Origin of the sequence: Desertibacillus haloalkaliphilus (genome assembly GCF_019039105.1) — a bacterium.
Lineage (GTDB): Bacteria > Bacillota > Bacilli > Bacillales > KJ1-10-99 > Desertibacillus > Desertibacillus haloalkaliphilus.
Window position 1 is genome coordinate 1 of record NZ_JAHPIV010000013.1, and the last position, 167,192, is coordinate 167,192.

At 39.2% G+C, this 167,192-nt stretch carries 165 protein-coding genes, 1 tRNA gene and 2 pseudogenes; 34 read left to right on the top strand and 134 right to left on the bottom strand.

All coding sequences use genetic code 11. The features are described from left to right. Positions 1 to 146 precede the first annotated feature (146 nt). The 9 genes from KH400_RS14830 to KH400_RS14870 form a co-directional block, all read right to left on the bottom strand. Positions 147 to 1,052, bottom strand: coding sequence for an MBL fold metallo-hydrolase (locus KH400_RS14830; protein WP_217225873.1), 906 nt, complete (start codon positions 1,050 to 1,052; stop codon positions 147 to 149). Positions 1,053 to 1,172: 120 nt separating this feature from the next. After that, complete coding sequence (locus KH400_RS14835; protein WP_217225875.1) at positions 1,173 to 1,733, bottom strand: class I SAM-dependent methyltransferase; 561 nt, start codon at positions 1,731 to 1,733, stop codon at positions 1,173 to 1,175. A 118-nt stretch (positions 1,734 to 1,851) separates the two neighbouring features. Further along, the gene (locus tag KH400_RS14840; protein WP_217225877.1) at positions 1,852 to 3,837 is read right to left on the bottom strand and encodes a YjhG/YagF family D-xylonate dehydratase; all 1,986 of its coding nucleotides are present in this window, start codon (positions 3,835 to 3,837) and stop codon (positions 1,852 to 1,854) included. Between the two features lie 328 nt (positions 3,838 to 4,165). Then, complete coding sequence (locus KH400_RS14845; RefSeq protein ID WP_217225879.1) at positions 4,166 to 4,456, bottom strand: spore coat protein; 291 nt, start codon at positions 4,454 to 4,456, stop codon at positions 4,166 to 4,168. A 16-nt stretch (positions 4,457 to 4,472) separates the two neighbouring features. Continuing rightward, entirely contained in the window at positions 4,473 to 4,661 is a 189-nt protein-coding gene (locus KH400_RS14850) for a hypothetical protein (protein ID WP_217226172.1), read from the bottom strand. A 40-nt stretch (positions 4,662 to 4,701) separates the two neighbouring features. Further along, entirely contained in the window at positions 4,702 to 4,974 is a 273-nt protein-coding gene (locus tag KH400_RS14855) for a spore coat protein (protein ID WP_217225881.1), read from the bottom strand. Positions 4,975 to 4,993: 19 nt separating this feature from the next. Beyond that, positions 4,994 to 5,209: a hypothetical protein gene (locus KH400_RS14860; RefSeq protein WP_217225883.1), complete on the bottom strand. Its 216-nt coding sequence runs from the start codon at positions 5,207 to 5,209 to the stop codon at positions 4,994 to 4,996. Between the two features lie 116 nt (positions 5,210 to 5,325). After that, on the bottom strand, positions 5,326 to 5,478 hold the full coding sequence (locus KH400_RS14865; protein ID WP_217225885.1) for a hypothetical protein: 153 nt from the start codon (positions 5,476 to 5,478) through the stop codon (positions 5,326 to 5,328). Positions 5,479 to 5,567: 89 nt separating this feature from the next. Continuing rightward, entirely contained in the window at positions 5,568 to 6,398 is an 831-nt protein-coding gene (locus KH400_RS14870; protein WP_217225887.1) for an alpha/beta hydrolase, read from the bottom strand. Between the two features lie 197 nt (positions 6,399 to 6,595). Here KH400_RS14870 and KH400_RS14875 point away from each other — a divergent pair, with 197 nt between their 5' ends. After that, positions 6,596 to 7,981 (top strand): class II fumarate hydratase, encoded by a 1,386-nt coding sequence (locus tag KH400_RS14875; protein ID WP_217225889.1) that lies wholly within the window; start codon positions 6,596 to 6,598, stop codon positions 7,979 to 7,981. Between the two features lie 246 nt (positions 7,982 to 8,227). Here KH400_RS14875 and KH400_RS14880 read toward each other — a convergent pair whose 3' ends face one another. From KH400_RS14880 to KH400_RS14965, 19 genes are all read right to left on the bottom strand, one after another. Further along, positions 8,228 to 8,701 (bottom strand): DUF421 domain-containing protein, encoded by a 474-nt coding sequence (locus KH400_RS14880; protein WP_217225891.1) that lies wholly within the window; start codon positions 8,699 to 8,701, stop codon positions 8,228 to 8,230. 157 nt (positions 8,702 to 8,858) lie between these two features. Beyond that, complete coding sequence (gene cydS, locus KH400_RS28485; RefSeq protein WP_438821120.1) at positions 8,859 to 8,942, bottom strand: cytochrome bd oxidase small subunit CydS family protein; 84 nt, start codon at positions 8,940 to 8,942, stop codon at positions 8,859 to 8,861. An 18-nt stretch (positions 8,943 to 8,960) separates the two neighbouring features. Beyond that, positions 8,961 to 9,977 carry a cytochrome d ubiquinol oxidase subunit II gene (locus KH400_RS14885; RefSeq protein WP_217225893.1) on the bottom strand — a complete coding sequence of 339 codons (1,017 nt, stop codon included), beginning with the start codon at positions 9,975 to 9,977 and terminating at the stop codon, positions 8,961 to 8,963. A 12-nt stretch (positions 9,978 to 9,989) separates the two neighbouring features. Further along, a complete protein-coding gene (locus KH400_RS14890) occupies positions 9,990 to 11,321 on the bottom strand; it encodes a cytochrome ubiquinol oxidase subunit I (RefSeq protein ID WP_217226174.1) in 1,332 nt (443 codons plus the stop codon). Between the two features lie 674 nt (positions 11,322 to 11,995). Then, complete coding sequence (locus KH400_RS14895; RefSeq protein WP_217225894.1) at positions 11,996 to 13,867, bottom strand: PTS fructose transporter subunit IIABC; 1,872 nt, start codon at positions 13,865 to 13,867, stop codon at positions 11,996 to 11,998. Between the two features lie 20 nt (positions 13,868 to 13,887). Beyond that, positions 13,888 to 14,808 (bottom strand): 1-phosphofructokinase, encoded by a 921-nt coding sequence (pfkB, locus tag KH400_RS14900; protein WP_217225897.1) that lies wholly within the window; start codon positions 14,806 to 14,808, stop codon positions 13,888 to 13,890. After that, positions 14,805 to 15,554, bottom strand: coding sequence for a DeoR/GlpR family DNA-binding transcription regulator (locus KH400_RS14905; RefSeq protein WP_217225899.1), 750 nt, complete (start codon positions 15,552 to 15,554; stop codon positions 14,805 to 14,807). Before KH400_RS14905 ends, pfkB begins: the two co-directional genes overlap by 4 nt. 188 nt (positions 15,555 to 15,742) lie before the next feature. Next, complete coding sequence (locus KH400_RS14910; RefSeq protein ID WP_217226176.1) at positions 15,743 to 16,294, bottom strand: glutathione peroxidase; 552 nt, start codon at positions 16,292 to 16,294, stop codon at positions 15,743 to 15,745. Between the two features lie 213 nt (positions 16,295 to 16,507). After that, positions 16,508 to 17,593, bottom strand: coding sequence for a phosphodiester glycosidase family protein (locus tag KH400_RS14915; RefSeq protein WP_217225901.1), 1,086 nt, complete (start codon positions 17,591 to 17,593; stop codon positions 16,508 to 16,510). Then, positions 17,583 to 18,050 (bottom strand): hypothetical protein, encoded by a 468-nt coding sequence (locus KH400_RS14920; protein ID WP_217225902.1) that lies wholly within the window; start codon positions 18,048 to 18,050, stop codon positions 17,583 to 17,585. The genes KH400_RS14915 and KH400_RS14920 overlap by 11 nt, the downstream gene beginning before the upstream one ends. Positions 18,051 to 18,222: 172 nt before the next feature. After that, on the bottom strand, positions 18,223 to 18,546 hold the full coding sequence (locus tag KH400_RS14925) for a CHY zinc finger protein (RefSeq protein ID WP_312889207.1): 324 nt from the start codon (positions 18,544 to 18,546) through the stop codon (positions 18,223 to 18,225). A 201-nt stretch (positions 18,547 to 18,747) separates the two neighbouring features. After that, positions 18,748 to 19,869, bottom strand: a complete 1,122-nt coding sequence (locus KH400_RS14930) for an NAD(P)/FAD-dependent oxidoreductase (RefSeq protein ID WP_217225906.1) — start codon at positions 19,867 to 19,869, stop codon at positions 18,748 to 18,750. Between the two features lie 153 nt (positions 19,870 to 20,022). Continuing rightward, complete coding sequence (locus KH400_RS14935) at positions 20,023 to 20,241, bottom strand: spore germination protein (protein WP_217225908.1); 219 nt, start codon at positions 20,239 to 20,241, stop codon at positions 20,023 to 20,025. 77 nt (positions 20,242 to 20,318) lie between these two features. Next, on the bottom strand, positions 20,319 to 20,702 hold the full coding sequence (locus tag KH400_RS14940; RefSeq protein WP_217225910.1) for a spore germination protein GerPE: 384 nt from the start codon (positions 20,700 to 20,702) through the stop codon (positions 20,319 to 20,321). A gap of 12 nt (positions 20,703 to 20,714) precedes the next feature. Continuing rightward, a complete protein-coding gene (locus tag KH400_RS14945; RefSeq protein WP_217225912.1) occupies positions 20,715 to 20,894 on the bottom strand; it encodes a spore germination protein GerPD in 180 nt (59 codons plus the stop codon). After that, a complete protein-coding gene (gene gerPC / locus KH400_RS14950; RefSeq protein WP_217225914.1) occupies positions 20,891 to 21,508 on the bottom strand; it encodes a spore germination protein GerPC in 618 nt (205 codons plus the stop codon). The genes KH400_RS14945 and gerPC overlap by 4 nt, the downstream gene beginning before the upstream one ends. A 44-nt stretch (positions 21,509 to 21,552) precedes the next feature. Beyond that, positions 21,553 to 21,747 carry a spore germination protein GerPB gene (locus KH400_RS14955; RefSeq protein ID WP_217225916.1) on the bottom strand — a complete coding sequence of 65 codons (195 nt, stop codon included), beginning with the start codon at positions 21,745 to 21,747 and terminating at the stop codon, positions 21,553 to 21,555. Between the two features lie 19 nt (positions 21,748 to 21,766). Next, positions 21,767 to 21,988, bottom strand: coding sequence for a spore germination protein (locus KH400_RS14960; RefSeq protein WP_217225918.1), 222 nt, complete (start codon positions 21,986 to 21,988; stop codon positions 21,767 to 21,769). A 231-nt stretch (positions 21,989 to 22,219) separates the two neighbouring features. Beyond that, positions 22,220 to 23,728 (bottom strand): class I adenylate-forming enzyme family protein, encoded by a 1,509-nt coding sequence (locus KH400_RS14965; protein ID WP_217225920.1) that lies wholly within the window; start codon positions 23,726 to 23,728, stop codon positions 22,220 to 22,222. A gap of 282 nt (positions 23,729 to 24,010) precedes the next feature. On the opposite strand from KH400_RS14965, the gene KH400_RS14970 reads away from it, so the two are divergent. Together KH400_RS14970 and KH400_RS14975 are read left to right on the top strand one after the other, a co-directional pair. Beyond that, entirely contained in the window at positions 24,011 to 24,283 is a 273-nt protein-coding gene (locus KH400_RS14970; RefSeq protein ID WP_246589681.1) for a PGDYG domain-containing protein, read from the top strand. 124 nt (positions 24,284 to 24,407) lie between these two features. Then, positions 24,408 to 24,749, top strand: coding sequence for a hypothetical protein (locus KH400_RS14975; protein ID WP_217225922.1), 342 nt, complete (start codon positions 24,408 to 24,410; stop codon positions 24,747 to 24,749). 88 nt (positions 24,750 to 24,837) lie between these two features. On the opposite strand, the gene KH400_RS14980 is transcribed toward KH400_RS14975, so the two are convergent. From KH400_RS14980 to KH400_RS15100, 24 genes and pseudogenes are all read right to left on the bottom strand, one after another. Continuing rightward, on the bottom strand, positions 24,838 to 25,827 hold the full coding sequence (locus KH400_RS14980) for an NADPH:quinone oxidoreductase family protein (protein ID WP_217225924.1): 990 nt from the start codon (positions 25,825 to 25,827) through the stop codon (positions 24,838 to 24,840). A 65-nt stretch (positions 25,828 to 25,892) separates the two neighbouring features. Beyond that, positions 25,893 to 26,543: pseudogene (locus KH400_RS24150) on the bottom strand (2-phosphosulfolactate phosphatase). A gap of 12 nt (positions 26,544 to 26,555) precedes the next feature. Further along, positions 26,556 to 27,701 carry an acyl-CoA dehydrogenase family protein gene (locus tag KH400_RS14995; protein ID WP_217225928.1) on the bottom strand — a complete coding sequence of 382 codons (1,146 nt, stop codon included), beginning with the start codon at positions 27,699 to 27,701 and terminating at the stop codon, positions 26,556 to 26,558. A 324-nt stretch (positions 27,702 to 28,025) separates the two neighbouring features. Then, positions 28,026 to 28,553: a TRAP transporter small permease gene (locus KH400_RS15000; protein WP_217225929.1), complete on the bottom strand. Its 528-nt coding sequence runs from the start codon at positions 28,551 to 28,553 to the stop codon at positions 28,026 to 28,028. Between the two features lie 15 nt (positions 28,554 to 28,568). Then, on the bottom strand, positions 28,569 to 29,882 hold the full coding sequence (locus KH400_RS15005) for a TRAP transporter large permease (RefSeq protein ID WP_217225931.1): 1,314 nt from the start codon (positions 29,880 to 29,882) through the stop codon (positions 28,569 to 28,571). A gap of 66 nt (positions 29,883 to 29,948) precedes the next feature. Next, positions 29,949 to 31,079 carry a type 2 periplasmic-binding domain-containing protein gene (locus tag KH400_RS15010; protein WP_217225933.1) on the bottom strand — a complete coding sequence of 377 codons (1,131 nt, stop codon included), beginning with the start codon at positions 31,077 to 31,079 and terminating at the stop codon, positions 29,949 to 29,951. Positions 31,080 to 31,469: 390 nt separating this feature from the next. Further along, the gene (locus tag KH400_RS15015; RefSeq protein ID WP_246589683.1) at positions 31,470 to 32,318 is read right to left on the bottom strand and encodes a 3-hydroxyacyl-CoA dehydrogenase family protein; all 849 of its coding nucleotides are present in this window, start codon (positions 32,316 to 32,318) and stop codon (positions 31,470 to 31,472) included. Positions 32,319 to 32,323: 5 nt separating this feature from the next. Further along, positions 32,324 to 33,457, bottom strand: coding sequence for an acyl-CoA dehydrogenase family protein (locus KH400_RS15020; protein WP_217225935.1), 1,134 nt, complete (start codon positions 33,455 to 33,457; stop codon positions 32,324 to 32,326). Between the two features lie 147 nt (positions 33,458 to 33,604). After that, positions 33,605 to 35,248, bottom strand: coding sequence for a sigma-54 interaction domain-containing protein (locus KH400_RS15025; RefSeq protein ID WP_246589685.1), 1,644 nt, complete (start codon positions 35,246 to 35,248; stop codon positions 33,605 to 33,607). 536 nt (positions 35,249 to 35,784) lie between these two features. After that, the gene (locus KH400_RS15030) at positions 35,785 to 36,804 is read right to left on the bottom strand and encodes a C40 family peptidase (protein ID WP_217225936.1); all 1,020 of its coding nucleotides are present in this window, start codon (positions 36,802 to 36,804) and stop codon (positions 35,785 to 35,787) included. Between the two features lie 269 nt (positions 36,805 to 37,073). Further along, positions 37,074 to 37,334, bottom strand: coding sequence for a sporulation-specific transcription regulator SpoVIF (gene spoVIF / locus KH400_RS15035; protein ID WP_217225938.1), 261 nt, complete (start codon positions 37,332 to 37,334; stop codon positions 37,074 to 37,076). A gap of 95 nt (positions 37,335 to 37,429) precedes the next feature. Then, positions 37,430 to 38,614: a CPBP family glutamic-type intramembrane protease gene (locus tag KH400_RS15040; RefSeq protein WP_217225940.1), complete on the bottom strand. Its 1,185-nt coding sequence runs from the start codon at positions 38,612 to 38,614 to the stop codon at positions 37,430 to 37,432. Positions 38,615 to 38,981: 367 nt separating this feature from the next. Further along, positions 38,982 to 39,809: a 1,4-dihydroxy-6-naphtoate synthase gene (locus tag KH400_RS15045; RefSeq protein ID WP_217225942.1), complete on the bottom strand. Its 828-nt coding sequence runs from the start codon at positions 39,807 to 39,809 to the stop codon at positions 38,982 to 38,984. Next, positions 39,806 to 40,489: a futalosine hydrolase gene (locus KH400_RS15050; protein WP_217225944.1), complete on the bottom strand. Its 684-nt coding sequence runs from the start codon at positions 40,487 to 40,489 to the stop codon at positions 39,806 to 39,808. Before KH400_RS15050 ends, KH400_RS15045 begins: the two co-directional genes overlap by 4 nt. 67 nt (positions 40,490 to 40,556) lie before the next feature. Further along, positions 40,557 to 41,273, bottom strand: a pseudogene (locus KH400_RS15055) (DsbA family oxidoreductase). Between the two features lie 61 nt (positions 41,274 to 41,334). Beyond that, positions 41,335 to 42,753 (bottom strand): D-alanyl-D-alanine carboxypeptidase/D-alanyl-D-alanine endopeptidase, encoded by a 1,419-nt coding sequence (gene dacB, locus KH400_RS15060; protein WP_246589697.1) that lies wholly within the window; start codon positions 42,751 to 42,753, stop codon positions 41,335 to 41,337. Positions 42,754 to 42,841: 88 nt separating this feature from the next. Then, on the bottom strand, positions 42,842 to 43,426 hold the full coding sequence (locus KH400_RS15065) for a DNA-3-methyladenine glycosylase (protein WP_217225948.1): 585 nt from the start codon (positions 43,424 to 43,426) through the stop codon (positions 42,842 to 42,844). A 161-nt stretch (positions 43,427 to 43,587) separates the two neighbouring features. Continuing rightward, the gene (locus tag KH400_RS15070) at positions 43,588 to 44,928 is read right to left on the bottom strand and encodes a polysaccharide biosynthesis protein (RefSeq protein WP_217225950.1); all 1,341 of its coding nucleotides are present in this window, start codon (positions 44,926 to 44,928) and stop codon (positions 43,588 to 43,590) included. Between the two features lie 181 nt (positions 44,929 to 45,109). After that, positions 45,110 to 45,676: an NAD(P)/FAD-dependent oxidoreductase gene (locus tag KH400_RS15075; RefSeq protein WP_217225952.1), complete on the bottom strand. Its 567-nt coding sequence runs from the start codon at positions 45,674 to 45,676 to the stop codon at positions 45,110 to 45,112. 113 nt (positions 45,677 to 45,789) lie between these two features. Next, positions 45,790 to 46,059: a hypothetical protein gene (locus KH400_RS15080; protein WP_246589687.1), complete on the bottom strand. Its 270-nt coding sequence runs from the start codon at positions 46,057 to 46,059 to the stop codon at positions 45,790 to 45,792. Between the two features lie 385 nt (positions 46,060 to 46,444). After that, positions 46,445 to 48,235 carry a sensor histidine kinase gene (locus tag KH400_RS15085; RefSeq protein WP_217225955.1) on the bottom strand — a complete coding sequence of 597 codons (1,791 nt, stop codon included), beginning with the start codon at positions 48,233 to 48,235 and terminating at the stop codon, positions 46,445 to 46,447. A 32-nt stretch (positions 48,236 to 48,267) separates the two neighbouring features. Next, the gene (locus KH400_RS15090) at positions 48,268 to 49,287 is read right to left on the bottom strand and encodes a BMP family ABC transporter substrate-binding protein (RefSeq protein ID WP_217225957.1); all 1,020 of its coding nucleotides are present in this window, start codon (positions 49,285 to 49,287) and stop codon (positions 48,268 to 48,270) included. A gap of 73 nt (positions 49,288 to 49,360) precedes the next feature. After that, positions 49,361 to 50,719 (bottom strand): MATE family efflux transporter, encoded by a 1,359-nt coding sequence (locus KH400_RS15095; RefSeq protein WP_217225959.1) that lies wholly within the window; start codon positions 50,717 to 50,719, stop codon positions 49,361 to 49,363. A 103-nt stretch (positions 50,720 to 50,822) separates the two neighbouring features. Beyond that, positions 50,823 to 51,728, bottom strand: a complete 906-nt coding sequence (locus KH400_RS15100) for a CAP domain-containing protein (protein ID WP_217225961.1) — start codon at positions 51,726 to 51,728, stop codon at positions 50,823 to 50,825. 233 nt (positions 51,729 to 51,961) lie between these two features. On the opposite strand from KH400_RS15100, the gene KH400_RS15105 reads away from it, so the two are divergent. Further along, positions 51,962 to 52,156 (top strand): DUF2187 family protein, encoded by a 195-nt coding sequence (locus tag KH400_RS15105; protein WP_217225963.1) that lies wholly within the window; start codon positions 51,962 to 51,964, stop codon positions 52,154 to 52,156. 167 nt (positions 52,157 to 52,323) lie between these two features. Here the strand turns inward: KH400_RS15105 and KH400_RS15110 are convergent, their stop codons facing one another. Further along, a complete protein-coding gene (locus KH400_RS15110; RefSeq protein ID WP_217225965.1) occupies positions 52,324 to 53,616 on the bottom strand; it encodes a glycosyl hydrolase family 18 protein in 1,293 nt (430 codons plus the stop codon). A 284-nt stretch (positions 53,617 to 53,900) separates the two neighbouring features. On the opposite strand from KH400_RS15110, the gene KH400_RS15115 reads away from it, so the two are divergent. Further along, a complete protein-coding gene (locus tag KH400_RS15115) occupies positions 53,901 to 55,187 on the top strand; it encodes an MFS transporter (protein WP_217225967.1) in 1,287 nt (428 codons plus the stop codon). 80 nt (positions 55,188 to 55,267) lie between these two features. Here KH400_RS15115 and KH400_RS15120 read toward each other — a convergent pair whose 3' ends face one another. From KH400_RS15120 to pepF, 8 genes are all read right to left on the bottom strand, one after another. Then, positions 55,268 to 56,338, bottom strand: coding sequence for a branched-chain amino acid aminotransferase (locus tag KH400_RS15120; protein ID WP_217225969.1), 1,071 nt, complete (start codon positions 56,336 to 56,338; stop codon positions 55,268 to 55,270). Between the two features lie 195 nt (positions 56,339 to 56,533). After that, a complete protein-coding gene (locus KH400_RS15125) occupies positions 56,534 to 59,023 on the bottom strand; it encodes a helicase-related protein (protein WP_217225971.1) in 2,490 nt (829 codons plus the stop codon). A 407-nt stretch (positions 59,024 to 59,430) separates the two neighbouring features. Next, the gene (locus KH400_RS15130) at positions 59,431 to 60,126 is read right to left on the bottom strand and encodes a DUF421 domain-containing protein (protein ID WP_217225973.1); all 696 of its coding nucleotides are present in this window, start codon (positions 60,124 to 60,126) and stop codon (positions 59,431 to 59,433) included. A 49-nt stretch (positions 60,127 to 60,175) separates the two neighbouring features. Continuing rightward, positions 60,176 to 61,135, bottom strand: a complete 960-nt coding sequence (gene pfkA / locus KH400_RS15135) for a 6-phosphofructokinase (RefSeq protein WP_217225975.1) — start codon at positions 61,133 to 61,135, stop codon at positions 60,176 to 60,178. A gap of 324 nt (positions 61,136 to 61,459) precedes the next feature. Next, positions 61,460 to 62,032: a cell wall hydrolase gene (locus KH400_RS15140; protein ID WP_217225977.1), complete on the bottom strand. Its 573-nt coding sequence runs from the start codon at positions 62,030 to 62,032 to the stop codon at positions 61,460 to 61,462. A gap of 235 nt (positions 62,033 to 62,267) precedes the next feature. Then, positions 62,268 to 62,777, bottom strand: a complete 510-nt coding sequence (locus tag KH400_RS15145; RefSeq protein WP_217225979.1) for a ferritin — start codon at positions 62,775 to 62,777, stop codon at positions 62,268 to 62,270. A gap of 204 nt (positions 62,778 to 62,981) precedes the next feature. Then, on the bottom strand, positions 62,982 to 63,557 hold the full coding sequence (locus tag KH400_RS15150) for a DUF2179 domain-containing protein (protein ID WP_217225981.1): 576 nt from the start codon (positions 63,555 to 63,557) through the stop codon (positions 62,982 to 62,984). A 170-nt stretch (positions 63,558 to 63,727) separates the two neighbouring features. Then, positions 63,728 to 65,515, bottom strand: coding sequence for an oligoendopeptidase F (gene pepF / locus KH400_RS15155; RefSeq protein WP_217225983.1), 1,788 nt, complete (start codon positions 65,513 to 65,515; stop codon positions 63,728 to 63,730). 218 nt (positions 65,516 to 65,733) lie between these two features. Between pepF and KH400_RS15160 the strand changes: the two genes are divergently transcribed. Continuing rightward, the gene (locus tag KH400_RS15160) at positions 65,734 to 66,093 is read left to right on the top strand and encodes a Lin0512 family protein (RefSeq protein ID WP_217225985.1); all 360 of its coding nucleotides are present in this window, start codon (positions 65,734 to 65,736) and stop codon (positions 66,091 to 66,093) included. A 59-nt stretch (positions 66,094 to 66,152) separates the two neighbouring features. Here KH400_RS15160 and gltC read toward each other — a convergent pair whose 3' ends face one another. Beyond that, a complete protein-coding gene (gltC, locus tag KH400_RS15165; protein ID WP_217225987.1) occupies positions 66,153 to 67,058 on the bottom strand; it encodes a glutamate biosynthesis transcriptional regulator GltC in 906 nt (301 codons plus the stop codon). A 225-nt stretch (positions 67,059 to 67,283) separates the two neighbouring features. On the opposite strand from gltC, the gene gdhA reads away from it, so the two are divergent. After that, a complete protein-coding gene (gdhA, locus tag KH400_RS15170) occupies positions 67,284 to 68,669 on the top strand; it encodes an NADP-specific glutamate dehydrogenase (RefSeq protein ID WP_246589690.1) in 1,386 nt (461 codons plus the stop codon). Positions 68,670 to 68,731: 62 nt separating this feature from the next. Here the strand turns inward: gdhA and KH400_RS15175 are convergent, their stop codons facing one another. Beyond that, complete coding sequence (locus KH400_RS15175; RefSeq protein WP_217225989.1) at positions 68,732 to 69,364, bottom strand: CAP domain-containing protein; 633 nt, start codon at positions 69,362 to 69,364, stop codon at positions 68,732 to 68,734. Between the two features lie 378 nt (positions 69,365 to 69,742). Here KH400_RS15175 and KH400_RS15180 point away from each other — a divergent pair, with 378 nt between their 5' ends. Both KH400_RS15180 and yppF read left to right on the top strand, forming a co-directional pair. Further along, positions 69,743 to 70,243, top strand: a complete 501-nt coding sequence (locus KH400_RS15180) for a GNAT family protein (protein WP_217226186.1) — start codon at positions 69,743 to 69,745, stop codon at positions 70,241 to 70,243. Positions 70,244 to 70,705: 462 nt separating this feature from the next. Then, entirely contained in the window at positions 70,706 to 70,924 is a 219-nt protein-coding gene (gene yppF / locus KH400_RS15185) for a YppF family protein (RefSeq protein WP_217225991.1), read from the top strand. Between the two features lie 246 nt (positions 70,925 to 71,170). On the opposite strand, the gene KH400_RS15190 is transcribed toward yppF, so the two are convergent. After that, positions 71,171 to 71,872: a hypothetical protein gene (locus KH400_RS15190; RefSeq protein ID WP_217225994.1), complete on the bottom strand. Its 702-nt coding sequence runs from the start codon at positions 71,870 to 71,872 to the stop codon at positions 71,171 to 71,173. Positions 71,873 to 72,132: 260 nt separating this feature from the next. On the opposite strand from KH400_RS15190, the gene KH400_RS15195 reads away from it, so the two are divergent. Further along, a complete protein-coding gene (locus tag KH400_RS15195; protein ID WP_217225996.1) occupies positions 72,133 to 73,113 on the top strand; it encodes a 2-hydroxyacid dehydrogenase in 981 nt (326 codons plus the stop codon). A gap of 168 nt (positions 73,114 to 73,281) precedes the next feature. Here KH400_RS15195 and KH400_RS15200 read toward each other — a convergent pair whose 3' ends face one another. The 7 genes from KH400_RS15200 to KH400_RS15225 form a co-directional block, all read right to left on the bottom strand. Then, positions 73,282 to 73,521, bottom strand: a complete 240-nt coding sequence (locus KH400_RS15200) for a hypothetical protein (RefSeq protein WP_217225998.1) — start codon at positions 73,519 to 73,521, stop codon at positions 73,282 to 73,284. 107 nt (positions 73,522 to 73,628) lie between these two features. Further along, on the bottom strand, positions 73,629 to 73,946 hold the full coding sequence (locus tag KH400_RS15205; RefSeq protein WP_217226000.1) for a YbjQ family protein: 318 nt from the start codon (positions 73,944 to 73,946) through the stop codon (positions 73,629 to 73,631). A 34-nt stretch (positions 73,947 to 73,980) separates the two neighbouring features. After that, positions 73,981 to 74,562: a TVP38/TMEM64 family protein gene (locus KH400_RS15210; RefSeq protein ID WP_217226002.1), complete on the bottom strand. Its 582-nt coding sequence runs from the start codon at positions 74,560 to 74,562 to the stop codon at positions 73,981 to 73,983. A 143-nt stretch (positions 74,563 to 74,705) separates the two neighbouring features. Continuing rightward, positions 74,706 to 76,154, bottom strand: a complete 1,449-nt coding sequence (gene cls / locus KH400_RS15215; RefSeq protein WP_217226004.1) for a cardiolipin synthase — start codon at positions 76,152 to 76,154, stop codon at positions 74,706 to 74,708. Positions 76,155 to 76,477: 323 nt separating this feature from the next. After that, a complete protein-coding gene (locus tag KH400_RS15220) occupies positions 76,478 to 77,674 on the bottom strand; it encodes a DHH family phosphoesterase (protein WP_217226006.1) in 1,197 nt (398 codons plus the stop codon). Between the two features lie 136 nt (positions 77,675 to 77,810). Further along, positions 77,811 to 77,939 carry a hypothetical protein gene (locus tag KH400_RS25330; protein ID WP_281418722.1) on the bottom strand — a complete coding sequence of 43 codons (129 nt, stop codon included), beginning with the start codon at positions 77,937 to 77,939 and terminating at the stop codon, positions 77,811 to 77,813. A gap of 148 nt (positions 77,940 to 78,087) precedes the next feature. Continuing rightward, on the bottom strand, positions 78,088 to 78,858 hold the full coding sequence (locus KH400_RS15225) for a hypothetical protein (protein WP_217226008.1): 771 nt from the start codon (positions 78,856 to 78,858) through the stop codon (positions 78,088 to 78,090). Between the two features lie 240 nt (positions 78,859 to 79,098). Here KH400_RS15225 and KH400_RS15230 point away from each other — a divergent pair, with 240 nt between their 5' ends. Further along, complete coding sequence (locus KH400_RS15230; RefSeq protein ID WP_217226010.1) at positions 79,099 to 80,655, top strand: ABC-F family ATP-binding cassette domain-containing protein; 1,557 nt, start codon at positions 79,099 to 79,101, stop codon at positions 80,653 to 80,655. A gap of 64 nt (positions 80,656 to 80,719) precedes the next feature. Here the strand turns inward: KH400_RS15230 and KH400_RS15235 are convergent, their stop codons facing one another. From KH400_RS15235 to KH400_RS15250, 4 genes are all read right to left on the bottom strand, one after another. Next, on the bottom strand, positions 80,720 to 82,921 hold the full coding sequence (locus KH400_RS15235; protein ID WP_217226012.1) for a DNA topoisomerase III: 2,202 nt from the start codon (positions 82,919 to 82,921) through the stop codon (positions 80,720 to 80,722). A gap of 206 nt (positions 82,922 to 83,127) precedes the next feature. Further along, complete coding sequence (locus tag KH400_RS15240) at positions 83,128 to 83,550, bottom strand: MaoC/PaaZ C-terminal domain-containing protein (protein ID WP_217226014.1); 423 nt, start codon at positions 83,548 to 83,550, stop codon at positions 83,128 to 83,130. Positions 83,551 to 83,567: 17 nt separating this feature from the next. Continuing rightward, entirely contained in the window at positions 83,568 to 84,017 is a 450-nt protein-coding gene (locus KH400_RS15245) for an FAS1-like dehydratase domain-containing protein (RefSeq protein WP_217226016.1), read from the bottom strand. A gap of 22 nt (positions 84,018 to 84,039) precedes the next feature. Then, positions 84,040 to 84,789: an SDR family NAD(P)-dependent oxidoreductase gene (locus tag KH400_RS15250; protein ID WP_217226019.1), complete on the bottom strand. Its 750-nt coding sequence runs from the start codon at positions 84,787 to 84,789 to the stop codon at positions 84,040 to 84,042. Positions 84,790 to 85,002: 213 nt separating this feature from the next. Here KH400_RS15250 and KH400_RS15255 point away from each other — a divergent pair, with 213 nt between their 5' ends. Next, positions 85,003 to 85,476 (top strand): hypothetical protein, encoded by a 474-nt coding sequence (locus tag KH400_RS15255; RefSeq protein WP_217226021.1) that lies wholly within the window; start codon positions 85,003 to 85,005, stop codon positions 85,474 to 85,476. Positions 85,477 to 85,700: 224 nt separating this feature from the next. On the opposite strand, the gene KH400_RS15260 is transcribed toward KH400_RS15255, so the two are convergent. Next, complete coding sequence (locus KH400_RS15260) at positions 85,701 to 86,489, bottom strand: S1C family serine protease (RefSeq protein WP_217226023.1); 789 nt, start codon at positions 86,487 to 86,489, stop codon at positions 85,701 to 85,703. Between the two features lie 164 nt (positions 86,490 to 86,653). Here KH400_RS15260 and KH400_RS15265 point away from each other — a divergent pair, with 164 nt between their 5' ends. Further along, entirely contained in the window at positions 86,654 to 87,214 is a 561-nt protein-coding gene (locus KH400_RS15265; protein WP_217226025.1) for a YpiB family protein, read from the top strand. 134 nt (positions 87,215 to 87,348) lie between these two features. Here KH400_RS15265 and KH400_RS15270 read toward each other — a convergent pair whose 3' ends face one another. The 10 genes from KH400_RS15270 to KH400_RS15315 all read right to left on the bottom strand — a co-directional run bounded on the left by KH400_RS15270 (position 87,349) and on the right by KH400_RS15315 (position 97,693). Further along, positions 87,349 to 87,609 carry a hypothetical protein gene (locus tag KH400_RS15270; protein WP_217226027.1) on the bottom strand — a complete coding sequence of 87 codons (261 nt, stop codon included), beginning with the start codon at positions 87,607 to 87,609 and terminating at the stop codon, positions 87,349 to 87,351. Between the two features lie 343 nt (positions 87,610 to 87,952). After that, positions 87,953 to 88,927 carry a bile acid:sodium symporter family protein gene (locus tag KH400_RS15275; RefSeq protein ID WP_312889215.1) on the bottom strand — a complete coding sequence of 325 codons (975 nt, stop codon included), beginning with the start codon at positions 88,925 to 88,927 and terminating at the stop codon, positions 87,953 to 87,955. 94 nt (positions 88,928 to 89,021) lie between these two features. Then, positions 89,022 to 90,350 (bottom strand): TRAP transporter large permease, encoded by a 1,329-nt coding sequence (locus tag KH400_RS15280; RefSeq protein WP_217226029.1) that lies wholly within the window; start codon positions 90,348 to 90,350, stop codon positions 89,022 to 89,024. A gap of 2 nt (positions 90,351 to 90,352) precedes the next feature. Continuing rightward, entirely contained in the window at positions 90,353 to 90,832 is a 480-nt protein-coding gene (locus KH400_RS15285) for a TRAP transporter small permease (protein ID WP_217226031.1), read from the bottom strand. A gap of 172 nt (positions 90,833 to 91,004) precedes the next feature. Then, complete coding sequence (locus KH400_RS15290; protein WP_217226033.1) at positions 91,005 to 92,057, bottom strand: DctP family TRAP transporter solute-binding subunit; 1,053 nt, start codon at positions 92,055 to 92,057, stop codon at positions 91,005 to 91,007. Positions 92,058 to 92,221: 164 nt separating this feature from the next. After that, positions 92,222 to 92,935, bottom strand: coding sequence for a trehalose operon repressor (gene treR, locus KH400_RS15295; RefSeq protein WP_217226035.1), 714 nt, complete (start codon positions 92,933 to 92,935; stop codon positions 92,222 to 92,224). A gap of 26 nt (positions 92,936 to 92,961) precedes the next feature. Beyond that, on the bottom strand, positions 92,962 to 94,644 hold the full coding sequence (gene treC, locus KH400_RS15300; RefSeq protein WP_217226037.1) for an alpha,alpha-phosphotrehalase: 1,683 nt from the start codon (positions 94,642 to 94,644) through the stop codon (positions 92,962 to 92,964). 111 nt (positions 94,645 to 94,755) lie between these two features. Beyond that, positions 94,756 to 96,171 carry a PTS system trehalose-specific EIIBC component gene (treP, locus tag KH400_RS15305; RefSeq protein ID WP_217226039.1) on the bottom strand — a complete coding sequence of 472 codons (1,416 nt, stop codon included), beginning with the start codon at positions 96,169 to 96,171 and terminating at the stop codon, positions 94,756 to 94,758. A 28-nt stretch (positions 96,172 to 96,199) separates the two neighbouring features. Continuing rightward, the gene (locus KH400_RS15310; RefSeq protein WP_217226042.1) at positions 96,200 to 96,700 is read right to left on the bottom strand and encodes a PTS sugar transporter subunit IIA; all 501 of its coding nucleotides are present in this window, start codon (positions 96,698 to 96,700) and stop codon (positions 96,200 to 96,202) included. Positions 96,701 to 97,297: 597 nt separating this feature from the next. Next, the gene (locus KH400_RS15315) at positions 97,298 to 97,693 is read right to left on the bottom strand and encodes a thiol-disulfide oxidoreductase DCC family protein (RefSeq protein WP_217226044.1); all 396 of its coding nucleotides are present in this window, start codon (positions 97,691 to 97,693) and stop codon (positions 97,298 to 97,300) included. Between the two features lie 230 nt (positions 97,694 to 97,923). On the opposite strand from KH400_RS15315, the gene KH400_RS15320 reads away from it, so the two are divergent. Further along, on the top strand, positions 97,924 to 99,447 hold the full coding sequence (locus tag KH400_RS15320) for an S-layer homology domain-containing protein (protein WP_217226046.1): 1,524 nt from the start codon (positions 97,924 to 97,926) through the stop codon (positions 99,445 to 99,447). Between the two features lie 107 nt (positions 99,448 to 99,554). Here the strand turns inward: KH400_RS15320 and KH400_RS15325 are convergent, their stop codons facing one another. Beyond that, positions 99,555 to 100,511, bottom strand: a complete 957-nt coding sequence (locus KH400_RS15325; protein WP_217226048.1) for an FRG domain-containing protein — start codon at positions 100,509 to 100,511, stop codon at positions 99,555 to 99,557. 142 nt (positions 100,512 to 100,653) lie between these two features. Between KH400_RS15325 and KH400_RS15330 the strand changes: the two genes are divergently transcribed. Next, complete coding sequence (locus tag KH400_RS15330; protein ID WP_217226051.1) at positions 100,654 to 101,439, top strand: HAD family hydrolase; 786 nt, start codon at positions 100,654 to 100,656, stop codon at positions 101,437 to 101,439. 68 nt (positions 101,440 to 101,507) lie between these two features. Here the strand turns inward: KH400_RS15330 and KH400_RS15335 are convergent, their stop codons facing one another. Beyond that, positions 101,508 to 102,089, bottom strand: a complete 582-nt coding sequence (locus tag KH400_RS15335; RefSeq protein ID WP_217226053.1) for a hypothetical protein — start codon at positions 102,087 to 102,089, stop codon at positions 101,508 to 101,510. Between the two features lie 187 nt (positions 102,090 to 102,276). On the opposite strand from KH400_RS15335, the gene KH400_RS15340 reads away from it, so the two are divergent. Continuing rightward, on the top strand, positions 102,277 to 103,182 hold the full coding sequence (locus KH400_RS15340) for a glycoside hydrolase domain-containing protein (RefSeq protein WP_312889216.1): 906 nt from the start codon (positions 102,277 to 102,279) through the stop codon (positions 103,180 to 103,182). Between the two features lie 45 nt (positions 103,183 to 103,227). On the opposite strand, the gene KH400_RS15345 is transcribed toward KH400_RS15340, so the two are convergent. The 4 genes from KH400_RS15345 to KH400_RS15360 all read right to left on the bottom strand — a co-directional run bounded on the left by KH400_RS15345 (position 103,228) and on the right by KH400_RS15360 (position 105,640). Continuing rightward, a complete protein-coding gene (locus KH400_RS15345) occupies positions 103,228 to 103,377 on the bottom strand; it encodes a YflJ family protein (RefSeq protein WP_217226057.1) in 150 nt (49 codons plus the stop codon). A gap of 106 nt (positions 103,378 to 103,483) precedes the next feature. Next, the gene (locus tag KH400_RS15350; RefSeq protein WP_217226059.1) at positions 103,484 to 104,425 is read right to left on the bottom strand and encodes a DMT family transporter; all 942 of its coding nucleotides are present in this window, start codon (positions 104,423 to 104,425) and stop codon (positions 103,484 to 103,486) included. A gap of 389 nt (positions 104,426 to 104,814) precedes the next feature. Beyond that, a complete protein-coding gene (locus KH400_RS15355) occupies positions 104,815 to 105,141 on the bottom strand; it encodes a YtxH domain-containing protein (protein WP_217226061.1) in 327 nt (108 codons plus the stop codon). Positions 105,142 to 105,298: 157 nt separating this feature from the next. Next, positions 105,299 to 105,640: a PilZ domain-containing protein gene (locus tag KH400_RS15360; RefSeq protein WP_217226063.1), complete on the bottom strand. Its 342-nt coding sequence runs from the start codon at positions 105,638 to 105,640 to the stop codon at positions 105,299 to 105,301. Positions 105,641 to 105,820: 180 nt separating this feature from the next. Here KH400_RS15360 and KH400_RS15365 point away from each other — a divergent pair, with 180 nt between their 5' ends. Then, on the top strand, positions 105,821 to 107,053 hold the full coding sequence (locus tag KH400_RS15365) for an aminopeptidase (RefSeq protein WP_217226065.1): 1,233 nt from the start codon (positions 105,821 to 105,823) through the stop codon (positions 107,051 to 107,053). A gap of 106 nt (positions 107,054 to 107,159) precedes the next feature. Here the strand turns inward: KH400_RS15365 and KH400_RS15370 are convergent, their stop codons facing one another. Continuing rightward, on the bottom strand, positions 107,160 to 108,020 hold the full coding sequence (locus KH400_RS15370; RefSeq protein WP_217226067.1) for a Cof-type HAD-IIB family hydrolase: 861 nt from the start codon (positions 108,018 to 108,020) through the stop codon (positions 107,160 to 107,162). Positions 108,021 to 108,501: 481 nt separating this feature from the next. Here KH400_RS15370 and KH400_RS15375 point away from each other — a divergent pair, with 481 nt between their 5' ends. Together KH400_RS15375 and KH400_RS15380 are read left to right on the top strand one after the other, a co-directional pair. Beyond that, on the top strand, positions 108,502 to 109,209 hold the full coding sequence (locus KH400_RS15375) for a PIG-L deacetylase family protein (protein WP_217226069.1): 708 nt from the start codon (positions 108,502 to 108,504) through the stop codon (positions 109,207 to 109,209). Positions 109,210 to 109,342: 133 nt separating this feature from the next. Continuing rightward, positions 109,343 to 109,417: transfer RNA gene (locus KH400_RS15380), tRNA-Asn, on the top strand. Positions 109,418 to 109,475: 58 nt separating this feature from the next. Here the strand turns inward: KH400_RS15380 and KH400_RS15385 are convergent. The 9 genes from KH400_RS15385 to KH400_RS15425 form a co-directional block, all read right to left on the bottom strand. Continuing rightward, positions 109,476 to 109,619: a hypothetical protein gene (locus KH400_RS15385; RefSeq protein ID WP_217226071.1), complete on the bottom strand. Its 144-nt coding sequence runs from the start codon at positions 109,617 to 109,619 to the stop codon at positions 109,476 to 109,478. Between the two features lie 103 nt (positions 109,620 to 109,722). Further along, positions 109,723 to 110,229, bottom strand: coding sequence for a GNAT family N-acetyltransferase (locus KH400_RS15390; RefSeq protein WP_217226073.1), 507 nt, complete (start codon positions 110,227 to 110,229; stop codon positions 109,723 to 109,725). A gap of 25 nt (positions 110,230 to 110,254) precedes the next feature. Then, complete coding sequence (locus KH400_RS15395) at positions 110,255 to 111,172, bottom strand: aldo/keto reductase (protein ID WP_217226075.1); 918 nt, start codon at positions 111,170 to 111,172, stop codon at positions 110,255 to 110,257. 178 nt (positions 111,173 to 111,350) lie between these two features. After that, the gene (locus KH400_RS15400; RefSeq protein ID WP_217226077.1) at positions 111,351 to 113,342 is read right to left on the bottom strand and encodes a PAS domain S-box protein; all 1,992 of its coding nucleotides are present in this window, start codon (positions 113,340 to 113,342) and stop codon (positions 111,351 to 111,353) included. Between the two features lie 17 nt (positions 113,343 to 113,359). Next, a complete protein-coding gene (locus tag KH400_RS15405) occupies positions 113,360 to 114,199 on the bottom strand; it encodes a CheR family methyltransferase (protein ID WP_217226079.1) in 840 nt (279 codons plus the stop codon). Positions 114,200 to 114,239: 40 nt separating this feature from the next. Beyond that, entirely contained in the window at positions 114,240 to 117,005 is a 2,766-nt protein-coding gene (locus tag KH400_RS15410) for a response regulator (RefSeq protein WP_217226081.1), read from the bottom strand. A gap of 214 nt (positions 117,006 to 117,219) precedes the next feature. Beyond that, positions 117,220 to 117,768, bottom strand: a complete 549-nt coding sequence (gene msrA, locus KH400_RS15415; RefSeq protein WP_217226190.1) for a peptide-methionine (S)-S-oxide reductase MsrA — start codon at positions 117,766 to 117,768, stop codon at positions 117,220 to 117,222. A 460-nt stretch (positions 117,769 to 118,228) separates the two neighbouring features. Then, positions 118,229 to 119,416, bottom strand: a complete 1,188-nt coding sequence (locus tag KH400_RS15420; RefSeq protein WP_312889217.1) for an alpha/beta hydrolase — start codon at positions 119,414 to 119,416, stop codon at positions 118,229 to 118,231. Positions 119,417 to 119,722: 306 nt separating this feature from the next. After that, the gene (locus KH400_RS15425; RefSeq protein WP_217226083.1) at positions 119,723 to 120,055 is read right to left on the bottom strand and encodes a hypothetical protein; all 333 of its coding nucleotides are present in this window, start codon (positions 120,053 to 120,055) and stop codon (positions 119,723 to 119,725) included. A 311-nt stretch (positions 120,056 to 120,366) separates the two neighbouring features. Here KH400_RS15425 and KH400_RS15430 point away from each other — a divergent pair, with 311 nt between their 5' ends. Beyond that, the gene (locus KH400_RS15430; protein ID WP_217226084.1) at positions 120,367 to 120,993 is read left to right on the top strand and encodes a DUF6574 domain-containing protein; all 627 of its coding nucleotides are present in this window, start codon (positions 120,367 to 120,369) and stop codon (positions 120,991 to 120,993) included. A 79-nt stretch (positions 120,994 to 121,072) separates the two neighbouring features. On the opposite strand, the gene KH400_RS15435 is transcribed toward KH400_RS15430, so the two are convergent. The 3 genes from KH400_RS15435 to KH400_RS15445 form a co-directional block, all read right to left on the bottom strand. Beyond that, positions 121,073 to 122,692, bottom strand: a complete 1,620-nt coding sequence (locus KH400_RS15435; protein WP_217226086.1) for an ABC-F family ATP-binding cassette domain-containing protein — start codon at positions 122,690 to 122,692, stop codon at positions 121,073 to 121,075. Between the two features lie 86 nt (positions 122,693 to 122,778). Next, positions 122,779 to 123,708, bottom strand: coding sequence for a 2-dehydropantoate 2-reductase (gene panE / locus KH400_RS15440; RefSeq protein WP_217226088.1), 930 nt, complete (start codon positions 123,706 to 123,708; stop codon positions 122,779 to 122,781). Between the two features lie 40 nt (positions 123,709 to 123,748). Then, a complete protein-coding gene (locus KH400_RS15445) occupies positions 123,749 to 124,240 on the bottom strand; it encodes a GNAT family N-acetyltransferase (RefSeq protein ID WP_217226090.1) in 492 nt (163 codons plus the stop codon). A 173-nt stretch (positions 124,241 to 124,413) separates the two neighbouring features. Here KH400_RS15445 and KH400_RS15450 point away from each other — a divergent pair, with 173 nt between their 5' ends. Next, the gene (locus KH400_RS15450) at positions 124,414 to 124,563 is read left to right on the top strand and encodes a hypothetical protein (protein ID WP_217226092.1); all 150 of its coding nucleotides are present in this window, start codon (positions 124,414 to 124,416) and stop codon (positions 124,561 to 124,563) included. A gap of 30 nt (positions 124,564 to 124,593) precedes the next feature. Here the strand turns inward: KH400_RS15450 and KH400_RS15455 are convergent, their stop codons facing one another. Continuing rightward, the gene (locus tag KH400_RS15455) at positions 124,594 to 125,391 is read right to left on the bottom strand and encodes an alpha/beta hydrolase family protein (RefSeq protein WP_217226094.1); all 798 of its coding nucleotides are present in this window, start codon (positions 125,389 to 125,391) and stop codon (positions 124,594 to 124,596) included. A 144-nt stretch (positions 125,392 to 125,535) separates the two neighbouring features. Between KH400_RS15455 and KH400_RS15460 the strand changes: the two genes are divergently transcribed. Then, entirely contained in the window at positions 125,536 to 125,733 is a 198-nt protein-coding gene (locus KH400_RS15460; protein ID WP_217226096.1) for a hypothetical protein, read from the top strand. A 332-nt stretch (positions 125,734 to 126,065) separates the two neighbouring features. Here KH400_RS15460 and KH400_RS15465 read toward each other — a convergent pair whose 3' ends face one another. After that, on the bottom strand, positions 126,066 to 127,424 hold the full coding sequence (locus KH400_RS15465) for a solute carrier family 23 protein (protein ID WP_217226098.1): 1,359 nt from the start codon (positions 127,422 to 127,424) through the stop codon (positions 126,066 to 126,068). Between the two features lie 349 nt (positions 127,425 to 127,773). Beyond that, positions 127,774 to 128,181: an RrF2 family transcriptional regulator gene (locus KH400_RS15470; protein ID WP_217226100.1), complete on the bottom strand. Its 408-nt coding sequence runs from the start codon at positions 128,179 to 128,181 to the stop codon at positions 127,774 to 127,776. A gap of 436 nt (positions 128,182 to 128,617) precedes the next feature. Between KH400_RS15470 and ric the strand changes: the two genes are divergently transcribed. Next, positions 128,618 to 129,331: an iron-sulfur cluster repair di-iron protein gene (gene ric, locus KH400_RS15475; protein WP_217226103.1), complete on the top strand. Its 714-nt coding sequence runs from the start codon at positions 128,618 to 128,620 to the stop codon at positions 129,329 to 129,331. 289 nt (positions 129,332 to 129,620) lie between these two features. Here ric and KH400_RS15480 read toward each other — a convergent pair whose 3' ends face one another. From KH400_RS15480 to KH400_RS15490, 3 genes are all read right to left on the bottom strand, one after another. Then, positions 129,621 to 130,526: a proline dehydrogenase family protein gene (locus tag KH400_RS15480; RefSeq protein ID WP_217226105.1), complete on the bottom strand. Its 906-nt coding sequence runs from the start codon at positions 130,524 to 130,526 to the stop codon at positions 129,621 to 129,623. A 244-nt stretch (positions 130,527 to 130,770) separates the two neighbouring features. Further along, positions 130,771 to 131,799: an NADPH-dependent curcumin/dihydrocurcumin reductase gene (curA, locus tag KH400_RS15485; RefSeq protein WP_217226107.1), complete on the bottom strand. Its 1,029-nt coding sequence runs from the start codon at positions 131,797 to 131,799 to the stop codon at positions 130,771 to 130,773. A 106-nt stretch (positions 131,800 to 131,905) separates the two neighbouring features. Next, entirely contained in the window at positions 131,906 to 132,757 is an 852-nt protein-coding gene (locus KH400_RS15490) for a DUF3993 domain-containing protein (RefSeq protein WP_217226109.1), read from the bottom strand. A gap of 218 nt (positions 132,758 to 132,975) precedes the next feature. Between KH400_RS15490 and KH400_RS15495 the strand changes: the two genes are divergently transcribed. From KH400_RS15495 to KH400_RS15505, 3 genes are all read left to right on the top strand, one after another. Further along, positions 132,976 to 134,382: a sigma-54 interaction domain-containing protein gene (locus KH400_RS15495; protein WP_217226111.1), complete on the top strand. Its 1,407-nt coding sequence runs from the start codon at positions 132,976 to 132,978 to the stop codon at positions 134,380 to 134,382. 161 nt (positions 134,383 to 134,543) lie between these two features. Then, on the top strand, positions 134,544 to 135,935 hold the full coding sequence (kamA, locus tag KH400_RS15500; protein WP_217226113.1) for a lysine 2,3-aminomutase: 1,392 nt from the start codon (positions 134,544 to 134,546) through the stop codon (positions 135,933 to 135,935). Between the two features lie 101 nt (positions 135,936 to 136,036). Beyond that, positions 136,037 to 136,312 (top strand): YokU family protein, encoded by a 276-nt coding sequence (locus KH400_RS15505; protein ID WP_217226114.1) that lies wholly within the window; start codon positions 136,037 to 136,039, stop codon positions 136,310 to 136,312. Positions 136,313 to 136,445: 133 nt separating this feature from the next. Here the strand turns inward: KH400_RS15505 and KH400_RS15510 are convergent, their stop codons facing one another. From KH400_RS15510 to KH400_RS15535, 6 genes are all read right to left on the bottom strand, one after another. Continuing rightward, complete coding sequence (locus tag KH400_RS15510; protein ID WP_217226116.1) at positions 136,446 to 138,047, bottom strand: multicopper oxidase family protein; 1,602 nt, start codon at positions 138,045 to 138,047, stop codon at positions 136,446 to 136,448. 359 nt (positions 138,048 to 138,406) lie between these two features. Next, positions 138,407 to 140,875, bottom strand: a complete 2,469-nt coding sequence (locus KH400_RS15515) for a heavy metal translocating P-type ATPase (RefSeq protein WP_217226118.1) — start codon at positions 140,873 to 140,875, stop codon at positions 138,407 to 138,409. 83 nt (positions 140,876 to 140,958) lie between these two features. Continuing rightward, a complete protein-coding gene (locus KH400_RS15520) occupies positions 140,959 to 141,363 on the bottom strand; it encodes a MerR family DNA-binding protein (protein ID WP_217226120.1) in 405 nt (134 codons plus the stop codon). Between the two features lie 223 nt (positions 141,364 to 141,586). Then, positions 141,587 to 141,841, bottom strand: a complete 255-nt coding sequence (locus KH400_RS15525; protein WP_369009382.1) for an SHOCT domain-containing protein — start codon at positions 141,839 to 141,841, stop codon at positions 141,587 to 141,589. A 293-nt stretch (positions 141,842 to 142,134) separates the two neighbouring features. After that, the gene (locus tag KH400_RS15530; RefSeq protein ID WP_217226124.1) at positions 142,135 to 143,532 is read right to left on the bottom strand and encodes a sensor histidine kinase; all 1,398 of its coding nucleotides are present in this window, start codon (positions 143,530 to 143,532) and stop codon (positions 142,135 to 142,137) included. A 91-nt stretch (positions 143,533 to 143,623) separates the two neighbouring features. Next, positions 143,624 to 144,325 (bottom strand): response regulator transcription factor, encoded by a 702-nt coding sequence (locus KH400_RS15535; RefSeq protein ID WP_217226126.1) that lies wholly within the window; start codon positions 144,323 to 144,325, stop codon positions 143,624 to 143,626. Positions 144,326 to 145,010: 685 nt separating this feature from the next. Here KH400_RS15535 and KH400_RS15540 point away from each other — a divergent pair. Next, positions 145,011 to 146,252: a benzoate/H(+) symporter BenE family transporter gene (locus KH400_RS15540; protein WP_217226128.1), complete on the top strand. Its 1,242-nt coding sequence runs from the start codon at positions 145,011 to 145,013 to the stop codon at positions 146,250 to 146,252. Between the two features lie 135 nt (positions 146,253 to 146,387). Here the strand turns inward: KH400_RS15540 and ablB are convergent, their stop codons facing one another. After that, the gene (ablB, locus tag KH400_RS15545; RefSeq protein WP_217226130.1) at positions 146,388 to 147,191 is read right to left on the bottom strand and encodes a putative beta-lysine N-acetyltransferase; all 804 of its coding nucleotides are present in this window, start codon (positions 147,189 to 147,191) and stop codon (positions 146,388 to 146,390) included. A 257-nt stretch (positions 147,192 to 147,448) separates the two neighbouring features. Between ablB and KH400_RS15550 the strand changes: the two genes are divergently transcribed. Then, positions 147,449 to 148,294 (top strand): manganese catalase, encoded by an 846-nt coding sequence (locus KH400_RS15550; protein WP_217226132.1) that lies wholly within the window; start codon positions 147,449 to 147,451, stop codon positions 148,292 to 148,294. Positions 148,295 to 148,371: 77 nt separating this feature from the next. Here KH400_RS15550 and KH400_RS15555 read toward each other — a convergent pair whose 3' ends face one another. From KH400_RS15555 to KH400_RS15570, 4 genes are read right to left on the bottom strand one after another with little or no spacing between them, the layout of a single operon-like run. Then, positions 148,372 to 149,937, bottom strand: a complete 1,566-nt coding sequence (locus KH400_RS15555; RefSeq protein ID WP_217226134.1) for a long-chain-fatty-acid--CoA ligase — start codon at positions 149,935 to 149,937, stop codon at positions 148,372 to 148,374. Between the two features lie 58 nt (positions 149,938 to 149,995). Next, complete coding sequence (locus KH400_RS15560) at positions 149,996 to 151,162, bottom strand: M24 family metallopeptidase (RefSeq protein ID WP_217226136.1); 1,167 nt, start codon at positions 151,160 to 151,162, stop codon at positions 149,996 to 149,998. A 50-nt stretch (positions 151,163 to 151,212) separates the two neighbouring features. Beyond that, the gene (locus tag KH400_RS15565; protein ID WP_217226138.1) at positions 151,213 to 152,193 is read right to left on the bottom strand and encodes a cyclodeaminase; all 981 of its coding nucleotides are present in this window, start codon (positions 152,191 to 152,193) and stop codon (positions 151,213 to 151,215) included. A gap of 45 nt (positions 152,194 to 152,238) precedes the next feature. Then, entirely contained in the window at positions 152,239 to 153,219 is a 981-nt protein-coding gene (locus KH400_RS15570) for a pyridoxal-phosphate dependent enzyme (RefSeq protein ID WP_217226140.1), read from the bottom strand. Positions 153,220 to 153,408: 189 nt separating this feature from the next. Here KH400_RS15570 and KH400_RS15575 point away from each other — a divergent pair, with 189 nt between their 5' ends. Together KH400_RS15575 and KH400_RS15580 are read left to right on the top strand one after the other, a co-directional pair. Then, on the top strand, positions 153,409 to 153,612 hold the full coding sequence (locus KH400_RS15575; protein ID WP_217226142.1) for a hypothetical protein: 204 nt from the start codon (positions 153,409 to 153,411) through the stop codon (positions 153,610 to 153,612). A gap of 14 nt (positions 153,613 to 153,626) precedes the next feature. After that, positions 153,627 to 153,929 carry a spore coat protein gene (locus KH400_RS15580; RefSeq protein WP_217226144.1) on the top strand — a complete coding sequence of 101 codons (303 nt, stop codon included), beginning with the start codon at positions 153,627 to 153,629 and terminating at the stop codon, positions 153,927 to 153,929. Between the two features lie 111 nt (positions 153,930 to 154,040). On the opposite strand, the gene KH400_RS15585 is transcribed toward KH400_RS15580, so the two are convergent. The 9 genes from KH400_RS15585 to KH400_RS24155 all read right to left on the bottom strand — a co-directional run bounded on the left by KH400_RS15585 (position 154,041) and on the right by KH400_RS24155 (position 161,153). Further along, positions 154,041 to 154,952, bottom strand: a complete 912-nt coding sequence (locus KH400_RS15585) for a type II secretion system F family protein (RefSeq protein ID WP_217226146.1) — start codon at positions 154,950 to 154,952, stop codon at positions 154,041 to 154,043. Positions 154,953 to 154,956: 4 nt separating this feature from the next. Beyond that, on the bottom strand, positions 154,957 to 155,907 hold the full coding sequence (locus KH400_RS15590; RefSeq protein WP_217226148.1) for a type II secretion system F family protein: 951 nt from the start codon (positions 155,905 to 155,907) through the stop codon (positions 154,957 to 154,959). Positions 155,908 to 155,912: 5 nt separating this feature from the next. Further along, positions 155,913 to 157,253 carry a TadA family conjugal transfer-associated ATPase gene (locus KH400_RS15595; RefSeq protein ID WP_312889218.1) on the bottom strand — a complete coding sequence of 447 codons (1,341 nt, stop codon included), beginning with the start codon at positions 157,251 to 157,253 and terminating at the stop codon, positions 155,913 to 155,915. Positions 157,254 to 157,271: 18 nt separating this feature from the next. Beyond that, positions 157,272 to 158,450, bottom strand: a complete 1,179-nt coding sequence (locus KH400_RS15600) for a CpaE/TadZ family protein (protein ID WP_217226152.1) — start codon at positions 158,448 to 158,450, stop codon at positions 157,272 to 157,274. Continuing rightward, the gene (cpaB, locus tag KH400_RS15605; RefSeq protein ID WP_217226154.1) at positions 158,422 to 159,003 is read right to left on the bottom strand and encodes a Flp pilus assembly protein CpaB; all 582 of its coding nucleotides are present in this window, start codon (positions 159,001 to 159,003) and stop codon (positions 158,422 to 158,424) included. The genes KH400_RS15600 and cpaB overlap by 29 nt, the downstream gene beginning before the upstream one ends. Before the next feature lie 28 nt (positions 159,004 to 159,031). Beyond that, positions 159,032 to 159,946, bottom strand: a complete 915-nt coding sequence (locus KH400_RS15610; protein WP_217226155.1) for a TadE/TadG family type IV pilus assembly protein — start codon at positions 159,944 to 159,946, stop codon at positions 159,032 to 159,034. A 2-nt stretch (positions 159,947 to 159,948) separates the two neighbouring features. Further along, positions 159,949 to 160,329: a TadE family protein gene (locus tag KH400_RS15615; RefSeq protein ID WP_217226157.1), complete on the bottom strand. Its 381-nt coding sequence runs from the start codon at positions 160,327 to 160,329 to the stop codon at positions 159,949 to 159,951. After that, positions 160,330 to 160,821, bottom strand: coding sequence for an A24 family peptidase (locus KH400_RS15620; RefSeq protein ID WP_217226159.1), 492 nt, complete (start codon positions 160,819 to 160,821; stop codon positions 160,330 to 160,332). Between the two features lie 146 nt (positions 160,822 to 160,967). Then, a complete protein-coding gene (locus KH400_RS24155; protein ID WP_246589692.1) occupies positions 160,968 to 161,153 on the bottom strand; it encodes a Flp family type IVb pilin in 186 nt (61 codons plus the stop codon). 206 nt (positions 161,154 to 161,359) lie between these two features. Here KH400_RS24155 and KH400_RS15630 point away from each other — a divergent pair, with 206 nt between their 5' ends. The 3 genes from KH400_RS15630 (at position 161,360) to srtD (ending at position 163,303) form a co-directional block, all read left to right on the top strand. Further along, positions 161,360 to 161,701 (top strand): DUF192 domain-containing protein, encoded by a 342-nt coding sequence (locus KH400_RS15630; RefSeq protein WP_217226160.1) that lies wholly within the window; start codon positions 161,360 to 161,362, stop codon positions 161,699 to 161,701. Positions 161,702 to 161,783: 82 nt separating this feature from the next. After that, complete coding sequence (locus tag KH400_RS15635) at positions 161,784 to 162,734, top strand: processed acidic surface protein (RefSeq protein ID WP_217226162.1); 951 nt, start codon at positions 161,784 to 161,786, stop codon at positions 162,732 to 162,734. Continuing rightward, positions 162,722 to 163,303 carry a class D sortase, LPxTATN-specific gene (gene srtD, locus KH400_RS15640; protein WP_217226164.1) on the top strand — a complete coding sequence of 194 codons (582 nt, stop codon included), beginning with the start codon at positions 162,722 to 162,724 and terminating at the stop codon, positions 163,301 to 163,303. The genes KH400_RS15635 and srtD overlap by 13 nt, the downstream gene beginning before the upstream one ends. Before the next feature lie 21 nt (positions 163,304 to 163,324). On the opposite strand, the gene KH400_RS15645 is transcribed toward srtD, so the two are convergent. From KH400_RS15645 to KH400_RS15655, 3 genes are all read right to left on the bottom strand, one after another. Further along, positions 163,325 to 164,299 (bottom strand): phosphotriesterase family protein, encoded by a 975-nt coding sequence (locus tag KH400_RS15645; RefSeq protein ID WP_217226166.1) that lies wholly within the window; start codon positions 164,297 to 164,299, stop codon positions 163,325 to 163,327. 1 nt (position 164,300) lies between these two features. Then, positions 164,301 to 165,977: a long-chain fatty acid--CoA ligase gene (locus tag KH400_RS15650; protein ID WP_217226196.1), complete on the bottom strand. Its 1,677-nt coding sequence runs from the start codon at positions 165,975 to 165,977 to the stop codon at positions 164,301 to 164,303. A gap of 145 nt (positions 165,978 to 166,122) precedes the next feature. Continuing rightward, complete coding sequence (locus KH400_RS15655) at positions 166,123 to 166,290, bottom strand: hypothetical protein (RefSeq protein WP_217226168.1); 168 nt, start codon at positions 166,288 to 166,290, stop codon at positions 166,123 to 166,125. Between the two features lie 224 nt (positions 166,291 to 166,514). On the opposite strand from KH400_RS15655, the gene KH400_RS15660 reads away from it, so the two are divergent. Beyond that, positions 166,515 to 167,096 (top strand): hypothetical protein, encoded by a 582-nt coding sequence (locus KH400_RS15660; RefSeq protein ID WP_217226170.1) that lies wholly within the window; start codon positions 166,515 to 166,517, stop codon positions 167,094 to 167,096. Positions 167,097 to 167,192 lie beyond the last annotated feature (96 nt).

Here is a 167,192-nt window from a genome sequence, read left to right on the forward strand (position 1 = left end):
AACAATCCTTAACTTAAATTCATCATCATATTTAGCCATAAAAAACACCCCCAAAAGTTTGGTCTAACTTTTGGGGGGCGGCTCACAATACTAATTCGACTAAGGTTCTTCACCTTCCTATTCTGAATGTATATCAATGAATTGAGTCAACTTAAGCTTGATGATTTAGTAACAATTTGAGAGTTATCATTCTCTAATTGGTTTAGGCCAAGACGATGCAAATGCTTACGAATCCCGCTTCGTTCCCATGTTTTAAAGATTGGAACATCAAGTGTGTGCTCGGGATAGAATATACCAATGGATGTAAGCTCTTCAAACGTTAGTCCTCGCTGTACATACTTAGATATTCCTTCATCACGCTGATCAATAATCCCCAGAAATCGCTCCATTTCTTCCTGAAATTCTTGCTTTGTAAAAATCCCTTTTTGATGACCTGTAATATACGTATTTGCATCAAGATCTAACAGACGTTTACCTGAACGAATAAAATCATCAATACTACCATCAGTACCGTTATACCATGGTCCAAATGACGACATATCGTAATCACTAACATAAACAACTCCTAGTTCGGGAAAATAGGGGGAAGCGAGTCCACTCGTATGACCCGGCGTATGAAGCATCAAAACCTTAACACCATCAAACTCATACTCAACCTCATACTCATACGTCTGTGAAAGACCTCGTAGGCTATTTACCCACTGTTGCGGGATCGCTTCTTTCCATTTTTCTACACCAGATTCCCCAGCTTCTTGGTAAATACCATTGGCTCTTGCAATCGCATCAACCGATTGCGACATATGATACTCAAGTGGATTGATCCACTTTTGTGCATTAGGGAACAAATAATTATATTGCGTATGATCAGGATGGTAATGAGTATTAATAATGAACTCAATCCCTAATTCCTGATTAAGTTTCGTTAGAGATTTTTCGTCAGCTCCACAATCAATTAACACTTTCTCCGAGCCATTAATATACACGTTCCTTGAATAAGGAACTTTACTATTATTTCGACCTTCGATAATTATCAGAGGACCGATACGATTCATTATTTATCACCTCAAGCCATGGATTAAACCCCTCAACAGAGTGAACGCTCATTCATTATACCATACCGATCTGAACTTTTGTATTTTTCCGACCATTTTTGAACCTCTTATATTTTCCCGCTAGGCTTTCTGGCAAAAGATCGTTTGTCGCCCTTCATGTTCACTCTCTTCGTAATAGAGAATTTTCCAATTGTTGAATACTTGAAGTAATTCATTTGAACCGAGCTTGTATTGAGCAGGAATATGTCTAGGATGTTGCTCTAGGGTAGAATAAAACGTCTCCATAAAGAAATAACCATTATCTTTTATGATCGACTTAACAATTGGAAATAAGCTCCGATCTAGATAATAACTAATAACGACTAGGTCACATGAGGCTGACTTTAGCTTCATGTTTCTCACATCAGTTAGATCACAAACGATAGGTTCAATGTGAAAATCACCTTCGTTTATCTGCTGTTTTAGGTAGTTAATCGCTACTTCAGAAATATCATACGCCTTAACATGATACTTTCGTTCAGCAAGCAATAAACTATTTGCTCCAAGTCCACAGGCTAGGTCAATGGCTTGACCTCCAGTTAGATAATTAGACAACTGTTCTAACCGGGGGTTCGGTTTTTGATCTTTTCCACTTGTCAAATGTTGTTTATATTTTTGATTCCATTTGCTTTTTGAATCCATTTCATTGCCCTCCTTTATTCACAACCCCATCATACATCATACCAAACTTTTATATTATTTAAAGAAAAGAGCCACTCCCTTGCTTAATAACTAGGAGTGGCTATCATATATATAAACTTTAGTTTTTATATTTTTCGTTCAATGCTTTTTGACCAGCTTCTAACGTTTCAATAATACGATCGACATCATAGACACTACCTCTCCATGTCCCGCCACTAACGGCTTGCAACGCAGCCCAAAGTCTTGTATCGTCTGGTAAATCTGGGTCTGGCTTTAAATCCGGATGACGAGGCCTGTTGGCTAATATTTTTTCTCCGTCCTCAGGGCTAAGCCTTTCATCCCCCACACCAACAAAGTTAATACTTCCTTTTAACTGGTTGCGGTCGACGTTAATTTCAACAATATCCCCATCGCGAAGTTTGCCTATCGGCCCATCAGCAAGAGCTTCAGGTCCAATATGTCCAATACATGCCCCTGTTGAAACACCAGAAAATCTTGCATCCGTAATTAACGATACATATTTCCCATAAGACAGGTGCTTCAGTGCTGACGTTAACTGATAAGTTTCTTCCATTCCTGTGCCTGATGGCCCACGACCGATGACAGCCATGATATCGCCTTTTTCAATCCCTCCTGTTTTAATCGCTTGTATTGCAGCTTTTTCAGCTGTAAAGACTTTGACCTTGCCGGTATGACGATAGACGCCATCCTCATCGACAACCGAAGGATCAATTGCTGTCGATTTAATCACTGAACCTTCAGGTGCGATATTTCCTGTTGGAAATGTAACCGTTGATGTCAAACCACGACGTTTGGCTGTCTCTGGACTCATGATCACATCTTCTGGGTCGACACCATCAGCTTCTTGTAAGCGCTGTTTAATTTTCTTGCGGCGTTCAGATGTTTCCCACCAATCTAACACCGTTCCTAACGTTTCTCCTGTCACTGTCAATGCGTTCTCTTTTAACACACCTAATTCACGCAGATGAAGCATAACTTCTGGTACACCACCGGCTAAAAACGCGCGTACGGTAGGATGATACGTCGGCCCATTTGGTAACACACTAACAATTCTAGGAATGTCACGATTGATACGGCTCCAATCTTCCACAGTTGGTATCCTTCGCCCTGCTGCATGAGCAATGGCCGGAATATGCAATAGTAGATTTGTTGAACCACCAAATGCAGCATGGAGAACCATGGCATTATGAATGGCATCATCTGTAACGATGTCTTTTGTCGTAATTCCGAGTTTTTCCATCTTAATCGCAGCTCGAGCAGATTGGCGGGCCATCTCTTCCCAAATATCTGACCCAGATGGTGCAAGAGCAGCATGTGGTACCGTTAACCCTAATGCTTCAGCAATGACTTGAGACGTAGCCGCAGTACCTAGGAATTGACACCCTCCACCAGGTGTCCCACAGGCACGACAACCGAGGTCAGAGGCTTCTTGAAGGGTTAGTTCGTTATTGGCATATCTAGCCCCTATCGTTTGAACGGCACCTGCATCTTCCCCTTCCGTTGGCGGTAGGGTCACGCCTCCTGGGACGATAATTGTCGGTAAATCATGCATTGCAGTGAGCGCAAGCATCGTCGCAGGTAACCCTTTATCACAAGTGGCCACACCGATAACAGCTTTTCTTGTCGGTAGTGAACGAATTAAGCGACGGTAAACGATCGCTGCATCGTTACGATAAGGAAAAGAATCAAACATTCCTGTAGTACCTTGGGATCTACCATCACATGGATCACTGACAAAGCCTGCAAACGGCACACCGCCCTTGTCTTTTATTTCTTCTGCAGCCGCTTTCATAAGTAACCCGACTTCCCAATGGCCAGTATGGTATCCTAATGCAATTGGCTTGCCATCCTCACCGCGTATCCCCCCTTGGGTACTAAGAATTAAAAATTGTTTCCCATTTAATTCAGACGGGTTCCAGCCCATCCCAACATTTTGAGTCATTCCGAATAGTTCCCCACTCGGGGCATGTAGCAACATATCTTCCGTTAGTGGAAGTGATCCCTCGGGTCCTGAAGCATGCGTTTGGATGTTATAAAAATCTTTTTGTTGATGGCCCATAATTGTATCTAAATGTTTATTCATATCGAAAGCTCCTTTTCTATCTATATCCTATTTTCAAAAGAGTTTATTAGATTAAAATAATATCTCCTTTAAGTTTACCATATCTATCTGAGAAAGAAAGCGATAACAATTGTGAACTTAGAGATCACCATCCATTTTATTGATTGCATGCCTATTTAGCCTTTCGTTCTTAAACCTATCAGCACTTTTATCGGTACCAAATTGCATACATTTCTTTTAATGTTTACTTGATAAAATAGTACGCTATGTCCGCTATCACTTTAGAGGAAAAATGATAAAAGTCTGTCCAAATCGCTTCGGACAGACTATCGAGCTATCACCCATGTTGTTAGTGTTGCAATGCAGCATTTGCAGTGCTTAGGTCGACTTGTAGTTGCTTGGCGGTATCATGGGGGTTGTAATATCCTTGTTCAATCATATAATTTGAAATTTTTCTATGGAAATCAATTTCATCTTCTAAATGTTTAATGAGAGTTTGCCGTACTTCTGGTGTTGCAGCTTCTGTTATCGCAAGGGCGTAGTTTTTTATAGCAGACTTAGCGGCCATCAACATGTCAGTAGCAATAACTTGATCGGTTAATGGGGCCATCCCCGTTACTTTTTCAATTAGTTGGTTCATGGTTTCGGTTCCTCCTCTAGTTTAAATGCTTTTTCAGCTCCTCAACTTGTTGAGTTGCCATCGTGACATCTTGTTGCATCAGTTCTTTTAGATTTTCATCCGAAACAAGCCCTTGCATCACTGATGCTTTCGTTAGGCATAAACTTTTAAAAGTTAGTAACTCATGTAACTCTAACGTTTCATGAACACCTAATTTTTCTCGCATCATTTTCATTCACCCCATTCATTTAGATTCCATCCCTTTTCTATTCATTTAATGCTACAGCTGCGTACCCAATATCTTTATTAATTTGTTCTAATACATTATAGGCATCATAAATGCCTTGTTCTTGTAAAAAACCATAGATTTGCTCGTGCTGATAAATGGCCGTTCGTAATTCTTTCGCTAAAAAAGAATGTACTTCAGATGATGTTGATTCGGTAATCGCTGTAGCGATGTCTTTAATCGCTGCTTTTGCTTCGAATAACATATCTGTTGCGATAACATGATCTGTTGCATTTAAATGGTTTATCGTCATTCTATAGGGTCCTCCTCGGTTATTGATCCATCTTAGTAACAGTGCTTTTTAATATGGATTGCATTTCGGTTACGGTAGCTGTGCCTTGTTTGACACTTTGTTCAACTAATGATTTTAATTGCTGATTCTCCACTTGATTCAGCCGCGATTTTGCTTCTGATAAACAAGCGGCTTTAAAATTAATTAACTCACGCAAATCTGTGATTTCATGTATACCAAATTGGTTTGCTTCCATCACTTAAACCTCCTTTTTTCATCGAAAGTTAGTTTTTGTCTGTGGAAAGTAACCTATACAGCACTTAAAATGGAAAACAGGTGTGTTCATGTTAGAACACACCTGTTTGTGAACATTTATTTTCTTTTTTGATTATTCTTTTGTTGCTTCTTAATCAGTACGTCACGCTCACCGCCGTCTGCTAACTCTTCAGCAAACTCCTGGCTAACTTCGTTTTCACTAACGGCAAGGTCAACTGTTTTCGCTCTATTTTTTCGATGTGGCATCATTATCCCTCCTTACTCGTTATTATTTGACGTTAAGGTACCAATTATCAAATTTTAGTTAAAGTTACGGATTATTAATGTACACGGATCCTTCAGTTCACCCTAGAAAACCACTCTTTCAGCAACGAATACGTTTCTTGATTACTTAGAATGCCATCATGAGTAGCAGATGCTACAATCTTTGTGTCCGCTCTCGTCTGCCTAAATAAAGGCTCAAATTCCTGTCCATTAAATTCTTCATCGTCCTCACCAACAATCACAAGTGTAGGATCTTTAATTGCCCGTAGTGCTTTTTTATAATTGTTTGGATACCTAGATATAAACAATCGGAAGCTTATTTCTGGTGTCTCTGTTCCATGTCGATCCTCTTCAGGTTTATGACTTGTATAGACAATCCAATGATTAAAAGTACGAATCCGAATACTATTTAATAAAAATAAGGTCACAAGCCTAGAAATATAGGCCTCCCCGTTACTATTTTCATTCGATTTACGAATCGTCGGTGCACTGGGGTGAATAAATGGTGCTAGAAGTAACAGTGCATCAAAAGCGCGTTTATACTTACTGGATGCAAACCGTAAAGCTGTACCTCCTCCTGCTGAATGGCCGGCAATTATGATTGCAGCATTATAATGTTTTTCCCTAATAACTGTAATTAAGTCAAATAAATCATCCTCATGCTGACCGATGTAATTAATATCCCCACGTATGCGTGGTTGCTCGCCATGACCACGTAAATCCGGTGTATATACATGTGCGAGGTTTTCTTTTGAAACAAACGTTGCTAAAGGCAGTAAATATTTGCTATCCTCTGAAATACCGTGGAGTAGTATCATTACTTTATTCGATTGTGCTGGGTAATACCGAAAGAAAAGCTCCTCTCCATCTCTCGCTTGGTAAGATTCAGTTGGTAAATACTTCACACTCAGTCTCCCCTCTTATCTGTAAATGATCTATCTTATATTTTGATCTAATTTGTCAGAAAAATCAAAATAACTATCATCTCCTTGCTACTTTAGCCTTATTCGGTTTCACTGTTTATTCCACTTAGTGTTGGAAACAATAGGTTGAAAGGGGCAATAACCCTAGTATAGATTACGCTTTAAGGAGAGATCGCTCTATGTGTTCTGACCATTATCGAAAAGAAAAGGATACGCTCGGTGAAGTATTGGTACCGTCAGAAGCTTATTATGGATCACAAACTCAACGAGCTGTCTTAAATTTTCAAATCAGTGGAAAGCACTTGCCACGATCATTTATCCGCGCTCAAGGACTGATTAAAGCAGCGGCCGCCATAACGAACATGGAAGTTGGAAAGCTCCCGCCTGACGTAGGTCAAGCGATTGTCGATGCCTCTAATGAAGTTACAGAAGGCAAATGGGACCAACATTTTGTGATAGATGTCTATCAAGCCGGTGCTGGCACCTCACAGAATATGAACGCAAACGAGGTTATTGCTAATCGTGCAACGGAATTGTTGGCTGGTTCATTAGGTTCATCTTTTCGTGTTCATCCAAATGACCACGTCAATATGGCACAGTCAACAAATGATACGTTTCCTTCCGCATTACACATTGCAGCTGCTGAACAAATAGTTCATCAACTTCTACCAGCCATCCAAACCTTAGAGCAAGCGCTCGAAACGAAGGCAACTGAATTTATGTCGATTCTTAAATCAGGACGAACGCACCTACACGATGCTGTTCCGATGAGATTGGGTCAAGAGTTTTCTGGGTATGCAGGGACGATTCAATCTATGTACAGAGCACTTGAGAAATCTCTTGATTCCTTATATGAACTTGGTTTAGGTGGCAATGCGATCGGTACACCGATTAACACCCACCCAGACTATCCACAAAAAGTTATTACCGAAATTTGTAGACGTACGAACATGCCTTTTCGCGCCCCAACAAACATTTTTAGTTTTATGCAAAACCGAAACGCCGCTTTTCGGACAATGAGTATACTCAAAGAGCTGGCCGTTCATTTAATTAAAATGACAAGTGACCTTCGCTTACTAAGCTCAGGACCAAGAACAGGACTTTCAGAAATCACGCTCCCGCCTGTACAACCTGGTTCAACAATTATGCCTGGGAAAGTCAATCCAGCAATCCTTGAAATGATCCATATGGTAAGTTGTCAAGTCATTGGCTATGAGACGGCAATTGCAACAGCAGGTATGGCAGGTCAATTGGAAATAAATGTGATGATGCCTGTGATTGCGCATACCTTGCTTGAATCGATTGAATTATTGACAAATGCGCTTCCTGTCCTTGTCAGTAAATGTATCAACGGCATCCAAGCAAATGAAGAAGTATGTAAAACATGGATGGAATCAAGCTTATCGTTAGTGACCGGGTTAAGCCCTTCAATGGGATATGATCTTGCCGCACAAATTGGGATGCAAGCCGATTTAGAAAATAAAACATTAACACAAGTGTTAGAGGAATTAGGATTAATGAATGAAAACGTAAAAAAGGAGATCGACCCAAATCGTATGCTTTAAATCAGGGATGTGGCGATTCAAGAGGCAAGAAGTATGGGATATATACTTGATCAGCGTTGTTTGTATAAGGGTTTAAGGATAAAAACAGAAGGGGCTGTTTTATGCCTCCTTCATGCTTTTTATCGTTTTACGTTCAAATGCATACACGAGCTGTTAAATTTGAATGGCCTAACTTCCTCATCATAGCTTTTACTTCTCATATAAAAAAGCCGAATAAGTGAGCGCCTACCCCTCATTCGACCAGTACTAGGTGATATCTAAATCATTCGTTTTTTGTTTCTCAATCACACTAAACTTTCCACTCGGTTCAAGAAAGGCCTTGTCAACTTCTGAAGCGGATTGAAAGCCTTTTGCACGCAGTTCTTCATTTAACTCACTCTTTGTCATTCTCGCTCGACGTAATCCGCTCATAATAATTGATCCGTTCTCAATTACCTTCGTCGTTCTTCCCATAATGATACGCTCAAGAAGCGTACTTTTCAGTGTGATCCAGCTAATGATAAATTGAAGAAGCACCAATGCAAAAATCGCTATAACAGATATCCATGGATCTAACGCAGGGTCTGACAATGGTTTGGCAATCAACGCACCAATTGCAATCGCGATAACTAGATCATAATCAGTTAAACGACCAACAGCTTGGCTTCCCATAAACCGAAATGCTGTGAGTCCGACAAAAAACATTCCAATGGCTTTAGCAAAAGCGAGCAAATATTCCACTCAAACGCCCTCCTCCGCATCATTTATATATATGCTCATATAAGTAATGATGTTTTAAGTATAACCATTTCGAGCGTAAACTATTGATTGACGATTTATCGTCGCCTTTTTGTTCACACTTATATGGAGGCGGAGGTGAACAGGCCCCTTCAGTTGGCTATTTTGCTGCCCAAATAAATAACACTGTTAATGCCAGCACGACAACAAGCAAGGGTGCAATCATCAGTAGAAAAAAACTCACCGCATCTCAATCCTTTCATTATTTAATGTCTCCCTTTACATAAGAAGCAGTAAATAAAAATAATCGCATTAAGAGGTATAAAGAAGGTAGCAACAATAAAAGTCCAGCCACAAAGGCAAGAAGCAATGCTCTGGCCATCGCATCATTTGTAAATCCATCATAAATAGATACGTGTGGGTATAATAAAAATGGTAAATGTGATATCCCGTAGCCAAAAAAGGCAAAGGCATATTGGATCATCACACATATAAATGCTAGTCCCAGCTTTTTTCCTTTTTCTAAAAGATAAACTGCGATCAAAAAGAACCCAAGTGATGCTCCGAACACCCAGCCGATATCCATCATTTTCTGAAAGTGGCTCGGATTATGATCTCTTAGGAAGACAAGAACCATTACACTCGCAGCAATCGTCGGTGCTGCCCATGTGAGAGCATAATTACGTAACAAGTGCAAAGCTTGAAGATCACGTGCTTTGGAGGCATAATTACTTAAAAAAGTAGCTGAAATAAATAACACACTTACAATCGCAAGAATAATCACACTCCATGAGTATGGGCTTGTAAGCAATTTGGTTGTTAATAGGCTCACCTCTCCGTGTTCAACAACAATATAGCCTCCTCCAGCGACCGTTAATACAACCGATAAAGAAGCCGGAATGAGTAATCCAGTACTCCCATAGAGAAATGAATAAAACAATCGCTCGTTTGCTCCGTACGTGCCAAACGCGTAATACGAGCCCCGGAAGATTAACAATAAAAGTGTGACGCTCATTGGAACTAATAGAGCTGTTCCAAAATAGAAAGCTGTCTCAGGGAAAAAGGCAACAATTCCGACAAAGAAAAAAACTAAGAAAACATTTGTCACTTCCCAAACCGGTGAGAGATAACGTTGAATTAAATGATCTGCCCGGTGGTTTCGGTTTGTAAGTTTACTAAAAAAGTGAAAAAATCCGGCACCAAAATCAATCGAAGCAACGATGACATAACCGTATAAAAAGATCCAAAGAATTGTTATTCCAATCAATTCATAGCCCACCAATGATCACCTCTACTTAATACCACGGTCTTGTAATTCTTTTTCTACCGGATATTCCTTAAACAATTTACGTAGGACCGCGATACACGAAACTGCTAAAATGATATAAACAGTAGCAAATACCACTAATAACAAATCCACATGAGCAGCGGTTGTCGCACCTGCGGACGTCTTCATCACCCCTACTAAAATCCAAGGCTGTCTCCCAACTTCCGAAAAAATCCAACCGAATTCAATCGCAAGCAGTGACAATGGCCCTCCGATAACAATAGCACGCAGCAAAAGTTGACTGTACACGAGAGCGGGTGCCATTTTTGAAGAAACAATATAAATAAAAGAAACTAAAAGTAAGTAGATACCGATTAGAACCATTAGATCAAATAAATAATGAATCCATAATGGTGGACGTTCGTCTATAGGAAATTCTTCTAAACCAACGACCTCGCCACCAGGATAGCCGTGAGCTAGAATGCTTAACGCATATGGGATTTCTAACCCATAGGCAGCATCATTGTCCTCTGTTAACACACCTCCAAAAATGAGCGGTGCTTCATTTGTCGTTTCAAAGTGCCATTCGGCTGCGGCTAACTTTTGCGGTTGATATTCAGCTAGAAATTTACCAGATAAATCACCAATGATCACCGTTGCAATCGAAAAGATAAATGCAGAAACCATACTGAGATGAAGAGCTTTTTTGTGATAGATATGATGTTTTCCTTTTAAAATCTGAAAAGCAGAAATCATCGCTAACAAAAACGCACCAGTCAAATAACAAGTGATTAACACATGTGCGACTTTTGTTGGCATTGCCGGGGTAAACATCGCTAATATTGGATCAATGTTTGTAATCACACCACCCTCAAGTGAGAACCCTTGTGGTGTATTCATAAAGGCGTTCACTGTTGTAATGAAAAACGCTGAAGCCGTTGAGCCAATAACGATTGGAATAACTAGTAACAAATGACGGATTTTTCGTTTCACTCTATCCCATGTATACAAGTAGATTCCTAGAAAGATTGCCTCTAAGAAAAAGGCAAACGTCTCCATAAATAACGGTAAACCAATGGTATGTCCGGCTATTCTCATAAAGTTCGGCCATAATAAGCTAAGTTGCAAGCCTATAGCTGTTCCTGTTACAACCCCAACAGCCACTGTAATAACAAACCCACGAGCCCACCTTCTTGCTAACAGCAAATAATGAGGGTCCTTTTGCTTGATACCTGTCCATTCTGCTAAGGCAATCATCACTGGCACACCTACACCGATCGTCGCAAAAATAATATGAAAACCTAGTGTAAACGACGTTAACAACCGACTATATATCACAGGATCATAATCTACCATCCCCACCAATCACTCCTCAAGTACTAAGCTAACAAAAAAGTAATAACGAAGCGCACACTCCTCTACTTCATTATTTATATGCTCGTATTTCACTCTCATTAAAGATATTTATACAAGTGCCTATACCAAATACGGTACGTGAAATTTATTATATCTTGTAACGAAGTAAACCTACCGTATAAAATAGGATCTAATGGTACAGTTCATATCTAGCAATGAAGTCAAAAGTAGAGGGGGGACGAAAATGGATATAACAGTTGATGCCAGTGAGTTCTTGAAGCACTTGATCGAAAAACGAGGCAAGCAAGGCATTCGAATCGGTTACAATGAAAAAAGCAAATGAGGACTCTCAAAGTTTAAATTAACTCTGGATGGGTTAAAAGCTGAAGATGAACAATTACAAATAAAAGGGCTACCTATTTTTTATCAAGGGGATGTAGCTCCGCATATTCACCGATTGCAAATTACTTATAAAAATGGAAGATTAGCTATGCACGATCGTAATAACGCTAATTAACAATTAAAATCAAGGTTATGTTCATACATCCGTTAATGACATCCCTATTCTCAGCTAACGTACCTCAAAATAATAACGAGCGGCTATCAATTGATTAGCCACTCGTTATATTCATCTTATTTATCTGTTGTTAACTACAATGAAACAACTTCCACCTTTATTCTTTTGCATCCTTTTTCCAAAAACCTAACATTAATGCAGTAACAACTGCACCAATGATAACTGCTAGCCCATAAAGTAACGGACTTCCATTAACGAACGGGAATACAAATACACCACCATGAGGCGCTGGTAAACCAATTCCAAAGAGCATGGTCAGTGCTCCTGCAACAGCTGATCCGACAATAACAGACGGAATCACTCGGCCTGGATCTGCCGCAGCGAACGGAATTGCACCTTCAGTAATAAATGATGCACCCATAATATAATTCGTTTTCCCTGCATCTTTTTCGGCTTTCGTAAATTTCTTCTTAAAGAATGTTGTCGCAAGGGCAATACCTATCGGTGGTACCATTCCACCTGCCATAACTGCTGCATGTGGCGCATAGTTTCCGGCATCGATCATCGCAATTCCAAATGTAAATGCCGCCTTATTAATGGGACCACCCATATCAACGGCCATCATTCCACCTAAAATTAAACCCAGTAAGAGTAAATTCCCAGTTCCCATTCCACCTAACCATGATTCCATTACGTTATTGATGGCAACGACTGGATCGATGACAATAAATAACATAACGAATCCAGTAATTAATATTCCAAAGAATGGATATAAAAGAACAGGTTTGATCCCTTCAAGTGACTGTGGTAAACGACTAAATAATTTTTTCAATCCAACAACGACATAACCAGCTAAGAAACCAGCTATTAATCCACCTAAAAATCCAGCTTCTCCGGTTGAGGCTAGGAAACCACCAACCATACCAGGCGCTAAACCAGGGCGACTAGCAATACTCATAGCAATGAATCCTGCAAGTACCGGAATCATTAAACCAAAGGCACTTCCACCACCTATCGTACTTAATGCCTCAGCAATTGGATGATAACTTGGATGATCTGGGTCTGCGGCTTCAATTCCGAAGAAAAATGAAAGAGCGATTAAAATACCGCCACCAACTACGAACGGAAGCATGTTTGATACACCGCTCATAATATGTTTATAAAAACCAGATTTTTCTTTCCCTTGACCTTCTTCTTCATTTTTTTGCGTAGACTCAGTTGCTTGATAGACTGGCGCATCTTGACGGCTTGCTTTTTCTAACAATTCTTGTGGTTTATGAATGCCTTGTGCAACTGGTACTTGAATGACATGCTTACCATTAAAGCGGTCCATTTCGACATTTGTGTCCGCAGCTACAATAATCGCTGTCGCATCTTTGATATCATCTGTGGTCAGCGCATTTCCAACCCCACTAGATCCGTTTGTTTCAACCTTCAGGTCAATACCAAGCTCCTTTGCTTTCGCCTTTAGGGAATCTGCCGCCATAAATGTATGGGCAATTCCGGTTGGACATGCCGTAACAGCTAAGATTCTTCCTTTGCTAGATGAAGTTTCCTCTTCTTCTCCGTTCTCTTCGTCTTCTTTTTCATTAATAGCCTCTATCACCTCATCTACTGATGATGCTGTTTCTAACTTTTTACGAAAATCCGTATCCATTAGAAACGATGAAAGTCGTGAGAGTGTTTCAAGGTGAGCATTATTGGCCCCTTCACTTGCAGCAATCATGAAAAAGAGGTGACTCGGTTGTCCATCAAGTGCTTCATAATCAATCCCCTCATTTGAACGACCAAAGACAATTGCAGGTGTTTTAACAGCTACTGTTTTCGCATGTGGAATCGCAATTCCTTCACCAATGCCTGTTGTACTTTGTTCTTCACGTGCTAATATTGCCTCTTTAAATTGCGTTTGATCGGCAAGTTTACCTGCATCCGCTAGTTTTTGAACGAGCTCATCAATGGCTTCTGATTTCGTTGATGCTTGCAAGTGTAGTTCAATCGTCTCTGTTGTAAGTAAATCAGTAATTCTCATCAATCTCTTCCCCCTTTTTTCTAAGATGTCTCTAGTATGTCTACATGTACCTGTGGCAGGAGCTTGTCTACATCGTCCTTCTGACATAAATCAATTAAAAATGCTGTTGCACTCCCAGCAGCAATCCCATACGAAAATGCTTGCAAAACGTCATTAGTTTGCTGATATGATGCTAGAAAACCAGCAACCATTGAATCACCAGCACCAACTGAGTTTTTCAGTACACCTTTCGGAACATTAGCATAAGCTACAACCTCATGATTGAGAAACAGTGCCCCTTCTCCTCCGAGTGATACGATCACATTTTCCGGACCTTGGGCAAGCAATCGCTTCCCATACGTAACGGCTTCATCAACCGTTTTTATTTCTGTTTGAAATAGTTCACCTAGCTCATGCTGATTAGGTTTGACTAAGAATGGCTGATAGGTAATCATTTCTTTTAAGGCGGAACCAGACGTATCAACGACTACTGGCACCCCTTTTTCTCGACAAATCTCAACCAACGATTGATAGTACTCTACGGAAAGTGAAGGAGGTAAACTGCCCGCTAAGACGATAAAATCATCTTTTGTTAACAGCGAGATTTTATCGAGTAATTGATCCTGCTGCTGTTTTGAGACCATGCTCCCCCTACCGTTGATCTCCATTTCTTCTGTGGACTTTACTTTCACATTGACTCTTGTTGGTTGATCAACTTCAATAAAATCCTCGTTGATCTGCTCAGCAGCTAAAAAATCACGGATAAACTGGCCCGTAAATCCACCGACAAAACCGAGAGCTGTACTTTTTTTACCCACATTTTTTAATACGCGAGAAACGTTAATTCCTTTTCCTACAGGGTAAAATGAAGTATGATCCGCACGGTTTAGCGAGCCTTGCTTTAATTCGTCAACCTCAACAAAATAATCAATCGAAGGGTTTAATGTGCAAGTATAAATCATGGTGTCACAACCTTTACTGTCGTTTCTTCTTTAAATTCTGCAATTAATTCTTCATCAGCATCAGTAACAATCACCGCGTCCTTTAGGTCAGCAATTTTTGAAAATGTTACTTCATGAAATTTCGAATGGTCACATAGCATATAACCCACTTGTGATAAATAAAGCGCATTCTTTTTTATCATTGCTTCTTCTGGGTCAGGTGTTGAATATCCGTAATCGAGATGAACCCCATTGACACCGATAAAACATTTATCAAAACGGTATTGATTTAAACCAGCAATTGCACCTTGTCCAATGAGTGCTCTCGTCTTTGGTTTAATCGCTCCACCTAGTAAATAAGTGTCTATGTTTTGTTCCAATAAGGCTTCGATATGTGTTAAACCATTAGTAACAACCTTTACTTCTTTTGCCTCTATAAATGGAATCATTTGAAATGTAGTTGTACCAGCATCTAAAAAGATACAATCTCCATCCCGAATCAATGATGCAGTGTAACGGGCAACCTTTTCTTTTTCTTTTAAATTCTTAGTTGACTTTTCGGAGATACTGAGCTCTACACCTTTTTGTTCTAACAAAGAAGCACCACCGTGAACACGCTTAAGTTTCTTCTCTTTCTCAAGTTGACTTAAATCTCTACGTATCGTCGATTCTGATGATGCGGTTGCTTCTACAAGCTCGTGAATCTTTACGATTTCACTTTCTTGTAAACGTTCTAGAATCTTTCGGTGCCTTTCAGGAGTCAGCATGCTTTCACCTCCTCATTTGTTCTCGTTCTGATGAATCAATCATAACGTAAGCCTTTGCACATTTGTTAGCTGTCTCCTTTAACTATTTATTCCTGCTAACCACTCCCAGAACTCCCAAGGAGGGGCCCATCCTTTTCTACCAAAAAAAAACAGCCCAACACATATGTCAGGCTGTCATTTCCTATCACTTACGATCTTAGTAACTGTTCAATATCCGTCGCGAAATCAATTGGCTCCTCATATGGTTCATAGCGCTTAATCACTTGTCCATGTTCATTAACCAAAAACTTTGTGAAATTCCATTTAATTGCATCGCCAGTGAGCCATTCAGGATTTCTTTCGGAAATCATCATTCTCATAAGCTTCGCACTACTATTTGAATCATCGAACCCTTCGAAACCAGCTTCTCTTTTTAAATATTGAAACAGTGGTGCTTGTTCTTCACCATTGACTGCAATTTTTCCGAAAACCGGAAACTTTACACCGTAGTTCAACTGACAAAAAGCTTGGGCTTCTTGATTTGTCCCCGGTTCTTGCTCACCAAACTGATTGCATGGAAAGCCAAGAATCTCAAAATTGTTGTTGTTAAATTTATCATAAAGCTTTTGTAAATCGTCAAACTGGGGAGTAAATGTACATTTACTTGCTGTATTCACAATTAATAATACTTTACCCTTATATGTAGATAGTGGCATTTTCTCACCTGTCGCCTTTTCAACTTCAATGTCATAAATCGTCATCATTAATCCCTCGCTATTTATAATAATTATTATTTTACATTTCTTATCATATAACAAAAGAATTGTTTTGTAAAAAAGTTTGCTCATCGATTTCAGTTACATTCGCTTCAACTGGAATTAATGATGATCCCTGAGCCAACTCTCTTCACTTTTATTGCCTCAATCAAAAAAAGTTGGAGAATCATTATGATTCTCCAACTTTGGTTACTCGTATTATGGCATGACAACGATATTCGTCGTTACTCTTCTTTCCCGACCATCTGAAGGTCGATTTAACACTTGACCATCATAGTAAAATGCACTCGACCCACCACCGTCAAGGTTATAGGCATCGCGAATATTAAACTCAATTAACTTCTCTTGTGCATCTTCTAACGTAACACCATGACTCCAACCTTCTCTACGTCCGTCTATAACCATAAAGAATAAATCACCATTTTCAAAGTGACCAATCAAGGTTCGTGGCTGCCTTGTATTTGCCCACGAAGCTGGGATCGGTTGTTTCTTACCATCTTTTAACAGCGTTGGGACAAAACTTGCACCATGCTGCACACCCATAGCTTGTATTTCTTCTCTTGATGATACTTGGCCACCGACAAGGTTCCCGTTTTCGTTAAAGCCTATTAAACTATAACTCGTATCATAGAAGGTAACGACCTCACCATCAATGACTGTAATTCCAATTGGGTAAAGTGAGCCATCTTGCGATGTAAAGCCACCAGCATTAATTGCCAAAACGGCCCCTGTTCGCCTTCCTGCTTGACTAGTCGTTTCCCCCTGACTGGCAACTTTATCTTCAGCTAATACCATGCGAATCGCATTCGGGTTGTGCAAACGAACTTTTGCCATAAAACCTCGGTAACCAGCTTCCTGAAGCGAATAGACTTTAACAATTGAATTTTCACCATAGGTTTGATCAATCGGATCACCTAACATCGTCGCTAAGAGCCGTTCAATTAAATCTGCTGAATTTTGCTGATAAGTCACACTAGCTTCTACCAAGGAATCTAATTTTTCTCGCTGAGCGATATACTCTTGTAATTCCTCATGAGCATTCGTTTGAATATACTCTAGTAGTTGGTTGGCTGCAAGACTTGCATGATGAGTTTCACTCAAGAGCTCTCGCTGGTTAAACAAGCCTTGTTTTACATCTTGATTATATTCAATCATTCGTTCTTGTTCTTGATTGACAGCAGCGATATCTACACTTGCAAATGGATACCCGAGTGTGACAGCTAGAACGAGACCGATAAACGGAGCGATTAGAAAAACAAAGAAAAGCTGTAATTTAATGAGCACGGGTCGCTTCCTCCAATTTTACTAATTGGCTTTGTAAATCGTTTAAGCGATCATCTAACTCTACGATTCTCTCTTGTAAAGCAAGTCTTGTTTCGTCACTTCCTGTAATCGTCTCTCCGGTTAACTCTAGGCCTTCGTGAATATAACTTAACTCATCCTTAATGATAGCTAATTCATCTGTTGTTGCTTCTATCTCGAGGGTAAATTGCTCTAACTCTGTAACAATTTCCTCATTTTGATCTAGGACATTGTCAATTTTATCATCAAACTCTGCTCTAACCTCTTCAAGATAAGAATGGATAAAGTAATAACCACCGTAAACAAGCCCTCCCCAAAGGATGACTGATCCCAATCCATAAATGAGCTTTCGTTTTAAGCGTTGTCTTCCATCTAGTTCTCGACTTGTATCAGCCTTCGATCGTTCAGTCTCTGTTGCCTGTTCGTTTTCTCTGTTCATTTTGCATTTCCTTCCCTATCATAGATATTGTCTACACCCATCATAAGTGATGCGACAAAATTCAACAAGAGGTTGACACAAGTTCGTGAACTTGCGTCAACCTCATTCATCTATTTCCAGGTTTATAAATACTTTACCATTTATCGATCAATATTCACTATTTCGGACGCCTCTACATCTCGAAATAAAGGTGATAATGAAATTTACACCCTTCATTAAAAGTCGCCTGACAATACGGACATACCGATTCAAAATTCAAATAGTCAGCAATTGTTAACTCTTGTTGGCAATTACCACAAAGAATTGCTTTCTGCTGATGCTCATGCTTTCCCCATAGAATTGGAGTGTGATCCGTTAACTCTTGATGGCATCGATGACAAGAGTAATAGGTTTGACAGCATCTGACCTTAATCGCAATGATATCTCGTTTACTCGAATAGTGCTTACAGCGTGTCTTTGCATCAACACCGACACCTTGGACATGTTTATTACACATGTTCATCCCCCTTTTACAACTTGCCATACACCTTTTAAGGTAATCAAACTTGTTCTGATAATAAGTCGATGCCTTCGTTGAAGTCCACATTTACGACCGTCTTTTGATGATCTTTCAACCTTTCTTTTAACACATTTAATTATTTAATTAGATGTCCATATGTTACTTGATTTTTTTCATTACCTGGGCTGTCCTGAAAAATCACATGTCCACGAGTGCATGTCTAACATCATAATCTTCTAAGGGAAGCCCGGTACCTTGACCAAGCGCTAGCTTAGCAAGCTCAGCACCTAAGAACGGTCCAGATGTTAGTCCTGATGCCCCTAAGCCATTGGCTGTTAATAGACCATCCATTTGTGGTATTCGACCAATGATCGGTAGAAATCCTGGGGTAAACGGACGAAAACCAACTCTTACTTCAAGTACTGTACTTGTTTCTAATTGCGGGGCAACCATAAGGGCTTTATGAAAAATCTCATGGACTCCCCCCATCGTCACACGGCAATCGAATCCGGCCTCATCTTCATGTGTTGCACCTACGACGATACGTCCATCATCATATGTAAGTAAGTACTGATTGTTTGGTGGCATAACAACGGGCCACTGACTTGTATCTATGTCTGGAAGTCGCAGGTGAACAATTTGCGCCTTTTGCGGTGATACATCAAAACCGATGCCTAACGGTTTGAAAAGCTCACTCGCCCAAGCGCCTGCTGTTACGATGACCTCACTTGCTGTCAAATGCTTGCCATCGACTTCAATACCAGTCACTTTTGATTGTGTAGACGTTAGACGAGCCTCTCCCTGCAAGAATGTCGCGCCATGTTTTTTCGCAGCGCTCACTAATGCATTTCGTAATGCTCTGCCATTGACACGAGCTCCGCCACTAATATGAATCGACTGATACTCTTCTGCTAATGCAGGAACTAATGCCCTCGTTTCGGCTGCAGACAACCGAGTAATCTCACCAATTTCAGGAGCATCCTCTCGGCGCTGATACGCTCGTTTCTCCATCTGGTCTAACTTTTTTTCATCCGTATGTAAGCTAATGGCTCCGACACGCTCATATCCCGTTTCTGTTTGGCCATCAGCATGTAATTGTTCATGTAGTGATGTATAATAACGAGCACCAGCCTTTACTAATCGGTACCACGCTTTGTTGCGCCGCTGCGAAAGCCACGGACAAACAATCCCGGCCGCTGCATCAGTCGCTTGTCCTAGGTCATTACGATCAACGACAACCACACTTGCCCCTGCTTTTGCAAGATGATAAGCAGTAGAGGCCCCAAGGATCCCTGCGCCAATAACAATATACTCTTTCATCCTAACACCTTTTTCCTATTCTGTTTATGATTACTATTTTACAAGACATTCAATGTAGAATGCAATCTCTATATGGGAAACAAGTAAGTCAATTACTAGTGACTTACTCGTTTACCTATAGAGTTTACGTATATTTTCGCTTAACGGCTAAAGCTATACATTTGCGGATGCGTTTTGATCACTTAAGTCAGGATCAACATTTGTATTCGCATTCACGCCATTATTGGTCATAATAAAGTCCCCAGTATTTCCAGCACCAGAACCACTAAAAGATTTTGTAGCTGCTTTTGGTGATATATTTAATGAGTCACCAAAATTCACGACACCGCTGTTGCTATTTATTTTAAACGGTCCACCTACAATTGAAGGCATAGTAACACCCTTTATCGGTAAATTTTATCTACGTTTTAGGTTATGCGAAAAAGAAAATAGTGTTCATATACTTAACCTTACACGTCCTGTCTCTGCCCATCGAGAAGCTGACGAATATGTTTAACTCTTACATCTGCGTCAATCCCCCGATTTGAACCAATTTGTGTAATTCCAGATGCGGCTACACTTGTAATCTTTATTGAGTTGACTTTTATAAAGGCTGATTCATTTCTTCTCTGGACATTTACTGGCTCACTAACTGGTAAATGCGGCAATTCCATTGTGAAAATTGGAAAAAGGTCAAAGTTTCCCTCATCACCATAAAAGTATTCAAATTCACGTTGGACAGCTAGAGCTCGAGACCGTGGAACCAAATGATCCGCATCACCGACTTGAAAAACCGAACTAATCGAAACATCTGTAATTTTTATATCATTCACTTTCGAGATTCGCTTTAGCATTATCATTCACCCTTACCGTTGTGGAGCTAGTGGAACAAATGGACCAATAAACAAAGACTCTGGTGGTGTATCAAACGCCGAAGACAACGATACATAGTCCGTATCCCCAACTAAAAAAACCGCCGAACTCGACACCCCGATAATGTTGATATTGTCAACCGAAATGTCACGATTTACGACTGTAAAATTCATAGATGATTGCTCTCCCTTCGTGGTAAATGTGTAATAAATGATTCAAACGTTCGTTGGATATCCTCTTTAACTTTTGATTTCGTCATGTGCTCAATATCTTTTAGCTGTGCGTCTGATTGCTGATTAGGAGGAACTTGATTTAAGTAATATTGGATACGATGATCAATTTGTTTTTTAACGTCATCAATGATAAATTGACGATAGGACGGCTCAAGTGGATAGTTGTACTGAGCCTCTAACGTTTCTAATATGGGATAACAGTCATGATCTAAATAGTGATAGATATCCTTTCGAACATTCTCAAATAAATCAGAGTTTCCGCGAGCGAAAGGGGTCTGCAATTGATGTTGATTTACAGAAAAATCATCAATTGCCTCTTCACCCTGGTTTGGGTTCAAACCGATGTTTAACGTCCCATCCAACCGCTCCACTTTGAGTTGATCAAATTTATACTCAACATTTGTCGGTTGTTGATTCTGCCTTAAGTGATGAATTTCACTTTGCAGTTGTTGTACCGTCCGTTCTAAATCAGCAATTCTCTGTTCATACCTTCTCATATCGTTCTCATAATGTTGCCCATACGTATGAGGGGCCCCATAGCAATATTGATACATTCGTTTCTCCCACCTTCCTCTTATCATCGTCATTTTGCCAATTACTAAGTAGGAGGAGCAAGCGGGACGACAGTGACAGGTTCAGCTTCGGGGGCAGGTTCAACGAACCCACCCGTATTATAGAGATTGGAAAGTGCATTGATCCTACCCGCACTTCCTATTTGTAGCACCGATGAGTTGTTGACACTATTAACACGCAAATGATGAATCACAATATTTTGATTAACAAAAAAATTCATTAAGCATCCCTCATCCACCTTAGAGCGTAGCAGTCATATTTTGATCAAATACATCGGAATCGTTCACATTTGTTGCACTACGGTCGCTCCGAACGTTTAAATAGTCCCCAGTATTAAATGATCCTGCCCCAGCAAATGTTTTCGCATCGCTAAAAGGTGCTACACGAAACGCATCACCGACCAAAAAGACGCCACTACTTGAAACATTATTCACTTTTATCGCTCCAACGATTGCTGGCATAGATCAAACACCCTTTTATTTCAAAGTTGTTAGTACAGTATATGAACTTTTTTTCTAGGTGTTCATCATGTATCCGTTATCATAAAAATTTACACTTATCTAATTACTCTTGTTCCCTACATGAAACGTACCCAAAAAAAATAGCTTAAAGAACGCTGAGTTCCTCAGTGTCCTTTAAGCTATCACCATTCGCTCCTCATCCTTCAATATAATGTATTGACCTCATTTTGTTTATTTGTCTCCTCGTAATTGTCTTTTTAAGACTTTACCACTTGCATTTCTAGGTAGGGATGACACAAATTCAACCTCATTAGGCACTTTATATTTGGCTAATCGTTCTAAACAATAGTCTATGATCTGCTCTTCACTTACTGCTTTTCCTTCTTTCATGGCAACTACTGCTTTTGGAACTTCTCCAAGGACTTCATCAGGGACGCCAATAATCGCTGCTTCTAGAATTTCTGGGATCTGATAAAGAACCTCTTCAATTTCCACAGGGTAAATATTTTCTCCTCCTCGAATGATCATATCTTTCTTGCGATCAACAATATAAAGCAAGCCTTCCTCATCAAGGCGGCCTAAATCACCACTGTAGAGCCAACCATCTTTTAATGTTTCCCTTGTAGCTTCCTCGTTTTTTAAATACCCTTTCATCACATGCGGTCCTTTTACAATGATTTCACCGACTTCACCAACTGCTACATCTTTTCCACATTCATCAACGACACGGACTTCGCTCTGTGGTAATGGTTCACCGACAGAACCGACTTTCTCTAAAGCGTGATGGTCTTTTAATGTCGTTGCACCAGGTGAATTTTCCGTTTGTCCATAGAGGTTTTGAACCTTAACATCGGAAAAAACCTCCTTCACACGCTTCACTAACTCAAATGGCATTGGTGCAGCGCCATACGTAAGCAAACGTAAATGAGGTACTGAAACTTGTTGTAAGCGAGGTGAGGTAAGCAGGATGCTATACATCGCAGGCACACCGAAGAAAATCGTTACGTTTTCGCTTTCCATCGTCTTGATCGCGCGCTCTGGTGAGAAGCCTTCTTCAATGACGAGCATGCCACCTGAATAGATAATAGGTACCATAAATACATGACTGGCGGCACAATGAAAAAGAGGAGCAACAATTTGCATCCGATCCTCATTTGTTAATTCCATCGATTCACTCCAGATTTGTGCAATCGAAAGAATATTTTTATTCGTTAACATGACCCCTTTTGGCCTTCCTGTCGTTCCAGACGTATAAAAAATAACAGCCGTGTCATCGTCTTCGGTTTGGTTTTGTCGTACTTTACGATCGGGGCCTGCAACGATATCCTCTAAACGATTAGGTGTATGTGTATCCCCTACTGTCACCGTATCTTGTAGAGATGATATATTGGGTACGAGCTTGTTCACCGTATCTTCAAATTGCTTATCATAAATAAGTGCCTTTGCTTCTGAATGATCAAGAATATAGCTTATTTCTGAACTTGCTAATTTTGTATTTATTGGTAATACTGGAAATCCGCCTATTTGACAAGCATAATAACAAACTAGAAAATAATCTGTATTCGGTAGCAATAGCGCAACAACATCGTCTTTCCCATACCCTCGTTCTTGAAAATATCCAGCGAGTTTCTCTGCTCGTTTATAAAACTCACGATAGGTCGTTTTACGATCATTAAAGACAGAAATCAATTTGTTCGGTTGCTGTTCAACCCTTTTTTTTAATTCATTAGCAATTAACATAGATGAAATACCCCTTTCTATTCACAATATGGTTGTTGGCGCACTCTATGTAAGCGCTTTACATAAACTCCTTAATACATTTGAAACAATTACTACCTCTTATGTTTTAAAACAAATGTATTATTATCATTTGGGTGATTTCTCCGGAGACAAACAAAACGAAGCTTGTAACCGTCAACGTGTACAATGTTCACATTTTGTACCACTTATGAATAAAATAATTGAAAACAATAAGTGTAGGACATAACGATTTCAAAAATATCAACTGAAAGGACGAAACCAATGGCTAAATATAGAACGAAACCTGTTGTAATCGAGGCTGTTAAGCTCACGCGATCGATTACAATTGAGACGGGAGATGGTGTTATAGAAGGTCAACCAGGCGACTATTTGATTACTGATGCCAATGGTGAACAATATCCATGCAAGCCGGATTTATTTAAAAAGACTTATGAGCCAATCAAAGACAGTACACACGTGAAAGCCTTTTTTAAGTCAACATTTAGCAAGTTAAAGAGAAAATCGAAACAATTATTTCAATCAAAAAATGTTTAGCTCTTTCTTAGAATAGGAAAATAAACGATGCAACCTATTTTGTTTTACTAAGAAATCTAGTAAAATATCACTGATTCACGAATAAATCATAACAATAAATGCGAGCTGAAAAGGTGAAGAAGAAATGATGATAAAAGCCGACACAATTGCCAAAATCATTGTTAAAGTTGTTGATGAAACTCAACCTCAAAAAGAAGTTAAAAAATTGTTTGCAAGTAATCGAAACGTGATTTTAAATGAGATAAATGAGGTCTCCCCCCCATTTATATATAACGGTCAGACATGCATAGAAGTAAGGTGTCTACTTACTATTTATCTCAACCATCATTATGAGTGTCATCATATTAATGATTATACGGGAAAGGTATTCCCCGCACTCAAATCCTATTCCCCACATATTGCACGAGTGATCAGTACCCAAGTCCTCGGGTTAGCTGAAGTTTCTAGCCGAAGGGCACGTTATTGAGGCATTGCAGAATTTCTCATATCATCCGTACAAATATGGGAGAAATTCTGCCCTCTTTACTGAATCTATTATTGATATTCCTCAATTTCTAATTAGTCTTTACATTCACGACTAATTTCCCCCACGTTTTTCGCTGGGCTAATAGGTCTAATGCGCTCGGAACCTGATCAAATGCAAACTCGCGGTAAATCAATGGCTTTATCTTTCTATCCTCATATAAATCTAACAACCTATCGTGCTCTTTTCTGACTTCCTCTGGTTTTAGCTTTGCAAAAAGCCCCCAATGTACACCTACAACGGAGTAATTTTTCACTAGCATGTGGTTAGCTGGAGCACTAGGAATGTCTCCACCCGCAAATCCGATCACAAGAATTCTGCCATCAAAGCCAATACATTTACGAGAACGATCAAACACATGGCCTCCCACAGGATCAAAAATCACATCTGCACCTTTACCACCTGTGTGTTCTTTTACAACTTGAACAAAATCTTCTGACGTATAATCAACGACAACATCTGCACCAAGTTCCTTACATATGTTTGTTTTTTCTTGACCTCCAGCTGTTGCAATTACGTATGCACCTGTAGCTTTTCCTAATTGAATCGCTGCTGATCCAACACCTCCGGCACCCGCATGCACTAGTAACACATCCCCATCTTTCAAGTTACCACGTTCATGAAGCGCATAAAAAGAAGTATGATAGGTCATAAAAAAGGAAGCAGCCTCATTCCAAGACATCGATTCTGGTATCGGATAAATCAAACCTTCATTTACAGCAACAAATTCAGCTAATCCTCCTGAAGGAAGTTTCGGCAATGCTAATACTCGCTGTCCTTCTTTTAATGAGCTGCCTTCTGGTATTTGAACAACCCTTCCTGAGACTTCAGCGCCAATCGTAAAGGGAAAAGGTGGCTTCTCTTGATACTTACCTTGGCATAATAATATATCAAAAAAGTTTAACGCAGCTGATTCCACTTCAATGAGCGCTTCCCCAACCTTAACTTTTGGTTGAGACTGTTCCACTACCTTTAAAACATCACTTGGTTCACCATATTCATTAACTGTCCATCCATTCATTCTTAAATGTCACTCCTTATGATTTTTTTTAGAAAAGGCTATAAAACTATGAGAATTGCCTTTTTTCAATTTAAGGTTGCTTTCTCCTTTGCTTCACAAACAATCATTCGCTTTCCATGTAAATATGGAAGATTCGAGATCACTCCATGTTGTAACACATAGCTCATATCTGTTTTATATATACTAGTTAGAAGTTTTCTTCCTACCTCAGATTCTTCTATTATTTTCTTTCCTCGGTGCACATTCCCCTGATAAAAGCCAAGAGCTGCTTGTGCGGCATCCGTCAGTGAATATTCAGCTACTGCTCCTTCTAACAGATGATGAATAAAGTAACCAGCCCCATAAAAATCTTCAACATTAAACCGGCCCGACGAACCTGAACAGACAACTAGGATCGATTTCTCGATATTCACCTTCCCTAACTATTTTGCAGCATAAACTCCATTTAGCAAAGATGCTGTATATACTTGTCATGTATGCCTAGATTTAAAAATCGCTACTATACCATAGGTAGTCGACATGATCACTGCTTTATTTCGAACCTTTTCTTTTAGCTGGATCGGACTTGGCGTTAAGTAACCAGCAATTGTTCTCCCAACATCTTCCCCAATGAGAACGACATCTTCTCTATGATAGTTTTTAGATTCCTTTAACTTCTCATTCGCCCGTTGTACATTGCTTATTTTACAACTGTCTAGTCTTCCTTCCCCCGTGATTCATTGAGTTGACTATAATTCCATCCTTTTAGCAATAATCGTTTTCATAATTTCATTTGACCCAGCATATATCGATGTCACCGCAACATCTCTAAACCGTCGAGCGATCTCGTACTCTTCCATATAGCCATATCCGCCGTGTAATTGCATACATTCGGTTGCTACTTTTTTTGCCAAATCAGTCAGCCACCACTTTGCCATCGACACTTCAGTGATGATCTCCACTCCATCCATATGCTTGGCAATTAACGAATCTACGTACGTTCGTCCAATATTAATTTCCGTTGCCATCTCAGCTAGCTTAAATTGTGTATTCTGAAACGCACTGATTGGTTGCCCAAAGGCACGCCTCTGCTTCGTATAATCCACAGTAATGTCTACCATCTGTTCTGCCGCAACAATTGCACCAATTGCTACCACTAACCGCTCTTGCTGCAATTTATCCATTAAATAATAAAACCCTTTGCCTTCTTCACCAAGTAAATGACTTGCAGGAACACGGACATCTTCAAAAATAAGCTCACACGTATCATTGGCGTGCTGTCCAACCTTTTTAATTTTTTTCCCTTTTGTGAAACCAGGAGTGCCATTTTCTATGACAAATAAACTAATCCCTTTATGAGCTGGATTTGCCTCCAGATTTGTTTTACATACGACTACAACGAGATCGGCGCTATGCCCATTTGTAATAAACGTTTTTTCACCATTGATTATATATTCGTCACCATCTTTGCGAGCGGTAGTTCGAATATTCGCTAGGTCTGACCCTGCACCTGGTTCCGTCATCGCAATCGCAGAAATAGCTTCACCTGATATACAGCTTGGCAACCATCTTTTCTTTTGTTCTTCACTGCCAAATGAATCAAGGTAAGGGGTAACAATGTCATTATGAAGTCCAACTCCAATTAAACCTGTCCCTACTTTTTCCATCTCTTCATTGACGATCACCGAATAAAGAAAATCAGCATTGAATCCACCATACTGCTCATCTACCCATGGACATAAATAACCTTGTTCACCTAATTTCCTCCAAAAGTTTCTCGGTATATAGTTCTGCTGCTCCCACTCATCATAGAAAGGTAAGGCTTCTTTTTCTAAAAAACGTCGTAATGATTGACGAAATATATCATGTTCTTTCTTGTACGGAAGGTTCTTCACCGATGTCTCTACCTCCTAATGTTTTAAAATACAGCCATGATCAGTTCCCTATTATACTTATTCAAGTTATTCGTCATTCATGTAAAGATTCTTTGTTAATAAGGCTTTAAATTAGCAAAAAAACTCTTAAATTACCTTCTCTTTTTGCATCAGACGTGGAAAACGCTGGTTTAAAAGAAGCCTGATTTTAGTCGTAATCATACTCGATTGAAGCCCTCATTAATCTACTCAGGGATTGTTTGCTCATCAACAATCCCTGAATCTGTTATTTCACTGCTTTTTTTCGCTCGATTACAAAATACAACCCTGTACTGATAAACATCCTCAGTTCTCCTTCATAACATAAGAAGGTTTCTTTGAATACAAATTTTTAATTAATAAAAAAAATACTTCAATGGATAACATAAAAAAACCTAGGGGGACAAAATACAGAACTGGATAAATCGGTAAAATCTCACCACCTGAACTAAAACCTAAAGTTTCAGATGTTCCAATTAATGCATACTGCCACCCATAATAGGTGAGCAATAGAAATAAAACTAATTCAAACCCTAACAACAAAACAGTAATCCACTTCTGATACGTTTGTTTTAATTTTGAAACTAGGATCCCTATACGAGGCATAATTCCAGTTCCATAAGCATAAGCAAGAGCTGGGAAAACAGCTAAAGGCATCAAATAATACTGCGTGATCTCATAGGCCCCTAGTAAACTAGATTTAAATAGATTTCTGCTTAGAATATCTGTTACAATAAACAGCATCATAAAAAAAATGGTCCCCCCACTTACGTATAAACCGACTATTTTTACCTTTTCAAAAATAGCATAAGCCCTTTTAATTGAAATGACCATATCTCTCCCCTCCTTCTACATTAAATTTGGTAAGAATGTCACTAACTCAGGGAATAAAATTAACAGGCCACAAACAACAACTACCAAAGCAATAGCAAACACGATGGTATACCTGAAAAGCCTTTCAACTGAGACCCCTGTTACGCCGGCTACAGCATAGACACTTAACCCAACTGGCGGTGTAATTAATCCAATTGTACAAATCACTGAAACCAATATGCCAAACCAGATTAAATCTACATTCATTTGCTGAACGATAGGCAAAAGGATTGGTGTTGTCATCACAATGACGGCTGCACCTTCAATAAACATAAATAAAACAAAATACACTAGCACAAAGAGAACGAGTACAAGCATAGGGTAGTCAATTAATGGTCCGATAAACTCTATCAGCTTTCTGGGCAACATAGAGACAGAAATAAAGCGACCAAAAATTTGCGCTGTAATCATGATCATTAAAACCATTGATGTTATTTTAATAGTTTCACTAAACGACTTTACAAAAAATTCTTTATTTACTTTCCGTAATAATATAGCAGCAATAAAGCTAACAAATGCCCCCACTGCACCTGCTTCTGTAGGCGTGAAAACCCCTGTATAAATCCCACCAAAAATAATAGCCATGATCGATGCTGCAATGGTAAAAACAAGAACAATTCGAGGGATAGAGATTGATATTTTACCTACTCCACTATCTCCATTATCAATGGTTTGATGTTGATTCGTCTTATAATGAAGAAATAACATACATACGATAATCACTAGGATCATTAGTAGACCTGGGATAATCGCCCCGATAAACAAAGTTCCAATAGGTGTTTCTGTTATCACTCCATATAGAATTAATATAATACTTGGAGGAATAATTCCTGATAAGGAACCTGCCGCAGCTATGGTTGCACCGGAGATGTCTTCACGAAACCCATGCTTTTTTAATTCTGGTACTGCAACTTGACCTAAGGCTGCTGATGAGGCTGTTGTCGAACCTGAGACAGCTCCTAACAAACCACCGACAATAACGGTTAAAACACCTAATAATCCAGATTTCCCTTTCGATAATTGAAAAATGACCGCATACATATCACGAACGATTCCTGATTGTAAAACAAATTGGGCCATTAAAATAAATAATGGAATGGTCGTAAGTGTGTAACTTGCTGTCCTTGTATAAGGGTCACTTTGCAAAAAAGAAGTGATATAGCTGGGGCCTTCTAGAATAATTATCCCGATCACGCCAACACCTAAAAGAACCGAATGGATATGCAATCCAGCAAACATAAGTACGATAAATAAAGCAATCATAAGCAAAAAAAACATTTCTAAGGTCATTTATAAGCCCCCCTTCTATAGGTTTTCGAAAGCAAAGGCGACAAAACGCCTTTGCTTTCGAACAAATTATTCAAGATTCATAATCGATTCAGGTACAGTTCCACCTTGTTCTACAATTAAATCTCTCCATAGTTTCGCTATCTGCGTTCCTGGATGCCCATTACTCTCAGTCATTTCAATCCATTCATACCACGTATTTTCCATACCTTGTAGAACCATTTCTTCAGCTTCAGGTTCTAGGTCAGCTGTCGTAGCAAACACACCACCATCTTCTATTGAATTTTCTTTATTTTCTATTGAACGATCCATCCATAACTGTGCCCCGCCTGGAATTTGCTCAATTGCCGCCTCAATCATAATATCTTGAATCTCCTTTGGTAGACTGTTCCATTTATCCTCACTCATCGCCCAAACACCACTATAATGACCAAGGTTAATACCTTCTAGCGTATAATTAAAAACATCCTGCATACCATATCCAGTCCAGTCTGAGATACTAAAGAAACTTCCTTCCATAGCCCCTCTATTTACAGAATCAAATAATTCTGTTGAAGGGAGTGTGACTGTATTTATCCCCACTTCATTTGCAAAAACCTCATGTACTCGAGAAGGTGATCGAAGTGACACTTTTTCAAAATCTTCAATTGTATTAAACTCATAATCTTTTGTTGAAATCACATATTGTTCGGTCGTTGGGATAGGGAGAGCTTTAATCCCTTTTTCAACAAATTCATAGTCCGCATAAGTTTTTCCATCGACCAACTCTAGTTCACTCTGAACAAGTTCACTATAAGCTAAGGATGCCATCATTGGATCGGAATCTGTTAATGGTAACATCGTTACTTCACTGAGCGGAAAACGTTGAGGGTCATAAACTGTCCATAAAGGTGCCGCGATGTCAATCGTTCCTTCACGCATTCCTTGTAGTTCTTCTCCAACTGACAGGAGTTCTTCAGCAGTGAAATAATCAAATTGAACTTTCCCTTCTGATTTTTCTTCAACACTCTCCATCCAAGGAATAAAGAAGCCAGCCCACCATCCGTTTTGCGGACTTAATGACGAGGATACACGGAGTGTAATTGTGTCTTCGCTATTTTCACTTGATTGTGATCCGTTATTGTTACTACCATCTTGTACACAGGCTGTAGTAACAATAGAAATTATAAATAAACAGAATATTACAAAAAAACTTTTCATATTTCTCCTCCTTCTTTTTTTAAGCTGAACACAGTAACCGTTATTTTCGACTTCATTTATAATAAACTTTTTGACATAATATCTTTTTGCATTTACACACCTTTCACTGGCAACCCTATACTTCCTAATTTCTTTTACCGATTTGGCGGATTATACATTACCAATTGTGAACTTATTAAAATCATACCTTCCAATAAACTAAACAAATCAACCTCAACGACACTCAGAAAGCGTTTTCATTTATTGTCAAAACAGATATCTCCCCCTATATGCATCCTTAATAGTTTTTGCGCTGGACAATTTCAGTACATTATCACCATTGTTTCACCCTATTGAATCCCATAATAATACATTGATTGGTGAGGATGAACCTATAAAAAAATATCACTTTCACTTTCCATCGTTATACGTATAGAACCCTTTTCCAGTCTTTCTCCCTAAATCACCAGCTTCAACCATTTTTTTAAGTAATGGGCAAGGCCGATATTTTGGGTCATTAAAACCAACATACAAGGCATCCAACGCAGCTAGTGTTATATCTAGGCCAGCCATGTCGATTGTTTTTAACGGTCCCATAGTATGACCATAGCCATCAATAAACCCTTGATCAATCTCTTCAGGACTACCGACCCCTTCCATCACTGCAAAACATGCTTCATTTACCATCGGTAACCAGATACGGTTCATTAGGAATCCAGGGTAATCTTTTTCTGCAACAATTATCCGTTTGCCTAACTTTTCACCAATTTCTTTTGCATAATAAAATGTTTTATCGGATGTTTTATAACCCTTTACAATTTCTAATAGTGGCATCATAGGAACAGGACTAAAAAAGTGCATTCCAATGACTTGGTCAGGGCGCTTAGTAACACTAGCAATATCAGTAATTGATAAGCTAGAAGTATTCGTGGCGATTAAACTATCAACTTTAGACATTTCATCAATTTTTTTAAAAGTTTCTTTCTTTAATTTTAAATTTTCTGGTACGGCCTCTATAATGACATCAGCATATTTAAGACTATTAAATTCTGATGTAAAGGATAACTTTGATTGTATGTTCTCTCTATTTTTTATAATATTTTTACTTTCTAATCGCTGAAGCGAATCATGAATACGTTTTTGGGATTTTTCTAACGCTCGTTCATTAACATCAATAATAGTCACCTTCATACCGGCTTGGGCGCTAATTTGTCCGATACCTGACCCCATTAATCCGCCACCAATCACACAAAAGTTCATCACTTTCATCTCCTTAATAGTTGTTTAGCAATGATCAATTTTTGTATTTGATTTGTGCCCTCGTAAATTTGAGTTATTTTTGCATCTCTCATCATTCTTTCAACAGGAAAATCCTTCATGTATCCGTTTCCCCCAAAGATTTGTACAGCATCCGTTGTAACTTTCATAGCCACATCTGAAGCAAATAGCTTTGCCATTGAAGCAACTTTAATTACATCAGTTGACTCTTGGTCAAGCAACTCCCCTGCATAATAAACAAGCCTTCGAGCTGCCTCAACTTGGGTTGCCATCTCAGCGAGCATAAATTGCACACCTTGAAAGTGAATGATTTCTTGATTGAACTGTTTTCTTTCATTCGCGTAATTTACTGCTTCATCCAATGCTCCTTGGGCGATACCTAAAGCTTGAGCTGCAACTCCTGGCCGTGTATGGTTTAGTGAATGCATTAATACACGGAATCCACTCCCTTCTTCTCCAATCATTTGCGATCTGTGAACACGTACATTTTCAAGTATTACTTCTCTAGTTGTTGAACCTTTTATCCCCATTTTATTTTCTTTTCTCCCAAAGGTCAGACCAGGGGTACCATCTTCTACAATAAAAAGGGTTATTCCACCATTTCCCATAGATTTATCTACAGTCGTTACAAAAACATAGATTCCGGCTTCACCACCATTAGTAATAAATACTTTCCTCCCATTTAACACATAATAATCACCGTCCTTCTCTGCTCTCGTACGAATCCGTGCCGTATCAGAACCAGCTTGAGGCTCCGTAATTCCAAAAGCGCCTATTCGTGCTCCTGTTGCCAGTGGCGTAATATACTTTTCTTTTTGTTTTTCAGAGCCACCTATTAAAATTGGAGCAATTGCGAGTGCTTGTGTCGTTAACAAAACAGATGTCGAAGCACAACACCTAGCTACCTCTTCAATCGCTAATAAATGACTGCACGCCGATATGTTCGTGCCCCCAAACTTTTCAGGAACATTCATTCCATAAAGCCGATGTTCAGACAACAGTTGGTAGTGCATTCTAGGAATCTCCTCTTTCTCATCAACTTCTTGAGCTAATGGACGTAAATGGTCCTCAGCTATTGACCTTATGAAACTCCTAATCATCTGCATTTCTTCTGTTAACATAGATTCCCTCCTTTTCACTCACCTTTTTATTAAGCAATTTTCATGCCAATCTACATAAACTGAATTTTCAGTATTTTATAAAGTTAGATTGTGATAATGCAATGATATTTGTTGCAAAAATACATTAGTGTTGCAATTATGCAATACTTAAACTTTTAATTTGTACCTTCGTATTTTTCTAGATAACGTAGATGGGTCTATTCTCAATGCTTTTGCTGTTTTTCGCACACTAGAATACTTTTTTAACAGCTCATTTATTATCATTTTTTCATAATTCTCAATACGATCTTTCAAAGATAACTGTTGCTCTTGTATGAACATTTCCTTAGTAACTGTCTCTTTTTTTTCTAGTGGCTCTAATCTCATTTCTTTTCTTACTTCCTCGCGTTCAATAATTGGCTGGGCTGACATTAAACTTACTCTCTCGATAACATTTTGTAATTCTCTAACATTCCCAGGCCAGTGATATTCTTCAAACGCTAATAATGCTTCTTTAGTGAACATCCGATTTACACCGTATTTATTTTTTATAAGATTTAAAAAATGGTAGACTAGTGGAATAATATCATTTTTTCTTTCACGTAACGAGGGAACATAAATGGGGATAATATTTAAGCGATAGTATAGATCCTCACGAAATTTCCCTTGGTCAATTAACTTTAATAAATCTTTATTTGTCGCTGCAATTACTCGTATATCTACTTTGGTTGCCTTCGTACCACCTACTCTTGTGATTTCATTCTCTTGCAATACACGAAGTAACTTTACCTGTAAAGACATCGGCATTTCACCAATCTCATCTAAAAAAATCGTCCCACCACAGGAAGCTTCAAATAACCCTTTCTTACCATTAGTACTTGCTCCGGTAAACGAACCAGCTTCATAACCAAATAATTCAGATTCTAATAGTTGTTCAGGGATTGCCCCACAGTTAACTTTTACTAAATTAGCTTCTCGTCGATTGCTATGTTCATGTATAAAATTCACAATTCCTTCCTTACCGACTCCGGATTCACCTAAAATTAATACACTAGAGTTCACAGGCGCGACTTTAGTAGCCCTTTCTAATACTATTTTCATGGATTGATCATACGCAACAATTCCATTACGGGATTGCTGTTTCGCTTTTAACTTTTCTAATTCTTGAGTGACTAATTCATTTTTATTCTCAAGATCTATCCTTTCCTGCTCTAATTGCTTTATTTTCGTTAAATCGCGTATACTACACACAACTTTCTTGACTGCTCCAGCTTTATCAAATACAGGGACACCTGAAACCAACACGTTCTTTCCAGTTAAGATATTTTGAATCATCGTAACAGGTTTCTTCTGCTCCAAAACTTTGAATGTCACGGCATTGTCTATAGTCCCTTCATTAATAAGTGTACGAATATTATTTCCAACCACTTTCGTCGCAGGTAATCTAGTTAACTTTTCTGCAGCCGGATTTTGAAAAAGCACAGTACCATCAATATCGCAAATCACAAACCCATCAAATGAAGATTGAATGAATTGATTATATTCGTTATGAGACATCAACTCTTTAAAACTCATAGGCGATTTATAATGAATCATTAGTAAATAACAACCTGTTAAATATAAAATTTCAACTTCAGATCGGTCCTTACAGAAACAAAAGTGGGTTACTTCCATATCAATCAATTGCCTCAAATACTCTATTCCTACATCACATAAGAACGACTCTGCAACTTCATTTGATGATAAAACCTCTTTACCACAATTTAAATGAATAATACCAACTGACTGAACATCCGAAAGATTGAATTCCATCTCTAACCTCACCTTTAAAAATTAGACTTAACAGCTAGGTTCACTTATCTTTATAAAACAAGATAAGTCAACCTATGCGAAACTATGCATCATCGCTTAGTTTTATAACAAAAATGCCCTTTAACCAATTGTATTACTAGATACAATTACAGAAGTTACCCATTGGTTACAAAAGGGATGTAATAGTTCTATTCATTTGTTAATGCGTCGATATATTACTTTCAACTGGGGAGTTTCGTTGCTCTAATTCCTCAGCCTCTCTTTCATTGTTAGAACCGTTTCCGATCAAGAGATTAGCACTAATAAATGCTATAATTAGAACCCAAAACCACCATCGTTTATAAAAAGACTTTTGTTTTTTCACCATATCAAACTCCTATCTTTTTAAACCTTTTGACTTGTACTCATTCTTTACATTAAAACATAACTTATTACTACAACCTAATAACGCGACTCCATGTGATCGAGGCAGTTAATGATAGTCAAGATATTAAAAAGAAGCGAACCCATAGCGGCATCGCTTCTTTTCTGGCAACCTAATGTTGCATCGCTCTATGTACAAACACGACAAATTCCGCTCGCGTAACCGTTTGTTTTGGTCGGAATGTATGGTCTTCGTAACCTCCTGCTATTCCACTAGCTGTTAAACGTACAATCGCATCATAAGACCAGTTCGTTTGACTGACATCGATAAAGGATACATCTGTAGCCCCTTTTTGCACATTAAATGCCCTTGTTAAAAGTGCTGCTGTCTGTTCACGCGTCAATGGCTCACTTGGTCGGAACGATCCATCCTCATATCCATTAAACAGACCAGCATTAGCAACAGCTGCTATTTCTCCTGCCGCCCAATAGTCACTTGATATATCCGTAAAAGATACTTCTAATTGATGACTTTGCAGCTCAAATATACGGGTGAAAATAATTGCAGCTTGTGCGCGTGTTAATTGATGTTCAGGGTAAAACAAGCTCTGTTGCATCCCTGTAACAATTCCTCTTTTCCCTAAATCAGTGATTTCGCTATAAGCCCAATGAGAACTGTTAACATCATGGTAGCTTCCAGGTGATAATTCGGACAGCACTTGCTGATCAGGCATTTGTTGTTCCTCTAAAACACGTCTTGCCCCTAAATACCGCGGCCCCCAATAATGAGGATCGTCAACATCTCTAATCGCGATTCCACTTGATGTTGTTGCACTGATGAACTCACCCTCACCAAGGTAAATTCCCGAATGGGATGGTCCTGGTTGATACGTTTCAAAAAAGACAAGATCTCCCTTTTTTAAATCTTCACGAGCAACACTTTTCCCTGCTTGAAACTGCTCATTAGCTGTACGCGGTAATTCAATTCCGTTTTCACGGTATACATACCCAATGAATCCAGAACAATCAAATCCTGACGGCGTCGTTCCTCCAAATTGGTAAGGGACACCAAGCTGTTCTTTTGCTGTTTCTATAATTGACTCATAAGCAAATACACGACTTTCTTCAAGTGCGAACAGAACGATAAAAAACAACGTAAAGGTGACTGATGATTTTGTAAATCTTCTAAACACGGACACTTCCTCCTAATGAAACAGACTTAAACGATACATCATTCGCTGTCCCTGTCATCCTTATGTCCGTCTTTTTCAAAAAATGAATTTCAATATATTGCACATCCGCAAGACGCGGTAAAAATGAAAGTGAACACACCACCCTTGGCGCATTCACTTTAACAATATCCTTTCCCTAATCAACTTCTCTTGCTCAGTGAACCTGTAAGCGGACTTCCCTGTTCGCGCACTTCGCACAAAAAAGTACAGGGGATATAACCCCCTGCACATTACTTTTTATTATCAAGCATTTTTGCAAGTGTATCAAAGTTCATTTGCTGAGAACCATTAACAATGGCATCAACAATTTGATCTTCTTTCTCTTTACTGACAGGTTTATTTGCTAGGTCCGCCACTTGCTTAATCAATCCTCGAACGGTCGCTTCATCTTTAAGGTTCGCATTTTGTACAGAGTTTGCTAACTTCATCACATCTTCCATTTTGACGCCTGTTTTCTTTTCAATGTTTTGAAAAAATGGGTTTTGACTCATACCATTTCACCTCTCCCTCAAATATTGCAAAGTACACTAATACTATATGAAGAAGAAGGTAAAATGGTTAGTTTAATGTACAAGAAAGTTCCACTTTACTGCAAAAATTCAGGATAGCCTAATAAAAAGAGTACCCAAATGCCGATTAACATATGTGAGATAGACACACCAACTAGTGAGCGTTGTCTCGCAAACAACCAACCCCAATAGAGTCCGGGAATAAAAGCAGCCAAAGCAAACACAAGCCCAATGTGCGAATGTGCGACTGCAAATAAAAGGTTAGATAATAGAATCGCTTTTAACATTTTTGCTTTGGTATGAGGGAGAAACTTTTCAAAGGCGGATTGAAGTCCAACTCTTGCAACAAACTCTTGTACAACGGAAAAGACGATGTAGATGAATATTGTCATGATAAATAGAGACACTGTAAATCCAGTGTCAGCAAAAGCTGCCTCTACGTTAAATAGTGACATATGCGAAAAAGACGGGACAAATGTTATTAGTACCCATTTTAACACCATGAAGAAACCTAGTACGGGTAGGGTTAACTTCACTGCTTCGGTAGCTTCTTGTTTCCAGTTATCGATACGTAATCCAAATGACCGTAATGGAAAACCACTTGATTTGATAATGAAGTAGATCATTAACGCAAATCCAATTAATAACGTTACATCAACAATAGTTGAAGCTCCTAATGTAGCAACAAGATCTGTTAATGAAACTAATAATAACGTATAGATCGATAGGGCAATCAATAAACGACTTGCTAGCTTTCCCAATGCTTGATACCGTTTACGCTCCTCACTTGTATGAACAACCATCATTCTATCGTTTTCTAATAGAGTTTCAGGGATTTTTCTTTCCGAATGATCACTGATCCGCTTATGCAACAAGTGAATATATAGTTCTTGGTGCTCTCGGTCGTTCATAATTGCATGTATATTCACTTTGATAAGCATCGTCGGCTTATGTGTTTGATTAGTGAAAGGCTCAAGTTGTTCCTCTGACAAGGCGGCTTCACCAAAATAATCATTATCTGTTAATCTATGAACGAGTTCTTCATGATCATGACTGTTATTACTATGATAAACACCGATCTCTCCAAAGCTGACTAAGAATATCGATTGATTCAACTCTCCAGCTTTTAAAATGGTTTGACCTTTATCAACCATATAAACATCGCAAAACTTAGATAAGACGTGAAGTTCTTGCTCAGAAAAGTCAGCTGTATATCGGTTCGTTCTCAGTTCAGCCAGTAAATCTTTTGTTGTATGAACCATAAGCCCCTCCTAATGGATCTATGATACTAAAAACGACTTTGGTCAATTTAAAAACCGTAGTAGTTGTCTTTTTTGGTCAAATCTCCTTTCATTATACGTGATCTACCCCCCTTTTACCGAAAGTAAATTTTAGTAAGTAGGGGGAATTTATCTACTCCTTGAACCGGCTCATCCTCATCAGTGATTTCTCCCTCATACTCCAATCAAAGGCGGTGCGAGTAGGCCCGCTTCACTGGCTATTCAACATTACTGGCCCAGTCCGTACCCATTACAACCATGAAAAAAAGCCCCCTTCCAAGCGTCATACTTGAAAAAGAACTTCTTTCAAATTTCCTTATCGTTTCTGCGTCTTGCCTTCATTCCACATTCATAAATCAATATCAATGTTGGGAACTAACCCTTCCTTAGCTGCACGACTAAGAAGCGAGCGAACAGCTTGATACCCTTCATCACCTAAATCAGCGGTAAACTCATTCACATACAAATCGATATGTGAGTTGGCTACCTCACTAGACATCTCCTGGGCATGATCAAGGACATAGGATTGTGAGGCATTAGGATTGTCCCATGCATAGCGAACCGACTCACGAATCCAACCTGCAATCGCTTCTAAATCTAAAGAACGGTGGGCGATAATCGCTCCGAGAGGGATTGGTAAATGGGTATCTTCTTCCCACCAATTTCCTAAATCAACAAGACTTTCAAGTTGAAAAGAAGGGTATGTAAAACGCGCTTCATGGATAACAAGTCCAGCGTCAATCTCTCCATCACGTACAGCTGGCATGATTTTATCAAATGGCATGACGACGATTTCACCGACACCTCCTGGCACATGATCAGCTGCCCATAAGCGAAAGAGCAGGTAAGCCGTTGACCGTTCACTCGGTACAGCTACACGTCGACCAGATAAAGATGAAGGATCCTGTTTCGTTCCCTCTTTTGTTAAAATCAATGGTCCACAACCTCTACCTAATGCACCTCCACACGGAAGTAACGCATAATCTTTTAGTACCCACGGCAGGGCTCCGTATGAGATCTTTAAAATATCAGGACCATTTTCACTTACTGCTAAACTGTTTGTAATATCAATATCAGCATATGTAACATCAAGCTTTGGCGCATTCGGTATCAGACCATGCACCCAAGCATGAAAAACAAATGTATCATTTGGACATGGCGAAAATGCAATTTTCATCGTAGGCCCTCCTCTAAAATTGAACTAACTTCTGTAAGTTGATCTAATGCTTCTTTGATTTTCCAAGATTCGCGATCACGTGGACCGACAAGGTTTGATACCGCACGGATTTCAAGAAACTTCACCCCTTGTTGGCTAGCAGCTGTTGCTACACCAAATCCTTCCATCGCCTCGATCATAGCTCCAGGAATACGCCCGGATAGGTCAAGCGCTGATTGCTTTGTCCCCGTTACCGTTGATAATGTTAAAATAGGACCAGCCTTTACTTGTTTGCCAGCACTGCGTAATAATGTCGTAACCTTTTTCACCAATTCAGATTCAACTGTGAGACGATTCGATCCAAAGCCTAATTGATCAATGCTAGTAAAGCCCTCAGTCGTTTCGGCACCAAGATCAGCAGCAACTATTTCAGTTGCAACAACCACATCTTCAAGATCTGCTTGTCCCTTAAAACCACCACCGATTCCAGTATTAATCACTAAATCATATTGACCACGAACAAGTGCCGCCGCAGTAGAAGCAGCAGCTGATGCAATCCCTACACCAGAAACAATAACATCGACGCGGTTTGTATTCGAAAGTCCACGCAAGACTGCTTCTTGTTCTGCAGGTACGGACGTCACCACAAGAACTCTTCCCATCGGCGAGGGTTGTTCTGCTTTTGTTTTATCTACATCCATTGTACAATCCCCTTTAATAAATACTTGATAAGTCGTGTTCGAAACCCTTCCGTTGTGCTCTTACCTATTATTCCTCTTTAACTTCACATCCATCATCTGTACATGAAGCTCCTTCATTATTTGAAAGCGGTTGTAACGGATTCACTGATTGCTCTTCATCATATACTTTTTCAATCGCTTCAGCAAACACATGTGTCGGTTGTGCACCTGAGATTGCATATTTACGGTTAATCACAAAAAATGGAACACCTTGAACGCCAATTTCTTTTGCTTCTCTCTCATCATGACGAACATCGTCTTCAAAATCGTTCCCTTTTAATACCAACTCTACTTCCTTTTTATCCAACCCTTGTCCCGTCGCTATTTGTATTAATGTTTGATGATCACCAAGGTGTTTTGATTCAGTAAAATATGCTTATAATAAACGCTCAGTAAGAGAATGTCCTTTTCCCTTTGTCTCAGCATACTTGGCTAGACGATGGGCATCAAAAGTATTTGTAGGGATCATCGTATCAAACCTAAAGTCTAAACCAACAGAAGCTGCTTGGTTAGCCATACCTTCACTCGTCTTCTTTGCCTCTTCTATCGACATCCCATACTTCTTCTCAATTAGTTCATAAAAACTTCCCTCAGCTTCACGGTTTGCATAAGGATCTAATTCGAAGCTTTTAAACTCTACTTCAACATTGTCCCGGTGCGGGGAATGATTAAGTGCTTCCTCTAAATGACGTTTGCCAATATAACAAAATGGACAAACAAAATCAGACCAAACTTCTATTTTCATATAGACACCTCAATTCATTTTTTACTATACCTAAGGGCTGTCTCGCTGTCATCCGATTTGCTCAAGCGTTCGCTAAAATGGTTGCTATTTTGTCTTCGATCGCTTTTGCTTTTGAACCATTCGTTAAGTTATTAAGAATAATGGAAAAGATTAATTCGTCTCCACTTTTCGTTGTTACATAACCGGATAAAGAGCTTACCGTAGAAATTGTCCCAGTTTTTGCTCTTACATTTCCTTGTGATGCTAAGTCGTTCATTCGCTTTGAAAGTGTTCCACCGATCTCTTTATCACTTGCTCCAGCAACTGGTAAAGCATTCAAAAAAGTAGGGTACCATGATTGATCTTGGATGGCATATAATAAATTCGTGAGCTCATTGGCGGGGATTAAATTGACATGAGAAATCCCGGAACCGTCTCTGATGACAACTGTCTTTGGATCGACACCAAAGCGTATCAACACCTCTTCTACAACATCAATTCCAGCGTCCCAACTCCCTTCCCCTTTGCTAATTCTGCCAATCTCCTTGATGAACATTTCACCATACCCGTTAAAACTATGTTTTAAAAATGGTACAAGTTGTTCTGCTAGTGGCTTCGACACATGAGAATAAAGCACGTCTGTCCCATCAGGCGTTTCGCCAAACCTTAGATCCCCCCTCCATCTAATCCCTTGTTCTTGCAACGCATGTTTGAATAAATCAAGCGCAAATCCTGTTGGTTCCCAAATTGCAATCGTCGCAGTATCCCCGTCACTAGTGATCGCAACCTCTCCTGATATAACTACCGTATTTGTACCATGAATTCGTTCAACCGTAAGTGGCTCCGCATGACCACTGTCGACCGTATTGGTTTGATTTTTGATCGAAACATAGTTATTCTTTGGGCATAGCGTAACTGTTGCTTTTTCCCCCAATTCCTTTCCTGGTCTCACCTCGACGGTCACTGTACCAACATCTTCTTCATTACTCGCTGATGCCGTTAAAGCTGAAACTTGTCCTCCATATGGAGCTGTTTCATCACTCCACGGTAAATCAATCGAATAACGAACGTCATCATACCACGTATCGTCTGCAACGAGATCACCGTGAATATAGCTTACCCCACGCTCACGTAACTGAGCGGCTAATTCATTAAAATCGTCGTTAACAAGGCTTGGATCTCCTTTTCCTTTTATGTAAACATTCCCTATTATCAGTTTCCAAAATCGCTCGCCATCTTTGAATAGTTCTGTTGAAAAGACATAATCCTCCCCTAACACCTCTAATGCAGCGGCTGCTGTTACAAGTTTCAAGTTAGACGCTGGTCTCAAACGAAGGTCACCAAGGTGATCATAGAGAAGTTTTCCGGTAGTTGCATCACGGACACTGATACTCGCAATCGCTCCATCTAAGTCGTCATTTTCTTGCAGAAGCTGCTCAATTTTTCCACCAAATGTTACATCGGTTATCTGGGCCTGTACAGGTAACGCAACAGCGAACATAAACAATAACAAGAGTAATGCTCGTCTTGTTCCTCTCACTTGTTTCCCTCCAACTAACAAACTTAATTCATGGCAAGCCTGGTCCCGATTACCTTGAAACGAAACGATTATTAGGAATCCAGAAGCGCCAAGGATATGTTTTAGCTTCACCACTATTATCGATGCCGATTCGTGGACCACAGGAAATCGTATCAGTCCGCTTTCCTTCTGCAACAAATAAAGGTTTTTCGTACAACGGGCGCCCATAATCTTCTTTTACAATCCCAAGTGCTTTAGTTAGCTTTCCAGGGCCATTCGTTAGCTCTCGCTCCTTTTTATTACCACGACGCTGATACATTAATTCAATACCTATGATGGGTTCAACCGCGCGAATGAGAACCGCTTCGGGCTGTTCAACATCTCCACTGACAACATTCACCAAACAATGAGTATGCATTACATACGTATAAACAAACCCTGCTGGGCCAAACATCACCTCCGTTCGACGTGTTCGTCGATTTCCAAAGCTGTGTGCGGCCCTATCTGACGGTCCTATATATGCTTCTGTTTCAACAATCATTCCTGCTGTCAGCCCTTCCTCTGTTTCTTTAACAAGGAACATCCCAAGTAGCGATTGTGCAAGTTCAAGTGTCGGCATTAAAAAAAAGTCACGATTTACAGGAAGAAAAGACATCTTATCCACCTCTTTCACAATATCTCCATTTATTATTATTATGTCGGTTACGCTTCTTAAAGAAAAGCCCCCACTCACTGCTCTAGCAATGATGGAGGCAACAAAAAGAGATGTTACTATTCATTTTATAGTAATTGAACCTTAACGCTAGCGACGTTTGTCTACTTATTGAAAAATGTCGGTCGATTCGATGAGAATTTCCAACTTAACGGTTGTTGCATTTTATCGCGAATGGTCACATAGTGCATTAACGTTAATAAAACAACTCCTGTATTCATCCCAATAATGATTCCATCCATTTGCAATTGAGGCATTGAACCGAGAACGATCATTAAAAGAAACGAAAGGCTCGTTGACCAAACCGAATGAAGAAAAGCATCTTTAACAAGTCCTAGTCCAATTAAAAAAGCTTGCATCGGAATAACAAAAAAATGAAAAAAGAAATAAGGAACGAGCAATTGTAAGTACACAGCTGCTGGAGAATCCTCAAAGAATAGACTAGTTAAATCATCAGAAAAGAAGTAAAACACGGTCGCAGCTGGGACAGCATAAACCAACGTAAATACCATCACTTTTTGCATTAACCGTTTTAATTTTGTTAAATCTTTATTTGCGTACGCTTCCGATACTGTAGGAATAAGAATAATGAGTAAAGAATGGGCGATAAAGGCGGGAAAAAAACCAATCGTAAAGGCAACCCCTGCTAACTTACCATATTGTATCACAGCTAATTCCTCTCCCATTCCCGCACGCATAAGTGCAAATTTGATTAGGAATGGCTTCACAGCAAATGAAGCTGCATGGAAAATTCTGAGCCCCGTTGTCGGAAGCGAAACTGACAATAGCGCATGCAATGCCGATGTTTGCTTGACTTGTTTTGACGTTTGACGACGTAATCCCTTCATCACAGCAATAAATTGAATAAACAGGTATAAAAAAACAACCAATTCAGTTGCAATTAACGTACAAATCGAGATTAAAATCGCCACTTCCGAATCAAAATGAAACAACTGAAAAACAGCGATTAACAATACTAATTGCACAGCTCGTCGTAAAAAATTGGCTATTGCAATTTTCCCCATATGTTGAGAGCCCATAAAATAACCTCTAGCTACAGATGAAAACGATATAATCGGTACGAGCAATAATAACAGCCATTTTAATAACGGATGATATTTATCAAATACAGGGAGAAGTGGAAAGACGATAACTGCGATAAGAAAAAAAGCAACTGTAAAAGCTCCTGTAAATCGAACCGTATGCTGCAAAAAACTACGATGATAAACCCTGTCTTTTTCGGCAATCGCCTTTGAAATTGAAATCGGCAGCTCCATACTTGCGATCACAACGAGAAAAACGATCGTTGGTAAGATCGCCATATAAAGACCTAATCCTTCTTCTCCTAATTCACGAGCAAGGACCATGTTAATTAGAAATTCTAAACACTCACTGATAAACGCTGCTACGATCAGTAGTAATGAACCTTTTAGAAATGTATTCATATCGTCTCTCCTTATCTCATCTCTATTCCATACCTATGAGACAAGGATCAGAATTATATTGAAAACATTTCAAAGAAGGTCAAAAATCCTTTCTTGATTTTAGTTCAAGAAAGGATTTTTGCAGACCTTACTTCATTTAACCTGCTTTTCTACAAGTCTTAGTTGATCAGATAAAACCCGTCTACCCTTTAAGGATATCATGGTCAACGTAACGTTCACCATTGATTTCACTAATGATATTAATCGCTACTTTTGCACCGTCACCAGCTGTTATAATTGTATGCATCGATACACCTGCAATTGTTCCAGCAGCCCAGATCCCTTTCTTATTTGTTTGACCTTCCGCATTAACGTCTATAATTGTTTTAATACGAGGTTCAGTCCCTGGAATCGTACGAACACCAATTTTTTCAGCAAGCGCTGCGACCATTCCAGTAGCAAGGATCACATGTGTTGCTTCATATGTGTTTCCATCTTCTGTATAAACAGTTTGTTTATCACCATCGGTTTGAATATCTGAAACTTCACCTTCAACCCATTCTGTTCCAAATTTAACCGCTTGTTTTTTCCCGACCTCTAATAAATCTGGTCCAGAGATACCATCTACACCATAATGATTATCCATCCATGCTTTTTTTGTTACACTTTTTTGATTATCAATAACTAGCGTTTTTTTACCTGCTTTACTTGCAAATAACGCTGCACTTCCACCTGTTGGTCCCCCGCCAACGATTACGATATCATACATCTTCCCATCTCCTTCTTCATTTAACTTCATTTTTCATCTTAGGAAAAAAAGGTGATGAAGTAAAGCAAGATGCTCTAACATTCGACATTATGTTCGTAAATCCTTAGCTACTCTCATGACTGGTATAATTGTTGAACTCGTCCCAAATCACTTACAAGCAGTTGAATCTCATTTTCTTTAAGAGGTATTAACAATTGATCGTATAGAGAGACCACTTGACCTCCTTCTTCCTTCTCGTGTTTTTTTAAATAGTCATACAGTTGTTCACACTGAGATTTAGTGAGTACCGTTTCAGTTGTTAGATGTTTGACTTGTTGCACTGTAAATTCATCATCTGCTTCATCATATGTACCTACAATTAAGCTTCCATCAACCTGTATCATGCTCCACCTCCTAAAGAATTCATTGCGACGCTAAGCCACTATAGCCATCACATAGTCAATCAGTCCTTACACCATATAAAAAAGAAGAAAGGATAACGTAAATCCAATATAGAAACCCTCTCCAGCCTGTCGAGGAGAATAGAATTGCGTCGTGTAGAGACCGACAAGAACTGCCGCCACACAAAGTAGCAACGGAATAATGATCGTCCTTTTTTCTTCATAATTGGTATTATTCTTTACTTCTCACCTCAATTTGTCATGGGTCACCTACAATTTATAGGTATTATTTTCAAATCAGCCCTTGACTATTCGAAAACAAGGGATGCCCAAAAGGTCATGTTCACCTTTTACTACATCCCTGAAGAAGAATGTGGTAGAAACGCAACTATTGAGCTTGATCGACTAACGGGAGCATCAGTTCAAATACAGTCCCTTTTCTTCCTGAATAGACTAAATGGATGCTCCCTTCATGACTTTCAAGCACCCTTCGAATAATCGTTAAACCCAAACCAGTTCCATCGTCTTTATTCGTAATAAACGGTTCAAAAATTTGTGCTTTCATCTCTTCTGGAATCCCTGGTCCATCATCTGCAATGTAAATCAATGCTTGTCCATTTTCTTGTTTTGATGTAATTGAAATCGTCCCTTCTTCACCTAAAGCCTGTATGCTATTTCTAAGCAAATTATGAAACACTTGTTTCATTTGGTTAAAATCGATATGAACTAGGAGCCGCTCTAAACTAACATCAATCGAAATATCAACAGGACAACTTGAATGGATAATTGGTAAAATTTCGTCTAAAACAGTGTGAATATAATAGTCGTTTTTCTTTGGGGTTCCTGGCTTAGCTAGCATTAACATATCCTCAATAATATAATTAATGCGGTCGATCTCCTTTAAAATTAACGGCAATTGGTATTGATCACGTTCATGCTCGTCGACTGTTTGATTCATAATCGTTAAAAATCCATGAATAACCGCTAACGGATTTCTAATTTCATGAGCAGAGCTTGCCGCCACTTCGCCCGCGAGCGCTAATTTTTCCGATCGATGAATTCTTTTTTCAAGTGCATCCGCCGATGATACATCTAAAAAGTAAAAAATCCGTCCGACGATCTCAGCCTTTTCATTGAAAAGTGGTGACTGTGAAACTAACACTTTTGATTCCTTTCCTGAAGAATCGATTTGAATTTTTTTCGTATCAAAAAACTCACCAGATCGAAACAGCTCCCACAACTCTTTATTTTTATCTAATCGAATAGAACCCTTAACCAAGTGCTCAAGTTCCTTACTTGTCACACCGGTAAGCTTGCGTGCTTGGCTATTAATCTCGATTTGATGACCTTGATTATATAAAGTAATAATCCCTATTGGAATTGAAGCCAAAATTTGTTCACGAAGTAATTTTTCTTTATATAATGTGTCAAATGACTCACGTAACCGTATTGACATTTGATTGATAGCTACAGTTAATTTTTTAAACTCATACTGAGGATGCTTATCTATTGTTAATCCATAGTCACCTTCTGAAATAGCACTAACTTTGTCTACTAACTTTTCAGTTGGTTTGGAGATTCCTAGGCTAATTTTGTACGATAAATAGATTGATAAAAACGTTGCAAAACTCGTAATCATTAATAATATCCATAGCGTGGTGACAATGATTTCACGTATCTCACTCGACTGCTCAGTTAATGATGTATAAGCCTCACCCTGAAGTTGATCTAGTTGTGCTTTTGCAGATGTAATCATTGGTAGCAACTCTTCTTCGATCACTTGTTTTGCTGCATCGTTACTTGAATATATGAGTAACCCTTTTACTTTATTTTCATAGACAAAGTTGATCATATCAAGATCTTTATTTACCTCGACAAGAGCAGCTGGAACCTCATCTGCGATGTCACTAATTACCCGATAATCAAAATCATCAATTACTGACTCTGAATCGGTTTCTAAAAAGCGTTCTAATTGATAGCGTTTCAACGCTAATTCTTTTTGCCATTCATTGAGCCATAATAACTCTTGAACTTTTTCCTTATTAAACTGATTCACATCATTCACCTGACTGAATGAATGGACAAACAATAATGAACCACCACTTAAGAGTGAAACAACAAGGAGCATAGCGATTAGAATTTTATTTCGAAAAGACATACGCTTCAATATGTTTTCCATCACCAATAAGCCCCTTCCCACTGTTTAAACAATCAACTATCTATATCAATGATATATGAACCATTATTATAGCTTTCGATTGTATCCTTCAATTTGTTTTCAATTTCATCTGATACCATCGGTCCAAGAGGGGCAAATTTGTATACCCCGTCTTTAAAATCAAGTACAGTTTCACCAGCACGTAATCCATCTGGACGTAAAAATCGACGTAAAATACTAATATATGTTTCTGGAATATCAACCATTACACTCGTAATGACATGGTCACGGGCCATATACGCTTGGTCATCTAAATAACCAATCGCATAGACATCTGCACCCTCGGCTTCATGAATAACAGCTCGATTATACGCATTTCCTTTTGTAAAAATCACATCTGCTCCATCCTCAATTGCTTCCCTAGCTAAAAGCGCTGCTTCATGTTCATCATCACGACTATTAACCACTTTGTGTATCAGCGTAATTGATGAATCTTCACTTTTCACTCCATATTTAAATCCTACTGTGCCCTCGTCTGTATTTTTAAATGGGTCAATGATTGCAATCTTATTTGTTTCAGTCATAAGTGCCGCAACTAAACCCGTAAAATATCCATGAGAAATATTATGAAATGTGAAGACCGATTGATTGTCATGTTGTGATGTTCCATTTATAGTGACAAAATGAATATGTTCATAGTCAGGTGCCACTTTTGTAAACACGTCTGAAAACTCTCTCCCATGACCAATGATGATGTCATGGCCATGATCAATAAACATTCTCACCGTCTGTGCAATCTTCTCATCGGTATCCCTTTCACTCACTAATTCAACTTGGACCTGGAATTCTTCTCTGATCCTTTGCTTTCCCTCATAAGCAAGGCTCCCCCAGCTTTGATCATAAATCCTATCGGAAGTAATAATACCGACAGAAAAATCTTCAACATCAATCGCTGTACCTTCGTTGTCATTCATTGTTATTGTATATACTCTAAATGCAACGCTTATAATTAAAGCACTCGCGAGGATAATACTCGTTATAATGATTCGTGATAGTATTTTTTTTTGTGACATATTTCCCCTCTTTTTTTCTCTTTTTTACTTCTATTATAGCATCAAACGTTCATTCAAAACTGACAAAAAACGATCAAATCTCCCTAACATCCAAACGGCTTTGAATTAAGCGTAACCTTAAATAAAACCCAACTGCAGCACAGGTTAAACCAATCGTGATCCCTATCCAGTATCCATACGGACCTAATTGCGTATAGACAGCAAGAATAAACCCAGATGGTATCCCTACACCCCAATAAGATAAAAGAGCAATAAAAAACGGAATGGTAACATCTTTGTATCCTCTTAAAACACCAATAAGTGAACTTTGAACGGCATCGGATAATTGATAAAAGATCGCAAAAATCAAAAATTGCTTGACCATAATCACAACTCCTCTATGATCGCTATAAAGCATCGCAACCTGTTCACGGAACAGGTATAGAAAAATTGAACTAATGCTCAAGATTCCGATTGATGCTATGACTCCGAGACGCGTGTATTGCCTAGCATCGTGGATTCGTTTAGCTCCTACTTCATAGCCAACCATAATGGTCAATGCCATCGATATACTTAAAGGAACCATAAAAATCAATGTGGTAAAATTTATAGCCGCTTGATGGGCAGCAATCGTTACGGTATCAAACATAGCCCCAACCATTAATGTTACCGCTGCAAAGATACTTGCTTCAAAGAAGATTGAAAGACCGATTGGTATTCCAATTTTTAAAATCTCCTTCCATGTCACGGGTGACGGGATGTACCAATTCACAAATAAACGAAATGGCCTAACCTCCTCAACCTTAACGGTCATCCAAATGCTAAAACCAACAATTATCCAATAGGTGATCGCTGTTGCGTAACCTGCACCAACCCCTCCTAGCTCAGGCAAACCGAACGCGCCAAAAATTAAACCGTAATTTAATAAAATGTTAAAAGGGATGGCCATTAATGTGATGATCATCGTAATTTTTGTATGTCCTTGTGCGTCAAAAAAGTTCCGAATCACATTCGAAACAAATAATGGGACAATCCCTATGGCTAATCCAATGAGATAATGCTTCGCAATCTGATGGACTGCCGGTTCTAAATTCATAAACAGTAATATCGGCTCCAACAGGAAGCCACCTACCAAAATCACTGCTAGACCGATTAGAACTGCCACATATAGAGCTTGAGTAACTGTATGACCAATCTTGTTACGCTCGCCGCTTCCGATAAACTGTGAAACAATCGGTGTAACCGCTAATAATACGCCGTTAAGTCCAGTAAATAACGGAAGCCACAAGCTTGAACCGATTGCAACACCAGCTAAATCATCCGTGCCTGCTCTACCAGACATGAGCGTATCAAAAAAGTTCATAGCAAATAAGCCGATTTGAGTCACTAAAATCGGCCATAAAATCACTATAAATAATTTTATTTTTTCACGTATCGTTTGCGCATAATGCATGTACTTTCCTCCAAAAACGCTATTCAAAAATAAATATAATACCAGAAATACACGAACAAGTCAATCAAAAAGAGAATCGACAAAAGCCGATCCTCACATTTTGCTACTCTTTTATAAACATTTGTGTCCAATGGTGACCTGTTTCATCATAGCCTACACCAATATGCGTGAACTCTCCATTTAAAATATTTTTCCGGTGACCTTCACTATTCATCCATGATTGCACCACTTGTTCAGCTGATGGTTGGCCTTGAGCAATATTTTCAGCCGCAGATTGATAAGATACTCCACCATCTCTAATCATATCGAATGGCGAGCCGTACGTTGGACTAGTATGTGAAAAATAATCATTTTGTTGCATATCTTGTGACTTTTTTCGAGCAATTGAGCTTAGTGACTGGTGTGCTTGTAATTCCGACAATCCATTATTACGTCTTTCAGCATTTGTTAACTCAATCACTTGTTGTTCCATTTCATTAATTCCTTCTGTTTGATCAGCTTCAGGGGCCTGATCTTCTTGCTGTTCATCCGCTTGTGGTTGCTGTTGCTCTTGTGCCTGTTCTTCAGGCGCCGTTTCTTGATGTTGCTCAGGATCTGCTATCGGTTGCTCTGGTTGCTGCTCTTGTTGCTGACGTGCTTGTCGTTCTTGTTGTTCTTGCCGTTGTTGTTGCTGTTGTTGTTGCTGTTGACCTGCTTGTTGTTGCCTGATTTCGATTTGTTGCTGCTCTTGTTGTTGCTGTTGAGGTACAACCTCAAAACGATATTTAGCTTCTTGAACTTTAACTGACCTTGTATGCGGGAATTCATTACTTGACTTTGTTGTACTTTCACTAGAAATATTGTCATCATCGTTTTCCATGATCGTATGATCTGTACGTTGTTGATGACCTTTTTGCAGACTACCATTGTGCTGGGCTTCAAATGCTACATCATCCCCATTCGCACACCCTCCAAGACATAAAAGTAAAAAAATCATTAACACCATTGTTGTCATTAATTTTTTCATCATTTGTAACTCCTTTTTAAATTTGATTTGTACTTTTATGATGGATTTTCAAGTCATAAAGTATAGATGGTAAATGTAGTTATAAAAACCGCAATGTGATAAAATGTTGTTGCAAATTTGCTGAACAATATTTTCATCTTCAATAAATTCATCTATAATAATCCATACAAACAAATTTGCCCCTATTCATGTCATACATGAAGTAGGTTATGCTAAACAAAAAGGAGGAATTAAACATGTCAGATGAACAATTAATGGGTGTCGAAGTTGGAGACATTATTCAAATAAATAAAGGTTCTGAAAAAGGTCAGACTGCTAAAGTGATTGCCGTTTATACAAACTCAGTCGCCATTGAATTAAATCGAAAAGAAGATAACGGAAAACCCGCACGTACGGTGATCAATAAAAGTAAATTTACCGTGAAATCGTAATTAAGTGTATACATTTGAAATCGACGCGAGTCATCGTGTCGGCATGCTCGTCCACGTGATCCGCTAACACGTTAAATAGAGCTATTTCTGATTAAGAAATACTCACCTCAGGTACAATTTGATCTATACACTGTACCTGAGGTGAGCAACTACTAAACGGATAGCTCCTATACACGTTTATTTATTGTGAAATTATCTTCCAACAGCAACCAATTTTGTGGAAATTCCCAACCTAAAACCCAGTAATACAAACCCCGCAGTCCCATTTCTTTCACTAAGTCAAACTTTGCTTGAATGCTTCGTGCATCCTCAAACCAGACTTCATGCTCAAGTCCCTCCTCATCAACATAAGTAAAGAATGGAGATTGGGCTTCCCAATCGTACTCAATCGCAGCATTGTATCGTGCAGCTAATTCTATGGCTTCTTGATGATCGATCGCTCTTGCCCTTGTTTCTCCTTCTACAAAAGGTAAGGTCCAGTCATAACCGTAGAGCGGAACCCCCATCATGATCTTGTCATTAGGTACAACGCTCGCCGCATACTCGATGACACGTCGAACTTGGCTTATCGGAGCAACAGCCATCGGTGGTCCACCTGTCCATCCCCATTCATAAGTCATCAAGAATACAAAATCTGCAATTTCACCATGTGCTGCATAATCATGTCCTTCGTATAATACCCCTGGCATCCCAGGCTCTACTTGAGGTGCAAGTGCACTTGATAGGTAAAATCCTCGTTGCTCGAGCCTTGATTTTGCTTTTCTCATTAACTCATTGTACGGCTCACGGTTTTCAGCACCGAGGTATTCTAAGTCAAAATCTAAACCTAAATACCCTCTTTGCTCCATAATTGCGATCGCTTCATCTAGCAACTTGTTTTGTAATTCTTCACTTTGTAGTACTGCGGTTGCAACCTCGGTACTAAATTGTCCGTCTTCAATATTTGTGATCACCATTAACGGTACAACCCGATCCTCATAAGCCGTATTAATGATCACTTGATCATTAATCGGGGTTAATGAACCATCTCGATTTAATTCGTAACTAAAAATTTGTAAGAATGTTAGATGTTCAGCAACCTCAGCGACAACCTCAGGTGATTCCTCCCCCGTAATCCCGAGATCCACATATGCACCTACATCGATGGCTGGCTGTTGCCGATGATAACTTTCTGGTACATACAACCGGTAACCTTCTGGAATGTGTTGTGGGAATTGTATATGGTTCATCGCTAAAATATGTTCAACCGGAACTTGATAACGCTGACTTAACTGCCAAACGGTTTCTCCTTGCTGTACCCAATGAAAACGCCCCGCAACTGGAATAACAATCGCTTGACCAACAACGAGTTGTTCTGGATTAGGTAATTGATTGGCTTCTATAATTTGTTGATACGGGATTTGATAGGCTTGCGAAATGCCCCACAATGATTCTCCCGGAGAGACAACATGAATTTGCACGATCTAGCCCTCCTGACCTTTGCATTTCTTTTCCTTACATCCGTATTCAAACCATACGAATCAGATGCCTGACCTTAATCAAATGATTGTTAAATCATATAAAAAAGTACTTTACCCTTTAAATCATTACTTCTCTCACTATTTTTTGTCGATTTTTCAAACATTGTTGAATTCCACGGCTATATGTGAGGTAAATCACACTCTTTTTCTTTCATAACTACTATGATTTGAATATAAAGAGACAGGCGAAAGAGTCTAAACAAAAACTATTGGGGGAAAAAGATATGGCAAGAATTACTGAATGGAATCCCGAAAATGAAGAATTTTGGGAAAAAGAAGGAAGAAAACACGCGAAAAGAAACTTATGGATATCAGTTCCTACATTAATGATGGCTTTTATCGTTTGGCAAATTTGGTCAGTCGTAGCGATTCGCCTAAACGATGTTGGCTTCCAGTTTACGGATGAGCAATTATTTACGTTAGCAGCCATTCCAGGGTTAGTTGGGGCGACTTTACGTTTTGTTTATACATTTGCAGTCGGAAAATTTGGTGGCCGTAACTGGACTGTTTTCTCAACAGGTATCTTATTATTACCAACTGTTGGTATCGGTTTTGCTGTTCAAAATCCAGACACGCCGTACTGGGTGATGCTTGTACTTGCTGCCCTTTGTGGACTTGGTGGCGGAAACTTTTCATCTTCATCTTCAAACATGAGTTTCTTTTTCCCAAAAAAGGAAAAAGGAACAGCACTTGGAATTAATGGTGGCTTAGGAAATATGGGGGTGTCCGTCGTACAATTTATGACACCACTAGCTATTGCCGTTGGGACATTTTCATTTATTGGCGGCGAAGGTCAAGTTTTACCTAATGGTTCAGAAATTTGGTTACAAAACGCAGCATTTATTTGGGTCGTGCCGATTATTGCTTTAACAATCATTGCTTATTTTGGGATGGATAATTTACCAAATACACAGCAATCTGCGAAAGACCAGTTCGTCGTTGTCAAACGCAAACATACATGGATTATGACTTGGTTATATGTTGCAACATTCGGGTCATTTATCGGCTATGGGGCTGCATTTCCATTATTATTAAATTCATCATTTCCCGAATATGCTGGTTTAGCCTTCATAGGAGCCTTTCTTGCCGCTGCATTCCGTCCGGTTGGTGGTTGGCTTTCAGATAAGTTCGGGGGGGCAAGAGTTACAGCTTATACGCTTATTCTTATGACTCTTGGGGCGTTATCTGTGATCTTCTTTCTTGGACAACAAAGCTTCTTCGGGTTCTTAGTTGCCTTTCTAATCTTATTTATGGCATCAGGTGCTGGGTCAGGATCAACATTCCAGATGATTCCAATCATCTTCCCACCGAAAGAAGCTGCACCAGTACTTGGATTTACAGCAGCTTTTGCGGCTTATGGATCATTCTTAATTCCGCAATTATTTGGTTGGTCTTTAGCATCAACTGGTGCATACGTGACAGCATTATATATCTTTGTTGCATTTTATGTCATTTCAATTTTACTCAACTGGTTCTACTACCAAAGAAAAAATGCAGAAGTTAAATGCTAAAAAAAACAGAGAGGACACGTGGTGTCTTCTCTGTTTTCTTAATGATTAGTTTATCGTTTATGTAACGCTCCTCATTACATTTATACTTCTATCGTCCAACCGTACTCATCTGCTTCAACACCGGTTTGAATCCCGGTTAACTTATCATATAACTGCTTTGCCAATTCACCTGTTTGACGGTGATTAATGACCACCTGGTGTTCTCCCCAGCTAAGTTCACCAATTGGAGATATCACAGCAGCTGTTCCCGTTCCAAACGCCTCTTCTAGCGCTCCTTCTTTATGATATTGAAACAACTCTTCGATCGTGATTTGCCGCTCAATAACAGGGATTCCCCAGCTTCTTAACAATTCAATTGTGGATAAACGCGTAATTCCTTCTAATATACTTCCATTTAATTGTGGCGTAACGACCTCTCCATTGATTTTAAAGAAGACGTTCATACTGCCAACTTCTTCAATATACTTCTTTTCCACCCCGTCTAACCACAATACTTGAGAAAAACCTTCTTTCGTTGCTACTTCTTGTGCCTTATATGCGGATGAGTAGTTCCCTGCTGTTTTCGCTGCACCTGTTCCACCACGTACCGCTCTTGTGTATTTCTCTTCTACCTTGATCGTTACCGGATTGATTCCTTCTGCATAGTAAGACCCTACAGGTGATAATATGATCATAAATTTATATGTTTTTGAAGGGGCTAACGAAAGGTTAGGTTCAGTAGCAATCACAAACGGACGAATATAGAGTGATGTTCCTGGAGTTGATGGAACCCAGTCCTGGTCAATCTCAATTAATTGTTTTAGATATTCCAATACTTGTTCTTCATCAATTCTTGGAATACTCAGCCGTTCACTTGACGTATTTATACGCTGTAAATTTTTCTCAGGTCTAAATAATAAAATTCGGTTCTCTTTCGAACGATAGGCTTTTAACCCTTCAAACACCGTTTGTCCATAATGAAAAATCATGGCTGCAGGGTCTAATGTCACCGGCTCGTAAGGTACAATCCTAGGATCATACCAGCCCTTCCCTTCTTCATAATCCATGATAAACATATGATCTGTATAATGCTTTCCAAACACAAGTTGGTCTGAAGCCGGTTTCTCTTTTTTAGATGAACGTTTAACAACAGTAAGTGTATGATCACTCATTTATATTCCCCTCCAAATAATTATTGTAATGTAATGAAAAGAATAGTGTTTCATTTATTTTAAGTATTTCGTCAACACTTTACAAGTAGAAATGTTCAATCTGTTCTAATAATACTGTAAAATGATCATGATAAAATAGAAGAAGGGAGCACTAGATCTCACTTCTTCTATTCATGAGATATTATTCGTAAGCCCTCACACCATCAAATATCGTTTAGCATGGCAATCATCACACATTGAAAATGGATATTCCCATGAAAGTTCACGACGACAATACTTACAGCGTTTCGTAAAATTTTTAACATCGGTATTTATAGAATCATGAACTTCGTTGCTAATTTGTTCGCGAATTCGCTCCCAATAGATGGCTTCGGTTCCTCGATTAAGACGGTACAAAAACAAGAGATGTAGGCCAACGGCTTGATAAGATAGCTCAAGCTCTTCAAGGCTATCATGCCGAATATTTGGTTCAGGAAGTTCACGGCCGCCAACGATGGCAAACATCATCTGACGCCATTGTTTTGTAAGCTCAGGAATTTTTTTCGAAAACGGCATATGCAAGAATCCATAAAGGTCCATTAAAGACAATCGACCTTCGATTTCAGAACCTCGAATGGTCGCATAAAGCGCACGCTCCTCTTGGAGTGAAGCTTTCTTCGTGCCAGGTGGACTCTCAAATTTCTTCCATAATTCAAAAAAAGTTCCTAGATCACGATAATGCTTTTGAAAACGCTCAAACACGCTAGGGGTTGGTGCAATCGCAAACGTATGGACTGGTTTATCCTCTTGCATGAGTAATCGTCTCATCTTCTTAATCTCCTGGGTAAAAGCAACTTTCCCCACATCATAAATTCCTTTTCGCCCAGCTCTACCGGCAATTTGCTTAATTTCTTGTGAGGTTAGTCGGCGTCTTCGAATACCATCAAACTTTTCATTCTCAAGAAATACAATTCTACGAATCGGCAAATTAAGCCCCATACCAATCGCATCCGTTGAGACAATAACCGTCGTCTCACCTGCAATAAACTGTTGCATTTGCTTCTTTCTCGTTTCTGGAGGCATGCTTCCGTAAATTAAACTTACAGAGTGACCATTTTTTTGAAGTTTAGCTGCTGTTTCTAGTACACGTTTCCTAGAAAAACAAACAAGAGCGTCACCAGTGCTCGTCTGTTTGATTTTAAAAGGCTTCTTTTCAACTTGTAATGGGATGTCCCTGCTGTACTCATGTACTTCGATCGCCGAATCTCCTAACAGTTGGAACATCATCTCTTTTGCATTACGACTTCCGATGATATGGACTTCCTTTGCATTCGCTTTTGTAATTGCTTTATACCACGAAAAGCCGCGGTCTTTATCAGCAATCATTTGTGCTTCATCAATAACAATGACATCATAGGAATCATTCTCACGAAACATTTCAACTGTACAGGCAATATGGGTTGAACCATGAACAATTTTCTCTTCTTCTCCCGTCTTCAACGAGCAAGGAACCCCTTCATAATTTAATTTATCGTACACTTCAAGTGCAAGTAATCGTAACGGTGCTAAATACAAACCGCTCTCTGCTTCTTTCATCCGTTGTAAGGCATGATACGTTTTACCAGTGTTTGTTTCACCAATATGTAAAACATAACGAATGTTTCGTCCTAAAGGTGGGTTGTACTCCCTCCCAAAAATATCCTCAAGAATCCGTGCCTCTTCTTCCTCTTTACGCGCTAGCGCAACCGCTCGTTCTTGTTTGCGTTGATCACGTTTATAGAAATCTTGTTCATAAATCAAACGATGCTCCTCTATATCAAAGCTAGTCTTTGCTAGAGCCAGGAGGTCTGAGAGGTACTCCTCTTCAATCATACCAAAAAAGTCGTTTTGCAACGTTTGTAGAAAGTTACCAATCAATCGTTCAATAACCTCGCCAGTTAAGCGATGGTTATACGCCTCTTCATACTGATGAATGTACCGTTGTGGCATTTGATTGAAGACCTTCTCAACCACTAGCGAAGCAAGATACGAATCAATCAATGGCTCGTATAAGGCGCCGTAATAAATATAGTCTTCATTACTACCGTCTGGATATTTTGTGAACAATTCAAAAAAGTCGGACATTAGTTCATATCTCGATGTTTCATCAACCATTCGGGTACTACCTGATCTGTTTTCGAGATCCTTACCTACTTGCAAGGCAACAACATAACGAAGCTGTAAAAAAAGCTCTAGCCGCTGGCTTTTCATAAGCTGTATAGCGAATTTTTTTATCGTTTCTTCTGTTTCCATTCGCTTTTGTTCTTGTTCTCGTTCATAGGCCTTTACCTTCGCTTGCTCATACCGTCTCCTCCATTCCTTTTCTTGACCGATAAACACCTCATCAAGCCATCCCCTCACATAAAAGGGCTCCTCTGTCTTTATTTCATTGCGAAAGAGCTTATTGACATGCTTTCGGTTAACACCATCAATGTCGTAGCCTCGTTCTTGTAAATAACTGTTTTTGATTTTTTTTGGCACCTTATTTGTCGCTTTATTTAACCAGACATTAAACCAAATCTGCTCAATGTATTCACTGCGATCTTCTAAAAACTGCTGATACGATGGCAAGTCTTCTTGAACACCTAGGTATTGGTCAAGATCTTCAAGGACCTTCTTTTTTGTATGAGCCACGGCATCATGGTACACTGCTGTTAACTTTTCCAAGACACGACTCCTTTCGTTACATCCAATTGATTTATCTCTTACTGTAGCAAAAGGTGTGAATCGTTGACAACCATTTCCAACAGATATAACAGAGCTACGAAATGTTCATAGATGAAATCATCTGTGTATTCTACACTATTATTATATGATTGATGAGGAGGATAAAACATTGAACGAAAAGTTAGTTCGATCATTAACTTTTTTTCGCTTGACAGTGTGGAGTTCACTTCTGTTTTCCATTTGGTACTTTTTCATGAAAGGGGTAGAAACCATCGATGCCCTGACTGGTCGTATATTTTTTATTTATACAAGTGCCGCAATCTTGGTGATTATTTTACTTGTCGACCTTTTATTTTTGCTCGCTCTCTATACCTATCTAAAAAAATAGACGATCGTCGCTGCCTTTACTAAGGTCTTGCTGCGTTGTATGTTTGAATGAAGAGAGGCTGTCCCTCCATCCATTCAGCATAAAACACATGCTCAGGCTTAACAACTCCACTAAGATTAAGCTGACCATAGAGCCATTCCTCCGTAAATCCGGCTTCTTCAATGTTATCCCATAATACTTCACCATCAAGGATCATCGTCACTGGTAAATACACAGGTTCCACCTGCACATTCATATCTTTTCGAGTTAGGTTTTGATTTTCTGTTTTTTTAAGTACATTTATCGTTCCATTTGCCTCTAGAATCGCATATTCAACTTCACGGACCGAGAAGACATCTTTATCACGCAACAAATGCTGCAACTGATTTAAATCTAATTTATTTTTCTTTAACTGCTGACGGTCAATCCGTCCATTACGAATAACGATCGCTGGTGAACCCTCGAGGATCGACCTTGTCCCCTTATACCGTTGCGTTAAAAATTCAACAAAAGAAATTAACGTTCCCCAAATAGCTACCGCATAAAGAACATAATGGATGCCTATTTCTTTATCATAAATGGCATTCCCAACCAATTCACCTAAAACGAGCGCAGAAATAAAATCAAATGGTGTAATTTGAGTAATTTGCGTCTTTCCTAATAACTTGGTGATCAACAGTAGTGCCAAGAATCCGGCTAAAAGTTCGAGAGTTAAATGAAAAAAGTTTGTATTCACGCCTACCCCTCTCTTTTACTATCCTCATAAGAGTGAACAAGCATTTTATTTAAATCGAAAGTTCTATTGCAAGTTCAATCATTGTTTTATTCAAGTGATGTGGTGCGTTAAAAACCTCATCATAATCAAGCTCAACCAACTCGTTCTTTTGAATCCCAACAGCTCGGCCTTGTTTACCTGCAATCAACAACTCGATTGCAAATGCCCCTAACCGACTCGCTAGCACACGATCAAATCCTGTTGGTGAGCCTCCGCGCTGCAGGTGACCTAATACGGTTACTCGATTTTGAGTATGGGTCTCTTTTTTCAGCTCATCAGCAAATGCCATCACATCACCGACACCTTCAGCAAAAACGATAATGCTATGTTTCTTCCCTCGTTCGGCCCCGTGCTGAAGGCGTTTCACAATCTCATCCATTTGATAGTTACTTTCCGGTACAATAATCGTTTCTGCACCAACGCCAAGACCAGACCATAAGGCAAGGTCACCAGCATCCCGTCCCATCACTTCCACGATAAACGTTCGTTCATGAGAACTAGCCGTATCGCGGATCTTATCAACTGCATCAATAATTGTGTTTAAAGCGGTATCAAAGCCAATCGTGAAATCGGTACCAGCGATATCATTATCAATGGTACCCGGCACACCAATCGTCGCTATTCCATGTTCATTTAATTTTTGTGCCCCACGGTAAGATCCATCTCCACCAATGACAACAACGCCATCAATCCCTTTTTCACGGAGCTGGGCCACTGCCTTTTTTTGTCCTTCTACTGTTTTAAACTCTTCACTCCTTGAACTATGTAATATCGTACCGCCACGATGAATAATATCGGCCACAGAACCTAATTGAAAGCGCTCAAACTCACCATTAAGTAAACCAGCATAGCCACGAAAAATGCCGTACACTTCAACATTATGATACAAAGCTTTACGAACAACCGCGCGCACAGCTGCATTCATACCTGGAGAATCGCCGCCACTCGTTAACACACCAATACGTTTCATTTGTTCCCACTCCTTTTTTCGATTGCTACTATAATTTTGATCCATTTTTATCGTTTCTAACCATTATTCATTCAGACAAGCAAAAGAAGGAGCAGTCCCACGTATAAGTGAGGGCACACCAATGATCACATTAGGTAGTTGCACCTTCTCTCCTTGAACCAACCTCTTTTACTCTAGTGAAAAAATTCATCCATTAACATCGCTATTTTCCCTTACTGGCGTACTCCGCTCCTATCAAATGAAAAAAAGAGCTAACCCATTAGGGTCAGCTCATTGTTCCATTAGAAGATATTCGTTTTTACGTCAACACTCAGACACCATTTCTTATTTTGCGAAAACGTGATTTCCAATACGGATGGTCTCTTGACGTTGAGCATTCCAGTGGTTTGTTGCCGTTTCTGGATTATAGAAGAACAATGAACCATTACCAAGCCCTTGAAAAGCTAAAGCTTCATTAACCGCTCGTTTCGCCGACTCAGTTGCTGGTTGATTAATGGTCCCGTTAGACACAGGGGTAAACTGTCGGTCTTCATAAATAACCCCACGGATTGAATTTGGAAATTCATCACTTTTTACTCGATTCAATACAACAGTCGCAACAGCTACTTGCCCCGCGTAAGGTTCTCCCTTCGCTTCAGCAGTAACGAGTTGTGCTAATAATTGTTTTTCATCATCTGTAATCGTAACAGGGATAACCAAGCTCTCACCAATATCTAAATGATCTTCAATTTTATTATTTAATTCTTTTAATTCATTCATCGAAACCCCGTATTGATTTGCCACAATCCATAACGATTCACCTGCTTGTGTATCGTGTACAGTTGATGCTTCTGCACCCTCATGTCCAATAAAAATTACTGACAGAGCCAATGTCATTGTCATCATTAATTTACGCATTCTATTACCTCCTATGAATCAACCATTTGCTATATATCGATAGCATGTGTACAAGACTAACAGGTTCATAGAATTGATTCATTAGGCGGTCGTTGGTTTAGCCTCCAGTATTTAGGGAACAAACAAAGAACAAGCTCTCTTCATATGAATGTTCATATACAAAAAAACGAGCAAGAGTTGCTACTGAAAGCATCTCTTACCCGTTTTTACTAGCTTATCATTCACTAGTTACTTCCTATTCATTTCCACCTGGTGTGAATGTACGTTTTGAGAATTCATCATCAAGCATAAACAACGCATGTTTATCATTTTCAACCAACTTCAATTTGTCGATAATCGTATCGAACATGGCCTCTTCCTCGACCTGCTCATCTAAGAAAAACTTCAAAAATTGAATCGTTGCATGCTCGCGTTCGTCCATTGCAATATCGGATAGCTTATAAATCCTTTCCGTTACCATTCGTTCATGCTCATAGCCATGCTTATACACATCAAGAATGGAATCGAACTCATTTTTTGGCGTGTCATAACCTGTAATCGTCGCTCTCTTGCCACGATCATTAATATAGTTATAAAATTTCATTGCATGAAAGCGTTCTTCCTCTGCTTGAACTAAGAAGAAGTTAGCAAAGCCATCAAGACTTTGGTCCGAACACCAGGCTGCCATTGCCATATATGTATGAGCTGACTCAAACTCAAAGTTCATTTGTTCATTTAATGCCTCTAATAATTTATCACTTAACATATAGTAACCTCCATTTATTTAATACAAACTCATTACCTATTATAACAGTAAATATTCCCAATGATAAAATGAAATGTAAACAATGATAACTTTTCTAAACTCTTTTTAATGAAAGGATCGCATATCATTATACTACCACTGTCTTTGACTAGTTATTCCAACAAGATACCTATTACAATTTTTTAACAAACAAACACGAGGCCGCTATACGGCCTCGTGTTTGTTTGCTTCTTCTTTCCTTCTTTTCTTCTTTAAGAAAAGTTCTCTTCGTTTTTTCATCGCTTTGGTAATGTATCCACCTTTAAAACTCCGTGGTTCATACGAAGCGACAAAAGCAGATGGCTCATAATCACTAATAATACGGTAAAATTCCTTTTCACGATCACGCCTTGCCGTACAATCTAAGCGGTATCGCATCGAATTCATACCCTCAACTTCACTCGTTGAAACACTGAATCCTACTTCTCGAAGACGATTAATCAACTCAACATTTTTATGTGGAATGTTAGCTTCAATGGTTACATAGCCAATCGCTAATTTCTCCTCTAACATCCCCCCTAGGTAAACCCCAAGTCCGAAGCCTAACGCATAAGCAACCATATTCATATAATTCGATAAATCACTAAAGACAAGCCCTAAGGCACCTACATATATAATACCTTCCAACATTCCCATCGCAGAAGCTTGGGTTTTCATACCTTTTACGACAAGGATTGTTCGAAGAGTCAAGACAGGGACTAACGCTAACTGAGCAACAAAGATAATGAACGCCTGTAACATCACTCATCCTCCTTTACATCAAATAAACCTAGATAAGTGTAACAGAAATTCATCAGGAACATAACTATATTAAAAAAATTTTCCCTATTGACATTCTAGTTACTCTTCTTATGATACCCTGTCTCTCACTCAAGCAAACATGTTACTGGATGATTTCTGATTATGATTGTCTACAACGCCGAAAACTCATCAACTAATCCTCCAAACGTTGAAAGCGCCTGCTCAATCGGTTCTGGTTTGGTCAGATCAACACCTGTTGCACGTAATAAATTTAATGGGGTATCTGCGCTTCCACTTTTCAAAAATGTGAGATAAGCATTTAACGTTTGCTGATCCCCTGTTAATAATTGGTCAGCTAAATGAATCGCCGCTGCATAACCAGTCGCATACTTGTACACATAGAATGGGCGATAGAAATGTGGGATCCGTGACCAGCCAAATTTCACTTCATCATCAATCACTAGCTCTTCGCCATGATACTCCCTGAATAAACGTTCATAAATGGAATGGAAAACATCAGCGTTTAATGGTTCTTTAGCCTCTGCTTTTTCATGCGTAATCTTTTCAAACTCAGCAAACATGACTTGTGTAAACATCGTCCCTTTGAAACTGTCGATAAAATGATTTAATAAGTACTTTTTCATTTGCTTATCGTTCGTACGCTCGAGCAAATGACGAATGAGCAGCACTTCATTAACCGTTGACGCAACCTCAGCAACAAAGATCGAATAACCAGCGCGATTAGGCGGTTGATGTGTTGAGCTGTAATAAGAGTGCATCCCATGCCCACATTCATGGGTTAATGTAAATAAACTATCAAGGTCGTCTCGGTGATTGAGCAAAATAAATGGATGGACACCATATACACCGATGTTGTAGGCACCTGATCGTTTCCCTGGTGTTTCCCGAACATCAATATATCGCTTTTCCTTAAAGCCGCGTAACGTCGATACATATTCGTTTCCGAGGGGCTCTAAACTTTCTAACATCGTCTCATACGCCTCATCAAATGAAATGTCTTTTTTCACGCCATCCACAAGTGGAACGCTCAAGTCATATGCTCGTAATTCATCAACGCCTAACATTTCTTTTCGCACACGAACATATCGTTTCATCGGTTCGAGGTTCTGTTTTGTCACCTTTATTAAGTTTTCGTAGACTTGTTTTGGGACTTCGTCAGCAAAAAGCGACTTTTCCAACGCTGATGGATAACGGCGAAGGTTTGCCATCAATACATTATTTTTTACCGCCGTTGCTAACGTAGATGCTGTTGTATTCTGCAATTGGACATATGGTTTATAATAAGCTTTATAGGCTTCTTTTCGTTTTTGACGATCCTTATCTTCAATTAACTTTGCATACATCCCCCTCGTTAGAGAGACTTTTTCTCCATCATCATTGGTGACTTCTCCAAAAGCAATATCGGCATTGTTGATCATCCCAAATGTTTTCCCAGGTGAGGAGAGCGCATCCCCCATTTGCGAAAGCACTTCTTCCTTCTCTTTCGATAATACATGATCTTTATAACGGTACAATTCATATAAATCATCTTCAAAATAGGTCAACTCTTTTACTTCTTCTAAATATTGTTTTAAAGTGGATTCATCAAGACTTAATAAAAATGGCTTAAAAAACGAGGTGGCAGCACTGATTTGTTGGCCGACCTGACTGATGCGCTCAAGTAATGCTTGAGATTCATTCACCCTCGTATCGGTATCTACTTTTAGCATCGCGTACACATACAGGCATTTATAGACTAAACCAAGCTCTTCCGAAAGCTTGAGATACTCAAGCAAATCTTGCGCTTGATGGATCTCACCGTCAAATGAGCTTAGCTTCTTTACCATCTCTAGAACATTCGCAAAGTCTTGCTCCCATCGATCAAGGTTTGAATATAAATCCTCTAACCTCCATTTTTCATGGACTGGTACGTCATCCCGCGATTGAAATGTTTTCATCAACAAAACTCCCTTCATGATTACTTATGTAACGATTTACACTTGTTTCCACCCTCACTATACACATATGTATTCGATCTGTCTTATATTTTAGATTATCATTATTACCAGCTTGAGTACGAATTAAAAGTTGGCAACCTCCGATGGTTGAAAGATCTATTTAAAAACAAGTGAGTGTACGATAAAATATTTACAGAATCTTTGAAAGGAGAAAAGCGATGGAGAAAATCTTTTTCATTGAAACAGGCATGGGCACTGATGTCCATGGTCAGGATGTGACAAAAGCCTCGGTTCGCGCGGTCGAAAACGCCATTCACTCAAATTCCATGCCAGGCTTACGATCTGTATTGCCTGAAAATAAAATTGAGAACATGCGCGTCAATGTCAAACTTGCCGTCCCTTGCGACCTCGATCAGGTAGATAAGGAAGCTATAAAAGAAGTGTTGCCATATGGGGATATCACGGTTGAGGTCACCCATGGAGGGATGTCTACAACAAGTGGCGTCGTCTTAAAAGACAAGGCTGATAAAAACGATCAAATGTATATTGTTATCGCAGCAATTGAAGTCGGGTATTAATATAAAAAGGGGACCGAAAAAAATTGCACCTCACTTTAGGTCCCCTCCCCGACTGTACATTATTTGTTGAAATCCCCTAAACGTGCAAAGAATTGTTTCAAAAATTCATAAAATAACTTCTCGGTTGGTAACAGTTCACGTTCACTAGGGGTGACGACCCCCACCGTACGAGTCACTTCCGGCTCACTAATTGGAAGCTTCACAGTTGAGCGTGGCATACTGTCAATTAATGTTATTTCTGGAATCAGTGTCACACCTAAACCTGCAGACACTAGACCTTTAATCGCATCAATATCCTCCCCCTCAAATGAGACATTCGGTTGAAAACCTAACTGTTGACAAGCATGAACGACTATTTCCCTTAAAACAAAGCCTTCAGGATATAAGACAAACGAATCATTCCGTAATTGATCAAGCTTAATGGAGGATTGATCTGAAAATGGATGATTGATCGGTAAAAGGGCAACAATATTCTCAAGAAACAAGATTTCTGCCTGCACTTTTTTTTCATGCTTAGGGATCGGACCAAGTAACGCCATATCAAAATCACCTTTGACAACCGAATCTATCAACGATCGATACGAACCTTGAGTAAATTGAAAGGTTATTTCGGGATATTGCTCTCGAAAAGCAGATATAGCTGTCGGTAGGGTGTATGTCGCCATACTACTCGGGAAGCCAATTCGAACGGTACCACGTTCTGGCTGTAAATATTCAGCTACTTCCCGTTTTGCATTATCAATCACCTGCATCGCTTCTTTCATATGAGCTAAGAACATGTTACCGATCGGTGTGAGCTTCACATTTCTTCCATCACGAATAAACAGCTTGACACCCAATTCTGATTCTAAATTGAAAATCTGGCGACTAACAGCTGACTGTGCAACATGCATCGCATTCGCAGCCTCCGTCACGTGCTCTCGCTTCGCTACTTCAATAAAATAGTGAATCTGTCTTAATTCCATGTATTCCTCCCTATTTTGTAACTAATCTCATTTCAGCATTGTTTATATCTAAATTATATATTGTTTTAGATCGATTTAAAATTATAAAATACATGTATGCAAACGCGTTATATAATCTTACAAAATCGTTGAAATCTTACAAGCGATCATGGAACATCAATCCAAGTGAAGGTAGATGTATCAACTAACACTTAATTATAAACAAAAAGGGGAGATTTTAGAAAGATGACAACATTACAAGAAACAAAACCAACAAAGGAAATGCTAAATGCTAAAGAGTATGTAAATAATGTTTTTGAATTAGTTAAGCAGCGAAATAGCAATGAAAATGAATTTCACCAAGCAGTTAAAGAAATTTTTGATTCACTTGTACCAGTGTTTGCTAAAAAACCGATCTACATGGAACATGGTATTCTCGAGCGTATGGTTGAGCCTGAGCGAATGATCACTTTTCGCGTTCCGTGGGTAGATGACAACGGAAAAGTCCATGTCAATCGTGGCTTCCGTGTACAGTTCAATAGTGCAATTGGCCCTTATAAAGGTGGCTTACGTTTCCACCCTTCTGTTAATGCTAGTATCATTAAGTTCTTGGGATTTGAGCAAATTTTCAAGAATTCATTAACAGGCCAGCCTATCGGTGGAGGAAAAGGTGGATCAGACTTTGATCCAAAAGGAAAATCAGATAATGAAATTATGCGGTTTACTCAAAGTTTTATGACTGAACTGAGCAAACATATCGGCCCTGATACAGACGTTCCAGCAGGTGATATTGGTGTTGGCGCACGCGAGATTGGCTATATGTTCGGTCAATATAAACGACTTCGCGGTGCGTATGAAGCAGGCGTCCTTACAGGAAAAGGTGTCGGCTACGGTGGAAGCTTAGGTCGTACAGAAGCAACAGGCTACGGTACCGTTTACTTCGTTCAAGAAATGCTCAAAGACAAAGGTGACAGCTTTGAAGGTAAAACTGTTGTTATCTCAGGATCTGGTAATGTATCTACCTATGCAATTGAAAAAGCTACTGAACTAGGAGCAAAAGTCGTTGCATGTAGTGATTCAAGTGGGTACATCTACGATAAAAACGGAATTAACCTTGATACTGTCAAACGATTAAAAGAAGTTGAACGTAAACGAATTAGCGAATATGTCAATGAACATACTGAAGCTGAGTTTGTCGAAGGCTGTGGAGGTATTTGGTCTATCCCTTGCGATATCGCTCTCCCTTGCGCAACTCAAAATGAAATCGAGATAGCTGATGCTAAGTTATTAGTAGCGAATGGGGTTAAAGCGATCGGAGAAGGTGCGAATATGCCATCTACACTAGAAGCCATCGACCTATTCCTAGAAAACAATGTCTTATTCGGTCCTGCCAAGGCAGCTAATGCAGGTGGCGTTGCTGTTTCAGCCTTAGAAATGGCACAAAACAGCGCGAGATTAAACTGGACATTTGCTGAAGTCGATGAGAAGCTTCAAGAAATTATGAAAGATATTTATCGTAACTCTGTAAATGCAGCTGAGGAATATGGTCATCCAGGTAATTTAGTCATTGGTGCTAACATTGCTGGCTTTGTTAAAGTAGCCGATGCCATGATCACTCAAGGTGTCATTTAAGGAAGTCATAAAAAGGTAAGCAAGATAGGAGTATTCCTTCTATCTTGCTTACCTTCTTTTAGTTATCTTGCTTTTATAAACATTTGCACCCATGCTCCTTGATAAAAGCCAACTCCAATGGAATCAAATTGACCATTTAGGATATTTTGACGATGACCTGGAGAGTTCATCCAAGAATTCATAACCTCTTGAGGCGTTTTTTGACCTTTTGCAATGTTTTCTGCTGCCGTTGTGTAACTTATCCCAAATGTTCGCATCATATCAAACGGAGATCCATAGTTCGGGCTCGTATGTGAAAAGTAATTTGAATTAATCATATCCTCTGCTTTTTTATGAGCGACATTCTTCAAATCTGCTCGATGAGTTAATGAACCTAACCCCTGCTTTGCTCTTTCTTGATTGACTAACTGTACGACTTGGCCCTCAAAGCCACTGTGATGCTGAGCATCTGGCTTTAAGCGAATCACTTCACCAACTTGCATATTTCTAGGTTCCACATCTGGGTTTAACCGCATTAGCTCACGGTAATCCAGCCCATAGCGCTGGGCAATAAACCAAAACGAATCACCTGGAGAAACTTTATAATGAGAAAATGGTGGTTCTTCGAAATGTTGGATTTGAGCATGTGACTCAATCGCAGGAAAAACAAACATTAGAGCTAGTACGAATAAAAAAGTTTTCTTAATCACAAACATTACCTCCACTAAAATTATTATTTTCCGGTTGACTCTCACCTAGTTTGTAATTCTCTACGCTGCACTATGTATGTAAATTTGATTTTCTCCCATGATTTCTAAAAATACTTAGCCATTGACCGTGCGAGATATAAGCAGATCACAGTTGAAAAGGGAGCAAATCGCAAAATAACTCTCATTCCCCTTTCTAAATGCCAGTCACCTTCACACACAACCAATAATCGAAATTAAATGTCATTGCTAAATAACCAAATTCCTACTAAAATACGAAAATTGTAAACAGATTCAGAGAATAAGGTAGTCTACCTAAAAACGTTCTCTGTGTGACATACTAGCTTTTACTGAAAGGGGATCATCGTGTTAACGGATAAATTACTAATGAAAACGGACGAAACTCCTGACCCCGTTACCCTTCAAAGGGACTTTGAAGAACTAGAATTCCAAGTTTTTCGTATGCAGCAAAACTTAAAAGAAATCGCAAAAAAATGGCAAGTCATCGGAATTGATCAACCGAGAGAAAATCGTTGGGTTATTATCTATGCTCTTGATGACGGACATTCGTGTCGGGTCATGCTGAATGATTGTGAGGCCCCCTACCGTGGACAATGGGATTTCTGTATTCAAGCACAATATATAGATGAACACACTATTCACATCGGAGACATTAAAGGCGAAGAAAACCGTGGATATGGATCGGTCTGTATGTACTATTTAAAAGAAATTGCTAGAAAGCATAATATCCAGTTCATTCAAGGAGACATCGCCGAAAGAGATTGGGGGCATTTAGACCGACTCATTCACTTTTATAAAAAGCATAACTTTCAAGTCCAACTAACAACTGAACAAAAGACCGGTAAAATTATTTGCAACACTAATTAGGTTGTTAAAAGACCAATCTGGGTCACATGTATTTAAGCCCTATCAAAATCCGAACGATGATTCTAAATTTCCCCAATTGAATTAGAATACGTTCGGATTTTTCTGTTACGATGCTTTTGTCAATGTTATTGCTGTGTACAAGATCTACTGTGACAGTTAATTCCCGCCTCGGATAGTCGTCGCTTACCGGACCAAGTAAATCACCATTCAACATTTCAATTTATTCAGCAGTTAATATTGCCTACGTTAAAACTGAGAGTTAACATTCTAATCACTCTCCTTTTTAGATTGGAAGGTTTTAGTTATGTCCCAGCGCCGTTTTTACTTCTCCACCTAACCTAACGTCAGAACACTGGAAATCATGTAAGATCTTGTCGCAAGTTTTAATTTTCAAAAAATATAAAATCTAACAATTTTATGTTAAAATCAATTGTAAGCGTATACACACTAAGGAGGTCTTTTATGAAGTTAGAAGAGTTAATTCAACAGTTTCGTCAGTTCAAACAAACCAAGCCACAAGATGTAAATGAATTGTTAGACTTTATCCAACGTAGTTATATTTATGGGGAGCTTACGATTTCACAATATCGACAGCTGTTTAAGGAATTAAGTGAGCGTGGTGCTGAAAAGCCTATTTATTTCTCTGAAATTGGTATGTTCAACTCAAAGTTATTCTCATAACTGTTTCTCGTAGCTCTTTTCAACTTCAAACCTTTAATTTAAAACCTTTGATGCCACTTCGATGCTCTACATGGCTTTGAAGAACCATCGACATTTCTTATAGCAATACTTGTGCTATTTAATCGTCAAATAATGAGTTACTCATTATTTGACGATTAACAAATCCCCTTTTGTAGCTACATACGATAAGCACTGTATCTAAGGGACTAGCACTACCGCTAAATTGCCATTAGCGCCCCTTCTTTGTTATGGTAATTCAAATCCTTCCATGTTCTCCATATTATTTTCAATTAACTCAATAATTGTTGCTGCTTCTTCTTTACTAAATATAAAATTCGTCTCATCTTCAATTAAATCGTCATCATCTGTTTTGATCCGATTCACTCTGCGAAGTACGCCATCGCCTGTATCTTCTACGACTCCAAACTGGTAAGCAACTTCAACTTCGTCCACATACGCGTACGCCAATACTTCTGGGCTTGTCCACTCCACTTCTACAACCTCTTCATCAGCGTATTCTTGTTCATCATAATATTCGTCTTCACCGACGGCGTAATCATCTTCGTGAACAACAGAATATCCTTCGTCATCATGGATTACAACATACTCACCTTCATCATCTTCAACGGCTTCAAGCTCCATATAATCATGAAACGATTCATGAACAGCATCAACAATATCTTCAATATCAGGGAGTATTGTTCGTGAGGTCTGGTCTAAATTCATATCAAATTCTTCAATATAAAACTCTTCATTATGTGGGTCAAAAAACAACGTGCAGAAAAAGTCACGTTCCCCCTCATCATCAAGTTCAACATAAAATTCAATTTTTGGGTGTTTTGCAGCACGATCAATGGTCATCTGTCCTGTTTCATCGTATTTTTCACAAATCGATTCCATATAATCTTGCATTTCACTACAAACACGGTCAAACCACTCTAAAGACATTAAACATCCCATCCTTTATAAAATGATCAGTTATAGTATCTGTCCATCCTATCATAATTGCTCATTCCTTTTTCAACCAATTCATTTTTGGAAAAATCCGGAAGTTCCAAACAGTAAGCATACAATACTTTTCCTAATGTTTTTTCTATAATACAATAATAAAAGGTGGATATTTATCCGTAACGAGAGCCCGTAATTACGAGGGGGGGAACGAAAAAACGTGAACATGATGGTGGAAAACATCTGGAAAGGAGCTTACTATGAAGCCAAAAGTTCTAGCTTATATGCGCGTGGATGACCGCGTCATTGAAGATTTAAAAGAGGATTTCGATGTCACAACCTTTAGCAACGAAGAATACTTAGATGATCCGACATTTACTAAAGCCTTACAAGAAACAGAGGGGATCATTGGATTAGCTTTGCAGGTGACAAAGCAATTATTAGACAAAGCTCCAAAACTTAAAATTGTATCGAACGTTTCTGTTGGTCATGACAACCTCGATCTTGAAGAACTAACAAAACGAAATATTATGGCAACCAATACGCCAGGGGTGTTAGATGACACGACAGCGGATGCCGTTTTTGGACTTATGCTTTCTTCCGCCCGCAGGATTTCAGAGCTTGATCACCACGTAAAATCAGGAAAATGGAATATCTCCCTACAACCTGATCAATATGGGATTGATGTTCATCATAAAACTTTAGGCATCATCGGTATGGGAAGCATCGGTCAAGCGATTGCAAAGCGTGCCAACCTCGGCTTTGATATGAACATTCTTTACCATAACCGCACGAGAAACAAACAAGCAGAAGAAATGTATGATGCAACGTATTGCGAAAAAGATGACCTGTTACAGCAATCCGATTTCGTTTGCTTAATGGTTCCAGCTACACCTGAAACCCACCATATGATTAGTGAACGAGAATTCAAGTTAATGAAGCCTTCTGCCATTTTTATAAATGGTTCTAGGGGAAGTAATGTCGATGAGATGGCCTTGTATCACGCCCTAAAAAATAAAGAAATCCGTGCTGCCGGAATTGATGTGTTTCAGCAGGAGCCAACCGACCCAAGCAATCCATTGTTATCATTGGAGAACATCGTTACAACGCCACATATTGGTTCCTCCACAACTGAATGTGAATATAACATGTCAAAATTAGCAGCCGAAAACATCAAAAAAGGCTTACGTAACGAAAAACCACCAACCTTACTAAACGAGAGCGTTTTGAAAAATGGGTAGAAAGAGGCTTGGACAAAAGGTTTGTTTTTCACCTTTTTTCCGAGCCTCGAAGCCATGAGCGTTTCCACCACCATCTTTTAAAAGCCCGTTGTGAGTGGGTTTCTCACAACGGGCTTGTGGTGAGTGAAGCCATTGCCAATATTTTAACTAGTTTTGTCCCGACCCCTTTTATGATAATGTTTTTATCTCTTCTTGCAATTGACGAGAACGTTTGGCATTGCCTTCTGCAAAATTCATCAAGCGTAACTTTAATTCTCCATCTGTATGAATTCGTTCAGCTGAAATTAAATACGATCTCATCAGTTCTTCTTCTTGTTTGAGTGAATCTTGTAGCAGTTGCTTAATATCGTCAATCGATAATTGGTCTTCTCGATCGTTGTCTCGGTCATAATCATATTCATGGTTCATGTTATATCACCTCTTATCATTAATCATTACGACAAACATTGCGCAACTGTCGTGATTAATATGAGCCATAATATTACGATTTAACCTAACAAATTTGACCACTCCATTCAATCACTTAGACGAACGGCAGTACCATAAACTAATACTTCTGAAGAACCCTCCATAATCGATGACGACGTGTATCTTACACAAACAACAGCATCTGCTCCGAGTTTCTTCGCTTCCTCTATCATCTGTTTTTCCGCATACTCACGTGACTCCAAGAACATTTCTTCATATTCTCGCATTCTGCCCCCAACTAAATTGCGAAGTCCTCCGATGATATCTTTGCCTAGGTGCTTGGCTTGCACTGTGTTACCCTTTACCACTCCTAATGGTTCGATTGTTTTTCGACCTGGGACGTTTTCTGTTGTCACAAGCAACATTTACATCATCTCCTATCACCATTATCGTTACACGTTAACGTCTAACGCGCGCTGTTTGCTGCTTTCCCCTCTTTTTTCCTCTCCAATAAAATATTGGAACAAGTACTAGCACGACTAATAAAAAACCATACACGACAGTTTGAATTTCTAGGTTCATTAACCCTAGTGGTATAAATGACAATACTAATAAATACAATGAATTCCCTAAAAGTGTTCCGTAAAAATACGAATGGAATTTGATGGAACTGACACCTGCCGCGATATTGATGACACTTGTCGGAACAAACAATACATTTCTCGAAATAAATATATAAAGAAAAGCATTCCCTTCCATTTTGTCTAGTATTTGTTGATTAACCTTTTGCAAAAACCATTCTTGAAACAAGTAGCGTGCTAACCAAAAACAAAGACATGCACCGATCACACTCGTAAAAACACTCCAAAGATAACCGAACACAAAACCAAAAAACGTGATGTTTATAGTAACAACAATCAAAAGTGGAACAAACGTCGCGAGGTTTTGAACGATCATTACTAGAAATGTGACCACTAACAATAGATAGGAATGATCGGATAAAAGATTTTGTAGTGAAGTTAGATCTTCTTGACGTAACATTGAAATAAGCTCCGATTGAGAAAACACGAACAAAATGACAATAATTGCAAAAAAAGAAATAAATTTCATCCAGCTTTTGATCTGTCTTCACCTACTTACTTATTGACAATCCACTTACAACCATAACACCACCGCTTGAGTTCTTAAAGAATCGGTGACAATAACCTTGAGATCGATTCTTTAAAGCGAATGCGACGCGGTCGATGTTGGTATGAACGAAGCGTGACTTCTGTTGATCGCTCCATATCATTTTGAAATATTTGCTTCAATCGTCTAGATGTCGGTTTGTGATAAATAAATGCATTGACTTCAAAATTTAACTTAAAACTACGCATATCAATGTTTGCTGTTCCGACTGAACTGATTTTGCCATCGACGACAATGGTTTTCGCATGAATGAACCCATTGTCATAAATGTAGACTTTCGCGCCTGTTTTGAGGAGCTCACCAATGTACGAAAAGGTTGCCCAATACACAAACATATGATCGGGCTTATTAGGAATCATAATTCGCACATCTTTTCCAGAAAGAGCAGCTACACGCAACGTATCAAGAATACTAGCATCAGGAATAAAATATGGGGTTTGAATGTATATGGATTCTTTCGCAGAAGCAATCATTTTTAAGTACCCATTTTTCACTTGCTCCCACTCTGAATCTGGACCACTCGATACAACCTGTACAGCTGCATCTCCACGTATTTTTTTCGTTGGAAAATAACGACGTTCATACTTAATATAATTGCTCTTTGACGCTTGATTCCAATCCAGAATAAAACGCGTTTGCATCGTATCGATCGCAGGCCCTTTTATGCGCAAATGAGTATCACGCCAGTAGCCGAACTTCTCGTTCAGTCCAAGGTATTCATCACCAATATTGAAGCCACCGATATATCCCATATGGCCATCAATAATGATCAACTTTCTGTGGTTTCTAAAATTTAATCTTAAGTTAATATATGGAATCGCAGATGGAAAAAAGACACCGACTTCACCACCTGCATCCATTAACTGGCGAAAGTCCTTTCGAGATAATTTACGTGAACCCATATCATCATACAGCACCCGAACTTTTACTCCTTCTTTAGCCTTTTTAACCAAGGCTGAGATGATCTTTTGACCTAAATTATCGTTACGCATGATGTACGATTGGAGGTGAATATGATCCTCTGCATTTTCAATATCCTCTAAAAGAGTATCGAACTTTTCATTACCATCAATGAAGATGTCGATATCATTTTCCTTTGACAGTACAGCACCATTGTTTGTTAATTGCATAAATATTAAATCACGATACTCATCAACATTCGGATCTTTGAACGTAAAGTTCGGATCACGAATACTGTTCATCTGTTCAGAAATCTGGCTTTCGATCCCGATTTTTTGAATATCATCCCAATCAAATAGGCGTTTACGGCTGTAATTTTGACCAAAAATGAGATAAAAGATAAAACCAGCAAGCGGTATAAAGTATAAGACCATTAACCATGCCCACGTTGATGTAGCATCCTTCCGCTCTATAAAAATAATGATACTAGCAAACACAAAATTTAATAGAAATAATATAGCTAAAAAAATCGTTAAAATATCCATTGATTTCCTACCTTTAAACTAGAGACTTACTTGCTCTCAATTCTACCATTTATAGATAAGAATTGTAATACCTGGCATACGTGGCGAAGGAAAAGCGAAACGACTGATGGTTTTGCAGCTACCTTTAATTATTGCTCTCTTATACAACTATGCTCTCTTCATTCCCTTTATCCTTAAAATCCAAACTTGCTGGTAAAAGTAATCTTTATTCAAGAAAATGTTAGACCTATTCGTTTTTGCTCGACCGATCCCTTTAACGTTCTAAAATTATGCCTGAGGCGAATGTTACACTTGGGGCCCGTGGGGACCCCTGATCGATGAATTTATTGGTGAGCTAACACTTTCTGTCTCATCACATGATCCTTTAAAAATTGAATAAAAATCTCATCTCGAACTAAAGAGGCTGCATAATTTCTTTTAATATATCGCTCTGCTTCTGCAAACGAAGAAAATGACTTCTCAATTTGATCATCATTATAATCAATGGTCCACTCATCTTCAGCCATGGGATAAATAAAAAACTCATCTTCTTGCTGATTGTCGTATAAACAACCTTGTTTCGCCTCCTTCAAGTTATACCGGTTTCTAAATGCATCAATACGAAGTGGTTCAATCGCAAATGGTTCAGCAACATAGCATTTATAAGCTTCTTCTGTCAAAGAGCAACCAGACGCTTTAGCATGGCCACCGCCACCAAACTGACCGGCAATTTGTGATACATCAACCTCGTCATGCACGGTACGAAGGCTCATCCGTTTCCCACCAACACTAACGATTGCAATGTAATCGAGATGATCATTGGCTTTACCTAATTCATTCCCTAATTCTGAGTGATATGATTCTGCATGAACAATCCCAACACAATAATCGCCGATAAATGTTTGAACCAACTCTCTTCTCTTTTTGCGGACATATCGCTCGATTTTACCTTCTTCTAAATCTAATAACTTTGTTTCAAACTCATCAAACGAAAATTCTTGAGTGTTTTTTATTCGATCAATCATACGTTCCTCGAATTCATCTATGGAAAGCAAGAAAAAAAGGTCATTCAATCGTTTTGCTTTTATGTTTTCATTCTTGTCCCATTCCCACGTATCATATTGACGAACAAGTTCTACAAATTGGTCGAGAGTAGGAGTTGGTTCAAGCTGATTCGTCTCAATTAAATGGTCGTAAAAAAGAGACGTAGCTGAGGCTAATCGTCCGTCTTCATACTCAACTTGAACCGAACCCCAATCATATTCGTTAAAGTGCAGAGCTGTTTTGTGGTGATCGATTAACTGGATGTTCCCTCCATCCTGTACATAGGTGTCAATCCGTCGTTCATTGTCCTCATTAACCGATAAGTCAGTGATAAATACAACATCATCCTTTCGACCTTTGTCCAAAAAACGGCCAACTTGAACATCTAATCCTGAGACAGAGTTATACCGGACATCCACCTGCTCAGAAAATGCTATTTTGGCAACAACCCCACAGCCAACGCCATCTAAATCATTATGCGAATATAAACGATACATTGTTTCCCTCCTCTTTTTTTGATTTATTATGCTTCAAACGAAAAGAAAATATCGTTAACGAAAACAAATCATAAAGAAGATATGAAAAAAGACCAACGATCCCCTTTTTTCATATCTTCTTTGACGGCAATACTGCTTATGCTGCTTTATTAGAACCCGACATGCTCCAGTAATAGATTTTTGGAAGTGGATTGAATGCAACATACTCACGAACCAATGATCCTGCCACAAATGCTACCATTTGCCAATCAATCGCTTTGATCATCGTCCATCACTCCCCTCACGTTATCGTATTCCAATTATGAATTGTCCTATGACACATCATTGGATACTACCAGTCTATGTAGAAGCATTCCTATTGTTGTAATCTTAAAAACCAGGAGGAGTCGCTTCCCCCTGGTCAGTCCAACATACTATCTGTGTTGATCAAAATGCTGAATCACCTGTTTTGTCAGGTCGATTTCATTCTTGTATTTAAGCTCTTCATCGGTAATTTCAAGATAACCATGACAGCTGTGGACAAAAAGGTGTATTTTCTCGTCATTTACTGTATATGTTACTGGTCTATGAATCCGGGACTCAACTTCCCTCATCACTCGCTTTAGCTTTACATGATTAAAATCTAACGAATAAGTGGCCGTTCCATAGGCACTCGAAAGCATCGCAACTACTTTTGAACTTGCTCTCGTGTGTAGTTGCTCAATGACTTCAAAAATAAACGACGTTAAATGCGAAACATCGGAATAGGCTGAACGGTAAAGATCAAAAGCATAATTAATGAGAAATGTATCTTTACTCTCATCAAAATAATTAAGATAAAGAGCATCCTGCTTCTCAATCGTGTCCTTCTTTGCTGCCATTAAATCATAGATCCCTAGCGGTTCGTCCCAAAATTTTTTATAAGCAACTTCATCGACTTCTATGGTGATCGTTTCCTCACTGAACAACACATAGATCGGAGGATATTGTTGAAATTCAACAACTTCATCATTTGCTGAATGACATAAACACAAATGTGTACCTGGGGGAATATCATCAATTTCGATCGCTTTCCGGAAGTGCTTTCTCGGAAAATAAAAGACATAGCCATACTCGCCTTCATCTTTCATTAAATATTTTCGGTCAATCTTGATATCTTCTATCATATCCTCGCCACTTTTTGAAAATAAGAATTTAATAGCCACTTGAATCCCTCCCAACATGCGCAAGCCAATTGATAGGTTTTACTATATGGTTATGCACATGAGTTTGAAAATATATGTACAGACGGTTCTCCATGTTTAAAAATTCCTTACTTATTTTTCTCTCCGAGTCTTTGAAACTTTGTATAACTGCTTTATAATCGATGAAGTATGTTAGTGATCAAGCTTCTGATTTAACTATTTACCTTCTAGTTTACTTAAGACAAGAGAAAGGTGTTTTACATGAGTATATTAACCGTCAAAAATTTAAGCCATGGGTTTGGAGATCGAGCCATATTTAATGATGTCTCTTTCCGACTTTTACAAGGCGAACACATTGGATTGATCGGAGCAAACGGGGAAGGAAAATCAACGTTTATGAATATAATCACCGGGCAACTCCAACCGGATGAAGGAACTGTCGAATGGGCTAAAAAAGTGCGTGTCGGCTACCTTGATCAACACACAATACTCGAGAAAGGACAATCCATTCGTGATGTTTTAAAAGCAGCATTTCAATACCTTTTCGACCTTGAAGCGGAAATGAATGACATATGCGACCAAATGGCTGATGCAGACCCTGACACATTAGAGGCAATGCTTGAGGAAATGGGAACTATTCAAGACTTATTAACGAATAATGACTTTTATGTCATTGATTCAAAAGTGGAAGAAATGGCACGTGGTCTAGGGTTAGCAGACCTTGGTCTTGATAAGGATGTCAATGACCTAAGTGGTGGTCAACGCACCAAAGTGCTTCTTGCTAAATTATTACTTGAAAAACCAGATATCCTCTTATTAGATGAACCAACAAACTATCTTGATGAGCAACATATCGAATGGTTAAAGCGTTATTTGCAAGATTATGATAATGCCTTTATTCTTATTTCTCATGATATTCCATTCCTTAACAGCGTCATTAACTTAATTTATCATATGGAAGATCAAGAATTAAATCGCTATGTTGGTGATTATGATCACTTTTTACACGTATATGAAACAAAGAGACAACAGCTCGAAGCCGCTTATAAAAAGCAGCAACAAGAAGTTGCTGAATTAAAAGATTTTGTTGCCCGAAATAAAGCACGCGTATCAACACGAAACATGGCGATGTCTCGGCAAAAAAAGCTCGATAAAATGGATATGATTGAACTAAAGAAAGAAAAACCAAAGCCAGAATTTAATTTCAAAGCAGCTCGAACGCCTAGTAAACTGATCTTCGAAACGAATGACCTCGTGATCGGTTATGATGAGCCCTTATCAAAGCCATTAAATTTACGGATGGAACGTGGCCAAAAAATCGCTTTAGTTGGCGCGAACGGAATCGGAAAAACAACGCTGTTACGAAGTATCCTCGGTGAAATTAATCCATTATCTGGATCTGTTGAATTAGGCGACAACCAGTATACAGGCTATTTCGAACAAGAGGTAAAAGATTCCAACAATCAGACATGTATCGATGAAATATGGAGTGAATTCCCTTCTTTCAGTCAATATGAAGTTCGCACCGCACTAGCGAAATGTGGGTTAACGACAAAGCATATTGAAAGTAAAGTTGTTGTCTTAAGTGGTGGAGAAAAAGCAAAAGTACGTCTTTGTAAGTTGATCAACAAAGAAACGAATATTCTCATCCTAGATGAACCTACCAATCACCTCGATGTTGATGCAAAAGAAGAATTAAAACGTGCGCTCCAAGCATACAAGGGCAGTGTTCTACTTATCTGTCACGAACCAGAGTTTTATCAGGACGTCGTTACAGATACATGGAACTGTGAAACATGGACAACAAAATTGGTATAATGAATAAGCCCTTCGCTATAATATAGGCGAAGGGCTACAATCGTATGAGCTTGTCACTAGCTAGCTACTCATCAAGCTTTAGTTTGGCTAACGCATCGGCTAGAGCAGGATTAAATGGCTCTTCATTTTCCTTCTTTTGTTTTGACAAATATTTATTGACATCCTTTTTGGAAACCTTTTTGTTCTTTTCTTGTTTTCTTCGTTCATTAAAGGTTTTTAACTTTTCGCGATGACCGCATGGGCAAACGAACGTTTGACCTTCCCCTTCACCAACAAGCTTCAACTTCTTGCGACAGTTAGGACATCTTGCATTGGTGATCTTTGAAACATTTTTACGATGACCACACTCGCGATCTTGACAAACGAGCATTTTACCTTTTTTCCCTTTGACTTCGAGCATCAACTTGCCACATTCAGGGCATTTACTCCCTGTTAAATTATCGTGTTTAAACGCACGATCACTTTGCTTAATCTCGGTAACGATCGCTTTGGCATAGCCTTTCATATCATTAATAAATTGATATTTCTGAAGCTTTCCTTTTGAGATTAATTCAAGCTTTTGCTCCCATTCTGCGGTTAACGCTGGTGATTTCAACTCCTCTGGTGCTAACTCAAGCAGTTGCTTTCCTTTTGATGTTGGATAGATCCCTTTGCCTCTCTTTTCGATCAAAAAGCTATTAAATAACTTTTCAATAATGTCTGCCCTTGTTGCTACGGTTCCGAGACCACCAGTTTTCCCAAGTGTTTTTCTTAAGTCTTTATCATCCTTGTTCATGTACTTGACTGGGTTCTCCATCGCTGCAAGCAAAGTTCCCTCGTTAAAAGGAGCAGGTGGTTGAGTCTCCCCACTAGTCAACGTATATTCACTTATATTTAAACAGTCACCTTTATATACATCTGGTAACTGCTGATCCGTCCACTCTCCTGTCGTTTGCTCATCATCAACCTCTGTTCCATAAACCTCTTTCCACCCTTCTGAACGGACAACTTTCCCTTTGGCAAGGAGCTGTTCCTGTCCAATTTTCGCTCGAAGTGTTGTTTGTTCATACAAAAATGGCGGATAGAATACCGCTAAAAATCGCCTCACGACTAAGTCGTAAATTTTTCTTTCCTTATCGTTTAACGCATGAAGGTTTACCCGTTCTTCGGTAGGAATTATCGCATGGTGATCCGTTACTTTGCTATTATCTACGAAAGATTTATGAGGTTTTATCTGTTTCGTCGTTAATTTCGACGTAAGCTTTGCATATGGGCCAACAGAGCAAGCCTTAATTCGATCGTTTAAGGTCTCGACCATATCGGTTGTCAAATGACGAGAGTCCGTTCGCGGATACGTAACAACCTTATGTTGTTCATACAATCTTTGCATCACCGCCAACGTTTCCTTTGCCGAAAAACCAAATCGTTTATTCGCATCACGTTGTAATTCTGTAAGGTCATACAACTGCGGTGCAAAGCTTTTTTTATCACTTTTCTGGACTTCAACGACTTCAGCTTGTTTATACACCTTGACTTTCTCATAAATTTGATCTCTCTTTTCTTTAGAAAACGTCTTCGTATCATTCGATTGTTGATCTTGCCAAACAAGCGTCAACTGTCTGTCTGTACGTGCGGTTATACCATAGAATGGTTTTGGTTGGAATAACCGAATTTCTTCTTCGCGTTTAGCAATGATCGCAAGTGTTGGTGTTTGGACGCGTCCACAAGAAAGCTGTGCATTATACTTTGTCGTTAACGCACGTGTCGCATTCAAACCAACATACCAGTCCGCTTCTGAGCGAGCAACAGCCGCTCCATATAAATTATCGTATTCCTTGCCATTCTTTAAATGAGCAAACCCATCTTTGATCGCTTTATCTGTTACTGATGAAATCCACAACCGCTTAATCGGTTTATTCACCCGTGCCTTTTCAATGATCCACCGCGCCACTAGTTCTCCTTCTCGCCCAGCATCGGTTGCAATTACCACCTCTGACACATCACTTCGGTGCAGTTGTGATTTAACTGTGTTAAACTGTTTCCCTGTTTTTTTTATCACTACAAGTTTTAATCGATTCGGAAGCATTGGTAAATCTTCCAGCTTCCAAGATTTATAGGCATGATCATAGCTTTCAGGATCGGCTAGCGTAACCAAATGCCCTAATGCCCAAGTGACAATGTAACGATCACCTTCAAAAAAGCCATTTCCTTTTTTATGACATTGTAGAACTCTTGCAATATCCCTTCCAACAGAAGGTTTCTCAGCTAATACAACCTTTTTCTTCATCAAAACATCCTCTCAAAAAAACATCAATACATGTCCATTAACTATACCATAAAGCAAGATTACTTTTTAAACGAATCGTCAGAATGATTTTGAAGCGTAAGATATCAGTGGGTCTTTTTAAGTCATAGAAAAAAGCATTCTAAATGGCTATCTGCCCTTTTAGAATGCCTCGCTTTAACGTCACTGACCATTGATTCTACTATATTTCAGAAAAACAACACAGTACTTGTTCCTGCTGTAACTGTTTTCCCTTCCTGGTTCACCGCACGGATCTCCATCTGGACTGATTTATGTTGCCCCCTCTCTTCAACCTTTATCACTTCACCTTGACAAGTAAGAGTATCTCCAGGCTTCGCCATATGGCTAAACCGTACCTTCAAACGTTCAATCGACGCATTTTCTTTGACTAACGTACGTACATACTTCCCTAGAAACCCCATGCTCAACATCCCGTGAGCAATAACTCCATCTAACCCGGCTTTCTGAGCAAATTCATCCACGGTATGCAACGGATTAAAATCTCCAGAAGCCCCAGCATATTTAACAAGTTGGACGCGAGTAATCGGTGGGAGTTCTAGTTCTGGAAGCTGAAAACCAACTTCTACGATATCTGATTGAAGCGTTTTCATAATTTCAACCCCTTTTTTTAGAGACTTTGACGGTAAACAACCGTTGATTGAGCGGTTACAACCGGATTTTCCTGTAGGTCACTAGCAACCGTTTCAATGATAATTAGCGACATCCTTCCTGAACTCCCATGACGATCATATACATCTTTAATTTCGCTTTGTACCCGATATTTATCGCCCGGACGCATGTCTTGATGAAATTGATAATCCTGTTCACCATGGAGGACACGACGCAACTCAAACCCTGGCACATCATCTAACGGGCTCGGTTGTCCCATCGTCAGAATCGTGGCAAATGTAGGCGGGGTAATCAATCCCTGAAATGGCGTTTGTTTTGCATAATCCTCGTCTGTATACAAAGGCGATTCATCACCAACAGCATCGGCAAACCTCCGAATGTGACCTTTTTCTATTTCAATCCAATACGCAGGCCCTTTTTTCCCAATTAACGTTTTATCAACTGCCAAGTCACTCGCTCCCTTCCTTTACTTATACCGTCGGTTTACCAGCAACATAAATCACTTGACCTGTCACATACGAAGCTTCATCAGAACAGAGAAATCCAGCAACATTCGCAATATCTTCTGGTTTACCAGCACGTTGAATCGCCAATTGTGAAGACACGTTCTCAACCATTTGCTCAAGTGTAATCCCAATTCGTTCTGCCGTTTTTTTTGTCATTTCAGTTTCGATAAATCCTGGTGCTATGCAATTGACATTTACACCAAATGGGCCTAACTCAATCGCGAGCGTACGGGTCATGCCTTGTAAGCCAGCTTTTGCGGACGAGTAGTTGACTTGCCCACGATTACCTAACGCTGATGTCGAAGAAACATTAACGATTTTCCCATACTTCTGTTCAACCATATATTTTTGCGCCTCTTTTACACAAAGAAAAGCACCTTTGAGATGAATATCAACGACTGTATCCCAATCACTTTCTGACATTTTGAATAATAGATTGTCACGAATAACACCTGCATTGTTGATCAGAATATCGACACGTCCAAACTGTCTATGTACCGCCTCAAACGCCTTTTTTACTTCTTGTTCGTTTGAAACATCACACCCAACAGCGATGGCCTCCCCACCTAATGATTGTGCAAATTGTTCCGCTGCCTCGATATTAATATCAAATATCGCAACGTTCGCTCCTTCACTGGCAAACTTCTTGGCTACAGCAGCTCCAATACCTCTCGCAGCCCCGGTAACAACAGCAACCTTTTTTGTAAATTTCATCACAACCATCCTCCTCACAGATTCAAACACCCCACTAATAATACTAACCGGTTAGTATTATTAGTTTTCTGAATTTTAACATAACTCAGCGGTGGTGTAAATGTTAAAATCGAAACGAAAAATTCATCAACCTTCCAAACTTTTCATCTAACCAGGGGAACGGTCTGTAGTACACTGTAACCAACGATGGTCGAAAACATGGGGTACGCGAATATGGAAACATTATCTAGCACTCTTAGCCAAATAAAAGAATTATTACATACGTATGATCTTGATCCTACGATTTATACCGGAAAAGAGGAAGGTCGGTATTGTATTAGAGTGAACCAGCATATGAAAGACCCTGGTTTTGCTTATGATAATGTTATTCTTCATTTGTTTATAGATGAAAAGGAGCGTGTCATGTTTATCGGATTGTTACGGATTCCGAGAGGATTACGAAAAGAAGGGCTCGGTAGGCAAATTATGAATAGAATTATGGCGTTTGTTGATCGTCACCACTATTTTATGTACTTAGATGCGTGTAATGATCGCAACCATTCTGGCGTAAATATGGATTTCAGCACATGTTTTATGATCCAAACATGTTTGGTATCATGGGTTATTCTGCTGATCAGTGGGATATTTTTTGGGAATGGGAAGATTTCAAAAAACAAAGGTCTTTCGAACGTTTTTAGCAGATCATGACTTCCAACTCTAGGCCTAAGCTTAAGTCAGACACCTACTAAGAAACCGGCACCGAAGAGATCGACATCACAGCATGGGTTGTTAATAATCTGTAATCAGTATCCTTAGCCTCTGAACCTAGAACAGCCTTATAGGAGCTACCTAATAGCAACGGTTCCCTCACAGTAGTGGTTTTTGTTCATTTTTTACGATTGATAGACTTTACCTCACGAATAAGAGATTATTCACGGTTCAATTCCTTCCGGCAAATAGTCGATAACCGTATCAACCGGCACTGCTAGACCTACAGGACGTTCTCGTGACCAAAGGCTAGGCGCAGTTTTCGCATAGACGACACCAACGACATGTCCGCCTTTTGCAATCACAGGACTACCACTGTTTCCTCGATAAATCGGTGCTGAAATTTGGAGCGGGCTTTGTTGAGATGCTATAATTGTTCCTTCATTTGCAATTTGCGTAAACGACAAAGGATTACCAATCACGTAAATGTCTTCTCCCGCTTCACTAGATTGATCCCTCAACGGTAAAAAAGTCAAATCTTCTCCATCAATTTTCAAAAAAGCAATATCGATCTCAGGATAGGTCTCTACGACTTCGCCTTCATATAATTCACCATCACGAAATGCAACTGTTATGTTTCGTTCGCCTTCAATGACATGATCATTTGTAACAATAAATCCATCTTCAGAGATCGTAAAGCCCGTTCCACGTGAAGTTTCTCCTTGGACAGTTACGACAGACTGTCGATACTCTTGAATATCCTCTTGTTGAGACAGGCGATACGATGTTTGTAAAAATTGGATCGCATCAATGGAAAACATGTTAAACAATGCTCCAACTGCACTAAATAATAATCCGATCGCTACCGTGGTCGCAATCGCTTTTTTCCATTTCGTTCGGCGTTTCTTTCTTCTTCGTGTGTCCTCATCATCCTCTTCATCAATTAAAAAGTCTTCTAGCGAAGGTTCTTCAAACTCTTCGACCTCTTCTCCGTCCTCACGTTTTTTTGACATGTCATACCACCACCATTATCTTAGTCAAGTTTTCACGACAACCGCTACACCCATTTTACGCTCTCAACCTTATTAGGGCAATGAGGATCAAAGTCGATGTATTTTACTGAATTTTATTGAAATATATGGTAGAATTTTAGAAAACAGAAAAAGGGGATTAAAAAATGGGCAGATGGGTCTCCACAAATGAAAAGCGTTTTTTCTTAAAGTGGTTTATAAAGACACACCGATTAAAACGGGTCGACAGTAGGTATTTACTCGACTATCTGATTAAAAATAGTCATATTCTAGACCATGTTCAATTTACTGAAAAAAACATGAAAAGCGAAAAAATGATTGTTATTTCTAGTACACAATCAGATGAACCTGGATTTGAGTATTACAACAACCACCGAAAAACAACCGATGTTTCGAGAGCTGTAAGTGATCTGATGGAACATCCAACTGACAAGGTATATCTATTGGTTCATTTTTATGGAAAAATGCTCAACCACCGTTATTTAAATCTCATTGAAAACCCGGCCCTAGAAAACACTAGACGTTATAAAAAATATGAAGAGTACGCAAAAGATGCAACAAAAATACTTTCACACTCTCTTGACGAAAACAAGCTTCAACGCCTAAGAAAACAAATTGATCAAGCATTAGATCGTAAAGATAAGAAGTTATTTAATAAGCTAGTTGAAGAATTAAAGCAATATGAACAAACAGAACAAAATGCTTAAGCAAAGTGAATAGGGCTGTCCCAAGATTAGGTGTCTCTTTAAGTGGGCTTCTTTTAAAAGGAGTACTGGAGGTAGTAAATGAGATAAACACTTGTAAGGTGACAGCCCTACCCTGCCTCCACTGACCTCCCTTTCTAAATGCCACGTACCAGTGTTTCACGCACTTGATTCACACGCTCATGTGCTTCTATGAGAGCATCACGTACCTCCCCTGGCTTTGCTGTTTCTAACAGCATATCCAATTCTGCATCCAACTGTTGCAATTTGTGTTGATACATCGAAAACTCAGTTGGATCATTTTCACGAATCATCTTCACTTCCATGAGCTCATTTAATGCTCCTGAGACAATTTCTTCAATTTTCTGTTGTAACTGTTGCATCTCATTTTCAGTCATCGTGTCCCTCCGCATTAATGATATATTATCATTCATTTTCCCTTTTTTGTTCAAAGCTTATGCGAAAAATCAATAATCATTTTAACACCTTACATGATTTCGACATTATTATGATAAAATCTCCTAAAACTGTTGCATCTAGCAAGCGACGGTTGTACAATGATTATCGGTGCGGCAATACCAAAACAAATACATAAGCTAATGTACCAAATGTTTAGAATCATCTGCTGTTGCCGTTGATCCTCTAAACATTGGTGTATCCATTAGCTGTCTAACTTCTTAACTAAAAGCCATTGGATGTCCAATGGCTTTTTTAGTAACCTTATACTTTCCTTTAGGTTATCTATGTTGTCGCTTCTGATTGTTCGATTGTTTTTTTTGATTGACGACTGAACCAATTAGCCATAAATGCACCAAGCGATAGATTTACTACCATATTAACAACGGAAGGCACGGCAGCTAATGCATCGATATGATTCATCGCCAAGGTCGCCGATAATGCCGTATTACAAATACCAGTATGAAACAAAATGGCTCGGCAGTTCGGTTCAGAAATGCCAAAGAAACGAGCAATAACATAACATAAAAACATCGGAATGGCAACTTGAATTGCGACAATGAAAAATAATAAAGGTAACATCGACGAGTATGCATCAAGCGACGTATACGCACTTGATATTACTGCTAAGACGATTACGAGCAATGAAACTATCGACAGAGTAGGAAATACCTTTCTCACTCGATCCAATGTCTTCTCCCATTTCCATTGTAAAAACAGCCCCGCTAAAATCGGGATAAAGACGATATAAACAATACTTAAAAATAGTTCCCAAAACGAAACCGGAATAAACTTTCCAGCAAAAACATCCATTAATAGTGGAGTCATAAACGGTGCAATGAATGTGTCAATGGCAGCCAACGTAATGCTTAATGCCACCGTTCCTTCAGCGATCAACGTATATAAATTAGCTGAAGTACCACTCGGGACAGTTCCTGCAAGAATAACACCTGCAGCTAAGCTCGGGTGCTCTTGAAAAAATAGATAAGCTAATCCTACCGAGATCATAACTGTCACGGACCACTTCATGGCCATCCCTACCAGTAATGCTTTTGGTTTTTTCACTATGTCTATAAAACTTTGAAAGGAGATTGACATTCCCATCAAAAGAAAGATAAAGGCTAATGCAAAAGGTGTCACACCTGAAAGCGATGTAAACAGCCCTGGAAACAGGAAGGCGATAACCGCGAAAACTAAAATCCATATCGGTAAAAACCGTTGCAATACATGGGTGATTTGCATTAAAACATTAATGGCCACGGGTGACCCCACCCATTCTTACGTACCGATACAAATGTGACGTAGAGTGCACATGAACCTCTCTCATAACTATGACAACTCCAATCTCTTATATCTAATCAACATTTAATAAATCAGGTAAAAATGTTGAGATCTCTGGGATAAACGTAACTAGTAGCAACACTACAAGTGCTGCCAACATAAATGGAAAGACAGCTTTCGTTATTTCTTTCAAACTAATTTTTGCGATGCCGCAGGCGACATATAAGTTGACACCAACTGGTGGTGTGAATAAACCAATGGCTAAATTAATTGTCATAAATACTCCAAAGGCTGTTGGATCCACTTGCAAATGCATCATAATCGGAATTAAGATCGGCACAAACAGATAAAACGCAGAAATTGCATCGATAAAGGCACCAGCAATAATTAGGATGATATTAATTAATAATAAAATTATAATCTGGTTTTCAGTAATATTTAATAGTGCTGCGGCAACATCTCTAGCTATATTTTCTTTCGTAATAATATAGGCAAATAATGACGCAGAAGCAACAATAAACATGACAACAGCTGTTTGGATAGAAGCATCAACAAAGACCGTTTTTAATTTACGTATCGTGAGCTCTCTATAGATAAAAAATCCAACAAATAATCCATAAAAGACGGCGACGACAGCTGCTTCAGTCGCTGTAAAAATGCCTCCATAGATGCCACCTAAAATGATAAACGGCATAAGCAGACCCCAAAAGGCACTTAAAAATGACTTAAGGATCGTTTGCACATCTGTTTTTTGTCGAGGCTGATACGCGTTCTGATGAGCTTGTGTATCGAATCGACTTCTTCGGCTTAAAAGTACATAAGCCGTAACTAAAAACGCTACACCGAGAAGAATACCCGGGATAATCCCCGCAATAAATAGTCGACCTATCGATACAGGTAGCTGATCACCTGCCACAACCGCAAAAACAATAAATGCAATACTCGGAGGGATGATGATCCCAATCGACCCAGAACTCGCTAATAAACCAGAGGCTTCCGATTTAGAAAAACCATTTTTCACAAGCGCAGGAATTAATATAGTCCCAAGTGCTGCAACCGTTGCAGGACCTGATCCAGAAATAGCGGCAAAGAAAAAGGCAACTAAAACCGTGACAAGCGCCATTCCACCTTTTCGATGGCCAAGTAGTGAGTCAGCAAAACCGATAAGGCGCTTAGAAATCCCCGCATGTTCCATAATGACTCCTGCCAAAATAAAAAAAGGAATAGCAAGTAACGTAAACTGTGCAGAGGACGCATACATAATATCTGTTAAAGAAGATAGGGCTCGAACCCCATCAAAAATGAGCAATGTCGAAACGGACGCTGTAGCTAACGAAATCGCGATTGGAACATTGATTAATAGGAGTAAGAAAAAGATCCCAAATAAAGTTAATGCAACCATGCTTATGCCCCCCCTTCTTTAGCCAACTTGGACACTTGATTGATTGTAGCTTGTACGGAACGAATCAAACAAAGCATTCCACCGATGAAAAGGCCTGTCGAAAAAATCCATAATGGCCAACCGAGCGCTGGTGACTTTTGTCCCACCATCATTTGAAATTGAATCGTATCGAAACTATAGTAGACAATCAAAGAAAAAATGATAATTGTAATCATTCCAATAAGTACAGTTAGGATCATCTTTATTTTCTTATGAGCGAGGTCATATAATAGACTAAAACCTAAGTGCGAACCACGATGTATACCGATCGCTGCACCTGTAAAAATAAGTAATACGAAAAGATTTACCGTAACCTCTTCTGTAAAAGATAGCGAATAATTCATTATGTACCTTGAAACAACATTAGCAAATGTAAGGATAGACATCAGCGACAAACTAATAATAACGATTGAATATTCTATGATTGTTAACACCTTACTCATGTATGATCACCTATCTCCATTGGTAATAAGTGGGGCTGCCCCAATAGCCAAGTAATCCCCCCACCACAGGTACAATACATTGACCTCCCTACTAAAGGGTAGTCATATACGATGAACCGAATCAAGGTGGGCAGTCACTTGTGGGACAGCCACATTTATGATTGTAATGATATTAATTTCTAAATGTTTCTAATAATTCTGAACCCCAAACAGATTCATACTCTTCATAAATGACTTCAACAGCTTCTCTAAACTCTGCTACGCTCTCATCATCTAGTTCAACAATCTCCATCCCTAGTGATTCTAACTCTTCTTGTAGTTCAGCCTCACGCTCACGAGTAATTTCAATTTGATAAGCATTCGCCACTTCAGCAGCTTCTCGCATCGCTTCTTGGTCTGCTGGGTGCAATGAATCAAATAATTCCTTATTGACACCAAGCACTAGTGGGTCATAGGAATAATTCCATAACGTTAAATAATCCTGCACTTCATTTAATCGTGTAGAATGGATAACATCGACTGGGTTTTCTTGTCCATCAATCGTCCCTTGTTGCAACGAAGTAAAAACTTCAGCAAAGGCCATTGATGTAGGATCTGCTCCGAGAGCTCTGTATAGGTCTATATACATGCTAATACCAGGAACTCTAATTTTTAGGTCCTTCATATCTTCAACTGATTCAATTGGGCGTTCGGAATTGGTAATTTGACGGAAACCATTTTCACCAAAGCCAAGTGGTTCAACACCTACATCTCTTAGAATCTCATTTAACGCTTCACCCGCTTCACCTGATAACGATGCATCAACTTCCTCTAAATCGTTATACAAAAACGGAGCACTAGGAATACCAAAACGCTCATCAATGATTGAATAAATGATGGTTGAATGATATGAAATATCTGTATTACCTCGTAATAACATTTCAACTCCTGTTTGTTGGTTCCCTCCTGATAGCTGCTCATCAGCAACAACATTGACCTCAAAACGGCCATCTGTCCGATCACTTAGTTCTTCAGCAAACTTTTGTCCGCCTAAAAACCACGTCGACGATTCCCCAGTCGTTACTGACATATCTAAACTATATGTATCAGTTGGTTCCCCCGCATTTGCAGCATCTTCATTTGTCGCATCTTCTGACCCCGTACCTGCTTCTTCTCCACCACATGCGGCAAGCAACAGCATCAAGAGCCCCAAGACAAGCATCGACATTAATTTTGATTGTTTCATCAATCTTCCCCCTTTTTCTATTCATTTGAAAATTCAAAACCATTTTAACACCATTTTGTCGAAATAGCTATAATTTTCTAATCCCTTTATCCCGCTACATCACAAAAGAAGTATTATATACAAAAAAAGAGCAACAATAGCCCTTGGCTATTATTGCTCAATGTTTACTTTCTTCGTGCAAAATCGACAAATCGAAATTTATCTAAGCGGTGCCTTGATTCTGTATACTGAATCAGCGTTGTATCATCTAAATAAACGTAATTTTTTACGATAACAATATGATCATATCCTCTTAAATCAAGATACTTTCGATCTTCATCCGTACATTCTTCGACAACAATTTCCTTTTTGGCAAAACTAATCGTAAGCCCTAACTCTTTTTCTAAATATTCATAGATTGAGTGCTCACATATCGCCTTTGTTAACGTTGGGACAACTTTTCTACAAAAGTAATCCTTATCTAGAATAATGGTTTCACCATCAATTGACCGTGACCTGACAACTTTCCATACCTCGTCTTTAGATGATACGTTTAACTGCTGACTTACATAACAGTCAGGTGAGATTAGTTGTAATTCATGAACTATTGTTTTTGATTCATTCCCTAATTGATCAGCAATCTCCTTGAAACTTACAAGGCCAGAGATCGGAAAATTAAATTTCGATCGATCCAAAACAATCGATCCTTTCCCCCTAACTTTTTGAATATATCCATTTTGGGACAATAAAGTTAAAGCTTTCCTTATCGTCTCTCTAGACGTCGAATATTGTTCAGATAAGTCATGCTCGGAAGGAAGCATCGTACGTGGGGGAAACTCCCCTTTATCAATTTCAGTTGCAATTTCTTCAAAAATTTTATAATATTTATTTTTTTTCATTCACAACCACCAAACTTATTTTACCATTACTTTGTTAGGTGATAAACGATCGATTCATACGGTCTTAGTCGCAATTCCTCAAATTGTTCCGTTGAATCACTATAATTGGAGAGAACAATACGTCGGTTATAACCTTCAACATCTACATCAGTTGGTAACGTAAACATGGCTTCTTTACCATAGAAATTGTTGACAACCAAAAGCTTCTCATGTTCACCGTTACGGACATACGCAAAAATATCTTTATCATCTTTTAAAATCAATTGATAGTCCCCATACGTAATGATATCTAGTTGCTTTCTTAATTTGATGAGTGCCTGGTAATGATAAAAAATCGAATTTTTATCATGAATAGCCTTCTCTGCATTTATTTCTTTATAATTCGCAGCTGTATGAATCCAAGGGGTGCCCGCTGTAAATCCAGCATGTTTACTATCGTTCCATTGCACAGGAGTACGCGAATTATCTCTCGATTTACTCTTCAAGATCTCAATAATTTCCTCTTTTGACATTCCTTCTCGTTGTTTAATGTCATAAATATTTAATGATTCTACATCTCGATATTCAGAAATATCATCGAATTTTGGATCTGTCATCCCGAACTCTTCGCCTTGATAAATATAAGGGGTTCCTTGCATCATGTGAATTGTAGTTGCTAACATCTTTGCAGATTCTGTGTGATACGTTGTGTCGTTTCCATAGCGTGATACAACTCGCGGTTGATCATGGTTACACCAAAATAGTGCGTTCCATCCGCCCCCTTTATGCATTTCTACCTGCCATTTCGTTAAAATATCCTTTAATGCAAGAAAATCAAAGTCAGCAACCGTCCACTTATCACCATTTGGGTAGTCCACTTTTAGATGGTGGAAATTGAATGTCATGCTCAACTCATTACGTTCTGGGTTTGTATATTTAATACAATGGTCTGTTGTCGTCGAAGACATTTCACCAACGGTCATACTGTCATACTTAGAAAAGACCTCTCGGTTCATCTCATTCATAAATTCATGAACACGGGGTCCATCGGTATAAAACTTTCTGCCATCTCCAGGCGCCACCGATCCATCATCATTTGGAAAACGTTGATCTTTAGAAATTAAATTAATAACATCAAGACGGAAACCATCAACACCTTTTTCAAACCAAAACGTCATCATCTCATAAACTTTTTTACGGACGTCTTCATTTTCCCAATTTAAGTCAGCCTGCGTAACATCAAATAAGTGAAGGTAATATTGACCTGTCGCTTCATCATATTGCCAAGCGGAGCCCCCAAATTTTGATTCCCAATTCGTTGGTTCTCCTCCATCAACTGGGTTCTTCCAAATATAAAAATCACGATACGGATTATCCTTTGATTGAATCGATTTTTGAAACCATTCATGCTCGGTTGACGTATGATTCACTACAATATCCATGATTAGCTTAATATCGCGTTTATGTGCTTCTTCCAGTAAGCGATCAAAATCTTCCATCGTTCCATAATCTTCATGTATGCTAAAATAATCACTTATGTCATAACCATTATCTTTTTGCGGTGATTTATAGATTGGAGTTAACCAAATAACATCTACACCAAGTGTCTTTAAATAATCAAGCTTTTCAATAATTCCGTTTAAATCACCAACACCATTTCCTGTCGTATCATTAAAGCTTTTTGGATAAATTTGATAAACGACTGATTTCTTCCACCAAGGAGTTTTCATATGTAACACCACCATCTTCTTAGTTGTTATAACTGGGGTCGAGACAAAACTAGCATCGAGGCTGGGAAAAAAGGTAAAAACAAACCTATTGTCCCAGCCTCTATTTTTTGTTTAATGTTCGTACTTCTTAATTTTTGCGTAACCGTACGTTAATACGAATGGAACAACAATCGCTATGGCCATACCGATAAAGAATGAGCCCCAAAATTCTGGGAATATCGATAGAAATGCCGGCAAGCCACCAACACCTACTGAAGCTGCTCGAACTGCATTGATTGTAATAAACAACCCAGCAATCCCAGAACCAATCATCGCCGCAATAAATGGATATTTATATCGTAAGTTAACCCCAAACATCGCTGGCTCTGTAATTCCTAAATAAGCAGAAATTGACGATGTCATCGATAACCCTTTTAACTTCTCATCTTTAGCTATCTTCATCATCGCAAGTGTTGCTGAGCCTTGAGCGATATTTGATAGAGCTAACATTGGCCATAGGAACGTTCCACCTATACTTGCAATCAATTGAAGATCCACTGCTAGGAACGTGTGATGCATCCCTGTAATCACTAATGGCGCATAAAGGGTACCGTAGACTAATCCACCAATCGCAGGTGCAAAATCAAAGATACCGACAAACGCTGACGTCAGCGCATTAGCCACTAAAAATGTGATTGGTCCAATAGCAATAAAGGCAATAAATCCTGTAAGAAGTAAAGCAATCGGAGCGACAACGAGCATTTTATATGCATCCGCTACCCGCTTATTTAATGCCATTTCAATTTTCGCTAACACATAAGCAGACACTAAGACTGGTAATACTTGTCCTTGATAACCGACCTTTTCAATTTCAAACCCAAACAGGTTCCAAACCGGAATCGTACCTGCTGCCTCTGCTTCACCATATGCCCATGCATTTAATAAATCAGGGTGAACGAGCATCAGACCGAGGACGATCCCTAACAGTTCGCTTCCCCCAAATCGTTTGACTGCCGACCAACCGATCAGGGCTGGGAGAAAGGTGAAGGCGGTATTTGCAATTAAGTTAATAATATCAGCAAAATCTGCCCATTGAGGGTGAACATCAATGACGGATTGACCATCATAAAAAATCCCAGGACCTGTAAGAATGTTGTTAATCCCCATTAATAAACCAGCTGTAACGATGGCTGGTAATATCGGGATGAAAATATCTCCTAAGGTTTTAATCGCACGTTGAAGAGGATTTAGTTTTTTTCCCGCTGCATCTTTCACTTCATCCTTAGATGCTTCACCAATCCCTGTAATCTCAACGATTTGTTTATACACTTCATTAACCGTTCCTTGACCAATAACAACTTGATATTGACCGTTTGTTGAAAATGAACCTTTGACTAAATCGTTCTTTTCAAGTGCCTCTTGGTCGACAATACTTTCGTCTTTAAGGGCAAACCTTAGCCGCGTAACACAATGGGTTGCAGCTTGTATATTATCTTTTCCACCGATCGCCTGTACGATCGCTTCAACCTCTTGTTTTTTCACACCCATGTTTCTATCCCCCTCATCACGCACAAAATCATGCTTTAACTTTGACTTCCATTACTGTCGTTTGTGCGCTTTTGGCTTGTTCTTCGTGATGTTTATCTAGCTTTTCAACAATATCACTGTTCGTAATGACGACAGGTGTGATCGTACTTGCTGCCTTTTCTTTAATAAGATCTAAGTCACAGCTAATTAATTTATCTCCTACTTTTACCTTATCTCCTTCCTTTACATGACCTTCAAACCCTTCACCATTCATAGCTACCGTCTCTAATCCGACATGAATTAATAGCTCAAGACCTGTTTGTGAACGTATACCGATGGCATGTTTCGTATGGAAGAATTGAATAATTTCACCGTCAACTGGAGAAACAACCGTACCATCTGCAGGTTCGATTGCCACACCTTCACCCATCATCTTTTGTGCAAACGTTGGATCAGGAACTTGTTCAATTTCAATAACTTTCCCATTTATTGGTGATAAAATCTTTTCCTCAGTTTGTTTTTCTTTTTTTCCAAATAATTTCTTTAGCATTGCTAGACCTCCTAATGAATCGCTTTCATCTCACTTGTATATACAAGCAAAATAAGCTTAACCTGTATATACAAGTTTAGTCAATAAATTTTTCTTGATTTTTTGGGACAAATCATTGGTGTCATTAACTTTAATTTGAGCTAGGAAGCAATGGATTTCTATTTCTCATCCTAGGTTTTTCTAATTTCAACGCAACTATTCCAAAAGAACTCACGTATTTATTTCACAACCATTACAAAATGAAAAAGAGCCCCCACTTTTCTATAGTGAAGACTCTACAATCAATGTTGTTATTTTTAATTCTTTATAGTATAATAATATTTGTTCCTCTTTAAATTCACCACGCAATCAAAAATCCCTCTGTTTATGAAATATCTTCATTGATAATGACCAAACTTTTATCCCTGTATCATACGTTCAAAATCCCTTATTTTCACTGGCACGGCCAAGGAGCCGTAAGGATGAAAGAGAGGCAGGGCTTTCGTTATTTAAGGTTTGTACAAGAATTACCGAGATTATTCCGCGGCAGTTTGGTCATACCATTACATAAAAGCAACACCACAAAACCTACGCTAATAAAACTTACCGATAAATCGCTTAGTCTAAGAAGCGTTTTTTTAGTTCTGTTGTAGGCAGCATACAGCTCTTCACTTCGGCACGGACAATTTTTTTACGGTTTTTGGAAACAAGATCATACAGAAAATCTCGAAACGAGAGGGGAATAAAACGAAAGACCGTAAAAAGCTTCCAAGGTTGTGTCAAGTGCTTGCATATCTGTATAACAGCTGAAGACTTTAAGGCATAAGTATCTGCATCAAATACAACTAAACTAGTTACCGTTGGTTCAATTCCATGCTCTTTTAAAAGCGTTTGGCCAACCTGACTTTGTAAAGAGGCGAATTGAAAATAACCACTAGGGTCCCTTTTGATAATAAACTGAACACTTATGTTACATAAGCTACATTCTCCATCAAATAAAATCACTGCACCCATTTGTTCACCCCTTCTCCGTCAACAACTCATAAATCACTAGAATTCAATTCCTTTAAACTAATCTTAACATACACAAGAAAACAAGCTCATCGTTTTGCTTTAAGTACGTTCACTCTAATTATTCCATACTAATTTTCACTAATCTCTCTTTTTATTTTTAATAAAATCTATTAAACTGGTATTTAATACGATTCGTAAACTAGTTCTATTGAATGGGGAGATGAGAATTGATGAATCGATTTAAGAATGTATGTAGACACTTCATTCAAGGAACTGCTGCTATTATTCTGACTGCTGCTGTGAGTGGACAAACCGTAAATGCTTCTACAGCTATTGCAGAGGCATGTGACTATGAACCGATCATTGGTGAAAACCCGGATAAACAAACGGTCAATTGTTTACTAACCGAAACGGCTTTGCAATATAACGTGCCGCCCGAAATTGTAAAAGCAGTAGCACACGTTGAAAATGGGGGTTGGAAGCACTTTGATGAAAATAACGAACCTATCATTTCAGATGATGGCGGCATCGGCCTTATGCAAATAACTACTTTAGGAGATTATGACGCCAAAGACTTAAAATATGATCTGCTCGAAAATATTACTGCAGGTGTGGAACGATTGCATGAAATGTTTCATGCAATCTACCTGCCAACAGTCAATGACCAAGCATGGCAAGATATTGAGAATTGGTACTTTGCCGTCATGGGCTATAATGGAATTAAACCCGTAAACAGCCCTGTTGTGCAACAAACGGGAATGCGAAACACAGACGCTTATCAAGAAAAGGTCTTTCAAGCGATGGAGAAATTTAGCTTACTTTCCTTTGAACCATTTTTGTTCTCAACAACAGATTTCAACTATGACCCAACCAAAACAGACAATATTGAATTTGTAACGAAAGCCTATGACATAGAACCTGTTACACAGACAAAGCATTTATTTTCTACAGGAGATCAAGTCCAAGTAAAGGGGGGCACTCCACATCTTCGGGAGCACCCTACAACAAATAGTCATTCGATTACTAGGCTCGAACCGAATGAAATCGTAACGATTACCGGTGATTTTAGCTACGATCAAACGGCATCTAGTTCAAATCATTTTGTATGGTATCCCATTGAACAGGAAAGTGGTACAACAGGCTTTGTTGCATCTGGATATCTTGAGAGCATAACAACCCACCAAGAAGAAGTTGTCGAGCAGCCGAAACAAATCTTTAGTGACATCCCTACTGACCATTGGGCTGCAAAAGAAATATACTATTTAAATCGTGAAGGGATTGTTGGTGGCTATCCTGATGGACATTTCCATGGAGACACTGCTATAACAAGAGCTCAAGCAGCTGCCATGCTAAGTCGTGCCGAAGGGCTTTCAACATCAAACCGTTCTGATCCCTCCTTTTCAGATGTTCCGACAACGCATTATTTCTATCATGCCATTGCTGCCACAGTCGATGAAGGTATTTTCACCGGCTTAGCTGAGCATTCGTTCGGACCTGATGAAAGCCTAACAAGGGCTCAAATGGCTGTTTTACTAGACCGTCTCTATCAATTCCGAACGGTAATTGAAGACGCACCTCCATTTACTGATATAAAAACTGGCACCTGGTACGAGTCTTCCATAGACAAGCTCTATAGAAGTGGAATTGTCGCCGGGATGACAGAAACAACCTTTGGTCCAAATGAACCTGTAACACGAACGCAATATGCGGTATTTATGGCTCGTGCGTTAGATGAGCAATTCCGTACACAATAACCTTACAATTAGCTGACCCAAATGTCGCCATTTTCCTCGTTAAAGCAATACGACTTTGACAATGGGTCAGCCATTTTTCTTTCTGCTACTATATTCAACTTAAAAGGTTAACGATACGTATCTTTATCCTCTTCCCAATGAATCGACCCTTGCGGTGAATCGCGAATAAACTCGTAGTCATCAGCTTTCTCCCACGGAATATTGACATCCTTTTTATGAATATCTTCGGTTGTCCATTGGTTAACAAAACTAGCTAAACCATCAAGGTCAGGAAATAATGTGAAATGATTAATCCCACTTAATTCCAAAAACATCTTAATATCATTTTTTAGGTCTGGCTTTAAGTGAATATGCTTAACAATTTTTTTATCAAATAAAATCCCCTCTTCTTCCTCTTCTAATCCGAGTTTTGTGTTCCCTTGCAGTGTGAAGATTCCCTTTTGGTTCATACTACGAGAGGAGTTCATATAGGGAAATAAGGCGAGTGTTTTTGCAAACGACGTACGCTCTTCTAGAAATGATGATTCCCGCGGCATACTTATTAAGTTTTTTGTACCATGGAAGATTTCGTTTAAACGATAAGGGTCGAGCAGCCAGACACTGCATTCATTTTTTTCTGTCCAGTTTCTTGTAGCAAAATAGAGTGCCACTGCAAATGATTCCGTCCAATCAAGAAGTCTTGTTTTCACACCGTAATGCTGCATTAAATATAACAAATCCCATTCATTAGTAGTTTTATGTAATTCAAATCCATTCTCTAAAAAACGCTTATAGCTAACTTGTTCCCATTCTAAGAGTTGATCGACAGACATATCCATCCGGAACAACCCTGATTGAAGACGATAACACTCCCCACCTTTCGCACGGTTGTTATTTTGACCGCGGTACCAAACACCCCTACTTTTCTTTGAGAAAAACGTGACCTCATCTAATATTTTTATCCATTGTTCTGAAAAGAAATAATCACTAATGTTTAACCGTTGATCACTCATAAATAAACACCAACCTATGCCGTAAACTTTTCCACCATTCTTTTTATCATTGACGATTTTATCTGTTTTCATTGCGAAAGCATGTAGTTTTTTTACTCGGCGACATTGTTTTGTTTTTTTCGATTCTTCTTGCCATTTCTAACGCCGTCAGCTCTTAATCTATGATAGAATGATAAAAAATAGTCTAGACTAAAGTGAGGAAGGTAGATGGAAAATGAAAGCTGTATTTTTTGATTTAGACGATACGTTACTTTGGGATAAGAAAAGTATTAAAGAAGCCTTTAAGGCAACATGCGAAGATGCAACTAAAAAATATGACCTTGATCCAATTGAATTAGAAGAGGCTGTCCGCCAATCAGCACGAGAGCTCTATGCTTCTTATGAAACGTATGAGTTCACAAAAATGATTGGAATTAATCCATTTGAAGGCCTCTGGGGCGATTTCACAGATAAAATTAACAAAGATTTTCGCAAGATGAGAGAGATTGTTCCTACATACCGAAAAAAAGCTTGGACAAACGGATTGAAGGCATTGGGCATTGATGATCCAAGCTTTGGTGCAGAGCTCGGCGAATTATTCCCTGCCCACCGTCGCAAGCTACCATTTGTCTATGAAGAAACCTTCCAAGTGTTAGATGAACTAAAAGAAAAGTATCAACTACTATTGTTAACGAACGGATCACCGACGCTTCAAAATGAAAAGCTCGATCTGACACCAGAGCTCGTCCCTTATTTTGACCATATTCTTGTCTCAGGTGCGTTTGGACGCGGAAAACCCGATCCAGCTATTTTTGAACATGCACTTTTCTTAATGTCACTTCAAAAAGACGAAGCGATTATGGTAGGGGATAACCTGCATACCGATATTCTCGGTTCAAATCGAATTGACATGAAAAATGTTTGGATTAACCATCATGCCATTGACAATGATACAGGAATTACACCTACCTATGAGGTTAGTCGACTAAAAGAATTGCCACGTATCCTTGAACAAATCTAGTTGATTTACTAAAAAAGGGATGTCTGAAATGAATTTCATCATATCAGACATCCCTATTCTTAAGTTCGTTAGTGAATTTCCTTCAAATAGTTGATCACTTCGCCAAAGTTATCCTTAAGTGTAACGTTTCGTATCTTCAATTCTCTCTCATGAAAATTGTTAAACATCTCTGCATCTGCTTTAATCTCCTTAACCGCAGCACCAATCTGAACTCCCTCGTCTAACGAAAGCCTATCTTCAACCGTTGTACAAAAGAATGAGCGACAAACACTTGTTTTATACGTTGGGTCTAACCCACAACCCTTTCCTTCTATAAAAAATTGACATACCGAATGCTGCAATTTTAAATCATCTTGTTCGATCGTTGATAATGGCGAAAGGTCAATCTCAAAAAATGAAGTGTCTATATTTGCATGAACGATCACCTCATATCTGTTCCATGTTACGTTATGATTACGGGATAAGCGATCAATAAGATCATACCGTTGATCCTTTACGATTTTATAAAGTTCAAACAACGTAAACGTTGGCGAGTAACTGCAACAACCTACGTCTGGCAATCCTTTGGCACGACAAGAGAAATAGTCATCAGGACATTCACGGCACACTGGTGTAAGAATTTGCTTATACGTGTTGTCGTAGTAAATCATCGTTATCCCCCTCTTTCTCATCCCCCTATCATACATGATTTTTTTTTTAGCGTCTAATATACCCTTACGCTCTGGCAGAACACATGGGGCCCATCGATTACAACTTATTACTCCTATGCTAGCGCCTACACAAGTAAGACTCTCCCTTAATAGGATATAGCGATTTCCAAATTTAAGGGGGATGGTCGTGAACTTTACTAAACAATTTTGGGTACTAACACTATCATTTATCGTAGGAATCGCGACATTTTTTCTATTCGTCGTTTTCGATAAAGATGAGGAGCTCGGCTCTGAACAACCAATAAATGAAGAGGAAAGCGTAGTTGACGATGAACAGCCGCAAGAAACGACAGATGATCGAGATCAAGGTACTGATCAAGAGAATCAAGAGGAACAGTCTCACAATGATCAAACTCAACCCGCTAGAGGAGATACGAATGAGGATGTGGAGTTCATTTGGGGTGTTGATTCCGCAAGCAGAACGACAGAAGACTTCTATCAATGTGTGACGACGAACTTCGGTGAACCTGAAATATGGGGAAGATATTTAGGTGATAAAGAAGGTGTATCCTATGGGCTAACAACTGATGAGATCAACCTTCTTCATGACCAAAGAATACAAATCCTTGTTATTTACAATCATTTCACTGACGGAACAACATATGAAAGAGGCGTTCAGGAAGCAGAACAGGCCATTGCCCTAGCGAATGAACTTTCCATTCCTGAAGGTGTTGCCCTCTTTGCCAATGTCGAGCCCGAATATCCGATTGATGCAGACTTTATTACCGGCTGGTATGATACACTAGCCGAATCCGTTTATGAAGCAGGTATTTATGGCGACTTCTCGGAAGATGGTGATATTCACCACGCTTTCCAACAGGCAGCTTCTGAACAGGCAGAGATTCAAGACCATACCGTGATTTGGACCCATCAACCACAGATTGGAATTACAACTGAAGAAAACGCACCTGAGTACCAACCAGCTGCACCTGAAGGCTCACTCGCTTGGGGATGGCAATATGGGATAGAATCTGAGGCATGTAACATTGATACGAATCTATTTTCTAGCGAACTAGTAGACTATTTATGGTAATAAAAGAAGCGAGTGTCTCGGTTACTGGGACACCCGCTTTGATCATTAGTTTCTGTTTTCACCTGAGGTTTGTTTTGCGTACAAGTTTGCTAGCACATGGGTTTTGTACCTTTCTAGTTTTTTTCCCTGATGATAGCGAATCCCTTCTTCTTTTAACCGTTCCACATACCATCCTTTTGAGCCGATGTGTGCCATAAAATGACAAGCCCCCTTGTAAAGGATCGTAAAACTCAAGTGTTCCACCTCACCGCGAGGATAACATAGGACAGGCAAATAATTAAACCAACTTTTTTTCCTACTTTCATTGATCATATGTATGTCCTGGTGCTTTCTGGTTCATAATGGTTCCTTGTTTCGAACGAATCGTCACTTGGGAGATAACAATGCCTCCTAATATTAATCCAGCTCCAATGATGACGCTCGCAGTAATCGCTTCATCTAGAAACATCCAGCCGAAAAAAACACCAAAAGCAGGCACAAGCAGCGAAGAAATTGTCGCAGTTACGGTACGCATCACCGTTAATAAGTAGTACCAAATCGTAAAACATAGAGCAGAGGCAAACACCCCATTAAAAAGAATGGCAATCATGCTGATCGGTGTCCAAACAATCGGCTCTCCCCATTCTAAAAAGACGGTAACAATACATAGCCCTATGGTTCCGGCCAACATTTGATAGGCATTTACTTCGACACGGTGATCCTTTGCAAACGTTTTTTGATAATAAATATTGGCAGCTGACCATACAAGTGAAGCAATGAGAATTAAGCTCATTCCAAATACAACAGAACGATCCGTACTTACCCAAATATCTGTCCCTACAATGAACATTAACCCCGTCATCCCTACTAATAATCCAATTACATGTTTCCTCGTTAACTTCTCCCCTAAAAAATAAAAGGCTAATACGGTACTCCACATCGGCATCGTATATAGAAGGATCGAGGCCTTCCCTGCATCAACAAAACGCATTCCATACATCACTAATGCATATACCAATGCCGTTTGCAGCAATCCTAAAATAAGTAATGGTCGCCATCGTAACGAACGCAACCTTTGCAAACGTAACTTTCCTATGAAGAGTAAAATTACAAGTAATGTAATTGTACCGACGAAAAAGCGTAATGTATTAAACGTAAACGGGCCCATATATTCAAGAGATACTTTCATTAGTACCCAAGCATAGCCCCAAACCATCGTTAATAATAAAGTAATTAGAGCAATAAACCATTTACTCGTGAACATATTTCTCTTACCTCCTTCCGATCAATCGATATTCTAACGTTTCATATTTTAATCCCTTTCATTCCGTTCTCGTACATACATCCAATATACGTCTTTAGCAATGATGACGAGGATAACCATTACGATCATGCCGAGATTCACGTCGTTGGTCTTCTACAAACTCACTAGAAAAGCTCTTTCTACACTAACTTTAACATTAATTGGACACCAGTGGCAGTAAATGTTCTGAGATTCGATACCGTGGAAATAGTAATAAATCCTAAAAAACAAAACGTATACGGCTGTAGCATGTTCATTATAAAACGAGCACTCGACTTATACATCAGCCGCTAGTCGCACAGCAACAAAAAGAAAACTGCACGACCTTGTCATGCAGTTCATTACTATCCTTAGTTGTCTTCCTTTGTTGCTGCCGCTTCTTCGTTGACTACTTGTTCTTCACTCTCTTCAGCTGATTCACTATTTTCAGAAGTTTCGATTGCAACAGGCCCAATTTCTTCTTCGACCTCGTCTGCGACACGTCTTTCGCGAATTTTATCCGTAAACTTAGCTGTTTTTTCTTTTGCATTTGTCACTTGAACATTTAAATCGTCACGAAGTTCCTTACCTGCTTTTGGAGCCATTAATAACCCAACAGCTGCCCCTACGATCCCGCCGACAAGTGAACCGATTAGAAAATCCTTCGTATCCATATTATTTTTTTCTTGTTCTGCCATGTCCAACACCCCTATACCTAGAATTTTTTAAAATATTTTTGCTATAGTTCATTTTCTAGGTAAAAAAGGAAATACCTTCCCGTTCACAAAATTTCAACAATGAATGTTACAGGACCTCAAGTTTCACACATCAAAAAACGGCACTTTCTCTACGGTTTTATTGATTATTTTTCACAAATTGCTTGATTTCTTCAGTGATTTCCGTTTGTAATGTATCATCAGCGTCTAATGCAATGCCGTATACCCAGCGATCTCCATACTTCTTTTTCCAAACAATGCTTGCTTCAACGGTTATAGGTTTTGAAAACACAGTAAAAGACAAGCTGATTTTTTGTTCGTCAGTTAATTCAGTACCTGCAGACATTTTCAACCCTTCTTGACTCAAATTTATAATGTCGCCTTTATATGGCTTTTGTTCATTTGATCCAAGCATATAATACTCACAAGATAGAGGGGATTTAAATTCATAGCGATAAGCTTCTTGTCGGTTGTATTTCATAGTTATGACTCCTATTTTTCTAATAATCAAATTTTATACCTAGCAGCACCAATTTTCTAACCTTCTAGTGATAAAAGTATAACATAGTCCATCAGCCATCGACTGCTTTAGTTTTGTCATTATCAAAAAGCTGATACAATATAGTGGAAGAAAATGAAAATAAGTGAGGGTTATGCAAAAATGAGTCAATTTCAGGAAAGATTTGAAAAGTATGCTGAATTAGCTGTAAATGTTGGTGTAAACATTCAAGAGAACCAAACACTTGTTGTCAATGCGCCAATCGCTGCTGTAGATTTTGTTCGAACGATTGCCAAAAAAGCGTACGAAACCGGTGCGAAAAATGTACATGTTGAATGGAATGATGAGCATACAAGTTTAATTAAATATAAACACGCACCCGATGAAGCGTTTCATGAGTTTCCGGAATGGAAAGCAAAAGGGTTTGAAACGTTGGCCGAAAATGGAGCTGCGTTCATGACCATTAAATCATCAAACCCTGATTTATTTAAAGAGGTTGACCCTGAACGTATTGCAGCTGCCAACAAGGCACAGGGAACCGCGATGGAAACGTTTCGATCATACATTCAATCTGATAAAGTAAGTTGGACAGTGATCGCCACTCCTTCACCAGAATGGGCGATGAAAGTTTTCCCTAACAATAGTGAAGAAGAGGCCATGAATAAATTATGGGATGCAATCTTTCAAGCAACAAGAGCAAATCTTACTGAGCCAGTTAAGGCTTGGGAAGATCATACGAGATCCTTAACCGAGAAGGTCGAATACTTGAACAAGAAAAAATATAAAAAGCTCCATTACAAAGCCCCGGGAACTGATTTATCAATTGAACTGCCAGAAGATCACCTTTGGGCGGGTGCTGGTAGCACGAACGAGAAAGGGACGTATTTTGTTGCGAATATGCCAACAGAAGAGGTATTTACAGCTCCACATAAAGACGGTGTCAACGGCGTTGTAAGTAGTTCTAAACCGTTGAATTATGCTGGTAACCTAATTGAAAACTTTTCTCTTACTTTTAAAGATGGTGAAGTTGTCGATTTCAGTGCTGAATCGGGATATGAAACACTAAAAAAGTTAATTGAGACAGATGAAGGATCTCGTCGCTTAGGAGAAATTGCCCTAGTTCCACATGATTCACCGATATCAAATGCAAATATTATCTTCTATAACACGCTCTTCGATGAAAATGCTTCTAACCACCTAGCTCTTGGTAGTGCCTATGCCTTTAACATTGAAGGTGGGAAAACGATGACAAAAGAAGAGTTGAATAAAAGCGGCTTAAACACAAGCCTTACTCACGTTGATTTTATGATTGGTACAGCTGATATGGACATCGACGGCGAATTGGCTGATGGTACGACAGAGCCCGTCTTCCGTAAGGGAAATTGGGCGTTTTAAGAAATCAACTCTTTAACTGTGAAGATAGATTTGTAATCTAAAAACATCGATATAAACGAGAAAGGGTGCTCTAACAGGTTCAAAATAACCTCTAGAGCACCCTATTCTATGCGTTGATGACATCGAAAATGGCTTTCGCCACACCGTGATTGTTATGGTCTTCTGTCACCACATCACACTTCTTTTTTATTTCTTCAGGTGCATTCCCCATGGCAACAGCATGTCCAACCTTAGTTAGCATCGATAAGTCATTGTAATTATCACCGATCGCCATGGTTTGTTCCATCGCAATCTGACGTTTGTTAATAAAGTCTGTTAATGCTTCCCCTTTTTGGGCACCTAAAGTTGTAATTTCTATATTTTCTTTCCCTGAAGAGCTTACCGCAAGATCAGAAAACTTGTATAAGGTATTTTTCGCAGCACTCACCTTCTGTTCATCAAATGAAAAAGCTAGTACTTTATAAAAATGTAGGTCACGCTCTGTTAAAAGTTGATCATAATGATCAACTAACGTTACAATTCCTTCCTCAAAGCGTGCCTTTGCCCCTTCGAGCAACTGTGCATAATCTTTCTGTTCGCCTGCACTCAAAAAGATATCCGTCATCACCGTTAAAGCCTTATCATAGTCGCTTGTATAGGTTCCTCTATCCGTATAGACTTCAAAATAAATATTTTGTTGTGACAAACTATCCTTAATATCGATAAAACGTGGTCGCGGTATAGACTCTTTATGTATTATTTCTCCCTCTACAGATCTAATTTCTGCGCCATTAATGCAGATCATTGGGCACCTAATCCCAGCATCCTTTAAAACATATTCAGCCTCAGGATAAGATCTTCCGGTTGCGATCACTACCTCAATTCCTTTTTTTTGAGCTTCCTTAATCGCCTCTGAATTCTCCTTTGCAATCGTCAACTCACTATTGACCAATGTACCATCCATATCAATTGCAATACACTTTACCATGATTTCACCTTCTATTTTCATTTAATCACTCGTATTGTAACACCTATCTCCCTGCAAAAAGAAATATAAAGCAACGTAACAGTCACCCTAGGTACAATATGTAAACGTTCACTTCAGTAATATTGCACCTATAAGTGGTAATCCGTTACGATGAGAACTCCTATTTATTTTTTCTTTTCAATTAAATTCAATGCAATTTTTATTTTTTTTATAAATTGTCTTCACTTTCCGCTGTAGATCTCCCACCGCTCCTAGGACCCACTGTTCTCCTGTTGCACCCATTACTGTAAGGGTACCCATTGACCTCCTTAAGGTGCAGTTAGTTTTCTCTTTCTAATGACCCAACCACATCTTATGCCTAACTAAGAGATTCGTATAAACACCCGCCTAGCAAACATAATCTTTGTATAAATTGTGAATTGTTGCTAAAATTAACGAGTGGTTTTATATAATATTTCGCTAAAGATAGGGGTAATTAAATATGACCAATAAACAAACCGTTGCATGGGTGTTAGCACACCCAGATGATGAAACGTTTGGTAGTGCATGTACAATACAAGAAGTCATTCAATCTGGGTTTCAAGCGGTTTTATATGTAGCCACCCAAGGAGAAGCTGGGAAAACAGGGCGACTTGGACCCATGTCAAAAGATGAGCTTGCAGCTAAAAGAATAAAAGAAATGCAGCAAGCAGCAAATATCTTGGATCTATCTGACCTCAAACAGGAGCAATATCCAGATAGTAATTTAAAAACAGTAGACGAAGACGAGTTGATAAAAAGCGTCACCGAATTCCTTAATTTACACCAACCAAAGATTGTTGTAACCTTTGGAGAACGCGAGCCTCACCCCGATCATGATGCCATTCACGTCGCAACAACGAAGGCCGTATTAAGTGACAAGTGTCCATCTGTGCAAAAGTTATATTATTTTGTAGGCTTAACCAATACAGAGGTAAAACCAACGATCCGTTTTAATGGTTCTGCTCATTGGGACACAAAGATCCAAGCACTTCTTGCCCATGAATCACAAGCGTTCTCCGTCGAAAGAGTCTTTGGTGATGTCAATACTTTAGAAAAAGCACCATTGGAAATGAAATACGAAAACTTTGTTCTTGCGTGGGAAGATGGTACACACTGGCCGCAAAAAACAGAAACCTTTCTAACTGATGGTCTACAATCATCAAATTAATGACAACAACCTTTAGGGCTGGCCACAGACTAAAACACCAGCCCTAGCTTTTAAATCCCCCTTGCTAAACTTTGAAATATTAACATCAATGGATAAAATTGAGTTGGAATGGTCAAACTGTATAGGGACATATTCCACAGTAGCTCAGTGGTAGAGCTATCGGCTGTTAACCGATCAGTCGCCGGTTGGAATCCTGCCTGTGGAGCCAACAACAATATAATGCACATACACACACAAACCCTTGGCACATGGCCAAGGGTTTGGTATTATTCGCTAAATTGGGTGGTATTGAAAAACATCGATGCCTCATCTTCTGGCTTTTTTGATTGCTCATTATGCTCCTTTTTGTTCTTACCCATCTTCCCATCAGATTCATACGTAAGGCGAAACTTGTCCTCTTTCTCTTTCAAAAAAAAGCCCTCCTTTCATCTTTAATTTACCCAGCCACAAGGAAGAGTCATTCATTGCTATTATAGGAATCCCTAAAGAAAATGCTTTAGAACGGCTTATCCTCTATGTATCAATCCGCTTACCGATAATCACTAAGTCTCGCTCAACATCATCTAGCTCAGCTACGTTAGGTAATTCCCCCCATTTTTCAAATCCAAAACGATAAAATAATTGTAAGCTCGGCCGATTATGTCCAAACACAAACCCAAGAATGGTTTTTATGCCCAGGGTTGGTGCTTGCTCAATTGCATATTCAAGAAATGTTGATCCGATCCCTTTTCCCGTAAAAGAGTCTTTAATATAAATACTTACTTCTGCGGTTGCATGATACGCTGGTCTTCCATAAAACGATTCAAGGCTCAACCAACCACATATTTTATTTTCCGTTTCCATAACCCACAATGGTCTATAATTAGGCGTGTGTTGATGAAACCATTCTTTTCTACTTTCAACTGAGACCGGTTCTAGGTCTGCTGTGACCATTCTCCCTGGGATCGTCGCATTATAAATAGCGACGATTTCAGGTAAATCTTCTATAGTTGCTTCACGAATAGTTAGCTCCACTACCATTTCCCCCTTTTTTAAACATCTAGCTTTAACGATGCAGCTTGTACGTGTTTCGTTTTGTATGTTCTTTAATTGAACGAAGTTGTTCAGCCGTTAAGTTCGCTACATCCTTTGCTTTTAAATTATCTTGTAATTGCTCTAGTCGGCTTGCACCAGGAATGACCGTAGCAACTGCCGGATGAGTGAGGGCATAACGCAGCCCAAGTTGAGTGAGACCGATGTTATGTCTCACCTCCGATTCAAGATATGTTATTAACTCCTTCAATTCAGAAGGGGAGTATTCTAGGTACTCCTCGTTCGGAAGTTTATTTCTCCATTTTTCGGTAAGCATCCCCTTACTCAAAGGTCCTCTTGCAATGACACTCACATGATTATTGTGTAGGAAGTTGAGCATCTCCTCCTCTGGACGTTGATCAATGATACTATAAGGCATCATCACACTATCAATTGAAGAGTGATTCACATATTCTCGTATAACATTAGGTCTAAGTGAGGAGATTCCATAAGATCGAATCAAACCTTCTTGTTTTAATTCCTCAAAAGCTTCGATCGTTTCTTCAATCGGATCATCAATTGTACCCCCGTGCAATTGATACAAGTCAATATAGTCTGTCTGCAAACGTTTTAGACTTCCCTTCACAGCTTCCTTAATATACGCTTTTGAAGGATCCCAATACCAACCTTCTTTCCCGCCTCCATACGGACGATTTCCCACTTTTGTAGCAAGAATTACTTGATCTCGCTTACCTTTGATTGACTTCGCAACCAGCTCTTCATTTTGACCAAATTCATATAAATCAGCCGTATCCAAAAAGTTAACACCTTGCTCGATCGCTGCTTCAATCATTTTAATTGAGTTCTTTTCATTTTCACTTGTAAAAGACATACAGCCTAACCCAATCTCACTGACGTATAATTCACTACTACCCAATCGGTTTTTTTTCATACATAATCCTCCAATTAAATTTCTACTATAAAATAAGAGTACAACAAAATGCATCATCTTTAAAATCGATCAACTCATAAAAAAATAAAATGGCGTATTTTTAACGTGACGGAGAACAAGAAAAACGAGTGGAAAAGAAATTTCACACTCGTTTTCAAGATAAAACGACCATTTATGGTTAATTAACAGCTTGGATCGCTACGTTTTGAAACTTTATGTAGAAGGCCGTTCCTTCATCACTCGTTTCCAATTCAATTTCCGCTTCGTGTCTCGAAGCAATGCTATAACAAACCGCTAACCCTAACCCAGTACCTTCATCTTTTGTTGTAAAGAATGGAGTTCCGATTTTCTCAAGAAACTCCTGAGGGATTCCTTGCCCTTGATCGGCTATTTTTAGCGTAATTGATTGTCCACTAGTATACGTTTCAATCTCTAATTCTCCACCTTCAGACATCGCTTCTAAACCATTTAACGCAATATTTAATATCAATTGCCTAATTTCCTTTTCATCAAGATATACTTGCGGAATGTCACCTAAATTGAGGTTGATTGTTTTATTGCTAAGCAAAGCCTCTGCTTGAAGCAATGGATAAATGGTATCAACAATCACATTGAGATCTTTTAACTTTTGGTCACTCGCCTTATCTTTGGCAAGCGTGAGGAATTCTTTAATAATCGCATTTGCTCGGTTCAATTCCTCAATCATCAAATTCACATACTCCTGTGGTTGTGAAAAATCTTCACTCTTTGCAATTTGCAAGAAACCAAGAACTGTTGTCATCGGGTTTCGAATTTCGTGAGCGATCCCCGCTGCCATTTCTCCAATTAAATTAAGGCGATCTAATCGTACGAGCTCTTTTTCTAAATGAACACGATCAGTAATATCAGTGATGACACTAATAATGCAACGTTCATTCTGTATCTCAACAACCTCAGTTGATAGCAGACCTTCGCGGACTTGCCCATGCTTCGTGAGGTACTGTATTTTAGCATTACGAACACATTTTTCTAAATCCAAACTTGTCGTATACTTATCATCATTGTCTCGTTCTGCAATGATCTGTAAAAAGTTCTTCGTTTTATTGGCGACTTCTTCCTTTACATAATCTGTAAAATGCAACCAACTCTCATTAACATCAATAAACCTTCCGTCTTCAAGAGATCGTATGGCAATTAAGTTAGGGCTTGATTCAACAATTTTTTGGAACCGCTCCTGTGAATGACGAAGGTCTTTATTAGTTATAACAAGCTCCTCAGTTTTTTCTTCAACAAGTTGTTCTAGATTGTTAAATTGCTCCTGTAATTTCAACTCCATATGCTTACGTTCGGTAATGTCCTTAATAAAACAAACATAGATTTGTTGACCTTCAACATCTGCTTCACCAATTCTCACTTCTGCAGGAAATAAGCTTTCATCCTGTCGCTTAGCTTTTAATTCAATTGCCTCTGTTTTTGCTTTCGAAAAAAGATCCTCATCGACTGGATCTATGATAAGTTGTTGAATGTCAGGCCTTAACTTTGGCAACAATAGACGCACTGACTGGCCGTCAAGCTCCTCAATGGTGTACCCAAACATCTCCTTAACAATCGGATTAACTTGGATGATTTCACCATGCTCATCAAGGGTCACGACTGTATCGGAAGAAGTTTCACCAATCACTCGTGCTAAAGCTTCAGCTTTTCTTAATTCAGATGTCGTTTTGAGAAGTTGTTCGTTATTTTTTTCTAACTGTTGTGAGTGCTGTTGTAGCAAAAATGATTGCTGCTTTACCTGTTCATGGTATTGTTGTAACTTCACAAATGCTTCGACTTTTGACTTTAAAATATCAGGATTCAATGGCTTAAAAATATAATCGACAGCACCGACTGAGTACCCTTGATAAACATGTTCATTGGCCTGACTAATCGCTGTGATGAAAATAATCGGTATATGGGCAGAGCTTTCTCTTTTTTTTATCAGCTTCGCCGTTTCAAAACCATTAAGACCAGGCATTTGAACATCCAATAAAATGACGGCACAATCATACTTCAATACAAATTTTAACGCTTCTTCTCCTGAGGTAGCTTTTATCAAATTGTAGTTCGGGGATACGAGTACCGCCTCCAAAGCTAGTAAATTTTCTGGTCGATCATCTACTAATAAAATATTAACCTTACGATCGTTATTCATAGCAATATCCCCCATTGTCAACACTTCTTGATTTTTCGATATATTTTTTCGTCACCATCAATTTCCTCATATTTATCAGCATAGTTTGTATACTGTAACGTTTCTTTGTTTCCTAACCCTAAAAATCCTGATGAACTCAAGCTATCATGAAACAAATGAAAAACTCGATTTTGAAGCGTTTGGTTAAAATAAATCATGACATTTCTACAAATAATAACGTGAAATTCGTTAAACGAATGATCTGTCGCTAAATTATGATGAGCAAAAACAATGTTCTTTTTTAGGAAAGGATGGAAAACGACTCGTTCAGAGGTTGCCGTATAATACTCTGAGAATGCCGTTTTCCCCCCTGCTTGATGATAATTTTGAGTATACTTTTTCATTAAATGCAATGGAAATTCGCCTTTCTTTGCCTTGGCGAGTATTTTTTCATTAATATCGGTCGTGTATATGATTGTTTTCTCAAACAGCCCTTCCTCATATAACAGAATAGCCATCGAATAAACTTCCTCACCCGATGAACATCCAGCATGCCAAATCCTTATGAATGGGTATTTCTTCAAGATCGGAACAACGTTTAGGCGGAATGATTTAAAAAATCCAGGGTCACGAAACATTTCTGTTACATTAATAGAGAAATCATCTAGTAATCTCTCCATAAGCGCATAATTATGGAGAACAGCCCCCTGAAGTTCTGAAATACTCGATAGTTTCTCAGCCTGAAGACGATGATGGATTCTTCGCTTGATCGAAGAATAAGCATAATTGCGAAAATCAAAGCCGTAATGCCGGTATATCCCTTCAAGCAACAACTCAATTTCAATTTTTTCTAAGTCCTCATCCACCAATTGATTCACCGTTACCTTTACCTCTATATCTTCGATAACTAATCACCACCTATTTATAAAGCCAAACTCGAATTAATGAAAAGAGCTGATCTAGGTTAACTGGCTTACTGATATAATCCGAAGCACCAGCTTCAATACATTTTTCACGATCATTTTTCATTGCCTTTGCTGTGAGCGCAATAATCGGAAGTGTTTGGAATTCAGGAATTTTTCGTATCTCTTGCATCGCTTCATAACCATTCATTTCAGGCATCATAATATCCATTAAGACAATATCTATATCAGGAGTTTTTTGTAACACCTCAATCGCCTCTTTACCGTTTTCAGCAAAAACAACATCCATTTTTTGAGATTCAAATACTGTCGTTAATGAGAACACATTTCTCATATCATCATCGACGATTAATACTTGCTTATCTTCTAATATTTCACGGCACTTCTGCTTTTCTTCAAGTAGATCCTTGTCCTGGTCCTGTTCTTCATCATCACCAGATGAGGCATCGTTCTCAGTTGTGCTTTCCGCTTGAGTGTCCTCTTCTTCTAAAACAGTTGCGGCAACTTCTTCAGCTGCTACATACTCGGCTGAAGATATTGATTCTGGGATGGCCACAGTAAACGTACTTCCCTCTCCAACCATACTTTTGACTTCAATCGTCCCACCTAACAAATGAACAAGTTCTCGACAAATTGAAAGCCCTAAGCCTGTTCCTCCAAAATTACGGCTTGTCGTTCCATCCGCTTGTCGAAAAGCTTCAAAGATCGCTGTTTGTTTTTCTGCTGGAATGCCGATCCCTGTATCAATGACAGTAATTGTAAACATTCCTACATTTGACCCATCTGTCTGAATCGTTTCCATCCGCTGATTGTCTTTTCCAAAATGAAGTTTTATACGCCCTTTTTCTGTAAACTTAAACGCATTGGATAACAAATTCTTCAAAATTTGTTTTAAACGTTGATCATCAGTGAAAATAATTTTCGGTGCTTCTTCATCCGTCGAAATCGTAAAGTCTAAACCTTTTTGGCGAGCAACCGGATTAAACTGCCTTTTTGCAAAGGCCTGAATATCGGTTAACATGACTTCTTCCGGATAGACATCTACTTTTCCTGACTCAATCTTTGACAAATCGAGAATATCATTAATTAAATCTAAGAGATCTTTTCCAGACGTATAAATCGTATGTGCATATTCCACTTGTCTCTTAGAAAGATTTCCTTCCTGATTTTCAGTTAGCATTTGCGAAAGGATCAACATACTATTTAATGGTGTTCTTAATTCGTGGGACATGTTGGCTAAAAACTCGGACTTATAACGCGAGCTAAGCTCGACTTGTCCATTCTTTTCCTCAAGATCCGCTTTTATTCTTTCTAACTCTTTTGTTTTCTCTTCAGAATTTTTATATTGTTCTTCTAACTGCTCATTAAACATTTTTAATTCTTCTTGCTGTTGCTGAAGTTCTTCAGACTGGCTTTGCAGTTCTTCGGTTAATGCTTGTGATTCAGAAAGAAGCTTTTCAATTTTCATATGGCCCACAATTCGGTTCATCATGATGCTAATTGGACCAAGCAACTGTTGTAAAAACCTACGTTGCAACGGTTGAATAGCCTCAAATGAAGCTAATTCAATAACTGCTAGAACATCCCCTTCGAATTCAACAGGCAAAATAAGCAAATGTTGAGGCTCAGCACTCCCTAGTCCCGAACTTATTTTGACATAGTTTTTCGGAATCGAGTGCAACTCAATCTCTTTGCTCTCGGCAGCGCATTGCCCGACTAATCCTTGTCCGTAACGGAAGCTCTTTGAGGTGCTAGACAGCTCATCATCTGCGTATGCAGCAAGCTTGTAATAAACATCTTCATCCTCCGGTTTACTATAAACAACACCATACGTTGCCCCAACGATTGGCGTAACTTTAGTGATAAATGCCTTTGCAAACGATTCTAAGTTTTGCTCCCCTTGGTTTGCGGTCGTAATTTCGGTTAACTTTGTTTTTACCCAGTTGTCCTCCTTCATGGTTTCCTTCAATCGATTTTCCTTCTCCATATGATCTTCTAGTGCATTCGCGAGCTCGTTATAGGCTGTTGCAATTTCACCGATTTCATCTTTGGTAATAACCTCTGCCCTTGGTAGCTGTTGATCGGTCCTTGTAATCGCACTTGTTAAGACATTACTAACATGATTGATATTTCTACTAATGCTTCGTACGACCCAGAACGTCACAACAATACCAATGAGAAAACAGGCAACAATTAATGCGATCATGCTATTAACTGCAACAGAATTCATATGACTAGCTTCATCTAATACCTCATACATCGCTCGTTCTTCAACATTCACTAATTCAAAAAAGTCATCACTTAAATTACGCAGAAGGTCGATGTTGTCACCAATTAATAGCTGAGTACCCTCTTCTTGTCGTTCTTCCCTAATCAAATTAAGTACAGTATTAACAATTGCATCATACTCTGAGTGAATTTCTTGTAACCCAGTTACTAGCTCATGTGTCTCATTATTATTGAATTGGCTGAGTTCAGTTATTGCTTCTAGGGACTGATTTCTTGATTCTTCAATGACCTCATATTCTGCAGGTGTGATTTCGTTTGTTTCCTTTAAGAGTAATTCACGTACCAACCGGCCCGTCGTGTTTGTTTCCGCTTGAAATAAATTCGCTAGACGAACACGTTCATAATGCTCGGTTACAATCTCTTCTAGAAACTTATTTTGTTGCTGTAAGGTAGAATAATAGCTTAACCCTAGAATCATAATGATGATTAACAAACTAGCAAATCCAATAATTAACTTCGTTTGGTATTTCATCTACAGCCAACCTTCCCTAAATATTAATGTCAATGTTACTTGCTTTAGCACCTAAATGATTCCCTCATAAAGCTTTTTACTTAAAAGTTCATTTTTTTAACTGAAAATTCCTTACTATCTGACAAAAATCATACTATATTTAGCTAAAAAATTCCATAAAAATTAAGAGAAACGTACTTTTTCTTATAAAAAAATGTAGAGCAACAAATGAGCCCTACATTTTTTTCTGCCAATATTGATTTATAAATTTATCACGACCCGATTTTTTACGATCCTCACCGTATTCTTCTGGATTCTTTTTATAAAAGTCCTGATGAACATCTTCTGCTGGATAAAATGGTTTGGCTGGTAAAATGTCTGTAACAATCGGTTTCTGAAAGCGTCCCTCTTGCTCGATTTTTTTCTTTGAAGCCTCCGCTAAGATTCGCTGCTGCTCATTCTCATAAAAAATTGCCGTACGATACATATCACCACGATCATGAAATTGACCACCTGGATCGGTCGGATCAATCTGAGCCCAATATAAATCCAACAATTTTTCATACGGAAAACGCTTCGGGTCAAATGTGATCTCAACGACCTCATAATGGCCTGTTGTCCCCGTTTGTACTTCTTCATAGGTTGGATATTCAGTGTAACCACCGGAAAAACCCGAAACGACATTTATAATGCCCTCTTGTTGATCAAAGGGTTGTACCATACACCAAAAACAACCTCCAGCAAATATTGCTTTTTGATACTTTTCCTTGCTGTCCTGCGCCATTTTCCTTCCCTTCCCTTTCCTATCACCCAATTGTTACAATGATCCTCTTATTATACTAGACATAGCTTTCATTGCTCAATAGATTGATCCCCACTTTCAAGGTGTTTCCTTTAAACAGAATACAGAGGAATTGTTGCTCGTATTTACAACCCTCAAACAAACTTCTGAAGCTATCCTAGTTGAAGTTGAAAACATTTCAATGATTCCGAAACAAACAGCAAGATTAACATCCGATACTCATACAACAACACAAGAGCAACACAATAAAATGGAAAAACTCCAATCAAACTCGGTCGACCTCAAAGAAAAGCCAAAGAATTCCAATATGAGGTACAAAAATTTAAAACCTAATCATTCAAACAAGGGGAGATGCCTGTATAATGACAGGCGTATTATCAGCTAGGTTAAACTAGATCTACACGTGTTAGTGTGAAAAGTCCAAGCTCCACCCCTTGTATGACTAGAAACCAGTAAACGCATTCATACCACTTTTACCGAGTAAATACGCTCCCATTAAAAAGGCTTCGGTATCATCTCGTACCCGATTCAATCCTGATGGATGTTGTTTAACTTGGATAGTCAAAGGTTCATGATCTATACCATTTTCAAACGCATCAGTTAAAAAACCCGCTGTTTCAGCTAAACCTGCACGGCCGCTCTGCATAATATCATGGAACGAAATAAATGCATGCATCACGCCAAGGTAACGTGATGCTCTGACAGCAACACCAGCCTCGGAAAGTTTTTCTGCATAGGCTTCCCCTTCATCACGTAAAGGATCAAATTCGGCTGTAATTACCAAAGCTGGCGGTAGATTTGATAAATCCTCTGCCTCCAATGGTGATGTATATGGGTTTAGCCACATCACCTTATCTGGAGTATAAGACTCACGTGCTAGTTCCATAACACTTCTTGATAAGAGGAAATATCCACTATCAAAGGCTTGCCTAGATTCATTTTCAATATCTTTAAATGTCGTTAACGGGTAAAATAATGCTTGTGCTTTAAGATCTGGACCGTTACGATCACGTGCCATTGTCGCCACGACGGTAGCAATATTACCTCCTGCACTATCACCGACAACGGCCATCTGAGATGGATCTCCTCCCAATTCACCGGCATGTTCATGTGCCCATTTTAAAGCCTCATAACTATCTTCAATAGCCGTTGGAAACACATAGTGAGGAGCGACACGGTATCCAACTGAAATGACGATACACCCTGTTTGTCGAGACAGAGCACGAGTAATACTATGATGAGTATGAATGTTCCCATAGCCTTCCATAAAGGCGCCGCCATGATAATACATGATAATCGGTACCTGTTCTTTTCCAAGCGGTCGGTAGATACGAACCGGAATTTGACTGCCATCTGAAACTGAAATGCTCTGATCTTCTTGAACCATTGTTGGCTGCCCCTTTGACCTCTTGGTAAGAAGTCGGTCAGGAAGAATATCAGGATCAAGAGGTACAAGCTGATTATTTATCGCATGTAGAATCACTGCCGTTTTTGCAGGAAGCTTTCCATGATCAGTTGAAGCCCATTGTTGTATGTATACAAAAACAGCGAATATCGTAATAAAGATCATGATAAGTACAAATAGTAAACTTCTCTTCACCATAGCACTTGCTGTCAAATAAGACAGCACTTTCCCCCTCTTAACAATAATTCGATTAATTTGGACGATATACTGTTTTATAATTTGTTATATCTAAATAACTATTCGTAACATCAATAAAGGCTGCATCAGTGCACATTCTAACTGATCAGGATGAGAAAGAGCTAATACATTCACAGAAATAAGCTTGATATATTTCGTAAAGGAATATTTATAAAATGTGTATTTTTCTCCACCCCTAGATCCTTCATTCCCTTCTTTATTAAAAAAACAAAAAAGGGAAAGGTTGCCTGCATAGTATACAGCAATCTTTCCCTTTTTATTTACAAATCATATTTAACTTTCTTCGTGTTGTTCCTCTGATTCCGAAGGTGCTTCCTCATACCAATTATCTAACACCTTAGCATCTAACACTTTTTCCTCAATATATTCTCGTTGCCTCTTTGTAAACTGGTGGTCAATCTCTAAATCTAACTCTTTTGCTAATTTCACAACCGTTAGAAGTTCCTGCCAAGCGACATAACGCTTATACCAAAAGAACTGCGGTTGCTCAGCCATATATGGATATAAATCATCAAACTCCGTATGCTTACAATCAACAGTCCGTTCAAAATGTACCTTCGCCTCATTTATTTTCCCCTCAAAAAATTCTGAAAAATCTCGGTTCACAACAATCACTCCCCAACTTTAGATTATAAGACATACCTATAAACACTATAATTGCTAAAAAGACTTCTCTCTCTATTTTGCCATACCTCGAACACTAAAATCAAAAGTATTTTATCGATGAATCTAAATGATTTAGTCCTTTTATCTATGTACTTGATAAAACTTGTTCGTTTCTATTCACTTCGCACAAAAAATCCGTCAAGAGGTAATAATTTCATTACCTATGTATTATATTCTTAATGATTGTATGGTTCTCTCTAAGCCAGTTTCATGGCAAACTAACATGAGATCGCCACATAGAGGAGGTTCAAATGAATGGTCAAGGTTCAACTACAGCTAGATTGAAAAAAAACAGCGGGTATCCCCGTTTTTTTATGCGCTCAATTAAAAGGCCAATGCTATTTTGTCAAGACGTAACAGGTGAAGACAAACACTATGGTATTACGTCTCTATTAATCGTTTCAATATTAATTCCTATACTCACCTTAGTTCAAAATCATTCGAATACGACACAATCACTCGTTGACACACTACCTGCAACCATAATTATTCCATTTGTTTATCACATTTCTTTTTTCTTCGTTTTATGTCTAACAATCCTTGTATTCATCCGCCTCATGAAAACTGATTATCATTTTGGTGATGTGCTCGCTAGATTCGGATCATTTTTAAACGTGTCTATTTTTTTCACGGCAATCAGTCTGTTGTTTCAGTTACTAACGATGTCAACCCTCAGCACCTTCTGTCTATTTCTTGCATTGCTACATGTTTTAGTTGCCATTGCCTACACGATGCACTCATTTAAAGCCCCATTCAAAACGGGGTTAGACCCTATCTATGCGACACTCGCACTCTATGTTCTTCTTGGATTATGGTTTACGTCAACCTCTGACCCTATCACTCCACTCTTTCTACAATCATTGCTTCAAATGTTTTAAATTACATTAAATATGATACGTGAAATTTCCATAACCACTTAAAAAAGAGTGTAGACGATAAAATCTACACTCTTCCTTGTTAACTATACATAGCTTCTACTTCTTTTTGTAAGCTTTCATCTTCAATGTATTCGTTATAACTCATTTGTTTATCAACTAGACCATTCGGAGTCAATTCAATGATACGGTTGGCGATCGTTTCAATGAACTGATGGTCATGCGAAGTAAATAGCATTGACCCTTTATAGCTAATTAACCCATTATTTAAAGCTGTAATTGACTCTAGATCAAGGTGGTTCGTTGGGTCATCAAGAAGAAGGACATTCGCACCACTTAACATCATTTTTGATAGCATACAACGAACTTTTTCACCACCAGATAAGACGCTCGCTTCTTTTTTAACTTCTTCACCAGAGAACAACATTCTCCCTAAAAATCCGCGTAAAAAGCTCTCACTCTGATCTTCCGGTGAGTATTGACGTAGCCAATCAACTAGGTTTAAGTCAACACCATCAAAGTATTTCGAATTATCCTTTGGAAAATACGCTTGTGAAGTTGTAATGCCCCACTTATAACTACCGCTATCCGGCTCAAGTTCACCCATTAAGATTTTAAATAGCGTTGTAATCGCAATTTCGTTACGACCAACGAACGCAATTTTATCGTCTTTCGTCATACGAAAGCTAACATTATCAAGAACTTTTTCACCATCAATCGTTTTCGTCAAGCCTTCAACCAAAAGCAAATCATTTCCAATTTCTCGATTTGGAGTAAAATTAACAAACGGGTAGCGACGTGACGATGGTTTAATGTCATCAAGTGAAATTTTTTCTAAAAGCTTCTTTCTAGAAGTTGCCTGTTTTGACTTTGACGCATTTGCACTAAAACGAGCGACAAAGTTTTGTAGTTCTTTAATTTTTTCTTCTTTTTTCTTATTGGCTTCTTGAGCCATCTTTAATGCCAATTGACTAGATTCATACCAAAAGTCGTAGTTTCCAACATAAAGTTCAATTTTACCGAAATCGAGATCAGCAATGTGTGTACAAACCTTATTTAAAAAGTGACGATCATGTGAAACTACAATGACTGTATTTTCATAGTTCATTAAAAAGTTTTCTAACCACATGATTGCTTTTATATCTAAGTGGTTCGTAGGCTCGTCTAATAGTAAAATCTCTGGCTTACCAAACAACGCTTGGGCAAGTAGGACCTTGACCTTTTCAGCTCCAGGAAGCTCTTTCATTTGTTTATCATGAAGCTCGTCAGGAATTCCTAGCCCTGAAAGTAAAATCGCAGCTTCTGATTCAGCCTCCCAACCGTTCAATTCAGCAAACTCTCCCTCTAATTCTGCTGAACGAATGCCGTCTTCATCGGAAAAGTCCGGCTTTGCATATATCGCGTCCTTTTCTTGCATGATCTCATACAAACGTTCATGCCCCATGATAACCGTTTGTAAGACCTGTTCGTCATCATATTGGAAGTGGTCCTGCTTTAAAACTGCTAACCGCTCACCAGGAGTAATAATAACTTCTCCTTTGTTTGGCTCAATCTCCCCTGATAAAATCTTTAGAAACGTTGACTTCCCTGCGCCATTGGCACCAATTAAGCCGTAACAATTTCCTGGTGTAAATTTAATATTTACATCCTCGAATAATTTGCGGTCTCCGTAACGAAGACTAACACCACTCGTACTAATCATATAATTAATATTCCTCCAATGTTCATTTATAGCACGTTCATTATAACATGCTTTATGTATGGAAAGTAACTAAAGCTATGTAAACCCTACTTACTTTCATTTTTTCGGTTAATTTCATACGCCTTAAGGTGTGTATAAACGACTTCTAAAAGTGGAGCTTTAACGTGATACGTACGTGCTAACTCTAACAAATAGCCTTGTATGTGATCAGCTTCAATTGGTGTATGCTTTTCGATATCACGAAGCATGGAGGCCTTCATTGTATAACTTTGTTTTGTTAGCAGATGAAATTGTTTTTCCTCAATTTCCGATGCAAGTGGTGCTTGTACGGCACGCATGATCGATGCAACTTCAGCAAATAGCTGTTTTGAAATGTCACGACCATATTCCGTTTCAAGAATTGGTCCTGTCGCTGAACGCATGAGGGTTGTCATCCCAGATAACGTTGTAATAAAAAGGTACTTATGCCATAAGTCTTGTTCAATCGTATCACTCAACTCAAATGTCGCATTGGCGGTAGAAAATAGCGTTTCTAATGCTTGAACACGAGTCGTCTTTTCACCGCTAAATTCCCCATACGTTAGTTTATGCGTACCACTTGTTTGAACGATCTCTCCTTTTTCATTTAACGTAGACTCAATAAAACATAAGCCACCGATCACTTGTTGGTGATCAAAGGCTTCCTTTAACGTCTGTAAGTGACCAATCCCATTTAATAATGGAAGGATAATGGAATGGCTATTTACATACGGTTTCACAGCTTTTATCGCTTCATCTAAATGATAAGCCTTCGTCGCTAACAAGATGACATCAAATGGTTCCTCTTTCTCACTTGCCAGCAATGTTTTTGGTTGAAGACGTACATCTCCATGGATGCTATTGATCACTAACCCATGGTGATCTAACTGCGCCTTGCGCTTGTCACGTACAAGGAAGGTTACATCCTCCCCTTTTTCAACTAAACGTCCTCCAAAATAGCCACCAACAGCTCCTGCACCTAACACTAATACACGCATAGATCCCTCTCCCTTCAAATTTAGTCTTATCCCTCTTTATTTATTGTAACTGATATTGCATCTCGTGCCAGTGCACGCCACCGTGTGAGGATGACGATGGTTTCATGTATGTAAAACCAAGGGCACCATAAAACTCAATAAGGTGTTTTTCACACATGAGCAAAATTCCTTTTAACTGATGTTTTCTTGCCTCGGAAATGACGTGTTGCACAAGTTTTGAACCGATCTGTTTGCGTCGTTCTGACGGTTTTACAGCTACCGTTAAAATGACGAAATAATCTCCATCTCGTGCAGGTTCACCCCCTTCACCCTTCATGCGATCATCCGCTACATTGGGTTCAGCCGTTCTGACGCCATTAGTTACACCGATGACTTCTCCTCGGTCCTTTGCAATAAAAAAGAAATCACGAAAATGTTCAAATCGATACGAGAATGCATCCATTGATGCAGCAATATCATCTCGATACGAAGATTTTTCAACGTTATATGCTTGTTTGCACTCCACCTCAGACGTTATGTTGATTATGTTCATCTAGCCCCTCCTCTACCTGTCATTTTAGCAAAATTCACCAGAAAACAGAATAATTCTCCAAAAGTGTTTGAAACAACGTTCTTTTTCACCAGCATAAAAAAAGTTTACCGAAGGAAACTTTTTAAGCGGCCATGCATATGCTATAGTAAACAATCACAGGAGGGAGTAGAACAATGGGGAAACATAAACGTTTAGTGATGTACGCTCACCTTTGTTCAAAATTAGGGATCATTAATGAAGATGAGAAGCAATCGTTGCTTAACAACGTGACTAACGAAATCGTTGATAAATCGAGGAAAAGCGGAGATCGGCCACGTACTTAACCTGACCGTTGCATCGAATCAGAATGACCGTTATCGGGTAAGGGTAGTCGTTGTTTGCCTCAGCCACGCTAACGATTTTGAAAATAATTCGTTTTCATACGAATAACCTGAAAATGTATGATCAGCAGTAGCGATGTAATCTTTGATAACAGACTCAGTTCTCCCTTGCTCTAATGCCTTAACATAATCAGCAGCATTTGTTTTTGGAACTTGTTCATCATCATCTGCATGAATGACACCCACCGGTCCATGATAAGAACGGATCGCTACTAAAGGGGCATGTTTTTTCAAATCAGCAAAGAATTCATGACGAAGTGAAAAACCTAAATAATCAAAACTTCCCACTCTCTTTGCCACTCTAACCGCTTGTTTACCAGTAATACGAGTAATGTCCTCATATGGTCTTGCTACTGGCGACCATAGCATTAATCGCTGAATGCGTTGATCTTGCGCAGAGGTAAGTGCTGAAACAGCTCCTCCCAAGCTATGACCAATAACTGTGATTTGGTCACCATCTAGCAATGATTCGTTTGTCGCCACATCAATCATTGCCTTCAATTCATTTATTTGGTTCGTTAACGTAACTTCACCATAATCGCCGTCACTTTCTCCACAGCCACTAAAATCAAAACGAAGAACCGCATATCCATGGTCGACAAAGTAACGTGCTGCTTTTACAAATAGACGATGTTCCCCAACCTTACTACCTACAAAGCCGTGCACGAAGATAATCACTGGTACCTTATTGTTTTCATTTTGATTTGGAACGTGTAAAACTCCCGCTAATCCTTTTCCATTGACATCAACCTGTATATTCTTTGTCGCCATATTGTACAGCCTCCTACCATTCTTTACAATTCTTATTAGTTTACTTGGTATTAAGTATAAACTTGTCTTACAAAGACGTCAACCTATATTTTCACACATAAATCAAGGTCGAGTTATTTAAGCTAATCATGGAGGTGAAATATCGTGGCAACGAATAAACAAAATCCTGATTTCAAACAATTAACGGACCGCGTGATACGAGAACGGCCCAAGCAACCAATTTTTGCAATGAAAACAAACCTTGATCAACCATCTCCACTTACAGATAATCCATATGTGCGAAAATCAACGGTTGATCATCAAGAGGAAAAGAAAATCGAATCATTCTTTGAAGAACGTTAATTAGTAGCAAAAAACGGCTGTCCCAAATGTCAATGAACATCACCTCTACCATGTCATATGGCCTAAATCCTGCAGAGATAAGATTTTTTGGGACAGCCTTACTTCGTTATTTTAGGAAAGCCTAGCAATACCAAAGCATTTTCGAGCACTTCCACTTCATCCAAAAGAAGTTCAAATTGTTCTGGATAGTATGCTTCTCGATTAATCATAACGTTGCTTGCGCATTCGATCCCCTTTTCCATCAAAAAAGGACTACACTTTAGCTAGCCCTTTTCGTCACATATCTTTGAAACACTCATAATCACTCAATCTACTTTTGACCACCTATGATTTTACGCCGACTTTTGCTCATCTTCTTCTGAGGAAGGTTCATAAATACGCTTTTTGCCTATGAGAATAAAATATAAGAGGACACCAGCCCCAATCCCCCAAGCAGGGCCTTGAATGGCAGTTAACATCCCAATTGCTAAAGCTAATCCTCGTGAGACATTATCAGTCACCATCCCCATGGCAACATACGCACAAGCAAATCCTGTTAGCAAAAGAGTCAATGACAGCGCTACAGGAAGTAAAGGAAGCATGATTCCAATCATTGGTGTTAAAAACACTAATGGCAACGCTAATAAATACCAATTAATCGTTCCTGTAAAAATAGAATCCATCGCTTTTTTACTAGATTTATAACGTTCAATCACGAACACTTGAATGCCGGTCCACATCGCACCATGTAGTGGGATTAATACACCCCCTGTGAACATTTGACCAATATTTCGGATAAATAAAGAAATATGCGTACGAGTATGATTTACATCAATCGTTTCATCTTTTCTTGCTTTATTTGCTTCTTTTAAAAGCGTATCAGCCACAAGTAAATCACCAAAGACCAACACGTAGACCATAATTGAAATAGGAATAGATGCAATGATCATCGACAGAGATGGCCAACCTACCCCCCATGGTGACGTTGTCGCTAGAAGCTCACCAATTTGAGGGACAAAAATTCCCCATTCAATGTTAAATGCTAATTCTCCTGAAGCGATACCAACGATGGCAGAAACAATAAAACCGGCTAGAATCGCATTTGAGACCATGAGAACTTTTATTTTTGTATTTGGCAACCTAGAGAATGGGATTGAGAACATTAACACCAAGACAACAATCCACGCTGAAATTAACGTAAACGGTAACTCCTGCACGCGATCAAGTTCAGATTGAAAAGCTGCAATCGCGGCCCCCATAATGATCCCTGCTTTTAATGTGGTCGGAATAATCGTATTAAATTTTTCCCCCAACCCGGTTAAACCAAAAAACAAAAACAACACAGAAACTACCAATGTTACAGCGATCATCGCTTGAACGGCTTCGGGACCTGGCGTAAATCCCCCTAAGAAGACAATGATTAATGGCAGTGCTGGAGTAATCCAACCTGCGGTATAAGCATCTCCAAAGAGAAGTGTCTGTGACCAAACCCAAAACAGTTGGATTGCCAACATTGACCAAGCCACTTCAAATGGTATAGCAAAGAACTCCATCATTAACGGAGCCAATGCTCCACCTGTAGCTAGTGATAAGAATGCACCTTGAATCGCTATTGACCATGAAAAACCAACGTGAACACCTGGTACCCTCATCGTAAAAGGGCCCCATTTAATCCCCGGCTGGATTCCACCGTAAGGACGCTTTTTCCTCATAAGATCCCCCATTCCATAAAATAGTTAAAAAGATAACAAAAGTATAGCTACTTTAAAATTTCGAGACGTCATCAATCTCAATTTCACGTATATGGAATAATACTAGCCATTAAACTTGTCCATCTACGCTTCACTCGAGTACTAACCGGTTAGTACATAAATAGTTTAGTCGAACAACCGACTGCGATCAATATTTATTTGGAAATTTTAGAATATTTAGTCTTATTTCTACAAAACTAGTGATGAACAGACATAAACATCAAGCTCATTTCGTTTATTTCGACATCTATAAAAAAAGGAGCTACAACTTTTTCCTTTTTCAAGATAAAAAGTTGTAGCTCCCTCATCATTAATCAACAACCGGCTCCCTTTCTAAGGCCTCAAGAAGCTCTGCTAACGTTGTTGTTGCGAATGTTTTATGTAGTGTTTCTTCTACAATAGAAAATAAGCCGATAAGTAAATAAGGTTCTTTATTCTTTGCTTGTTCAAGTAAGCTTGGAAGTTTTCCTTCTAAGGACGTTATCACCTCGCCTATTGTCAGTTGTTCCGGGCGTCTGATTATTCGATAGCCACCATTCGAACCACGAAGACTTTGAACATAACCTAATCTTTTTAAATCAACGAGGATTTTCTTTAAATATGGCACAGGAACTGCTGTTTTCAGACCAATTTCATCGACTGGGATAACCACTCCAGGGTGTTGAGCTAAAAACAACAGCGCCTGTAACGAGTATCTGACTTTGTTTGAGTATTCCATGTTTCAACCCCTCCCAATTTCAAATAGATGTGTATATCCATCCAAATTCCACTAATATAAAACAAGCCTATCATTTGCCCTAGCCTCATGAGCGAACTTTCTCTTGGTCTAGAGAAGCCACCTAAGCGGAACCTAAGAACTCTTTCACACTAAACGACAAAAGGCTCATACTCGTCGGTGAGTATGAGCCTTCGGTTTTCCGATCAGCAACGTTTTTAGCAGTTTCAATTTTATTAACCATATAATACTATAGGTTTTGTCGGAAATAAAGCCTTTTTTATATTTTAGTAAGAAAATGACCTAAAGTCGGTCACTCGGGAACTACCTTTCCCTCTCGTGACGTTTGTCACTGACCTTATCAGAAATTACTAGTAAATTAACATTATAAGAGCTACACCTTATACATAAATTAGACAACTTTACGGAGGGATATACTATGAACCATAGATTTGAAAGAATGACAAATGTAAGCGACATTGTAACGAAAGTACCTCAAGCAAGTGACTTATTCAAAAAACATAGAATTGACTTTTGTTGTGGTGGAAATCGTCCACTCGCAGAAGCAATTGAAGAAAGAAACCTTAATGAAGAAGAAATTCTAGAGCAATTAGACAAGCTATACGATGAAACGTTTGCAGAAAACCAAACAAAAACAGATTGGACGACTGCTCCTTATTCAAACATCATTAACCATGTCGTTAAGAAACATCATGGGTACCTTACTCAGGAACTGACGCCATTAAGTCAATTTGTAACAAAGGTGTACCGTGTTCATGGCGGTGATCGTCCAGAACTAGCTGATGTCCATCAACTTTTCTTCCAGCTAAAAGATGAATTACTCGAACATTTACAAAAAGAAGAGGAAGCTGTCTTTCCGTTAATCAAAGACTATGAGGTAAACCCGACACCTGAAAAGCTTGAAAAATTACGTACGATAATTGCCGAGCTTGAAAGTGAACATGATGTAGCTGGTGCCATTTTAAGCAAAATTAGAGATGTTACAAATGACTTTGAGCTTCCTCAAGGAGCTTGTATGACGTATCAACTTACTTACCGCAGACTAGAAGATTTGGAATCAGATATGTTTCAACATGTCCACCTAGAAAATAACATTCTCTTCCCTCGAATTTTCAATGAAAAGATAGCATAATCATAAAAAGAGAAGCATGGAGCATCCATGCTTCTTTTTTATGATTGGCTCTGTTATCGTTGAATGTTGATATTGGGCTCATTTTATGGGAGATATGAATGAAATCCTATGAGAAAATAAATTTTCTCCATGATTTCATTCATATCTTCCAACCTTTCAGTACCTGATAGGCGTACGAAACTAAGGTTTCGCACGAAATGAGCCCAATATCAACGAGCATCAACACTAAGCTTTAACACAGCGCCATATGATTAGGACGAGAACACTCGTCACTTCAGTCGTGTGAGGTTCAAGATTTTAAAAATAAGCCTTTGATGGTATACCATAGATTTTGTGGTCGAAGGGCTAACCGCTTCATAAAAAAGGGATACCACTCTTTACCATATGGAACATAAATACGAACATTGTAGCCTGCCCGAATTAATTGCCTTTGAAGTTCTGTTTTAAATCCTTGCATAAGTTGAAATTCAAAACAATCTGAAGCTATTTTATGCTGCTTGACAAAACGAACGATTTTGCGAATCATATTGGCATCATGTGTTGCAATTGCAGTATAACTCCTAGTTGTTAGGCGTTGAGTAATCATCGTAAAAAAGCGCTCATCAATGATGTCTTGTTGTTGAAGCGCTACAGCGACATCCTCTTTATTTCCACCTTTAACGAAGCAAATCTTCGCACCCTGTAAAGTCCTCACATCTTGATACACTTGTTTAACATTTGCTTGCAAAACGAGCTCACAGTTTGGATACGAGGCAAGTAGTTCATTAAAAACACGAAGCGTTTGCTCATATTCACAATAATCTTCCATATCAATACTAATGATTGTATGTGCTAGACTCGCTTTTTCAAGTAGTTGCTTAAGTAATGAAACGGCATGCAATCGATCGATCCCAATCCCAAATTGTGTTAGTTTTATCGCCAACGTACAATTGAGTTGATGATCTTGAATCCATGTTAATGTCTGTAGACATTGGTTGGCAGCTTGGAGTGCATCAGACCTCGTTTCAGCGGTTTCACAAATATTCTCAACCTTGCATGAAAACCCCTCCGCATGTCTTTCCTTTACGGTAGCCATCATGCTCTCAATTGTTTCACCTGCGACGACCTGTGAGGCACCCACTCGCATTCCCAAGCGTTGCAGTCTCTTTGCTTTTGCTAATGATAAGAATAATGACTTCCTAATTTTCCCGATCATGATGCCCTTCCTTCACTTCTCAGTGATTGCATTTTTCTCCTACACTTTAAGATAACACGTTTAACGATTATCGTCAGCGCCTTCATCCTTCCACTTTTTCACATCATCAGAATCGTTAGGTCGCTCTAGTATGTCATCTCCCTTATGACAGATAAAAAAAACGAGTTTGAGCAAACCGTTGATCTACACGTCAAAAACACCTTTCGATCAAACCAAGTTCAAAAGGTGTCAGTGACTAAGTTAATTACAAGATAGCATATTTAGCTTCAGCTACTTTTACGAGCTGTTTTCCTAAGTTCTTTCCTTCAAATAGTCCTAAAAACGCATCTGGAATGTTTTCGAACCCTTCCGTAATCGTCTCTTCATACGTTAATTTTCCTTCACGTAGCCAAGTCGCTAACTCTTTTATCCCCTCTGTAAAACGGTCCTGATAATTAGCAACAATAAACCCTTGCATGAGAACACTATTTTTAACTAAGTATGGCTGAATTCGTGGACCTATATCTTTTCCAGCGGCATTATATGAAGAGATCGCCCCACAAAGCGGAATACGCGCGAAACGATTTAGTAGCGGCATCACTGCATCACTGACCTCGCCACCAACATTATCAAAATAGACATCCACACCATCTGGGCAAGAGTGTTGTAACGCCCTTTTCACACTCGTTTCTGTTTTGTAATTAATCGCTGCGTCAAAACCGAGTTCATCTAGCAAATATGAAATTTTCTCGTCAGACCCAGCAATTCCGACGACTCGTGCTCCTTTAATCTTGGCAATTTGACCTACGATTGAACCAACAGCGCCAGCGGCACCAGAAACAACAACTGTTTCCCCCTCTTGAGGTTTGCCGATCTCTAGCAAACCAAAATAGGCTGTTAACCCAGGCATTCCTAATATACCAAGCGCTGTTGTTACCGGGGCAAGCTCTGGTGAAAGCTTGCGAAGCTCATTTTCATGAGCAACGGAAAATTGTTGCCAGCCAAGCATTCCTGAAACCACATCACCTTGCTTGAATTGCGTTGATCTTGATTCAACCACTTCACCAATCACACCACCCGTAATCACTTCATCGAGCTGAAACGGAGCGATATAGGATTTCTCATCATTCATACGTCCCCTCATATAAGGGTCCACAGATAAATATAGTGTCCGAATAACAACCTCACCTTCACAAGCTCGTGGTATCGAGCCCTCAACAAATCTAAAATCCTCCATCGTTGGCAACCCTTTCGGTCGTTTCGCAAGCTGAATTTGTTTATTGACTTCAGTCATAACATATCTCCTCTCTGAATATAGTGAAAAGCCTCTTCTTCATTACATTTGACAGAATCACACACAATTCCTGTGAAAAGGTGGGCTGCCTAGAACAAGTTTATTCTTACGGTAACGTTTGAATGGATACTTCCTGTTTAAGACGATTCCAGCTCACTGAAGCTCCAAAGGCTTCACTCACAAAGCGTAACGGCACAAACGTGCGTCCTTCCTTAATGACTGGAACAGCCTCAATCTCAACTGCTTGACCATTGACACTCGCTTGCGTTGAGCCTACCTCTAACTCAATTAACGTATGCCCGTCCTCTGCTGTTATCTGTTGATTTGAAGCGTCCCAGCTCACAAAAGTTCCTAGTTGCTCAAAGATCGCTCGTAAAGGTACGAATGTGTGCCCTTTTTCTATAAACGGTTCTTCTTGATAGTCTTGGGTTTCTCCATCAATCGTCACAATAAGACCTGAATGTGTAGGCTCATCTTCTCTGTACTGTAAATCGCTGATTTTCCATCCTTCGCTCGTGTCATTGACTGTTAAAACTTCATAATGATCGTCCCACGTAACCGGACCTTCATATTGAGCTGGGAAAAACTCATAGATAAGGTAGCGATTATTCGCCCTGTCATATGCAACATTTGTACGATCATCATAACTATAGAACGGGATGTATGTAATAAAAAAATCAGTTCCCAAGCTAATATACCCGTTCTCATCATGAAAAAGATGATCATCTGCAAATCTTGCTGTAAACTCTGGCGTAAAAAAAGGATGTAACACCTCTTCTACCTCTTGCCAACTGCGATGGGTTTCTCCTAATGACAATTGCGCCTCATAAGCTTCTTGTAAAAAAGAAAACATCTCTTCTTTTGTCTCGGCCTGAGCCGTTCCTGAGAATGTCCATAGGCTAGCAAATATAAACGAACATCCTAAAACGAAGATCACCTTCGATATCGACTGCATCATTCATTTCCCCCTTCGCAGCGTTTGGAGCCTGTCCAATGTATTCTATTTAAAATGTATGACAATGCACTGGAAAACATTCAAAAAATCTAGTCAACTTTTTCTAGTCGCCTATGAATAAAAGGATTAAAACGTCTTTTCCTCCATATAGATGTATTAAAGAACTGCCAAACATTCGGCACCACGTGCCAACGATTAAGCAACAAGAAAGGGGGAGTCCAATGTTCGTTGAGCATACCAATACGAAGGAAATGTTACATGCAATTGTCGATACGATCGATGAGGGCATTCATGTAATCGATATCAACGGCATTACGATCTATTACAATCAAATTGCCGCCAAACATGATGGTGTCCACCCACATGAGGTCGTCGGAAAGCCCCTCCTCGATGTCTTCCCATCATTAACTCGCTCAACAAGTACACTATTGAAAGTGGTTAAAACAGGGAAGCCGATTTATCATCAACAGCAGACCTATACAAATATTCGCGGCGAACTAATAGACACCGTTAATACAACAATCCCTATTTACGTTAAAGATCAGCTTGTCGGTGCCTTAGAAGTGGCGAAAGACTTAACCAAAATTAAACAACTATCCGAAAAACTGCTTGACATTCAAAGTGCAGTCGCAACGAACCAAACAACAGCCGTTGATCAAGAACAGCAGCCCTTCAACGGGGCAACCTATCATATGCAGGATATTATTACATCGAACAAAACCTTGCTGAACATGAAAACAACTGCCTTAAAAGCCGCTAAAACCTCTTCCCCTGTTCTTGTATATGGAGAAACTGGAACAGGGAAAGAATTGCTTGTCCAAGCGATTCATAATGCTTCACCAAGAAGGAAACAACATTTCATAGCTCAAAACTGTGCAGCGATCCCTCCGTCACTATTAGAGGGGATCCTTTTTGGAACTACAAAAGGAAGTTTTACAGGGGCCGTTGATCGACCTGGCTTATTTGAATTAGCTCATAATGGTACTCTTTTTCTCGATGAAATTCACTCGATGCCACAGGATATACAAGCAAAATTACTGAGGGTTCTTCAGGATGGTGTCGTCCGCCGGGTTGGGAGCACAAAAGGCCATCGCTTTGATGTGCGGATCATTACAGCGATCAACCGCCCACCATTAGATTGTGTAAAGAATGAGCAGATTCGCGAAGACCTGTATTATCGTATTAATGTCGTCTCTTTCCATCTCCCCCCATTGCGGGAACGCTACGAAGACTTAACCCTTTTAACCGATCACTTCATCAAGACGTATAACTTCCGCTTTCATAAACTTGTCACCTCCATCGATCGTGAGGTTATGGACGTGTTTCACTCGTACCAATGGCCAGGAAATGTACGAGAACTCCAACATACGATAGAAGCAGCTATGAATCTTGTTGAAGGAGACACGATAAAAAAAGAGCATTTGCCACTCCATTTACAAGAAATTACTACACCTTCAACACGATCATTGCAATCTTTCCCCTCACTACGCACGGCTCTTGCTGACGTCGAAGAAGAGTTAATCACAAAAGCGTTAACAAAAACGAATGGTAATATCAAACAAGCGGCAAAGCTCCTAGATATTCCTCGTCAAACACTGCAATACAAACTCTCGAAACGTAACCGCTAGAAACAAACTGCCAAGTTTTGAGCACTTCTTACCGATACCATTACAAAGCAAATCGACGGATTCACTTATACCATACGGTTTCCCCCTCCTTCCCCTCTTTGGCATAAACCTTGCATAGTAAAAGAGTGAAAAGCGTTCACTTTTCAAAAGGAGGTATCCTCATGCTTAATGATTTATATAAACCGAAACGACACTGGAAAGACATTGACCTTTGGAAAGATGTCACAGACGAACAATGGAATGACTGGTTGTGGCAGCTCACGAATACTGTACGAACCGTTGATGATCTGAAAAAAGTGATTAACTTAACTCCAGAGGAAGAAAAGGGGGTACGAATTTCGACAAAAACAATTCCTTTAAATATTACTCCTTATTATGCTTCATTAATGAATCCCGATGATCCACGCTGTCCGATTCGGATGCAATCTGTACCGATCTCACAGGAAATGCACAAAACAAAATACGATCTCGAAGATCCACTACACGAGGATGAAGACTCACCTGTACCAGGCTTGACCCATCGCTACCCAGATCGTGTCCTTTTTTTAGTGACCAATCAATGTTCGATGTATTGTCGTTATTGTACTCGCAGACGTTTCTCTGGGCAAATTGGGATGGGCGTACCGAAAAAACAACTTGATGGTGCGATTGAATATATCGCCTCTACCCCTGAAGTTCGAGATGTGTTAATTTCCGGTGGTGATGGCTTACTCATAAACGATCAAATTTTAGAATATATCCTAAAAAATCTGCGTGCGATCCCGCATGTTGAAATTATTCGAATCGGCACTCGTGCCCCAGTCGTGTTCCCACAACGAATCACCGAAAATCTTTGCAACATCTTAAAGAAATATCATCCGGTTTGGCTTAATACTCATTTTAATACGTCAATTGAAATTACTGAGGAATCAAAACGAGCATGTGAAATGCTTGTCAATTCGGGTGTACCTGTCGGAAACCAAGCGGTCATCTTAGCTGGTATTAATGATAGTACAACGATTATGAAAAAGCTCATGCATGATCTAGTAAAAATTCGCGTTCGCCCGTACTACATTTACCAATGTGATCTCTCAGAAGGAATTAGCCATTTCCGCGCCCCCGTTTCAAAAGGGTTAGAAATTATCGAAGCATTGCGCGGTCACACGTCTGGATATGCTGTTCCTACCTTCGTCGTCGATGCTCCAGGTGGAGGTGGCAAAATCGCCTTGCAGCCGAACTACATGATTTCACAAAGCCCTGATAAAGTCGTCTTACGTAATTTTGAAGGAGTCATTACCACGTATCCTGAGCCAAAAGATTATGTCCCTGGCAGAGCCGATGATTACTTTAAAAACGTTTATGAAATCGAAGAGAAACCATCCGTTGGGATCACTGCTCTGATGAAAGATGAACAATTTAACTTAACGCCGGAAAAAGTCGCCCGCTTAGATCGCAGAAAAAAATATGAAAGTGATGAATCGCATACGTCGTTAAAAGATCGACGCGAAAAACGTGATCAGCTAATCGAGAAAAAATGGAAAAAGCAACAATCAACAACTGATGAATCTTCATAAACTAACTTAGATAGCCTCAACATTAGACACACAGCAACGATCAATCTACAATCCTATGTCGTTGAAACGTCAATGAATCTGTATAAAAAGGAGTGAGTGCTATGATCAGGTGTGAATGGTGCGGAGCAGATGAAGCAAGAAAAACAGATAAAGTCGCCTATTGGGAACTACATGATGGACTACGCGCTGTCGAAATCCGCGACATCCCTTCGATTCACTGTAGCAATTGCGAGATGCATTATTTAACCGAAGATACGATCGACCAAATTGAAGATCAGCTGATGCTTATTGATATAAAAAAGCTAGCAAACACGTTTACCTATCAGGAATTAATGGATCAGCCGCGACTGCTAGCGAAAAATTATTTTAAGTTTTAGATTAACCAAATGTCGGGGTAGGCTACAGCCTACCCCGACATTTAATTTGTAGTTGGAACATCCATATGGTAATTTCACCAAATATATAACGCCGTTACTATTTTCATAAAACAGTGAAACACCTTTTTAGTAATTATTCAGGCTGGTTTGGAACATTCGGATCTGGTGTGAACGTTTGTTCAAACCCTTCATACTGAATTTCTGCTACCATCCCGCCACTTGCATGATGGAATTCGTGACAATGGAATAACCAATTGCCTGGATTTTTTGCTTCGAATACAATTTCATATGTCTCACCTGGTCGGACATTTAACGTATCTTTTAAAATTGGTGATCCTTGAATTGGCTGACCATCTTTTGAAATAACATTGAAAAACTCTCCATGTAAGTGCATTGGATGATCATCATCCGTGTCGTTTTTGATCGTAAATTTCACGACATCTCCCTCTGCAACATCATAAATTTCATGGTCAGGAAACTTCTTACCATTAATCGTAAATGTTTCACCGTTATCATTAGTTTCAAGTAGCATATCATATTCTTTTGTGACGTTACCAGCAATATCTTTAGGCTCACCATAGGTTGTAAAATCAAAATAAGCAGATGCATCTGCTGTTTGCAATTGATCATTTTCATAGCCTGCATATACAAGCGGAATTGCTATGTTTAAATTGTCTCTGTTATCTTCTGCCAATACTTGTATACCCCAAGCTCCTGGATTATCTAGTTCAAGTTCGACATCAAAACGTTCAGCAGGGGCAATACGCAAGGCCTCATCACTAATCCACTCGGGTTCATTCACTTCTTGCCCGTCATAGTGCGTTATTTTGTAGGAATGTCCTGGGATCGTAACGGTTTGAGTAAATAAGCCTGCATTAAGGAAGCGTAACTTAACTGTTTCTCCCTCGTCAACAACCAATGGTTCTACATGAACTCCAGTTTTCCCATTAATTAACGGTGTATCATACATGAGCCTCATCATCTCCGCGTGGGACATCTCAGGGTCATGACCCATTCCGTTACCGTTCATATCACCGTGAGCCATGCCTTCATGATCCATATGACCGTCATTCATATCACTGTGATCCATATCTCCATGGTCCATGTGCCCGTCATTCATATCACTGTGATCCATGTCACCGTGAGACATATCCATCCCCATTGATGACCACTCATCAATAATGATTATTTCATCTAAATCATACGCTGGTTGATCTTTCGGCTCGACGATAAACGCACCATAAAGTCCTCGCCCAACTTGTTCTGCTCCTTTTTGATGTGAATGGTACCAATAAGTACCCGGTGTATCAGCAACATACTCATACATAAATTCTTCTCCTGGCATAATCGCATTTTGTGTCACACCTGGAACCCCGTCCATTTCATTCGGTACAGGAAAACCATGAAGGTGGACAGCCGTTGCCGTTGGCAAAGAGTTTTTCACATGTAGGGTGACGTGGTCACCTTCTGTGACCCGTATTTCCTTCCCAGGTAATGTTCCATTATATGTCCAAATATCATCCATGATCTCGTCATTAAACATCCAATGAGCTTCTTTTGCTTCAATAGTAAAAACTTTTTCAGTTTCGTAACTATCGTTTGAAGCTACTTCTTCAACTACTTCCTCCTCAACATCAGCCAAACCCTCACTTTCAGTCCCAGTGTCATTACTACATGCCCCAAGAATCAAAACGAAAGCGAGTAACAATCCAATTAAATATGATTTTCTTCTCATCAGTTTATCTCCCCTATAAAATTATTTATCTATACCATGATCATAAAAGCAAAGTATAAAGAAAGTATGAAGAAAACAAAAACTAAAAATGAACATTCCGTGACATCGACAACTCTTTTTTTACTATAAGCATATAGGAACATATAAATTATAGTATAAGAGCTGCCGCTAAATAATAATTAAGAAAGAAGGATAGGTTTCAGCGAATTTTCCACTAACCTACCCTTCTTTTTATAATCTATTACGCTATTCTAGACGTCTTATAAATTACTTTTCTAGAAAATCAATTCATCTGGATGATTTTCGTATCAATCCGGCTAACATCTTAAACGTATCTCATTAGGTAATAAAATCACCCATTAAACAACCTCCGTTTTAAACTTTCTTAATCGGAGTGTATTTAATATCACAGATACAGAACTAAATGCCATTGCTGCACCCGCTAGCATTGGATTTAAAAATAGACCAAAGAATGGATATAATAACCCTGCAGCCACTGGGATTAGTACCACATTATACCCAAAAGCCCATCCAAGGTTTTGCCAGATCATTCTCATTGTAGCTTTCGATAGCTTGAGGGCGGTAACTACTCCAATGATATCTCCTCGCATGAGGGTGATGTTTGCTGTTTCCATTGCGACATCTGTCCCGGTACCTAGTGCAATTCCAAGATCTGCTTGAGCAAGGGCGGGAGCATCATTAATACCATCGCCAACCATTGCCACGACTTTTCCTTCATTTTGTAACTTCTCAATCTCTTCTGCTTTATGTTCCGGTAAAACTTCCGCAATAAAATGATCAATTCCGGCTTCTTTTGCAATCGCTTGTGCGGTACGCTTATGATCCCCCGTTAGCATAATGACCTCAAGTCCCATTGCTTTTAACATTTGTACAGCTTGCACGGTATTCTTTTTTAGAGTATCAGCTACGGCAATAACACCAGCAAATTGTCCATTAATGGCAGCATACATTGGCGTTTTTCCTTGATCAGCTAATTGCTCTGTCTTATCGATTAATTGCCCAACGTCAATCTCAAATTTTTTCATTAACTTTATATTTCCAACTAAAACCTCTTTTCCGTTAACATTTGCCAAAATACCATGCCCAACAATCGCTTCAAATGATGTGACTTCATCCAATGATAACCCCTTTTCTTTAGCAGCAGAAACAATTGCTTCACCTAAAGGATGCTCAGATGATGTCTCAACAGAGGCGACGGTTTTTAATAATTCATCTTCCGAAACAATGTTGGTTGAAAATAAATCAGTGAGTTTCGGTTTCCCCTCTGTAATCGTTCCTGTTTTATCCAATACAACCGTATTGGTTTTATGAGCAAGTTCTAAGCTAGTGGCATCTTTAATTAACACCCCATTTTCAGCACCTTTTTCTGTACCTACCATAATCGCAGTAGGTGTTGCTAATCCTAGTGCACAAGGACAAGCAATTATCAATACGGCAATAAACGTAGTAAGTGCAAAAATCAAGGAAGGATCTGGACCAACAACATACCAAACGATAAATGAAAGGGTAGCTATAACAACAACAGACGGTACAAAGTAGGCAGAAACAAGGTCGACAATGCGCTGAATCGGCGCCTTTGATCCTTGGGCCTCATTCACCATACGGATGATTTGTGCCAATGCCGTTTCTTTTCCAACTTTTGTAGCTCGTAGCGTGAAGCTTCCAGATTTATTAATCGTAGCACCGATGACTTCATTTCCTTCTGTTTTTTCAACTGGAATCGATTCACCAGTCAGCATCGATTCATCAACTGCTGACTTCCCTCGTATGACAACACCATCGACTGGAATTCGTTCACCTGGTCTAACGATAACCTCATCGTTAATTTCAACTTGACCCACTGGGATTTCTAGTTCTTTCCCGTTTCGGTTTACTCTTGCTGTTTTCGCTTGAAGACTCATTAATGTCTTAATAGCAGTTGATGTTTTTCCTTTTGCCTTTGCCTCAAAATAGCGACCTAACAAAATTAATGTTGTAATAACTGTCGTTACATCATAGTACAATTGATAAGGGAAGCCCATGTCAGTTAAGGTTACCGGGAATAATGTCATCGCTCCACTATATAACCAAGCAGATGTTGTTCCCATTGCCACTAATACGTTCATATCAGCAGATTTATTTTTCAGCACTTTGTAACTATTGCTATAAAATCTCCACCCTGGAACTAATTGAACGTAACTTGTTAAAAGTAAAAGAAAGAGGGGGTTTGTAATAAGGTCAGGAAGCCAAGCCCCCCATCCTTCCATCATATGAGGAATACTACCTATTAAGACGATGATCGTTACGACGGCACTATAAGTAAAATCCTTTCTTAACTTTTTAGTTTCTAGTTCCTGGACATCCTTAACGTCACTTTCCATATCATCTTCAATGAACGAGGTTTCATAGCCTAATTCCTCTACAGCTGTGATAATGGTTTGTGGATCTAAACTTCCATCCTGAATCTCGACCTGAGCTTGATTTGCTGCTAGATTTACATTGACACTTCTCACACCATCGAGCTTTGATATCACTTTTTCTACACGATTAACACAAGAAGAACATGTCATACCTTGAATGGATAACAACAACTTCTTTTCTTTTTGCTCATGATTTTCATCCATATTTTTAGCAACGTAACCTAGCTTTTCAATAGCCTCAATGATTTGCTTAGAACTCACCTTTGAAGGGTCAACTTCCACTTGTGCTTGGTTCGAAGCCAAATTAACATTGACTGATTTGACTCCTTCTATTCTAGCCACTATCTTCTCAACCCGATTAACACAAGAGGCACAAGTCATACCTTGAACAGAAAAAATCATTTTCATCGTTTATCCCTCCTTTATATCCTTAGAGGATTGAACCTTACAAATAATACCCGATCAATGAGGAGCACTACCTCTACGAACCTTTACTCTCCAGCAAGACTTTTTATGATTGAACATTCATCGACCGAAAACCCTTTACCTGGGCATTCTATAGAAAGCAATTCTAGGGCATCCTTCATCCTTTGAAGATCCTTAATTTTTTTCTCAATCTGTTCGATTTTATTATCTGTGATTTCTTTTACTTCCTTCGCATCGTGACAACTTCTATGATCTGAAATTGTCAATAATTCTTTAATTTCTTCTAAAGTAAATCCCAATTCTTGTGACCTCTTAATAAATGAGATTCGTTTTACAGTTTCTGTTGGAAATAATCTATACCCTGACTCTGTACGAGGCGGTTCAGCAACCAGCCCTCTTTTTAAATAATATCGAATTGTTTCCGTATTTATATTTGACTCTTTCGCTAATTGAGACCTCGTTAGGTTCATTATTCCTTCCCCCCTTTAAATATATAATAAACTCAGTACCTTACTACAAAGTCAATACCTTTCATGAATTTTTATATTAAAATCTGACTATCCATGACCGTCCCTTAATACGGCTAATAAAAAAGGTTTACAAACGTGTGTAAGACTGTTCGCGCCTATGCACTTATTTAGCCCTAGCTCTTGTTATGCGACCTTCTCGATCGTATTATAGGCAATACATTCCCTATCCATTTTCGGTCATTACCTTCTTCATTCGTTTAAACTCTTCTTCATTTATCTCCCCTTTTGCAAACCTCTCTTCTAAAATGATCAAATGATTAGGGGTTTCAGAATTTTGTTTTTCCTTTGAAATTTTCACTAGATAAATGATAAAATAAACAAAACCAACGAAGACTGCAATATGAAATAACATCATAATCAGCATTGACGTGGCTCCTAGGCCACCCATCATCCAGTTCATATGCTCTCCAAAGTTCATCACGATTTACCTCCTTATAATCAGGACTTACCATTTTTACACCTTGTCTATTGACTCTTCCAACGAGTTATTATTACAAAATATAACAAAAAAGTATAAAGAAAGTATGAAGTTGAATAGGATCCATATTTCAGACATTTATTATGTGGGATTTCACAAGCTAAATAATTACCACCTGTATCGTCTTCGTAGCTTTCAACTTTCACCACAAAAATTGCGATCATACTTGGACGAACATAAGCCTTTTGTTTATAAAGATCTAGTTTTTTTCACTTATTAATCATTAGGATATTTTATCTTTTCAGTAGATAGATAAAAAATGTTGTTCCTTTGCCTTCAACACTTTCTACTTTGACATCACCCTGATGTAATTCTATCACTTGTTTTACAATAGCAAGTCCTAAACCACTGCCACCACTTTTACTAGACCGAGACTTATCAACCCTATAGAAACGATCCCAAATATGAGGTAAGTCATCTCTAGGTATTCCTCTTCCTGTATCACTAATTTCAATAATAGTGTGGTGATCATTTTCACTTAATTTCAGTGTAACTTTCCCCCCTTTGACTGTATATCTTATACTATTCTCAATGAGGTTGATAACTGCTTGACCCATACGATGCTGATCAACCGTTAATTCCATATCATCATTTGCAATAATTTCGTATGTTAAAGAATTTTGATCAAACATCAGCTGTCTACTTTCTAAAATCGAGTACAACCATGGTACAGCTTTAATCGTTTCTAACTCTAAGCTAACACGACCTTCTTCTAACTTTGTTAACTGGAATAAATCCCTTACTAAATGTTCCATTCTCGTTGCTTCTTGATAAATAACAGCTAAATTTCGATCCAAATCCTTTCTATCAATATCATCAGTATCTCTCATAATTGCTGAATATCCCTTAATATAAGTAATTGGTGTCCGGAGGTCATGTGAAATATGTGAGATAAATTGCTGTCTCGAATCACGGTATTCTTTTAATTGTTTAGCCATCAATGAAATATCACTAGCTAGCTGTCCAACCTCATCTTCACCCGTAATGCTAGGTGTATTATCAAAATCACCTTTAGCAATCTGATTTGCCGCTCTTCCCATTTCAGTAAGCGGTTTTGAAATTTTTCTAGTTAAATAGATCGTCATTAGAAACCCTATAGTAAATGTTAAAATACCCATGATGATTAATACCACTGCTAACTTTACCTTCGTTTGCTCAAACTGACCTGTATCTTGATCGATAAATAAATATCCTTTGATTTCATCATTTACAATAATAGGCTGCAATGCCCAAATGTGCGGGATATGAAAATCGATCCCTGTATTAAAATAATCGATAATAGGATAATCGTTATATGTTTGTAGTTGTTCATTTACCCAATCATAATAGGTTACCATCCATTCATCCTGAACATGGTTAGACTTAACTACGGTAGAGAGGTCTACATCAAAAAGGACCAAATGAACATCGTCCTTTTCTTCCATCGTTAACACATGCTGAATCGTTTCTAATTCAAAATGTTCTTGAATAACTCTCGTATGAGCAATGATCCGATGCGACACATCTTCTGTTAAATTGTTTTTATAAAAAGTTTTTGAAATCGTATAGGACATAAAGATCATCATACTAATTACAATAATCAACAAACAAACAATGATCATTGTAATCTTTGTTGATAACCGTTTCTTCATAGCTACTACTCCTTGGTTACTAATTTAAAGATTCATGCGCTGCAGCTTCGGGCACCTCTTATAATACCAAGCGGGCTCTTTTTTGTTCACTTCATTTATAGGCACAGCCCTCCTCAATCATTTGATAACCAATACCCCAAACTGTTTCAATGATCCTTTTTTCAAAGTTAACTTGCTTTAATTTTTCCCGTATATTTTTTATATGTGCATCAACTGTTCTTGTATCCCCCCCGTAATGATCATCCCATTCCAATTCTAATAAATGCTCACGACTGTATACTCGTCCTGTATTAGTTGCTAACCGACTTAGTAAGTTGAATTCTTTTTTCGTAAAAGGAATGGTCATTCCTCGATATGCAACTTTCATTTTTTCTAAGTCAAATTGAAGGTCATGTACTCTGAACTGTTCCTTTTTTGTATCACGATTTACTCTCCTCAATACGGATTCGATTCTAGCTACAAGCTCACGAGGTTCAAAAGGTTTTGTGATATAGTCATCAGCACCAGTTTGCAAGCCCTCAACCACTTTTTCCGACTCACCTAAAGCAGTCAATAATATGACTGGTAACTCCTCATCGATAGCTTCACGAATTTTTTTTAGTACTTCAAACCCATCAACAGTGGGCATCATAATATCTAATATTATTAAATCATAAGTACGGTCCATCACTTTTTGTAGAGCTTCATAGCCAGAAACTGCCTCTTCAATCACATAACCTTGGGGCTTTAAACAGATCGATAATAAGTTCCTCATTTCTAATTCATCATCAACAATTAATATTCTCTTCTGCATTGTACGTTCCTCCATCAGAAAAAGTTAATTAGTCCTAGATATTATTTTAAACTACTTTGATTCGTTCGATCATATCACCTTATGTCGAATAACATAAAAAATTATAAATATCTTTGTCTTTGCAACTATAAAGCCTTCTCCAATATTTTAGAGAAAAAGTGTGTAGAAACAATGAAATTCTATCCTTTTATCTTTAAATAGATACCTTATGACATGCTCGTAGGTATGAACCACGGTAGATAGCTTTATTTTTATCATTAGCTTAACAACTTCTACTTTTTCCAATTTCCTCTCTCAGCATCTCATCATTAAAGCTATAGCTAGTATCAATTGGTTGCCATCTACTTATTTTTAGATAAACTAGATAATATACTTTAAACTAATGATCAAATTAATCTGTAAAAAAACAAGGAGGAAACATGACTTTTTTAATTATTTTAGTCGCCATTTTTGCATAGTAGCTCTCGTCCTTACATTATCGGTCACAAAAGATACAGACTCCGAGTATAGAAGTAGTCAGAGTATCAATAATCAATTATTCATGTATACGATTCTCATTCCTATAATCGTTGTTCTTTCAGTATTAGGTTGGATTTTTGTATTTTAATCCACTATGATTTGAATAGATAGAAAGAGTGGCCCAAAATCATAGATTTTAGTTTCGTTTCTGGAAGGGGGTTTGACCATGAATACTCATCATAGAAAACATAAATGGCAGGGAAATTCTTTGGTTTCATTAAAAGATTTACATCGTAAAAATATCGCGGCAGGAATTGTTGCAGGGATATTTGTCATTACAGGACCTACCGCACTCATTTTGGAAGCGGCATCCAATTGGAATTTTAGCGTGACAGAGACAGTTTTATGGGTATTTGCAGTGTATACATTTGGAGGTTTATTTGGGATTCTTCTTCCTTTATATTACCGTATCCCTATTACTGGTGGGCATACTCTTACGGGTGTTGCTTTTTTATCGACAGCAGCACCTCTTTTTACGTACCATGAATTAATAGGTGCATACATCATTTCCGGAATCCTTATGTTATTGATCGGAGTCAGCGGCTTTTTCTCAAAACTCATACGTTTAATACCGAGAGAAGTTCTTTCTGCCATGTTAGCAGGGATGATTACTACGTATATGATTGACTTTATCATTTCGATTAACCAATTAGCATTAATAGGGCTAGTCTCCCTGCTTGCTTTTTTTATTTTTAGCAAATGGAAAATAAACATTCCGCCTGTTATTGCTGCAATTACCGTTGGGTTTATTGTATTACTCCTAACATATCCAATCGATGGTGCTGGCTCGTCTTTAGGACTAGTTATCCCACAACCGCACTTGCCGGAGTTTAATGCATTAAGCTTGCTCTCGATCTCCATTCCGCTCGTTTTACTCATTTTAAGTAATGATACAGCGGTCGCTCTAGGTGCCTTAAACCAAAATAAATATAAGGTACCAGTAAATTCCATTCTCACATCAAGTGGCTTTTTTTCAATTGTAACGAGTTTCTTTGGAGGTCAATCAGCTAATATTGCTGGGATGGCAACCGCAATCTGTTCCGACCATGAAGCCGGACCTAAAGAAAAACGTTACATGGGGGCCGTTGTTGCAGGTATCCTTCTTTTATTATTCGGCTTATTTTCGTGGAAACTAGTTCCACTTATCCTATCATTACCAACAGCGTTTATTTCTATTATTGTAGGATTTTCACTCCTTGGTGTATTTGGAAATAGTCTGCACCAGAGTTTTTCTACACAATCGTTAAAATTAAGTACAACATTTGCCTTCATTATTGCGTTATCCAATATAACAATCGCTAGTATAAGTGCACCGGTATGGGCCTTGTTAATCGGCACGCTTATTGCTCGGTATATTGAGAATGAGAAGACGTATCAAACAGAGAAAAAGGACAAAAAGACGGCATAATCCCAACGATCAATAGGCATCTCAAAAGTCACTCGACTTAGAGATGCCATGTTTTGATTTTTCGATCATTTCATAAAACGGAAAAGCTTAAAACGCAGAAGGGAGAAGTTATCGTCACTGATGCCCCATCCCTTCTCAAACTTGTTTTGTCCAAATATTCATATCTTCAAAGCCTGTACCAATCACACAATTTTTAACGAGCGTCCCTTGATACGTATACCCTAACCGTTTGATCGTCAGATTCATTCCCGGTGATATCGCTCTCGTCAATGAGTAAAAATGATAGATATTTCGCCGTTTTAACTGAGTTTCTAATTCACGAATAACATGAATGAGCAGGTTTTTGCCACGATAGTCTGGGTCTGCGGCACAATCAGTGATTTCTGCACTATGAAACTGATTAATAGCGGCTGAGGCGACACAAACAATCTTCTCATCATGTTTTGCCACAACAAAAAAATAGTTGTCATTCATGGACTTTTTAATATATTCGATATCAAAAATGTTCGTTGGGTACTTATCAAAGACTTTTTGATACAATGAAGCTAATGAAGCTAACTCGTGGTCATCTCCACGAAATACCTCTATCGAAATCCCTTGCTCTAATGGTTCAAGAATCTTCTTCTTGTCGCGTGCGGCAATCTCTCTTATTTTTTCCTGGTCATTCGCATGATTCGAAGTTTTACGCTCTTTATTATAAAACTTTGAAAACACATAACCCTGTTGCCCATTAAATAGACCGTCGATTTTGCCCTCAAGCTGATAACCGTTGCGTCGCAAGGTAGGCTCATTTACTTTAATCGAATAAATAATCGTCTTTCCAGTTTGATGTTCTTGTTGCAAGGAGTCAATTTGACATAAAATTCGTTGCGGTGAATCAGTCACATAAGCAACAATTCGGTCGTTATATACATCCACCTCTGCATAACTCGTATTCACTTACATCCCTCCCTTAACTGATCGTACTTATTGCTGTTACTATATAATATTCAAGCTCCTTACAATCCATTCCTCATCTCATTTTCGGGATGCTTCCCAAGCTGTTGTCATTGTAAGCAGTAATAATAAAAATATATAACTATTGGCCTAACCCTTCCTAAGAAATCACGAACATCTATGAACTCTTCTTCCTTCCAATGAACAACAGCGGCTACATGATAAGGAAAGAATATGACAGCTAAAAGGAAGTGATTTACTTGTTTTTCCATGTCAAAGAGTTACAACATCCAGCTAAGCCGGAATGTCCAGATCCTATCTATGCAAAAAAACTACAAGAGATTCTAGGCGGGCAATTCGGTGAGATTTCTGTTGCCCTTCAATATCTTTTTCAAGGGTGGAATACGCGCGGCGACGGAAAATACCGTGATTTACTCATGGATGTTGGTACTGAAGAACTCGCTCACGTAGAAATGTTAGCCACCATGATTGCTCGTCTATTGGATGGTGCTCCAGTCCATGAACAAGAAAAAGCTGCCGAAGATCCTGTCATTGCCACAATTCTTGGTGGCATGAATCCACAGCATGCGATTGTCTCTGGTTTAGATGCCTCACCAAAGGATAGTGTTGGAAACTCGTGGACCGCTGATTATATCATCGCTAGCGGAAATTTGCTAGCTGATTTTCGCGCGAATTTAAATGCAGAATCACAAGGTCGACTGCAAGCTGTACGGTTATACGAACAAACCACCGACCGTGGTGTGAAAGATATGCTTTCTTTTCTTATCGCTAGAGATACGATGCATCAGAATCAATGGAAAGCAGCGATTGCCGAACTTGAAGCAAAAGAAGGAGTTGTTGTTCCTACCTCATTCCCACGCCAACTGGAAAAACAGCAAGTTTCCTACTCCCATATGAATTTTTCACGTGGCGAAGAAAGCAAATACGGAAAGTGGGCAAGTGGTCCAAGTATGGATGGGTTAGGTGTATTTAATTATGTCCCGCAACCACCAGCTTATGGTGACCGCCCTTTTCTTAAGCCAGCACCACCCTATATGCATAACACACTACCACAACACTTACACCCACACCCGAAACCTTTTTAAAGCAAGAAACGAGGCTGGGACAAAAGGTTGTTTTACTTTTGTCCTGACCCCGTTTTTTGTAGATATAAACAAATCAATCAATTCACGCTCCTTCCCTGTTGGTCCCAATAGGGTTTACGAAGCGCTTTTTTATCGATCTTTCCATAGGGGGTAAGTGGAAATTCTTTAGTCAGTTCAAACCGCTTTGGGCGTTTATACGAAGAGAGGTGCTGTTTACAAAAGGAGGTAAGCTCATCGGTTTTCAACGCTTCTCCGTTCGGAATTACAAACGCCAAAACCATCTCCCCCCAATTTTCATCCGGAACACCAATCACAGCCGTTTGCGCAACGTCAGGGTGTTTTTGAATCACATCTTCTACTTCTGTTGTGTAGATATTCATCCCACCACTGATGATCATATCTTTTTTTCGATCTAACAAATAGACAAACCCATCCCCATCGATTTTCCCAACATCACCAGTGAATAACCAGCCATCACGTATCGTCTCGGATGTCTTCTCTGGTAAATTGAAGTACTCATTCATCACATAAGGGGATCGACAAATAATTTCTCCCTCTTCCCCAGTAGCTACTGGCTCAGCATTCTCATTAACCACTTGCACATCAGTCATCGTAACCGGACGTCCACAGCTACGAAGACGATGGATATAACCTGGCTCTAGGGTATGATCTTCTTTTTCGAGTTTCGTAATAAAATTAGGACATTCACTTTGGCCAAAAAATTGCAAAAAAACCGGACCAAATTGGTCTAATCCCTCTTTTAAACGCGCAGCCGTAATCGGTGCTGCACCATAAATAATCGTACGTAATGATGATACATTAAAGTTTGCTTCCTTTAATTCATCTAAAACTCGGTAAATCATCGTTGGAACCATAAATGTAAAGGTAATGTTCTCTGTTTCGATTTGCTCTAACACTCGTTTTGGGTTAAAAGCTTTTTCGAGAACAATTGTCGCCCCGCGAAGTAAGCCGGTTAGAGCAAACGAGCCGGCACTATGAGGCAGTGGCGTGGTTAGTAGAACTCGCTCCCCATATGTCATACCTGTTTCGATCAAATGCGAGCAAAGGTTGAGATAACCATTTCTTTGTGTATGCACAACACCCTTGGGATTACCAGTTGTACCGCCTGTGTACCCTAATATATACAAGTCTTCCGGTATAGCTCTTGGGGATGGATTTTCATCACTTTCTCCGTCCGTAAACCTAGACCAAGGGGTAAAACCTTGCGGAAGATGTTCATCGTCCGTGATTGCAATGATCTCCTTAAGCGCAGGTAGTTCAGCTTTCATCTTAGCCACTCGACGGTAAAATTCCGGTGCGACAATCACTACTTTTGCACCTGAATCCTGTAACATATACTTCATTTCACGTTCACCTAACATATCATTAAGGGGAACCTTCCCTGCACCAGCTTTCATAATCGCTAGATCGGAAATTAGAAACTCTGGACAGTTCTTCATGACTAAAGCCACTCGATCACCGGGTCCAACACCGCTTCTCTGAAGCGCATGACTTAAGCGGTTAGCTGCTTGATTTACATGCTGATACGTATACTCCCTTCCTTCATATTTAATTGCTACGCGCGACTGATACTTAGCAAATGCGGGCTCAAACAACGCTTGCATTGTTTCTTGATACACCATAAGCCTCTCCCCTTTAACTATGAATCACCCTATAATCATTTCGTAATAAACAAAAAGATTATTTCTTAATAAATAACTGCCTTGGAAAGTCAGCAAATGCCTCACAGCCTGTATCAGTGACATAAAACGATTCACTAATTTCAACACCGTAGTCGTCATACCAAATGCCAGGAATCAAATGAAAAGCCATATTTGGTTGTAGAATTGTTTTATCTCCTTTGCGGATACTTGCGGTATGTTCCCCCCAATCTGGCGGGTAACTTAACCCGGTTGAATACCCTAATCGAGAATCTTTCATAAACCCATACTTTGCAATCGACTGGCTCCAGACCGCTTCAACTTCCTCACAGGTCATACCAGGTTGAATCGCAAGTAAGGTTTCATTAATCCCTTCAATGACAACCTCAGCCAAGTCCTTTACTTCTTTCGTCGGGAAACCTACCGTCACTGTTCTCGCGAGCGGGGCATGGTACCGTTTATAACAGCCTGCAAGTTCAATAATGACCGTTTGATTTTTTTTGTAAGTAACATCTGACCATGTGATGTGGGGGGCTGATGTTTTCTCGCCGGAAGGAAGTAATGGAACAATCGCTGGATAATCACCACCAAACTCCAATGTGCCACTAATTTGAGTTTGATAAATTGCAGCTACTACATCATTTTCACGCACCCCTTCAGCGATCGTATTGATCGCTGTTTGCATGGCTCTTTCAGCGATCGTTGCTGCGTTTTTCATATAACGTATTTCTTTATCTGATTTAATCATTCTTAAATAATTGACAAGAAGCGTCACATCCTTGAAAACAGCATGTGCAAGACCCTTCTTTAATTGTTCAAATGCCTTAGCTGTAAAATAATAATTCTCCATCTCAACACCAATCACACGGTTGCCAACACCTATTTTTGTTAAATAAGCGGCAATATAGTCCATCGGATGTCTCGTTCGTGAATGAACATACTCATCGGTATAAAAGGCTATATGCTTCGAATCCAGCCACGTCGTATATTTCGCGGCATTCGCATCTTGTTTGCGACCAATCCAAATTGGCTGATCTTGTTCGAGAATGACAATGACCATTTGGTGCACATAAAATGACCATGCATCGTACCCTGTCAGGTAATTCATATTTGAAGGATTGGTTACGAGTAACACCTCAATTCCTTCTACATCCATACGTTCCTTCGTCCTTTTCAGGCGTTCTTGATACTCTTCTTCGGTAAACATCTGTGCTCACCTTCCCTTATTTATTCTTCAATCCTAGTCATGAAAGTTACTTAGGAAAGGCGGGTGCCAGCGTGACGAGTGATTAATGTCTGATAGGCCAATTCTGCAATCATCGTATCTTGGACGCCAGTACCAGTTAAATCACATATCGTTATTTCGTTGTCATTGTTTCTAGGCGAACATCCTGTTGACGTAACCTCACCTAATTCAATGATCTTATCAGTATGTGTCAGCAAATCCTTTTCAAAGGCATGATGAAGTTCTCCTAGGCGCAAACATTGCGACTTAACATCACAAACGATGTGGTCAGCATAAGTGAAGACACCTGTTTCAAGCTCCTGTTTGTGTTCAGCGTCTGAGCCCATCGCTGTAATATGAAGCCCAGGGTGGAGCCAGTCAGATTTGATCAATGGTTTTGTGCTTGGTGTTGTTGTAACAACAATGTCGCTAGCTTTAACGACCTCTTCAATGGAGTCCGCAACGGTAAAGGTCGCATCACAAAAAGACTTAACTTCATTGATATACGTTTGAACACGCTTATGATTCCGTCCATATACGATGACATCAGTAAATGAGCGCACATTTGTCAATGCTTGAAGCTGGTAACGTGCTTGACTTCCAGTCCCGATGATCCCGACGGTTTGAACTTGTTTTTTTGCCATGTATTTACTAGCTATCGCTCCTGCTGCCGCTGTTCGGATATCCGTCAAATATCCTTGGTCGGCAAGAACTGCTGCAGGAACACCTGTTTTTGCATGAATTAAAATCATCATTCCGTTTCCACTTGGAAGTCCTAACTTATCATTTTCAAAAAAACCAGACGAGATTTTAATCGCAAAGTGATCCCTTCCTGGCACATAAGCTGTTTTCACGTCTACTTCTCCTTGATGTTCTGGGATATCCACTCTCATGATTGGAGGCATAGCAACGTTTTGAGTGATTAATTTTGAAAACCCATCCTCAATCACTGCAATCGATGCATCATCTAAGGCGATATGCTTTTTAATTTCCTTCTCTGTAAACACAATCATTTCTTATTCCCCCTTCACTATGCGGTCCTTGCCATTAAGTTTTTACTACCCTTCACTGAGTAAAGAAGCTAAAACGTCAGGGGCGACATTGTTCCCAGTCAAAATCACAGCGATTGTCTGCCCTTTTACCGAATCAGCATCCTTTAATAATGCAGAAATTCCTGTAGCTGCCGCTCCTTCTGCGATAATTTTCTCTTTGGTTAACAGAAATCGCATACCTTCTGCAATTTCTTCTTCATTCACTAAAACAAGCTCATCCATATATTTCTTCACAAGCGGAAGTGTGTAGCGATTCGTTTGACCGATTCCACCAAGTAAACTATCAGCAAGCGTAGTCTTTTCAGGGACTGCCACTGGTTTTCCTGCTTGCAAACTTTTTTCCATGGCTGAGGCACCTTCAATCGACACAGCTTTGACGCCTATACTTGGGTCAACCTCCTTTAAGCCAAGGCCGATACCCGATAGTAAGCCCCCGCCAGAGAGTGGAATAACAACTTGATCGATACTAGGTAGATCTTCCATTAATTCAAGGGCAATCGTTCCCTGACCAGCTATTACATAAGGATCATCAAAAGGAGGAATCACGGTTAGACCCTCTTGCTCTTTAAGGCGTTGACATTCATTTTCAGCATCATCTTGCGACTCACCGATTACCTTCACCTCTGCACCAAGTCGCTTGAGCGAATCGACTTTCGCGTTTGGTACTCGGTTTGAAATGCATATCACTGCTCTGATCCCTAGCACACCTGCAAGAAATGCTATCGCTAAGCCATGATTGCCTGTCGAAAACGTTGTAATGCCACGCTTTTTTTCCATTTCTGTAAGAGCAAGCATTTTATTCGCTGCACCACGCAGTTTAAATGCTCCAATTTCGTTTGTCATTTCCATTTTTACGTAAACATTTGCGTCTAATCTTTCTGACAAATGGTGTGACTTCTTTAATGGTGATTTTTTCATAAGTGATTGAATTCGTCTTTTCGCTTCAAACAAATGTCGGAGGGTGAGTTGCTCACTGTTGTTTGTCATGATCCACTATCAGTCTCCCCTGTAAATAAAGTCATTTACTTTATGTATATAATTGCAAGGATGCCTCTATGAGCGTAAAAAATATCATTCCAGCCAATGTAAAAACAAAAATTACCTGAATAGTAACTAATCACGAAATAAACAATATAATTGTAGGCAGTGAGTATCTTGTAAAAGGAGGAAATCGTAATGACCTCATTAACAACAAAAGAATTAGCGTTTATTGAAGATGAAATTCGTGCTGAACAAATTACAGCGAAAACACTCAATTGGTGTGCAAGCCAATGCTCTGACTTGGAATTTGCGACTCGGCTTGAGCAAATGGCTGAAGAGCACCAACTACGAGTGGCTGATTTGAGCCAATATTTTAACCAAGCCGGAAATCCACAGTAAAGGAGGAAGATACGATGCCAAACAATATTGGATCAAAAGGACTAACAGATCGTGAGATTGCCCAGCTTTGCCTCGAATTAGAAAAAAACCGTTGCCGTAGTGTCAGCCATACGATCCTCGAAGCAAGTAATGAGCAATTACGGCAAATTTACAGCCAGTGTCAGCAACAATACTTAGCTCACCAACAAGACCTCTACGAGTTAATGAATGAGCGGGGCTGGTATACGGTTGATGATGCGACACCTGAAGAAATTGGCGAGGTCCAAGGCCTAATGCAACAAAACTTAAATCCGGGCCGTCATCAGCCACAACAATAGGGTACACATTGGCAATCGCCTATCGACGTCATCCGCTATGAACACTCATAGCGGTTTTTTCGATTACACCTGTAAAAAAAGGCTGAGTCCACATTTTGACTCAGCCCTTTTTTACAGCCATTCAGTTATCGCAGTCACGATTAACGGACCTAGTAGAACAATAAATAACGTTGGAAAAATAAATAAAACCATTGGAATCATCATCTTTACAGGTGCTTTCATCGCCTGTTCTCTCGCTTCTTGACGTTTTTGCTCGCGAATTCTAGCCGTTTGCGCTCGCAGCACTTTTGTCATTCCAATCCCCATCTGATCGGCTTGAATGAGAGCACTGATGACACTTTGAAACTGATCGGAAGGGACACGTTCACGAAGTTCAGTAAAAGCCTCGCGCTTAGATTTACCAAGTTTCATATCATCGAGCGCAACCAAAAACTCCTCTGATAATGGCCCTTTCATTTGCCGGGCGACCTTATTCAATGCTCCGTCTAACCCTAAGCCAGCTTCAATCGAGATATTAACCATATCAAAAAAGTCAGCCATCAATTTTTTAATTTGTTGTGTTCGTCGCTTTTGTTTATCTTTTAAATAGAGAACCGGATAATAAAATCCAACTCCACCAACAACTAGCGCTGCTAAGATGACACGAGCTTGACTTTCAGCACTGTGAAAAAATAACAAAAGAATAAAAAAGAACAACCCAATCCCAAAGCCAATTTGTACGATTATAAAACGAATCGGGGTCAGATTAAATGGTGTACCGGCTTGCCGTATTTTCGTTCGTAATTCTTGTTCTTTTTCTCTTGTTACGTATTTTCGTAACAACGACTCAATCCTCCCCATGATCGGCCTAAACCACGTTCTATTTTTCTCCTCCTGTATGTTTTCAACAGGCTGAATCGGATCCATTAATTCAACAACACGCTTTTCAACTTGTAAGCGTTGTGACAACATAAGCGATAATAGACCTGCCATGAGACACGTGAAGAACAAACTTCCCATTATAAACAATAGCAAAGCAATCATCCATCTACACCTCCACGTTGATGATTTTTTGAATAGCGATCCAACCAATCAACGCTGATATAACTCCGGCACTCATTAAAAACCAACCTAATGGGTGTGTAAACAGTGGTTCAAAGTATTCGGGATTCATCAAGTTTAATAATAGGCCCAATACAAATGGTAGTAACGTGATGATCCATGCTGACATCCGTCCTTGTGACGTGAGCGTTTTCAACTCTTCCTGAATACGAACTCGCTCCCGAATCGTCTCCTGCATCGATCCTAAAAGATCAGCCAAATTCCCACCAGTAGTGCGCTGTATTAATAAAGCACTGACAACAAGCTTCAAATCTTCATTTGGCAATCGGTTTAGTAAATGCGCAAACGCCGATTCCATTGTTTCACCTAAATTAATTTCGCGAATCGTCTTATTAAACTCCGGTCCAAGAGGGTCGGGAACTTCTTGAGCAACAACCTGCATCGATTGGATAAAGCTAAAACCCGCTTTCATAGCTGTTTCCATCGTTCCGAGTGCATGTGGCAGCTGTTGTGCGGATTGTACGAGTCGCAATTGTTTTTTCCTTTTTAAATATAAAATAGGAAGAAAGAAGCCACCGATAAAAAATAACACCATTACAATAAACAGACTATCGATAATAAATGCAACCACAAACGCGAGCCCACCTAAGACGAGGCGCATAATAAAAAAGCCTTCAGCATTAATCGTCAACCCTGCTTTCTCTAAATCTATCTCCCATTTTTGTACAAATCTCACGTTCTGAAATGGTCTTCCAAGCTGTTCAATAAGCCGACGACGTTCAGTTGCTGCTTCCTTTTTTTCGACTCGCTTTTTTTCTTTTTTTTCACGTGGTAAATATTTTCCAATCCGTTGCTCATACCTTTCGTTCCGTTTACCAAACCACATGCCAATCGCAGCAAATAGAACGGTAAACACAACGAACAAAATGAAAAACATCGCGCCTACACCTCCTCTTGGAACCACTCAGCAGGAAGTGTAATCCCATATCGCTCTAATTTATCGGCACAATCAGGGCGGATCCCTGTTGAGGTAAACGTCCCTTCAATTTTTCCATCAACTGTTAAGCCGGTTTGCTTAAATACAAATAAATCCTGAAGAATGATGGTATCCCCTTCCATCCCTAACACTTCAGTAATGTGGGTAATTTTACGGCTACCGTCCTTTAACCTTGATTGTTGGATGATGAGGTCAATCGCTCCTGAAATCTGATTACGAATCGCTCGTAGCGGCAAATCAACTCCAGCCATTAGTACCATCGTCTCAAGGCGAGAAATCATATCTCGAGGAGTATTCGAGTGTCCAGTCGCAAGAGAGCCGTCATGCCCGGTATTCATCGCCTGTAACATATCAAGCGCTTCTGCACTACGAACCTCTCCGATAATGACACGATCAGGGCGCATTCGTAACGAGTTTCGCACCAGGTCACGAATCGATACTGCTCCTCTGCCTTCAATGTTAGGCGGACGTGTTTCTAAAGAAACGACATGATCTTGTCCTAATTGTAATTCCGCAGCATCCTCAATTGTGACAATTCGTTCCGTATCTGGAATAAAGTTGGAAAGGACATTCAGTAGGGTTGTTTTCCCAGAGCCTGTTCCTCCACTAATAAAAACATTGAGACGCGCTTTAACACATCCTTCTAAAAATTTCGCCATTTCTTCACTTAATGTGCCAAAGGTAATGAGGTCATTAATATCAAGGCGGTTTTCCGGAAATTTACGAATCGTAATACTTGGGCCATTTAAGGCTAATGGAGGGATAATCGCATTGACACGGCTACCATCAGGAAGTCTTGCATCAACCATTGGACTACTTTCATCAATTCGCCGTCCTAATGGCGCAACGATTTTTTCAATCACTTGGAGAACATGATCATCATCACGAAAACTAAAATCACTTTTGACTAACTTACCATCTTTTTCAATGTATATTTGCTCAGGCCCATTCACCATCACTTCCGACACGGAACGATCAGCTAATAATGGTGTAATTGGTCCATAACCCATTAATTCGTCCGTTACAGTTTGGATTAAATGTTTCTTTGCTTCAAACGTTAACCGTTCACCTTCTTCTTCAAAAAAAGGGGTGACAATTTGCGGAATTAATTCCGTTAATTCCTCGTCAGAAATGTCATTATGCTTTTTCAATTCATCCATGACGAATTTATGAAGCTTTGACTTTAGATTTGGTTCTTTTACAACCCGTTTATCCTTTACTTTTTCATGACTAGCTTTCGTTGTCGTCGCGACATTTTTCTCATTTAAACGCTGCAATAATGACACGAGTTTTCGCCTCCGTTCTTACTTTTTAAAGAGCCGTAATAAACGTGGTTTTTTCTTCGGTTGATCATTCTTTCCAGTAAGTTTATCCGCAAGTGTTACAATCCCCTTGGCAACTGCTGATTTATTTTGAGATAGAACGAGCGGTTCCCCTTTATTTAATGAGGACACCACCGCTTTATAGTCACTAGCAATTCGAGAATAAACATCGATCCCCATAATATTTTTAACAGTTTCAATGGTCATTCCTTCCATCTCAGCATCACGATTAAGAACAACTTTTATACGGTCCTTCAACCCAAGCAGCGCTAACGTTTCAATCGCTAGCTTACCATTTTTTAACGTCGGCAAATCCATTGCTGTTATTAATAAAATTTCTTGAGAATACTCAAGAGCAACAAGGACAGTCTCTACAAGCGCAGGCGGTGTATCAAAAATAATATAATCATATTCATACATCAGTGCCTCACAAATGAACGATACATGTTCACCATTGACGACTTCTGCAAACTCCGGTAGCAACGGTGCAGAGAGAATATCAACACCCGATTTGTGCGTGACCATAAATGGCTTTACTTTCTTCTCCTCTGTCACCTCATAGGATTCTTTAATCCACTCATAGATGGTTGTCTTCGGTTGGACGTCAAAGGAAATCGAGACATCTCCAAACTGCAAGTCAAGATCAATGATTGCGACTTTGTTCTTTTGTTTAGCTAGTGATACAGCTAGGTTCACCGCAATCGTTGTCTTCCCAACGCCACCTTTCGTACTACAAACGGTCAGTACCTGTGCTGGTGATCTTTCCTTCTCTTTGACCTGGGTTGTGTTTTCCGTTTTAAATTCAATAATGCTTTCTGCTTTTTTGACGGCTTGAGTGATGTCCTCTTCCTGCAACGGTGTTTCGAGCGCATCGACGGCACCGACATACATCGCTTTTTTTAGATCGATCTCTTCTTTGGAGGCTATTAAAATAATTGTTACGAGCGGGTAAGCAAACGATAATTCTCCACATAATTCATAAATATCATAGGTGGTGCTTTCATATAAAAAAATAATCGTTCCTTGATTGGCTTGAATGTTCTTTTTTAAGTTTCTTTCAACCGAAAAGTGCTTTAACACCTTTCCGTGCCTCCGCGCAACAATTTTGATTTCGTTTAGTTTATTTTCAGAATCAGCGAGTGCCAACCATCTCATCTTCATAAAAATCACCTCCTGGCTTAACCGATTCTTCAAATTCGATCTCTCGGGCCACTGTTGAATCTATATCTCCTCTAAGCATTAATACAATTGACCCTTCGTGATCATAAAAGGCTAACACCGCAGCTTCCTCAGGCGTTAACTCGAGCGTCACGTTTTGATAATTCGTTGGCTGTGGCTGTGCTACTTCAGGATTTGCCGCTAGGGCATGTCCAACCGCGAGTACTTTCACTTGCTCTAAGAGAATGTCAGCCGTTGTTCTTCTTTCATCGGTCGGCACAATCGAGATGACATCCACAAAATTCCCAGGCAGGATATGACCAGCAACCCCTTCAACTTCACCTACCGCAATGGAGATCGCTCGCTTACCTTCCTCAATGTCTAATAACGGTTCCATTTCCGGTTCGAGCTCCACTTCTTCTTCAACAATTGGTTCGTCTCCTTCACCGTCTGGCATCTCATACTCTTGATATACAGTTGATAGATAGAACAAAAAAAGTCCGGAAGTCACAACCCCAAAAATCGCTGCCATCATCCAAATTTTTTTAATGTTCATACGAAAATCCCCTTTGACCCGAGCAGGTCTACTCGACTAATTTATAGGCATAAGAACCATAGTTCGTTATTTCTGTTGAAAACTCACCTGAATAGGAATATTCAAGGAACACTCCGGTAATTGGTGCTCCTTCATTGACCCTGCCAACATGGTTGATAAAAAATGACCCAAATCCTTCAATTCGTACGCGACTAAAATCACCAGGTGTTACTTCTTTATATATGGGAATTACAACAACACGTGCACAATCATCAGGGTGATCCAAATACGTCGGTGTTTTATGATATGGACATCCCCTAAACCGCTCCTGAATCGCTCGTTCTGTTGGCCGTGCCATATTTCCGCTTTCTGTCATTAAAATATCACCTACAGAAAGTGTTCCCTGATAGCCACGAGTTAAGTCATTCTCAAAATTCGAAGAACCCGAGCCACTTAACTGTAAAGCCCCGAAAAAGCTCGTATCTGTACCAGCAGATCCGACTTTCAGCTGTACTTCGTCCCCAAACGTTAAGGGTCGAGCCGCATAGGCCCCGAGAGGAATGGCTCCTCTTACGGATGAAAGTGAGCCTACTTGTGCAGTTGCTGAGGCTGAAACGGTGGGATCAGAAAAACCAAGTGCACCAGCAAAAAACAACGGAACCGCTCTACGCGCTTCAGCTCGTAAAACCGTATGATCATCCGATAATGAAATCGTCAACTCAGAAGGAAGTACTCCATTTCCATAAGCAATTTCGTTTGCGGCTGCCAACGCACGATCCTCACGTAAAGGTAAGTTTTGCATCCCAGCTAACACAGCATGGTCCACTGCTTTTTGGAGTCTCGATTTTTCAAGATACATCATCCCTCCATCAATGATTAGGGCTAAAAATCCGATAACCCCAGTCATCATTAAAGCAACAATGACAATAACAACACCTTGATCATTTTGTAATTGTTTTTTCATCGTCATTCCATCCTCGCTACCGTTCGATTCGTAATCACTAATGGGTTCGGTACAACTGCAGATAAAAACGGGGTCGTCATCTGAATCGAGTACGATAGCACAACCGTTGCTTGCACACCTCTACGACGTTCTGTTCGACTTGGTGAGACCGAGACCGTCAGCCTTGTTGCATCAAGACTCGCTGATGCCGTTCGTGCCGACTGAATAATGTCTGCATCGCTCCCGCCGACACTCATCATTCGTGCCGCTTCTCGACCTGCATGATTGATAACAAGGTTCGCATGAAAAATTCGCCCAAAATCAACCATCCCAAAAATCAATAGCAAAATAACCGTTACGCTCAATGCTAACTCGACTGTTGTTTGTCCTTTTTCTGAATTCATTTACATCCGCCCCCAAACATACGCACATAGTGTTCCAATAAAAATCGCAACACCGTAAGGGAAAGCATGATGGATGTCACCCTTATCCAATGTATCTAACGTCTTTAATGCCGTTGCGCCACCGATTCTTTGCAGAGACATTTTCAACTGACGATTTTTTATTAATAAACTTAGCGCAATTAATCCTCCAGCTAAACACGTAAATAAAAAGGTACTAAACACAAAACCTGTTCCTTTCAATGCGCCAATTGCCGCTAACAATTTCACATCACCACCACCAACCCCACCTAGAGCAAATGGGATAAATAATAGCAATCCCCCCACAAGAAAGCCACCACCACTAAAGAGCAACCCACTCCATCCATCTGTAAAAAGGTGAAAAACAAGCCCAACAGCAATCGCAGGTAATGTGACGATATTTAAAATGCGCCGCTCCCGTAAATCAGTGATTAACGAGACCACTAAGACGATCCAAAGTAGAACATCGATCACGTTCGTTCCCTCCTGCTTAAAAAAGAAATAAGAAGATAAAATGCCTTATTCTTACTATCAACCAACTTCTGCATTGATATGTGATGGTAAAAAAAGGGTATAAAAAAAGCCCCCTTTTCAAATAAGAGAAAAGAGGGAATTTATTACTATGGTTGCTGGTTAAAATCATTAGTTAACGAGTCGATAATACTTTGCATACGATCAGTGATTGTTTCACCAAATGTGAAAAAGATACCAATACCAACTGCGGCGATAACTCCTAGAATTAACCCGTATTCCGTCATCCCTTGTCCTTTTTCTTCGCGTAATAATTTATATAAAAGATTTTTCATGTTTACCATCCATCCTTTATTTAGATTCTATAGTTAGTGTACTGCTTTGTGTGTTGATTATTTATTGTAATTATTGCTTGTTTTCAGGCTAACGCTTGGCCTTACATTGATAATAACATCGTTTCTTACGTTCGAATAGCGGGAGTTGCTGGAATAAAATTCCCAGTTCGTTGGATGGATAACATTGTAAGTTGGGGGGGATAAAGATGAAAATATATACACGAACAGGTGAAGAGATCGCCACAGACATTCGGTTGAGACAAGCACAGACATTTTCCAAACGGCTTAAAGGTTTAATGTTTCGGCATAAACCACTCGTTAACGAAGGCATTGTCCTCTACCCTTGCAACTCGATCCATATGTTTTTTATGTTTATCGCGATTGATGTTATTTTTTTAGATCACCACAATCAAGTCATCAAAGCCGTTCCAAACGTAAAGCCATGGCGCGTCTTATTACCAGTAAAAGGTGCACAAACAACTTTAGAAGTACCGCTACAGACCATTATCCGTTACAACATTACCAATGGAGATATGATCACATTTTAAGGAAAACATATGTGCAGAAGTTGTATAAAATAACTAATTTTACTAACGCTAAACAGTATCAACTAAACGTGGAGTGAACAAGATGAAAAAGAATATCATTTGCCTTTTGTTAGTCATTATTTTATCAATCCCTACCGTTTCCCTCGCTCAACTACACGATGACGAGCTTTACTCATTTTTACAAACATTAGAGTGGAACCAACAACATTTAGAGCAGTACTTAGCTAGTTACGATAGGTCTTTAGCGGACTTTGAAACGTTAACAGAGTTGAAAGCCTTTTTAGGAGAACCAATTAATGAAGATAATTTAAATCAATTACTCACTAAATATCAGTTAACCCATGATGAGCTGGAACGTTTATTAGCTGATTTCGGTGAGTCCCTTGAAGATTACCGTTTTATTGAGGATTTAGATACAGAAATCTCTTTTTATTTAGATCACAGCAGGGAGTATCAACTCATTACCGGTTTCCTCTCGATTTTAGATTTAACAGCTGAAGAGCTCGATCAATTTTTAGATCATTTATATGAAATTGAACAGGATCAATTTAAACAGCAATTAACAAGTTTAGAAGCAACCCTAACTGAACTGCGCGCGCAACATGATCAAATGGGAGAACTTAACGATACAGCTTTACGGTCACTTCTTAATCAAATGATTGAAACATTCAATGTTGAGGTCGATTATAAATGGGAAACTGACAATGAAGCACGAGAGGACGTAGAACACGTTACAACCCTAAGTGAAGCTCCTGGGCCGAGCCTGTTCGTTTCTGTCTTTAATCAAGATGGAAACCTCATCGCTGATATGACCGTTGATGAAGAAGTGTTTGCTTCAGATGTAATCGTTGAAGCAGCTAGTGAAACCGTTAATCTGGCTCAATTGTCAACAAACTTAAATGAAACCGTTATCGCTGCTAAACTACCACAAACAGCTTCACCCTATAGTTTGAATACAGCGTTCGGCTTGTTGCTTTCCGTTTTTTCACTATTCATGTTCATTAGAGCTAAGACTAGCAAATGGACACCTTAAAGCAAAAGCGAATCGTTACGACTATCTGGCTGTTGATTTTTATCGTAGCGATTGGATTTACGGTGTTGAATGTTCGACAATTTCTCGAAGGATACCTTGTCGTCCAACCAAAAGAAGACGTTCGCGAAGTTGGCCTGTTACAAGATCACCGGCCAAGCAAAGGTGATTACCTAGGTACACTCGAAATACCTAAACTCGAGGTTTCCATTCCGATTTATCATGGAGCCAAGGAACAGGAATTACAAAAAGGGATCGGTCATGTGCCTGGAAGTGCTCTACCTGGAAAAAATAACAATTCCGTTTTAGCAGGCCACCGCGATACCGTCTTTCGCAATCTCGATGCCTTAACAACAAACGATCAACTCCGTGTGAAAACACCTACGGAATCCTTTGTATACCAGATAAGAAAAATTAGAATCGTTGATAAAAATGACCGCACAGTGATCGTACCAAAACCAAAGGCAACTTTGACACTTAGCACATGCTATCCCTTTCATGTGATAGGTCCAGCAAGCAAACGCTATGTGATTATTTCTGAATTAGTTACAAAAGAAAAACTAGGCAACTAAAGGTACCTAGTAGATGTTTTTCTATGCAAAAGCTTTCCTTGGGTTTTCAACGAATAATGTCCTTAGCTGCTCATCAGATACACCAGCTTTTTGTAACATAGGTAAGATGGTTTCAAATATATAGGTCGGTTTCCAATTTGCAAGGGCTTGCTCTGCTTTTGGTGATAATTGTGGCGGTCGTCCAAGCCAAACATTGACTGTGTCATGTGCAAGCATGATTTTATCTTCATAGCCAATGCCAATTAACCCTAGTACAGTAGCCATTCGCTCTTGATCTAATGGTGCGCCAACAAAACCTTGCAGACCAAATCGATCAAAAGCAATCGAAACACCGGTCTCCAACGTACGTAAGTGATAGCTGATATCTGTGTTCCCACACATATGACCAATAATAATATTAGCCGGATCTGCCCCTAATTCAACCAATAACTCTGCCTGTTCAGGACCCATCGTCCCCTCTTGTGTATGCGTGACGATGGTAATCCCTATCTCTTGTTGAACACGTGCCGCTGCTTTGAAAAACATTCGCTCATAGCTTGTGATGTTTCCTCTGCTAGAGGCTAGCTTTATTACACCTGGTTTAATCTTCGTGTCAGCAATTCCATCTTCAATTTCTTTCCTAAACATGTCATAGATGTCATCCTCAGCAGTTCCTAACGATTGACGAAACTTAAAATAAGGCGGTGCACCTTCTCCTTCATAATAATATCCCGTAGCACAAATGATTTGAACCCCAGTTCTTTCGGAAATCTCCTTTAAAAAAAGTGGGTCTCTTCCACAATCATTTGGTGTGGGATCAACGACCGTATCAACACCATGCTCCTTTAACCCTTCTGCTATAGTGATACACTTTTTTAGGGCCTCTGCTCGGTCAAACCGTCCAAGCGTCACATCTCCTTGGAATCCTGGGTATCCAAAAATGAAATGCTCATGAATTAATGTTTTACCTAATTGAGAAACAGAAATTTCCCCCATTACTGTCTGCACAGTAGACATGCTATTCCTCCCCAGCACGTTTCTTGTATTCTTCATCTTGCAGTTGTCTCCATAAAATCTTACCACTGCTTGTCATGGGTAAGGATTTGACAAATTGAATTGATCGAGGAGTTTTGTAGGCTGCCATCTGACCTTTTGCCCACGAAATCACCTCTTCAGCACTTACTTGATCACCGTTATTTAAGATAATAAAAGCCTTCACAGCTTCACCACTTCTTTGATCAGGAACCCCAACAACACAGGCTTGATTCACAGAAGGGTGCTCATAAAGGATCGATTCAACCTCTGTTGGCCAAACTTTAAACCCTGAAACATTGATCATTCGTTTCAGTCGGTCTACGATAAAAAAGTAGCCTTCTTCATCAACGCGGCAAATATCTCCTGTTCTAAAAAATGACTTGCCATCCATTTCGATGAATGCGCTCTCATTATCGGCCGAACGATTCCAATACCCATTAAACACTTGTGGCCCATGAACGACCAGTTCACCTGGGGTATTAATCCCTACTTCCTTTAACGTTTCTGTATGAATAATACGTGCATCAACATCAAAAGAAGGGACTCCCATACATTGGAGTTTCGGGTGATCGGGCGGGTTGAAGTGTGTATGTGACATCGTTTCTGTCAAACCATATCCTTCCGCATATTTAATGCCTGTTCGCTCATACAATTGTTTCCCAACCGCCTCAGGCAAAGGAGCTCCTCCCCCACCAATCGTTGTTAACGATTGAAGGTCTAGATCATCTATGTTGGGATTGGACAAAAAATCAACCAGCATCGTGCTGATGTTAATCCAGTTCGTACATTGATAATCCTCAATCCATTTCGCAGCAAGCTCTCGATCCCAGCGAGTCATGATCACCATTGTTCCTCCACCATAAATCGGCGCATTCATACTATGCTGCATGCCTGTTACATGAAACAGAGGTAAAGTAGTTAAGGAAACGGAATCTGACGTATGGTTCATCCAACAAAACGCACTAACCACATTGGCCTGAATCGTTTGATGGGTATGGATACACCCCTTGGGCTTTCCAGTTGTTCCAGATGTATACGGTAAGACTGCAAGATCTGAAGCTGAGGTTTCAATAGGGCCTACTTGCCCTTGGTACAATAACACTTCTTTCCACGTTGTTTCACAATTACTAGAGCTCTGAAACATTGGAGGCATCGTTACTTCTTTTGGATATTCATACGATGGATCAAATGAATCACTAATATACTCAGAATAACTAGCGATAATCAAGTGAGAAAGTTCCGTGCTCTCGCGAAGTTCAGCAATCTGATCATAGAGCTCTTGTCCGACAATGGCCACTTTTGCTTGGCAATCATTGCAATAAAATTCAAGTTCTTCTTTCTTATTCATTGGATTAATCGGAACAACAACAGCATTAGCACGTAAGATCGCATAATAACTAATCACATATTGAGGTGAGTTTTGCATATACAAAATCACACGGTCCCCTTTACTTACTCCTATCGTTTGTAAATAAGCTGCAACTGTCTCTACTTCGGACTGTAATTGTTGGTACGACATCTCTCCCCCGTAATAAATAATCGCTGTTTTCTTCGGATATCGTCTGGCTGCGACTTCTAAATTATCGACTACTGTTGTTTTGGGTATCGATAAACTCTTTGGAAGTCGTTTCGGCCAAAATTTAAAATGCTCACTCAACAGAAATCACCACCACTAATAAATTTATTCTGCTTATTTACTTCACTGACGATTGTCATTGCCTATGTATATTTTGTAGCACGTATGGATATGCCTGCTCATACAAAAACGCCTATCCAGCTATGTAGGGCTAAATAGGCGCTCTCCATTAACCACTTTTCTCTTGATCCGGGTCATAATCTTTAAATTCCTCTCGTCTCGCTTCTTCTGCTAATTTTATTTCTATTACCTTTGAAACCTTGTTCCCTGCCATCATAAAAAAGAAAAAGAGTGTAAAAAACACGATCACGAAAAGAAGAACTAGGGTGTCAAACAATCGATGCCTCCTCCTCTCGATTAAACACTTACTAATCCTTATGTGTCATGACAGGAATTTATGAAAATAATGTGAACAGAAGAAACACTAACACTGCCTACCCAACCTACAAAAGTTTTATCAAAGAAAATGTATAGGATTGAAATGACTACCACAAACTAAAAATAATTCCATTTAATACAACCACTAACACCCATACTCAATTTGGAAAGGGGATTACATTCATGTCACGAATCTTAATTTTATTATGTATTGCTTTATTAGCTGTCGGTTGTGCAGAAGATAATGCACAAAATATCGCTCAAGATATGAAAACTGCCTACAATGACAGACACACAAGTCCTAATGAGGAGGGACACTCACTCATCGTTCCAGAACCAAGTAATAAAGAACAAAATAAGTTTCGCGTCCATGCCAGCAATGATGTCGTTACATATGCAGATGAGTTTGGGTTTTACCTCGATACATTCTATATGCGCATGAAAGACCTCTCTTCAATTTTTAACGACAATAACGTAAATGGTCAGCAGCTAGAACAAGGAAGAGCTTCGTTACAAGAGTTACAACAACTAAGTGATGAGATGCTTTCAATGGAGGTGCCTAGTGAGTTCGAGGGCTTACATCAAATCCATATGAGTGCACTAATTGAGCTTGATGCACTTACGATGACGTTATCTGACGCGGTTGCAACCAACAATACTCAGGAAATCGACGAATCGATGATTTATTACGAAAATACGGTTATCGCATTAAAACAAATGGAACGTGAGTATAAGATCATTTTAGAAGAATTAGGGATCAAATAGAGGCTGGGACAAAAGGTTAGTTTACCTTTTGATATGCTCCCTCTAGGGTAGACAGATTAAAAAATAAAAATCTGTTTTACCTTAGGGGGAGTATTT

Excerpts from the sequence above, each read along its gene's own strand:
- KH400_RS14925 (WP_312889207.1), bottom strand. The coding sequence starts at position 18,546 with ATGTGTAATAAACATGTCCAAGGTGTCGGTGTTGATGCAAAGACACGC.
- KH400_RS15645 (WP_217226166.1), bottom strand. The coding sequence starts at position 164,299 with ATGTCTACTGTGCAGACAGTAATGGGGGAAATTTCTGTTTCTCAATTA.
- KH400_RS15005 (WP_217225931.1), bottom strand. The coding sequence starts at position 29,882 with ATGACCTTAGAAATGTTTTTTTTGCTTATGATTGCTTTATTTATCGTA.
- KH400_RS15615 (WP_217226157.1), bottom strand. The coding sequence starts at position 160,329 with ATGAATTCAGAAAAAGGACAAACAACAGTCGAGTTAGCATTGAGCGTA.
- KH400_RS14835 (WP_217225875.1), bottom strand. The coding sequence starts at position 1,733 with ATGGATTCAAAAAGCAAATGGAATCAAAAATATAAACAACATTTGACA.
- spoVIF (WP_217225938.1), bottom strand. The coding sequence starts at position 37,334 with ATGAGTCAAAACCCATTTTTTCAAAACATTGAAAAGAAAACAGGCGTC.
- KH400_RS14965 (WP_217225920.1), bottom strand. The coding sequence starts at position 23,728 with ATGTTAATTGCTAATGAATTAAAAAAAAGGGTTGAACAGCAACCGAAC.
- KH400_RS15235 (WP_217226012.1), bottom strand. The coding sequence starts at position 82,921 with ATGAAGAAAAAGGTTGTATTAGCTGAGAAACCTTCTGTTGGAAGGGAT.
- KH400_RS15400 (WP_217226077.1), bottom strand. The coding sequence starts at position 113,342 with ATGAATAACGATCGTAAGGTTAATATTTTATTAGTAGATGATCGACCA.
- KH400_RS15000 (WP_217225929.1), bottom strand. The coding sequence starts at position 28,553 with ATGGTCATTTCAATTAAAAGGGCTTATGCTATTTTTGAAAAGGTAAAA.
- KH400_RS14830 (WP_217225873.1), bottom strand. The coding sequence starts at position 1,052 with ATGAATCGTATCGGTCCTCTGATAATTATCGAAGGTCGAAATAATAGT.
- KH400_RS15075 (WP_217225952.1), bottom strand. The coding sequence starts at position 45,676 with ATGTATGATATCGTAATCGTTGGCGGGGGACCAACAGGTGGAAGTGCA.
- KH400_RS15335 (WP_217226053.1), bottom strand. The coding sequence starts at position 102,089 with ATGATTTACTACGACAACACGTATAAGCAAATTCTTACACCAGTGTGC.
- KH400_RS24155 (WP_246589692.1), bottom strand. The coding sequence starts at position 161,153 with ATGAAAAATCTTTTATATAAATTATTACGCGAAGAAAAAGGACAAGGG.
- KH400_RS14940 (WP_217225910.1), bottom strand. The coding sequence starts at position 20,702 with ATGCTAAAGCGAATCTCGAAAGTGAATGATATAAAAATTACAGATGTT.
- KH400_RS15045 (WP_217225942.1), bottom strand. The coding sequence starts at position 39,809 with ATGAAAATTGCATTTTCGCCATGTCCAAATGATACATTTGTTTTTCAT.
- KH400_RS15230 (WP_217226010.1), top strand. The coding sequence starts at position 79,099 with ATGAGTATATTAACCGTCAAAAATTTAAGCCATGGGTTTGGAGATCGA.
- KH400_RS15585 (WP_217226146.1), bottom strand. The coding sequence starts at position 154,952 with ATGATTGCTTTGCTATTGTTTATAATGGGAAGTTTGTTCTTCACGTGT.
- KH400_RS15210 (WP_217226002.1), bottom strand. The coding sequence starts at position 74,562 with ATGTTACGTCAAGAAGATCTAACTTCACTACAAAATCTTTTATCCGAT.
- KH400_RS15345 (WP_217226057.1), bottom strand. The coding sequence starts at position 103,377 with ATGGCACACATCGGCTCAAAAGGATGGTATGTGGAACGGTTAAAAGAA.
- KH400_RS14970 (WP_246589681.1), top strand. The coding sequence starts at position 24,011 with ATGGCTAAATATAGAACGAAACCTGTTGTAATCGAGGCTGTTAAGCTC.
- KH400_RS15115 (WP_217225967.1), top strand. The coding sequence starts at position 53,901 with ATGGCAAGAATTACTGAATGGAATCCCGAAAATGAAGAATTTTGGGAA.
- KH400_RS14860 (WP_217225883.1), bottom strand. The coding sequence starts at position 5,209 with ATGGAAGCAAACCAATTTGGTATACATGAAATCACAGATTTGCGTGAG.
- KH400_RS15560 (WP_217226136.1), bottom strand. The coding sequence starts at position 151,162 with ATGTTTACCGAAGAAGAGTATCAAGAACGCCTGAAAAGGACGAAGGAA.
- KH400_RS15365 (WP_217226065.1), top strand. The coding sequence starts at position 105,821 with ATGAGTCAATTTCAGGAAAGATTTGAAAAGTATGCTGAATTAGCTGTA.
- KH400_RS14850 (WP_217226172.1), bottom strand. The coding sequence starts at position 4,661 with ATGCGAGAAAAATTAGGTGTTCATGAAACGTTAGAGTTACATGAGTTA.
- kamA (WP_217226113.1), top strand. The coding sequence starts at position 134,544 with ATGCTTAATGATTTATATAAACCGAAACGACACTGGAAAGACATTGAC.
- KH400_RS25330 (WP_281418722.1), bottom strand. The coding sequence starts at position 77,939 with ATGATCAAAGCGATTGATTGGCAAATGGTAGCATTTGTGGCAGGATCA.
- KH400_RS15105 (WP_217225963.1), top strand. The coding sequence starts at position 51,962 with ATGTCAGATGAACAATTAATGGGTGTCGAAGTTGGAGACATTATTCAA.
- KH400_RS15315 (WP_217226044.1), bottom strand. The coding sequence starts at position 97,693 with ATGGGTGCAGTGATTTTATTTGATGGAGAATGTAGCTTATGTAACATA.
- KH400_RS15570 (WP_217226140.1), bottom strand. The coding sequence starts at position 153,219 with ATGACAAACAACAGTGAGCAACTCACCCTCCGACATTTGTTTGAAGCG.
- KH400_RS15555 (WP_217226134.1), bottom strand. The coding sequence starts at position 149,937 with ATGGTGTATCAAGAAACAATGCAAGCGTTGTTTGAGCCCGCATTTGCT.
- KH400_RS15395 (WP_217226075.1), bottom strand. The coding sequence starts at position 111,172 with ATGAAAAAAAACCGATTGGGTAGTAGTGAATTATACGTCAGTGAGATT.
- KH400_RS14935 (WP_217225908.1), bottom strand. The coding sequence starts at position 20,241 with ATGCCTTCAATTGTAGGTGGACCGTTTAAAATAAATAGCAACAGCGGT.
- KH400_RS15510 (WP_217226116.1), bottom strand. The coding sequence starts at position 138,047 with ATGAGAAGAAAATCATATTTAATTGGATTGTTACTCGCTTTCGTTTTG.
- KH400_RS15180 (WP_217226186.1), top strand. The coding sequence starts at position 69,743 with ATGAAAACGGACGAAACTCCTGACCCCGTTACCCTTCAAAGGGACTTT.
- KH400_RS15260 (WP_217226023.1), bottom strand. The coding sequence starts at position 86,489 with ATGTCAAAAAAACGTGAGGACGGAGAAGAGGTCGAAGAGTTTGAAGAA.
- KH400_RS15080 (WP_246589687.1), bottom strand. The coding sequence starts at position 46,059 with ATGATACAGGTTGATGGAAGCTTAATTGTAGGTACATATGATGAAGCA.
- dacB (WP_246589697.1), bottom strand. The coding sequence starts at position 42,753 with ATGTTCGCTGTTGCGTTACCTGTACAGGCCCAGATAACCGATGTAACA.
- KH400_RS15085 (WP_217225955.1), bottom strand. The coding sequence starts at position 48,235 with ATGGAAAACATATTGAAGCGTATGTCTTTTCGAAATAAAATTCTAATC.
- KH400_RS15495 (WP_217226111.1), top strand. The coding sequence starts at position 132,976 with ATGTTCGTTGAGCATACCAATACGAAGGAAATGTTACATGCAATTGTC.
- curA (WP_217226107.1), bottom strand. The coding sequence starts at position 131,799 with ATGACTGAAGTCAATAAACAAATTCAGCTTGCGAAACGACCGAAAGGG.
- KH400_RS15140 (WP_217225977.1), bottom strand. The coding sequence starts at position 62,032 with ATGCGTAAATTAATGATGACAATGACATTGGCTCTGTCAGTAATTTTT.
- KH400_RS15480 (WP_217226105.1), bottom strand. The coding sequence starts at position 130,526 with ATGATCGGGAAAATTAGGAAGTCATTATTCTTATCATTAGCAAAAGCA.
- KH400_RS15610 (WP_217226155.1), bottom strand. The coding sequence starts at position 159,946 with ATGAAAAAACAATTACAAAATGATCAAGGTGTTGTTATTGTCATTGTT.
- KH400_RS15040 (WP_217225940.1), bottom strand. The coding sequence starts at position 38,614 with ATGGTTCATACAACAAAAGATTTACTGGCTGAACTGAGAACGAACCGA.
- pfkB (WP_217225897.1), bottom strand. The coding sequence starts at position 14,808 with ATGATTTATACTTGCACATTAAACCCTTCGATTGATTATTTTGTTGAG.
- KH400_RS15455 (WP_217226094.1), bottom strand. The coding sequence starts at position 125,391 with ATGGCGACAAAGAATATACAGGTTGATGTCAATGGAAAAGGATTAGCG.
- KH400_RS15070 (WP_217225950.1), bottom strand. The coding sequence starts at position 44,928 with ATGAATACATTTCTAAAAGGTTCATTACTACTGATCGTAGCAGCGTTT.
- KH400_RS14945 (WP_217225912.1), bottom strand. The coding sequence starts at position 20,894 with ATGAATTTTACAGTCGTAAATCGTGACATTTCGGTTGACAATATCAAC.
- KH400_RS15250 (WP_217226019.1), bottom strand. The coding sequence starts at position 84,789 with ATGAAATTTACAAAAAAGGTTGCTGTTGTTACCGGGGCTGCGAGAGGT.
- KH400_RS14845 (WP_217225879.1), bottom strand. The coding sequence starts at position 4,456 with ATGAACCAACTAATTGAAAAAGTAACGGGGATGGCCCCATTAACCGAT.
- KH400_RS15190 (WP_217225994.1), bottom strand. The coding sequence starts at position 71,872 with ATGTCTTTAGAGTGGTTTGACCGTGTTTGTAGTGAAATGCAAGATTAT.
- KH400_RS14910 (WP_217226176.1), bottom strand. The coding sequence starts at position 16,294 with ATGACGATTTATGACATTGAAGTTGAAAAGGCGACAGGTGAGAAAATG.
- KH400_RS15280 (WP_217226029.1), bottom strand. The coding sequence starts at position 90,350 with ATGGTTGCATTAACTTTATTTGGGATCTTTTTCTTACTCCTATTAATC.
- KH400_RS15255 (WP_217226021.1), top strand. The coding sequence starts at position 85,003 with ATGGAAACATTATCTAGCACTCTTAGCCAAATAAAAGAATTATTACAT.
- KH400_RS15120 (WP_217225969.1), bottom strand. The coding sequence starts at position 56,338 with ATGAGTGATCATACACTTACTGTTGTTAAACGTTCATCTAAAAAAGAG.
- KH400_RS15660 (WP_217226170.1), top strand. The coding sequence starts at position 166,515 with ATGTCACGAATCTTAATTTTATTATGTATTGCTTTATTAGCTGTCGGT.
- KH400_RS15520 (WP_217226120.1), bottom strand. The coding sequence starts at position 141,363 with ATGAACCTAACGAGGTCTCAATTAGCGAAAGAGTCAAATATAAATACG.
- KH400_RS15100 (WP_217225961.1), bottom strand. The coding sequence starts at position 51,728 with ATGATGAAAAAATTAATGACAACAATGGTGTTAATGATTTTTTTACTT.
- KH400_RS15450 (WP_217226092.1), top strand. The coding sequence starts at position 124,414 with ATGGGGAAACATAAACGTTTAGTGATGTACGCTCACCTTTGTTCAAAA.
- KH400_RS15050 (WP_217225944.1), bottom strand. The coding sequence starts at position 40,489 with ATGGATGTAGATAAAACAAAAGCAGAACAACCCTCGCCGATGGGAAGA.
- KH400_RS15330 (WP_217226051.1), top strand. The coding sequence starts at position 100,654 with ATGAAAGCTGTATTTTTTGATTTAGACGATACGTTACTTTGGGATAAG.
- KH400_RS14895 (WP_217225894.1), bottom strand. The coding sequence starts at position 13,867 with ATGAGAATTACTGATTTACTTACAACAGAGACGATTGAACTACACTTG.
- KH400_RS15505 (WP_217226114.1), top strand. The coding sequence starts at position 136,037 with ATGATCAGGTGTGAATGGTGCGGAGCAGATGAAGCAAGAAAAACAGAT.
- KH400_RS15435 (WP_217226086.1), bottom strand. The coding sequence starts at position 122,692 with ATGATTAGTACGAGTGGTGTTAGTCTTCGTTACGGAGACCGCAAATTA.
- KH400_RS15580 (WP_217226144.1), top strand. The coding sequence starts at position 153,627 with ATGCCAAACAATATTGGATCAAAAGGACTAACAGATCGTGAGATTGCC.
- treP (WP_217226039.1), bottom strand. The coding sequence starts at position 96,171 with ATGGGTGTGAAAAAACAAGAGGTTGAAGCGATCGTACAGGCGATCGGT.
- KH400_RS15350 (WP_217226059.1), bottom strand. The coding sequence starts at position 104,425 with ATGTTCACGAGTAAATGGTTTATTGCTCTAATTACTTTATTATTAACG.
- KH400_RS15290 (WP_217226033.1), bottom strand. The coding sequence starts at position 92,057 with ATGAAACAATCAAAATTAATGTCGATGCTTGTCTTGGGGCTCTTGATG.
- KH400_RS15320 (WP_217226046.1), top strand. The coding sequence starts at position 97,924 with ATGAATCGATTTAAGAATGTATGTAGACACTTCATTCAAGGAACTGCT.
- KH400_RS14875 (WP_217225889.1), top strand. The coding sequence starts at position 6,596 with ATGTGTTCTGACCATTATCGAAAAGAAAAGGATACGCTCGGTGAAGTA.
- KH400_RS15015 (WP_246589683.1), bottom strand. The coding sequence starts at position 32,318 with ATGAACTTTTGTGTGATTGGTGGCGGATTAATGGGGTCAGGTATCGGA.
- KH400_RS14975 (WP_217225922.1), top strand. The coding sequence starts at position 24,408 with ATGATGATAAAAGCCGACACAATTGCCAAAATCATTGTTAAAGTTGTT.
- KH400_RS15175 (WP_217225989.1), bottom strand. The coding sequence starts at position 69,364 with ATGTTTGTGATTAAGAAAACTTTTTTATTCGTACTAGCTCTAATGTTT.
- gdhA (WP_246589690.1), top strand. The coding sequence starts at position 67,284 with ATGACAACATTACAAGAAACAAAACCAACAAAGGAAATGCTAAATGCT.
- KH400_RS14840 (WP_217225877.1), bottom strand. The coding sequence starts at position 3,837 with ATGAATAAACATTTAGATACAATTATGGGCCATCAACAAAAAGATTTT.
- pfkA (WP_217225975.1), bottom strand. The coding sequence starts at position 61,135 with ATGAAACGTATTGGTGTGTTAACGAGTGGCGGCGATTCTCCAGGTATG.
- KH400_RS15410 (WP_217226081.1), bottom strand. The coding sequence starts at position 117,005 with ATGAAATACCAAACGAAGTTAATTATTGGATTTGCTAGTTTGTTAATC.
- panE (WP_217226088.1), bottom strand. The coding sequence starts at position 123,708 with ATGCGTGTATTAGTGTTAGGTGCAGGAGCTGTTGGTGGCTATTTTGGA.
- KH400_RS14930 (WP_217225906.1), bottom strand. The coding sequence starts at position 19,869 with ATGAAAGAGTATATTGTTATTGGCGCAGGGATCCTTGGGGCCTCTACT.
- KH400_RS14905 (WP_217225899.1), bottom strand. The coding sequence starts at position 15,554 with ATGCTGACTCCTGAAAGGCACCGAAAGATTCTAGAACGTTTACAAGAA.
- KH400_RS14855 (WP_217225881.1), bottom strand. The coding sequence starts at position 4,974 with ATGACGATAAACCATTTAAATGCAACAGATCATGTTATCGCAACAGAT.
- KH400_RS15020 (WP_217225935.1), bottom strand. The coding sequence starts at position 33,457 with ATGTTAACAGAAGAAATGCAGATGATTAGGAGTTTCATAAGGTCAATA.
- pepF (WP_217225983.1), bottom strand. The coding sequence starts at position 65,515 with ATGAAAACATTTCAATCGCGGGATGACGTACCAGTCCATGAAAAATGG.
- KH400_RS15430 (WP_217226084.1), top strand. The coding sequence starts at position 120,367 with ATGAATGGTCAAGGTTCAACTACAGCTAGATTGAAAAAAAACAGCGGG.
- KH400_RS15540 (WP_217226128.1), top strand. The coding sequence starts at position 145,011 with ATGAATACTCATCATAGAAAACATAAATGGCAGGGAAATTCTTTGGTT.
- treR (WP_217226035.1), bottom strand. The coding sequence starts at position 92,935 with ATGAAAAAAAATAAATATTATAAAATTTTTGAAGAAATTGCAACTGAA.
- KH400_RS15375 (WP_217226069.1), top strand. The coding sequence starts at position 108,502 with ATGACCAATAAACAAACCGTTGCATGGGTGTTAGCACACCCAGATGAT.
- KH400_RS14955 (WP_217225916.1), bottom strand. The coding sequence starts at position 21,747 with ATGAATTTTTTTGTTAATCAAAATATTGTGATTCATCATTTGCGTGTT.
- KH400_RS15150 (WP_217225981.1), bottom strand. The coding sequence starts at position 63,557 with ATGTTACAGGCGTTCATTATCTTTGTTGCTCAGTTAGCGTTAGTCCCT.
- KH400_RS15025 (WP_246589685.1), bottom strand. The coding sequence starts at position 35,248 with ATGGAATTCAATCTTTCGGATGTTCAGTCAGTTGGTATTATTCATTTA.
- KH400_RS14865 (WP_217225885.1), bottom strand. The coding sequence starts at position 5,478 with ATGATGCCACATCGAAAAAATAGAGCGAAAACAGTTGACCTTGCCGTT.
- KH400_RS15530 (WP_217226124.1), bottom strand. The coding sequence starts at position 143,532 with ATGAAGAAACGGTTATCAACAAAGATTACAATGATCATTGTTTGTTTG.
- KH400_RS15390 (WP_217226073.1), bottom strand. The coding sequence starts at position 110,229 with ATGGTAGTGGAGCTAACTATTCGTGAAGCAACTATAGAAGATTTACCT.
- treC (WP_217226037.1), bottom strand. The coding sequence starts at position 94,644 with ATGAAAACTCCTTGGTGGAAGAAATCAGTCGTTTATCAAATTTATCCA.
- KH400_RS15200 (WP_217225998.1), bottom strand. The coding sequence starts at position 73,521 with ATGAACCATGAATATGATTATGACCGAGACAACGATCGAGAAGACCAA.
- yppF (WP_217225991.1), top strand. The coding sequence starts at position 70,706 with ATGAAGTTAGAAGAGTTAATTCAACAGTTTCGTCAGTTCAAACAAACC.
- KH400_RS15470 (WP_217226100.1), bottom strand. The coding sequence starts at position 128,181 with ATGGAATACTCAAACAAAGTCAGATACTCGTTACAGGCGCTGTTGTTT.
- KH400_RS14890 (WP_217226174.1), bottom strand. The coding sequence starts at position 11,321 with ATGGTAGATTATGATCCTGTGATATATAGTCGGTTGTTAACGTCGTTT.
- KH400_RS15490 (WP_217226109.1), bottom strand. The coding sequence starts at position 132,757 with ATGATGCAGTCGATATCGAAGGTGATCTTCGTTTTAGGATGTTCGTTT.
- KH400_RS14920 (WP_217225902.1), bottom strand. The coding sequence starts at position 18,050 with ATGAACAGAGAAAACGAACAGGCAACAGAGACTGAACGATCGAAGGCT.
- KH400_RS15310 (WP_217226042.1), bottom strand. The coding sequence starts at position 96,700 with ATGCTAAAGAAATTATTTGGAAAAAAAGAAAAACAAACTGAGGAAAAG.
- KH400_RS15265 (WP_217226025.1), top strand. The coding sequence starts at position 86,654 with ATGGGCAGATGGGTCTCCACAAATGAAAAGCGTTTTTTCTTAAAGTGG.
- KH400_RS15370 (WP_217226067.1), bottom strand. The coding sequence starts at position 108,020 with ATGGTAAAGTGTATTGCAATTGATATGGATGGTACATTGGTCAATAGT.
- KH400_RS15360 (WP_217226063.1), bottom strand. The coding sequence starts at position 105,640 with ATGAAATACAACCGACAAGAAGCTTATCGCTATGAATTTAAATCCCCT.
- KH400_RS15160 (WP_217225985.1), top strand. The coding sequence starts at position 65,734 with ATGGAGAAAATCTTTTTCATTGAAACAGGCATGGGCACTGATGTCCAT.
- gltC (WP_217225987.1), bottom strand. The coding sequence starts at position 67,058 with ATGGAATTAAGACAGATTCACTATTTTATTGAAGTAGCGAAGCGAGAG.
- srtD (WP_217226164.1), top strand. The coding sequence starts at position 162,722 with ATGGACACCTTAAAGCAAAAGCGAATCGTTACGACTATCTGGCTGTTG.
- KH400_RS15515 (WP_217226118.1), bottom strand. The coding sequence starts at position 140,875 with ATGAAAATGATTTTTTCTGTTCAAGGTATGACTTGTGCCTCTTGTGTT.
- KH400_RS15145 (WP_217225979.1), bottom strand. The coding sequence starts at position 62,777 with ATGTTAAGTGATAAATTATTAGAGGCATTAAATGAACAAATGAACTTT.
- KH400_RS15635 (WP_217226162.1), top strand. The coding sequence starts at position 161,784 with ATGAAAAAGAATATCATTTGCCTTTTGTTAGTCATTATTTTATCAATC.
- KH400_RS15285 (WP_217226031.1), bottom strand. The coding sequence starts at position 90,832 with ATGAGTAAGGTGTTAACAATCATAGAATATTCAATCGTTATTATTAGT.
- KH400_RS15355 (WP_217226061.1), bottom strand. The coding sequence starts at position 105,141 with ATGGCAGAACAAGAAAAAAATAATATGGATACGAAGGATTTTCTAATC.
- KH400_RS15525 (WP_369009382.1), bottom strand. The coding sequence starts at position 141,841 with ATGAACTTTGGAGAGCATATGAACTGGATGATGGGTGGCCTAGGAGCC.
- KH400_RS15270 (WP_217226027.1), bottom strand. The coding sequence starts at position 87,609 with ATGACTGAAAATGAGATGCAACAGTTACAACAGAAAATTGAAGAAATT.
- KH400_RS14960 (WP_217225918.1), bottom strand. The coding sequence starts at position 21,988 with ATGCCAGCAATCGTTGGAGCGATAAAAGTGAATAATGTTTCAAGTAGT.
- KH400_RS15600 (WP_217226152.1), bottom strand. The coding sequence starts at position 158,450 with ATGAAGATGAGATGGTTGGCACTCGCTGATTCTGAAAATAAACTAAAC.
- msrA (WP_217226190.1), bottom strand. The coding sequence starts at position 117,768 with ATGGCGCAGGACAGCAAGGAAAAGTATCAAAAAGCAATATTTGCTGGA.
- KH400_RS15325 (WP_217226048.1), bottom strand. The coding sequence starts at position 100,511 with ATGAAAACAGATAAAATCGTCAATGATAAAAAGAATGGTGGAAAAGTT.
- KH400_RS15565 (WP_217226138.1), bottom strand. The coding sequence starts at position 152,193 with ATGATTGTGTTTACAGAGAAGGAAATTAAAAAGCATATCGCCTTAGAT.
- KH400_RS15090 (WP_217225957.1), bottom strand. The coding sequence starts at position 49,287 with ATGTCACAAAAAAAAATACTATCACGAATCATTATAACGAGTATTATC.
- KH400_RS15590 (WP_217226148.1), bottom strand. The coding sequence starts at position 155,907 with ATGTTTTTCATTTTGTTCGTTGTGTTTACCGTTCTATTTGCTGCGATT.
- KH400_RS15095 (WP_217225959.1), bottom strand. The coding sequence starts at position 50,719 with ATGCATTATGCGCAAACGATACGTGAAAAAATAAAATTATTTATAGTG.
- KH400_RS15465 (WP_217226098.1), bottom strand. The coding sequence starts at position 127,424 with ATGAGGAAAAAGCGTCCTTACGGTGGAATCCAGCCGGGGATTAAATGG.
- ric (WP_217226103.1), top strand. The coding sequence starts at position 128,618 with ATGAACCATAGATTTGAAAGAATGACAAATGTAAGCGACATTGTAACG.
- cls (WP_217226004.1), bottom strand. The coding sequence starts at position 76,154 with ATGGATATTTTAACGATTTTTTTAGCTATATTATTTCTATTAAATTTT.
- KH400_RS15195 (WP_217225996.1), top strand. The coding sequence starts at position 72,133 with ATGAAGCCAAAAGTTCTAGCTTATATGCGCGTGGATGACCGCGTCATT.
- KH400_RS15630 (WP_217226160.1), top strand. The coding sequence starts at position 161,360 with ATGAAAATATATACACGAACAGGTGAAGAGATCGCCACAGACATTCGG.
- KH400_RS15065 (WP_217225948.1), bottom strand. The coding sequence starts at position 43,426 with ATGTCTTTTCTTCCTGTAAATCGTGACTTTTTTTTAATGCCGACACTT.
- KH400_RS15220 (WP_217226006.1), bottom strand. The coding sequence starts at position 77,674 with ATGTATCGTTTATATTCGCATAATGATTTAGATGGCGTTGGCTGTGGG.
- KH400_RS14980 (WP_217225924.1), bottom strand. The coding sequence starts at position 25,827 with ATGAATGGATGGACAGTTAATGAATATGGTGAACCAAGTGATGTTTTA.
- KH400_RS15205 (WP_217226000.1), bottom strand. The coding sequence starts at position 73,946 with ATGTTGCTTGTGACAACAGAAAACGTCCCAGGTCGAAAAACAATCGAA.
- KH400_RS15240 (WP_217226014.1), bottom strand. The coding sequence starts at position 83,550 with ATGAAAACGCTTCAATCAGATATCGTAGAAGTTGGTTTTCAGCTTCCA.
- gerPC (WP_217225914.1), bottom strand. The coding sequence starts at position 21,508 with ATGTATCAATATTGCTATGGGGCCCCTCATACGTATGGGCAACATTAT.
- KH400_RS15445 (WP_217226090.1), bottom strand. The coding sequence starts at position 124,240 with ATGAACATAATCAACATAACGTCTGAGGTGGAGTGCAAACAAGCATAT.
- KH400_RS15535 (WP_217226126.1), bottom strand. The coding sequence starts at position 144,325 with ATGCAGAAGAGAATATTAATTGTTGATGATGAATTAGAAATGAGGAAC.
- cpaB (WP_217226154.1), bottom strand. The coding sequence starts at position 159,003 with ATGAACATTAAAAAAATTTGGATGATGGCAGCGATTTTTGGGGTTGTG.
- KH400_RS15575 (WP_217226142.1), top strand. The coding sequence starts at position 153,409 with ATGACCTCATTAACAACAAAAGAATTAGCGTTTATTGAAGATGAAATT.
- KH400_RS15010 (WP_217225933.1), bottom strand. The coding sequence starts at position 31,079 with ATGAAAAGTTTTTTTGTAATATTCTGTTTATTTATAATTTCTATTGTT.